Source organism: Paraprevotella xylaniphila YIT 11841 (assembly GCF_900683745.1).
Classification (GTDB): Bacteria; Bacteroidota; Bacteroidia; order Bacteroidales; family Bacteroidaceae; genus Paraprevotella; species Paraprevotella xylaniphila.
This window is the reverse complement of sequence record NZ_LR215980.1, coordinates 1,724,032-1,954,717: the sequence shown is the minus strand read 5'-3', so window position 1 is coordinate 1,954,717 and position 230,686 is coordinate 1,724,032. Positions and strand designations below refer to the sequence as shown.

The following is a 230,686-nucleotide window of genomic DNA, read 5'->3' as shown; positions in this document are numbered from 1 at the left end:
GCGTGAAGAAATCGCTTTGCCGATGGTCCGATGCGGAGAGGAATGGAAGATGCAGTAATCAGTATGAAATAGTTTCAGTCAGTTAAAGATTCCTGAAAAAGGGATAATTAACTGACTGAAATGTTTTAATGGAAATCTTTTGCGTATATTTGTAACATAGCCTTAGGGCTATCCGATAGGTGCCTGTTGCACGTCGGGATACTAAACAATAAAAGAGAACTATGAAACAGTTTGAAACCGTGACATTTAAAGGAACAGCAGTACATACCAACGGAGTGATGCCCCAAAAAGGAGAGGCGGCTCCCGACTTTACGGCTGTGGCCGGTGATTTGAGCGAATTGTCTTTGGGCAGTCTTAAAGGCAAGCGCGTGGTATTGAATATTTTTCCAAGTCTGGACACTTCCGTATGCGCCACGTCAGTGCGCAAGTTCAATGTGAAAGCGGCTCATTTGGAGAATGTGCAGGTGTTGGCCGTATCCATGGATTTGCCTTTTGCACAAGGACGCTTTTGTACGACCGAAGGCATTGAGAACGTGAAGCCCGTATCTTTGTTCCGCAGCAAGGACTTTGCCGGGAATTACGGGCTGATGATGGTGGACGGACCCTTGGCCGGATTGGCGGCACGGGCCGTAATCGTTGTGGACGAAAACGGAAAGGTGGTATATGCCCAGTTGGTTCCGGAAATAACGGAAGAGCCGGATTATGACGCAGCCTTGTCGGCGTTGAAATAAACCGGTTTGCCAGTCGCAAAAATGAATATGGAAGATGTCGCTTGTGGGGCATCTTCCATTTTTTTATCGTTCCACCACTCTGTACCGGTTGCCGTAATGCGTGTGCACTTTCTGCACCCCTTCGGCCACGAGGGCCTGGGCAAGTTTCGGCAGCGTCACGCCTGCCATCGCCCCGGGTTCAAGTCTCCGCAGCCGTGCGAATATTTCGGGCAGCGAAAGCGGGCGTACCTTCTCGCCCGGCTGAGCCGCACGATAGTAGCGGCGCAACACCTCCCCGGCCGGGCAGATGCGGTAGAAAGCCGCGTTGTGCAACCGCAGGGCGTTCTCTTCCCCGTGGCTGAACCAGTACCGTTCCCCGTTTTCCAGTTCCGCTTTCAGCTGGGCGTAGATTTGCGCATGGTCGATGCCCGTGCAGTCGACAGGATGTTCCACGAGCACACAGATGAACCTGCGGCTTCCCGAAGGGTCGGAAAGCAGTTCGCGCGAGTTGGAGGTGCCGATGAAGGAGGCGATGCGCGGCAGGGCTTGGCCGTGCCTTTGGTATGCCTTGCGCAGGTTGAGTGCGGAGAGCTGCATGAGGTTTTTCAGGAGCGGGTGTTTCTTCTCGGGGATGCGGTCGAACTCGTCAAGGTTCAGCAGCCCCATCTCGGTGAGCTGCCGTTCCACCTTGTCGGGACGCGCGAGGTCGACGCTGTCGGTATAGTAGGCCTGCAACTCTGGTGGCAGCAGGGCGCGGCAGAAGGTGGACTTCCCGAGTCCCTGTTCGTCGCTGACGAGCAGGGGCGCGGTGCTGTGTGCGTGCAGCCCGTCGGAAAGGCCGGCCCATTGTGCGGCCAACCCGAGCATCCACCGGTGGAAGGCCTGTATCCACAGGGGACTGTCCGACACGCGGGCGGCCAGGTTGTGCAGCCGGTCGCGCCCGTCCCATGCCGGTAGCCGTTGGAAATACTGCCGGAAGGGATGGTATTCCGGTACGTCTGCGGAGTGCACCATGCGTGCCACGTCGCGGTCCCAACAGTCGATGCCGTGTCGGTGCGCTTCGAGGCAGACGGCGTTCAGGTCCCGTTCCGTGACGGGCCGGAAGGTGCCGTTTTCCTTATCAGGCAGGCAGCGGAATTCCGTGGCTCCGGTGAGCACGTTGAAGCGGAACCCGTATCGTCCGGCGAGGAAGCTGCCGAGGGCGGATTCGAGGTTGGCGGCTTTTGGGAGCGTTCCGGCCTGCGGTGCGGCTGTGCGTGGCGTGCCCGCAGCCTTTTCCGCCTTTCGTTTTTCGTTCCACCGCCTTACGGCATGATGTGCAATTCTTTTGAAGTCCATAGTGGTTATGTTTAGGGTTCATTTGCAAATATACGAAATGAAAAAGCCTTTGTCAAGCCCTTCACCGTAACCCTGTTGATTACCAGATGCTTTACATTTGTAAATCGAAGCCAGTATGCAGTTTCCTCATTTCCCAGTGAAATCCCGGTGAAGGATGTAAAGTCAGAAAGTTCACCTTAAAGCATTGGTACAGAGGTAGTCTGAAGGATGCGAACCTTTCTGGGTGAAAAACTGTTTGTGGGAGGTGGAGAAGCGGAGAATATCTTCCGGAAAACATCCATATCTCCTTTTTATCTGATATTTGGCACGGCAAAGCCTCGCAAACGGATGTCAGCATATCTAAAAACAGTTTTCAGCAGATTGAAAAATCGTTTGGCTCAGAATGTATGGGCGTTTTTTGCTATTTACAAAGAAAAATCCGGATGTTCGATGCAAAAATCATATTTTTATCTCCTTTTGTAAGGTCTTCTATTGTGGTCTGTATTGCACTTTCAATGTCATGATGTTCTCTGCTTTTTGGGTGAAGACGCGGTAATCTGTATTCCCTGTCGGTTTGTGGTATAAAGAACTTTGGTCATCTTAGTTTTTTCTTTCCTGATAACTCACTTTTCTTCACCATGTATAGCCACTGTATGATTGCCATCAAGATTGGCATTCGGCATGCCAAGTTCTGTGCGATGTTTTTCCGGCAGATGAATCCAAAGGGATTTTATTCACTTTTCTTGCTCTCTTTTTTATAATGATGGAATGCCCATATTTCAGCATCTTGTCGCTGAATAAAGCTTCTGTAGGTAAATATGCCCATTGGTGGCTTGTCTTCAACTTTATTGTGTGGTGTTCTTGGATTCCATGGACAGGAATCTTAATATAAAAAACAGCAATAAATAATTGTCATTATTAAATTATAGTATTATATTTGCGTTTATAAATATTGTTTTTAATAATATATGACGTTGTGAAAAAGATAGATGATATATTTTGGCCAATGGGGAATGTGGAAGAAATCTTAATGGAATTATATGATTGTCTTTCACTAAAAGTTACAAAGCGGACAATTCATGAGGAATTATTATCACATCCGAATAATTCTAGCTTGTTGGCTATCTCTGATATTTTATCTTTTTGGGGGGGTGAAAAACCAATCAATGCAAATAGATGAAAACAAAAAAAATATAAAGGAATTACATGATTTGTGTGTAGTTCAGATTTACAATAAATACACAAAAAATCATTTATTTGCAATTGTATATAAAATCGAACACGAGAAGGTTTTTTGGTATAATCCGATGTCTCATACTAAAGAACAAATTACGGAAGAGGCTTTTTGGGAGCTTTTTACAGGTTGTATTTTAGTGTGTGATACGCATTTAAGCAAACTAGGCCGTATGAAGAGGAGGGATATCATTTAAAAAGAAAAGAAGAGAAATATTCTTTGTTGTGGCAATATGTTATATTAGTCATTTTTCCTTTGGTGTTGGTTGCTTTTGGTATAAAGATAAGTCTTATGGGGTTTTCTTTGTATCCTTTACTATTAGTCATATTATTTAGTATAGGATTGTTCGTTTCTGTATTATTGATGTTTTATGAAATTGACCAATTTAATCCTTCTTTATCTAAAGTGTGTCAAGCGGGGAGAAAAGTAAGTTGTCAGGCTGTTTTGAATTCTGTAGGTGCGCATTTTTGTGGAGTGTCATGGTCTGTGTGGGGGAGTAGTTATTTTGGGGGAATTTTATTGACTTTGGTGACAGTACCCTCTGTGGATCTAGGTTATTTGACCGTTTTGTCGTACATAAGTCTTTTTTCTACAGTTTATCCTGTTTATTCTGTAATTTATCAAAAATATGTGGTAAAGCAGTGGTGTCCACTCTGTTTATCCGTTCAAGTTATTTTAGTTCTAATTGTCATATTATTTTTTATTGGTGGATTTTATAATGTTCGTTTAAGTGAAGTTGATTTTTCATATACTTGGACTTATGCGGTTTCTGTAATGCTTACTTTTGGTGTAATGTACATATTATTTAATTTGATAAAAAAGAGTAAGATTGGTGAGTTCTTTTTTTATGCTTATCAATTAATGAAAAGGGATTCTGTTATATTTAAGGCTATGCTTGATAAGCAGGAAAGTAATATGTTGCCAATTGGAAACTTGGGGATTACATTAGGTAACCCGAATGGGAAAATTCATTTGGTTAAAGTTTGTAATCCCTTTTGTAAGGCTTGTGCGGAATCGCATCGTGTATTAGAAAAATTATTGGATCTTAATCCGAATTTGTGTTTGCAGATGGTGTTTACTACGACTTCAGATATAAATGATGGACGATTGAATGTGGTAAGCCACTTTTTATGCCTTCGTTCTTCTATGAGTCAAGAAGAGTTACGTAACGCGTTAGATGTTTGGTACTTGTCTGAAAATATGACATATGAATTATTTGATAAACTTTATCCTGTGAAAAAAGAATGTCTGTTTAAATATGCTGAAGAAATAAATGAAATGCGGATATGGACAGAAGACATGAAGGTGGAAAATACTCCTACTTTTTACATAAATGGTAAATTAGTGCCTGATATATATTCAATTGATGATATAAAATGTAACCTATTAGATTAAAAGGTTATATGTATTTGTTTAATAATTAAATATGTAGGTATGAAAACAGATTTATTAAAGTTTAAAGCGAACATGCTAACACGTTCGCAATTAGAAAATGTTCGGGGTGGACAATCGAATGACATCTCTATTCGAGCCGGAGGGCAGTGTGCTCGGAAGGGGCTAGGTTGTGCTGGTTCTTGTCCTACTCGTATTGACGGAATTAAGATGATTTGTTTGAATTTAACAAACCCTCAGACTGGAGTGCCGCGCTGCCAATGCTCTTAATCCCTTACTGTTGTAGAGATGTGTTAAAATAAGCACTTAAAAAAAACTACAGCTTGTAATTGATGAATAGACCTTATATCGGATAAGGTTTTAGGGGGATTCCCCCTGTTCTTATTCTAATAAACTCTAATATAAAAGAGCCGTATTGAACTTTAAAAGTAATGATATGGCTCTTTTATTTGGTAGTGAAGATGGCTGCATGTTGGGTTAAGGGATTTTTTATAAAAATAATTTTAGCACAAGTTGATATTCTTAAAAAAATCAGAAATGAGGTGTTTTTTATTTATAATATATGTATTTGTTTTTATGAGTTCCTTTTATGGTCAAAGGATAAAGTATAATGTGTGGGGTACATTGCCAAATCAATACGAGCAATGCCGTGTTGTGTTATCCCATTATTCAGGTCTTGGGATATATAAACGAGATACGATGCTTACTTCTGATGGGTGCTTCTTTTTTAAGGGGGAAGTTCCAAAGGTGGAACTGGCTGATTTGCATTGTGAATTGAATGGGGATATTTTGTATTCAACAGAACTATTTTTAGATGGAAGTGATTTAAGGGTAGAAATTGATTCTATTTGTAATGTTTATGGATCGGAATGGAATAATTCATTATTTCTGCTGTTTAAGAATCCATTCGTGGAGCTTGAAAATATATATAAAAAAATTAATTCAAGTCAATCTTTTTTAAACATAAAAGAAAAGGAGGCTATGCAGGCAATGATACTTGGATATGCGAGATATCAAAAGTTATTGGTTTTAAGGAATTGGTCTTCTTTTGATTATGGGGTTGCTTTGTTGAATAAATATTGGCAAGAATTGGATTATGATGATTGGAGTTATATTTTATCAAATCCTTTTAATGTTTTATATAGAGATTCTGTTTTATGTCATACCGTACGTGAATATTGTAACAAGGTAGAGTCTATACAATACTTGAATCTGAATAAATATGCGCTGTCCGAAAAAAAAATTGGAGGTGTTCATGTACAAACGGAAAATGGAAAGGATGGCATCTTGTCGGATTTGATAAGAACCGAGAACTTTGTTCTTTTTGATATTTGGGCTACATGGTGTGCTCCTTGTGTCGCAGAATTACCTGAACTTAAAAGGTTTAAAGAAAATATTGGTAAAGATAATGTTTTAATAGTAGGTTTATCTTGTAATTCTGAGCAAGAACAGGAAGAGTGGCTTTCTCATATAAGGAAACATGAGTTAGATTGGCTTAATTTTCGTCTGAATACAAATTTGGTTGACTTTTTGGGGAGTTATGCTCTGCCTTTTTATATTTTAACGAAATCTGATTTAAGCATTGTTGTATCTGGAAGTTTAGATGTGATAGAGGATTTTTTTTTAAAGAATGCGGTTTTATTGAAGTGAATTATGTTTTTCCCTTTTTATAGTCAGCAAGACGTTATTGATTGTGGCCCTTCTTCATTGAGGATGATAGCCAAATATTATGGTAAATATTATTCGGCACAAACCTTGCGTGAACGTTGTTTTATAACTCGTGAAGGAGTATCGATGTTGGGGATTAGTGATGCTGCAGAGGCTATCGGTTTCCGTACGGTGGGGGTGAAAATTACTTTTGAGCAATTGGCGGAAGATGTACTGTTGCCTTGTATCTTGCATTGGAATCAGAATCATTTTGTTGTGTGTTATGATATCAAAAAACGAAGAAAGGGAAAATACACAATTTACATTGCTGATCCTGCTTCTCAGCGTTTAAAATATACGAAAGAAGAATTCCTGAAGTGTTGGATTTCAACTTGTAATGAAAATGAAGAGAAAGAAGGAATGGTTTTAATGTTAGAACCAGGAACCGATTTTTGGGAAATTCCAGAAGAAAATAGTGGCAAGACAAGGGACTTGGCATATTTTGTCCGTTACCTGACACCTTATAAAAGACAGTTTGCCCAGTTGATTTTAGGGATGGTTGTAGCCAACGGATTGCAAATGGTGTTTCCTTTCCTCACCCAATCATTGGTGGACGTAGGTATACAGGATAATAATTTGAGTTTTATTACGCTGATTTTGATAACCCAACTCATGTTGTTCGTAGCCCAATTGGCAGTGGGTTTTATCCAAAGTTGGATTTCATTGCATATACATAGCCGTATTAACATCTCTTTGATTTCAGATTTCCTGATGAAGTTGATGAAACTTCCGTAGCATTATTTCGATACGAAGATGACGGGGGATATAATGCAACGTATTGGCGATCATGGACGTATTAAAGGGTTTCTCATGGGAAATTCCATCAGTATAGTGTTCTCCATCGTTAATTTTTTCGTGTTCGGGGCTATTTTGGGGTATTATCATCCTTTGATTTTGGGAATTTTCTTGTTTGGAAATACGCTTTATGTTTTGTGGGTTTTGTCGTTCATGAGGTACCGTCGGGAGCTGGACATCAAACGTTTTAACCAAGCTGCCAGTGAGCAGAGTAAAATTATCCAGTTGATACAGGGTATGCAGGAAATCAAATTGAATAATTGTGAAAAACAAAAACGTTGGGAATGGGAACGCATACAAGTAAAGTTGTTCAAAATCGGTATAAAGGGATTGAGTATTGGGCAGATACAACAAGTGGGTTCTGTGTTTTTTACACAAACTACAAGTATCATCATCTCATATTTGGCGGCCAAGGCGGTCGTGGAAGGAGAGATGACATTAGGAATGATGATGGCACTCACTTATATTATAGGCCAAGTCGCAGCCCCAATAGGCAGTTTCATAGGCTTTGCCCAGGCATTTCAGGATGCCAAAATAAGTCTGGAGCGGCTCAACGAGGTGCATGGGAAGGAGGATGAGGAACAGACTATCTTATCGAAAATCGATACACTGCCGGAGGTGAAGGATATTTTTGTGGAAAATCTAACCTTTAGTTATAGTGGGGCTGACCGTGATTATGCTTTGGAAGATATTACATTGACTGTACCGGAGCGCAAGGTGACGGCTATTGTTGGCGCGAGTGGAAGCGGAAAAACAACGCTTATCAAACTTTTACAGGGCTTTTATGAACCGAATAAGGGGAATATAAAGATAGGGGAAACCCCGTTGAGTATGATTAACCCCCATTTATGGCGGGGAAAGACCGGAAGCGTGATGCAGGATGGTTATATATTCTCTGATACCATAGCCAAGAATATTGCGGTAAGTACGGACGAGGTGGATAAGGAACGGTTGAGGCATGCCGTAAAAACGGCGAATATCCAAGATTTTATCAACTCTTTACCTTTGGGGTATAATACAAAAATAGGTATGGAAGGTAACGGGGTGAGCCAAGGGCAGAGGCAACGTATTCTCATTGCCCGTGCAGTGTATAAAAATCCGGAATTCCTTTTTTTTGACGAGGCTACGAATTCCCTTGATGCAAACAATGAAAAGGTAATTATGGAGAATTTGCGGGAGTTTTACCGTGGAAAGACTGTGATCGTGGTGGCGCACCGTTTGAGTACGGTGAAAGATGCGGACAAGATTATCGTACTGGATAAGGGACATGTGGTAGAAGAGGGTACACACCAAGAATTGGTCGAGCGGCAGGGGGCATATTACACATTGGTGAAAAATCAATTGGAACTGGGAAACTAAAGAATCCGGGAATATGGAAGAACTGAAAGAAGAGAAACAGATAGAACTGAGAAGCGAGGAGGTGCAGGAAATCATGGGGCAGGTTCCCCCATGGATACAGCGTTGGGGTATCACTGTAATGGCTTTCCTTATGGTTTTGTTTTTGGGGATTAGCTGGTTCTTTAAGTTTCCACAGTCGTTGAATGCCCAAGTGACATTGACGACGGCAACGCCACCGGCAGAGTTGCATGCCCGCAGTAGCGGGCAGTTGGATTTTGTGGCTGTGAAAGATAAAGAACGGGTGGAGGCAGGAACCGTTTTGGCTGTTATACGGAACACGGCGAATTTCAGGGATATGTCTGAATTAGCTACTTTGTATCATAATTGGAAAAGTGGGAAAATTACTGTGGATTCGATGTGGGTGTTTTTGGAACGGAAAGAATGGCAGGCCGGAGAGTGGCAGTCGGTGTTTTTGGCTTTCAAGCAGAGTTTGGAAAATTACCTGAATTATCAAAAAAGGAATTATTATCCACGCAAAATAGCCTTAAAAAAAGAGGAACGGGCTAAAAGAAAAGATATGGAACATCATAAAAGGGAAGAAATGATGTTGGGAGAGAAGCAGGCCGAGGTGGCCCGGAAGATATATCTTAGAGATTCGGTGTTGTTCAGCAAACAAATAGGATCGGAAGAGAGTTATGACGAGGCTTTGCAGGCTTATTTGCAGAGCCGTAGAAGTGTGTTGGATAACATGTTGAATCAAAAGGAAATGAGTATGCAACGGATTCAAGAAAAGGAAACGGAATTGGATTTGGAGCACCAATATGAAGAAACTGCTTCGGCATGTCGTCAAGCCCTGTGGGCGGCCGGGGAGCAGTTGGAAGCTCAGTTAAAAGCTTGGGAACAAGCTTATGTGTTGAGAAGCCCTATAACCGGGAATGTGAATTTGATGGGAATCTGGAGCAGCAATCAGCATGTTGCGGCAGGAGAATTAGTCTTTATCGTCTTGCCGGAAAAACCGGATGCTCCGATAGGAAAAGCCTTATTGCCTGCTGCCGGAGCAGGAAAGGTGGAAAAAGGGCAGCGAGTGAATGTCCGGTTGAATAACTTCCCGGATAAAGAATATGGCTTTTTAGTAGGGCGGGTGAAGGGGGTGTCGGATATTCCCGACGAAGAAAGCAATTATTTCGTAGAAATCGAATTTCCGAAAGGATTGACAACCAATTACAAAAGAAAGTTGCCGATGTCGAAACAGATGGTAGGAACGGCACAGATTATTATCAAAGACAAGAGGTTGATAGAAACATTCGTAGAGCCTGTCAGCAAAATCATAAGGGAGCATAGGTAAGATGAAAAAAAGATGGAAATATGTAGGGGGGATGATTTGTTGGATGGCCGGTGCCATAAATCTGCCAGCGATAGAATTGAATTTGCCTCAAGCCATACGTTTGGCGAACGACAGCTCTATAGAGGCATTCCGTTCACAAAACCTATATTTGTCTAAATTCTGGGAATATCGTAATTACCGGGCAAGGAGATTGCCGAGTTTGACGCTAAATATGGTACCGATGCAGTATAATCGTGATATTGTGAAACGCTATGTATCTGATTTAGATAGGGATGTCTATCGTACTCAGCAATCCTTATATTCGTATGGCAATTTATCTGTGACACAAAATCTGGATTGGACGGGCGGTACATTTTATATAGATTCTGAAATCGGATTCTTTCGTAATTTTGGCCAGATTACGACCAACCAGTTTTCTACCGTACCTATCCGTGTGGGATACTCCCAAAGTTTGGTGGGTTATAATCCCTTCAAATGGGAAAGGCGGATAGAGCCTGTAAAGTTTGAACTGGCTCAAAAAGAATTGATATATAATATGGAAGGGGTGGCCGTGTCCGTCGTATCTTATTTTTTTTAATTTGGCGTTAGCAATGGCGGATTGTGAGCAGGCAGAGAAATATGAGGAGGTTTGCCAAAAGTTATATGAAGATGGTTTGGAAAAAGTGAAACAGCATGCTCTTTCAAAGACAGAACTGTTAACGTTGGAATTGGCTCTTATTGAAGCTAAAAATACTTGTATTACTTATGAAAATACAAGAAGCAAGGCCGCCTTTGCCTTGACATCTTATTTGAATCTTCCACAAGGGGAAGATGTGAGAATCCAAGTACCGGAAGGCATTCCTGTTGATTTCATTTTCAGGGAAAAAGCATTGTATTATATGCGTGAGAATCATCCGGTATATCGAGAACAACAGCAGAAAATCATAGAGGCACAACAGAATGTAGATAAAACCCGGAAAGAACGTTTTATGGAAGCTAATATAGACTTGAGTGTAGGGTTTAACCAAGTTGCAGATGAAATAGGGAGTGCGTATCGGAGGCCGATGCAGCAGGATATGGTGTCGGTTGGAGTGAAGATTCCATTAGTGGATTGGGGGATAAGGAAAGGTAACTATAAAATGGCACAAAATAATCTCAAAGTTGTAGAAAGTGCTGCGCGGCAGGAGGTGTTGGCTGTGGAAGAAGAAATTATTTCAACCGTGAACGATTATAATGCACAGATACAAGTGTGGCGAGCTTCCAAGCGTGCAGTGGAGTTGGCCGACAAGGTGTACTGTGAATCGTTGGAACGTTTCCGTTTGGGGCGTGATGATGTGGATGTGTTGTGGGAAGGGATGCTTAAAGATAAAGAGGCGAGGAGAAATTATATAAGTGCTCTATATGCTTGTTGGTTGTCTTTTTATAAGATACGTCAGATGACATTTTTCGATTTTCAGGATCAGTGCCTTATACATATTGAAGAATAGTGCTTAAATTGGGCAGAAAGGGTTTATTTGAATCTTTATAGCGTTTGTAATATATGAAAAGCAGAAAACTGTCTTTCCTGACTTTTCATATATTAGATTTTATGCTTTTATTATTCGGAAACTATACTGGGTAGTAGCAAGGCATTGCGAGGTATTCTCATTTATTGGCCTCTTTCACCTTTCGGAAGAGGTCCGAGGCGAAGATGAAGCTGTTCAGGCGTTCGTTGGTCGAGTTCATGATTTCGTCTTTGTTGCCCTGCCATTCTTTTCTCCCTTCATATATATATAGTATGTTTTCTCCGATGCCCATTACGGAATTCATGTCGTGCGTGTTGATGATAGTGGTCATGTTGAATTCCACGGTGATGTCGTGAATCAGCTCGTCTATCACCAGAGAGGTTTTGGGGTCGAGACCCGAGTTCGGTTCGTCGCAGAACAGGTATTTGGGATTGAGGGCGATGGCTCTTGCAATGGCCACACGCTTTTGCATACCGCCGCTGATTTCGTCCGGGAACTTCTTTTGCGCTTCGAGCAGGTTCACCCGGTCCAGACAAAACTGGGCGCGTTTCACCCGTTCGGTATATGAGTCCTTGGAAAACATATCTAGCGGGAACATGACGTTTTCCAACACGGTCATGGAGTCGAAGAGGGCTGCGCTCTGGAATATCATTCCCATTTCGCGGCGGAGCATCTTCCATTCTTGTTTGTTCATCGTCACCAAGTCGCGTCCGTCATAAAGCACCTCACCGTTGGTGGGACGGAACAATCCCACGATACACTTCATCAGTACCGTCTTTCCGGAACCGCTCTGACCGATAATCAGGTTTGTCTTCCCGTTTTCAAACACACTGTTGATGTCTTTCAGTACTTCTTTGTCCTCGAAAGACTTATATAACGATTTAACTTCGATCATCAGGATAACAATTGAGTGAGTAACACATCGGAAAACAGGATAAGCACGCTGCTGCTCACCACGGAGTCCGTGCTGGCTTTTCCCACTTCCACGGAACCGCCTTCTACCGTATAGCCGTAAAAGGCCGATACGCTGGTGATGACGAAAGCGAAGAAGATGGACTTGATGAATCCCATCCATACGTACCATTCGTTGAAGTCATGTTGCAATCCCAACGTCAGGTCGTCCATCGTGATGACCTGGCCTATGATGGACGTGGCATAAGCTCCTACGAATCCGGAGAAAATACTGAAACAGACCAGGAAGGGCATCATGGTCATCATACCCAACACCTTGGGCAGGATGAGGTAATTGGCAGAGTTGACCCCCATGATTTCAAGGGCGTCGATTTGCTGTGTGACGCGCATGGTGCCGATTTCGGAAGCAATGTTGGAACCTACCTTTCCGGCCAATATCAGGCACATGATGGAAGAAGAAAACTCCAATAGCATGATTTCGCGGGTCGTATATCCCGTGACGAACTTAGGCATCCACGGGCTTTGGATGTTCAGCTTGATCTGGATGCAGATTACTGCGCCGATGAAGAAGGATATCAGGAGGACGATTCCGATGGAGTCTACGCCCAACTGGCTCATTTCCTTAATGTATTGTTTGAAAAACATCCGCATCCTTTCGGGGCGTGAGAAAGTGCGCCCCATCAGCATCAGGTAACGGCCGAATGTAGCCAAACTTTTGTTGAATAGCATGTCCAATTCTTTTTAAATCACACAAAATTAATGAAAATCCGCTAAAAAGAGGCGGCGGGCGGAAATACTTTTGTGCAAGGGGCTGCTTTTTAATACAATTTTCGTATTTTTGTACGCAAATTTGTAGTTTATGGCAGAAACTCTTTCTCAAGACAGTCAGAATGCAGGGTTGGTGCTCCGTACGGAGGGCTTGGTGAAGACGTACGGCAAGCGTACGGTGGTGAATCATGTGTCGTTCGATGTCAAGCAGGGAGAGATTGTGGGGCTTCTCGGGCCGAACGGGGCCGGAAAGACGACTTCTTTTTATATGACTACGGGATTGGTGGTGCCTAACGAGGGGCGTATCTTCATCGGAGATTTGGAAATCACGAAGTTCCCGGTCTACAAGCGTGCCCGCAATGGTATCGGTTATCTGGCGCAGGAGGCATCTGTATTCCGTAAGATGACGGTGGAAGACAACATCGCTTCCGTGTTGGAGATGACGGGCAAGCCGAAAGAATACCAGAAGGAAAAGTTGGAAAGCCTGATTTCGGAATTCAGCCTGCAGAAGGTGCGCAAGAATTTGGGCGACCGGCTTTCGGGGGGCGAACGGAGACGGACGGAAATCGCGCGTTGTCTGGCCATCGACCCTAAATTTATTATGTTGGATGAACCTTTTGCCGGCGTAGACCCTATTGCCGTGGAGGATATACAGTATATCGTGTGGAAACTGAAAAAGCGCAATATCGGCGTGTTGATTACCGACCACAACGTGGAGGAGACGCTCTGTATTACCGACCGTGCTTATTTGCTCTTCGAGGGACAGATCCTTTTTCAGGGTTCTCCTCAGGAATTGTCAGAGAATGAGGTCGTTCGTGCCAAATACTTGACGAACAGTTTCGTGCTGCGCCTGAAAGACTTCCAGAAGATAGATGAAGAAAAAAGTGCGCAAGGGCTTTGATTTATTAAAAGATAAAGGCTATCTTTGCACGCTTGTTGTGCAATACAAATTAATATAATAGTAATCATATATAAATAATTAGATTTCAAAATGAATATTTCATTAGAAAACATTGACAAGGTGAGCGCGGTGCTTACCATTAAGATGGAAAAGGCCGACTATGCCGACAGGGTAGAGAAGGCTTTGAAGGATTTCCGCAGAAAAGCAAGCATGCCGGGTTTCCGTCCGGGACAAGTGCCCATGGGACTGTTGAAAAAACGTTTCGGCAAGGATATTACGGCGGAGGAAGTAAACAAGTTGCTAGGTGAGAAACTGTATGCTTACATCAAGGAAAACAATCTGAATATTTTGGGCGAGCCGCTTCCGAGCGAAGACCGTCAGCAGGATATTGACTTCGATACGATGGAAGAGTTTTCGTTTGCTTTCGATTTGGCTTTGGCTCCCGAGTTCAAGGCTGAACTGAGCGGTGAAGACACGGTGGATTATTATGACATCCAGGTGGATGACAAAATGATCGACGGCCAAGTGAAGATGTACACCCAACGTGCAGGTAGTTATGACCATGTGGACAGCTACGAAGCTAAGGACATGGTAAAGGGGCTGTTGGCCGAACTGGATGAGAATGGAAATACGAAAGAAGGTGGTGTACAGGTTGAAAATGCCGTCTTGTTGCCTGAATATATGAAGAACGACGAGCAGAAGGCCGTGTTCAACGGTTGCAAGGTGAACGACGTATTGGTCTTCAATCCGAACAAGGCATACGACGGCCATGACGTGGAAATCGCTTCGTTGTTGAAAATCAAGAAGGAAGATGTGTCGGCTATGACTTCGGATTTCAGTTTCCAAGTGCAGGAGATTACACGTTTCAAGGAAGCTGAATTGAATCAGGAGTTGTTTGACCAAGTCTTTGAAAAAGGTACGGTAACGAGCGAAGAAGCGTTCCGTAATAAAATCAAGGAGATTTTGGCAGAACAGTTTATGGCAGACAGTGACTATAAGTTCATTTTGGATGTACGTACTTACCTGACGAACAAGGTGGGCAAGTTGGAATATCCCGATGCTTTCCTGAAACGTTTCATGCGTGTAAGCAATGCGGACAAGGGCGAGAAGTTCGTGGAAGAAAATTACGACAAGAGCATCGAAGAGCTGACTTGGCACCTGATTAAGGAGCAGTTGGTGAAGGCTTATGGTATCAAGGTCGAGAAAGAAGACTTGATTGCTACGGCCAAGAATATCACGAAGATTCAGTTTGCCCAGTACGGTATGATTAACGTGCCGGAAGAGATGTTGGACAACTACGCCAATGAAATGCTGAAAAAGCAAGACCAGGTAGAGTCTTTGGTAAACCGCAGCGTGGAGATCAAGTTGTCGGCCGCATTGAAGAATGTCGTGAAGTTGAACCACAAAGAAATCAGCGTAGAGGATTTCAACAAGTTGTTCGCTTGATTCGAGCGGGGCAGGTTTAATTTTGTGAAATAAGTATAAGGAAGGAAACCCCCGGACATATTTTTCGTACATTTGCTCGAAAATGGCGGAAGATTGTTCAGGTGTTTCCTTTTTCCGCATAAATAGTTTGACTATGGAAGATTTTAGAAAGTATGCAGTGAAGCATTTGGGCTTGAACAGCCAGGTGCTGAACGACGTAGTGAGCGCGCAAAACCAATATCTCAATCCCTACATTCTGGAAGAGCGTCAGTTGAACGTGACACAGATGGATGTGTTTTCCCGCTTGATGATGGACCGTATCATATTCTTGGGAACCCAGATAGATGATTACACGGCCAATACATTGCAGGCCCAGTTGCTTTATTTGGATTCGGTGGACCCGGGAAAGGATATTTCCATCTATATCAATTCGCCCGGCGGTTCGGTGTATGCCGGATTGGGTATTTATGATACGATGCAGTTTATCAGCAGTCCCGTAGCTACGATTTGCACGGGCATGGCAGCGTCTATGGCAGCCGTCCTGTTGGTGGCCGGAGCCGAAGGCAAGCGGTCGGCCTTGACCCATAGCCGCGTGATGATCCATCAACCGATGGGTGGGGCACAGGGACAGGCCTCGGACATCGAGATAACGGCGCGTGAGATTCAGAAATTGAAGAAAGAGCTTTATACGATTATCGCAGAACATTCTCATACCGATTTCGACAAGGTGTGGGCTGATTCCGACCGTGACTATTGGATGACGGCGCAAGAGGCCAAAGAGTATGGTATGATAGATAGTGTTTTGGTCCGTAAGAAACCGGAAGCGGCTAACGATGTCCTTAATCCGTAAATGCAATGGCAATGAAGAAAGCATGTTCTTTTTGCGGCAGGGCGGAGCGCGATGTGCCTTTGCTCATTACCGGGGTGAATGGTTTTATATGCAGCGACTGTGCGCAACAGGCTTACCGGATTGTGAAAGATTCTTTGCCCGTGGAGCACAAGGAGAAGGATGATTTGGGGTTCGATTTGGCTGAGTTGCCCAAACCGCGCGATATTAAGGCTTATCTGGACCAGTATGTCATCGGGCAGGATGATGCCAAGCGTAATCTTGCCGTGGCGGTTTACAACCATTATAAAAGATTGGCACAGCAGACATCGGACGATGGAGTGGAAATCGAGAAATCGAATATAATCATGGTGGGAAGCACCGGAACGGGAAAAACCCTTCTGGCCCGTACCATAGCCAAATTATTGCATGTACCTTTCACGATAGTGGATGCTACTGTGTTTACCGAGGCCGGCTATGTAGGGGAGGACGTAGAGAGTATCCTATCCCGTCTGTTGCAGGTGGCCGATTATAATGTACAGGCCGCCCAACGGGGTATTGTCTTTATCGACGAAATCGACAAGATAGCCCGTAAGAGTGATAATCCTTCCATCACGCGTGACGTGAGCGGGGAAGGGGTACAACAGGGTCTGCTGAAACTTCTGGAGGGTTCGATGGTCAATGTGCCGCCCAAGGGGGGACGCAAGCATCCGGATCAGGATTACATCCATGTGGACACGCGTAACATCCTGTTCATCTGCGGAGGGGCATTTGACGGTATCGAGAAGAAGATAGCCCAACGGATGAATACGCATGTGGTCGGTTATAACTCGGTGCAGAATATGCAGCATATCGACAAGTCTAATCTGATGAAATATATCCTTCCGCAGGACTTGAAGTCTTTTGGGCTGATTCCGGAAATCATAGGCCGTTTGCCGGTGCTGACCTATTTGAATCCGCTCGACCGTACGGCATTGCGCAATATACTGACGGAACCGAAGAACTCCATCGTGAAGCAGCAGGTCAAGCTCTTTGAAATGGATGGCATTAAGCTGTCTTTTGACGAAGATACGTTGGAGTATATTGTGGACAAGGCTGTGGAATACAATCTCGGTGCCCGCGGATTGCGCTCCATCATGGAGAGTATCATGATGGATGCGATGTTTGAAATCCCCTCCAAGAAAGTAAAGACGTTCAAGGTGACATTGGATTATGCTAAAAAGCAATTGGAGAAGGCTAACCTTTCCGGTTTGAAAGCAAGTTAACAGGAGGGCGTTCGCGGAATTTTGAGTTAAGAAATGAAGAAATCCTGAAAATAGTTTCCCAATAATTTGCAAATATGAGGTGTTTGTTTATAACTTTGTTAGGGGCAACAATGTTAAACCTGAGTTTGATTTTATTGGAAAACTATTGATATGGATACAATGCTGAATTTGACAGAACCTCTTAAGCGGTATTTTGGCTTTGAAACCTTTAAGGGCGATCAGGAAGCCATCATACGCAATGTGTTGGCAGGCAAGGATACTTTTGTGCTGATGCCTACCGGCGGAGGAAAATCGTTGTGTTACCAGTTACCGTCTCTTTTGATGGAAGGTACGGCGATTGTCATATCGCCTTTGATTGCTTTGATGAAAAATCAGGTGGATGCAATCCGGGCGGTGTGCGGAGATGACGGCGTTGCCCATTATCTGAATTCGTCTCTGAACAAAGGGGCGATAGATATGGTGAAGAGTGATATTCTGCGCGGGAAGACCAAGTTGCTTTATGTTGCCCCGGAATCGTTGACGAAAGACGAGAATGTGGATTTTCTCCGGAATGTGAAAATTTCGTTTTATGCGATAGACGAGGCGCATTGTATATCGGAATGGGGGCACGACTTCCGGCCGGAGTACAGGCGGATTCGCCCGATAATCAACGATATCGGTACGGCACCAGTAATCGCTTTGACGGCTACGGCAACCGATAAAGTGCGCGGCGACATCAAAAAGAACTTGGGGATGACGGATGCCAAGGAGTTTAAGAGCTCTTTTAATCGTCCGAACCTGTATTACGAAGTAAGGAACAAGACAAAGAATGTAGATAAGGATATTATCAGATTCATCAAACAGCGTCCGGGGAAGAGCGGTATTATTTACGCTTTAAGCCGTAAGAGGGTAGAAGAATTAGCCGAAATACTCCGGGCGAACGACATTAACGCGAGGGCTTATCATGCCGGAATGGATTCGGCTACCCGGTCGCAGACGCAGGATGATTTTATCATGGAGCGTATTGATGTCATTGTGGCTACCATTGCCTTTGGCATGGGGATAGACAAGCCGGATGTACGCTTTGTGATTCATTATGATATACCCAAGAGCCTTGAAGGGTATTATCAGGAGACCGGTAGGGCCGGACGTGACGGAGGAGAAGGTTTATGCGTAACTTATTATGCCTACAAGGACCTTCAGAAGTTGGAGAAGTTCATGGAAGGCAAGCCTGTGGCCGAACAGGATATCGGGCGTCAGCTCCTTTCGGAGACAGCTGCTTATGCGGAATCTTCCGTGTGTCGTCGTAAGTTCTTGTTGCATTACTTCGGTGAGGAATATCATGAGGAGAATTGTGGTAATTGTGATAACTGTTTACACCCGAAAAAGAAAGTGGAAGCAAAGAGTCAATTAAAGGAACTGCTTGAGGTTGTACAAGCAGTGAAAGAGAATTTTAAGGCAGATTATATTATAGATGTATTAGTTGGTAAGGAGACAGACGAGGTTATCGCTCATAAGCATGCCGATCTGGAGTGTTTCGGATGCGGTGACGAACATGAGGAAAAGTTTTGGAATGCCGTAATCCGGCAAGCATTGATAGCCGGTTATCTGGAGAAGGAGATTGAGAATTACGGCATCCTGAAGTTGACGGCAAAAGGTCGTAAGTTCATGAAGAAGCCGGAATCTTTCATGGTTTCGGAAGACAATGAGTTTGAAGATGATGCCGAGGAGGTTGTAAGCCGTTCCGGAGGAGGTACAGGCGTGACAGACCCGGCGTTGTTCAATGCGTTGTTGGACTTGCGTAAGAAAATGTCCAAGAAGTTGGATGTGCCGCCCTATGTCATTTTCCAGGATCCTTCGTTGGAGGCGATGGCTACGATGTATCCGGTCAGCATAGAGGAGTTGCAAAACATTCCGGGTGTCGGTGCCGGGAAGGCAAAACGTTACGGAAAAGAGTTTTGCGATTTGATACGCCAACATTGCGAAGAGTATGAGATTGAGCGCCCGGAAGACTTGAGGGTACGTACGGTAGCCAATAAGTCGAAGTTGAAAGTGAGTATCATTCAGAGTATCGACCGTAAGGTGGCGTTGGACGATATTGCGTCGGCTAAGGGGATTGATTTCAATGAACTGTTGGATGAGATAGAGGCGATTGTTTATTCCGGGACGAAACTGAACATCGACTATTTCTTGGATGAGGCAATGGACGAAGACCATTTGTTGGATATTTATGATTATTTCAAAGAGTCGGAGACGGACAGCTTATCTGTTGCCATGGACGAGTTGGGGGATGATTATACAGAAGAAGAAGTCCGTTTGGTGCGAATCAAATTTATTTCTGAGATGGCAAATTGATAACAGGCGAAACGATTTTTGAAAAAGATAAAGAAGTAAGGGCGTAAACAAAAGCTGTTTGCGCCCTTTTTTGTGGCATATTGTTTTTGCAGAATGATTTGGTAGTTCGGTAGAAGTTGCGTATCTTTGCCGTGCAGTATTATAATAAATGTATTCATGAACCAACAAGCCCTAATATATCACATGTTGTGGGACGTAAAGAGGATTTCTCCTTTTTGCGAGCGTTTCCTCGTGCATGTGCACTGGTTCAGTGGTTTTATTTGAAAGGGGTAAGTTCGGAATAAATTCCTCTGTGGTACTGTTCGTATGAAGGGCACGCAGGATGCTATTCTTTTTCCGAACATTTTTTCGTGAGATTTTTAGAAAGTACGGCTGGTTCTTTGAGAGAAGGGCGGGTCGGAATGTCTTACCCTTTTAATGTGTTTCGTGTATGTTTAAGATTATATCTATTATGTTTGTCGGATTGGGGACTGGTTATTTGTTGCGTGACTTGAAACTCATGCGAAAAACGGAGAAGACCATTCCGTTGACTGTTTTTGCTATGCTTTTTATTTTGGGGATGTCGGTTGGGTCGAACAGTTTAATCGTCAGTAATTTGGGACGGTTCAGCGGACAGGCGGCTTTGTTGGCTTGTTTCAGTGTGTTGGGAAGTATCATAGCAGCTTGGTTGGTATATTATCTTTTTTTTAGGAAAGGAGGAGAATGATGAAAGGAAGTATGATTGTTTGCTTGTTCTTTTTGTTAGGTTGTCTGATAGGTTTTGGTGCCCACATGCAATTCGATACGCACAATCTTTCGATGTACATATTATATGCTTTGATGTTTCAGGTGGGCATCAATATAGGCAGCAATGAGGACTTGAAGGGTATGTTGGTTCATTTTACTCCGAAAATGTTGATTGTTCCTTTGGGTACGATCATCGGAACGTTACTCTTTTCGGCTTTAGCCAGTTTGTTATTAAGCCAATGGAGTGTGTTTGACTGTATGGCGGTAGGGAGTGGTTTTGCTTACTATTCTTTGTCTTCCATTTTGATTACCCAGTTTAAAGAACCGTCGTTAGGCCTTCAGTTGGCGACTGAATTAGGGACAATTGCATTGTTGACCAATATCTTTCGTGAAATGATGGCATTGTTGGGAACTCCTCTCATCCGTAAATGTTTCGGGCAGTTTGCTCCGATTTCGGCAGCAGGGGTTAATTCGATGGATGTGCTGTTGCCTTCTATCCTGCGCTATTCCGGCAAGGATATGATGCCTATTGCTATTCTGCATGGCGTTTTAATTGATTTAAGCGTACCTGTATTCGTATCCTTCTTTTGTAGTCTGTGAAACATGAAGTAAACAAGTGCTAAGGCTGCCATGCTGTTTTTGAAATGGTATGGCTGCCTTTTATCACAAAAAAAATAAAAAAAGTCGCTATTTCATATAAAAATGCGTATATTTGCATGCAATAAATTTAAAGCCTATGTCATCTTTTATTGCAGATAAAATTGTAATGGACGGATTGACTTACGATGATGTATTGTTAATCCCCGCTTATTCAGAAGTTTTGCCACGTACGGTGGAGTTGACCACAAAGTTTTCTCGTCACATTGAATTGAAAGTTCCCTTTGTCACGGCTGCAATGGATACTGTAACCGAGGCTCCAATGGCTATTGCTATTGCCCGTGAAGGAGGTATCGGTGTGATTCATAAGAATATGTCCATAGAAGAGCAGGCTCGTCAGGTGGCTATTGTGAAACGTGCGGAAAATGGTATGATTTATGATCCGGTGACGATTAAACGCGGGCGTACGGTGGGAGATGCATTGAATATGATGAGCGAGTATCATATCGGAGGTATTCCCGTTGTAGACGATGAAAACAAACTGGTGGGTATCGTTACGAATCGTGATTTGCGTTTTGAGCAGAATCCCGACCGTAAGATAGATGAAGTGATGACTTCAGAGAATCTGGTTACGACGCATCAGCAGACAGACCTTTCGGCTGCGGCCAAAATCTTGCAGGAGAATAAAATTGAGAAATTGCCTGTGGTGGATAAGGATGGCCGGTTGGTTGGTTTGATTACTTATAAGGACATTACGAAAGCGAAAGACAAACCAATGGCTTGTAAGGATGAGAAGGGGCGTTTGCGCGTGGCGGCAGGAGTCGGAGTAACTACTGATACGTTGGACCGCATGCGTGCCTTGGTGGAAGCCGGAGCTGATGCTATTGTGATTGATACGGCACACGGTCATTCCAAATATGTGGTTGAGAAATTGAAAGCCGCCAAGGCTGAATTTCCGGATGTGGATATCGTAGTGGGTAATGTGGCTACGGGAGAAGCTGCTAAAATGTTGGTGGAAGCGGGTGCCGACGGTGTGAAAGTCGGAATCGGCCCGGGTTCTATTTGTACAACTCGTGTGGTAGCCGGTGTCGGAGTGCCGCAGTTATCGGCTATTTACGATGTCGCCAGTGCGTTGGAGGGTACGGGAGTTCCTTTGATTGCGGACGGCGGATTGCGTTATTCGGGTGATGTGGTCAAGGCATTGGCTGCCGGAGGATATTGTGTGATGATTGGTTCGTTGGTGGCTGGCACGGAAGAATCTCCGGGCGATACTATTATATTTAATGGTCGTAAATTCAAGTCTTATCGGGGCATGGGTTCTCTTGAAGCCATGGAATGCGGTTCAAAAGACCGTTATTTTCAGGCGGCAGTGAAAGATGTGAAGAAATTGGTCCCGGAAGGAATTGCCGGTCGTGTACCCTATAAAGGAACAGTTCAGGAGGTCATCTTCCAATTGATAGGTGGGCTGCGTTCCGGAATGGGGTATTGTGGTGCCAATACGATAGAGGAATTGCATCAGGCGAAGTTCGTGAGAATCACGAATGCCGGTGTGCTTGAAAGCCATCCGCACGATGTGACTATTACGAGTGAGGCTCCGAATTATAGTCGTCCGGAATGATGAAAATGATGAGGAAGTTTGCACTTTGGTGTTGCTCGTTATGCCTGACGGGCATCTTATATGCAGAGGGGAATGATCCTGTTGTCATGAAAATCAATGGGAAGGATGTCTCTCGTTCGGAATTCGAGTATAATTTTAATAAGAATAATGGTGAGAATGTCGTAGATAAGAAGACCGTTGATGAATATGTGGATTTGTTTGTGAACTATAAGTTGAAAGTGGAAGCAGCATTAGATGCCCGTTATGATACGCTTTCTTCTTTTAAGAAAGAGTTCCGGACTTATCGTGACCAACAGATACGTCCTTATTTCGTGTCGTTGTCGGCAGAAGAAAAAGAGTTGAGGCGTTACTATGATGGAATGAAGGCTTCCATTGGCCCGGACGGCTTGGTACATCCTGCCCATATCATGATTTTAGTGGCACAGAAAGCTACGCCGGAAGAACAGGCAAAAGCAAAAGAACGCATAGATTCCATTTATACAGCCTTGCAGCGGGGGGCTGATTTTGCAACTTTGGCCAAGCAATGTTCTGCCGACAAAGGTTCTGCCGCTCGAGGAGGCGATTTGGGAGGGTGGTTTGCCAAGGGGCAGACTTTGAAAGAGTTTGAGGATGTTGCCTTTTCTCTGAATAAAGGTGAAATGTCGAAACCTTTCCTGTCACCGATGGGATACCATATCGTGTGGATGAAAGACCGGAAGCAGCTTGAGCCGTATGAGGAGTTAAAGCCGCAATTGCAGCGTTTTTTGGAAAGCCGGGGACTTAAAGAGCGTGTGGCTTCGATAGCCATAGATTCTTTAGTAAAAAGATCGTCCGGACAATTGACAGAAGAAGATGTGATAGAGCAAAAGGCGCGGGAGCTTTGTGCTAAAGACGAAAGCCTGAAGTATCTGGTTCAAGAGTATCACGACGGACTTTTGCTATATGAGATAAGTACGCGCGAGGTTTGGGACAAAGCCGCCAAGGATACGGTCGGATTGGAAGCTTATTTCAAGGCCCACAGGTCGAAGTATAAATGGGATGAGCCGCGCTATAGAGGGGTGGTGTACCATTGCAAAGACAAAGGGTTGGTGAAAGACGTACGAAAACTGTTGAAATCGGTGGATGAGGCTCAATGGATAGATACCTTGCGTGCATCTTTCAATCAGGACTCCGTAAAGCAAATCAGGGTTGAAAAGAATTTGTTTAAGAAAGGAGACAATGCTTTTGTGGATTATCTGGTCTTTAAGGAAAAGAAAGAGCCCAAGGCTTCCCAGGCTTATCCGTATACGGCTGTGTACGGCAAGAAGTTGAAGAAACCTAAAGAATGGACAGACGTGCGTGGGGAGGTGGTCTCAGATTATCAAGCAGCTTGCGAAGCGGAGTTTGTACGCAGATTGCGGGAAACCTATAAGGTTGAAATATATAAAGAGGTTTTAAATACAGTTAACAAGCATTGAAGCAGCCTTGAATAACATTATCTTCGTAGGCAGTTTAGAACAAGTAGTATATGAATCTTTTTAAGAAGTTATTATATGCATTTGTATTCCTTTTTGGAGGGATACAAATGCATTTGTTTGCACAAAGCCCGAATAACGTGGTGGATGAAGTTATTTGGGTGGTGGGCGACGAGGCAATCTTGCGTTCTGATGTGGAAGCAGCCCGTATGGATTTCGGGGCGAACATCTCCGGTAATCCTTATTGTGTCATTCCCGAACAGTTGGCCATACAGAAGTTATTTTTGCATCAGGCACAGTTAGACAGTGTGGAAGTCGATAATTCCCAGATTTCCGCCAGCATGGAGGCACGTTTGAATGAATTGATCATGCGTGCCGGTTCTAAAGAGAAGTTGGAAGAATATTATCATAAGACGATGACGCAGATTCGTGAGATGATGTTCGAATCTCTTAAAGAACAATACACGGTACAAAAAGTACGGGAGAACTTGACTTCGGACATCAAGGTGACACCAGCCGAAGTGCGGCGTTATTTTAAGGATATGCCGGAAGATAGTTTGCCGTGGATTTCCGATCAGGTGGAAGTGCAGATTATAACGCAACAGCCACGTATTCCTCAGGAGGAAATCGAACGGGTAAAGGCGGAATTGCGTGATTATACAGACCGCGTCAATAATGGAGAGTCCTCATTTTCCACTTTAGCCATCCTGTATTCGGAGGATCCGGGTTCAGCCCGCTATGGAGGAGAAATGGATTATGTGGGGCGTGGAGAACTGGATCCGGCTTTTGCCAATGTCGCTTTCAGTTTGACCGATCCTAAGAAGATATCGAAAGTCGTGGAATCCGAGTACGGGTTCCATATCATTCAGTTGGTAGACAAGCGTGGAGATAAGGTAAAAGTACGTCATATACTACGTAAGCCCAAGTTGGCCCAAGCAGATATTGATACGACGATGGTGCGTATGGATTCAATAGCCGAGGATGTCCGTAAGGAGAAATATTCCTTTGAGGAGGCTGCTACTTTCTTGTCTGATGATAAGGACAGCCGTAACAACCGGGGATTGATGACGAATGTGAAGTTCGACCAGTCGGTGGGTGACCAAATCCGTACTTCCCGTTTCCAGTTACAGGAATTGCCGGCCGAAGTGGCCAAAGTGGTTTCCACGATGAAGACCGGAGAGATTTCCAATCCTTTCTTGATGGTTAACTCTAAGGGCAAGGAAGTATGTGCCGTGGTAAAATTGAAAACGCATATTAAAGCACACCGGGCTTCTATGTCGGAGGATTTTCAAGTGCTGAAGGACGTGGTCATGGCCAAGTTGCAGGAACAGAAAATCAATCAATGGATAAAAGATAAACAGAAATCCACTTACATACGTATTAACGAAGGTTGGGGGGATTGTGATTTTGAATATCCCGGATGGATAAAATGAAAGATAAAAAACAGAATAAAAGAATAAACGGCGGGCATAGATTACTTTTCTTTTGTATTCTATGCCTGTTTGGGCTTTATGTTGCGGTGTCTTATGCCGGAGAACAGACGCAGCGGGAGCAGTCGGCGACAAAGGTTATTTTGTTGCATACGGATAACCTTACGTATGACCAGTACCGGCATCCCGGTGCACAAATATTGACGGGGAATGTACAGTTCCAACACGACGGGGTGCTGATGTATTGCGACAGTGCTTGTTTTTATGAGGCCACGAACTCATTCGATGCTTTCGGGCATGTGAAGATGGTACAGGGGGATACGTTGGATTTGGTGGGCGACATGTTGCTGTATAACGGTTTGGACCAGTTGGCCCGTGTCCGCCACAATGTGGTACTGACACATCGTGAATCCAAACTCTATACGGACAGTCTCGATTACGACCGCCTGTATGAACTGGGATATTTTTTCGAAGGAGGAAGGTTGGTAGACAAGGACAATGTGCTGACTTCCGATTGGGGGCAATATAGTCCGCCTACGCGCCAGGCCGTGTTTAATTATAATGTGAAGTTGGAGAACCCGAAGTTTACGTTGATTTCCGATACGTTGAACTATAATACCCAGACGAGTATGGCAGAGATTGTCGGTCCTTCCAATATCGACAGCGGCGACAATCATATTTATTCCGAGTCGGGCTTTTACAATACTCAGACAGAGGAAGCCATCCTGCTCGACCGTTCCATTGTGACCAACAAGGGACGCAAGATGGTGGGCGACAGTTTGTATTATGACAGCAAGTCCGGTGTGGGAGAAGGTTTCCGTAATGTGGTCTACACCGACGAGGTAAATAAGAACATGCTGACAGGAAATTATTGTTACTACAACGACAGTACCGGTTATTCCATGGCGACGGATAGTGCGGTAGCTATAGATTATTCGCAACGTGATACGATGTACATGCATGCCGATACGTTCAAGGTGTACACTTTCTACATGGATACCGATAGCATGTACCGCGAAGTCCGGGGCTACCACAAGGTGCGTTCTTACCGTATGGATGTCCAGTCTGTTTGCGACTCTTTGGTGTTCGATTCGCGTGATACCTGTATCACGATGTATCGCGATCCGATCGTATGGAACGGAGGGCAGCAAGTGTTGGGAGAGGTGATTAAAGTTTATTTGAATGATTCCACCATAGACCGGATTCATGTCATAGACCAGACTCTTTCCGTGGAGCGGATCGACTCGGTGCATTACAATCAAGTGGCGGGGAAAGAGATGATCTCCTATTTCCGTGACGGGGAGATGTATGAGACGTGGGTGAACGGCAACGTTTATGTCGACTATTATATGTTTGACGACGACAGCTTGATGATAGGATTGAACTATACGGAAACAACGGAACTTAAACTGTTCATGAAGGATCGGAAAATGGAGAAAATATGGATGCCGGCCTCCACGGGGGTAATCTATCCGATAGTCATGATACCGCCCAACCGGCTCTATTTGTCCAATTTTGCCTGGTTTGACTATATCCGTCCGTTGAACAAAGACGATATATTCGTATGGCGTCCCAAGAAGTCCGGAACGGAACTTAAGGCGTCTTACAAGCACAAGGCACCTTTACAATCTTTGGATCAAATCAAAAAGAAATAGTTATGGCACTCTTTAAGACACGTGAACCCCGAAAGTTCCATCATCCTTATATATATATAAATGAACGAAAAGAAAAACTGAAGGCCATAGAAGAGCGTGCCAAACGGGAGTTGGGCATGTTGCCGCCGAAGGAGTTCAATCCTGAAGATATCCGTGGAACTTTCGTGAAAGGGACAAAGCACCTGCGGCGCAGGAAAGAAAGCGGGCGTAAGCCTATGAAATGGGGAGTAGCATTGATTGTCATCGGTGCGTTGCTTTTCGTTTGGCATTATTTATTGACTGGAAGTTTCCGGTTTTAAGCATATTCTGAAAGATGAGCGATATTATACATCTGTTGCCGGATTCGGTGGCAAACCAGATTGCCGCCGGTGAAGTGATACAACGGCCGGCTTCTGTGATAAAAGAATTGGTGGAGAATGCCGTAGACGCTTCGGCTACACGGATTGACGTGGTGGTGGAAGATGCGGGCAAGACTTCTATTCAAGTAGTGGACAACGGGAAGGGGATGTCTGAAACCGATGCACGTCTTTCGTTCGAACGCCATGCCACGTCCAAAATACGTAAAGCCGACGATTTGTTTGCTTTGCGCACGATGGGCTTCCGGGGAGAGGCTTTGGCTTCTATTGCAGCCGTGGCCCAAGTGGAATTGAGGACCCGTCAAGCCGGAAGCGAACTGGGAACGTGCGTGAATATCGAAGGCTCCCAACTGGTAGGGCAGGAGCCGGTTTCCTGTGCGCCGGGAAGTAATTTCCTGATACGCAATCTTTTTTTTAACGTACCGGCACGCCGCAAATTCTTGAAGTCCAATCAGACTGAGTTGAGCAACATATTGCAAGAATTTGAGCGCGTGGCTTTGGTGCATGAAGACATAGCTTTCTCTTTGACACAAAACGGCAGTGTCGTGCTCAGTTTGCCGAAATCCACATTGCGCCAACGTATCATCAATATTTTCGGCAAGAAACTCAACGAGCAGCTTCTGGCCGTCGATGTGGAGACTTCTTTGGTCCGTTTGTCCGGTTTCGTGGGTAAACCGGATTCAGCCCGTAAGAAAGGAACCCATCAATACTTCTTCGTGAACGGACGTTACATGCGTCACCCTTATTTCCACAAAGCGGTGATGGAGGCTTTCGAACAGTTGATACCCGTCGGTGAGCAGGTGTCTTATTTTCTCTATTTCGAAGTAGATCCGGCCAATATCGACGTGAACATCCATCCTACGAAAACGGAAATCAAGTTTGAAAACGAACTGGCCATCTGGCAGATTATAGTGGCGGCGGTGAAGGAGTCGTTAGGGCGTTTCAATGCCGTGCCTACGATTGATTTTGATACGGAAGGCGCTCCGGACATTCCTGTCTTTGGCAATGCTTTCTCTCCGGCAACCGTCGAAGCTCCGGTATTGGAGGTGAATCCCGATTTTAATCCTTTTAAGTCCGGCTCTTCTTCCGGTTATAAATCGCAGCGGATGGATTGGGAACCTTTGTATGAGGGTGTGGAGCAAAGTGTGTCTTCCGTAGTGACGAACGATTTCGGAGGAGGAGATTTCTCATCCTCCCTTCCCGATGACCTGACTTTGTATGCGGATGCAAAGGACACTTTTGAAAAATCAACCCAACATTATCAGTATAAAGGCAAATATATCATGACGGCGGTAAAGTCCGGACTGATGATTATCGACCAGCATCGTGCACATATCCGTGTGCTTTACGACCGTTACCGTAAACAAATGGAGGGTAGCAACGGACAATCTCAGGGGCTGCTTTTTCCTGAAATGTTACAGTTGCCCCCGTCAGAGGGCATTGTGTTAGAGCACCTGACGGATGATTTGCATGCCTTGGGATTTGATTTGTCCGTGTTGGGCGGCGGAAGTTTCTCCATTAACGCCATCCCCTCAGGGACAGAGGGGTTGAATCCGGTGGAGGTGGTGCGCGGCATTGTGTATTCTTCCATCGAAAAGGGATGTAATGTAGAGGAAGATGTGCGCCATTATATTGCTTTGTCGTTGGCCCGTAGCGCGGCCATTGTGCAAGGGCAGGTGTTGTCCAATGAAGAGATGGAGGCTTTGGTAGACGACTTGTTCGTCTGTCGTAACCCCAACCAGACCCCTGACGGCAAGGTCGTTGTTGCCATATTGGAGCAGGATGATTTAGACCAACTTTTTGGGTGAGCCTTGTTGGTTTCTTCATGGTGACTCGGCGGCTTTTCATAAAATAGGCGGCATCTTGGCAAATATTCCAAGTAAGCTTGGCGTTTTGCACTTGATTTGCACTATCTTTGCAGAACTAATTATACAGACAGAAAATGAAGCAGGAAAAAATTGTATTGACGGGAGACCGTCCTACCGGAAAATTGCATATCGGCCATTATGTAGGTTCTTTACGAAGAAGAGTAGAGTTGCAAAACTCCGGTCAGTTCGATAAAATATTCATCTTTGAAGCAGATGCCCAGGCCTTGACGGACAATATAGATAATCCGGAAAAAGTACGGCAGAACGTGATAGAAGTGGCGCTCGATTACTTGGCCTGCGGCATCGATCCGGCCAAGTCCACCATCTTCATCCAGTCTCAGATACCGGAGTTGTGCGAGTTGTCTTTCTATTTCATGGACTTGGTGTCCGTGTCGCGCCTGCAACGTAATCCTACGGTGAAGACAGAAATACAAATGCGTAACTTCGAGGCGAGCATTCCTGTGGGGTTCTTCACTTATCCCATCAGCCAGGCTGCTGACATTACGGCTTTCAAGGCAACGACCGTGCCGGTGGGAGAGGATCAGGAGCCGATGTTGGAACAGGCGCGTGAGATTGTCCGTCGTTTCAACTATATCTACGGGGATACGCTTGTGGAACCCAATATCCTGTTGCCCGAAAATGCCGCTTGCCTGCGCTTGCCGGGTACCGACGGCAAGGCAAAAATGAGCAAGTCTCTCGGTAACTGTATTTATTTGTCGGATTCGGCAGACGAGGTGGAGAAGAAGATACGCACCATGTACACGGATCCCAACCACTTGAAGGTGTCCGATCCAGGACAAGTGGAGGGCAATACGGTGTTTACTTATTTGGATGCTTTTTCCCGTCCGGAGCATTTCGGCCGTTATTTGCCGGATTATGCCGATTTGGAGGAACTGAAAGCCCATTACCGCCGTGGAGGTTTGGGCGACGTGAAGGTGAAAAAATTCCTTGCAGCCGTGATGCAGGAGGAATTGGAGCCTATCCGTCAGCGTCGCAAGGAGTTCGAGCAAGACATTCCGGCCGTATATGAGATGCTGAAGAACGGATGTGAGGCGGCTCGCGCCGTAGCGGCCGACACATTGTCGGAGGTGCGTAAGGCCATGAAGATAAATTATTTCGACGATGAGGCCTTGATTGCCGAGCAGGCAGCTCGTTTTAGTGTAAAATGATATAGGCCGGGGGAAAATGAATACCGTCCGTCGCAGGAGCTAAATCCTGCGACGGATTTTTATTTAAAAAAAGTGCGCCAAAAATTTGCAGGAAAGAAAAAAAGCCGTACCTTTGCATCGCTTTTGAAACGAAAGAGAGGGGCGCTTAGCTCAGTTGGTTCAGAGCATCTGCCTTACAAGCAGAGGGTCGGGGGTTCGAATCCCTCAGCGCCCACTACAGATTCTTCTTCTCTTTCGTGTCAGGGCAAGAGGGGCGCTTAGCTCAGTTGGTTCAGAGCATCTGCCTTACAAGCAGAGGGTCGGGGGTTCGAATCCCTCAGCGCCCACCACGGATAAAGAGACACCTTACGGGTGTCTTTTGTTGTTTTATGTCATTGTTATTTGTTTTTTAGATAAGTTTTCTCTATTTTATATGTGCAAACCGATAAAATAGACTATTTTTGCACCATAAATAATACGTATTACTTTTATGGAATTGGATTTGTTGACGGCCATCTCTCCGATAGACGGCCGTTATAGAGGTAAAACAGAGGCTTTGGCTTCCTATTTCTCTGAATACGCGCTTATTCGCTATCGTGTGCGTGTAGAGATAGAATACTTTATTACTTTGTGCGAATTGCCTTTGCCGCAGTTGGCTGCTTTCAATCATGACTTGTTTCCCCGTTTGCGTGACATATATCGGGATTTCACGGAAGCGGATGCCGGACGGGTGAAGGAAATAGAGAACGTGACGAACCATGACGTGAAAGCTGTGGAGTATTTTATCAAGGAAGAGTTTGATAAAATCGGCGGTCTTGAGGCTTATAAGGAATTCATCCATTTCGGACTGACATCCCAGGACATCAACAATACATCGGTTCCTTTGTCCATCAAGGAAGCGTTGGAGGAATGTTACTATCCCCAAATGGAGGAACTGATAGCCCAACTCCGTGCGTATGCAGGGGAATGGAACGACGTGCCCATGTTGGCCAAGACACACGGACAGCCTGCTTCGCCTACCCGTTTGGGGAAAGAAGTGATGGTATTTGTCTATCGTCTGGAACGCCAGTTGGAGATGCTCAAGGCGTGCCCCATTACGGCCAAGTTCGGTGGAGCGACGGGGAACTACAATGCCCATCATGTGGCCTATCCCCGTTATGATTGGAAGTCGTTCGGCAATAATTTTGTGGCAGGCAAGTTGGGGTTGGAGCGTGAGGAGTATACGACCCAGATTTCCAATTACGACAATTTGGGGGCGGTTTTTGACGCCATGAAGCGCATCAATACGATTTTGATTGACTTGGACCGTGATTTTTGGCAGTACGTGTCTATGGAGTACTTCAAACAGAAGATTAAAGCCGGCGAGGTCGGTTCCAGTGCCATGCCCCATAAGGTGAACCCGATTGATTTCGAGAATAGCGAAGGTAATTTGGGCATAGCCAATGCCATATTGGCACATTTGAGCATGAAGTTACCGGTGTCGCGTTTACAGCGTGACTTGACGGACTCCACAGTCTTGCGCAATGTCGGTGTACCTATGGGGCACATGGTAATAGCCATCCAGAGCACGCTGAAAGGTTTACGCAAGTTGTTGCTCAACCGTGAGGCCATCAATGCCGATTTGGACAACTGTTGGGCGGTCGTGGCCGAAGCTATCCAGACGATTTTGCGCCGGGAGGCATATCCTCATCCTTATGAGGCTTTGAAGGCCTTGACGCGTACGAACCAGGCAATAACGGAAGAATCCATTAAGAATTTCATAGAGGGGCTGGCTGTCAGTGGAGAGGTGAAGCAAGAGCTTCGTGCCATTACGCCCCATTCTTACACGGGTATTTAAAAATGTTGACCGGAGATGCGAATGGCCCGCGAGGGCGAACGCAGTCTCCTTGTTTTAATTATTATATAGAAAGGAAAAAAGTATGGAAGACGAAAAATGGCAGGATAATTTTGCTTCTGAAAGGACAGATCGTAGCCGTGAGGGCTATAAGCCATTCGACAGTGAGAACAACAATCAAGGTACGAACCGCACAGTGCGCGAAGGTCGTGTGATGCGGCCGCGGATTCAGCGGGCCGAGCGTGCTTATACGGCCAATGGGGCCGACGGTGCACAGGAGGGACGGCCTTTCCGCCCGTCTTACAACCGTGAAGAGCGTGGCTTTGGTGGCGAACAGCGTAGTTACGGTGGTGCCCAGCGTCCTTATCGCAGCTATCAGCCCCGTCAGGACTATAATCGGGAGGGGGGATATGCCAACCGAGAAGGAGGCTATAACCGCGATGGCGGTTTCCGTCCGAATAATGGAGGGTATCGTCGTGAAGGCGGGTATGCCAACCGAGAAGGGGGCTATAACCGTGAGGGTGGCTTCCGTCCGAACAACGGTGGATACCGTCGCGAAGGCGGTTACGGTAACCGTGAAGGAGGCTACAACCGCGACAATAATGGTGGCGGTTTCCGTCGTCCGCAAGGCGGCTATGGGAACAATCGTTTCGGCGGAGGCAGGCCGCAGCAGCGCCGTACCGGCAATTATGACCCCAATGCCAAATATAGCTTGAAGAAACAGATTGAGTATAAAGAACTCAATGTGGATCCGGATGCTCCGATTCGTTTGAACAAGTTCTTGGCCAATGCCGGAGTTTGTTCCCGTCGTGAAGCGGACGAATTCATCACGGCAGGCGTGGTGAGCGTCAACGGGACGGTGGTCACGGAGTTGGGTACGAAAGTTAAGCGTTCGGACGAGGTGAAGTTCCACGAACAGCCGGTGAGCATCGAGCGCAAGGTGTATGTCCTGCTGAACAAGCCGAAAGATTACGTGACTACCAGCGACGATCCGCAAAACCGCAAGACCGTGATGGATTTGGTCAAGAATGTTTGCCGTGAACGTATTTATCCGGTGGGGCGCCTTGACCGCAACACTACGGGCGTGCTGTTGTTTACCAATGACGGAGAACTGGCTTCCAAGCTGACGCATCCCAAATTCCTGAAAAAGAAAATCTACCATGTGACGACTGACAAGAACGTAACAGCAGCCGACATGCGGCAGATTGCCGAGGGCATCACGTTGGAAGACGGTGAAATCAAGGCTGATGCCATCGAGTATGCCAGTCCTACCGATAAAAAACAGATAGGCATCGAAATCCATTCCGGTAAAAACCGTATTGTGCGCCGCATATTCGAAGCTTTAGGTTACCGTGTGGTGAAGCTCGACCGCGTGCTGTTTGCCGGACTGACGAAGAAGAACGTCCGCCGGGGCGACTGGAGATTCCTGACAGAACAGGAAGTCAACATGTTGCGTATGGGAGCGTTCGAATGATAGGATATCATAAAGAGGAAAAAAATGGAAACTATTCGTAGAATAAAGATTATAGATGTACTGAAGCGTGAAGACTACGGTTCGGAGGTCAATGTAAAAGGTTGGGTGCGTACGCGGCGAGGCAGCAAGTCTGTCCATTTCATTGCTTTGAATGATGGGTCTACGATTAATAATGTACAGATAGTGGCCGATGCGGATAAGTTTGATGATGAACTGATTAAATTCATCACGACCGGTGCGTGCCTGAGTGTGACAGGTGAATTGGTGCAAAGTGTAGGTTCGGGACAAGCCGTGGAGATCCGAGCCCGTGAAATAGAGGTGTTGGGTACGTGCGGTTCGGATTATCCGATGCAGAAGAAAGGGCAGAGCATGGAGTATATGCGTACACATGCCCACATGCGTTTGCGTACCAACACGTTCGGTGCGGTGTTCCGTATCCGCCATAACATGGCGATGGCCGTCCATCGTTACTTCCATGAGCACGGCTTTTTCTATTTCCATACACCGATTATTACGGCCAGCGACTGCGAAGGAGCCGGACAGATGTTCCAGGTGACTACGAAGAACCTCTATGACTTGAAGAAAGACGACGAGGGGAAGATAGACTATTCCGACGATTTCTTCGGCAAGACGACTTCGCTGACCGTATCCGGGCAGTTGGAAGGTGAGTTGGGTGCCACGGCCTTGGGAGCCATTTACACTTTCGGGCCTACGTTCCGTGCAGAGAATTCCAACACGCCGCGCCATTTGGCCGAGTTCTGGATGATTGAGCCCGAAGTGGCTTTCAACGACATCCACGACAATATGGATTTGGCAGAGGACTTCATCAAGTACTGTGTGCGTTGGGCTTTGGAGCATTGCCAGGACGATTTGGCTTTCCTGAACAAGATGATTGACAAGACGTTGCTCGAACGCCTGAACTTCGTGGTAGAGAACGACTTTGTGCGCTTGCCCTACACGAAAGGTATCGAGATTCTGGAGGAGGCCGTGAAGAACGGCCGCAAGTTCGAGTTCCCGATATATTGGGGAGCCGATTTGGCCAGCGAGCATGAGCGTTACTTGGTGGAAGAGTATTTCAAGCGTCCTGTCATTCTGACGGATTATCCGAAGGAAATCAAGGCTTTCTACATGAAGATGAACGACGACGGGAAGACGGTGCGTGCCATGGACGTGTTGTTCCCTCAAATTGGCGAGATTATCGGAGGTTCCGAGCGTGAAGAGAACTATGACAAGCTGATGGCCCGTATCGAGGAGCTGAATATCCCGATGAAGGACATGTGGTGGTATCTCGACACCCGCCGTTTCGGCACATGTCCGCATAGCGGTTTCGGTTTGGGTTTCGAGCGTTTGATTTTGTTCGTCACCGGAATGCAGAACATCCGCGATGTCATTCCATTCCCCCGTACCCCGAAGAACGCAGAGTTCTAAGCCTGTTGTTCTCCCGCGTGGGAAACATATATAAGAGAAGGATGCCCGCTAACGGGCATCCTTTTTTCGTCACTCATTTTGTCATGAAACGTAAATCTTGCAAATATCTGAATTACAACTTTTTATAAATCTCCGCAGATTGGTGTTTTTTTCTCCTGAAAGTGAAAAATCAATCGGCTGAGAATGAAAAATCAATCTCAGGAGATTGATTTTAGGATGTGCTGTGTCTTGTTTTCTGTAAGTTGGAACTATGGACTTTTTAGGGGGGGAGGAGATATATCTTTTGTGGTAAGTCCGTTTTTGGAGGCGTGGGGGATAACTGTAAGCATGCCTTATGTTAAATTGTCGACGATGGGATTTGAAAAATAAGCGTTGGGTTGTGGAACGCATGAGAAAGCCTTATCTTTGCCCATAGTATAAAGGAACATAAAAGAATGAGTATACATGATTTAGAACCCCGATATACTATAAGGGAAGCTACAATAAAAGATTGTGATTTAATTAATAGCTTGGCTTGGGAAGCTTTTCCTGCTACTTACCAGGCCATACTGACACCGGAGCAAATCGAGTATATGATGCACTGGATGTACGACGAAGCCAACTTGCGTCGGCAAATGACGGAAGAAGGGCACGTGTACTTTATTATATATGTGGAGGACGAGCCGGCCGGTTATGTGTCCGTGAGGCCGGAGGATGCCGGAGTGTTCCATTTGGAGAAAATTTATGTTTTGCCTGATTTTCAGGGATGCCATTGTGGAAGTGCCTTGTTCCGCCATGCCGTGGCGTATGTAAGACGGATTTGTCCGGAGGCGCGGGCAATAGAGCTGAACGTGAACCGGCAAAATCCAGCGCTTGGTTTTTATCGCCGTATGGGCATGCGCATCGACCGTGAAGGCGATTTCGATATCGGTAACGGGTTCTATATGAATGATTATATCATGCGCCTTGAACTCTAAGAAAAGGTGAAAAAGTTTGTGGATTTTGTTGGACGTTTGATTGAAAAGTAGTAATTTTGCAAGCCGATTATTATCAAAAAGACGATAAAAGTCTTAGAACCTGCGTGTTAATAGCTCTTTCATTGGCCTGGAAGGGCGGTTAGGGAATCGCAGAAAAGGAAAATTAAAGTTTTTTTAGTAGTAACAATTTTATTTTTAAATTAAAGAATGGATACTTTAAGTTACAAGACCATTTCGGCCAATAAGGAGACCGCGAAGAAAGAATGGGTCGTTGTAGATGCAACAGACCAAGTGTTAGGTCGTCTCGGCTCTAAGGTGGCAAAATTATTGAGAGGTAAGTACAAACCGAATTTTACGCCTCACGTGGACTGCGGTGATAATGTAATTATCATCAATGCGGACAAGGTGAAGCTGACCGGTAAGAAATGGACGGATCGCGTATATCTCCGTTATACAGGTTATCCCGGTGGCCAGCGTGAAATGACTCCGGCCCGTTTGATGTCTCGTCCTAACGGCGCGGATAGGTTGGTGAGAAAAGTAGTAAAGGGAATGTTGCCTAAGAATCGTTTGGCGAACCAGTTGATAGGTAATTTGTATATCTATGCCGGTAGTGAGCACAAGCACGAGGCACAGCAACCTAAAGTTATTGATATAAACCTGTATAAATAATAAGTGATGGAAGTAGTTAATGCATTAGGCAGACGTAAGAGTGCCGTAGCTCGCATATATGTTAGCGAGGGTACAGGAAAGATTACTATTAACAAGAGAGACCTTGCAGAGTACTTTCCCTCTACAATTCTTCAATATGTGGTAAAGCAGCCTCTGTCTACCCTGGGCGTAGAAGAGAAATATGACATCAAGGTGAATGTATATGGCGGTGGCTTTACCGGCCAGTCTCAGGCGTTGCGTCTTGCTATCGCCCGCGCATTGGTGAAAATCAATGCTGACGATAAGAAGGCACTTCGTGCAGAAGGGTTCATGACACGTGATTCCCGCGTTGTTGAACGTAAGAAACCGGGTCGTCCGAAAGCACGTCGTAGATTCCAGTTCAGTAAACGTTAATATCGGCCGTTTATCGAGCTGCATAAACGTTTAGTATCTAAATCTGCGGGATTCCGTAGTGACTACCTGTGGGTTGGTTGAGAAAACAAAAAAGAAAGTAAACGATTAAAAAAGAAAAAACAATGTCAAGAACTAATTTTGATACCTTATTGGAAGCCGGTTGCCACTTCGGCCACTTGAAAAGAAAATGGAATCCGGCAATGGCTCCTTATATCTTTATGGAACGTAATGGTATCCATATCATCGACCTCCATAAGACTGTGGCTAAAATCGACGATGCCGCAGAGGCTTTGAAACAGATTGCAAAATCGGGAAAGAAGATTTTGTTCGTTGCTACTAAAAAACAAGCTAAGCAGGTCGTAGCTGAGAAAGCTGCGGCTGTGAACATGCCTTATGTGATCGAACGTTGGCCGGGCGGTATGTTGACCAACTTCCCGACCATCCGCAAGGCTGTGAAGAAGATGGCCAATATTGATAAGTTGACGGCTGACGGGACTTATTCCAATTTGTCAAAGCGCGAGATTCTTCAGATTTCCCGCCAACGTGCCAAATTGGAGAAGAACTTGGGTTCTATTGCTGATTTGACTCGTCTTCCGTCTGCACTTTTCGTGGTTGACGTGTTAAAAGAGCAGATTGCTGTCCGCGAAGCTAACCGTTTAGGCATCCCCGTGTTTGCTATCGTAGATACGAACTCAAATCCGGACAACATCGATTTCGTTATTCCGGCAAACGATGATGCAAACAAGAGTGTGGAGGTGATACTTGAGGCTTGTTGTGCGGCTATCGCTGAAGGCTTGGAAGAACGTAAGGCAGAAAAAGTGGATGTAGAGGCTGTTGGCGAGGCAGAAAACAAACCCCGTAAACGCACGGCCAAGGCTCGTGTAGAGAAGTCGGAAGAGGCTACGGAAGAAACTGTCGAGACGGCCGAGGCTGAAGCATAATAGATTTAATCACACGTAATACAAGATAAAGATTATGGCTGTTACAATGGCAGATATTACCAAGCTCCGCCAAATGTCGGGAGCGGGTATGATGGATTGCAAGAAAGCTTTGGAAGAGGCAGGCAATGACATCGAGAAAGCAATGGAAATCATTCGTAAAAAAGGTCAGGCCGTGGCTGCTAAGCGTTCAGACCGCGAGGCTGCAGAAGGTTGCGTGATAGTAAAGGCTGAGAATGGTTTCGGTGCGATTATCGCTTTGAAGTGTGAAACGGACTTTGTAGCCAAGAACGAAGACTTTGTGAAGTTGGCAAAGGACATTCTTGATTTGGCCGTAGCCAACAAATGCAAGACTCTGGACGAGGTGAAAGCTTTGCCGATGGGTAAGGCGACTGTGGCAGATGCTGTGGTTGACCGTAGCGGTATCACCGGAGAAAAGATGGAGTTGGACGGTTATATGGTGATTGAAGGTGAGGACATCGCTGTGTACAACCATCAGAACAAGAACCAACTTTGCACCATGGTTGCTTTGAACAAGAAAGTGGCCGAGGAATATGGTCACGCAGTAGCCATGCAGGTTGCAGCCATGAATCCCCGTTCGATTGACGAAAGCGACTATCCGGCAGACGTATTGGCTAAGGAAAAAGAAATCGCTGCTGACAAGGCACGTCAGGAGGGCAAGCCTGAGAATATGATTGAAAAGATTGCTACCGGACGTCTGAATAAGCTGTTCAAGGAAGAATGCTTGTTGAAACAGGCTTTCATCCAGAACGATAAGGTAAGCGTGGCAGACTATTTGAAGGGTGCCGACAAGGATTGTACGGTGACAGCTTTCAAGCGTTTTACCTTGCGTGCCGAATAATTTTTCATACGCGAATATATTTTGAGGAAGAGCAGGACATCCCGACGGATTGTCCTGCTCTTTTTTTGTTAAAATAGCGTTATTAGCTTTAAGGCGTGCGGCTGTAGAGAATAAATCTGTATTTTTGCAGTATAATTTAAAAGGAGATAGGGTCATGAAGATACTGGCAGTAGGCATGAACTATGCCAAGCACAATAAAGAGCTTGACGGAACGTTATATAAACCGGAAGAACCTGTAATTTTCGCAAAGCCGGATTCGGCTTTGTTGAAGGATGGGAAACCTTTCTTTATCCCGGATTTCACGAAACAGTGTGATTACGAAACTGAATTAGTGATCCGTATTTGCCGGTTAGGCAAGAACATCGCTCCGCGTTTTGCTTATCGTTATTATGATGCAGTGACGGTGGGGATTGATTTTACGGCACGGGATTTGCAGAGGAAGTTCAGAAAGGAGGGGCTGCCGTGGGAACTTTGCAAGGGGTTCGACAGTTCTGCGGTCGTCGGGGATTTTGTGTCCAAGGAAGAACTCCCGGATATCCAGCAGATACCTTTCCATTTGGATATTGACGGGCATACGGTGCAGGAAGGATATTCGGGCGACATGCTCTTCGCGGTAGATGAACTTATCGCATACGTCAGCCGCTTCTATACGCTGAAGATAGGTGATTTGCTGTTTACCGGCACGCCTTCGGGGGTAGGGCCTGTAGCTGTGGGCCAACATTTACAGGGGTATATCCAGGAACGAAAAGTTTTGGATTTTAATGTGAGGTGAAAGAATGAGATTAAAGACAGCCATATTCTTGCTTCTGACGTGCATGTCACGTTTGTGGGCACAGGAGTTTACTTATGTAGATTGGAATATATTGCGTCCAGATACACTGCCGGTCCAATATACGGAAGTGATTCCTTTGGACGAGGATTACCGTGGTTTCCGCTACGAAGTCCGTTTGGATTATCCTGAATATGTCCGTTTGACCGCAACGGAAGCGGAGCGTGTGGCTGTATGGGGAAAGGACTTGCCGGAGAATCCGGACGTTTATTGCCAAGTGGCGGTAAGCCGGAAGAAGGGTGTGTTGGATGTGGCTTTTGTCCCAATCGTACGGCGTGGAGGGAAATATTATAAGTTGGCGAGTTTCAAAATGAATATAGTTCGCAGTCCGAAAGCACATACGAGGGCTTTGTCGGTCGCGGAGGAAAAGACGGCAGCGGAAAGATATGCCGCTAATTCGGTGTTGTCGCAGGGGCGTTGGGTGAAGATCGGTATTACGGAAGATGGGGTGTACCGCCTGACTGCTGCTGATTTGAAGCGGATGGGATTTAATGATCCTTCCCGGGTGAAGTTGTATGGCTATGGGGGGCATGTGCAGGACGAAGTGATAGATGCCGATACGGATTTTGACGATTTGGAAGAAGTCCCTCTTTATCGTGATGAACGGGGACTTCTGTTTTTCGGCAAGGGGGTGATTTCGTGGTCGGCTACGGACCGTAGGGGGCGGGCGACCCACCGTGTGAATACTTTTGCAAAACAAGCTTGTTACTTTCTTACGGAGGGTGATTCGCCCAAAACTATAGGAGTTACATCCGTGTCCGGCTCTCCACAGAAAAATTTGGATTACACACCGGCAAATGTATTATATAAAAAAGAAGAATATGCATGGTACCAGTCGGGGCGTAACTTTTACGAGTCTGTCAGTTACGCCTCTTCCAATTCGCATACTTATCAGTTGCCGGTCGTGGATCCCGTTGCCTCTGCGGGTGGTTCTTTGAAAGTGAATTTTACGGCACATACCACTGGCGGAAGTTCTTCCGTGCAGCCGACGGTGGACGGCGTGCCATTGAATCCTATAACAATTACGGCGTCTGGAGAATACGATGCTGCCAAGGAGGGAACCCAGACTTATACATTGAATACCTTGCGTGAAGGAACGACGGGGACCCAAGTCACTTTGGTTTCTACGGCCGGGGTAGATGCCCGTTTGGGCTATCTCGAGTTGTGTTACCGCAGGCGACTCAAAATGCGGGATGCTTTTCTGTATATTCGTCATACAGAAACTTCCTCCAGTAATTTTGTGATAGATGCTAATGGGAGGAGCGGATTGAAGTTGTGGTGTTTGGGACGTAGGGGCAATCCTATGGTGGAGTTTCAAGGCACATGGTCCGGTTCCACCTATACGGTTCCTGTATCCGATCCGACCTTGGAATATGTGGCAGTGGATGTGAATGCGGATTTTCCATCACCGTCTTATATCGGTGAGGTGTCCAATCAAAATTTGCATGCTATGCCTGCTACCGACATGATTATCATCATTCCGGCTAGCGGCAAACTTTATGCGCAGGCGGAACGCTTGGCCGAGGCTCATCGGCGTCTGGATGGCTTGCGCGTACAAATTGTACGTGCCGACCAGATTTATAATGAATTCTCTTCCGGTACACCGGATGCTACGGCCTATCGCCGTTTTATGAAAATGCTGTATGATCGTGCGGCGACAGATGCCGATATGCCCCGCTACCTTTTGTTATTCGGCGACGGTGTATGGGACAACCGTATGGTAACAGCCGACACGCGTGGCCTTAATCCGGATGATTATCTGCTTTGTTACGAATCGGAGAATTCTCTCAGCCATACTTCCAGTTTCGTGATGGAAGACTATTTCGGGCTTTTGGATGATGGTGAAGGAGGTGATTTGATGATGGATAAGGTGGATTTGGGAATCGGCCGTTTCCCAGTTACAACGGAGGCAGAAGCCAAGATTTTGGTGGACAAGACCGTCGGTTATATGGAGAACAAGTATGCCGGCTCTTGGAGAAATGTGATTTGTGTGATGGGTGACGATGGAGATAACAATGACCATATAGTGAAGGCCGAACTTATTGCAAAGCAGGTGGAAGAAGAACATGCCGACATGCAGGTAAACCGTATTTATTGGGATGCTTATAAAAGGGAAGCCAGTGCTTCCGGATATTCTTACCCCGCTGTGACGGCGGACATTAAGCAACAGATGGAGGAGGGATGCCTGATGATGAATTATTCGGGTCATGGAAACCCGCGTGAGTTGTCGCATGAGTTGGTGCTGAAACTGGCTGATTTTTCTTCTTTTTCTTCACCTAATTTGCCGTTGTGGATTACGGCTGCCTGTGATGTGAATCCTTTTGATATGATGGAAGACAATATCGGAGAGCGGGCTGTGCTGAACCCGAAAGGGGCTGCCGTGGCTTTTTACGGAACCACCCGGACGGTGTATTCCACGCCCAACAGTTTGATGAATCGTTATTTCACAAAGTCTGTCTTGGGGAAAGATATGAATGGTCGGCGCAATACCGTAGGAGATGCCGTTCGTTTGGCTAAAGTAGAATTGCTTTCACCGCATTATTGCGAGGTTTGTGAAGGATATGTTAGTTGTATACATAATAATGATGGTACCGTTAACAAACTCCATTATGTCCTTTTGGGTGACCCGGCTTTGAAACTCGGCGTACCAGAATACAAACTCGTGATAGATAGTATTAACGGGACACAAATCGGGGATGATTTGCCTTTTGCCAATTTTGAAGCAGGAAGTATAGCCCGTGTTTCCGGGCACGTTACAGATATGTCAGGTACCCGGTTGCCTGATTACTCGGGTGTGCTTTCTGCAATGATATATGATAGTGAAAGTGTTATTACTTGTTTGAATAATGATGGGGAGGCGGATTCTGCCGTGGTTTATGTCACGCGTGACAAACGTTTGTATACTGGTAGCGATTCCATTAAGAAGGGGGAATTTACCATTACGTTTCCGATACCGATGGATATCAAGTATTCAGGAGAGGCCGGCCGGGTTTTGTTGTACGCGATTGACAATGAGAAGCGGCGTGAGGCTAACGGGTATACGGAAAATGTGACGGTGGGCGGTAGCAGTGATGAATTGTCCGGAGACAAGGAAGGGCCGAAGATTACGGCTTATCTGAACCGTGAGGATTTCATTTCAGGGGGAACGGTTAACGCTTCACCTTATTTCGTGGCATTGTTGGAAGACGAGAGTGGGATTAATGTGACCAATACGGCTGTGGGGCATGATTTGGAGCTTACGATAGACGGAGATCCTGCTATGACTTATATTTTGAATAATGATTACGTAAGTGATTTCGGTGATTACCGGAGGGGGCAACTGGCTTACGTCATACCTGCATTGCCGAATGGCAAGCATACCTTGACTTTCCGGGCATGGGATGTGATGAATAATTCCTCCACCGTGACTTTGGATTTTAATGTGGACAGCAGTCTTAGTCCTGATTTGATAAATTTGACTTGCACGAACAATCCTGCCCGTGAGCAGACTACGTTTATTATGCGTTACGACCGTCCGGGTGCGGAATGCGAGTTTACGCTCGAAGTGTTCGACTTTGCAGGACGTAAACTTTGGACGCATACGGAACAGGGCATGTCGGAAGACGGTATTTATCGGGTGGATTGGAATTTGACGACATCTACCGGCATGCCGCTTTCCACCGGGGTCTATCTGTATAGGGCTTATGTGTCCACGTCGGATAGCAAGGCTGTTTCCCGTGCGAATAAAATCATTATACTGGGCAATAAATAGAAAAGCCTCGCGTTATTTTATCATGTGAAAAAGAAAGAAAACCAGTATGAAGAAATATCTGTTTGCTATTTTGTGCCTGTGGGGTGGCACGATGTTGTCGCTACATGCACAGGACAAAAAAAACATGTTCAACCCCGTAACCACCAGTGTGACCTCTCAATCCATCGCACCGGATGCGCGTGGCGGTGCGATGGGCGACCTTGGGGCGGCTACGGATCCGGACGTGAGTTCGCAGTATTGGAATCCGGCCAAGTACCCTTTTTGTATCGGACGGGCAGGAGTTGCCGTGAATTATACGCCTTGGTTGCGCCAGTTGGTCAATGATATAAACCTGGCATACGTGAGCGGTTTCTACCGTATTGGTGATTATCAGGCGTTGAGTGCTTCTTTGCGTTACTTTTCTTTGGGTGAAGTTTCTACGAGCAGCACAGATGATGGGACAGGTGACATGACAATCAGCCCGTATGAAATGTCGGTGGATGTGGCTTATTCTCGAATGTTGAGCGAGAATTTCTCGGCTGCGGTTGCCTTGCGTTTCATTTTGTCAGACATTACATACGATTATTCTGATGAGACGAGTCCCGGTAAAGCTTTTGCTGCGGACATAGCACTTTATTGGAACCGTTATTTTACGGGGCGTACGCGGGAGTGGAACATGGGCATCGGGTTGAACATCAGTAATATCGGTAGTAAGATTTCTTACGGTGGAGATGATAACTCCGAGTTCATCCCGACGAATTTGCGTTTGGGAGTCAATTTCCTCATTCCTATAAATGAGTATAACAAGTTTTCCATTGCGGCTGATGCCAATAAGCTTTTGGTGCCGACTTATCCGAAACAGAACGAAGGCGAGGCCGATCAGGATTATACGGATCGTGTACAGCGGGATTATTACGATATATCCCCTATTGCCGGTATTTTCAAGAGTTTCGGTGATGCTCCCAACGGTTTTAAGGAAGAAATGCAAGAGATACAATGGAGCATGGGCCTGGAGTATATCTATAATGACCGCTTTTCGCTTCGCGCCGGTTACCATCACGAGAGCGAAAACAAGGGAAACCGCAAGTATTTCACCGTGGGAGCCGGTTTTCGGATGAGTGTATTCTCGTTGGATGCCGGTTATGTATTCTCTACGGCTCAAAGCAATCCGCTTGACCAGACCATGCGTTTCACTTTAGGTTTTGATTTGGACGGCATGAAAGATTTGTTCGGTCGCCGTCGTTAATCGTAAAGGGTAAATCATGGGAAAGATTAGAGTGGGTTTCGGTTTCGACGTACACCGTTTGGTAGAAGGACGTGAATTATGGTTGGGGGGTGTCCGTTTGGATCATTTCATGGGCTTGTTGGGGCATAGTGATGCTGATGTCTTGATTCATGCCATCTGCGATGCCCTTCTCGGGGCAGCCAATATGAGAGATATCGGTTATCATTTTCCGGATACGGGAGAGGAGTTTCGTGACATCGACAGTAAAATCTTGTTGCGCAAGACGGTGGAACTGATTGGCACGAAAGGCTACCGTGTGGGAAACGTCGATGCCACGGTTTGTACAGAGCGTCCGAAGTTGAAACCTCATATTCCCGCCATGCAAGCTTGTCTGGCTGATGTGATGGGCATTGATGCAGATGACGTGTCTGTAAAAGCCACAACGACAGAAAAGTTAGGTTTTACTGGGCGTGAAGAAGGTATTTCTGCATACGCTACCGTGCTTATTGAAAGTTAAAAGTATAGACGCTCAACCAATCGTCGAACACTTTTTCCATTTTATATCCCGGTTCGGCTTGTAAGTCCAGGCTGCTTTTTGCACCGTACACGTAGATGGTCGTGTCTTCTTCTGCGGCATAATGCCGGATGTCAGCCGTATGTTCCACGATGGCGATTTCTTGTTTGTCACCGATGAAGTGGGTTATGAGGAGAAGGGTGTTCTTTTCCTCGTGGTCGGGACCGTAAAGCAAGATACGTTTCGCGTGTGAAGGCCATTCTCTGTCCGAGGTGCGATTCACGTATTCCATGGGGCGTTCGCACCATGCATAAGCAATAAACGCTGCCACGAATATGCCGGCCAAGACTTTGGGGGCGCGCTGCAAGACCAAGGCGAGATAGTAAGCCACAGCCACTAAGCACAGCGGAACGGAAGGGCTGATATACCGAGTCGCTTTCCAGTTGGCCATCCACATGATAACTACGGCCCATGCCATAGTGCAGGCAAATAGCCATGCACCTGGTAACCGGTGGAAATGGAACGGTTGTTTCGGTTTGCGAACAAGGAGAGTTGCCAAGCAGAGAATAATGGCTATTCCCCATACGGGGGTGAGTATGCGCAAGGCGGTGATGTAGGCCAATCCTATTACGGTAAGTCTCAAATTGCTAAGCCAGTCACTGCCTTGCATTTTATCTGCTACTTCCGTTGCGCGGGCATCATGCAGGAAATTGAAGAAACCTTCATAAAGGAGTACGCATAAGAGTAGGCTGGCTATTCCCAGGACCGGGTAAAAGCCCAAGTCCTTGTAAGCGTGTTGACGGTAGCTGTATACTGCAAGGCATAAGAGGGAAAATCCGAAGAACAAGGCATTGAAGTATCCGCATGACAATAAGGCGGCTGATATGGCAAGACCACCTATGGAAATGCCTGGTGTCCAAATTGTCTGTTGGTTGTGGATGCGTGAGGCTGCTCGCAGGCACCAATAGGCCCAAAGGGCAAACAGCCATTCAGCCATGAGGTATTCGCGAGCCTGTAGGACATTTGAAACGGATACAGGATTCATATAGGCTAATAGCAGGCAGAAAGCCGTCAACATGGTTTTTCCGGGAAATAACATGCGCAAGAAGAGTACCATGGACAGGAAAGACAGGCCGAAAAACACAAGGTTCAACCCGCAACAGCGACGGATAAGCACGTCTGTCGATGGGGTGTTCACTCCCGTCAGCGCACAACGTAGTGCCATATAATAGAGGCTGGCATGCGAGCCGTCCCTATTGTCATGATGTAATGCGGCCAAATCATCCCACAAGCCTTCCGGTCCTCCACGGTCATCGATGTAACATTGTTGGCGTAGCTCCTTTCCTGTAAGGATTTGTCCGACCTCAAATGTCTTCTTCCCCCACCCTGGTAGGTTGTAAGCAAGGCTGATAGAGGTAGGGTCATCACCGTATAAGTATTCCTTTTCGTGTATCCAATATAGTCTGGTGAGAAGGGCCAAAAAGAAAACGAGGAGGATGGGCCATGCGCAGCATGTCTTTTGTGTCCAATGTGCAGGGAGAGAAGTCGGTTCTTCCATGTTTGTTTCTTATAATGTTTGGTTATGATAAGCTTTACGGTAATTCATCGGAGTCAGTCCCGTCGTTTTTTTGAAGATACGGTTGAAATAAGCTTGGTCTTCAAAGCCCAGTTGGTAAGCTATTTCCTTAATTGGAGTCAACTCCGTCACTAGGCGAAGTTGTGCTTTCTCCATTCTTTTCTTGTTGATATAGCATAAAGGTGTCATTCTCATTTCCCGTTTGAAGATTCTGATCAGGTGGTCTTTGGACAGGCAGGATAGAGTAGCCAAAGCTTCAATGTCCGGTTTGGCATTCAGATGCGTGCGTATATAAGCCAAAACCCGGGTGATACGTTCGTCGGCTACGTATTTTTTCGGTTGTGCCTGATGCAGGAATTCTGCCAATAATTGGTAGATGATGCCGCGGGATTCCACCCGTGCATACAGTTCCCGCTGTTTGTTCTTCAGGATATTGCGGGTAAGTGCCGGACTATTGTCATAATATTGCGGATCGGTTTGCGTAAGTTCCAATCCCGGGCACAGTTTATTCAATTTCCGGATGTAGGAAAGCATTTCATTTGCCGTCCGGATTTCTGTCGGGAGTTCCCAGTCTTCCAGAATATCGTGGTCGGATTCATTATAGATGTGGATATAATAATGGCAAAACTCTCCATGGCAAACGTAACTGTGTGTGGTAAAGGCCGGAATAATATACATAAATCCGGGGTGCAAATCTTGTTTTTTGTCGGGTAACTCGATTTGTGCGTAGCCTTTCGTTACGTAATATATTCGGGTGAACGGACTACAGATGTTTTTGTAGTTCCAATTCTCTCTGCAACAAGCTTCTCCGATATGAAGCACGAGGAAGTGCATTTGGTCGATGTCGTTGTTCATAGATTTTGTATTTCGGCTTTTACGGAGGCAAAGATAATGAAAAAGCTTTTGACCAAAGAGGCTTGCACGATGTTTTTTCTTCGTTGGGAAAGATAAGAAGTCGATATAATCCTATTCTTTGACGGCTTAGTACCATTTTCCCGGAAATGGAATCACTAATTTTGCATCGGATGAACAAGAGAGTGTTTTCCGCAATATGATTATTCAAAAACTACCTTTAATATTATGAACAAGTATCCTAAGATTGGTATTCGTCCGACCATCGACGGTCGGCAGGGCGGTGTCCGCGAAAGTTTGGAAGACAAGACCATGAGTTTGGCTCGGGCTGTCGCAGATTTGATTTCTTTGCACGTGAAGTATAGCGACGGTACGCCGGTGGAATGCGTGATTGCCGACGGCACAATAGGGCGCGTAGGCGAGAGTGCGGCCTGTGCCGGGAAATTCGAGCGCGAGGGGGTAGGGGCTACGATTACCGTAACTTCCTGTTGGTGTTATGGCTCGGAGACGATGGACATGAATCCTTATTGGCCGAAAGCCGTATGGGGCTTTAACGGGACCGAGCGTCCGGGAGCCGTATATTTGGCTGCCGTATTGGCCGGGCACGCTCAAAAAGGATTGCCCGCTTTCGGCATCTATGGGCATGACGTGCAAGATTTGGATGACAATTCCATTCCGGCCGACGTGGCCGAAAAGATATTGCGTTGGACGCGTGCAGCCGTGGCTGTGGCCCAGATGCGCGGGCAAAGCTATTTGTCCATCGGCAGCCAGTGCATGGGTATTGCAGGCAGTATCGTGGACCAGAATTTCTTTCAGGAATATTTGGGCATGCGCAATGAAAGTGTAGACGAGACCGAAATCCTGCGTCGCATGGAAGAGGGAATATATGACCACGAAGAATATGATAAAGCTATGGCATGGACGGAGCAGTATTGCAAGTCGAAAGAAGGTTGGGATAAAAACCGTCCCGAACGGCAGAAAACCCGGGAACAGAAAGATGCTGATTGGGAATTTGTCGTGAAAATGACCCTTATCGTCCGTGATCTGATGCTGGGTAATCCCCGGCTTCGTGAGATGGGCTTCAAGGAAGAGGCCATCGGGCATAATGCCATTGCTGCAGGTTTCCAAGGACAGCGTCAGTGGACGGACTGGAAGCCCAATGGGGATTTCACGGAAGCTTTGATGTGCAGCACGTTCGACTGGAACGGTATCCGCAAGGCATACGTGTTGGCTACTGAAAACGACTCCTGCAACGCAGTGGCCATGTTGTTCGGCAACCTGCTGACCGGTTGCGGGCAGATGTTCAGTGATGTGCGTACATATTGGAGTCCCGAAGCCGTGAAACGTGTGACGGGAAAAGAACTGACCGGTCTGGCAGCGGGGGGCATGATTCATTTGATTAACTCGGGTGCCACCACGTTGGATGCCACGGGTGAAAGTACCGATGCGGCAGGCAAACCCTGCATGAAACCTTGTTGGGAGATGACGGAAAAAGACGCTGAGGCTTGCCTGAAGGCCACTAACTGGTTGCCGGCCGACCGTGATTATTTCCGTGGAGGCGGTTTCTCTAGCAATTTTTTGTCGAAAGGAGGAATGCCTGTTACCATGTCGCGACTGAACTTAGTGAAAGGATTAGGCCCTGTGCTTCAGATTGCTGAAGGATGGACGGCCGATGTGGATTCGGAAATCCATGAAGTGCTCAACAAGCGTACCGACCCCACTTGGCCTACGACTTGGTTCGTGCCCCGTTTGTGCGACAAACCGGCTTTCCGTGATGTCTATTCCGTGATGAACAACTGGGGAGCCAACCATGGAGCTATCAGTTACGGCCACATCGGGCAAGATTTGATTACGTTGGCTTCGATGCTCCGCATTCCCGTCTGCATGCACAATGTGGAGGAAGACAAGATTTTCCGTCCGGCGGCGTGGAATGCGTTCGGCATGGACAAAGAAGGGGCTGATTATCGGGCATGTCAGGTATATGGTCCTATTTATAAATGATAAGTGAATAATGTTTAGTGTTTGAAAGTTGGCGGGATGTCCGGACAGGAAACTTGTGAAAGTTTCCTTGTCCGGCCTTGCCGTCTATTTTTCATATTAATGTATTAATGGCTTTGAAAAACTGAAAAGAATATGATTACCGCAGAACAAATAGAAAAATTCATAGCTCAGGCTCACCGTGTGGGGGATGCCGGTTTGACCGTTTGCAGCAGTGGCAATCTGTCCTGGCGCATCGGAGAGGAGGCTTTGGTGTCCGGTACAGGTTCCTGGGTGCCCTCTTTGACAAAAGAGAAAATAGCCGTATGCCGCGTGGCCGATGGGGAAGTCTTGAACGGGGTGAAGCCCTCGATGGAGAGCGGATTCCATCTCGGGATCCTGCGCGAACGTCCCGACGTGGATGTCGTGCTCCACTTCCAGTCGCCTTACGCCACGGCGGTGGCTTGTATGAAGGAGATACCCCGAAACTTCAATGTGACGGCTGAGGTACCTTGTCATGTGGGGAGCGTGATTCCCGTGATTCCCTATTTCCGTCCCGGTTCTCCTGAGTTGGCGGAGCAGGTGAAGGCAGCTTTGAAAGACCATAATTCCTGTTTGCTGCGCAAGCATGGGCAGGTGGTGTGCGGAAAGGATTTCGATCAGGCTTTCGAACGTGCCATGTTTTTCGAAATGGCTTGCCGCATCATTGTGCTTTCGGAAGGCCGTTATGAAGTCCTTTCGCAAGAAGAAATCGACGATTTGGAAACTTACATATTGGGTAAGAAACCATGAGTACGTTCTTGGCTGTGGATTTCGGAGCCGGAAGCGGGCGGGTGATAGCCGGGCACGTAGTCGGCAGGCAGTTGGAATTGGACGAATTGCATCGCTTCCCCAACCGGCAAGTACGGTTGGGGGGGCATGTGTATTGGGATTTCCCAGCCTTGTTCGAGGAGATGAAAGAGGGGCTGCGCCGTGCCGCAGCCAAGTATGCCGACGTGGAAAGCATCGGTATCGACACGTGGGGCGTGGACTATGGGCTAGTGGATAAGGCTAGCAATCTGATGGGGAATCCCCTTTGTTACCGAGACGCTTCCACGGCCGACACGCCGGAGGAAGTGTTCGCCCGTATAGACGAGGCGGCACATTACGCCGAAACCGGCATACAGGTGATGCCCATCAATACGATGTTCCAACTCTATGCCCGGAAAAAAGAGAATGAAGCTTGGTTGCGCGAAGCCCGCCACTTGCTTTTCATGCCCGATTTGTTTGCCTATTATCTGACTGGCGTACCCGGCAATGAATATTGTATCGCATCGACATCCGAACTTTTGGATGCACGTAAACGAACATGGAACATGCCGCTGATACGTGAACTGGGCTTTCCGGAACATCTGTTCGGCGAGTTGTTGGAGCCGGGAACTGTCCGTGGGACGTTGTGCCCGGAGGTGGCTGCCGAAGTCGGTTTGTCCCCGGGAGTCAAGGTGGTGGCCGTAGGTTCTCACGATACGGCCAGTGCCGTGCATGCCGTTCCTTTCCGCAAGGGAAAGGAGGCGGTCAGTGCTTTTCTCAGCTCCGGCACGTGGTCGTTGCTAGGGGTCGCTTTGGATGAACCTGTGTTGACCGAAGAAGCCCGTCGTGCAGGGTTTACCAACGAAGGCGGAGTGGGTGGCCGTATCCGTTTCCTGCAAAACATCACGGGCTTGTGGATATTGCAGTGCCTCGTCCGTCAATGGGAAGCCCGGGGATGGCGTGCCGACTATGATTTCCTGATAGCTGGGGCGGAACAAGTAGAAGACGTATCGTCCATAGATGTCGATGCACCGGATTTCAAGCATCCGGCTGATATGGAAAAGGCTATTGCGGGCTATTGCCGAGCCCGGGGAACGAAAGTACCGGTCACGCAAGGTGAATATGTGCGTTGCGTGTTGCAGTCGTTGGCTGAGCGTTACCGGATGGGGATACAACAAATGAACGCCTTGTTGTCCCGGCCGGTGGAGTGCCTGCATGTCATCGGCGGCGGATGCCGCAATCATTTGCTCAACCGCCTGACGGAAGAGGCTACGGGTATTCCTGTATTGTCCGGTCCTGTAGAGGCTACGGCTATCGGCAACCTGTTGGTACAGGTCGAAGCGTGCGGAAAAATCAAGAACAAGAACGAAATTCACATTATAATCTAAAAAAAACATGAAAGGTTATCAAGTAAAGCAATATAACGCACCGGTTAAGCGTTATTGTCAAACATTGGAGTTGCGGGACAATCCCGAATTGGTTGCCGAGTATCGTCGGCGCCATAGTCGTGAGGAAGCTTGGCCGGAAATCCGGCAGGGCATCCGCGAGGTGGGTATTTTGGAGATGGAAATCTACATCTTGGGCACTAAGCTCTTCATGATTGTGGAGACCCCGTTGGATTTCGATTGGGATGAGGCCATGGCCAAACTGGCCACACTGCCACGCCAACAAGAATGGGAAGACTATATGTCCGTATTCCAACAAGCTGATCCGGGTGCCTCTTCTGCGGAAAAGTGGAAGCCGATGGAGAGGATGTTTTACCTTTATGAATAGAAAACAGTAATAGATAAAGCTAATAAAAACAAGACATGAAAAGCATCGAAAAGAAAAAGATTGTCGGTGATGGCACATGGGCGGCTCTCATCCCTTTTATTTTGATTACGAGTTGTTTTGCGCTATGGGGGTTCGCCAATGATATAACGAACCCTATGGTGAAGGCCTTTTCCAAGATTTTCCGTATGAGCGTTACCGAAGGGGCACTCGTGCAGGTGGCTTTCTACGGGGGGTATTTTGCCATGGCCTTCCCGGCGGCGATATTTATTCGTAAGTATTCTTATAAGGCTGGTGTCATGATGGGATTGGGTTTGTACGCGTTAGGGGCTTTTTTGTTTTTCCCTGCCAAGTTGACCGGAGATTACTATCCTTTCCTGTTGGCCTATTTTATCCTGACTTGCGGGTTGTCGTTTTTGGAAACCAGTAGTAATCCTTATATATTGTCCATGGGGGCGGAAGAAACGGCCACGCGTCGGCTTAATCTGGCGCAGGCTTTCAATCCGATGGGTTCCTTGTTGGGTATGTATGTGGCGATGAATTTCATACAGAACCGTTTGCATCCGATGGACACGGCAGAACGCGCCCAACTTTCCGATGCCGATTTTGTTGCCATCCGAGATGCCGATTTGTCCACATTGATAGCTCCTTATTTGATGATAGGCTTGGTGACGTTAGGCGTATTGTTGCTCATCCGTTTCACGAAGATGCCACGTAACAATGACCAGACCCACAATATTGATTTTGTTCCCACTCTGAAGCGTATTTTCGCTGTGCCGCGTTATCGTGAGGGTGTATTGGCGCAGTTTTTCTACGTGGGGGCGCAAATCATGTGTTGGACTTTTATCATCCAATATGGTACGCGCTTGTTTATGGAGACGGGAATGGAAGAACAGGCTGCCGAGGTCTTGTCGCAAAAGTATAATATCATAGCGATGGCCATTTTCTGTACGAGCCGTTTCATTTGTACGTTCCTCCTGCGTTACCTCAATCCGGGGCTCCTGTTGCGTACGTTGGCCGTCGTGGCCGGGGTGTTGGCCATAGGAGTGATTTTCTTGCAGGATGTGTGGGGCATGTATTGCCTGGTAGGCATTTCGGCTTGTATGTCGCTCATGTTCCCGACGATTTACGGTATAGCCCTGCAAGGGTTGGGGGATGATGCCAAGTTCGGTGCTGCCGGTTTGATTATGGCTATTTTGGGCGGTTCGGTGTTGCCGCCGGTGCAGGCTGCCATTATCGACCTGCACACGCTTTGGGGCATGCCTGCCGTCAACCTGTCTTTTGTCCTTCCGTTCGTTTGCTTTGTCGTCGTGACGATCTATGGACACAGGGCTTACCGGAAGGGTTGGGCATAAGTCCGGTTGGATTATAATAGGTTTTAGACAGAAGAACATAAGCACATATTTTCAAGCCCTGAAGTTTGTTGTTCTTATGTTCTTTTGTCTTTTTGTCAAATTGCCACTTCTGCCTCTTGAAGATTCCGTTTTTTGAGGGTAGGGGCGTAATCGTATGGAAAGACGCGATTCTCGCGTGCCTTGCCCGAACCTTTGTGTCAGTCGTAAGGCTGTTTGAGGGTACTTTTGGCATCATGGAGGGAAATATCGTGCGCTCGTTGGTGAAGGATGCGTAAGACTTTTGCGGCACTTTCCGGGCATTGTGTCATCCGGTTTTTTACAATATCCGTTTCCGTTCTGTGGGAAAAAAGGGGGGTATGCCCGTTTCCGAATGCTGCGGACAGCCCGTTGGCGTGTCGGTATGCGGACGTTGGCGCGGTGGCCTGCGGAGAAAAAAAGTGTTTCTTGCTGAGGACGGAAAAAAGTTCGGCCTCGTTTTTTCTTAAAAATGCTGTAATCGGGTGAAAAACGAGCCTGAAATGCAAAATAGTGTTTCTGAAAAGGGGTGTAAAAGCACTTGGAACGCGTTTTTTATGAGACTTTCTTTTTGTCTAAAATGGGGTTGATGATTACATTATGTATCCGGATTGTCTGTTTTTGCAGCAAATGTCCAAATCTTCGGTTGCCTGATGTGGCTGCGGAAAGCCATTTTTTGTTTTGCTTCTGGTGCTATGGGATTGCATAAAATGTGCCGGAATATGGAGGGCGCGGGTTTGTGCGAATCATGTCCGCTCTGGTTTGGTGCTTTGACGTTTGGGCATTTTGCTGTCAGTGAAAAATATGTCGATAAAATACTATTTATTGCAGATGAAGTACAAACTTTTTTTCATCTTAAGATGTATCTTTGCAAATAAATATTTCTTAATCTCATAATATTAATGGTAAATCCTATGTATATGAAAAATATTCCTGACAGATTCAGATTGAGACTCTTGGGCAGGCGTGTGTCCTGTTGGGGGATAGCTGTGTTGTCTTCGGCCTGTTTGGCGGCACAGGAAGTGGTGGTTTCCGATTTCGAATGTGGGTTGCAAGGTTGGGAAGTGGCGCGGGGAAAAGCTGAGCCGGTCAGTGACGAAGGAGCATACCGGGGGAAATCGGCCAAATTATCGCCGGGAACGACTTTCCGCTTGAAGGTGGCTTTGCAGCCTTCGTCGGCTTATGAACTTGCCGTACGCATGAAAACGGAAAGTGGGGCAGACAATGTGACGTTGCAAACTACCGGGTTAGGGAAAAACAACATCAGTATTTCTACGGCTTTGGCTGCTTGGACGGAGTTCAAGAAACCGTTTCATACTTCGGCAGGGCAAAAGGAGGCCGTGGTGGAAGTGATGTTTGAGAACAATCCGGAGGGCACGTGTGCCTGGTTGGACGACCTTCGTATTGTATGTACGGGAAAGTATCACGAGAAAACGTACGACGGGATTCCACCCGCTCCGATGCGTGAAGTGAAGACCGATTTGGGTGTTTCCATGCAGCCGGACGAGAAGATAAAATGGATGTTGGATGGCAAGTTGGGCATGTTCATCCACTGGGGGCTGTACGCAGGGCCGGGAAAGGGCGAATGGTATATGGAGAATCAAGGTGTCGGCATAGAGGAATACCGTAAATTGGCTTATCCCGAGTCTGGCGAGGAATATTTCGATGCCCGGGATTTCGATGCGGACAAGTGGATGCGGTTGGCTAAGAAAGCGGGAATGCGCTATGTGTGCCTCACCACTCAGCATCATGACGGTTACGCACTTTTTGAAAGCCAATATATGAACGCTTTTACTTCGAAGCAGACGCACAATAGGGATTTTGTGAAAGAATACGTAGAGGCTTGCCGTAGGGCCGGTTTGAAGGTCGGGCTTTACAAGACGCTGATTAACTGGCGTTTTCCCGGATATTATGACATTACGGGTACCAACTGTAATCCGGCGAACCGTTTCGGTTATACCACGGCATCATGGCATAAGGAGAACGCCAGGCTGATGAAGGAAGAACTTTATTGCCAGGTCAAGGAACTGATGACGCATTACGGGAAAATCGACCACTTGTTCTGGGATGGTGGTTGGATTGCCCAAAAGGGAACGGATGCGGAAGGAGCATCGTTTTGGGAGTCTGGAAAATACATGGACGAGAATAACGGGTGGCCGGTGAATCCTTACTTCCGTGATTATGATGAGGAAACCGGGAAGCCGTTGGGATTGATGGGTATCGTCCGGAAATACCAACCGGATATTGTGGTGAATCCGCGCAGCGGTTGGATAGGCGATTTCACCTGTGAGGAAGGCGGTGGAGCTGTGACGGGAGAGATTCGTTCCGGAGTGGTGGAAAAGTGCGTTTCTTTGGCACCCGGATGGGGATATAACAAGCAGATGGAGAATCTGTCGAGCATCATGCCTTTGAAGAAGGTGAAGCGTCTTTTTGCCGATTGCATGGTGCGCAATATGTGTTTCCTGTTGAATGTGGGGCCGGATCGGCATGGCAACGTCGCTCCTTTGGTGGAACAGCGTATGCTTGAGTTTGGCGAATGGGTGAACGCGACGCGTGAAGCTGTTTATGGTACGCGTGGCGGACCTTGGCAGCCAGTGGACGGACAGTATGGCTTTTGTTACAAAGGCAATATGATTTATATTTATTTCCTCGGAGGTTATGGGGATGATACTTTTGTCCTGCCTCGGTTGGATAAAGGGATGAAAGTGAAACGGGCATACAACGTTTATACCAAGCAGCCGTTGCAATACAGGCAAAAGGGGCGGGGAGTGACGTTGAGGGGCATTCGTCCCGTAAAAGAAGACTTGACGGTTGTGGCCGTGGAGTTGAATCGTCCGGTGAGAAAATGAGAGATAAATGGAAAAGCCTATAAAATCCTATTTTAAATTGAGATAGTGCAATCCTGTTTTAAGGATAAATATTTAAATTTGCATCCAAAACCAAATAAAAGAGATGATGAGAAACAAATGGATGATGTCTTTGTGCTGTGGAGCGGCGATGCTTGTGTGTGTGCCCGTTGCAGCACAGCAAAATGTACAGCCCGAACCGATGCAAACGGGCAAATACCAACCGACGTGGGAATCTTTGGCGGCATACGAGTGCCCGGACTGGTTCCGCGATGCCAAGTTCGGCATTTGGGCGCATTGGGGACCGCAGTGCGAACCGGAGTCGGGCGATTGGTACGCGCGCCACATGTATTATCCGGGACATTGGCAGCACGACGTGCACGTGAAGAAATACGGCAATCCGAAGGATTTTGGGTTCAAGGATGTGATTAACGAATGGAAGGCAGAGGAGTGGCAACCTGATTCCTTGGTGCGTTTTTACAAGAGCGTGGGTGCCCGTTATTTCATGGCATTGGGTAACCATCATGACAATATGGATCTTTGGGACAGCAAATACCAACCGTGGAACTCCGTGAACATGGGGCCGAAACGGGATGTGGTCGGAGAATGGGCTGCGGCTTGCAAGAAATACGACTTACCGCTCGGCGTGAGCATCCATGCCTCGCATGCCTGGACTTGGTTGGAAGGTTCTCAGGATTTCGATGGCAAGTTGACGAAGACCGACGGGAAAGGAAAATGGTGGGAAGGTTATGACCCGCAGGATTTGTACGAACAGCGGCACGAACGGAGCAAGGACAGCAAGAATGTCGGAACCATTCATTCGCAGTGGGCATGGGGCAACGGGGCTTCGCAGCCTTCGGAAGATTTCAAAACGAAAATATATAACCGGACGTTGGATGTAGTGAACCGTTACCATCCCGACGTGTTGTATTTCGATGATACTGTGTTGCCGTTTTATCCCATCAGTGACGAGGGGGTGAGGATTCTGGCCCACATGTATAACACGAGCCTGAAAGAGAACAAGGGGAAGATGCGTGCCGTGGTGACGGGCAAAATACTTGAGGACAAGCACAAGGAGGCCATGGTGTGGGATGTGGAGCGCGGCATACCCGACCGTCCGCAGGAGAAAGCTTGGCAAACGTGTACTTGCTTGGGTAACTGGCATTATGAACGGAGCGTGTACGACCGTAACGGGTACAAGCCTGCAAGCCAAGTGGTAAAGATGTTGGTGGATATCGTGAGCAAAAACGGTAACCTCTTGTTGAGTGTGCCTTTGAGGGGAAGCGGTGCCATAGATGAGAAGGAAGTGGCTATCCTTAAAGATATTAAAGCGTGGATGGATGTCAATGGAGAAAGTATTTATGGTACGCGCCCGTGGAACGTATTTGGTGAGGGGCCTTTGGCAGAGGCTGCCAACCCGATGAAAGCCCAAGGGTTCAATGAAGGACAGAATTATACGGCAAAGGATGTACGTTTTGTGCAGAAAGGCAAGAAGATTGTATATGCCACGGCTTTGGGATGGCCCGAAAGCAAAGTAATCATGATGAAAAGCTTCCGTAAAGGTTCTCCTTATTATAAAGGAAAGGTAAAAAGTGTGGAGTTGTTAGGTTACGGAAAGGTGAAGTTCACTTGTGGCGAAGATGGCCTGAAAGTGACGTTGCCGGAGGGGAAGACGAATGGCATAGCACCGGTATTGAAGGTAAAATTGGTATAATGAATGAGTCGGCATATCGGCTTTTATGAGAGAAGGATGCCGTAAAGATGTGACATGCCTGCTGAATCGTGGAAGAGACAGTGGGCATGCCTGTTTTTATCTACAGGGTGCTTTATGCTTTCCGATAGTATCCCCTTTTGCGGATTTCCTGCCAGACCGCTTCGTCCAATCCGTAAGAGGCATCTTCACCTTGGGAGATGAGACGGCGGAGTTCGGTGGAACTGATGTCGATGAGCGGGGTTTCCGTGAGCCGGACTCCGGAGGGCAGGGACGCGGTCTGCACCGGATAACCGGGGCGGGGGTAGACCAAGATGCGATGGTGGCTTAGAATCTCGTCCGGTTTCTTCCAATCCTTGAAAGCAAGCCAGTTGTCGGCACCGATGACTAATGTAAAAAGCCGGTCGGGATAAGCTTGCCGCAGGGCGGCCAAGGTGTCTGCCGTGTAGGATGGACGGGGCAGGCGGAACTCGAAATCGCTCACTTTGAGGCAGGGATGTTCCCGTACGGCCATGCGGGCCAACTCCAGACGGCTATTTTCATCCAACAAATCGGGAGACGATTTTTTGAATGGATTCTGGGGAGATACCATAAACCACAATTCATCCAACCCTTCATCCCGGCAAAGGCGTTCGGCCAGTTCCACGTGTCCCCGGTGGATAGGATTGAAAGACCCCCCGTAGATGCCCGTTTCCGTCATGCCCTTTCGTGGGATTTATGTTGGAAATGGGGTCTCCGGTGACGTTTGCGGTGCCACCATACGTAGATGATATAGGCTTGCACCACAGCCAACACGCCCATGGCTATAGTGATTTCGGTCCATTGCAGAAGGGCTGCGGCGATGGTGGTTATCAGGCACAGGACGAACAGTATGATGCTGGTCTGTAAGTTCCTTTGGATGGTTTTATCGTCCATGGAATATGGGTTTTATGGGTGCAAGAAGGCTTTCAAGCGGGCCAGTGCTTCGGCCTTGGCCTTTTCGAGGTCGTCGTTTACGACAATCGTATCGAATTTGGGGGCGAAGGTCAGTTCGTATTCCGCCCGTGCGATGCGGTCGTCTATGACTTCCGGCGTATCCGTGCCCCGGTTTTCCAATCTGCGGCGAAGTTCTTCCACCGAGGGCGGTTGGATGAACATGCTCAAGGCGCGGTCGCCATAAAACTCTTTGATGCGGCATCCACCGTGCACGTCCACGTCGAATACTACGTTTTGTCCGGCTTCCAGTTGCTTTTCCACTTGTGCTTTCAAGGTTCCGTAGAAGCGATCTTTGTAGACTTCTTCGTATTCTAAAAATTCGCCGTTGGCGATGCGTTGGCGGAATTCTTCGGGCGTGAGGAAGAAATATTCCACCCCGTCACGTTCCGTTCCCCGTGGCGGGCGGCTGGTTGCACTGATGCTGAAAGCCAAATTCAAGTCCTGCCCCATCAGATAATTGATAAGCGTGCTTTTCCCGCTGCCGCTGGGAGCGGAAAAGATAATCAGTTTGCCTGTCATTTTCGTCAGTATGGTTACATTACGTTGAGCACTTGCTCTTTGATTTGTTCCAGTTCGTCTTTCATCTTCACCACGATGTTTTGCATTTCTGCCAGATTGCTCTTGCTTCCCGTCGTGTTGATTTCACGTCCCATTTCCTGGGCGATGAAGCCTAACTTCTTGCCTTGTCCATGCCCGTTTTCCATGGTCTCCACGAAATATTTCAAGTGGTTGGCCAGACGCTGTTTCTCTTCGTTGATGTCCAGTTTCTCGATATAATAAATCATTTCCTGCTCCAGGCGGTTCTTGTCGTATTCCACATTGGGAATCGTTTCCAAGGTTTCCACCAGGCGTTGGCGGATGCGTTCGGTGCGGCTTTGCTCATACGGCTCGATGCTTTTCAGCAAATCACCTATGTTTTGTATCTTCTCGGTGAATTTCTTTTGCAATGCGGCACCTTCCTGTTTACGGAAGTCCACGAGCTTGCCGATGGCTTCCTTGATGGCGGTCCGTACGGCATTCCATTCCTCCTCGTCCAATTCTTCCACTTCCGTGCGGGTCATGACATCAGGCAGGCGCAATAACGTGGCGAACCAGTCGGCCGGAAGAGGAATATGCCGTTCTTCACTGATTTGTTTAATCTGTTGGTAATAGTTGTCCAAGATAACGCCGTTGATAGGTGTAGCCGTTTGCGTGTCGTCTTTTTCCACCCAGATAGTGAAGTCCACTTTTCCGCGCTCCAACGTCTGGCTGATCATGGCACGGATTTCCATTTCCTTTTCCCGATAGAGCGGTACGATACGTGCAGAAAGATCTAAAGCCTTGCTATTGAGGGATTTGATTTCCACGTGTATCTTTTTGCCTTTCACTACGGCAGTCGATTTGCCGTAGCCCGTCATTGATTGAATCATGATTTAATAATTATTTTATGCAAAAGTAGGAAAATAATAGGATAAAATGGTAACTTTGCGGAGTTATTCTAAGGAAAAAATAGTTTATGTCTTGTATACTGCATATTGAAACGAGTACGAAGGTTTGCTCGGTAGCCGTCACGGAAGACGGGGCGGTATTGTTTGAAAAAGTAGACAAAAGCGGGCCTTCACATGCGGTGCAGTTAGGTGTTTTTGTGGACGAAGCTATCTCTTATATCGACAATCACGGAATTCCTTTTGATGCGGTGGCAGTGAGTCAGGGGCCGGGTTCATATACGGGATTGCGTATCGGTGTGTCGATGGCCAAGGGCATCTGTTATGCCCGTGGTTTGAAGTTGATAGCTGTCCCGACGTTGGAACTGTTGTGCGTGCCGGTGTTGCTCTATCACGAAGATTTGCCTGAAGACGCTTTGCTATGTCCTATGATAGATGCGCGCAGGATGGAAGTGTATGCCGCTTTGTACGACAGGGCCTTGGGACCTGTACGGGCCATCGGGGCCGACATCGTGGACGGAAGCACTTACCAAGACTTTCTGAATGAGCGGCCCGTCTACTTCTTCGGTGACGGGGCTGAGAAGTGCAAGGTCGGGATTACGCACCCGAATGCGCGTTTCCTTCCGGAGGTCCTGCCTTTGGCACGGAACATGGGGCCTCTGGCCGAGAAGGCTTTCGCACTGGGCCGATTTGAAGATGTGGCTTATTTCGAGCCTTTCTATTTGAAAGAATTTGTAGCTTCAAAACCGAAAAAACTTTTGTAAATGATATATAATACCCAACGCAAGAAATTACCGATGCCGGAGTACGGGCGCGGCATTCAGGAAATGGTGGATTATGCGCTCACATTGGAAAACCGTGAGGAGCGTCAACGTTGTGCCCGCACGATAGTCTCGATAATGGGAAATATGTTTCCGCATTTGCGTGATGTACCGGATTTCAAGCATAAATTGTGGGATCATTTGGCTATCATGGCCGATTATAAGTTGGATATTGATTATCCGTACGAAGTGACGCCCAGAAAAGTAGGAGGGGACGGTAAGCCGTCTCCTATGGCTTATCCGATGAAAAAGATCCGTTATCGTCATTACGGGGCTTTGTTGGAAGCGTTGATACGCAAATTGGCCGAGATGCCGGAGGGTGTGGAACGGGAAGAACTGACGATGTTGGTAGCCGGGCAGATGAAACGGAGTTTGGGAAATTGGAACAAGGATGCCATGGACGATGACAAGGTGGCTCTGGATTTGGACCATTATACGCATGGTTCCGTGCATTTGGACAAAGAACGGTTCCATCTATTCTTCGACCAATACGATAAGGTCCAACCGGGGCGTGCTCCTGTGGCCTATCGCAATGTTGGGCGGAAGAACAAACGGAAAAATTAAGCGGCGGTTCTGTTTGTATGGCTTCATTTATCATAGAGGGCGGTCGTCGTTTGACCGGAGAGATTGTACCCCAAGGCGCGAAGAACGAAGCCTTGCAGGTGATTTGTGCGACATTGCTTACTTCAGAACCGGTACGTATCAAAAACATACCCGACATCTCGGATGTGAACAACCAAATCCGATTGTTGGAAGATGTAGGTGTGAAAGTCACGCGGAATACTCCGGGCGACTTTACTTTCCAGGCCGACGAGGTGAACATGGAATATGTGCAGAGCGATGAGTTCCTGGCGCGTTGTACCAAACTGCGGGGAAGCGTGATGCTTATCGGGCCGATGATAGCCCGTTTCGGCCGTGCCATGGTGGCTAAACCGGGGGGAGACAAAATAGGACGCCGTCGGTTGGACACACATTTCCTCGGAATCCAGAAACTGGGGGCCAAGTTTGATTACGACATCCGCCGGGGCGTGTACGACATTCATGCCGGGCGCTTGTGTGGTACGTATATGTTGCTCGACGAAGCCTCGGTCACGGGTACGGCCAATATCATTATGGCTTCGGTGTTGGCTACGGGTACGACAACGATATATAATGCCGCGTGCGAACCTTATATCCAGCAACTTTGTCATTTGCTCAACCGTATGGGGGCGAACATCAGCGGAATAGCTTCCAACCTGCTCACCATCGTAGGAGTGGATGCGCTTCATGGTGCCGCACATACGGTTTTGCCGGACATGATAGAGGTGGGCAGCTTCATTGGCATGGCGGCCATGGTGGGCGACGGTATCGGCATCAAGAATGTGTCGTATGATAATTTAGGCATCATTCCTTATACTTTTAGCCGTCTGGGCGTGCAAGTGCTTCGTCATGGAGATGATTTGTTCATCCCGAGGCATGACCATTATGAGATTGATTCTTTCTTGGACGGTTCGTTCATGACTTTGAGCGACGCACCGTGGCCGGGACTGACCCCGGATTTGTTGAGTGTGTTGCTCGTGGTGGCTACACAAGCCAAAGGTACGGTGTTGATTCACCAGAAGATGTTCGAGAGCCGCTTGTTCTTTGTGGACAAGTTGATTGACATGGGTGCACAGATTATCCTTTGTGACCCGCATCGGGCCGTGGTGGTCGGGCACGACCATCAAATCCGTTTGCGTGGCGGACGCATGACGTCGCCTGACATACGTGCCGGAATTGCCCTATTGATAGCCGCCATGAGTGCAGACGGGACGAGCCGTATCAGCAATATCGAACAGATTGACCGGGGATACGAGAATATCGAATCGCGTCTGGCGGCATTGGGAGCTTGCATCAAACGTGTGGAAGAATGATAGGTGAAGACGAAGTATATAAAATAGGTATGTTGACCAAGACACACGGGGTGTCGGGGGAATTGAACATGGCCTTTACGGACGATGTGTTCGACCGTGTGGAAGCGGAGTATGTGGTATGCCGTATGGACGGGATACTGGTGCCTTTCTTTATGGAAGAATACCGCTTTCGGAGCGATACGACGGTCTTGATGAAATTCGAAGGGGTGGATACGGAGGAGCAGGCACGCCGCATGGTCGGCGTGGAGGTTTATTTCCCGAAGGCCCTGACGGAAGAGGTACATGAGGGAGAATATACGTGGAGTTACTTCACTGGTTTCACAGTTGTGGACACGGTTCATGGTGAATTGGGACAGGTGGAAGCGGTAGACGAATCTACGTTGAATATCCTTTTTGAAGTCGCTACCCCTTCCGGCGGGAAGATTTTGCTTCCGGCCGGTGAAGATTTGGTGGATGATATCGACCATAAAAACCGTAAGATTTACATGACTTTGCCCGATGGCCTTTTGGCTTTGGGTGAATGAGAATAATACCTTGGATGAATACGAACGAGAAAAAAAAGATTGCGATATTAGGTTCCACGGGATCTATCGGGACGCAGGCCTTGCAAGTCATCGAGGAACATTCCGATTTGTATGAGGCGTATGTACTGACGGCAAACAACCGGGTGGAGCTGTTGATAGAACAGGCACGCCGTTTCATGCCCGAAGCGGTAGTCATTGCCAATGAGGACAAGTATGAGGTGCTGCGAGATGCGTTGGCCGACTTGCCCGTTAAAGTGTATGCCGGGGCGGATGCGCTTTGCCAGATTGTGCAGGAAAGACCGGTGGACGTGGTGCTGACGGCCATGGTGGGATTTGCAGGATTGAAGCCGACCATCAGTGCCATAAAGGCCGGTAAGGCCATAGCTTTAGCCAATAAGGAAACATTGGTCGTGGCCGGAGAATTGATTAACCGTCTGGCAAATGATTACCATGCAGACATCATTCCGGTGGATTCGGAACATTCCGCCATTTTCCAATGTCTGGCTGGTGAGGTAAGCCCTGTGGAGAAGATTATCCTTACAGCTTCGGGCGGTCCTTTCCGCACGTTTTCCCGTGAACAGTTGGCTATGGTGACCAAAGCCCAGGCTTTGAAACATCCGAATTGGTCGATGGGGGCGAAAATTACCATCGACTCCGCGTCGATGATGAACAAGGGCTTTGAAGTGATAGAGGCCAAATGGTTGTTTGGCGTCGAGCCGGGACAGATACAGGTGGTGGTACATCCACAGTCTATCGTGCACAGTGCCGTGCAGTTTGCCGACGGGGCGGTCAAGGCTCAGTTGGGAGTGCCGGACATGCGTGTGCCCATACAATATGCTTTCTCTTATCCGTTGCGTTTGCAGAGTTCATTCGAAAGGTTGGACTTGTTCCGGATAGGTACGCTTACTTTCGAGGAGCCGGACACCTGTCGTTTCCGGAATCTGGCTTTGGCGTATGAAGCCTTGTACGAGGGTGGGAACATGCCTTGCATTGTCAATGCGGCTAACGAAGTTGTCAACCGTGCCTTTTTGGAGGATCGTATCGGTTTCTTGCAGATGAGCGATGTGATAGCCAATACGATGCGGGAAGCTTCTTTCATAAAGGAACCCACGTACGAGGATTATTTGCAGACAGATGCCGAGGCACGCCGGATTGCGGCAGAGTACGTCGGGGCATGTTAAACAAAAACAAAACAAACACAATATTACATGGATGCAACATTGATTAAAGCCCTCCAGTTGGTGCTCTCGCTTTCGATTCTCGTAGTGCTTCACGAGGGGGGACATTTCTTTTTCTCCAAACTCTTCCGCGTGAAAGTGGAGAAGTTTTTTCTTTTTTTCGATCCTTATTTCCACTTATTTAGTACGAAAGACAAATGGTTTACCCGTTTGTTTCCCAAGTGCAAGGACAATGAGACCGAGTACGGTGTCGGTTGGCTTCCCTTTGGAGGCTATGTGAAGATTGCCGGCATGATAGACGAAAGCATGGACACCGAGCAGATGAAAAAACCGGTGCAGCCGTGGGAGTTCCGTGCCAAACCGGCGTGGCAACGCCTGCTCATTATGATTGGAGGCGTAGTAGTCAATTTCCTTTTGGCTTTGTTCATTTACACCATGATTCTTTTCCATTGGGGCGAACAGTATGTTCCGGCCAAGGATATGACGATGGGATATCAGTTCAACGAACAAGCGGAACGGTTAGGTTTCCGTGACGGGGATGTCTTGTTGGCGGTGGACGGTGAAGAAATCCGGAAATGGGACGGTTCCGTTTACCGTGCCGTATCGGAAGCCCGTGAAGTGACTGTGTTGCGTGGGGGCAAGGAAGCAAACTTGACAATGCCGGAAGATATGAACATGTTGGAGATGCTCAAGTCCAATCCGCCGTTCATGGTTCCTTTCATTCCCTCGGTCATAGATTCTGTTCTTCCTTCCTCTCCGGTGTATGAAGCCGGAATCCGTAGTGGTGACCGCATCGTGGCGATGGATGGGAAGCCGGTGGCTACGTGGAGCGACTTTGACGAAATTATGAGAGCACGCATGGAACCTTTGATGGCCGAAAGCCCGTCCCATGAGGATAGCGTGCGTCTCAGTCGCCTGTCTGTGGTTTACCAGTCGAAAGATGGCACTCGTACGGATACCGTTACATTGGAACTTGGGGCGGATTACAAATTAGGATTGTTGAAACAAACCCTTTCGGCATATTATAAACCAATAAAGGTTGACTATGGTTTCTGGGCCAGTATTCCGGCCGGTGTTTCCCATGGGATAGATGTACTTTCCGGATATGTAAGCGACTTGAAGTACTTATTTACGGCCGACGGAGCGAAAAGTGTGGGCAGTTTCATCACTATCGGGAGCATTTTCCCTGCTACGTGGGACTGGCTGACGTTTTGGGAAACCACAGCTTTCCTGAGCCTGATGCTGGCCTTCATGAACATCCTGCCCATTCCGGCGTTGGACGGTGGTCACGTGCTGTTCCTCGTTGCCGAGATGATTCTTCGCCGCCCGCCTAGCGACAAGTTCCTCGAACGTGCCCAAGTGGTAGGTATGGCTTTGATCATGGGTCTTATGGTGTTGGCTTGTTATAATGATATTGTGAGGTTCTTATTGTAACATCTTTGTCGTATCTGATACAACGTTCCGGTAAATTCTTGATTTAGGTCAAGAATTTACCGGAATTCATTTCTAAATGATTATTCATCCTTGCGGGATAAACGTCCTGTTTGTATCTTTGTATCACGAAAAAGAGATTAATAGGTAATTGTTTTAAGGTAAAGATACGCGTTAGGTTACGGTTTGTTTAAGGTAAAAAGATTATTTTTTCAGATGGATACATATATATGGCACGTGTTGTTTGCTTGTCTGGTGGCGGCTGCGCTTTGCATAGGCACGTTGGTGGTGACGGTCAGGCACGGACATTTATAATGATAAGATGGAGAGAAAGAAGATGGAAAGAGAAATGCCGAAAGATCCGATGATGTTGATGAGTTTCATCAATATGAAGTTGCGTGATTTTTATCCGACGCTCGATGCTTTATGCGATGATATGGACGTGGACCGTCAGGAATTGGAAGGCAAGATGGCCGAAGCCGGTTTGGAATATAATGCGGCAGCCAATAAGTTCTGGTAACACACAAACACAATCAATTATAGTAGACGTCCCCTTCTTGCCGCAACGGCTATGAAGGGGACGTTGTTTCCTTATGATGTAAAAAGTGGGTAGTGGCTCAATCTTGTTCCTTATTGCCCGTGTCTCGCTTGTTCTCAAGCATGTCCACTTCAATCTTGCGCAGATAAAATTTGACTTTGGCTCCCAGTTCGTCAAAACGTTGTTTGAGATGGAATACTTCCGTGCGTTGCCGGTAATATTCGGCATTATTTCCCCGTCGTTTTTCTGTTTCCAGTTTTTTCAGTATTTCCTGTTCTGCCATCAAGGTGCTGTCCATTATGGCCAACGTATCTTGTGCCGCAAGGAGTTCGATGCTGTCCATTACGATAATGCCGGTGGCGCGGGCTTTAAAGGCCGTAGGGAAAGTTTCACGCATGGCCAGAATACTGTCTTTGGCAGCTACGTAGTTTCCTTCTGTCATTAAGGTACGCGCGGCATCGATCATACGGCCTGCGTATTCTTCTTCCTTATCTTCTTGGCCTGTACAGGAACAGGCGATAACAGGAAGCAATAAGGTGTATAATGCTTTTCTCATAGGCTTTTTGTCACAGAGTTCGTTTTACAAAAGTACCATTTTTTGAGGGAATAATTCAAACCGATGCGCAAAAAATCGTATTTTTGCAATTATTTTATGGTATTTTTGAAGAATGAGGAATTTGACGAAGGAAGATTTGCGACATTTGTTGGACAAAAAGATATTCCATCAAATATCGGAAGTGGCTGATGAGCAGGGTGTGGAATGCTATGTCGTAGGCGGTTATGTGCGTGATCTTTTTCTGGAGCGTCCTTCGCAGGACATCGATGTCGTGACGGTGGGGAGCGGCATAGCTTTGGCAAAGGCCCTGGCCGGCAGGTTAGGGCGAGGTGCACGCCTGAGTGTGTTCAGCAATTTCGGTACGGCACAAGTCAAGTTCCGGGGGATGGAGGTGGAGTTCGTGGGAGCACGGAAGGAGAGTTACAGCCATGACTCGCGCAAGCCGGTGGTGGAAGACGGGACGTTGGAAGACGACCAGAACCGCCGTGATTTCACGATTAACGCGTTGGCCGTATGTTTGAACCGTGAACGGTTCGGGGAACTGGTCGACCCGTTCGACGGCGTGTGGGACATGGAAGACCGCCTCATCCGTACGCCGCTCGACCCCGACATCACTTTCAGCGACGACCCGCTGCGCATGATGCGTTGTGTGCGTTTTGCCACCCAACTGAATTTTTATATAGACGAAGAGACGTTCGAGGCACTGGAACGGAACCGGGAACGGATAAAGATTGTCTCCCGCGAGCGTATTGCCGATGAATTGAACAAGATAATGATGACCCCTACGCCTTCGAAGGGTTTCGTGGAGTTGGCCCGGTGCGGCTTGTTGCCTCTCATTTTTCCTGAGTTGGCAGCTATGGAGGGGGTGGAAAAGGTAAAAGGACGTGCGCATAAGGACAATTTCTACCACACGCTTGAAGTGCTCGATAATATTTGCCGGCACACGGATAATTTGTGGTTGCGTTGGGCGGCCCTCTTGCACGACATCGGCAAACCGCGTACGAAACGTTTTGACCCTGTGGCGGGGTGGACTTTCCACAACCATAACTTTATCGGTTCCAAGATGGTGCCGGACATTTTCCGGAAGATGAAGCTGCCGATGAACGAGAAGATGAAATATGTGCAAAAGATGGTGGAGCTGCACATGCGCCCCATTGTCATTGCCGATGAGGAAGTGACAGATTCTGCCGTGCGTCGCTTGTTGTTCGAAGCCGGTGATGACATCGAGGACTTGATGACACTTTGCGAGGCTGATATTACCTCGAAGAACGCCCAACGTAAACAACGTTTCTTAGACAATTTCAAATTGGTACGCCGCAAGTTGGTGGATTTGGAGGAGCGCGATCGCGTGCGCAACTTCCAGCCTCCGGTTTCGGGAGAGGAGATTATGGCGGTGTTCGGACTGCCTCCTTGCCGTGAAGTCGGTAGCCTGAAGAGTGCAATTAAGGATGCGATTCTCGACGGTGTGGTGCCGAACGAGCACGATGCGGCATACGAGTTCATGCTCCGTCGGGCGGTAAAGATGGGACTTAAACCGGTTGGCACTTCAGAAATAGGAGGAGCACCTTCTGCATCGGTAAAGGAAGAAGTTTGACAGCCGGAGGAGACTGTGGCTTCTTTTGCCATGGGTGGCCGCTTTCTTTTTAATTAACTGTGATACAGTTGGGTAGATAGTTAGTTCTCGAACGGAAGAGAATGACGTTTCGTTCTGCGCCAAACGAAAAATCAATCTCAGCCAAACGATTTCTCATTCTCAGCCGAATGAAATTCCGTTCTCAGGAGATTTTCATTTGGGGCGGAGGGACGATGAAAATCATATACATGTGAAACAAAGTTCTTGGACGGGAAACCAACAATGCGGCGGAGCCGGATGCTTTCCTGCCCCGCCGTATCGTTGGTAGGTTGAGGGCTTATCTTGTCAGCGAGAACCGCAGGCTGAACCCGAAATCCTGCGTGATGGTGGGATAAGCGTTGGACGAGAGCAACGGTTGGTTGCGTTGGCGGTCGTAGTAGAGGCTCAATGTGACGTAACGGCTCATCGTGTAGTCCGCACTGAACGAGGCTTTGATGGCTTTGTTGCCGCTTGTAGCTTCCGACAGCGAAGTCTGTATGTTGCGCGTAATGGCATCTTGGTTGCGGAACGAGAAGTCGAAACGCAGGTTCAGGTCGTGGCTGATGACTCGGCTGTTTTTTGCCGAAGTCCCGCTCTTGCGGGTATTGTTCCGGTTGTTGGCCGCGTTCGTTTGTTTGTTGTTGCTTCCCCTCCCGGCTTTCTTGCGTCGGCCTCCAAAGAGGGACGAGAACTTGAAATCATTGATTTTATAGCCCCATCCGATGACGAAGTCGTTGCTGCACGCCTCATTCAACTGCGCTGCGGTCATACTCAGGGTGAGTACGCGTGTCTTGCGGTATTCCACCTTGAAAGTCATGTTGTTGTTCAACGTCATGTCCAATCCGGCCAAAGGCGAGAAGGCTTCGTTGATGGATACGGAACTGATGTCGTACATGCTGCTTGGGATGATGGCATTGTCCGTGGTGTTTTGTATGAATCCTAAGTCGCCCATGTACTCCATCCAACTGCTGTACGTATTGTAAGCCCCCACGGAGTAGATGCTCTTGTAAGAGTGGTTCAGGGTTACGCTCTTGAAATGGTCCCGTATCCAAGGCAGGTAGGCCAGGCCTTTGTAGGATACGGTCCAGTTGGGCAGCATGCGTGCCAGGCTCGGGAAAATGTCCAACGGGGAGTTGATGTCACCTCCCCCGGTGTAAGCGGCCAGGAAAGCCGGTATCATTACGTCGGACGAATACTTGTCTACCGTACCGTTGGCAGGGTCGAACTTGCCCTGTAACCCGGTGGCAGCCGGATAGGTGGCATTGGCGTAGCGGGCTTCCACACGGCTTTGGAACGTGTTGAGGTATTGTTGGAAACGGGCGAATGTCTTGCTGCTGTATCCGTTTCCGGCATCGCCCCGGCTTTCGAAGGCCGATTTGATGGAAATGGTGGTCATCGTGAAGCTGCCGCTTTGCGTGGTGGGCATGCCCGCATACATATATTGTATGCTCTTGTTGCTGTTCACCGTACGGCTGGCGTTCAAGTCAATCTTCAAGTCCGGGATAGGTTCCAACGTGGCTTTAATCTGGAGATCCTCCATGGCGTTGGTGGTGGCCGGCGTGCTGATGCTGTCATTGTTGAGCAGCCAGCCCCGTTCGTTGGCCTTGTCGATATAGCTTTCGCCAGTGAAACCGAAGGCAAAGTCCAATCCCGGTTGCATGCCGCCGCCCGTGCGTTGCCCGAGCATGTCGCCCACGTTGGGCAGGAACCCGGGTAAGGACATGGCAAACGTGTTACGGTAGCTGACACTGACGTTGCGCACCATCATCAGGAAGCGTGTAGCTCCTTGTAAGTAGGGGTACCAGGGCTTTTCCCTGGCCGGTGTCTTGGCTATGACGTTGACACGCAGTTTTACGGAGTCCATGTTCAGGATGCGAATCTTGTTCTTGTCCAGTTTCTTGAACTTGATCGGGTAGCGGTGTCCGGCAGCGGTTACGGCGGTGACGCGTATGCGGCGGCTTTTTTGGTTGTGCGCCAGTTCCACGGTCGTGTCGGGCTTCAGGGTGATTTCACCGGCGAATCCCTTGAACTTCGGGTTTTTCACCTTGGCGTTGGCCGTGCCTTTGGCATTGTCTGCCGGTTTGCTGCCCGGTTTGTCCTTCCCGTCTTTGTTTTGCCCGTCTTTTCCCTTGGCGGCAGCTTCCTTCTCTTTTTCTTTTTGTGCCTTGGCCTTCTCCCGTTCACGGTTGCTTTTGTCCTTGGCTTTCTTTCGTTCGCTAGCCGAGAATTTCTTGTTGACCTCTTTCAGGAAAGAAGAGAAATTATACAGCGTTTCCAGGTTGAAGCGCCCGTTTATCGTAGCCGAACGTTGGTTGTTGATGGTGTTGCCGTAGGAAGTCCCGTCTTCCAGTTCCATGCCGCGTTCCCAGGAATAGTTGGCCGTGTAGTTCCCGTCAAGCGAAATCCACGAGAAGCACGGGATTTTCTCCAAAGGCACTTTGTAGGAGGCCGTAAAGTCCTGTTGGTAGTCAAGCGGCGTACCGAAACCCTTGATGCTGTGCCATACGGAATCTTTCCATGCGTGGTATTGGTCGGCGTAGAGGTCCTTGTTGACCGGAACGTTCGGTTCTTCGATTTCCGCATGGGTGGCGGAATTGAACGAGAAATGAAGGTTTTTGGTCAAATCCCATTTCAGGCTGAAATCACGGTTCCACAGGAATTCTTTGGAGAAGGAGAGAGGGAGCGACGTTGGGTCTTCCAGATTCTCGATGTCCCGTTCCTGGTACTCGTAATAGTTGCGCAGGATGTTCGTGTTGAAGCTGATGTTTTGCGGCAAGTAGTTAAAGTTCTGGTCGCGGATGATGTCCCACCATTTGCTCTTGCTTTTAATCATCTTCTTGAACGGCTCGAAAGGCTTGTATTCGGGAGAATAGTTGTAGTTGAACGCTCCGTTCCAGTTCTTTTCCGTTTCCCAAGCCGTGGTTTCGCCCGTTTTGTTAGACTCGCTGTGCGAATAGCTGAACGAGAAGTTGGCAGGGTCGTAGGGCATGGGGTGTTTGGGCGTGGCGATGTTGAATTTCACGTTGCTCAGGCTGAAGTTCTTGTTCGTGGTTTCCGTGGTAGTCAGGCTTCGCAGCGAGTCCTTTTCGTGTTCCGTGGTGCAAGCGTCGAGGGCGTCTTCCAACAACATGTCCGTGTCGAGCGGATTGTATTTCGGTTTGACGACCTCTTTGTTGAACGAATAGTAAATGGGAGCCGTGAAGCGTACTTTCTCCGGCAGCAGCTTGCCCAGTTCAAAACTGGTCGTGATGCTGTAATTGTACATGTCCTCCTGGTTGCGTTCGCTCACTTTGTCTTCTATGCCTCCGAATCCGGCAGTTTCCATGTGCCCGGTCAGGTTGACGGAGCCGAGGTCGGAGAATTGGACGTTCAAGGAGCCTTGTGCTGCCCATCCGCCGTCGTTGCTGTATTCCTGCAGGCGAAGCTCGTTGGCCCATACTTCCACCGACTTGGTTTCGCGGGCATTGTTGCGCACGCCTATCATGATGGTCTTCACTTCTCCCAAGGTAGGGTTACCCATGACGCTTACCTTGTTGTTCGGCCTGTTGTCGTCGTAGACGGAGAAGAGTGTGGTCAGGTTGGTGTTGCCGAGGCTCTTTTCGCGGTTGCGTGCCTGTTTTACTTTGGTAAACACCGAGAGGTCGATGTCCAACATGTTCTCTTCGGGCCACACGGCACGGCACTGGTCGGCGGAGTAAGTGTCGTACCGTCCGGCAGCCGTCAGCTTCAAGGGAATTTCGTATTCGTAGAAATTGTTCTTGTAGTCCGAACCGAGGCGGATAAAGACACTGGTCTGGTTGTCTTCCGTTTCGGTTACGTTCTCGGCCAACGCGTTAGCATGTACGAACATTTGGAGGTGTTTATACTGGCGCATGTCCAAGTTGGTATTCTTGTACACGGCACGGGCGTCTCCTGTGGCCAAGTTGCGGACCGTCAGCAAGAGGGCCTGTTCGTTGTCTTCTGCCAGTTGGCTTTGTGAGGGATCCACTACGCGGCTGATGCCCGGAGGGAGTACGTAGTTCACCGGTGTCTTGTCGTTGTTTTCTTCAATGTTGACGGCCGATATTTCCAAGCTTCCGGTCGTGGAGGGCATTTCTCCTGCATAAAGGGCCTGTTCGTAGGAACGCCATTCGGCTTTCACCAGGTCCAACGTGGCGAAACGCAGGATGACGGGCTGTTCGAAACCGGTCAGGAACATGCGCATGAACCGTATGCTCGTAAAGTCGTTGATGTTGCCCACTTTCTTTTGGTATTCGGTAAGCGGTACGCGGAACTGGTACCAGTTCACCTCTTCCGTGTTGCCGTTGCGGAGCTTGACGCTCGCCGTGCGTTTGTCCACGATATAGTTTTGTCCCACGACGAAGCTCTCCGGACGGATGCTGATTTTGTATTGGTAATATTTCTCGTACTCGTTCAACGTGTAGTCCTGGTTGATGTCTTCCACGTCGGGCGTGGTCTTGTATGAAGTGTCATACGATTCGTTCGCATTTTCGTTCGACCGCGAGTTGCCTTCCGGCAGGTTGATGTACTTGTAACGGTCGAGGATGCTGCGTTGTTGGGCATCGTAGTCCGACCCCCGGAAGTAATGGTAATCGTCTCCGGCCGGGTCGTTCATCAGCGAATCGTACACTTGCGGGCTTACTTTCCCTTGTACGGCCATGAGGAACTCGCGGTAGGCACCGAACGTGCGTTCTTCTTCGCTGTTGAGTCCGTTCAACCCGATGTCCTGCCGCTCGCGCGCTCCGGACTCGTTGTTGAAGGCGTAGACCACGCTGGTGGTGTTGGGCACGCGTCCCCACGCTGTTTCCGTATAGTAACTGGAGTTCCCGTCGATGGGCATTCCGCTTTCGAAGAATTTCTTCCCGTCGTGGAGGATGTCCTCGCTCACTTCGCCTAAGTTCAGATAGAAGTCCCCCCCGTAATCGCCGCCCTTGTCACGGGTGTAGATGAACGGGTCGAGCAACCAGAATTCCACGTATTCGATGTTGGCCGTCTCGAAATCGTTGGTATCCAATTTACGCATCATGCCGCCCCAACGGGTTTTGGGGTTGGTGAGCCGTCCGTTGTAGTCCAGATTCGGATCTAAGTTGTAGGCTCCCCGTTCGGTAGGGTAGAATGCGAGGTTCATGACCGGGAGCGAAGCAGCCGAGTTGTAACTGGTCTGCGTCTTGTTGGGATAGAGTTCCCGTTCGTACACTTCGCGCACATAGTGGTTGGAAAGTTGGTTCAAGTCGCTCTTGATATGGGCGGGCGTGAGCGAGGAGCTTTGGCGCGTGAAAAGCGGATCCACGGTGTACCAACTCAGCAGGGCGCGGTTGTATCCTCCGCGCACGTCATTGACGAGCTTACTTTCTTCAAAGTCGGAGGGCACGCTGGAAATCATCCAGTTGGTGGGCTGCATCACGCTGATGCCGTTTTTCGTGTTCTCGAAGTCATCGATGTAGGAAGCCGACCCCTGTATCTTCTTGTTTTGCCCGGCAATGAGTTGGGCGAACTCCCCGGTAAAGCTGATTTGCGAAGGCTCTGTCACATCGATGAGCGGTATTTTGTCTATCAGGTTGGTCAGCCATTGGCTTTCTTTTTTCCACGAGAGGTTGACACCCCACAGGGTGTTTTTCAAAGGTTCTTCTCCCATGTTTACTTTTGTGGTGAGCGGCTGTTCGTTCAGGAACATGAACGTCCCACCGAAAGTGAAGTCCTTGCTCACGTCGTATTGCAAGTTGAATCCTACGAGCGTTTTGCGCTGCATGCCGTAGTTGTCGTTGCTTTCAAAGTCCACGCTCACGTTCGTACCTGCGTCGATGATGCTTTGGTTGATGATGGTCACCACGCCCATGGAGTAATCCACCGTGTAGTCTTGGTTCTCCACCAACGTTACCCCGCCGGCCGTGACGGTCACGGAGCCTTGTGGCACGTTCATGGCTCCGAGGCTGATTTCGGCACCGTTGTTTCCCTTGTACTCTCCGGAGAGCAGGAATTTGTTCTTTTCCGCTATCTGCTTGGCCATGGTCTTGGTGGAGTCGTACAATGCGTCGAAACAATACTTCTCGGCCAAGGCCTCATCGTTCAAATATTTACGCAGGTGGCTTCCGAAAGGTTCGGTCACGGGGAAATAGATGCGCCCTTTGTTGATGGTGTATCCCTCCACGTAGTCGAACTGTCCGTTGGGGTTCGGACGGTTGTTGGCATCCAAGCGGTCTAAGTTCATTACTCTTAAAAGTTTGGTGCTTTTGAACTTGGCTTCGGGAATGTAGGACACGTACACCCCGGCGGAGTCGCTTTGGTATTGGATGTCCAGCTTGAACTTCTCCTTTTGCGTGCTTGTGGCTCCCAAGCTGTACACGTTTTTCATCATCAAGTCCCAGTTGCCCATCTGCGGTGTGTTCGAGGTGTTCTTCAGGGCCTTGACGAACAAGGCTTGGGTATTGTCGGTCAGGTCGGCCGAGAATTCGCCCACTTGGTAGGTTGTGCCGTTATAAGTGTATTCGAAGGCTACGGCCAGGACTTCGTCCGGTTGCAGGGTAAAGTTGAGCGACACGTAGCCCAATGAATTGTTTACGGTGTATTCCGAAGAAGACAACAGGCGTGCGCTTTGCAGCTTTTCATAGTCCACGCTGCCTTCAAAGCCCGCGATGGCGTCCAAGTCGCTCGATGTCTGGCTGATGTCGCGTGCGGCGGCATGCTGCGTGGTCATGGTCGAATAGAGGGTGTTGGCGGCATTGGCGGCCACTTGCACGTTGCCTTTGCTCCAAATCGGGTTGGAGATATGGTCATGTTCGCCCAGGTCGGTGAAGGCCACGATGTTACGGTTGCTTTCATAGCTTCCCGATTTGTTCGTCACCCAAAGTTCGATGCGTTTGATGGTCACGCCGGACATGACGGTGGGCAGTTTGCTCATGTTCTGGTCATAATGTTCACGGAAGAAGTGGGCGAGGAAAAAATGCCGGTTCTCTTCGTATTCCGTGGCCGAGAACTCATAATTGTGCGTTTGTGTGCCGCCCTTGGACGACACGCTTTTCGAGGCCGATTTCTTTTGGGAAACGACCGTTTGCAGTTTCAGTTTGCCGAATTGCAGGTCAGCCCGCAGGCCGAACAGCGAGGAAGCGCCTTTGATGAGCGAGGAATTGGTGGGAAGCGAGACGTTACCCCCTTCTATCAACTTGATGATTTCGTCTTCCTTGCCTTCGTAGCGCAGTTTCATGCTTTGTGCGTCGAAGTCGAACGTGGCATCGGTGTTGTAGTTCAGGTTCATGTTGATTTTGTCGCCCACGCTGCCGTTCATGCTCATGTTGATTTTCTCTTCGAAATCGAATCCGAAGGTTTTCCGGCGGTTTTCCGATAGGCTTGGGTTATCTGTCTTCTTCAGGTTGCCCCCGATTTTCAGTTCGGCGGAACCTTGGGTCTTGATGCGTACGCCGCCGGGGCCGAATATTTTCTCAGCCGGTCCCAGGTCGAATTGCATGTCCGTGAAGTCGAATTTGTTTTTGCCCTCGTTTTCGAAAGCTTCGCTGTTCTTTTGCCGGTAGTAGTTCTGTAAGGACTTTTTTAGGCTCCATTCCTGATATTCTTCCGGCGACATCAGGAGAGGGGCGTTCAGGTAACTGTCGCCCACTTTGGTACCGATGGTGTAATTGCCTGTCGCCGGGTCGTAAACGGTATCTGTTTTCAGGTTGTCCGGGTCTTTCAGGTCGAGGCTCCGTTTTTTCAGGTCGTCTTCGTCGCGGGGCACCGTCCGCTTCACGCTGAAACGTGGCCGGATGGTGTCCGGTTCGGCCGGAGCCGGGGTCTCGTTCCGGGGTATATGCAAGAAAGCGGCACCTCCCATGTCCGCCAGTGCGTTGGCACTGATGGCCAAAAGGATGAGGTAGAGCCACTTTTGTAGGTTTCTTTTCATGCTGTTCCGTTGGGCTATGAAGCTTTCGGCTTCCTATAATCTTTTGAGGGCAAGTTTGATGACACGCTCCACGGCGGCTTCCGGTTCTTCTTTCAGGATGGCCAATGCGACCTTTTGCGAGGGGGCGGGCGGGAAGCCCAACATGGTGAGGGCGGCCACGGCCTCTTCCAGTATTTCGGAATGTCCGGTTGCCATGGTCGCGGAAATGCCGGGGGAGGCTGTCCCTTCGATTTCCACCGATGCGATTTTGTCTTTCAGGTCCACGATGATGCGTTGGGCGGTTTTCAGCCCGATGCCTTTCACGGTTTTGAGCAACTTGTCGTTGCCGGAACTGATGACGTTGACCAATTCTGCCGGTGTGAGGGCGGAAAGAATCATGCGTGCCGTATTGCCCCCGATGCCCGATACGCTGATGAGCAGTAGGAAGAGGGCACGTTCCTGGCGGGTGGAAAAACCGTAAAGCACGTAAGCGTCTTCGCGGATGGCTTCGTAAACATATAGTTTGGCTTCCTGCTTGCCTTGCAGGGCGGAAAATGTATTCAAAGAGATGTTGAGGCCGTATCCCACGCCGTGGCAATCCACGACGGCGGTGGCCGGAGTGAGTTCGGCAATCTGGCCCTTCACGTATTCTATCATGTCTTTTTTTGCTAAATATACTTTAAGAAAACGTGTCCGTCACCTCTTTTATTGTGCGCACGCGTTAATTTTTAATAGGGCATGTAGAAGAAATGTGAAATTTCAAGTACCGGGCCAACGGGCTGTCTATGGCACGCAATCCTTCGGCTATGCTTTGCGCGTTGAGTTGCGCACCTTTGAGCGAGGTGTGCGTGTGGTCGCGGTTATAATAAGCTTTGGCATTTTCCTGCCCTATCTGGTCGAGGGTATCGGCCGAGATGTTGTGCAGGTCCACGAACTCTACGGCGGTTTCGGCCACTACCTCCCGATACCATTTGCCGTAACTGTCGTTGCGGCGTTCTATCTTTCCGCCGGGCCATTCGTTGCGGGGGGTGAGGGAAACCAGGATAGGCGTGGCACCTTTTTCGCGTACGTCGTCGATGAATTTTTTCAGATACCATCCGAAGGAGTAAATGACTTCGTTGTAAACTTTATCTCCTTTATTGACCCGGTAAACGTGACTGGTGTCTTGTGCGCAGGCAATGACGCCTCGGGCCTTGCCACGGTCGATGTCACCGATGTCGTTATGGCCGAATTGTATCAACACAAAGTCGCCCGGTTGAAGGGCATTGTATACACGTTCCCAACGGTTCTCTTCTAAGTAAGTACGGGTGCTCCGACCGGCTTTAGCTTCGTTTGCCACGGTGATTTTGTCCGTATCGAAAATGGTTTCCGCCTGGCTGCCCCAACCCCACATGCCGTCCGGGTCTTTGTCCTCGTTCTTTACGGTGGAATCTCCCGTGATGAAGACCACGGGTTTGCCTTTCTCGCGTTTCACTTGTGCGGTGGGCGGTTCGAGGTTCGTCAGGCAAGCCTGCAAGGCTTTCAGCGTGGGGTGCGTGGAAGCGGCCACTCCTTCGGCGGCCGAACGGGCGTTCAGGCGTGCGCCGAACGCACTGGTGTGGATGCGGTCCCGATAGAAGTGGTAATCCACCTTCCATGCCGAGAACCGGTCGTATTTCGAGGCCGATATTTCGTTCAGGTCTACGAAGGGTATGCCTTGCTCTTCGGCCACTTGCCGCGCCCAAAGTCCGAAGGTCTCGTCCACGCGTACGATGTGCCCGGGGCGTTTCGTGTCCCATGCGTTGCGGGGCGTGAGCGAGAGCAGGATGGGGTGTGCGCCCAAGGCTTTGCATTCACGGACGAAGCGGCGCAAGTATTCGCCGTAGCTGTAGACGGTTTCTTTCTCGCCCGTCTCCTTGATGGTCACACAAAGCGAGTCCGTGGGGCTGATGCCGCGTATGGATGCCCGTGCCCGTCCGCTGTCGAACGGACCATTGTCGTTGTGCCCCAGTTCGATGATGACGTAGTCTCCCTTGCGGATGCCTTTCTTCACGTCCGGCCATAGTTTACGGTAGAACGTGCGGCTGCTCGTGCCGCCCAAGGCGTGGTTTTCCACGGTCAGCCTGTTTGCGTCGAAAAACTCGTGGGCATAATATCCCCAACCCCATTGTCCGTTGTCGCCGTTGCCTTTCGTGCCGGTACGCATCGTGGAGTTTCCCACGAGGAAGAGCACGGGGTGGTTGCCCTTCCGCGACGAACCGGGCACAGGGCGTGCCGTATTGGCCTTTTCCAGACTGTCGAGCGTGAGGTCCGTGACGTGGTTCACGTCCTCCATCGGGCGGAAGTTCTTGGAGTTTTGGGCGGTGGAACATAATCCGCATCCTATTAAAATGGCGGAAAGCATACAGGTCTTTTTCATGTCAGTCAGTGTTTCGATTGGTGTGGCAAAGATAATGTTTTGAACTGGAATCCTGTTCTTTCGATAGGGAAAAACTTTTGTTCCGAGAGTGAATCATCTTGCAAATTACGGTCTGAATGCCTTTTTATGCTTTTTTTCTTTGGGCACTTGCCATAAAATAAGTACATTTGCGAGATATGTTTTGCCATGAAAAGGAAACAAATCTTAATCTGTACGACAAAAATAAGTAAAGAACTATGAGTTTAAACATCATTGTACTTGCCAAGCAAGTTCCCGACACACGCAATGTCGGGCCGGATGCCATGACACCGGAAGGCACGGTAAACCGTTCTGCTTTGCCGGCTATCTTCAATCCTGAAGACTTGAATGCGTTGGAACAGGCTTTGAGGCTGAAAGATGCGAATCCGGGTTCTACCGTGACTGTCATCACCATGGGACCTCCCCGTGCAGCCGAAGTGATTCGCGAGAGTTTATACCGTGGAGCCGACGGTGGCTATTTGTTGACCGACCGTGCTTTTGCAGGTGCCGACACCCTGGCCACCAGTTATGCGCTGGCTGCTACAATTCAGAAATTGGGCATGCCCGATGTGATTTTGGGTGGTCGTCAAGCCATCGACGGCGATACGGCACAAGTGGGGCCGCAAGTGGCGCAGAAATTGGGCTTGCCTCAGGTGACCTACGTGGAAGAAATCCTGAAATGCACCGACGGGAAGATGACGGTGAAGCGTCATATCGACGGCGGTGTGGAGACTGTGGAGGCTCCGTTGCCCCTTGTGCTGACGGTGAACGGGAGTGCGGCTCCTTGCCGTCCGCGCAACGCCAAGTTGGTGATGAAATACAAGCGCGCCATGGTGCCGATGGAAAAGCCTGCGGAAGGGTTGGCCTACGCTGAAGAGTACGACAAGAAACCTTATCTGACTTTGGGACAGTTGAGTACGGCCGACGTGGATGCCGACTTGAAGCAGTGCGGGCTGAGCGGTTCGCCCACCAAGGTGAAGGCCGTGCAGAACATCGTGTTCAAGGCCAAGGAGAGCAAGGTGCTGACGGCTTCCGATGCCGACGTTGAGGGATTGATACAGGAATTATTGGCTAACCATACAATCGGATAAAGATGAACAACGTATTTGTATATTGCGAGCTTGAAGGCACTACGGTGGCCGAAGTAAGCCAGGAATTATTGACCAAAGGCCGTAAGTTAGCCAACACGCTCGGCGTGCAGCTCGAAGCTGTGGCCGCGGGGGCGGGCATTACGGGAAAGATAGAACCGCAGATATTGCCATACGGCGTAGATAAATTGCATATCTTCGACGCTCCGGGGTTGGCTCCTTACACGTCGTTGCCGCATACGGCCGTGTTGGTGAATCTGTTTAAAGAAGAGCAGCCGCAAATTTGCCTGATGGGGGCCGATGTCGTGGGGCGTGATTTGGGGCCGCGTGTGTCGTCCGCCCTTCATTCCGGGTTGACGGCAGACTGTACCTCATTGGAAATCGGTTCCCATGAGGATAAGAAAGCCGGAAAGAAGTATGAGAACCTGCTTTATCAGATTCGTCCGGCGTTCGGGGGTAACATCGTGGCTACGATCGTGAATCCGGAGAACCGTCCGCAGATGGCTACGGTGCGCAGCGGCGTGATGAAGGCGGAAGTGCTCGATCCTAATTATAAAGGAGAAGTGATTGTGCACGATGTGGCCAAGTATGTACCGGAAACGGAATACGTGGTGAAGGTCATCGACCGCCATGTGGAGAAGGCTAAAAACAATTTGAAAGGTGCGGCCATCGTCATTGCCGGAGGTTACGGCATGGGCAGCAAGGAAGGCTTCGGCATGCTCTATGAATTGGCGCACGAGCTTCATGCCGAAGTGGGTGGAAGCCGTGCGGCTGTGGATGCCGGGTTCTGCGACCACGACCTGCAAATCGGCCAGACCGGCGTGACGGTGCGCCCAAAAGTGTATATCGCTTGCGGCATTTCCGGGGCCATCCAACACATTGCGGGCATGAAGGAAAGCGGTATTATCATTTCCGTGAACAGCGACCCGAACGCCCCGATCAATGCCATTGCCGACTATGTCATTAACGGTACGGTGGAGGAAGTCGTGCCGAAGCTCATCAAGTATTACAAACAAAACAGCAAGTAAACAACATGGCTAATTACTATTCAGATATACCGGAACTCAAGTATCACTTAGAGAATCCGATGATGAAGCGCATTGTGGAATTGAAAGAGCGCGACTTCAGGGACAAGGACGAATTTGATTATGCGCCGGTGGACTATGCCGACGCGATGGATTCGTATAATAAGGTGTTGGACATCGTAGGCGACATCACGGCCAATGTGATTGCCCCGAATGCCGAAGGGGTAGACGAAGAAGGCCCGCACTGCCACGACGGCCGTGTGGATTATGCCAGTGGGACGGTGGAGAACCTGGACGCCATGGTCAAGGCCGGTATGAACGGCATGACGATGCCGCGCAAGTACAACGGGTTGAACTTCCCTATTACGCCGTACACGATGTGTGCCGAGGTAGTGGCTGCCGCCGATGCCGGTTTCGGAAACATCTGGTCGTTGCAGGACTGTATCGAAACCTTGTATGAATTTGGCGACGAAGACCAGCACAGCCGCTTCATCCCGCGTGTATGCGCCGGGGAAACGATGTCGATGGACCTGACCGAACCGGATGCCGGTTCCGACTTGCAGAGCGTCATGTTGAAGGCCACCTTCGACGAGGAGAACAACTGTTGGAGACTGAACGGTGTGAAGCGTTTCATCACGAACGGGGATGCCGACATCCATTTAGTGTTGGCGCGTTCGGAGGAAGGCACGAGGGATGGACGTGGGCTTTCCATGTTCATTTACGACAAGCGCGACGGCGGAGTGGACGTGCGCCGCATCGAGAACAAAATGGGTATCCACGGTTCGCCGACTTGCGAACTGGTGTATAAGAATGCGAAGGCTGAGTTATGCGGAAGCCGCAAGTTGGGTTTGATAAAGTATGTCATGGCATTGATGAACGGTGCACGCCTCGGCATTGCTGCACAGTCGGTAGGGTTGAGTCAGGCGGCCTACAACGAGGCTTTGGCATACGCGAAAGACCGTGAACAGTTCGGTAAGGCCATCATCAACTTCCCGGCCGTATATGACATGTTGGCCACGATGAAAGCTAAGTTGGACGCAGGTCGTGCATTGTTGTACCAGACTTCGCGTTATGTGGATATTTACAAGGCATTGGACGACATAGCCTGCGAACGCAAGCTGACGCCGGAAGAACGTGCCGAACAGAAGAAGTATGCCAAACTGGCCGACAGTTTTACGCCATTGGCCAAGGGTATGAATTCGGAATACGCCAACCAGAATGCTTACGACGGTATCCAGGTGCACGGAGGTTCCGGTTTCATGTTGGAATATGCTTGTCAGCGCATTTACCGCGACGCTCGTATCACTTCCATTTACGAGGGTACGACCCAGTTGCAGACTGTGGCGGCCATCCGTTACGTGACGAATGGGGCATACATCGCCACCATTCGTGATTTCGAGCAGCAGCCTGTGCTTCCGGAATACGAGGGCTACATGAACCGCGTGAAGGAGATGGCCAACAAGTTCGACGCTTGTACGAACGCCGTGAAAGAAGCAGGCAACCAAGAACTGCACGATTTCGTGGCCCGTCGTTTGATGGAGATGGCAGCCGATACCATCATGTGCCATTTGATGATGCAGGATGCCACGCGCCGTCCCGATTTGTTTGCCAAGAGCCTGAACGTGTATGTGAACTATGCCGAGGCCGAGGTGGAGAAGCATTTCAACTTTATCCGCAAGTTCACGGCAGAGCAATTGGATAGCTACCGCCAGGCGGCTGTGGAAACGTCGGCTGAATAATCCGGTACGATATATGATAATCATGAAGAGGAATACTTTCTGTGTAAAAAGAAGTATTCCTCTTTATTGTTAAAAATGGCTGTATCACAGGATGGTTGTGGCTTTTTTTATAATTTTACACCCAAATAAATCAAGTCGGTTTGCCAATAGGAAAAACAAAGTATGTCAGTTGGGAAGTGGGATAAGATATTTTTCCGGAGAAAAAAGGTGCATTCAGAGGGTGAAGAATGCACTGGAAGCAAGCGCTTGGAGGATTTCGAGAGGCAAATCGGACTTTTACTGCATAGCGACCGTTTCATAGCCCGAAGCGATTACCGTACTATTCATGAAAGATATGCAGAGCTGCATGTCAGTCTGTCCAATTTGGAAAAGATGGGGATGTTGGACGTGTATTGCGAAAAGAACCGTATAGACCCGAAGAAAATGGAGAGATTCCTTTGCCTGTATGAAGACTTGGGCAGTAAGGAGGGTTCCAAGGTCGTTGAAGCGCACAATGACGAATTTGTCAAGAGGCATTTGGCCAAAGACAAACTTTATCTTGATACGATACTTCGTAGGGTGGACCCTAATGTGAAGCTGGATGAGGAACAGCGACGGGTCGTATTGTCCGATGAAGACTACACGTTGGTTGTAGCCGGGGCCGGAGCCGGGAAGACAACGACCATGGCTGCGAAGGTGAAATACCTTGTGGAAAAAAGAGGGGTGAAACCGGAACAGATATTGGTCATTTCATATACGAATAAGGCGGTCGGGGAATTGCGCAGCAAAATCAATAAGGGTCTGAAGATAGATTGCCCGGTGACGACTTTCCATAAGACGGGCTATGCCATACTGCGAAAGAAAGACACCGAAAGGAAGACGGTAGTGGATGGTGGCTTTATGTGGCATGTGGTCAACAATTACTTGAAAGAAAACATATTGGAGTGTCCGGAGTTGGTGGATAAGCTGATATTGTTCTTCGGAAGTTATTTCGACGCACCGTATGAGGGCGACAATCTCAATGATTTCTTCAATTACATATCCAAAGCCGACTTTTCCACTTTGCGTGGCAATATGGATGAGTATGCGGAAAAGATTATAGACCAACGGACCGGCAAATGTGTCAGCATTGCCCACGAGACGTTAAGGTCGGTTCAGGAGGTCAGGATAGCGAATTTCCTGTTCATGAACGGCATTGACTATGTGTACGAGAAAATTTATCCTTATAATATGAGGTATTCGTACAAGCCATATACTCCGGATTTTACGATTACCCAAGGAGACAAGACGGTGTATATTGAACATTTCGGCATTACGGAAGATGGCCGGAACAGCAGATATACGGAAGAACAGTTGGCCCGGTATAAAAAAGAAATAGATGATAAAATCCGTTTGCACCGCAGGCACCATACGGATTTGGTTTATACTTATTCCGAATATGACGACGGGCGCGATTACCTTGACCATTTGCAGGAAATGCTCGTAGCCCAAGGGATTGAGTTCCACCCGAGAACTTCACGGGAAGTTTTCGACAGGTTGGTCAGCACGGAAGAGAACAAATATATCATAAAGTTGGTCAAGTTGGTTTGCACGTTCTTGCATGGCTTTAAGACCAACGGCTTCACGATAGAGCATTTCCACCAGTTTCAAAGCAAGTCCTCCAATGAGAGAAACAAGTTGTTTCTATCCATCTGCGAGCGGTGTTATTTAGAATACTCCAAGCGTCTGAAAGAAAAGCAGGCGGTAGATTTTGAAGACATGATAAACAGTTCGGCGAAAATGCTCCGCGAAAAGGAAATCCAAGGGGAGAGATTGGGGTTCAAATATATCATAGTTGATGAGTATCAGGATATTTCCCGTCAACGGTTTAATCTGACCTTGGAGTTGAGCAAACTCTGCGATGCAAAGATCGTGGCCGTGGGCGACGATTGGCAATCCATTTATGCCTATGCAGGTTCGGATATCACGCTGTTCACCCAATTCAAGGATTCCTTTGGGTACGGATTGGAACTGGGTATTACCCAAACTTACCGGAACGCCCAAGAAGTAATCGACATAGCCGGTAGCTTCATACAGAAGAACACGGCGCAGATACGCAAAAGCCTGGTTTCGCCCAAACATATAACACGTCCGATTGTGGTCGAGACCTATACGGAGAACGTAGACCGGAGCAAATATGCCGGAAGAGGCGGGAAGTATTTCCTTGTGGGCGAAACGGTGGAGAGGATTGTCGGGCAGATATTGGAGGAGAATCCGGACGCGTCGATATTGTTGTTGGGGCGTTACGGGTTCGACGCTTTTAACCTTTGCCGTTCATCGGAGTTCACGTACGAGGAGAAGACGGGGAATGTGATTTCCAAGAAGTACCCGTTCGCGAAACTGGATTTTATGACCGTGCACCGCTCAAAGGGATTGGGATACGACCATGTCATCCTCATCAATGCCCGTAATGAGTTGTACGGCTTCCCGTCGCAAGTGCAGGACGACCCGGTATTGAAGTATGTCGTGAGGGATGACCATTCGATGGAATATGCGGAAGAGCGGCGGCTTTTCTATGTGGCCTTGACACGTACCAAGAACCGCGTGTACATCGTTACGCCTCAACAGCATCCCTCCGATTTTGTACGGGAACTCGTGAAAGACTATCCCGGCGTGATGGTAAATGGTAAATTGGACGATTGCCGGGAGACGCGCACTGAAATGAAACGGTGTCCCGTATGCGGTTATCCCATGCAGCTGAGGTACAAGAAGGCATACGGGTTGAAGTTGTGGATTTGTTCCAATGAACCGGAGATTTGCGATTTCATGACCAATAACCTGAAGGGCGGTGATTTGCCCATCCTGAAATGCGACTGTTGCAAGGACGGTTATTTGATAGTGAAAGAAGGATGGGGAGAACCGTTCTTGGGATGTACGAATTTTAGGGCTGACCGGAGCGGTTGCAACCGTGCGATTTCACGGGACAAGTATTTGAGGTCTGTCAAGCCTCTTTTTGATGAATGAGATACTTTTTTGACTAGTTTTTTTAGAAAATCCGATGTTAAAACAAGAATAAATTAGAAATGAGCTACTTATGAGCTTTTCTCAAATAGTGAGGTAATGACTTGGCAACGGTCTCAAATTCTGTGATTTGCGGTGTATTTCTGCCAAACAACTCTGATTTGAATGCAAATATACAAAAATAAGGCAGACGAAAAGAAAGATATTATTTCTTTTTTGTCTGCCTTAACAATAACGCTGTTTATTGTTTGTCTTTTATTTCAATCGTTTTAATGAATTTCGCCGGATTACCGCCGACAATGGTCATAGGCGACACATCGTGTGTGACCACACTATTGGCACCAACGATAGAACCGTAACCGATGCGCACACCGGGCAGGACGGTAGCACCGATACCAATCCACACTTTATCTTCTATCACTATCGGGCGACCGTATGTGGCACTGCGGTTGTCGGGATTCGGGTCGTGGTTAATGGTAATAAGGTTCACTTTCGGGGCAATGAATACCCCATCACCAATGGTGATGCCGCCACGGTCGAAGAATGTGCATCCTTGCTGAATCCAGCATCCCTTGCCAATGCGGATATTCTTGCCGTAGTCCACGTAAAATGGAGGCAACAATGTGGTGCTGGGGTCTATCTCCCTGCCTGTGATGCGATGCAGGTAGTCATGCACTTCTTCCGGCGAAAGCCATCCTTTTGCGTTCATTTCGGCAGCCGTAGCCATCGTGTCGAAGATTGTGCTGATAAGTTGGTCGTAACCGGGTTCGTCGGGCGAAACCATTGCGCCCGAAAGGTCTTTCTCGAAAATATCCATATGTTTATTCGTTTTTATGATTGTACACTATTTTACGGTGATACCTCCATCGACAATTAAGCCCTGTCCGTTCATATACGATGCTTGCGGACTGGAAAGCCACAGCACGGCATCGGCAATCTCTTCCGGTTTACCAAGCCTTCCGGCAGGGATGTCTTTTGTAAATACTTGTTCCAAAGATGGGTTGCGACGTATCAAGTCATCCACCATTGCGGTTTGGATAACACCCGGGCAAACGGCATTGATGCGGATTCCCTTTCCTGCGTAATCAATAGCTGCGGTTTTTGTCAATCCCAATACGGCATGTTTGCAGGCAATATAGGCTGCTTGTCCGGGAAAGCCAACTACGCCTCCGGCTGAAGCCGTATTGACAATAGTGCCATGCCCTTGTTTTAACATTTGCAAGATTTCGTAGCGCATACAGTTCCAAACGCCTTTCAAGTCAACGGCTACCGTGCGGTCGAACTCGTCATCGGCAATTTCCGCCATCGGACGTTGCGGTGTCTGTATGCCGGCATTGTTGTGAGCCGCATCCAAGTGTCCGTATTCCGACACAATCCAGCCTATCATCTTTTTTACAGCCTGCGTGTCAGCTACATCTATTTGGTAAGCCACAGCTTGGTATCCCTCCGACACAAGTGTGTTTGCCTGTTCTTTCGGTTCATTGATGTCTGCCAATACCGTGATATATCCTGCACGTGCAAACGCTTCGGCACACGCTAAACCGATGCCCATTCCTGCACCAGTGACTAAAGCTGTTTTCTGTTCTGTATTCATCATTACATTTTGTTTTAAGATTTCGGTGCAAAGGTAGCTGGTATTCTTGAAAAAGACTTTGCTCGCTGGCTCAAAGTATTTTGCCGTACAGTTCAATATGCATATCAGACGCTGTGAACGGGTGAACAGCCGTACAGTTCTTTGTATGCCTTGGAAAAGTGAGACAAGTTCTTGAAACCTACCTCGTAACAGATGTCTGTCACTTTCCGTGCGCCGGACAGTATAAGCGCATGGGCTGCTTCCAGTCTGCGGCGTATTATCCATTTTTGAGGAGAAAGGTCACTTACTTTGCTGAAATCACGTTTGAAAGTGGCAAGACTGCGCCCGGTATAATTAGCCATTTCCTCCAATGTAAGGTCGTTCATGTAGTTCTGTTCCATAAATCCCATGATGTCTATCTTCCACGGGGCGGTAAAATCAAAAAGTGAAGCATACAGATTCCTGTCCGTGTTCAGCAGCACATATATGCCCTCTGTCATCTTCAATTCCAGCAACTCGTCCGTAGGGCGGATGCCGGAATCAAAATAAGGAGTCATCGACTCGAACAAGCTCACAATGTCGGGGCGGTTTGACGGCAGTCTGTACACGCTGACTTTGCTTCGCCGTGCATTCTCCGGCAGGCTTTCCTTATCCAAACGACTGTAAAAACTGCGCAGAAATTTATCCGTAAACATCAGGAATATGGCTTTGAACTGCTTCCCTTTGTATGCTTGCTTAGTAAGCTGCACACTGAAATCCTTGCGGATAAACGCACAATCCCCTTGATGCAGCCGGGTGACTTTCTCATGTTCCTTTATCTCCAATTCCCCGGAATACATATAGACCAATACATGGGAATGGTTGCGGTGCAGGCAACTGCTCCCATTATCGGAATACATAGCCAGAAAAATGTCTGAGTAACGTAAGGTGTTGATTCCTTTCATACTACTATGATTCATATTTTATCAATTCTAATTGCAAAGGTAGGAAATTGCACTGGGAATTTGTTTGTTGTAAAGCTCAAATTTGATGTATTTGTAAAAAGTGTCTGGTCTAAATGCACTAACAAGAAGATAAGCAAGCGGTTTTGGTCTGCCCGAAACACAAACTTGCTATCCTCCCGTTGGCATTGCTTACAATCCCAAGCCTTTGCCCTTTCTGTGCGGTGTAACAGTCCTCCTAATGGATGAGAATAATTTGTCAAACTGCTCCTTGAACCATTCCCCAATCACTTGCCCATTGATGGCAAGTACAAGCTTGGACTTGTCTTTCGGGTCTTTCACTACTTGGAAGCCAGCCCTCTCGGTTTTGAACTTCCGCCTGTGTTCCTCCGAATAGAGTTCACCCTCGTGGAACAACGGCTTGCCGCTGATGAGCGTGGCGGTCTGACTTTCGTTGAAACCGACTTTAAGGCAGAACTTCTCCATGTACACCAATTCTTGGAACAGCGGAAACCATTTCTTGGCTTTTTGTATAATGGATTTTAGGAATGACACCTCCTTTTGGTGTTCCGCTTCCTTGTCCGTCATTTCCTTGCGGTGCTTGGCTTGCATTTCCATAATTTGGCGGCTATGTTCCTCCTGCTGCCGCTGCATCTGCTGTTGCAACAATTCAATGCTCTCGTCACGGGCGGCGACCTCGTTTTGCAGGGTATAGTTAGCGGCTTCCAACTCCTTGAGTTTTCCGCTGCCGAAAAGAGAGCCCACCTTCGCCACAAGTGCGGTTTTGGCTTCCGTCTTGGCTGCTTCCAGCTTCTCCGACTTGATTTCCTGCATCACTTCGTCAAGTTGTTGTTCCGCCTGTCGCTGTTCGGTCTGCAACTGCTGCACGTTGGCTTTCAGTTCTCCCGTCTGCCGTTTCAGGTCACGGTAGTACTGGGCGGTGGTGACATGGCGTGCTTCCGAACCACGGACGCCACGTTGCAAACCGTATTTCGCCATTGCGTCAGCATAGCTGTCATGGTAGGCGACCAGCTTCTCACGTGTCAGCACGTCATCGGCGCACAGGCGAACGGTGTCGGTTTTCTTGCGGTAGGTGCGTTTGCCCTCCGCTTGCTTCTTTTTCGCTTTCCTGCGCTCACCTGTCACTATCGGTACGACCGTGGCATGGATGTGCGGCGTGTGTTCGTCCATGTGAAGCACTGCCGATACGGTGTTCTCCCGTCCGAAGGTGCGGTGCAGCCATTGCAGGTTGTCGGCGCACCACTCGTCCAGCCTGCCCTCGTCCTGCACTTTCATCAGGTCTTCGTGCGTGCCCGACAATACGATGCGGATTGCCCGCACTTGGTCGGGGGTAATCTTACGTTTGATGCCTGCCGTGCGGATGCGGTGGCTTATCGCTTCGGTGCGGTCTGCCACGCCGTCGGGAAACTCCACCAGTTCACGGTTGAGGTGGGTGCGTGTCGGGTCGGCATTCTTGGGTATGGTCTTGCGTTCGATGTGGTCGGATGCGCCCGTGTCAGCCGAGCCTTTCGCCTTGTTGATTTGGATGCTGATATATCCCATGTTCGTTTCTTGTTTTTGAGGTTTTACAAACTTGTTTGTCGGTGTCCGTCTGCCTGCGGTCATAACCGCATAGGGCAAACGGGGTGTCCAGCGGGGTGCAACCCTGCTGGCTCATTGGGGCGTTTTTAGCATGAGCGTCAGCGGTGCGTGAAGAAAACGCCCTAATGAGCTATGGCTTTTCTGTTCCCAAAAGCCTGTGTGGGGTGTCGGCAGTTATCGGCAGTCCTTTTTCTTTTCGCCGATATGATACTCCTTCCATTGTCGGCTGGTCGGATGTCCGGCCGACCAACCAACTTGCGAATAGAATACTTACCCAATTTATTCCCCTACGGACTTGTTGAAGTTGAAAAAGCGTTGAATAGTTGAATTAAGAAGGCAATAGTTTGATATACAACATAATATATCTTCAACCGCTTCTCAACAAATGTGTATTGCCCAACAAACGGACACGAAAAGAAAAGCAAGAGTGAAGCGTTGTACCATTACTTTTTCTTTTCATCAGCCGTTGTGTATTGTTGGTTGTATGTTGAGGTGTTATATTACTATAAACCAATATTTTACTGTTTACATTCAACAATTCAACAATTCAACAATTCAACAAAATATTAAAGCTTCTCCAGCAGTTCTTTCGTGACGGTATAATACCTGCCTACACTTCTTCGGGTTTGGTAACGGTCCATGCCACCGTATTGGTAGGCGGTATAAGTAAGACCGTTGGGCGCAGGTGTCAGCTTCCAGCATTCCTGCACCACTTTCCGAACCTGCGCCTTCTCTACCTTGACTTGCGAACAGACGAGCAAGGGAATGATGTCATTCAAGCAGAAAGATACTGTCTCCACTTCCATTTTCGCCATGATGTCAAGCAGCAGTTCCACCATTTCTATTTCCAGCCTGTTACGGTTGCTTCGGATTATCTTCCGCAAGGCTTCGGTTTCCAGCAACTTCGGATTAAACCACATACGGCTTTCCTTTTCGGTGGATAGCTGCCTGTATTGCAGGAAATGGAGAAAAGCGGGTATCTCCGCTTTCAGCTTTTGCAGGAAGTCGGTGTCATCACTCTGTAACGGCACAATCTTGCGTACCCAATAGCGTGTTTCACCTGCATCAATGATAACAGGCAAATGCTCGTTATTGGAACAAAGTACGAACTTGGCGAAGAAGCCTATCTCGTCACGGTCTTTGCCTTTGGCTTCCACCTTGTAGGAAAGCGTGGTACTGAGGTTCTTCAACCGCTCGCTGTCCTCTCTACGGTTAAGCAGCACTTCGTCCACCATGATGAGCAGCTTGCCAGCCCAGTCGGAATTGAACTGGCTGCGGAAATCCTCGTTAGTGTTGAACGTCACGTTGTTTTGAAAGATGGCTTTCAGAAAGTTCAGAAATGTACTCTTGCCCGTATTGCGTTCTTCGGACACAAGCAAAAGAATTGGTAGTTTCTGAATGGGATAAAGATAGAGCAGTTGCAAGTAGTCCATGCCCAACTCGTATTGTTCGCCAAAGATATGTTCTACCAGCGAACGGATGCAGGGGAAATCACCCTCTTGCGGTTGGTGGCTTATCGGCTCGTAGAGGTTGAGGAACTTCCCGATTACGGGTTTGTAGTCCACGTGGTCGGGAACAGTACAGAAACCGTCATACTTTGGTACGCTTGCCATGTAGTCCTTTCCGTAGTCCTGCCGCAAGGTCTCGGTGTTCCATGCAATGCGTTTCTTTACATAGCCTCCGTCAAGACGGGGCTGGTTTACAATCTTGTAGAGCGTAGTGCCTACACGGATAAATTCTTCTTTCTTTTCCATGTTCTTGATACTGATTTTAGTGCCGCCAATGTCGTATCGGCAGAGGATTAAACATGGTTGCAAAGCTACGGCAGGATGGCTAAAACATTGATACGTAAAATTATGCAGAACGGCGCAAAAGAAACTGACAGACAAGAAAATGCAGCATAATGGATAATGTCAGTCTTAAAAAGGCGAAAAGAAAAAGCCCGAAGAAGCAAAACTGCACTTCTTCGGACTGATGAAATTGTGTGACCGCACGGGAGTATTGCCGCATAACCGTACCTGCTAACATTTACACGGCTGTCTGTTGCTTAACGATACCCACAGCACTTGCCTTTCTTTTCGCAAGCACAGCCTTTCCAACAGGGCATTGCGAACACTTGACGCACTCGGTGTATTAATTCGGAAAGCCAGTGCTACGACCATTGGTATAGCGAACACATCCACAAAGTAGCCGTTGGGCAGTTTGATACGCTCTTCAGTTTCGTAAGGTGTCAATACTCTGCTCTTGTACACGGCTCGAATGGCGGCACGGAGTGTCGGGGCGATTACCCCGAACAACTCTGCAAGTTCCATCTCATTCATCCATATACCGCTTACATCGGACGGTATGATAATTCTGCCATATCCGTCTATTGTGATTATTTCCCTTTTCATGGCTTTACATTTATATGGCGAAACGTCCGCTTATCTTGTTTTCAAAATCGGATATGTCATTTTCAAGTTTCGTATTGGTCACCTTCGCATAAATTTGTGTGGTGGTGATGTTTGTATGACCTAAAATCTTACTCACGCTCTCTATCGGCATACCGTAATTGAGAGCTAAAACAGCGAATGAATGACGGCTTACATGAAATGAGACCGACTTTTCTATCCCGCATTTCTTCGCCACAGCCTTGATGCGTCTGTTTACCATGTCAAGAGAACCGATACTGAACAGCCGCTTGTCTTTTCTGAACGCTTCATACCGCTTGATTATCTGCATCGGGATTTCCATCAGCTTGATTTGGAACGGCACACCTGTCTTCTGGCGTTTCGACACAATCCAAGGCGTGCCGTTCATTTCCACAATATTGTCGGTTGTGAGATTCTTGATGTCCGTGAATGATATGCCCGTCCAGCATCCGAACAGGAACAAGTCCCTTGCCATTGCGAAGTTGGGATTGTCCAGCTTGATTGTGCTTAATGCCTGTATCTCGTCCTCCGTAAGAAAGCCCCGTTCCTTGTGGTCGGGGTCAACGTGGTACATCGCAAACGGGTTTCTCGGTATCTTGCCGTTGTAGTGTGCGGTGGTAACAATGTGTTTCAGCGGTATGGAGTATATCCATACAGAAGATTGTGCAAGTCCTACCTCATTGCGCAGGTACAGGCAGTAGTCGCGGATGAACTCTTCCGTCAGTTCGTTCATCGCCATATCCACCCGTCTGTATTTCTTTCTGATGAACTCCGCCACGTACTTGCGGACAGTCAGATATTTCTGATACGTGCGTTTGGAACGGTCTTTGCCTACCCGTTTGGCAAAAGCTTCGTTCTCCTTGTCAAAGGCACGGAGTAGTGTTTCATATTCCGTGCCGATACCCTGATAGGCATTGCGTACCATTTCGGCTGTAACAAAAGCTTCACGGTCGGAAAGCCGCTGGTAATGCTTTGTTATCTGAGCCTTGATGTTGTCAAGCGCATAGTTTACCGCCACCGCTTCACGGCTCTTGCCTTTTGCCTTGTTCCCTTTGGCATCCCATAACTCTTTTGAAATGCTCTGTTTGCAACTGAACTGTGCGATAGTCCCGTTGATAGTCACACGTCCCATGATAGGGACAATTCCGTTCTTCTCCTTGCTTCCGTTCACATAGAAGACTGTCTTGAATGTACTCCTCATAATCCTTGCTTTTTGTTTGGTGCAAAATTAGTTTACGGGAGTTGTAAGAGCAGAATGTAAACCTACGCAGAACGCAGAAATAGAGACCGTTAGCGTTAAATATGCATTGGGTGTCGGGTAATGGTTTAGAAGTGCATCCGTTGCTGCAATCTGCCTAAATCCGTTTTTTACACCCTATGCCATTCTGTGCCAACCAAAGCCAAATCATCTGACTTTCAGTGAGAATACTCAAATTTGCTTTATTCTACTTTTTATCCTATTATTTTTGAGGAAAAACACGATTCTCTTGTCACAAAAATCCGGTTTCTGCGTATTCATATATGTAGGACTATTAAAAAGTGAAATACCATGGAACGGAAAGAAAACTGTAGCAGTGAGGGTGTTTTGTATTATGCCCGGATATTGTTCGTGTGGGTTTGTCTTTTGGGAAATGTGGGACATGCCGTGGCAAAACGTTTGAAAGTGGAAATGGAAACGCCCGGGACGTTACCGGAACTGGTGGGGAAGAAAGCCAAGTACAAGGTGACGGACCTGACGCTGAAAGGAACATTGAACGGGAGGGACTTGTGCTTCCTGCGCGAAATGGCCGGGAGGGACAAAGAGCGGCAATCCACACCGGGACGTTTGCGCACGTTGGACATGCGGGGCGTTTCTTTTGCCCGTGGCGGAGGTGGGTACGTAAGACACGGGGAATGGCGAGAGGTGCAGGGAGAGCATACGCTTCCGCCTTATTTGTTCAGCGAATGTGGATTGGCGCATATCGTTTTGCCCGAACGGTTGGACACCATAGCGGAAGGGGCTTTGGGAGCCACACGAATCAGCAGGATCGTATTGCCGGAAAATGTGTTTGTGGGTGCTTCTGCCTTTTATGGGAGCAGCGAATTGGCGGAAGTGGTCTTCCCCCAACATACGAAAGCCATTTGGAAGGGGGCTTTTGAAGGATGTACCCAATTGAAAGTCTTGTCGTTGAATCATGTGGACTTTATCAGTGGATGTACTTTCCAGAAGATGCCGGCCGTGGAGCGGATAGAAGTGAACGGAGACGTGGGACAACTCGACGGGTGGCGCACTTTTGCCGAATGCCCGCAGTTGAAGCGTGTGGATTTCCGTGGCGTGGTCTTGGGATCGGGAGGCCCCACGTTGTTGGCGGACTGCCCCCGGTTGGAACAGGTGGTGTTCCATGGCGATATATTGAAAACAGGACTCGGTGAGGCAGAGCATTGCCCTTTGTTTGAAGGATATACCGTGAAAGGAAAGGTCTTGTACAGTCAGCATAAAGACTTCGTTCCGCAATTATCGGATGAAGAGAGTCTGGAGGGACGCGGCTTGGCCGACTTCATGAGCCGGTTCGCGTCGGTTGTACACCGGATTTGGGCGCACGGCGGAGAGGTGATGGGATACATGAAGAAGACCTCCTCCCCTTGGTTTTATCGTTCGGCCTGCGCTTGGGCATCTGAGGGAAGAGACAAGGAGGCTTTGGCGCATTTGGACATCGCAATAAAGTTGGGATTTACCGAGTATGACCGGATAAAGAGCGACAAGGAGTGGGATGCCCTGCGCGGAAATCCGGAGTTTCAAGCCCTTGTGGAAAAGGTGCGTGAAGTGGGGGACTACCTTTATATATTGAAGAAGTCCCCGGCCTATCGGGAAGATGCCCGTCCGATGCCTGCATTTACGTACCAACCGCCTACGGACAGCAATTTGGTACGTGTGCGCCGCTATTTCAATTTGGACAGCATAGCCGGTGGCGGCGACGAAATCAGCCAAATCAAGAATCTGATGTATTGGCTGCATGATGCCATCCGTCACGACGGTGGTTCGGGGAGGCCGGACTGTGCGCGGAACTCGATAGCCATGTATGAGTTATGCAAGCGCGAAGGGCGTGGGCTGAACTGCCGTTTCCTGGCACAGGTGCTCAATGAGATGTATCTGGCCATGGGATTCCCGTCTCGCTTCGTGACGTGCCAGTCGAAAGCGTATAACACCGACACCGATTGCCATGTCATCAATATGGTGTGGAGCCGCCAGTTGGGGAAATGGATATGGATGGACGCGTCTTTTGCAGCTTACGTCACCGACGAAAACGGTCTGCTGTTGCATCTGGGCGAGGTGCGCGAGCGGCTAATCAAGGGACTCCCTTTGGTATTGAACGAGGATGCGAACTGGAACCATAAGACCAAGCAGACCAAAGAAGGATATTTGGAGAATTACATGGCCAAGAACCTTTATATGCTCGATGCCCACCTTGAAAGCCGGTTTGAGACGGAGCCTGCTGACGGGTCGGGAAGCCGTCAAATCTATTTGGTGCCGGAGGGGTTCTGGCCGTTATCCGAGTATGCTACTTACGACGACCGTTATTTCTGGCAAGCTCCTTAGCGCGGTGCAAGGCCGTGACGGGGCGTGAATGCGAGGGTCAAATGTCCGGTTGTTACACGGGAAAAAGCGGCCAGATTTTTCTGCGCCAAACGAAAAATCAATCTCAGGCGAACGATTTTTCGTTTGGCGCAGAATGATTTTCCAATCTCTGCCGGGTAATTTTCGGGGGTACTCCACCGCCCGGAACCGTTTCTATCGTATTTTAGTAGGATGGGCGTGGCATGCCTTGTTTTTTCTTTGAACGAAATGCCTTGTGGCGTGTATATCCTTATGACACGTGTTGCAAGTACAAACATCATTTATGGTAGAAATAGTAAAGAATATGAGAAAGAAGTTAATCGTTTCGTGGGCGATGGCCGTGGCACTTTGCGCACCGGCACAGGAACCGCAGGAGATAAGAGGCATAGTAGAAGAGGCGCATGACTCGCTCTGGTATGCAGGGCAGGTCGAGGCTTGGCAAAAAGAAGTGGATGCAGACGGGCAGGATGAAAAGGCGTGGCGCAACCTGTTTGAGGCTGCCTGGGGGCTGAAATCTTGTTCCCGTGGAAAGAACGATGGAGGAATACCCCGTGTCTTGGAGCGTATGGAGCGGGCTATTCCCGAGACTTATACCTATAATATATGTGCTTACCGCGCCTCCCAAGGGCCAGACAACAAGTTTGCGGAGATGGCGATGAAGATGTTGCCCGACGATATTTCAGACCGTGGATACGATGCCATCCTGGGTTATCTTTGGATGATGGGGGAAACGGACGGGACAGGATGGAAGGCAGGGCTTTTCAATGACATCCTGAGTCGCCAGTATGAGCATGGCAAATATCCTTCGTTTATCCTGCGTTTCGGTTACAACCAGTTGCAAGGGATGGCCGAAGGCGGGCTTTTCTTCGGCAACGGAGACACGCAGCTTTTTGACAAAATTATGTTGCAGCGTGCGATGCACGTGCATACGGACAAGGTGGCGGTCGTGATTCCTTTTCTCTCCATGCGGTCCTACCGCGACGCTTTGTGCCGACAGTTGGGGATTCCGCCCTTTCCCAAGCGCGAGGTCAGGACGGAAGAGGAATTCAAGGCAGCTGTGCAAGAGATGGTGGAATATGTCATCCGCGAATCCGGTCGTCCGGCTTACTTCTCGCCCGGTTCGCAGTGGGCCGTGCAGGGCATAGCCCGCAAACTTTATAATGAGGGGTTGGTGTACAGGTACAGCGAAGAGCCTTATGACAATGTTTCGGCAGCCAAACGCCATGTGGAGCGGGATTATCATTTCGATTACCTGACCGAACCTGCTTTCCGTTTGGAGTCATGGTGGTCGGGAAGCGAGATGTTGCTGCTGAACTACACGGTCATGTTGGGGCCATTGGTACAATCATATAGGGAATCGGGTAATCAGGAGCGTGCCGGTTGGCTTTACCGGATATTGAAAGCTTCGGTGGAGAACGGCCGGTTTTCAGCCGCGAAGAAAAAGGAATATTTGGACTATTTGGAGAAATGGCGGTAAAAATAAACTTCAGGCCGTCGTTGCGGAAACTGTCGGACGAGGAATTGATGGGACGTGTACGGCAAATGGGTGACGAAAAGGCTTTCGATGAACTGTACCGTCGTTATGCCCGCCGCCTGTATGGCTTCTTCTTCCGTATGTTGGGGCGGGAAGGGCAGTTGGCTTCGGACTTCACACAGGAACTGTTCTTGCGCGTATGGGCGGTAAGGGGGCGGTATGAATGCGGACGGGAGTTATGTCCTTGGTTTTTCACGATGGCCTATAACCTGTGCCGGAATGAATACCGTTTCCGGAATATTGCGGTAGGTTTTGAGGAAGAGGTGCGTGGCGGACCGTGGACGTATGAGGAACAGCCGGAACTCCGGATGGATGTCCGGATGTTCGACCGCGAACTTTCCGCATTGTTGGACAAGCTGCCTCCGGAACAACGTGTGCTGTTTGCTTTGCGTTATGAAGAGGGACTTACGGTGCCGCAACTGGCCGAGGTGATGGCTATTCCGGAGGGTACGGTGAAATCGCGCCTCCATTATTTATTGCAATACTTAAGAAAGAAATTGAAGGTTTATGAAACACTTTGAGGAACAAGTTTCACAGGCAGCCATACGGCTGCGGAATGAAGAAAACGGTCGTTTATGTGTGCCACGGAACCCGCGTCGGGGTAGTGGCATTTCTTGGGGATGGGTAGCTACGCCGGTGGCAGCCGTGGTTGGTCTTTTATGGGGAGTGGAATTAGGTAAAATGTCAGATGAATCGTCGTTTCGGCAGGTTGCGCAGGAAATAGATACGGTAATATGCCATGAGGTCGTGCGTGATACGGTTTATTTCGTTCGGCCGGAAAGTAAAGTTGCCTCATGGCAGGATGGTAGAGAAAGCAAAGCGGGGGGGATATCTCGGTCCGACTTTTCGGTTACAAACCCTGAACCTGAAAAAAAGACCGTGGCATTGCCAACGCGGACGGGGAAATGTGTTTTGGAGGATGGTATAGACTATTCAATGTTATGGGAGCCTGTAGCAATCCGCTGAGTGGTACTTTAGAATGGATTTTTCGGTATATATTTCGGTAAACCTCCTCTTTTTACCGTATTTGCTTTGTCTTTCATGCGAACAATGGTAACTTTGTCTTCATTAATTGTAATGTGCGTAAAGAAAGTATGTATAATTCTTAAAAAAGAAAATAATGAAGAGAAATCTACTTTTATCTACTTTGTTGTTGGCATCGGCTTCGATGGCGGCACAGGGTTTTGACGGTTCGTTTGATGGGCCTTGGGAAACTTGCTATCCCGATGGAAAGACGGCAGTGGGTACGCAGCCGAAGGGTTGGATGGCATCCAGTGTATGCAAGAACTTCATCATCACGATGAAGAAAGAATTAGTGGAAGCAGATGCCGACCGTATAGGCAATGAAGATGGACATTCCGTGCGAATGTGGAATGATTACGTCGGAATGTTCGGCATCGGTGCAACCGCTCCCGGATATATCACGTTGGGTAAGGCTTGGGCATATGGTGATGTGTCTAATGTAGGAACTCCGGAAGATACCAGTGACGGTGGTGCGTATGGTGGTGTCGCCTTTACTTCTCGTCCAGATTCTTTGGCTTTTTATATAAAGCGTACTCATGCGCATGAGAAACCTGCAAACGGTTCTTTTAATGAAAGTGAAAGGGCTACGGTGGTGTTTTATTCATGGACGGGAAGTTCGGTTTCGAAAGTTACTACCGGAATGAGCAATGCGCCGGAGGTTATTGATATGGTAGACCGCGAGAAGGATATTTTGGGAAAGATAACAGAAGGTGTGACCGGAGATGCCAAGTTAGTGGCTTCTAATGAATATTATATTGAGGGCGATGTTGAAAACTGGACGCGTAATTCTTTTGCCATCGATTATAAATCGGATGTGAATCCGGAAAAGATGAATATTATTTTTGCTGCTTCCGATTACTTCGACCGTTCTGCATTAGGAACCGGCAATACACTGACGGTGGACGATGTGCGATTCATTTATAATTCACGCCTGAAAAGCCTGACGGTGGGAGGGCAAGAGGTTTCCGGTTTTGACAATGGCGTATTCGAATACCAACTACCCGGTGACATGGTGGATGCCAAAGTGGAAGCCAAGGCTTTTGGTAAAGATGCCAAAGTGGCTGTCTCAAAAAACGGAAATGTGACGACGATTGTTGTGACCGACGATACTGCCAAAGGTGAGAAAGAAAATACTTACAAGTTGACATTTAAGGGAGTACAAACCGTGATTTCCTTACCCGAAGCGGCACCGTCCATCACGTATGGTGATGCCTTGGATGGACTTGGTTTTGTATCCAATAGTGACCAGGCTTTTAGTTATTCATTCTCTGTCGACGGCGTACTGAAACAAGGAGAAGATGGGAAATTACATGCTATTGGAGCCGGTGAAGTTATGGTAACGGCAAGTCAGACCGGTAGTGAAGATTATACTCCGGCTGTTTCTGAACCGTTGATGGTGCAGGTGTCCAAGGCGGTATTGAATGTTTCTCTTGCGGAAGATGCCTGGTGTTGGCGCGGCGTCAATGTAAGTACTTCCAATTTAGATAAAGGCAAATGTGGTTATTCGTTTGTTTTGGATGGCTTGAAAGGTGATGATGCCGAGAAACCTGTGGAGGAAATTCTTTCCAAGCTTCCTACGGTGAAGGCTAATGCGCCAAAAGAAGAAGAAAAGGCCGGTGACATGCGTGAGGCTGCATTAAGTGGCGGAGAGGCTGCAAATTATGAACTTGCGTTGTCGGACAAGGCAAAGTTTGCGGTGGTGAAAAATAAAGTGGGTGTATACGTCAGATATGGAAACAATACTTTGTCATCGGTATACGACGGTGAACAATATCGTACTGTGAAAGTGGCTGTGGGGCAAGATGAATACATCTTTACGGTAGAATACACGGATGTTGTATATGATGATGAAGACGTTTTGGCCAATATGGACGTTCAGCCGGAGGTGGTATGTACGGTGAACAAGGATGCTGAAATTGGTGATGAGTTCCCGGTTTCACTGAAATTGCCGGAACAGGTGTCTTTTGATAACTTTGACCTTATCAGTATTGTACCAGATGTTGCCAAACTTGTCATGGCGGCCAATCCTGATATTACGGTAACAATACCCGAGAAAGTTGTTTATGGTGATGAATTCACGTTAGTTTCCAATGAGCATGGTATTACATATAGTAATAAGGTGTTGACTTCAGGCGTGGTGAGTATGACATCTAAAGGTGTGGTTACGGCAAAGAAAGCGGGTGAGGCTGAGTTGGTGGTAATGACTAACGCCAAAACGGTGGATGATGTGGATTACGGTGCCACTACAACGAAGGTGTCGTTCGAAGTACAGAAAGCTTTGCTTACGGTTACGGCAAAGAATGTGACGGTTAAAGTGGATGAGGAACTGCCTCCGACCTACGATTTGGTATATGAGGGTTGGATAGGGAAAGATACAGTGGAGACCGTTTTTGAAACTGAACCTGTGGCGCAACCCGAACTTCCGACGGAACTCGTACCTGGTACTTATCCTATCGTAGTGAAAGTTGAGAGCATGCCCGAAAACTATGAAGTGAAGACCGTAAATGGTATTTTGACGGTGGAAAAAGGCAATGGAGTTACATCTGTAAATAGTGGAGACGTGAAAGTGGCTTATGCTAATGGGAATTTGTATGTGCCTTGCGGCGGACGCGTGGAAGTTTACGCCTTGACAGGAGCTTTGGTCGGTCGGTATGAAGGCACTGTTATTCCGGTAGCTTTGCGTACCAATACATTATACATCGTGAAGACACAAAAGGGTGCTTTCCGCTTGTTGATAAAGTAAGTTGGAATGTGTGTCGGCTTTAGATGCCGTGCACGTATAATAATCCCCTTATTCTTTCTCTTTCCAGATGGGAGAGGACTGAATAAGGGGAAATCTTTTTTAGTCGCGGCGTTCGTTGTACACGCCGATTTCATTCAGGTACATGCGTTCGTTTTCGTTCTTCTTGGTGAAAGTGACTTTGACTTTATTGCCCCATACTTCATCAAAGCGGTGCACTTTTATTTTCCCGTTCTTCGGTGTCACGGGAATCTCATGCCAAACTCCGTCTTTGAGGTAGTGTATGCGGTAGCTGCTGAAGCTTTCGTTGTTGTCTACGAGTGAAATCATGTTGAACGGGCGCGTGCGTTCAAATTCCACTTCGTACCATGGTTCTTTGATTCTCGGGTTGGAATGCCAGGCCGAGCCGAAGTTGTCGTCGTTCCCGAAGTCCATGATGAAAGAATCGTAACTCCAACTGGAATTGGCCGGACGGTGTTTGGCGATGTTTTCTGCTGTAATCGGACGTTCATATTCGCCCAACGTCATTTCACCGCCTTCTTTTCCTTTCCAAAGGCGGCCGATTTCCTTCAACGCCTCCAAGGCATTGTCGTCAATCAATCCGTCCCGGTTGGGTGACACATTGAGGATGAAGGTGCAGTATGCTTTGTTGAAAGGTACCAGGTTCTCGTTGACAATCCATTCGGGCGATTTCACGTCCGTTGTGGGGAAGTCGCTTTTCCAGAACCACGACGAGTTCAGCGGCAGGCACGACAAGGCCGGCATCCGGTTGGTGTCTTTGGAGATGTGTTGTCCGGCATTCTGTTCGAAGGACTTGATGTCGGTGTAGAACAATGCGTCCTGTGGGTATTTGGCAGAATTCAAGTCCATGACGAGGCAGTTCGGTTGGAGCTGTTTGATGAAGTGGTAGATGTCATCGAACGGGACTTCTTCGTATGAAATGCGCGACCAAGGAGCGTCCCAACCGTCGATGATGAGGGCGGAAATGGGGCCATAGTTAGTCAGCAGCTCCTTTAATTGATTTTTAATCAAATCGATGTGGTCACGATGGATAAATCCCGGACGTAAACGGTGGTGCGTGTCGAGGATGGAATAATATAACATCACATCCAACCCTTTTTTACGGAAAGCGTCCACGTATTCCCGTACCACGTCACGTTTCAGGGGGCTGTTCATGACGTTGTATTCCGTGGTCTTCGTGTCCCAAATGCAATAACCACTGTGGTGTTTTGTGGTCAGGCATCCGAACTTCATTCCTGCACTAAGGGCAGCTTCGGCCCATTGGTTACAGTCCAGTTTCTTCGGATGGAAGGTTTCGGCCGGCATGTCGGGGTCGGGCCAGTCTTCGTCCACAAATGAGGGCATGTTGAAATGGATGAACATGCCGAACTTCTCGTTGACGAATTTCTGTTGCATGGCTTTCAGGTTGTCTTGGGCGAGGACTGAACCACACGCTGCGCAGGTAACCATGAGCAGCATGCTTCTTAAACTTTTGTACATAAATGACGAATGTTTTTAATGGTTATAAAAAATAGTTTCTTTTGCATAGCAAAGGTATGTATTCCGCAGCTTTCAAAAAGTTGATGTATGCTTCAAATAATGTAATAGCTGCACCAAAACGGGGGAAGAGAAAAAGAAACGTACACTTCCGCCCATAGGATAATGTGGTTTTATCTGCGGAAGTGTACGTAATTCAGTTTGTGGAAGTGGTTATAAGACAACTTTGAAAGTTTGTGCCTTATTTCCAATGTCGGCTTTTATGAGATAGACCCCGTGTAGGGGAATGTCGGTTGTTCCGCTGCCGTTGACAGTCATGTGGGAAATGGTGGTTCCGGTTTCATCCATGATGGTCAGGGTTGTGCTTTCGTTCACGTGGTAATGCAATTTGCCATTTGCACCATATATCCGGACGCCGGGGAGCATATATTCCTCTACGGAACTGCCGGACGGGTCGAAGCGGGACTGTGTGAACGCTCCGCCTCTCTTGCCGTTGTCGATGGCCTGTACGCCCCATTCATACGTGGCTTCCTCGTCATCTATGTACATGGAGTAGACGGTCGTCGAGATTTGTCCCGAGATTTCTCCTGTTTTGATGAAACCGGTTTGCACGTCAGCCGGCACGGTCATGAAGATATTGTCTGAACCCGATTTTTTCAAATACAGGTTGTATTGCAAGGCTTCTTGGGGAGTGACGTCATCCGAAGCTGCGTCCCAACTGAAAGTGACCATCTTTGTGGCTTGGTCGTAGACGGCTTTCAGGTTTTTGGGGGCGGTGGGGGCTCCGTTGGGGACGGCTCCCTTGTCGGACGACATGTTCCGGTAAAGTTCGGTGGCGCATTCGCGTGAGCATACGTCACTATGCGCCCATCCCATGTTCCAGGCATCCAGATAGCCATCGTTGTCGAAGTCTATCAAATGATTGTTACCGTGGGTGATGCGGTTGAACGTCCAAGGAGATTCCGTGTCGTACCATCCGCCGTAGGGCTTGAAACAGAAATCTCCCCGGTTCAGATAAAGCCAGGTTGTGATTTCGTGGCTTTCGCCGTGTCCGCCCGCTAAGATGTCCGGCAGCCCGTCGTGGTTCACGTCGCCGAACGAGGGGGTAGCCCCGTCTACTCCTTCAAATCCGCAGAACAAATCGTCCAACATCTCAAATGTCCGTCCGCCTTTATTACGGTATATGTAGAATGATTTGGCATTCTGTCCTTTGGTGGCAGAATATCCGGTTACCACGATGTCCGTCCACCCGTCGGCATTCAGGTCGCAGGGGAAACAAGACGAATCGTATGATCCGTATAGGTATTGCCCGTTTTCGGAGAAAGTGCCGTCGCCATTGTTCCAATAGATGCGGAGATTGCCTTCGCCCGGGCCGTAACCGGACGAGATGATATCCAACCAACCGTCGTTGTCCATATCGGCAAAATGTACCGAACCTCTTGACAGCCCCGTGAAGGGTTTGTCGCCGTCCAGAGGGGTTTCTTGCCGGATGAATCCTTTCCCTTTATTGTTTTTATAGAGGTAAAGCACGCGCCGGTCGTGGTGTACGACGGGGTTACCGTTTTCATCCGTGATGCCGTCTTTGTCTTCGTAGTCGTCCAGTCCGGCGATGATGAGGTCAAGGTAACCGTCTTTGTCATAATCGCCTACGGAGACGTAGTGGCGCGACCGTCCACCGTCTAGCGAGCCGTAGATAGGAGAGATTCCCATGAGGTTGCTTTCCGGCGTGGCTTGGTTTACTTCTTCAAATACATATTGCCCGTCCGGTCCGATACCTTTGTTCTCGTACAAGTAGGCAACCACATCATCGAGGTCATTTTCATAATCCATGGATTTCACTCCGGGTACGAACAAGTCCATTAAGCCGTCGTTGTTGTAGTCGAACCATGTGGGGCAAGCATAATATACCACGTCGAAAGGACTGTCCAGCTTCTTGAATGTCCCGTCTTCTTGATAGTCATACAGGGCGGAAAACTTTTTCCGCGAGGTTATCCGTTGGTGTTCGTTGTTGCCGGAATAAGTGACTTCCAGGAATCCGTCGTTGTCGAAGTCTCCCCAAGCCGCATTGGAACGGTCGGTAGAATGCAGGAACTGTCCACGGGAGATGGCGGTAGCCGCTTGTTCGGCAGGCACGGGGTATTTCACTTTTTCAAATACCGGTTCTGTCGGATTGCCCGGTTCCGGAAGTTCTGTAAAGTCTTCGTTCGTGAATTCGTCGTACACCTCCTTATAATGGAAGTCTGTGGCTGAAAACGCCGAGATGCCCACGTCTACGATTTGCTCTCCGCTGCCTTGTATGCATTTTACGGCTATCAGGTTCCAACTGTTCGGTTTGAGGGTCTGGCGTGCTTCGTCGGAAATGTCGTAAGGAATGTAATTGGAAACAGAACCTTTCTTCGTGGCAGCCCAAACTCCGTTGATGTAGATGAAAATGTCATCGTCATGGTAAATCATGAAGCGCATGCAGTCGATCATTTCTTGGGTTACGTCGCCCAAGTAGAACCAACGGCGCATGTAAATTTGCGGTGTGGTCCAAGGTATGGAGATAAGTCCTTGCGTATTCCATAATGAACTCTTTCCGAATGCGGCAGTCCCTTTGGGCCATAGGCTGTCATCGAACCCTTTGGAAAACCAGTGGCGAGGTGCATTGTCTTCGGTGATGAACTTCCATTTGTATTTATGTTCCTTGGCCGTCGATACGACGGGTTGTATCTTTACGTCGCTTTGCGGCATGTTGATGCATTCCAAGATTTTATCTTTCAATTCTCCTGTGGGTGAATATGGTTTCAATATGCGCCGGTCATAGGTGTAGATGCCGTTCTTCTCGATTTCCACGTCCGACAACTGTGTGTAAACGGCTGCGTTAAGTCCATAATAATAATGGTCTTTGATTTTGTCAGCCAAGTCGTTGAACATGATGGTAAAGTCTTCCGGTGTTTCCACAGTCGTGTATCCGAAGTCGCCGCCCGGCCAGATATGTCCGGGTACTTTTAGCGTGATGCCTCCGTATTCACCGTTGACGCAGGCACGTTTCTGGTCGATGGGGCAAGAAGGGTAGGGGTAGCTGTGAGAGTCCTTGATGTCACCGATTTCGGCATCGTTCCATCCGCTGGCGCAGCAGACAAGGCTTTGCGGGCTGACTTTGTCGATGACTACTTGCGTCATCCGTTCGGTGTCGAACTGTCCCCACCCCTCATTGAATACGACCCATTGCACGATGCTCGGATGGTTTTCGAAAGCATCTATGATGCGGACAGCTTCCTCTTCAAAGTTCTGCCTTGCAAAGGCTTCGTGTCCGGCAGGAAGGTTAGGACTGGGCAGGTCTTGCCATACTAATATCCCTTCGCGGTCGCAATGCATGTACCAGCGTGACGGTTCCACTTTGATGTGTTTGCGTATCATGTTGAAGCCAAGTTCTTTCATCGCTTTGATGTCGAACAGGAGGGCTTCGTCGCTAGGTGCCGTGTACAGTCCGTCCGGCCACCAACCTTGGTCCAATGGTCCCATTTGGAAGATTTGTGTATCGTTCAGGAAGATGCGTGGTGTGCCGTCCACGTTTTTCACTTCAATCTTGCGCATGCCGCAATAGCTTTTCACGGCATCGGTTTGTTGTCCTTCCGAAGATAGTGTGATGTTGAGGTCGTAAAGGTAGGGATGTTCTGGCGACCACAGTTCCGGAGCGTTTACAGGCAAGGTGCATGGAGTGCCTGTGGCTACGCCTTGCAATGAAGCTACAGTGTTACCGTCGGGGTCTGACAACCGGATGTCGGCAGTGGCTTCGCTGTCGCCGGTAGCGTTCACTTGCAGTTTGAAGCAGGAATTGTCCACGTCCGGTTCGATAGACAACCGGGTGATATGTACCGGATTCACCGGTTCGAGCCAAACCGTCTGCCAGATGCCGCTGACTGGAGTGTACCAACATCCCCACTTGTCCAAGGCTTGTTTGCCTTTAGGTTGGCCTTCTGCTCCCGTATTGTCATGGATATAAACGGCTATTTCCTGCTCGCCTCCGTCTGTTAGTGCAGAGGTTATGTCGAAATAGAACGGGTCGTAACCTCCCGTGTGTTGGCCTACTTTTTTTCCATTGACATAGACAATCGCTTTCCAATCCACGGCATCGAAATGCAACAGGATGTTTTTCCCTTTCATGCTTTCCGGTATCGTCAGAGTTCGCCTGTACCAATAGCATTGGTTGTCGCTTTCTTCCATTACACCGGAGATGGCCGATTCAAGTGGGAAGGGCACGAGTATTTTCTTGTCATAAATGAAATCGGGGCTGTAAGCTTCGTCTTGTATGGCTTTCCGCAAGTCCCAAATGCCATTTAAGTTCATCCATTCTTGGCGTTCCATTTGTGGACGGGGGTATTCGCCGAGCACATTTTCCGGGTCAAGGGTTTCGCTCCAAGGTGTCATCATGGGGCCTTGCTTCATTTGCCATTCTACGGCATTTGCCGTCCGTATGCCTGTGAGCAATAGCAGGCTTACGGCAATCATGTGTTTTATTTTCATAATGGTCATTTTAGAAATGGATGCGGGGGCATGTTCACCCCGCATCCAAAGGTTAGGTGTTTTTTATTTCACGATAAACTTTTGGGCAGTTGTCTTACCGTCCTTGTCTGTAGCTTTCAGGATATAGATGCCCGAATTGAGGTTGTCGATGAGCGTGGTGCCGGCTTTTACGTCCATTTCAGTTATGGCAGTTCCGTTTACGGTGTAAACCGTGACATGCATATCCGTGCCGGTGCAAATGGTGGCCAGGTTATCATGGGCGCGTACTTCTATTCCGTTTCCTTGGGCAATGTTTTCCTTGATGCTTTGGGGATTCTCTCCCGGGTCGAGGTACAAGCCATAGATGTTGGCACCGATATTATCCCTGTCGGGTAAGTTATAGACTACGTACAAGTCATGTATTCCGCTTAAGTCTGCCAAATCGCCGGCTGTCGTCAGCTTGTTGCCCCAACTTCCGGTGCCTTGTGCCCTGACGACAGCTACGGGTTCGCGTCCTTCGAGTGTCGCATTCAATTCTTCCAGGTTGGTGACATTCTCCCAGTCGATGTCGTTCAAGTCTGTGTAAAGCGTAAAGTTTGCATCTTCTATGGTACTGCCAATATATGACGGTTCGCAGGATGCGTTGATGAAGACCTTTTGATAGTAATTGTCCTTGAAGTCGATGCCTTTGTAAGCGACGACTACGCCGGCTTTGGTGAACCCGATGTTGCTTCCTTCGCATCGTGCATCCCCGCTGATGGGCTTAATGACTTCCCATTGTATGCCTTGGTTGGTGTCAGTTCCTTCCGTAGCCCCGTTTTCTCCTGTCGTGACGAACACTACGGCATTCTTCGATGGTTCTACGTTTTCATATACCACGCCGCAATCCGGATTTTCAAACCAGAGGGAATCCTTGACCAGTTCGATTTTCTGCAGATTCGTGGCATCTCCCCACTTGATGAACAGGCGATGGCTGCCGGTCACATCTTGTAACCGGGTGGCTACCGGAGTGAAGCTGTTCCATTCCTGTATGTTGATTCCGGTCCATGTCCGTGCTATCATATTTTCGGGTTTAACCTCGTCTATGTAGAATTCCATATATTCCATGTATCTTTCACCGTCGTGACCGATATAGGCCACCAGTTGTTGGAACTCTCCGTTACCGAAGTCTATTTCCTCGGTGGATTTGACGATGAATCCGTCGTTTGTACTTCCCCAGCATCCCGTTTCTTCGTTGTATTTTGCATCCTTGTAGGGATCTTCTTCCGGATTCTCCGGAACGTCTACCGCCCTCACAAGGGCAGAACCGTCGATGACGGTGGCCAGGTCTTCGTATCCTTCCATTTCGCCGGGCCATGGTTGCAGGCCTTCCTCTTCTTCCGGTATAGCTTCTTCGTAGAATTTCACGGAACGCAAGTTCCCGCTTCCGGCACGGAAAGTCAGCCATACTTTCTGTTTGCCGGTAGGACGTGCGAAACCGTCTTCTTCTTTCATGTTTTCGGCAAACATGTCGAACTGGTGGTAACCGAAAGTCCTTTCCACCCTGATTTCATTGAACGGGACGGCTTCTTCCGGAGTAGCCCCGGCACTGAGTACGACGTATTTGGCTTCACCATACGTGCCCCATCCGTTGGCAAACTCCACACCGGTAGCCTGATAGGCATTTCCGTCTGTTCCGAAATCTACCTCTCCCAATCCGATGACGGTGTTTTCGCTAGTGTTACCTATGTTTCCGTATCCCACGTCAAAAGACGCGTCTGTCACCAATTCGATGTTTTCCGCATTGCTCTTCATGAGCGGGATAAACAAGTCGCCGGTAGCAGGTTGAGGCTCTTCCGGGTTCTGTCCCGGATCCAAATACAATCCGTAGATGTTGGCACCGATATTGTCCCTGTCGGGCAAATTATAGACCACATATAAATTATGTACGCCTTCCACATGGCTTAACGGGGCTGTAGTGGTGAGTTTGTTGCTCCACGCGCCGGTACCTTGTGCCCTGACTACAGCCACCGGCTCACGGCCTTCGAGCGCGCCATGCAGCTCGTCTAAGTTAGTCACGGTGGCCCAGTCGATGTCGTCCAAGTCTACATATAAAGAGTAATTAGCCTCTTCTGTGGTGCTGCCGATATAGGTCTTGTCGCAAGAAGCATTGATGAACACGTCCTTATAATAACCGTTCTTGAAGTCTATGTCTTGGTACATTACCACCACGCCGGCTTTTGTATAACCGATGTTGCCGCCCTCGCATTTGGCATCCCCGCTGATGGGTTGGATTATTTTCCAGGCAGTTTCGCCTTGGGACACGTCTCCGCCTTCCGTAGCTCCGGATTCGCCTTTGGTCACGAATACCACAGCATTCTCCGACGGTTGTGCGTTGTCGTAAACGACTCCGCAGTCCGGATTCTCATACCAGACGGGTTCTTTGACCAAATCTATCTGGTGGAGGTTCGTGGCATTGCCCCATTTCACATACAGGTGATGGCTGCCCGTTACCTCTTTCAACGTAGTGGCCACCGGTGTGAACTTGTTCCATTCCTGTATATTGATGCCCGTCCATGTCCTGGCAACCATGTTTTCCGGTTTTACTTCGTCGATATAGAATTCCATGTACTCCGTGTATCTTTCGCCGTCATGCCCGATATAGGCCACTAATTGTTGGAATTCTCCGTTGCCGAAGTCTATTTCCTTGGTGGATTTGACGATAAACCCGTCGTTTGTTCCGCCCCAACATGCCGTATTTTCATCGTATTTGGCATCTTTGTAAGGGTCTTCTTCCGGATTTTCAGGTACTTCTACCGCTCTCTCAAATGCGGCAGCTTCTATGGAGGTCGTGATGTCTCCGTAGCCTTCTGCTTGGTTGGGCCAAGGCTGTACGCCTTCCATACCTTCGGAAAGGGCGTTTTCATAGAACTTCACCGAACGCAGGTTGCCTTGTCCGGCACGGAATGTCAGCCACACTTTCTGTTTACCGGTGGGAAGGGCGAATCCGTCTCCTTTGTCCATATTCTCGGCAAATAGTTCAAACTGATGGTAACCGTAAGTGCGGGTCACGGTCATTTCGTTGAACGGGACGGCCTCTTCTGCCGTGGCTCCGGCACTGAGGACTACAATCTTCTCCTCGTCGTAACTGCCCCATCCGTGGGCGAACTCCACTCCGGTGGCTTTGTAGTTCGTCCCGTCTGTACCGAAATCCACTTCTCCCAAACCGATGACGGTTTCCGTCGAAGTGTTCCCGATGCAGCCGTAACCTACATCAAAACTCGCATCTTTTACCAACTCAATGTGGGATGCGTTGCTTTTCATGAGTCCGACGACCAGGTCTTCGGCCATCGCCTGACTTGTCCCCAATAAGGACAGTACTCCTACGAGTAACGTGTTTTTTCTCATTGTGATTAACTGTTTAATTTATGGGTTAAGTTGTAATGAAGTATTGCGGGTGCGCCCACGATACTTGTTTTTTATGGTTATCAAAGATCTCGACGCTGTAAATTTACACCTTTATGATATAGCGGAAAGAGAATAAACGCGTCAAATAGTGGTAGGGTTGAATCAATACGCTCTTTTTGGGCACAGGTTGGCGCATTTGCTTTGTTTTTTATCCGCTTTGTACTATCTTTGCCCATGTAAAATAAGGCACAAATGAAAGCAAAGATAGATTGCATATTGGACTTCCTGAAAGATGTGGCGGCGCATAACGACCGGGGATGGTTTGCAGGACACAAAGGGCAGTATGAGGAAGCGCACGGGCTTTTCGAGGAGATGGTGCAGGCACTTATCCATCGTATCGCGGCATTTGACGGTAGTGTGGCACACCTTACGGTAAAGGATTGCACGTATCGTTTTTATCGCGACACGCGTTTCTCTGAAGACAAATCGCCCTATAAGCGCCATTTCGGAGCCTATATCAACGCCTGCGGCAAGAAATCCTGGCATAGCGGTTATTATTTCCACCTTCAGCCCGGCGAATGCTTGTTGGCCGGTGGGTCGTGGTGTCTGCCTTCGCCGATTCTGAAAGCTGTCCGCCAGTCCATCGTGGACGAGGTGGACGAATTCCGTTCTATTGTGGAGGCGGCAGATTTCAAGGCGGCATTTCCCGTCATAGGCGAGACGCACTTGAAAACCCTTCCTAAGGGCTTTCCGAAGGATTTCCCTTATCCGGATTATTTGAGGCCGAAAGATTACTCCGTTTGCCACACGGTGCCGGATGATTTCTTCCGTGATGAAAACTGGTTGGACCGTACGGCCGAGATTTTCGAGTTGATGAAGCCCTTCAATGATTTTGTGAACTATACGATTGACGAATGCGAGTGAATCGTAAGATGCCGGACTGATGATTATATTTAACCTGAAAATAAAGAAAATATGAATGTAGGAGACAAGGCGCCCGAGGTGCTGGGCGTGAACGAACAAGGAGAGCAGATTTTGTTGAGCCACTACCGTGGAAAGAAAGTGGTGCTTTATTTTTATCCCAAGGACAATACGTCGGGCTGTACGGCCGAAGCTTGCAGCCTGCGCGACAACTATTCTGCGCTGAAGGATAAAGGATACGAGGTAATCGGGGTAAGCGTGGACAGTGCTGATTCGCACAAGAAGTTCATAGAGAAACATGAGTTGCCTTTCACGTTGATTGCCGATACGGACAAGTTGTTGGTCAATGAGATGGGCGTATGGGGAGAGAAGAGCATGTATGGCCGCAAGTATATGGGAACTTTCCGCACCACCTTTGTCATTGATGAAGAAGGAGTGATAGAGAAGGTCTTCTCCCCGAAAGAAGTCAAGACCAAGACGCACGGCGAACAGCTGCTTGCGTTGTAGATGGCATAGCCGAAGTTACGGCCGCCCTTCCATATACCTATTTATATATATGGGAGGGCGGCTGTTTTTTAGTCAAGGCCGGAGAAACGGGTCAGCGGTTCAAGTAATGCCGGGCCACTTCGAGGGCCGTATGGATATTGTCGCAGATGTTTTTCTTGCCGAGCAGTTCATAAAATCCGCTTTTCTTGAGGGCTTCGTGTACTTTCGGATTAACTCCGGACAAGATGATGTGCACCCCTTCGCGATGGCTCATCTCGCACAGGTTGGTCAGGTTGTGGATACCCGTAGAGTCGATGAACGGAACTTTCCGCATGCGGATGATACGTACCTTAGGCTGTTCCTTGGTTTGTAGTACGACCTCTTCAAACCGGTTGGCAATGCCGAAGAAGTAAGGGCCGTTGATTTCGTAGACCTCCGTGTGGTCGGGAATGTGCAAGTGTTCTTCCGAAATCACGGTGCCGTCGGCATCCGTAGGGACGATTTCATCCTTAAAAAGGTTCACCTCCGTGGTTTCCATGACCCGCTTGATGAACAACAGGCAGGCCAGTACCAGTCCGAACTCAATGGCTACGGTCAGGTCGAATATCACGGTGAGGAAGAAAGTGATAAGCAAGACGGCCACATCGGACTTAGGATTGCGCAAAAGTTCCCTGAATGTCCGCCAACCGCTCATGTTATAGCTCACAATGACCAATACGCCCGCCAGACAGGCCATAGGAATGTATTGCGCCAGTGGCATGAGCAACAGGAAAATGAGCAGCAGCACGATAGCATGCACGATACCGGCCACGGGCGTGCGTCCCCCATTGTTGATGTTCGTCATGGTACGGGCGATGGCACCGGTGGCAGGGATGCCGCCGAAGATGGGGGAGAGGATGTTGGCGATGCCCTGTCCCACTAATTCCTGGTTCGAGTCATGATGGTCGCCGATGACACCGTCGGCCACGGTGGCCGAGAGCAGCGATTCGATGGCTCCCAGTATGGCGATGGTGATGGCAGGAGCCATCAGTTGCTTGATGCTTTCCCAGTTCAGTTCGGGTACGTTCATGCCCGGAAGTTCGGCTTTAATCATGAAGCGGTCGCCGATGGTTTCCACTTGCGTCGCTATACCGTATTGTTTCAGCAGGTAGACTCCCACGGTCATGACGATGATGGCAATGAGCGAACCCGGAATCTTGTGGGTCAGTTTGGGGGAGAGGGCGATAATGGCCACGCTGACTATACCCACGGCGGTGGACCATACGTCCAAGCTGCCGAAGTGGCGGATGTACACGATCCATTTCTCTATGAAATCGGCCGGCACGTTGTCGATGGTCAGTCCGAACAGGTCTTTGATTTGCGTCGTGAAAATGGTCACGGCGATTCCGCTGGTGAAGCCTACCACGATGGGATAGGGGATGTATTTGATGATGGTACCCAGATGGAATACGCCCAACAGAATCAGGAACACGCCGGCCATGACGGTGGCCACAAGCAGGCCTGCTTCGCCGTATTGTTGTATGATGCCGTAGATGATAACGATAAAAGCCCCCGTCGGTCCGCCGATTTGCACACGGCTTCCGCCAAACAGGGACACGGCCAGTCCGGCGATGATGGCCGTGATGATGCCCTTCTCAGGTGTCACGCCGGATGCAATGCCGAAGGCTATGGCCAATGGCAGGGCTACGATGCCCACTATGAGGCCGGCCATGATGTCTGCCGTCAGCTTTTCTTTGTTGTACTCTCTCAAGTCAAGGAATAGTTTAGGCTTGAATTCAAATTTGCTCATAATCTGATTATTTTGGATTTGTATATCCTGATTGTTTTTAAGGAAGTGCAAAGATAGCCCTTTTATGTCACAAACTCTAATAAATTGCTAAAAAACGTTTTTATGCGGAGGTTGGAAATGATAAAATGTTTGTGGATATGGGGGAAAAACGATACTAAAGCCTCAAAATGGGGTGGAAAGCAAAAATTAAATGTTATCTTTGCGATTAAAATTATTCACTATTAAAAACATTTTAAGTTATGTTCGAAGGTCAACCTAAAGGTCTTTATGCATTGGCGCTGGCCAATACGGGCGAGCGTTTCGGTTACTACACGATGCTAGCCATTTTCACGTTGTTCTTACAGGCGAAATTCGGATACTCGGCCGGTGAGACATCCACAATTTTCGGTGTGTTCCTCGGGGCGGTTTATTTTGTGCCGCTTTTTGGTGGAATGTTGGCCGACAAGTACGGGTTCGGCAAGATGGTCACGCTCGGTATATTCATCATGTTCATCGGTTACTTGTTGTTAGCAGTCCCGACGGGTGCTGATGTGGCCGGAAAGTCCATGATGTTCGGTGCGTTGGCATTGATTGCTTGCGGCACGGGACTTTTCAAAGGCAACCTGCAAGTCATGGTCGGCAACCTCTATGATGCGCCAGAGTACAGGGACAAGCGCGACACGGCGTTCAGCCTCTTCTACATGGCCATCAACATCGGTGCGCTGTTTGCCCCCACGGCGGCCACTAAGATGACTAATTACGTGTTGGGCATGAACGGCTTCACTTATAATGCACAGATTCCTGCCCTTGCCCACCAGTATATGGATAATGCGGCGGGAATGACGGCACAGTCTGCCGCCACGTTGGAGTCGCTCAAGGCCGCACAGGGATTCACGGGTGACACGGCGGTTTTCTGTCAGAGTTACATCGAAAAGTTGTCCGAAGCTTACAATTACGGCTTTGCCGTGGCATGTGTTTCGCTTATCGTGTCCATCCTTATATACTATGGCTTCCGCAGCACTTTCAAGCATGCCGATTATAACGCGAAGACGGCATCTGACGGGCATGTACCCGTGGAGGAACTGTCTCCGGCCGAGACGCGCCAACGCATCACCGCGCTTTGTCTTGTGTTTGCCGTGGTGCTCTTTTTCTGGATGGCTTTCCACCAGAACGGCTTGACGCTTACGTTCTTCGCGCGCGATTATACGCAGGCTTCGGCTTCGGGCTTGTTGGGCATGACGTTTAATGTGTTCAATTTGGTGCTGATTATTGCTTTGGTGTATGCCATGTTCTCTCTCTTCCAAAGCAGGACAGGCCGCGGCAAACTGGTTTCCGGTCTGGTGGCAGTAGCTTCCGTGGGCGTTCTGGCGGGGCAGTATGCAACAAGCGATGCCGAGGTGGAGATCCTGCCGCAGATTTTCCAACAGTTCAATCCGTTCTTCGTGGTAGCCTTGACACCGGTTTCGTTGGCGATATTCGGTTTCTTGGCCAAGAAAGGAAAGGAACCTTCGGCTCCTCGTAAAATCGGGTTGGGGATGCTGATTGCCGCCTGCGGTTTCGGTATCATGGCTTTCGGTTCCATGGGATTGCCTACGCCCGATGCGTTGGCTCAGGGTGCCGATGTCAGCTTGGTCTCGCCCAATTTGCTCATTTCCACTTATCTTGTGTTGACGTTTGCTGAGTTGTTGTTGTCTCCCATGGGCATTTCTTTCGTGTCTAAAGTGGCTCCCCCGAAGTATAAGGGTATGATGATGGGTGGTTGGTTCGTGGCCACGGCTATCGGCAATTACATGGTGTCTATCATCGGTTACCTGTGGGGCGGCATCGAGTTGTGGATGGTGTGGAGCGTGCTCATCGTGCTTTGTCTGCTTTCGGCCTTGTTCATCTTCTCCATTATGAAGAAGCTCGAAAAGGTGGCGTAAGGAATATTTTTCGGGAACTTTTCTTGTAAAGTTTCCGGATGAAGTGTAAAACCTCTGGGTGTCATTCTCTATTATACTGGCATTCAGAGGTTTAATGTTTTGTGTAGAGCCGTGAAATTCTTTGCGCCAAATGAAAAATCAATCTCAGCCAAACGATTTTTCATTCGGCTGAGATTGATTTTTCATTTGGCGCATGTTGTTTTTCAGATTTCCTACATGAGGAATTTGTAAATCTTTATACCCTGACTCCCGGGCTTAGCGGTCTTCCCAGATTTCGGCCATCGCCTTGCGTGTCTTTTCCGGAATGGCCGGTGTGGCCGGATAGCCGATGGGGATGATGGCTGCCGGATACCACTCGTCAGGCAGATTGAAAAGCTCTTGGCAGAGTTGCACGCGGAAGTTGCACACCCAACAAGTGCCCAATCCTTGTTCGGCCGCAGCCAGGCACAAGTGCTCTATGGCGATGGCCACGTCGATGTCGGCATGGTTTTTCTCGTCATACCGCCGCGTCCAGGCCGCCCCGTGGTTTTCGCAGACCAAGATATAAGCCGGAGCCTCGCGGAACCATTCCTTGTCGTAACATTGCTGCAGGCGTGCGCGGTCGTCTTCGCCGGTGAAGAGGATGAATTTCCACGGCTGCCTGTTGACGGCCGAGGGAGCCAGGCGCGTGCATTCTTTGATATATTCCATTTTCTCTGCCGGAATGGCATCCGGCTTGAAGGCACGCACGGAATAGCGTGCGTGGCAAAGGTCTTTGAAGTCCATAATCATGTATTTTGTGGTTCAGTGAACAAATGTACACAAAAAACAATAAAGCTGTATTTTATGCGGCAGAAAATAAGTATTTCTTCACAAAGTATAAATGAGGGTAAATAAAATCCTGAAAAGTTTGTGGGTATGGCAAATAGTGTTACCTTTGTGATATGCGATTCCTGTGTATGTGAGAGATGAAGGAGAAGCATACTAAACCCAATATATTAATTAAAAAATGAAGAAATCATGTTGACGCAAATTATCATCACTTCTATGGCAGCCGTATTTTCGCTGCCCCAGTTACCCTACGAGAGCAATGCCTTGGAACCTGTCATCAGCAAGGAAACCATAGATTATCATTATGGCAAGCATTTACAGGCATACGTGAATACGTTGAATACGTTGGTGAAAGGCACCGAGTATGAAAAGAAGAATCTGGAAGAGATCGTACGCCATGCACCGGCCGGTCCGTTGTTTAACAATGCGGGCCAGGTGCTCAATCATACACTGTATTTTGAACAGTTCCGTCCGGTGGGGGCTGAAGGCCCGGCAGTGCCGGAAGGCAAGTTGGACAAGGCCATCCGGACTGCATTCGGAAGCTTTGACGAATTCAAGGAGAAAATGGCGGCAGCCTCCACCGGTTTATTCGGTTCGGGTTGGGCGTGGTTGGCGCAAAACGAAAAGGGCGAATTGGTTATCGTACAATGTCCTAACGGCGGCAATCCTGTGACGATGGGCTACGTGCCCCTGTTGGGATTCGATGTTTGGGAACATGCCTACTATGTGGACTATCGCAATCGGCGTGCCGACCATATCGCAGCTTTGTGGCAGATTATTGATTGGAAAGTAGTGGAGAATCGAATGAAATAGGCTTTCCGTATGGGAAAGTATATTTTCGATTAGTTAAGGTTGGACCGCCTGTTGTCGTGAAGATAACAGGCGGTTTTTAGTATCCCTCATGGAATGGGGAAATCATTGGGTGTCTAATGATTTGATGTAGCTGTACATCAGTTTGTAGAAAGGTGTGCGGCATAGCGTATGGCTGTTGCCCACTAGGATAAGCTTCATGCGTGCCCTCGTGATGGCCACGTTCATACGGCGCAGGTCGTGCAGGAATCCGATTTGCCCGTTCTCGTTGCTCCGCACCAAGCTGATGAGGATGACGTCGCGCTCCTGCCCTTGGAACCCGTCTACGGTGTTTACGCTCAGCAGATGGCGGTAGGGTTTGAAAAAGGCATCCCGGCGCAACAGGGTGCGCAATAGTTGCACTTGACCTTTGTAAGGGGAGATGAGCCCGGTGTCGATGCGTTCCGCCAATATCCTTTCCTTGCCTATCTTTTGGAAATAGGCCTTCAGTATGTTCAGGGTGAGTCGTGCTTCTTCGGGGTTGGAACGGCTAGTGCTGTCCGGATTGCGGGTTTCTTCGAAGTCGGGTATCCCTGCCGTCGGGGGAGCCGGTGCGGATACCGGATTGGAAGGTTCTTCTGTCAGGTATGGGGCGGTTTGTTCCTCGTCTGCCGTGTCTATCCATTCCATTGGCGTGTCCCAGTCTAGAATGCCCCTGTATTTCACTTCCGGGGCACTTTCCACCTTCCCGTCGTAGAAGCATTCGCTAGAGAAGTGCATGATGGCATCGTTCATGCGGTATTGCGTGCGGAGCAGGCTGACAGCGGAAGGTTGGCGGGCGGCGATGGTTTCCATCAGCGTGCGGTCCAGTCCGCCCTTCAGGGCCTCGGGGCATTTCACGGTGGGAGGAAGTTGGCGGTGGTCACCGGCCAGGATGACGCGCCCGGCCTTTTGGATGGCAATCCAACAGGACGCTTCGAGGGCTTGGGCGGCTTCGTCGATGAACAAGGTTGAGAACTTTTTTCCTGCTAATACGCGGTTGGCACTGCCTGTCAGCGTGCAGGCAATGACCCGCGTTTCGTTGAACAAACTTTCGTTGATGGCGATTTCCAGTTCGGTTGCCCGGTCGCGTAGCCGGGCTATCTTTTGGTGGAAAGCTTCACGGCCCGACGACGGGCGGTGGGCGTACAGGTCGCGGATGGCTTTGCGGATGGCCCAGAGCGAGGGGTAGGAAGGATGTGCTTCGAAACGCCGTTCGTAGGTGAACGACAGCATCTTGTCATTCACGCGAGAAGGGTTTCCGATGCGCAGGACTGCCACGCCCCGGTCGGTCAGTTTCTCCGAAATCCAGTCTACGGCCATGTTACTTTGTGCGCACACCAATACTTGGCTCTCGCGGTGGAGCGTCTCGTAGATGGCTTCCACAAGGGTAGTGGTCTTGCCTGTTCCCGGAGGGCCGTGCACGATCATCACGTCTTTGGCACGCAACACTTCGTTGACTGCGGTTTCTTGTGTGGGATTGAGCCAAGGAAAACGTACTGGTTGGAATGTAAAGTGACCGGCCTGGGCCGTTCCGTGAAAAATGTCGCGCAATTCTGCCAAGCGGCCATGCCGTGCGGCACTTACCCGGTCCAAGGCTTCGAACATCAGGCGGTAGGTGGTTTCGTCCAAGTAGAGTTGCGCACCGACGCGGTCGTTTCCTCTCAAATGCGAAAGGGTTTCCGTGTCCGGCAGGGCTACCACCATCGTATTGCCGTCTACGAAGCTTACGGTGCCGGTAAAGTGGAAATAATGCAGTCGACCGCCGTGGTTGCCCTGTCGTAGCTCTCCGGAGGCATCTTGTGTGAAGAAACACACTTGTTTGCCCGGCTCGAAGCCATGGTCTTCTTCTGTATGCTCCGTGCGTTCTACTTCTATTACCAGTTGGTTGAGCGAGTTGTAATAACTCTTTCCTAAGGAAAGCGGGTACCAACATAGCCCTTGTTTGATTTTTCGGGTTATGCCGGCTATTTCCGTTTGGGTGCGGAATTGCGTTTTTTCGTATTCATATTCCAATTCGAGCAAGCGACGTTGCTGTTGGAGCCATAAGACAGGTGATGCAGGCATGGCGGCTTAGGATTTGGGATCGGTAGGAGAAGCATGCTCGGATTTCAGGTCGGCCCGGCTTTTGCTTTGGGTAACCAACCATACGCCTCCGAAAACCAAAAGGACGGCTGTCCCTTGACTCCATCCGAAGACTCCTAACCCCGTAGCTACGCTGACGATACAGGCTACGATGGGTTGCACGTAGTTGTACATGCTCACGATGGTGGGGCGTAGCAGTTTCTGTCCTGTCATCATCATGATATAAGCTAAATAAGTGGCCACGAAGACCACAAAAGCCGTTTCAAACCAAGTGGTTGGCGGAATTTCAGCCCATGGCAGTATGGCCAGATCCTTGTAGGTGAAGGGCAGGATGACGATGGTGGCGTAGGTGAACATCCATTTCATGCAGGTCACTACGGTGTATTTCTGTATCAGCTTCTTGAAGATAGTCAGGTAAACGGCAAAGCTGCATTGGGCGGTAAGGCACAGCAGGTCGCCCGTCAGGCTGCCATTGCCTTTTTGGGTGGCGTGTCCGTTGCCTAAGATAAGCAGCAGGGCACCGATGGCACCACAGAAGATGCCCAACACTTTTTTGTTCGTGACCGGTTCTTTCAGGAACAGGGCGGCCAGAATCATGGTCACGATGGGGAGTGTGGTGGTGACGATGCTGGCGTTGACGGGGGATGTCAGGGATAGCCCAATCGTAAAGCAGCATTGGTTGAACACGATGGCGAGCATGCCGGCAAAGAAAAACATCAGTAAGTCACGGGGAGCGACTTCTTCCTTATGGCGGCCGAAAAGGGAAGTGAGCCAAAAGCATAAGGCCGCACCGGCCGCCCGGAAACTTACCAATGCCAATCCGCTGATGCCGTGCGCCATGGCATCTTTGCCTAAGGGCGACATCAGTCCCCAGGCCGCACAGGCCGCAAACATGCAAAGGTGGCCTGTCAGGTTTTTATCTTTATACATCTTTCTTGAATTTATACGTATCGGAAAAACGACTGCAAAGTTAGTCGTTTCATCACAAATTTTAGCATCTTTCCGTTGCTTCTTTCTATGGGAAAACTTATCTTTGCTGAAGCGAGGACAGGATTCGGCCTGGCTGTTTGCTGTCTTTGGATAAAGAGGATTCTGAAAAACGCAGACTATGGATAAGATAGGTGAATACATACGGCGTATTGAAATAGACTCGCTTTGGAGCGGGCAGAAGCATATCGTGTGGGAATTGGACCGCAAGGTGAATATCCTGAGCGGTGTGAACGGGGTCGGCAAGAGCACGATTCTGAACAAAGTGATATTAAGGCTTTTGCAGGTGGTCAAAGACAGCTGTACGGACAAGCCCGACGTGAAACTGACATACGAACCGGTGGATGCGGTGACGGTAAGGTTCGATGTGGTGCGGAGCTTCGACCGTCCTTTGGTCCACAGCAATTTGTTGGAAAAATTAGCGGATGACAGGGTGGCTACAGAGCTAGACTGGCAGCTTTATCTCTTGCAGCGGCGTTTCCTGGACTATCAGGTCAATGTGGGGAATCGTATGATTGCCATGCTGACGAGCGGTGACCCGGAAGCGAAGGCCAAGGCCCAGGAGGCAGCTCAAGCCCGTGTGCAGTTCCAAGACATGGTGGACGAGCTGTTCAGCGAGACCGGAAAGAAAATCGTACGCAGTAGCAATGAAATACAGTTGGAGCAGTTCGGCGAGGTGCTTTCGCCTTACAAACTTTCTTCCGGCGAGAAGCAGATGCTCGTGATTCTGCTTACCGTATTGGTGGAAGACCGTCAGCCTTACGTGCTTTTCATGGACGAGCCGGAAATCAGCCTGCATGTAGAGTGGCAGCAAAGGCTGATTACGCTGATACGGCAGTTGAATCCGAATGTCCAAATCATCCTGACGACGCATTCGCCGGCCATGATCATGAACGGATGGATGGATGCCGTGACGGAAGTGACCGACATTACACAATAAATTTCTGAGGAAGGGAGGGGAGCGTTATGGCCAAAAGATTGTCTGAGAACCTGACTTCTTTGTATCTGGGAGCGGCGCAGAGGTTGAAACCCAAAACGGCACGGCGGAAAATCGTGGCGTATGTGGAAAGTTACGACGATGTGTTTTTCTGGCGGACCGTATTGGATGATTTTGAGGATGACAGCCGTTATTTTGAAATCATGTTGCCTTCCCGCAGTACGTTGGGCAAAGGGAAAAAACTGGTGTTGACGAACAAGCTCGGCCCCCAACTGGGAAATTATATGATAGCCTGCGTCGATGCGGACTACGATTATTTGTTGCAGGGCGCCACGCCGACCTCACGGCTGATTAACCGGAACCCTTTTGTGTTCCATACTTATGCATACGCCATCGAGAATTACCAGTGTTATGCGGAGACGTTGCACCGTGTCTGTGTAATGGCTACGCTCAACGACCGCCAGATTGTGGATTTTGAGAGTTTCATGCGGGAATATTCCCAACTCATCTGGCCGTTGTTCGTATGGTCGGTTTGGGTGTACCGGCGGAACCATTACCGGGAGTTTACTTTGACGGAGTTTGGCAATCATGTGAGTTTCAGTGATATTAATGTGTACCATCCCGAACAGACGTTGGAACTTGTGCGGCGGAGGGTCAACCGGAAGATAGCTTGGTTGCAACGCCACTTCCCACAGGCGAAGAAAGATTACGAGATGCTGAAGACGGAACTGTTAGGTTTGGGGGTCACCCCGGAGACGACTTATTTGTATATTCAGGGGCATACCTTGTTCGACAACGTGATTTCTCCCTTGTTGGATCCTGTTTGTATTTTGCTGCGTAAAGAACGTGAGCGTGAAATCCGTAATCTGGCCGAGCACGACACGCAGCGGCAAAACGAATTGTCGTGTTACCAACATAGCCAGAATTCCGTGGAGGACATGTTGCGGAAGAATGTAGGGTTTAAGGATGCGCCGCCTTATAAATTGCTTGAACGGGACATCCGGCGTTTGTTGGACCGCATGGATGCCGGAGCTATGCAAAATACTTGTCCAACTTCTTGATGAACATGTTTTGGCAGAATACGACCACGCTGTCGCCTTCCTGGATTTGTGTCAATCCGTTTACGTGCATGCCTTCGCCGTTTCGTACTAACCCTCCGATGGCTACTCCCGTCGGAAGGCCGAGGTCTTTCACCGGTTTCTTGGTGACTTTGGCCCCGGATTTTACTTCGAATTCAGCCACGTCGGCATCGGCCACGGTCAGGCATTTCACGTTGGTAACGTCCGAATCCAACATCATCTGGTAAATATGACTGGCGGCAATCGTCTTTTTGTTGATGATGGTGCCGATATCCAATCTTTCGGCCATGGAGATATAGTCCAGGTTATCTATTAGCGCCACGGTTTTCCGCACTCCCAACCGTTTGGCCGTAAGGCAAGCCAGGATGTTGCTTTCGCTTTGTCCGGTCAGGGCCACGAAAGCTTGGGTGTGCTGTATGCCTTCCGTAATCAGTAACGAAGAGTCGCGTGCGTCTCCGTTGATGACCATCACGTCGCTGTCTCCTAAAGCCTCGTTCAGCTCGTTGCAGCGGGCGGGGTCGCTTTCTATGATCTTCACCTCCATGTATCCCGGGACATTCAGGGCGGTGTGCATGGCCGTGCGTCCGCCTCCCATGATCATGACGTTTTTCACGTCTTCATAATGTTCTTTGCCTACAATCTTTCGGATGTAAGGAATGTATTTCTTCGTGGTCATGAAATACACGATGTCGCCCAGTTGAAGCGTGGCATCACCGTTCGGGATGATGGTCATGTCGTCTCGTTTGACTGCCACGACATGGTAGCAAGTGTCCGGACCGCACAGTATCTTCAGCGGGATGTTGAGGATTTCTGCGGTTTCACGCAACTTGATGCCCAACATGACGAGTGCCCCGTCGTGCACTTCCCACCACTGCCTTATCCAACTATGTTTGATGCCTTCTATGATATCCCGTGCGGCCAGTATTTCCGGATAGATGAGGGAACTGATACCCATGTTCTTGAAAAAGCTTTTGTATTCTTCGTCCAAGTATTCCGCATTGTCGATGCGCGCTACGGTTTTCCGCGCCCCCAAGGTGTGGGCCAACATGCAGCAGGTGATATTTTTCATTTCGTCTGGCATGACGGCGATGAACAATTCGGCATGTGCGGCTCCGGCTTCTTTCAGGCCGCTGATGGAAGTCGGTTTTACGTTGAGGGTCATGAGGTCAACGTTGTCGGCTACTTTTGAAAGTTTGTCTTCGCTTTCGTCTATCAACGTGATGTTCTGGCTTTCTTTGGCTAAGAGTTGTGCTAAATGTGTGCCTACAGCCCCGGCACCGGCAATGATAATCTTCATGGATTTACTTTTGTGAAATGGAACGGAGTTGTGACACGATGGCATCCCGGTCGATTCCGGCTATTTGCCGTAGTTGTTCCACCGTGCCGTGTTCTACGAAATAATCGGGCAGTCCCATCCGTGTTACTTTAGGGAAGAAGTCATGGTAGGACATGTATTCTAATACGGCAGACCCTAATCCTCCGCAGATGACTCCGTCTTCTATCGTGATGATTCGGGAGAAATGCGTTCCAACTTCGTGTAAGATGTTTTCGTCCAACGGCTTGAGGAAACGCATGTCATAGTGGGCTACCGTGAGAGGATGTCCTTCTTGTGCCTGTTGTTGTTCGAACAGGCGGATGGCCTCTGCCGCCGTGTTGCCGATGGGGCCTAACGAAAGCAGTGCGATGTCCTTTCCTTCTTTGAGAAGTTGTCCTTTCCCCACTTCGATGGCTTCAAAATCACATTGCCAGTCGGTCAGCACGCCCCGTCCGCGTGGGTAGCGGATGACGAACGGGCCTTGGTTGGGGAGCTGTGCCGTGTACATGAGCAGGCGCAGTTCTTTTTCGTTGAGTGGGGAAGAAAGGATGAGGTTGGGGATGGGGCGGAGCGCGGCCAAGTCGAATGCGCCATGGTGCGTGGGACCGTCTTCACCCACCAGTCCTGCGCGGTCTAAACATAACACCATGTTAAGGCGTTCTATCGCAATGTCGTGGATGAGGTTGTCGTAGGCTCGTTGGGCAAAGGAGGAATAAATGTTGCAAAACGGGATGAGGCCGTCTTGTGCCATGCCCCCGGAAAAGGTGACGGCATGCCCTTCGGCGATGCCTACATCGAAGGCCCGGTCCGGCATCTCCTTCATCAAGACATTCATTGAGCAGCCCGACGGCATGGCAGGTGTCACTCCGATGATTTTCGGGTTCATCCGGGCCAGTTCGAGTAAGGTCTGTCCGAAGACATCTTGGTAACGTGGAGGCAGGTTGCTCGTGTCCGTCTGTATGCGTTCGCCGGTTTCCTTGTCGAATTTGCCCGGTGCGTGCCAGATGTCAGCCGCTTTCTCCGCCGGTTTGAATCCTTTGCCTTTGATGGTGTGTATATGAAAAAGTTTAGGGCCTTTCATGTCTTTCAAGACCCGGAGCGTGTGTACCAGTTCGATGACGTCATGACCGTCGCTAGGGCCGAAGTAGCGTATGTTCATTCCTTCGAATACGTTCTGTTGGTTGCTGATAAGCGACTTCAGCGAGTTGTTGAAACGGATGAGTTGCTTCCGGCGGTTTTCGTTGAGCCATCCCCAGTTGAATAGTTTACGGGAAGCGGCGAAACGCAGGCGGTTATAGAGACTGCTAGTGTGGAGTTGGTGGAAATAATGGTTCATTCCTCCCACACTGCGGTCTATGCTCATGTTATTGTCGTTCAGGATGATGAGGATGTCGTTTGGAGTGGAAGAAGCATTGTTCAATCCTTCGAAAGCCAACCCACCGCTCATCGAACCGTCACCGATGACAGCGATGATATGCCTTCTTTTTTCATCCTGATTGGCCGAGGCCACCGCCATGCCCAAAGCGGCGGAGATGGAATTGGAAGCATGTCCGCAGGTGAACGTGTCGTATTCGCTTTCGGAAGGAGAGGGGAAAGGTTTCAGCCCGTGCAGCTTCCTGTTGGTAGAGAAACGTTCCCGTCTTCCTGTCAGTATCTTATGGCCGTATGCCTGATGCCCCACATCCCATACGATGCGGTCGTAAGGCGTGTCGTACACATAATGCAAAGCGACCGTCAGTTCCACGACACCTAAGCTGGAAGCGAAATGTCCCGGATTGTCTGCCAACTCGTCGATGATGTCGCGGCGCAATTCCTCGCATACTTGCGGCAATTTGTCTATGGGCAAACGGCGCAAGTCGGCCGGTATGTTGATTTGCGACAGAAGGTTATATGTATTTTTGTTTGTCATCAGCTTGATTTAGTTCATGCAAAATTAGCATAATTTCATATATCTTGCTTACTTTTGCAAGAAAAAATACCGTTTTGACATTTAACGAATGTGAGATATGAAGTTTCGTACCACAGTAGAAAATGAGATGAAGGGATTGGATATCCATCCCGGAGACGGGCTTACCCTGTTGGGCTCTTGCTTTGCCGACCATATCGGCCGGCGTATGGTGCAGTCAGGGCTGGATGCGCATGCTAACCCGTTTGGGGTATTGTACAATCCGTTGAGTATAGCCGCGTGGTGCAGGGCGATGGCTACCGGAGAGCCGTTGCCCGAAGATATTTTTTTCGAATCGGGAGGACTGTGGCACAGTTGGTTGAATGACAGTTTTTTTTCTGCGGAGAACCGGGAGGAATGCCGTGCCCGTCTGGAAAACGTGCGCTGTGAAGAAGCTGCCCGGTTCAGGTCGCTGAAAGTCCTGTTTCTTACTTTGGGTACGAACCGTTATTACCGTCTGCATGACAACGGGCGGGTGGTGGCGAATTGCCATAAGCAACCCGGGGCATGGTTTACGGAAGGGCAGTTGGACGTGGAGGGGACGAAGGCTGAACTCGGAGAGGCTTTGGAGGCTCTTTGGCGGGTCAATCCGTCCTTGCAAATTGTTTTTACGGTCAGTCCTTACCGTTATGCCAAATATGGTTTTCACGGCAGTCGGTTGGGGAAAGCCGTGCTGTTGTTGGCCGTGGACGAGTTATGCCGGGCGTATGGGGGGCGTTGCTTCTATTTTCCGGCTTACGAGATTGTGTTGGACGAATTGAGGGATTACCGGTTTTATGCGGCAGACATGTTGCATCCGTCAGAGGTGGCGGTAGAGTATATTTGGGAACGTTTTTCCGAAGTCTGTTTCCCTGCGGAAACACGAAGCTTCATGGCAGAATGGGAGGCTGTGGCGAAGGCTTTGTCACACCGTCCGCTACATCCTGAATCGGCGGCTTACCGGGAGTTCCTGCGTCAAACTATGTTAAAGTTAGAACGACTTACTGAAAAATACCCGAACTTAGTCCGGACATCTGCATACGAGAATTTGAAAAGTCTGCTAAAATATTGAGGATTATGTCTTATACATTAGAAAGAATAGCTTCGTTGGTCGGTGCACATTTGTGGGGCGACGAAGCAGTGGAAGTCAGGTGGCTCCTGACAGATAGCCGTTCTTTGTGTTTCCCTGAAGATACTTTGTTTTTTGCGTTGGAAAGCCGCCGCAACGACGGGCACCGTTATATTTCCGAACTTTATAGTCGGGGGGTACGTTCTTTTGTGGTCAGCCGCTTGCCGGAAGACATGACATCCTGTCCCGATGCCAATTTCCTGCAAGTAGTCAGTCCGCTGAAAGCTTTGCAACGCTTGGCCGAACGCCATCGCGAGGCTTTCGGCATTCCGGTGGTGGGTATAACCGGAAGTAATGGGAAGACCGTGGTCAAGGAGTGGCTTTACCAGTTGTTGTCGCCCGGAAAGAGCGTCACCCGTTCGCCGAGGAGCTACAATTCCCAAATCGGAGTGCCTTTGTCCGTATGGAACCTGGATGAGAAAAATGAAGTAGGGCTTTTTGAAGCCGGAATTTCCGAGCCGGGAGAGATGGAAGCTTTGCAGTCGGTGATTCAGCCGACCATCGGGGTCTTCACTTGCCTGGGCGATGCGCATCAGGAGAATTTCATTTCGTATGAGCAAAAGTGTTTGGAGAAGTTGAGGTTGTTCAAGGATGCCAAAGTCTTGGTGTACGATATGGACGATGCGCGTATAGCCGGTTGCGTCAACCGTTCGGCTTTCAAAGGAGAATACTTTGCATGGTCGCGGCAGCGGCGCGATGTACCTTTATATATCGCATCGGTGGAGAAGCGGGAGGCAGAGACGGTTGTATCCTATATATATAAAGGTAAGGAGTCATCTTACTCTATTCCTTTTATTGATGAGGCTTCGTTGGTCAATTCCGTGTCCTGTCTGGCCGTATGCTTGCATTTGGGGATGAGTCCCGAGGCGGTTGCCGCAAGGATGGCCGTGCTCGAACCGGTGGCCATGCGCCTGGAGGTGAAAGAAGGCCGTTCGGGTTGTACGCTCATTAACGACAGTTACAATTCGGATTATAATTCTTTGGATATCGCCCTCGACTTCATGAACCGGCGTCCTGATTGTGCGGGGCGGAAACGTACGTTGGTTTTGAGTGATATCGAGCAGGCTGGCGGTGCGCCTGAGGATTTATATGGCCGCGTGGCCCGTTTGGTGGCTATGCGCGGCGTGGAGAAGTTCATAGGAGTCGGTCCGTGCTTGTCTGCCGTACGAGGTCTGTTCGGTATGGAGGCATGTTTTTATCGTTCTACGGATGAATTGTTGGGCAGCGGTGTGTTGGACACGTTGCACGACGAAGTGATTCTCATCAAAGGGGCAAGGTCTTTCCGTTTCGACGTTTTGACGGAACACTTGGCCTTGAAGGTGCACGAAACGACATTGGAGGTCAATTTGAATGCCGTAGTGGATAATTTGAACTATTACCGCAGTTTCATGAAGCCGGAGACGAAGATGGTATGTATGGTAAAGGCGTCGGCTTACGGGGCCGGTGCTGTGGAGATTGCCAAAACCCTGCAGGATCATCAGGTGGATTATCTGGCCGTGGCCGTGGCCGACGAAGGTGTGGACTTGCGGAAGGCCGGCATTACGGCGAATATCATGATTATGAATCCGGAGATGAGCAGTTTTCCGACCTTGTTCGAGTACGACCTTGAACCGGAAGTGTACAGTTTCCGTTTGTTGGAAGCCTTGACTCACGAGGCGGAGAAAGAAGGGGTGACTCATTTTCCCATCCATGTGAAATTAGACACGGGCATGCACCGGTTAGGATTCGACCCGGAAAAGGATATGCCGTTGTTGGTGGAACGGTTGAAACGCCAGTCGGCTGTGATTCCCCGTTCCGTATTTTCCCATTTCGTCGGGAGCGACAGCGACGATTTCGATGCCTTTTCCGCCCGTCAGTACGAGTTGTTCCTGAAAGGCAGTGCGCAGCTTCAGCAGGCTTATAGTCATAAGATTCTGCGCCATATCTGCAACAGTGCGGGGATTGAGCATTTCCCGGAGCGTCATTTGGAGATGGTACGTCTCGGCTTGGGGCTCTATGGTATCAATTCCCGGAATAATGAGATTCTCCATAATGTCAGTACGCTCAAAACCACGATTCTCCAGATACACGAAGTGCCGAAGGAAGATACGGTGGGATACAGCCGCAAAGGGCGGTTGACGCGTGACAGCAGGATTGCAGCCCTGCCCATCGGTTATGCCGACGGGTTGGACCGCAAGCTAGGCTGCGGTCGTGCGTATTGCCTGGTCAACGGACAGCGTGCCCCGTATGTGGGCAATATTTGCATGGATGTCTGCATGATAGATGTGACGGACATAGATTGCCGTGAGGGCGATACCGCCATCATCTTCGGCGATGATTTGCCGGTGACGGTGCTGAGCGACGCTGTGGGTACGATTCCCTACGAAATTCTGACGGGAGTCAGTGCCCGGGTGAAGAGGGTGTATTATCAGGACTGACATAAAAAATGGAAATGGATAAGAATACTTTGCAGCATACTGATGTGGGACTGCCGACAGGCAATATGTTTGAGCAGGTTCGCGGTAAAATAATGACCGTGCGTGAGACGGTGGTGATATTAGATGCGGATATAGCAGATTTGTATGGTGTGGAAACCAAACGAGTGAACGAGGCTGTGAAAAATAATCCGGATAAGTTCCCGCTTACTTACATGTTTCGGTTGACACGTGAGGAAATGATATTTTTGCGGTCGAAAAATCCGACCGTAAAAATATCGTCTAAAAGTCGTGCCTTGCCTGCCGTGTTCACGGAAAGAGGATTGTATATGTTGGCTGCTATATTGAAAAGCAAGAAGGCTGTGAATGCGACGTTTGCTATATGTAAAACGGGTTAAAAGGCAAAATGGTTCGGAGCAAACGGAAACAGAATAACCTGTTTTTTTATCTGTTGGGTTACCGAAGTGAGTGAAGGTTATACATCTTTGATTTTACTTCTTTTAAAGACAGAAGAACATAAGGACAAAATCTTATCCTTATGTTCTTCTGTCTTCTTTGTTTATCCGGTTTGTAACTGTCTTACCCCAAGAAGGAAATCAGCACGCCGGCTGCCACGGCCGAGCCGATGACACCGGAGATGTTGGAGGCCATGCAGTAGTTCAACACATGGTTTTTCACATCATATTTGGTGGCGATTTCGTTGCAGACACGACTGGCCATGGGTACGGCACTCAGCCCGGTGGCACCGATGAGCGGATTGATTTTCTTCTTGCTGAACAGGTTGAATATCTTCACCATGACGATGCCGGAAGCAATGGACAACGCAAAGGCGAGGAATCCACCGATGACGATGCCTATCGTCTGCATGTTGAGGAACGCATCCACTGTCATCGTTCCGCCCACGCATAATCCTAAGAAGATGGTGGCCGCGTTCATGATGGAGTTGGAAGCCGCATCGAACAGGCGCGAAGTGTCGGCACCGATTTCTTTCAGCAAGTTACCGAACATCAGCATGCCGATGAGGGGTACTGCCGTGGGGACGAACAGGGCTACTACTGTCGTGACGGCAATAGGGAAGATGATTTTCAGTACACGCAGTTTTTTGATTTCCGTGGTAGACGGATGCAGTTTTTCTTGTTCCTTCATGTTAATCATCAGTTCCTTCTTCGTGCAGGTCAGTTTCACCACCAACGGGATGATGACCGGCACAAGTGCCATGTAGGAATAGGCTGCAATGGCGATAGGACCGAGCAAGTGTGGGGCCAGTTTGATGGTCGTGAAGATGGCCGTCGGGCCGTCGGCACCACCGATGATACCGAGCGAGGCGGCCTCTTTCGGCGTGAAGCCCATCAGGATGGCTACCAACAGCACGGCAAAGATGCCGAATTGGGCGGCGGCCCCGAAGATGGACAGGCGCAGGTTGCGCAGCATCGGACCGAAGTCTGTCAGGGCGCCTACTCCCATGAAGATGACGGGTGGAAGGAAACCTGTCTTGATGAGCATGTAATAAAGGAAGTTCATCAGGCCGAATTCATGGGCGATGTCGTGCAACGGCATTTCCCAGATGTTGGCTTTGCTGCCGTTGGCCAGTGTGACCATCCCTTGCGAGTCCGCTTGTATGACCCCCATCTCGCCGCCCGGGAAGTTGGCCAGCAACACCCCGAACGCAATGGGCACGAGCAACAGCGGTTCGTACTTTTTCACTATACCCAAGTAGAGCAGGACGAAAGCCAGCGCATACATGATGAGGAACGACGGGTCGGCAATGATGTTGCTGAAAGCCGTCATCTGGTATAGCTTGTTGAATATATCTGTTAACTGTTCCATAATTTACTGCTTGGCTATTTTCATGATTACGTCATCTTCTTCCACGGCATCGCCGGAGTTGACCAAAATGGCCGTGATGGTACCGTCGAATTCGGCGCGGATGGCATTATAGGTCTTCATGGCCTCGATGTAACCCAGGATGTCGCCCGCTTTTACGCGGTCGCCCGGTTGCTTCGGTGTTTCTTCCGTGTTTTTCACGCGGTAGAATTTACCTTCCAACGGAGCCGGGATGTCTTCGCCTTCGCCTGTGGCTGCGGCGGGTTGTGCCGCCGGTGCGGCTGATGTCTGTGCCGGTGCGGCTTGTTCTCCGTAGGCGATGTCCACTTTGTAAGATTGTCCGTTCACGGTAACGGTAACGGTAGAAGGCTGTGCCGGTGCGCTTCCTGCGCCGGCCGGTGCGGCGGCAGCCTCGCGTCTCTTTTGCAGGTCGGCCAGGAAGTCCTGTTTGGCCTTGCCGCTCTTGTAAGCCTCATACTGCGACGGGTGCATGGCATACTCGAAGAGTTCCTCGTCGTCTTGTCCAGTGTCCCATCCTTTTTCGGCCATCATCTGGCGGTATTTGTCCAGTTCGTCCGGATAGTTGGCTTGCGGGTCGGTGTCGGAGAACTTCCGTCCTTGCGCTTCGGCCAGTGCCTTCAGTTCCGGAGCCACTTCGCCCGGCAGGCGTCCGGCCTTGCCCAAAATCATGTCCCAGATGTCATCGGCAATCATGCTCCAACGTTCTTTGCCTTTCTCCATTTGGATGACGTTCATCAGGGCCAGGTTTTTCACATATTGGCTAAACGGGGTCACGAGGCAGGGATACCCCACCTTGGGCCAGATGTAGGCTACTTCGTCGAACAGCTTGACGAGTAATTCGTCCTGCGTCAGTTCGGCTTGCCCATGTTTGGCCTTCCATTTGTTGAGCGACTCCAAGTTGGTCTCCAGATCGGCCATGAGCGAACCCATCATGCCGCCCGGCAGTCCCGGGGCGATGAGCAGGGAGTTGTTGATACGGTTGAGCGGATTGCAGTATAATCCGAGGAAGTCGTCCATCATTTCCTGTATCTGCGAGCGTACCTCCATGTAGGCCGCCATATTGATTTCTTTCACTTTGAAACCTGCGTCCTTTAGCATGGCCTGTACGGCCAGGATGTCGGCGTGCCCCGTACCCCATGCCAACGGGGCTACGGCTGTATCCACATAGTCGCATCCGTTCTTGCATACTTCGAGGATGGAAGCCATGTTGAAGCCCGGTCCCGCATGGGAATGGTATTGCACGATGATGTCTTTCTTGTAAGCCTTGATGCCCGCACATATTTTACCGAGGGTTTCGGGGCGGCCGATGCCCGCCATGTCCTTGAGGCAGATTTCGTCGCATCCCAAGTCAATGAGTTGTTGGGCCATCTTCACGTAATATTCCACCGTGTGTATGGGCGAGTGGGTGATGCAAAGGCTGCACTGCGAAATCATGCCGGCTTCCTTGGCGTAGCGGATGCTGGGTGCGATGTTGCGGATGTCGTTCAGCCCGCAAAACGTACGGGTGATGTCCGTGCCCTGCGCTTTCTTGACTTTATAAAACAGGCGGCGCACGTCGGCCGGCACGGGACTCATGCGCAGGCCGTTCAGTGCGCGGTCGAGCATGTGGGTCTGGATGCCCGCTTCGTGGAACGGTTTCGTCCATTGGCGCACGGCGTTGTTCGGGTTTTCCCCGAAAAGCAGGTTTACCTGTTCAAAACCGCCCCCGTTGGTTTCCACACGGTCGAAACATCCCATCCGGATGATGGCGGGAGCCACTTTCACCAACTGGTCCACACGCGGCACGTATTTTCCGGCGCTTTGCCACATGTCGCGGAACACTAAGCTGAATTTTACTTCTCTTTTTTCCATTGTATGTTTTTTCTTTTAGATTTCGATGACTGTTTGTGCTTACAGGCGTTCTACCTTGCTCACGCTTCCTTTGCCTCCGGTGATTTGGCTGACGGCCTCCCGGATGACGGCCAGTGTCTGGGCATCGATGGCCGTGGCCGTACCGGGTGCAGGCTTCCGTTTCGGAGCCACCGTTTCTTCGGGGGCTACTTTGTTGACTATCTGAATCAGCCATTTGCCCAACTGGATGACAATCATGAGGATGATGAACACCGTAACCATGCCCACCACCATGAGTTGTAATGCTAAACCTATGTTTTCCATTGTTTTGGTGATAATTTATTATGTGAATTTGTCCTTTTGTGTCTGTTTCATGTTATTGCCCGCTAAATTACAAAATTTTCTTGTGGGATGGAAGAATAAGTGTGGAAAAATACTCTTAAAAAAATGCAATATCGGAACTCGGTATGTATGGAGACTTTTCAGGAAGTTGCTGAAAAGCCTGTTTGAAATAAATGATACGAAAATGCGGGTTTATGGAACAAAAAGAAAGGTAATAGCTTGTTTAGAGAGGGAACGAATGATTGTAAAAAACACCATTCAGACAATTTTCACTTCGTTTCCTTTATGTTTTTTTACAGTTTCGGGATGCTTTTAAATCTTGTTGATGGATTTTAAGAATCAATCTCAGCTGAATGATTTTTCGTTCGGCTGAAAAAACGTTTTTTTTCTCCGCAGGATGTGGAAAAAACATCTGCCCGATGGCGCGCCGACAGGTAGAAACCGGTGTAGGGAAGTACGTAAATCGCCATCTTTTTCTCTATTTGGAGGTCGGAAGTTGTCGAAATCAGGATGGCACAATGAGAGGTGGAGCTTCTTTGGGGCTTACGTGCTTTTCGCTTGTTTGCGCGTTGTATGCCTCATTCTTGTGCAAGAAGTAAGCAAAAGTTGTGGCAGGGGGCACAAAGGGTTTCTGCAAATGCGTGAGAATCGTTTCTTTTCTCCATGTGTGCCTGCATGTCCGGAATATGCGATTCTGAGGAGGCGGAAGTGACAATTTGACAAAATGATATTTGGACAAAAGAACATAAGAACAAAAAGCCTTTTAAGACTTGAAAATATGTTCTTTTGTTCTTATGTCTAAAATATAGATATTCTGTCTAAAAACAGTTCATACCGATGTCCGGGTCCTTATCTTTCCGCTTCGATTTCCACCCCGGCTTCGCGGCAATCGGCCCCCATCGGCGGATTTTCCTTGGTCAGGGTCAGGTGGATGCGGCTGATGGAAGGGAAGTTGTCGAAGAGCCTTTGAAGAATCCGCCCCGCCACGTGTTCCAACAACTTTGAAGGGATGTCCATTTCCGCTTTGATGCTTTCGTATAAGTCGGCATAGCTCACTGTGCCCTCCAACCGGTCGGTCTGCATGGCCTCGTTGAAATCCGTGTCGGCTTCCATCCCGACGTGGAAGTAAGCGCCTGTCAGTTGTTCTTGCGGATCCACGCCATGGTGGGCATAGAAACGTACGCGAGGCAGCAGGATGCGGCTGTTCTTCACTTTCATAGAGCCTATCCGCATCTGGAGGCGCCGCAGTGCTTACAGATGAGGCATCCTTCTTGATATACCAACGATTCATGACCGCAGTTCGGGCATTTCATACCTTTGGCTTCCGTGCCGTCCGTGATGTATTTCTTCAGGGCGCGTTCCACGCCGTTTTTCCAAGTGTTGATACTTTGGCTCTCCAGTTGCAGCGAACCGACGAGCTTGATGACATGGTCCAATGGCATGCGGTAACGCAGCACGCCGGAAATCAGCTTGGCATAGTTCCAATATTCCTTGTTGAACTTCTCGGAAAGCCCTTCCACGGTGGTCTTGTATCCCTTCTTGTTTTCGAACTGGAAGTCGTAACGTTTGTTGCCGTCTTCGTCCACGTTCTTGATGATGCGTCCTTTCATGACGCTTTTCGGAAGGACGATTCCCTCGTCGTCATCCTGAATACCCGTGAAGATTTCGTAGGGATAGCCGTTCAACAGTCCGACGAAAGCTACCCATTTTTCTTTGTTGTTCTGGAAGCGTACCACGTCGCATTCCAATACTTGCGGACGTTTTTCCGTCACTTCGGGACTTTTGCAGGGAAGTTCCGGCTGTTTTTTCTCGTTCTTCACGGAAATCATCACGCCCGAACGCGAACCGTCGCGATAGATGGTACAACCCTTGCATCCCGAACGCCAAGCCTCCACATAGAGTTGGTTGACCAGTTCTTCGTCCACATTGTTCGGCAGGTTGACCGTCACGCTGATACTGTGGTCCACCCACTTCTGGATGGCTCCCTGCATTTTGACTTTCATCAGCCAGTCCACGTCGTTGGCCGTGGCCTTATAATAAGGAGAACGTGCCACCAATTCGTCGATTTCCTCTTGCGTGTAACGTTTTTCCGTGTCGTATCCGTTGATTTTCATCCACGTGAGGAACTTATGGTGATAGACGATGTATTCCTCGAAGGCATCGCCCGTCTCGTCGATGAAGTCGATATGTACTTCCGGGTCGTTCGGGTTGACCTTGCGCCGGCGTTTGTACACGGGCAGGAATACCGGTTCAATCCCAGATGTGGTCTGTGTCATGAGACTGGTCGTCCCCGTCGGGGCGATGGTGAGGCAAGCGATGTTGCGTCGTCCGTATTTTACCATGTTTTCGTACAGTTCCGGGTCTGCCTCGCGCAAGCGGTTGATGAACGGGTTGTTCTTTTCGCGTTCGGCGTCGAAGATTTCAAATGCCCCGCGTTCTTTGGCCATCTGTACCGATGAGCGGTATGCCTGCAGGGCCACGGTCTTGTGTACTTCCACGGCAAAGTCCGTGGCTTCTTGCGTGCCGTAACGGAGGCCGAGTGCGGCTAGCATGTCACCTTCTGCCGTGATGCCTACGCCTGTACGCCGTCCCTGTCCGCTTTTCTTGTATATCTTTTCCCACAAATGACGTTCCGTGCCCTTTACTTCCTCGGATTCCGGGTCGGCGTCTACTTTTTGGAGAATCATTTCAATCTTTTCCAGTTCCAGGTCGATGATGTCGTCCATCAACCGTTGGGCCAGTTGCACATGTTTCTTGAACAAATCGAAATCGAAATAGGCTTCCGGCGTGAACGGGTTGACCACGTAAGCGTAAAGGTTGATGGCCAACAGGCGGCAACTGTCATACGGGCAAAGCGGTATCTCGCCGCAGGGGTTCGTGCTCACGGTGTGGAAACCAAGATCGGCATAGCAGTCGGGCACGGATTCACGCAGGATCGTGTCCCAGAACAAGACGCCGGGTTCGGCGCTTTTCCATGCGTTATGCACGATTTTCTTCCACAAATCCTGTGCGTTGATGTCCTTGGCCACCATGGGAGAAGAACTGTCGATGGGGTATTGCTGCGTGTAGGATTTTCCTTCAATGGCAGCGTGCATGAATTCATCGTCGATCTTGACGGATACGTTCGCTCCCGTGACTTTGCCTTCCGTCATTTTGGCATCGATGAACGATTCGGAGTCCGGGTGCTTGATGCTGACGGACAACATCAGTGCGCCCCGCCGTCCGTCTTGTGCCACCTCGCGCGTCGAGTTGCTGTATCGTTCCATGAAAGGGACGAGGCCGGTAGAAGTCAGGGCCGAATTTTTCACGGGCGAGCCTTTCGGGCGGATGTGCGACAGGTCATGGCCTACGCCGCCGCGCCGTTTCATCAGTTGCACCTGTTCTTCGTCGATGCGGATGATGCCGCCGTATGAGTCGGCTTGTCCGTCCAGACCGATGACGAAGCAGTTGGAGAGCGATGCGATTTGGTGGTTGTTGCCGATTCCGGTCATGGGACTGCCTGCCGGGATGATGTATTTGAAGTGATCAAGAAGTTCGAATATTTCTTCTGCCTTGAGCGGATTCGCATATTTGTTTTCGATGCGGGCGATTTCGTTCGCGATACGCCAGTGCATGTCTTCGGGCGATACTTCATAAATATGGCCGTATGAGTCTTTCATGGAGTATTTGTTCACCCACACTCTTGCGGCCAACTCATCTCCGTTGAAATATTGAAGGGCAGCCTCAAAGGCTTCGTCATAACTGTAAGTCTTCTCTTTCACGACTGTTTGAATTTAAATGGTTTACTTTAGGATTCCGTTATCAGATTTTGTAGAAGCAATAGCGGTCAATCCGGAAGGACGTTGCAAAACTACACATGTTTTCTGATATGACCAAAGGAAAAACTTAAAATCTTGTCTTTTTATGGAAAGTTTTCCATTCTTTTGTGTTATTCGTTTGATTATGAGTTTGATGCATTTTAAACGAATCGGAAAAGTTATCCAAAAATGAAAATCTTAAGAAATAAAAACCTTTGAAATCTAATCTATTATGAATCATTTTGTGTATCTTTGTCCGAAGTAAAAAACGAATGAATCATGGAAACAGTAAAGAACCGCAGAAGTATTCGGAAGTATGCCGGAAAACCGGTGGATGAGGGACTGTTGCGTCGGCTTTTGGAAGTATCGGAACGCACGCAGACCATGGGGAACATGCAACTTTATAGCGTGGTGGTGACGCGTAGCGAAGAGATGAAAAAGCGTTTGGCACCGGCGCATTTCAATCAGCTTATGGTGACTCAGGCACCTGTGGTCCTGACGGTATGTGCGGATTTCAACCGTACGGTCAAATGGGCGGAGCAGCGCAAGGCGCAGCCCGGATATGACAATTTTCTTTCATTTTTGAATGCCGCTACGGATGCGCTGTTGTTTACGCAGACGTTTTGTAATTTGGCCGAGGCGGAAGGGTTGGGGATTTGTTATTTAGGTACGACTTTATATATGCCGTCCCAAATTATCGACATCTTGCAGTTGCCCCGCTTGGTGATGCCGGTGGCGACACTCACCGTCGGATGGCCCGACGAACATCCCGAGCAGGCCGACCGTCTGCCTTTGGAGGCTGTGGTACATGAAGAGACCTATCACGACTATATTCCCGAAACCATCGACCGATATTACGGGCCGAAAGAACAATTACCAGAGAACAGGCATTTTGTGGAAATCAATCACAAGGAGACGTTGGCTCAAATTTTCACGGATATCCGTTACACCCGTAAGGATAACGAGGCTATGAGCCGGGGTATGTTGGAGGCTTTGAAGCGTCAGGGGTTTTTAGATTGACGGGCGCAGGCATGCGTGGTAAGAGCGTGCCTTTTACTCTGTGTTAAATAAACTTAACGGGGGGGGTAAAAAAGCTTTGCCTCCCTTTTTGTTTTGTTGGAGTTTCAGTATTTTTGAAGCCGTATAAAACCAACTTTAAAAAAATAAGTGTATGAAGAAGATTTTACTTTTATTGTGCTTGTTCTTAGGCATGCAGACTTATGCCCAAGACGAGATGAGAGAGTTGACTACGGTGATAAAGGTCACCCCGTCGTCTTCCGAGCGTTTCGACGTGGCGCAGTTGCAACTTGAACTCAACGGGCAGGGGATGCCTGAGAATGGGTTTGTCTGGGATGCAACTTCCAGTAGTTTCAAGGGCAAGTTGTCTTACAATCCTTACGAGGATAACTTCATCCGACTTTACATGCCGGACCAGTCGATTTCTTACGAAGGGCCGATAGTTTTTGATTTCGGCAACCCGGAAATTACGACGGTGGAAGTGAATGCGGATTTCTCTCCTTATCATTATGTGAGTTTCACGTCAGGCAGCCCGGAGGATTATACTGTGACTTTGGATTATTTGGGCTTGTCTGACGGGTCGGTTTCCGGACAATCTATGCCCGGAGTGGTTACGCAAAGGATGGATGACGGTGAATTTCTGCGTGCGGAAGAGTACAGTTATGAACTGTCTGCGTTTACGCCCGAGGGAATCAGCGTAGCTGTGAAAAACGGAAAAGTGACCGTAGAGGATGAAGATGTAGCCGTGGTTACGCCAGAAAAATTGGATGATATGACGTTGGTTACCTTTCAGGTCAAAGATGCTGAAGGGAAGCCGGCCGAAGCCGAGGTCATTCTTCTCCAAGCGAATTTAGATTTGTCTACCGATGAACAAGGTAGCGTGCAGGGATATCTTCAGCCCGGTACATATTACTATTATCCGGAGATGGAGGGCAACTATTTGGCTTCGCCTGCAACGGATTTTGCTACTTTTACGGCTTCAGGGAACACTACCACAGTGGATTATTCCTTCCAAGACAAAGGGTATAAACCCGTGACGTTCCGTATGGAGGGCGATGTACAGTCCGGAAGTTTGACGATTTCTCCCGTCGGCATGGAGTATGATGAGTTTTATGTGAATAATATAGACTTCCCTTATACCGTTTACATGGTAGATGGTTTGTATAAGTATGGAGTGCAACCTGCTTACAATCCCCCAATGTATTTCGAAGCAGAACACGGGCTTGTGAATACGGCAGAGAGCCGTGACGTGGTTTGCTCTTTCCATTCCTCCGATTATGGGACGATGCGTTTCAAGTTGAAAGGGGCGGAAGAAGGTCATTATTATGGTATCCATGTAAGGCGTGGGAAAGACGGATGGTCTACCGGTTTCAACCCGGTTGACGAGGGAAATGGCGTTTCCGCTGTATGGGAGGCCGAGTTGGGCTTGAAAACCGGAGCATACACTTATGCCTTGGAAAGGCAGGAATATGCCACGAATCAAGTAGAGTTCCTGACGCTCGGTTCGTTTGATATGGAGAAACAGCAGGAGGTTGAGATTGATTTGTCGAAGGTGGAAAGTGTGTCGGTCGAGGTTTCCGTGGCGAATCTGCCGGACTTCATGGAGGGGAGGTCGTTCACGTGCGAGGTGACTACGCCACGGGGTGAAAGGCTGTGGTCGTACCGTATTGAACGGGGAGAGACGAAGTTCCGGACCCGTTTGCCGGAAGGGGAATATGTTTTCAACTGGACTAGCTATTCCACTTATTCGGGAGAAGATGGCATAGAGTTCGATTACGTGGTGCATGAGACTGTAGAGGGCGTGTCGGACAAGGTGGTGTTGGATTTCAGCCGTTTGGCCTATGCTCGTGTGAATACCGTTGTGCCCGACGGGTTGGAGGCGGATTATGGCAATGTGTTAAGCAAGGGAGATTTCATCACGGACATGGACTTCGAGGGTAGCGGGACAACTTATGTCATACTCGCTCCCGGACAGTATGAAATGCAGGCCGTTGGCTCGAATTATGAAGGGTTTGACATGCATATATCCGATTTGAAGCCTGTGACATTGGAAGCAGGCCATTTGACCGACGTGGTGCTCAATATAGACCGCAAGCAGGAGGGTATCTTGGTTGAACTGGAAGTGGAGGACGTGAAAGGACACAATCTGGCCGGGGCTACCGTGACGCTGAATGGTGAAGTGTACCGGACGAATGCTTCCGGGTATCTGACTTTGGCCGACGTGCGCGGTGACGAAATCCGCATGAAAGTGGAAGCCGAGGGCTACCTGCCTTTTGAAAAGGTGTATGCCGTAAACGATGTCTATCGTTATATCGGTGGAACCTATATGACAGTGGTGCTTGAGCCCAAGGGTGGTTCTTCTGTTTCTGCTGTGGAGACCGATGGTCTGTTGACTGTGGAACGTACGGTTGTGGATGGTCGTATTGTCATTTCCAACGCCACGGATAAAGTCTGGAACGTGCGTTTGGTCTCATTGTCGGGAGCTGTCGTGGCACAGGACGAAGCGCCGACCGGGACAACTGAATTGCAAGCGGGGCACTTGCGTAAGGGTATGTATCTCTTGAATTTGTATCGCGACGGAATACAGAAGACCATCAAGGTCATCAAGAAATAAAAACTTCCGGCGCACTTGCAGAAGCAGGTGCGCCGGAAGTTCTTTAAAATAGAAAGCTTATCGTTGTTTTAACAGCTTTTCTATTTCATCCATTTTGGATTTGAATGCCTTGTCTACGTGCAGCCGGTCTTCGACTACGCTGCAGGAATGCAATACCGTGGCGTGTGTGCGTTTTCCAATCAGCGAACCTATGCGGGCCAATGAAAGATTGGTATGTTTTTGAGCCAAGTACATGGCTATTTGCCGTACCTGTGCCACCGGTTGCTTGCGGCATTTGGTGAACACATCTTCCTGCTTGACATTGAAGTATCCGCAAACTTTGTCGAGAATGAAATCTATGGTCACAGGTTTATTTTCCACTTTTACCGCGCGTTTGAGGATTTGTTCTGCCAGAGGCAAGTCTATATCTCGGTTCCATACGACGGAGTAAGCCATGAGAGAATTGACTATACCTTCCAACTCACGTACGCTGTCGTTCACGTTTTCCGAGACGAAGTCGATGACTTCTTCCGGTATTTTCAGGCCGTCCTGCCGGATTTTGTTTTCCAGGATATCATGGCGAAGCTGTTGGTTCGGCTTCTCCAATTCGGCTAATAATCCCCATTTGAAACGGGTCAGCAACCGTTCTTCCATGCCTTGCAAGGCTGTGGGCGGTCGGTCGGACGTCAGGATGAGCTGTCGTCCGTTCTGGTGTAAATGATTGAATATGTGGAAGAACGTGTTCTGAGTCTTGGTCAGGCTAGCAAATTCCTGCACATCGTCGATAATCAGTACGTCGATGGTTTGGTAGAAGTTGATGAAGTCGTTTACGGTATTTTTCCGTACGGAATCCGTGTATTGCACCTGAAAAAGGTGGGCGGAAACGTACAACACACGCTTTGTCGGGTGAAGTTCTTTGATCTTGGCCCCGATGGCGTTTACCAAATGAGTCTTTCCCACACCGGAAGCTCCGTAGATAAACAAAGGATTGAATGTGGATTGTTTCGGATGTTCGGCTATAGCCTGCCCTACGGAGCGGGGCAGTTTGTTGCTTACTCCTTCGATGAAGTTTTCAAAACTGTAGTTCCGGTTCAACTGAGGATCCAAATCCTGAGGCATGGGAGCCTGTAACGGACTGGGTGCCCTGTTGCTACCCGTTGCCTGTATCTTGGCACGGGGCGTCAAAGGCTGTGTGTTGACCGGCTCGATGTCTACGGTCAAATGATGGGTCTGGTCTACCATCAGGCTGTATTTCAACTGCGTTCCTTCTCCGAAAACTCGTCGTACTACGGAGAATATCAGCCGGCCGAAATGTTCCGACAAGAATTCATAGAAATACTGGCTCGGCAAGCCGAATGTCAGTACTTGCTTCTCGAAAGAGATGATCTGAATCGGTTCAAACCATGTCCTGTATTGTTTCTCGTCTACGTTATTGCGAATGATGGGCAGACAACGTTCCCATAACGATTGCGCTGAACCTTCCATTAGATTTTGTGTTTATCCGATGAACTTCCTATATACTTCTACGCTGCAAATTTCGCAATATTCCGCGATAAAAACAAGCCTTTGGCTAAGGACGGGAAGCAGAAGGCGTTTTAATTCCCTTGCAGTCAGAATGATAAAAAATAAAAAAATAAAATTGTGCTTTTTGCTTGTTTTTCTCTAAGTGTTTGTCTTGCCGAAAGATAGGTTTTCAGGGAGTGGTCGGGTGGGAAAATACAAAGCCGGACACCTTGGTCGGGTATCCGGCTTTACAAGCCTTGCAGCCTCTGTTTTTTCGAAGTTAGTTCTTACGTCCGAAAAGCGAGAAGTGTACATAGCGTTTCGGATTTTCTTTCAAGTCTATAAGCAGGTTGTTGGCACTGCCCGCCGTATGAGTCAGATTGTTGTACAAAGCACTGTCGTTCAGCAGTAGTCCCAACGTATTGTCTTTGCGGTTCATCTTCTCGGTCATGAGCTGCACGTAGCCCAATGTCGTATCTACCTTGCTTAAGGTGGCTTGCAGGTCCAGTTCATTCATGTGGTCGGTCAGGGTAATGACATTGTCGCCTATCCGGTTCATCTTGTCTGTCAGTTTTGGCATATCGTTACGTAACAAACCGTTCAGTTGCCGACTGCTTTCGTTAAGGTTGGCCGTAATGCTTTGGGCGTTTTCCATAATGTTTGGCAAGTTGGGGTTGGCTGCCAACGTATTCAGTGTGGTCAGCAGTGTGTCCACTTTGCCCATGATTTGTTCCACTTGCGGGACGATGTCGGCAGCTTTGTCCATCAGCCCCTTGGTGTCGTCTCCCTGAATGGTGTCGCCCGGAGCGTAGTGTCCGTCTTCAGGATTGCCCAGTAAAAGGTTCAGGTTACAGCCGCCTAACATTTCCGTAACCAATGTGCCTTTTGTGCCCTTAGGCAGGCACATGTTTTCGTCCACACTGATTTCCACCAATACATGGCCCGGCTGTTGGTAATTGTAAAGTATGTCGCGTACCGTACCTATTTTATATCCGTTGGCTAACACAGGACCGGACTTGGCCAATCCCTTGATGTCCGAAAATTCTATATAATAGGAATTGCTGGACTTGAACAGGTTAATGCCTTTCAAGAAATTGAGTCCGATAAAGAGTGCAGCGATAGCCACAGCACCGGTTAAGCCGATTTTAACCTCTTTCGTAAAGTATTTCATAAGTTTTTCAACGTTTATTTGTTCTTTTTATATTCGGAGATAGCTTCAGAGAGTTCCATCTTCCGGCCGTTTTTAAAGGCCACGATAAAAGCCCCTTTGAAATCTTCTTTTATTTTATTGCGTATTTTGATAGCTTCCTGATAGTCGGTGGTTGCCCCGTACGTGTACTTATAATAAGCTCCCTCTTTATAGAAATCTATCGGAGACAGGTTTTTAAAGCGGGAACTGCCTGTGGGTATCTGCCGGGTGGAAGCCTGGATTTGTATCTTGAATACAGGCCGGGAGTCCGTTGCCGGTTGTTCCTGCTTTTTCTCCTCTGGTCCGGAAGTTGAAGGCTTATCACTGTTTTGGGTCAATAAATCGATATCACTTTCGGGGGCATCCGTTACAGCACTTTCTACGGCCTGCATTTCGTTTCCTTCAGCCTGTCGCGCATCCTTTTCCGCTCCCGTTGTTTTTCCTTTCGTATGCTGCTTCTTATAAGAAAGGAAAGCGTTATAAATGCTTTGGCTCATTTTACGGATACCGTTTTGTGAGTTGAGGAAAGCCTCTTCGTCGTGTGTGGAGATATAGCCCAATTCAATCAATACGCTTGGCATGCTAGTTTCCCGCAAAACAAGGAAGCCCGCTTGGTGTACGCCTTTGTCTGGCCGTCCGCCGGTTGTCCTGAATTCCTTTTGGATTTGTTTGGCAAAATCTACGCTTTGGGCCATGTATTTGTCCTGCATCAGTTCGAAAATGATGTAGCTTTCCGAAGATTTCGGATCGAAGCCTTGGTAACGTTCCTTATAATTGTCCTCCACTAAAATAACGGCATTTTCCCGTTTGGCCACTTCCAGGTTCTCGTCGGCACGGGCCATACCCAACGTGTAGGTTTCGGCTCCCCGGCCTATCGCTTTGCCCGGCAAGGAATTCGTATGTATGGATACGAACAGGTCGGCGTTTGCCCGGTTGGCAATTTCCGCCCGTCGTCCTAACGGAATGAAAACATCAGTCTTCCGGGTGTAAATCACTTTTACGTCCGGACAATTTTCCTCCACCAATTTGCCGAAAGCTTTTGCTACAGACAGGTTGATGTTTTTCTCGCGGGAGAAACGGCCTATGGCACCGGGATCTTTCCCGCCGTGTCCTGCGTCGATGACCAACGTGAAACGGTCGGTTCCGGCCGGTGCGGCCGAAGCATATAAGAATTGGGTCTCTCCGACGTATGCCAAAAGAAACAAGAAGAGGAGCTTTATCGTTTTTATCGTCTTTTTTAGTTCCATTTTGTTATAGAGATAGGGATAGTCCAAGGCAATTCGGTGCTTCTTAAAGTACGGACTGTCGCCTATCTTGTGCAAATATAATAGATTTTCAGGTAAGGGACGACTTGTTTTCATGCTTTTCTGTAAGGCATCCCAGAGATTTTAATAGATTTTATCAGTCTGCCGGTCGCGTGTCTCCTTTCTTTTCGCTATATTCGCACCGTCATTAACTGAAGGCTCATGAAAAATAATCTGAGGAAAACTTGTTTATGTATTTCGGCCCTGTGCATGGCCGGGGCCGTATGGCCGGTTGCCATGCAGGAGGAAGATGCCGTTTCCGCCTGTGTAACCGGGAGGCCGGAAATGAAGTCATCTCTTTCTACCACAGGGGAACGTTTGGGACGGGGAACCGTAGCTGTCAGGTTATCACCCGATACGGTCATGGTGGGTTGGCGTTATTTGTCTTCCGATTCGGTCCGTACGGTGTTTAATGTGTACCGTGACGGTCTGTTGGTTACCCCAAAACCAGTGTCTGTTTCCACGCAGTTTTACGATTATAACCCGTCCCGGGGAAAATCGGTATATGAGGTACGTCCGGTGGTGGACGGCCGGGAAGAACCCTCGTCCGGCGGCAAATGGACGCTTCCGGCCAATGCCCCGTGCGGTTATCTGGACATCCCGTTGCAGCAGCCGGAGCCGCAGACTATGCCCGGCGGCGAGGTTTGCACCTATACGGCCAATGATGCGTCCGTCGGTGATTTGGACGGTGACGGGGATTTCGAGATAGTGCTGAAGTGGGAGCCTTCCAATGCTAAAGACAACTCCCACAGCGGTTTTACCGGAACCGTGTTTTTGGACGCTTACAAGTTGGACGGTACCCGCCTATGGCGCATCGACTTGGGGCGCAACATCCGTGCGGGGGCGCATTACACCCAGTTCATGGTGTACGACCTCGATGGCGACGGACGGGCTGAAGTCACGGCCAAGACTGCGGACGGCACGGTGGACGGCCGGGGACATTCGATAGGCGATCCCTCGGCAGACTACCGGGTGGGGGCGCAAGAACCGGTGGAAGGCCGGAAGGGGTATGTCGCTTCGGGTCCGGAGTTCCTGACCGTGTTCGACGGGAAGACGGGCGCGGCCTTGCAAACGGTGGACTATATCCCTCCGCGCGGACGGTTGGAAGACTGGGGCGACAATTATGCCAACCGCAGCGAGCGGTATCTGGCGGCTGTGGCCTACTTGGACGGGCGGCATCCGAGCGTGGTGATGTGCCGGGGATATTATACGCGCAGTGTTTTGGCGGCTTTCGATTGGGATGGCAAGCGGCTAGCGTCGCGTTGGGTGTTCGATACGGATTCCGCCTGTTGGGTTTCGTACGCGGGGCAGGGGAACCATAACCTGCGTGTGGCCGACGTGGACGGTGACGGTTGTGACGAAATCACATACGGCTCGTGTGCGATAGACCATGACGGGACGGGGCTGTACAATACCGGCTTCGGCCATGGCGACGCCTTGCACCTCACGGCTTTCGACCCTTCGTCCGACCGCTTGCAAGTGTGGGATTGCCACGAGAACAAGCGCGACGGGAGCGATTTCCGCGATGCCGCGACCGGAAAGGTCATCTTTCAACTCCCGGCTGCCAAAGACGTGGGGCGTTGCATGGCGGCGGACATCGACCCTACGAATTACGGATTGGAGATGTGGTCGTCGGCTTCCGGGGGCATACGGAATATAAAAGGAGAAGTGGTTTGTGCCGCACCTAAAGGGTTGCCGATGAACATGGCTGTGTGGTGGGACGGCGATTTGCTGCGCGAGATGCTGGACCATGAAACGGTGAGCAAGTACGACTGGGAGGCACAGGCTTGCCGTCCGTTGGCTACGTTCGACGGATGCAGTTTCAACAACGGGTCGAAAAGCAATCCTTGCTTGCAGGGCGACATTTTGGGCGACTGGCGCGAAGAGGTCGTGGTGCGCACGGCGGACAATACGGCTTTGCGCGTGTATGTGTCCCCGCTTCCCACTCCTTACCGTTTCCATACGTTCTTGGAGGATCGGCCTTACCGGCTCAGTATCGTGACGGAGAACGTGGCCTACAACCAACCCACACAGCCCGGCTTCTATTTCGGTGCGGAATTAGAACGGAGCGGCAAGCTTTTCCGGGGGTATCAGTTTGGAAAATGAGAATATGAAAAATTATATGAACTAAAAATGAAAAAGCAATGAAGAAAAATTTTTTTGCGGCTATCTTGTTAGCCGGAATGATGTCTGCGGGCGGAACAGTCTGGGCTGTGGGCGGAGCGGACGCTGCTCCTTTGGCGGCAGTCATGGCTGCGGCAGCGCAGCAGGATGAAAAGACCGTCACCAGTCCCGACGGTATGACCTTCCTCAAAGTAGGACTGAAAGACGGACGCGCATATTATAAGGTAGGATATTATGCAAATGGAAAAGAAGGACGGAAGGAAGTGACGATGTTGGAGGAGTCTCCCTTGGGGCTGGTGACGAACTTTGCCGATTTCAGCCGCGACTTGGTATGGGTGAAAGAACAGGCCGGTACGCGCGACATCCGTTACGACCTGGAGCGCAGCAAGGCGAGCCGGGTGGACAAGAAGGCCAATACCTTTACCGTGCGTCTTGCCAATGCCAAGAAACAGGAGATGGAAGTGGAATTTGTGGTGGAAGACCACAATGTGGCTTTCCGTTATTTCCTGCCCAAACAGGGCGGAACGGGCAGTGTGCGCGTGATGAACGAAACCACCGGGTTCCGTTTTCCCGGCAAGACCACGACTTTCCTGACACCGCAAAGCGATGCCATGATAGGTTGGAAGCGGACGAAGCCCAGCTACGAAGAGGAGTATAAGGCCGACGCACCGATGGGGACGCCTTCACAGTACGGCCATGGTTATACCTTCCCCGGATTGTTCCGTGTGGGGGAAGACGGTTGGGTACTTGTGAGCGAAACGGGTGTGGACAGCCGCTATTGCGGATCCCGCCTGAGCGACGCGCAGGACGGCCTGTACACCGTGGCTTTCCCGATGCCGGAAGAGAACAACGGTAACGGCACGCCGGAACCGGCTTTCGCTTTGCCTGGCCATACGCCTTGGCGTACGCTCACGGTGTCCCGTGACTTGGCTCCCATCGTGGAGACCACGGTGGTTTGGGACGTGGTGGAGCCCCGTTTCACCACGGAACATAAATATAAGTACGGGCGCGGCACGTGGAGTTGGATTCTCTGGCAAGACAACAGTATCAACTACGACGACCAGGTGCGTTATGTAGACATGGCTTCTGCCATGGGCTATGAATATACCCTGATAGACAACTGGTGGGACAACAATATCGGCCATAAGCGGATGGAAGACCTCATCAAGTACGCGCAAGGCAAAGGCGTGGACATTTTCTTGTGGTACAGTTCCAGCGGTTACTGGAACGACATCGAACAAGGTCCGATTAACATCATGTGCGACCCCATCACGCGCAAGAAGGAGATGCGTTGGATGCAACAGCAAGGCGTGAAGGGCATCAAGGTGGACTTCTTCGGCGGCGACAAGCAGGAGACGATGCGTTTGTACGAAGCCATTCTGAGCGATGCCGACGACCACGGGCTGATGGTCATCTTCCATGGCTGTACGTTGCCGCGCGGTTGGGAGCGCATGTATCCCAACTATGTGGGCAGCGAGGCCGTGCTAGCATCCGAGAACCTGATTTTCAACCAACATTTCTGCGACAACGAGGCTTTCAATGCCACGCTGCACCCGTTCATCCGCAACTCGGTGGGCTGCATGGAGTTCGGTGGCACCTTCCTCAACAAGCGGCTGAACCGGGGTAACGACGGTGGAACGACCCGTGTCACCACCGACATATTCCAGTTGGCTACGGCCGTGGCTTTCCAGAACCCTATCCAGAATTTTGCGTTGGCACCGAACAACCTGACGGATGTGCCGGCTTTCGAGATAGACTTCATGAAAGAAGTTCCTACGGTGTGGGACGAAGTGAAGTTCATCGACGGTTATCCCGGACGCTACGTCGTGTTGGCGCGTCGCCACGGACAGGATTGGTATGTGGCAGCCTTGAATGCAGGAAAGGAGGCTTTGAAACTGACTGTGGAATTACCTATGTTGGCCGGTACGGCAGTGTCTTATTACCACGACGGCAAGGATGGAAAAACTCCACAGGCAGAAGAGGCCAAGGTGGCTAAGAACGGAAAATTCAAGCTGACATTGGCAGCCCAGGGTGGTGCCGTGCTGAAAGGTAAGGCTCTGTAAGGTTTTATGCCCGTTCGGGGTGTGTCTGAAAAATGCCTTCAGGTGCTCATACTTCTTGTCCCATAACGTGTTAAGGTGAATGTTTTACGTTTGTTAACTCTTTCAGGTGTCCGTTTGAAAGCCAGTCCATGTTGAAAGGACGGTGAAAGGCTGGTGAAGGGTATTGCGATGCAAGTTCACCTTAATTCGTTGGAATACAATGGGTATGAACAGGTGAAGGCTTTTTTCTTGTTTTTGTTTCATGGGGGTGTGACAGTAGTTGCACACTTGTAAATCGTTTGGCGCAGAACGGAAAGAAGTTCTCAGCCGAACGATTTTTCGTTCTGCGGAAAGAATGGGAGCCGTTGCCGGAGGTTGCAAGGTCAATCCCTTCTCTTCTTCCCGTGTGTCTTATTTGACTGTTTTATGTGTGGCTTTTGAAAAAATAAAACTGATTTATGGTTAAAATCAAGATGCCCGTTTCGTGCGCTGCGTGAAGAAATAATCACTCGAAACAACCATATACCACGCCCGGAACTCACATCGCTGCGAGTTTCGGGCGTGATTTTTTTGGGCGGGAGGATGTAGGCTATATCAATATTATACCGGCTTCTTTGCACTCTTGGCGCATTTCCTCAGGCCAGATACTCGACTGGGTTTCTCCCACATGTGCCTTGTGGAGCAACACCATGCACAGGCGGCTTTGCCCGATGCCGCCACCGATGGACTGGGGGAGGGTACCGTCGAGCAAGCGGCGGTGGAAGTACAGTTTTTTACGGTCTTCCTTTCCGCTCAGTTGTAATTGTCTGAGCAGGGTTTCTTTGTCTACACGGATGCCCATGGAGGAAAGTTCGATGGCGCGGCCCAATATGGGATACCAGATGAGCAGGTCTCCGTTCAGTCCGGCCAAGCCGCTGCGTTCGTCTATTGTGGAGTAGTCGTCATAATCCGGGGCACGTAGGTCGTGTTCCTTTCCGTCTTCCAATTTTCCGCCGATACCGATGATGAATACGGCACCGTATTCCCGGCAGATGGCATCCTCACGCTCTTTCGGGGTAAGGTCGGGATAACGTTGCCTGAGCTCTTCGGCATGTATGAAATGTATGTCTTCCGGTAGGAATGCTTTCAACTGGGGATAGGTCTCGCAAATAAAGAATTCCGTGCGCAGGATGGCATTGTAAATGCGGTTGACGATTTTTTTCAGGTATTCCGTGTTGCGGCTGTGGGGCGGCATGACGCGTTCCCAGTCCCATTGGTCTACGTAAAGCGAATGCAGGTTATCCATTTCTTCGTCTGCACGGATGGCGTTCATGTCGGTGATGATGCCGTATCCCGGTTCCACTTTATACTCAGCCAATGTGACCCGTTTCCATTTGGCCAAAGAGTGGACCACTTCCGCTTGGGCCTCGTTCATGTCTTTGATGGGGAAAGTGACGGGACGCTCCACTCCGTTCAGGTCATCATTCATTCCTAACCCTTTGAGTACGAATAAGGGAGCAGTCACCCTGCGTAAACGCAGTTCGGTGGATATACTGCTCAGGAAGAAGTCTTTTATTTTCTTAATGGCAATTTCAGTCTGCTGCAAATCCAACAGCGCATGATAGTTTTCCGGTTTGATTAAATGACTCATTGCTTTATGACGTTTATTGATTTCTTTCAGAATGTTCTGCAAAGATAGCGTATTTTTGTTAACTTGGAAGTGTATAACGTGTTTTTTGTGTCTATATGATAATTTTTATTTTGCGGATTAATTTTTTGAAATAGTTTGGTGCGTCTTTGTTTTTTTCTTAATTTTGCATCGTTTTTAAGGCTCCGTAGCTTAGCTGTATAGAGCGTCAGATTCCGGTTCTGAAGGTCGAGGGTTAGAATCCCTCCGGGGTCACGAGAAAAATCCCTAAGTATATAATTAATAAATACTTAGGGATTTTTGTTTGTAAATTTTGCCTACGTTCTGCCTACCAACTCGAATAATCCACCTTTTTGGGCATTTCAATAGAGGGATTGGTTATTCTTTCAGATGACCGTTCTCGTCAAACTCAAATAGAGGAAATCTCCTTTAAATAGGAGGGGAATTGCCATGAAAAAACGGATGGCCAAACCGCCACCCGTGCAAGATTGGGCCACCATGACCCACACAGTGAAAGGTAGGCCAACCTTGTATCAATGGAGATATGAGTTTTTATGAATATAGCAAAATAGTTATGTTTTTATTTGGTGATTTGTAGCAAAAACGCTATATTTGCAATGTCTTAATAAATAAACGGTCTTTTACATTATGAAGTACAATCAGTTTTTTGCGGAACTTACCGCAGCAGGTTGTTACGTTCTTAGGCATGGGGCCAATCATGATATTTGGTATAGTCCTAAAACGGGAAACAAATTTGCTTTGTCAAGGCATGGCAAACAAGAAGTACCTACCGGAATGGAACGTAAGGCAAGAAAGGTTCTTTTGGGGGAATAATCCCCCAACCTTTTGCGCTTCATGGTTGAAAGATTGTTTTTGTTGAGGCAATGGGGTACGGTAATAGTGCCGTACTCCTATTTTAAAAGAAATGGATATGAAAGTAACTGTTATCATGGAAAAAGCGAACGATGGGTATTACTCATGCTTTGTTGAGGATGATTTACCCGGCTTCGGGTTGGCTGGATATGGAGACACGGCAGAAGCAGCCAAAGAGGATATGATGAAAGCGTATGAGGAAATAAAGGAAATGCAGGCAGAAGAGGGCAAGGAAGTTCCGGAACTGGAGTTTTCCTACAAATATGATATGCAATCCTTTTTCAACTATTTCTCATTCCTGAATGTCACCAAGGTTGCGGAGTTGGCAGGCATCAACGCTTCATTGATGAGGCAATACACTTCCGGTGTGACAGCAGCCGGACAAAAGCAATACGATAAGATAAGGGTAGCGGTGGAACGTATATCTAAGGAACTTTCCGCAGCCACATTCTAAAGATAGTGTACCGCTGTGAAGCGAGACCGTTTAATTAAGACAATGAAACCCCGTTCCTTAATTGGTTCGGGGTTCTTTTTATCAATCCTCTGTTTTCTTTAATTCGAGTTTCGCTCCACAATTGGGGCACCGCAAGCCCGTGCCTTGTTCCTTTGACACTTCTTCCGGGGAGACAAAGAGCTGCCATATAGGTACGTCTAAAACAACAGCTATTTTTTCAAGAGTAGAAGTAGTAACCGATGGCGCATTTAATGTTTGTTTTATCGATTGATACGAAACGCCCAACTTTTCGGCTAAAACTTGCTGCGTAATTCCTTTTTCTTTTAATACTTCTTTGATTCTCATGTGATTTATATTAAAAATATAATATACACCTCTGATTTTGCACGCAACGTTACGACTTTATCTCCAATTCTATTATTAGCGGAAAGCATTATCTCACTCATTCCACCCATATTTATTTTGGAAGACAATCTTAATAGTATTTTCATTGTTGTTTTTTGCAAAGGTATAAAATTGCCTACTAATTTGCCTACAAAAATGCAAATAAATGAAGTCGAATAATAGTGTATGAAATTGCAAAGTTCTATATTCTATTGTTTATCAGTATTTAATGTATTTATTTATTCTATATGTTTTTAAACAATAATTATTGTTATATTCCCTCCGGGGTCACGAGAGGAAAGTCCTTAACAATCTATGGATTGTGGAGGACTTTTTTTATGTTTTGTATTAGGGTCTTTTTTGTGTTTTCGTTTTCTGCTTTCCAACGGATTCAGACTAAAAAAGATAGCCGTCTTTCACAAGACAGCTACCTTTACATTAACCTAATTTCAATAATGAAAAACAATTCTTATTCCGTTCATGCTCGCTTGCATGATTGCTCTCTTAGTAAGAGAGCAATGAGTATTTTCATTGCGCTAATTTATAGGGATTTATGTTTTCGGATGGAACGATTTCATCAACATTTGGAACCGTTTGTGAACGAAAAAAAACAATCCTATATTTTGCAGATTCGCTGATTTTGCTTAATTTTGCCGATGAAGAAGGTTTTTTATTCCACTTGTATATCTCTTACTAAGAGATATATTTTTTTCTCCCTGATAGAGAGTATTTTGTATTTCTTTGATACCTGTTTGTTTTTGTTTGATATGAAAGACAGGGTTAGGTGTTTAGGTATTTATATAAAACCGGTTTGTAACGCCTGAAAAGTTGTAGTATTTTCTCTGTATATAAAGACTGGGGTGCGGGCTCCGGTTCCCGGGTGAGATGCTCGATAAGTAAGTTGACATTATGGGTTCAGAAAATTGCGGGAGGCTGTCGGTGATGTCAGTATAGAAAATGATGTTCCAATGTCCGTTTTCATCTTCGGCCAATGCAGAAAGGGTCTCCACCCAGTCGCCGGAATTGAGGTAATGTATGCCTTCGTATTCGGTATTATCCGGATGATGGATGTGTCCGCAAATGATTCCGTCGTATTTGCGGGCACGGGCAAATTCGGCCAAGGTGTGTTCAAAGTCCGAAATATAGTTGACGGCGGACTTCACTTTTTGTTTTACATGCTGCGAAAGCGAATAATAAGGTTTGCCGTGCCGTACGCGGTAACGGTTGTAGAAACTGTTGAAAGCCAACAGGATAGTATAGCCGAGGTCACCCAAAAGGGCGAGCCATTTCATTTGCGTCGTGCCCCGGTCAAATATATCACCGTGAGTGACGAAGTAACGTTTGCCGCCGCTTTCCAGTTCATAGTCTTTCACGATGCAGAGGTTGGCGAACGTGAGAGGAGCCAGATTATTGTCCAGGAAATTTTTTCAGATGCCATCCGTCTATGATGTCGCCGTTGAGAATCAGGCGGTCGCAATCGACGTGGCTCAGGAAATGGCTGACTTCTTCTGTTTTGGAATGCGAGGTACCCAAATGAATGTCGGAGAGCACGAGCGTGCGGTAATGCCTTCTTCGTTCCATGTGCTTCTGTTTTTTAGGACGCTACAAAGTTAGGCGTAGGATATGACAACCCGGTTTCTTTTCGGTGAGAATACGGTAACAAAGCGAAAAGAGACTTATTCCATCGGGAACGAGTCTCTCTTGCGAACAGTTGAATATTGAGGTCAATGTTGGATTGTCTTTTTATTTCCTACGATGTAAATGCCTTTAGACAATCCGCTTGTGGCTTGCCCGGCAGGGACGTTGCTGCGCAATTTCATGCCTTGCAGATTGTACACATCGACATTTTCTGTGTCCGCTCCACCGAGGATTCCTGAGATGTCATCTATGATTTCGTCCTTACTGTAAAGTTTTACCTGATCGATGTATAAGCGGGTATTGTAGGCTGCTCCGACTCCGGCTGTGGTTTCGAGTCCCATGCTGACGGTCACTTGAGTTTCCGTTTCAAGCGAAAAAGGGCATTCCACAGTTTCCCAATGGTTGGCTAACCGGGGATATTTGTATATTTCCGTGTCGCCGAAACGGATTCCGCAACGGGAATAATTGAGGTTGTCGCCGGTCGTGGCGATGGTGTAATCGTTGATGTGCCGCATTTCGTTGGCGCATACGTATTGTGCCAGAAAACTCAATTTGTATTCGCCTTTGGGCAAGGTGAAGGTTTGTGAGATGCTGTTATTGCCGCTGTCCCAGGAGTTCAGGATGCTCAGGCAGCGTTTGCCGCAGGCATCATCCGTGGCGGGAGCTGCCATGATACTGGCCGAGTTGCCCACGTTGGACGGAGATACGCAATACATGGTGGTGCTGTAAGGCATGGAATACAGTACGGCGAAGTTGGAGCCGCCTTTCAGTCTGTTGCCGGGTGTCCAACCTTGGATGGGCAGGACTTGCGGCCATTTGCTGTCGGATGCTTTGACCGTATTGACGTAGCAAGGATCGTAGACCACTCCGTTCAATGTCACTTTGCTTTCTGTTCCGTAGGTCTGGTCTTCTTCAAAACCGGGATTGGAGAGAAATTGTGCAGTGACATCGAAAAATTCTTCCTGTTCTTCTTTGAGGTCCACGGTTTCGGTAAGGATTTCGTTCCCGACAGCTTTGACGGATACACAAGATTCTTGTTCCACAGTGACTGTTGCGGTCAGTTTATTTCCGTCAGCCCAAATCGTGACTTGGGCTTGTTGCTTTTGTCCGCTATGATTATAGAGGTTGGCACCGCAAGAGTCGTTTTCCATCTGTCGGGCGGAAAGTCCGTCGCCTTGGATGAACACGCGGAGCGTATTGGCCACGCTGTGGTTCACGTCGCAACGGAATGTGGCAGTGGAGCCTCGTCCGTTGACGGCGGTCATCTCCGTGAAGACCGGTGCTCCGTCAGGCAAAAGGATGTCTTTCAGGGTGCAGGCCGTTTCTCCGAGATAGTTGCCGAGCAGCAGATAGCGCGCACTGTCAGGGTCGCTGACGATGATGCCGTTCCAACCTTCGGCCACTTGTGCTGTCAGGGGCAGTACGTCGGCAGCCAACTGTTCCGTGTCGGCCGAGTCCACATTGCTATAATATATAATGTGTCGGCGGTCTACGATGCTTCCGTTGCTGAAGCTACGTCCGTCGGTCGAGTAAACCGGGTAAATCTTGGACAGGAAGATGGAACTGTTCAGTTCACGGTCTCCGAAGGCGATGGATTTGTCGGTAGCCGTGCTCACGATTCCTACTTCATTGTCGATGTTGACCCAGTTTCCCTCGAATGATTTCAACAGGCTGCCATCGGTTTGCAATCGTCCTTTGCTATGGTAGAGCGTACGTTTTTTTTTGGTGAACGGGTCGGTGCTGATAGCCATCAGGCCGCCTTTCTCTTCAGTTATGGTTCCGTTGGTTTTGCCCACCACGTAATCCATGTAGATGAAAGCGTTGCCCGGGGTGGAGAAGAGGGTGAAGTTGTTTTCCAGACTGTTCCCGTTGGTCATCAACTTGCCGTTCATGGTGTAACTGTTCCCGTTCAGGTCGTAGATGCCGCTGATGACGGGTGAGGCATCTGTGGCCTTGCCGTTTACGGTGTACCAACCTAAGATGTTTCCCGTGTTGTTCTTCTTGTAGGGCACGATGATTTTGTTTTTGTCAGGCTTGTTGGACGCGATATATCCGGTATAGCTCTTGAGCCCGTTACTCCACGAGAACACGCTGAAACGGTCGGGCGTGTTGGCCCGTACGATATTTTGTGGAGTGAAGATGTAGGCTTGTTCCTGCGATTGGCTGAAATCTTTCCAAGATGTGGCCTGCATGTCTGCCGTGGAAGCCAGTTCATGCATCAGGTAGGTCATCATGACGCGGTGTCCTTCCACACCCATACGTCGTGGGCCGATGTCGCTGTTGAGCAACCAACTTCCATCCTGTGTCGTGCTTTGGCGGGCCTTGATATGTTTGTAAGCCAGATTTTCCAGCATCAGGGCATTCGGGTCGCGCAGGAAGCAGGCAGCCGTGGTGTAGCTGGTGATTTGGTCGTAGAGGAACATGCTCCAGTCATTGCCGTTCGGCATAGCCAGTTCTCCGTCGGCCAACGCCAGACGGCAGAGCACCTCGTCCATGACTTTCTGGTTGTTGTGCATCAAGGCCTTGGTCTTCCATTTCGGATTCTCGCCTTGGAACAGATGGAGGGCCAGATGGGATTCGCCCAGTTCCTGCATCACGACATTCTGGTAAGAAGTATGGAAGTAATTGTGGTTTTGCAATGTATAGTCGTCATACAGGTTTTTGCCGATGTACAGGTCCTGTACGGTGGTCTCGTCATATTCGGGGTCGATGACCGTAGTGTTTTGGGCATCATCGGCGTGCGAATAGCAATTGATGGCAAACGCACGCAGGCGGTCGAACCATTTGTGGGCCAGTGCATCGTCGGGGTAGAGTCCCAAAGCACAGGACAAGATGTTGGTTTCCCAACCGTTTTCTTCGGCTTTCGTGTCGCCGTTGTAACCCGTGGGAATGCTGCGTTCGAGTTCGTAATTGCATTCCGCCTTGATCATGTTGTAAATATAAGTCTTTTGGCTCTCGCTCAATTCTTCGTTCAGGAAATAAGAGGCGTATGCCAATGACGTGGCCCAAAGCGAACTTTCCCATACGTGGTCAGCATTGCTGACGGAACCCCAATACCTGTTGTCCGAGGTAATCTTGAATTTATTGACTTTATGGGTGGAATAACCGAAGACGAGCGACTTCACGGCCATGTCTTTTACCATGTCCCAAGTGATGCCTTCCGGAAGGTTTACTTTACCTTTGCCATATTTATAAAGGAAAGCGCAAATCATGGAAAAGTCGGCATTTGTGCGCACGCCGTCCTCGTTGCTTTGTCCGGCACTGTTGGCTTTAAAATATCCGCAGGCTTCGTCCTTACTGTTGGGAGCCGCGCAGTCGTACCATATATTATGGGCGTATGTCAGGGAGTTGGCCAACATTTGCAACAGATCCTGTTGCATGGCTGATTCTTCTACGAACTCATGGGATATGACTCCTTCGGTGGGGGAGTCCACTTGGTCTTCCGTGCCGCCTTCAATGCTCGGTGCGTCGGGATCGAGGCTGCCCTCCGGCAGTTGTGTCAGCGTAAAATGGTCGTATGCAATGCAGCTTCCCCCGTTGCCCCAACTCATTTGTGCCGATAGGGTAATGGCGGATTCCTCCTCCAACTTGAATTTCAGGGAATTTTCCGTCCATGAAGAAGTTGCCATAATACCTGCGTTTCCGTTCACGCAGGTAATTGTCAGTTTGTCCAACGATTTCAGTTCTCTGTCGCTGACCGTGACAGTCGCACTGGTCGCGGCATTGTTGGCGGCAAAAGCTTTGCTGAAAAATTTCAGTTCGTATTCCCCGGCCGGCAAAGGGGTGGATGTGGTTTGCCTCATTTCCGAATTTGCACTGCCCCAACCGAAACGTTGGTAGTAGGCAAAATCCCCGTTGGCTGCTTCCGTCTTGCCGAATCCATTGTCTGTGGCACATTCCTTGTTAATAAGGAGGGCTTTTCCGGGACTGGTAATTTGCCATCCTTTGGGCGACAAGTTCCATCCTCGCAACCCTTCGGTGCCTTCATAAAGTGCGTCGGGGGAATCCTGTGTACAAGCCTTTGCGTCCTCTTCGAAAGAGGGATTAGCCAGATAAATGGATGTGACATCCTGTTGTCCGTATGTAGCCGTACAACCAAGTAACATGCTGTAAAATACCAGTATAGGTCTTTTCATGGTTTCATTATTGTTAGGATTAATATTATTTGGTGTCAAATATACAATAAAAGAGTGCGCTTACAAAAAATAAATGGAATTATTTTAAATAAAACCACCTTATCATGTTTTATAACATAAAAAAAGGACAAAAAAGCAGTCCTTTGTTGCGAAAAACTATAGGATTGATTAATTTTACAACTTAGATTAAACGAATGATGAATTATGGAACTGATAGAACGATTTTTGAAATACGTGAGTTTTGACACGCAGTCGAATGAAGAAGGAGAGGGTTGTCCGAGTACTGACAAGCAGATGGTGTTTGCACGATATTTGGAGAACGAATTGAAAGCGATAGGACTTGAGGACGTATCGTTGGACGAACATGGATATTTGTATGCTACGTTGCCTGCGAACACGGAGCGTGACGTGCCTACAATCGGTTTTATAGCCCATATCGACACTTCGCCGGATTGCTCGGGCAAGGATGTGAAACCGCGAATCGTGGAGCAATACGATGGAGGGGACATTGTATTGTGCGCTGAAGAGAGGATTGTTACGTCGCCGAAACAATTTCCCGAATTGTCGGATCATGTGGGTGAGGATTTGATTGTCACGGACGGCCATACCCTGTTGGGAGCTGATGACAAGGCCGGTATTGCGGAAATCGTACAGGCCATGGTTTACCTTCGGGAACACCCGGAAATCAAGCACGGTAAAATCCGTGTGGGCTTCAATCCCGACGAAGAAATCGGTATGGGGGCGCATCTTTTTGATGTGGAGAAGTTTGGTTGTGAGTGGGCTTATACTATGGATGGCGGAGAAGTAGGCGAATTGGAGTTTGAAAACTTCAATGCAGCGGCAGCCAAAGTGACGGTGAAAGGACTGAACGTGCATCCCGGGTATGCCAAAGACAAGATGCGGAATGCCATGCTGACAGCCGCTGAGTTCATCCGCAGGATGCCTTCGGACGAAACCCCGCAAACCACGGAAGGCTATGAAGGTTTTTACCACCTGACAGGTATGAAAGGTACGGTGGAGGAAACCATCTTGTCTTATATCATACGCGACCATGACCGGCAGAAGTTTGAAGCCCGTAAAGCGTTCGTGCGGCAATTGGCTGAAGAACTGAATGAGGAAACCGTGGAGGGTACGGTGACGGTCGAGGTGCGTGACCAATATTACAACATGCGCGAGAAGGTGGAGCCGGTGATGCATATCATCGACATAGCGAAAGAGGCCATGGAGGCATGCGGGGTAGAGTGCCGGGTGAGGGCTATCCGTGGGGGAACGGATGGGGCGCAGCTTTCATTTAAAGGATTGCCGTGTCCTAACATTTTTGCAGGAGGACTGAATTTTCATGGGCGCCATGAGTTTGTTCCGGTGCAGAGCATGGAAAAGGCGATGATGACCATTGTGAAGATAGCAGAGTTGACGGCAGTAAAATAGCAGAGAATGGAACATCTTCCGGCATTGATTCAGGATTTGGCGTGGATATTGTTAGTCGCCGCCGGGGTATCCCTATTGTTTAAGTGGCTCAAGCAACCGGTTGTGCTAGGTTACATAGTAGCAGGATTCATTGCAGGGCCTCATTTTGTTTATACGCCATCGGTACGGGATGTGGGCAGCATAGATATTTGGGCGCAGATAGGTGTCGTTATCTTGTTGTTTACGTTGGGACTGGAGTTCAGTTTCAAGAAAATACTCAAGATGGGGGCGGCACCGGTCATTGCCGCCCTTACCATTATATTCTGCATGATGTTTTTAGGCACGTCTGTCGGGCATCTGTTCGGATGGAAGAGCATGGATTGCATCTATCTGGGCGGAATGTTGGCCATGTCTTCCACTACCATTATATACAAGGCTTTTCAGGATCTGGGTGTTTTACAGAAAAAGTTCGCGGGAATCGTGCTCAGTGTACTGATTCTGGAGGACATACTGGCCATTGTGTTGATGGTGATGCTATCCACTTTGGCTGTAAGCCATAATATAGAAGGAGAAGAGTTGATAGCGGGATTGCTCCGATTAGGCTTTTTCTTGATACTTTGGTTTGTAGTTGGGTTATATCTCATACCTATTATATTAAGGAAAAACCAAAAGTTCTTGAACAGCGAGACCTTGTTAATCGTATCGTTGGCGCTTTGCTTCGTCATGGCGGTGGTTGCTGTGGAGTCTGGTTTTAGTGCTGCGTTCGGCGCCTTTGTGGTAGGTTCCATCTTGGCCGAAACGGTAGAAGCCGAGCGGATAGAAAGGTTGGTGGCTCCGGTGAAGGATTTGTTCGGTGCCATCTTCTTTGTGTCTGTAGGGATGTTGGTGGACCCGGAAGTATTGGTTGAGTATGCCTGGCCGATAGTAGCCTTGACCTTGACTATCATCGCAGGGCAGGCTTTTTTCGGGACGTTCGGTTTCGTATTGGCCGGGCAGCCGTTGAAAGAGGCGATGAAGTGCGGCTTTAGCATGTCGCAAATAGGGGAGTTTGCTTTTATCATCGCTTCTTTGGGGATGTCGCTTGGCGTGACGAGCCATTACCTCTATCCTATTGTGGTAGCCGTTTCCGTAGTGACGACTTTCACTACGCCTTATATGCTGAAAGCCTCTGGTCCGGCTTATTCCTGGTTGTGCCGCGTGTTGCCCCACGGTTGGGTGGCGTGGTTGGAACGCTATACGCCGGGCGCGGTGGTGCAGAGCCATTCCGGAAATTGGAAGAAACTGATTTCTGCCATGTTGAGGCAGGTTGTGGTCTTTACGATTCTTTCCGTGACGGTCATTGCCCTGTCTTTCCGTTTTCTGTTACCCTTTACCCGCGAGATATTGCCCCATTGGTGGGCGAATGCGCTTTGCGGAGTCGTCACGCTGCTTTGCATCGCTCCTTTTTTGCGGGGTGTCATGGCACGCGGCCGACGTTCGTCTTTGTTTCAGGCCTTGTGGAAGGAAAGTCGTTACAACCGTTTGCCGTTGGTCTTTACGCTTATTGTGAGGTCGGTGGTGGTTTGTATGCTCATTTTCTATATCATCCGCTTTTTAGTGCCGTTTGCCGACCCCTTGTTGTTGTTGTTTGCCCTGTTGATTGTAGGGGGAATCTCCTTGTCCCGTCCGTTGCGACGGAATTCCATCCGGATGGAGAAAGTCTTTATGGACAACTTGCATAGTCGGGACATGTTGGCGCGTCGCGATGGTAAGGTGCAGCCCGGTTATGCACAACGTTTATTGTCTAAGGATTTGCATCTGGCTGACTTTGAAATTCCGGAAGAGTCTATTTGGGGAGGCCGGTTGTTGGGTGATTTAAAATTGGGGCAACGTTATGAGGTCAACGTCGTTTCCATCATTCGCGGAACGCACTATATGAATATACCCAACGGCAATGACCGTATTTATCCTCGTGACCATATCCAGGTGATAGGTACGGACGAGCAGATAGAACGTTTTTCCGGTGCATTGGCGAATACGGTCATCGTAGAGGCGGAACTTCAGGACCGTGAGATGCAGTTGAAACAGTTCCTGATTACCGAGGTGTCCAGATTCGTAGGGGTAAAAATAAAAAACAGTGGCATCCGCGACCGGTACCACTGTATGATTGTAGGCATTGAGACCCCCGACGGTATGTTGGAGAAACCTGAAGCCGAGAGGGTTTTCCGTGTCGGAGACATCATTTGGCTAGTAGGGGAGAAAGAAGCCCTGTCACGGCTTTTTGTGGGTAAACCTTAATCGTCTTCCCCGCCTTCTTCGTCTTCGACATCGAAGTCGAACAACAGGTCGTCCAAATATTCGGGTGTGGTGAATTCCTCCAAGCTCCTACGGTCTTTCTTCGTTGGGCGTCCGGTTCCACGGGCGCGACCGACGAAACCGCTCAGGCGACTCATCTCCAAAAGTTCGTATTGTTCTGGTGGAGTGACATTCTCCAGTATTTCCGGAATCAGTTTGGCCCCGACCCGTTTTTCTATGGTCTGCTTGACCTTAAAAGAATAAGTGACAGGAGGTTTGCGCACTTCAATGACATCACCAGGCTTGACGGTGCGTGAAGGTTTCAGTTGCGCTCCCTTCATGGAAACCTGTCCTTTCTTGCAGGCTGCAGCGGCCATCGAACGTGTCTTGAAGATACGGGCGGCCCACAGCCACTTGTCTATTCTCGCTTCGTTCATACATCCTTCTACTTCTTGTTGAATTGGTTCATGGTAATCTGGATACCGGCCAGGCAGAAGCTTTTTATCATTTCGCAAGCCAGTCCCACCCGTTCGTCCATGGTTTCCAAGTCCTCTTCCGTGAATTGTCCCAGTACAAAGCCAATTTGTCCACCCCGGGGAAAATCGTTACCGATGCCGAACCTAAGTCGGGCGTATGCCTGTGTACCTAAGACAGAGGCTATGTTTTTCAATCCGTTATGACCGGCATCACTTCCGCTTGGCTTCATGCGTAGGGCACCGAATGGAAGGGCCAAATCGTCTACGACCACCAGGATACGTTCAAGGGGAACGTTCTCTTTGTTCATCCAGTACCTGACGGCGTTTCCGCTCAAGTTCATGTAGGTGGACGGTTTCAAAAGCACCAATTGCTGCCCTTTCAGCGAGAGGGAAGCCACAGCGCCGTAGCGTTTGTCCTCAAAAACAAGATTGGATGCCTTGGCCAAGGCATCCAATACTCTAAAACCTATATTGTGACGGGTTCCGGCGTATTCGTTTCCGATATTGCCCAAACCGACAATTAAGTATTTCATTCGCTGTCTATGGATTAATTGTCAGCAGATGCGGCAGATCTTGCGCTACGCGTCATCTTAACTTGGCAAACGACAACCTCTTTGCTAGTAACCAACTCCAAACCATCAAAATGCAATTCACCGACTTTGATGGTCTTACCCAATCCCAAGCTCGTCACGTCGATGTTCAGGCGTTCGGGAATTTGAGTATAAACAGATTTTACTTTCAATTTACGTACGGATGCGGCCAAACGTCCACCGGCTTTCACACCTTCTGCCAAACCGTTCAGTTTGATGGGCACTTCCATTATGATGGGTTTGGTTTCAGTGATTTCGTAGAAATCCACATGCAATACGTTGTCTTTTACCGGATGGAATTGAAGCTCTTTCAATACTGCTTTGTATTCCTTACCGTCAATGTTCAAATTTACAACATAGATATCCGGGGAGTAAATCAGGTTGCGCAGTTCATCGTTTGTCGTGGTGAATGCCAATGCGACTGGTGCGCCGTTTTCATCTTTTGCTTCTCCGTACAAATTGCAGGGAACAGCATTGGCTCTACGGATGTCACGGGCAGCTTTCTTGCCGAATACAGTTCTTACTGTACCTTTTACATTAATTTCTTTCATTGCATTAATTTTTTGTGTTACTCTAAATTAAGTGATTTATGCTTAATCTCACCATCACACGATGTGTGCATCTTTCGATGATGCTGAAAAGCGGTGCAAAATTACGGCTTTTCATTGGCATGGCCAAATGTTGCGGGTGTTTTTTTCATATTTCCATCACGCAGTGTAGTCCGGCGAGGAAACTTCCGAGGGCGGATTTGAGGTTGGCGGCTTTCGGTAGCGTTTCCTCTTGCGGTGCAGCGGTGCGTGGCGTGTTCGCAGCTTTTTCTGCCTTTCGTTTTTTGTTCCACCTCCTTACGGCATGATGTGCAATCCTTTTGAAATCCATAGTAGCCGTGTTTAGGGTCTGTTTTCTGCCCGCAAATATACGACATGAAAAAGCTCTTGTCAAACCCTTCACCATAACCCTGTTGATTACCAGTTTGTTTACATTTGTAAATCGGAACCTGTATGCTGTGTATCATTTCCCGGTGAAATCCCGGTGAAGGATGTAAAGGCAGAAAGTTCACCTTAAAGCATTGGTACAGAGGGTGTCTGAAGGATGCGAACCCTTTCGCACGAAAAACCGTTTGTGGGAGGTGGGGCAGGGCGTTTGGCACAGCAAAGCCCGTAAAACAGGTGTAGGCATACCTGAAAATCGTTCTCAGCAGATTGAAAAATTGTTTGGCTTAGAACGGAAAATCGTTTGGCGCAGATTGTACGGGCACATCCGACTGCCAATCAAGGCTTTTGTTGAATATTTAGGACAGGAGTGCCAATAAAGTGAATCCTGCGTAGAGATATTCCGAGAAAAAAGTATAGCTTGTTTCATGAGTTAGGAATATTAGGTTAATCTTTCCGGAAGCAAATATTGGAGCTATTAAAGGATAGGTTTAGAATCATGTGACCCCAAACCTATCCTTTATATGTTAGCGTTATTCTACATTTAATCCGATATCTTCCACGTTTAAGTCCATGTTAATTTTCAAATCTGAACTTATGTTACTTTCATCACCTGTTGTATTGTGACTTTGTCGCGGTTCTATTCCTGGCTGTTCCTTGCGGACGAAGTTCACAGCTTCTTCCAACCCGGACATAAAGTGCTCGAAATCCTCCTGGTAAAGGAATATCTTATGCTTTTCAAAATTTATGGATGGAGATTCCGTATCTCCCGATATGACTTTTTTGCTTTCTGTGAGGGCTATGAATAATTCACCTTTCCTGTTTTTCTTCACATCCACATAATAAATACGTTTTCCTGCCTTTACGGATTTGGAAAAGACGATGTCTTTATCTCTTTCCTGGTTCTTTTTGAAATCTTCCATATTTTGCGGTTTATAAATAACTACTTCAAAATTGAGAATATTTTTTAAAACATCCAAAAAAAATGAGGGAAAGATGGCCTTTTTATCTATAAAATACGTACTTTTGCACTGCAATATATAATATTATATGATAAACAGAGAGATTATACGCTTAAAGGTTGTTCAGATTACTTATGCTTATTACCAAAACGGGGGAAAGAACATAGATACGGCGGAAAAAGAACTTTTCTTCAGTTTGGCCAAGGCTTATGATTTGTATAATTACCTATTGGCCCTGATGGTAGAAATCAACCGGATAGCAGAACGTGCCGTAGAGACGGCACAGAGCAGGTATAACCGTATCAAGGTGGGTGAACCGCCCAGTACAAAGTTCATTGACAATCGTTTTATCATGCAGTTGGAAGTAAATAAACAACTGTTGGATTTTCGTGAAAACCAGAAAAAAAGTTGGGTGAACGAAGAAGGGTTTGTGCGTTCGTTGTACAAACAAATCATAGAGACGGATTACTACAAAGAGTATATGGCATCATCCGAGTCTTCTTATGCACAGGACCGTGAGTTATGGCGCAAGATATATAAGAATGTCATTTCTAATAATGAAGAGTTGGACTCCTTGCTTGAAGATATGAGCCTATATTGGAACGACGACAAATATATCGTGGATACGTTTGTGCTGAAGACCATCAAGCGTTTTGACGAGGCTAAAGGAGCCGGACAGGAGCTTTTGCCGGAATTCAAGGATGAAGAGGATCGGGAATTCGCCCATCGTTTGTTCCGTAACACGTTGTTGAATGCGGAGTATTACCGTAAGCTGATAAGCGATAATACAAAGAACTGGGAATTCAATCGGATTGCCCTTATGGATTTGTTGATTATGCAAATTGCATTGGCAGAGATTCTGACTTTTCCCAATATTCCGTTGAATGTCTCATTGAACGAGTATGTAGATATAGCCAAGATCTACAGTACGCCGCGTAGTGGGGCATACGTGAATGGATTGTTGGATGCCGTTTCCAAAAAATTAATAGCAGAGAAAAAATTAGAGAAGACAAACAATTAAAATAATACAACCATGAATTTATTGACAATTTTATTGCAGCAACAAGGCGGAGGCATGTCTATGATTATTATGATGGTCGCTATTTTCGCCATCATGTATTTCTTTATGATTCGTCCTCAGAATAAGAAACAAAAAGAAATCCAGAAATTCAGAAACAGCATCGTTCCGGGTACTGATGTGGTAACGGCAGGCGGAATTTATGGAAAAGTGAAAGAAGTGAATGAACTCGATAATACATTGATGGTGGAGATAGCCTCCGGCGTAAAAATTAAAATCGCTAAGAATTCAGTGTATGCCGGTGCGCCGACCGACACGGCCGCAGGTAAATAACCGTAATGGATTCAGTTCAGTTCAAAAAATACTATACAACAGTCAAGAACTTCTTGTTAGGTCCTAAAAACAAGGAGTTCTTGATTTTTTTGTTTTTTTTCTTCGTCTCTGCGGCTTTCTGGCTGTTGCAATCTTTGAATGAAACATTTGATGTAGAATTGAAAATACCTTTAAAATTGGAAAATGTGCCGTCAGATGTGGTCATTACATCGGATTTGCCTTCTGATTTAAATGTAGTGATAAGAGATAAAGGTACGGTTTTGGTTCGTTATATTTATGGTACGGAACAAGTTCCCGTGCGAGTGGACTATAAGGATTATGACAAGGGAAACGCTTCCGGACGTGTTTCCGTTACGCTTTTGGATGTCCAAAAGAAAGTACAGGCACAGTTGTTGTCTTCCACTCGTATTGTGTCTTTAAAGCCAGATACGTTGGAATATTTTTTTAATAAGGGTGCCCGTAAGAAAGTGCCGGTCAAGTTGGCTGGGGTCGTGGAAACCTCTCCGGAGTATTACCTGCAAAGGGTGGAGTTTACACCTGATTCGGTGGAAGTGTTGGCACCTTCTGCCATTTTGGATACCATAACCGAAGCTTTTATCACTCCGGTTTATTTTTTGGATTTGTCTGCAAACGAAAAAACAATAAGCATGTTGCGCCCAGTGAGAGGGGCGAAGTTCATCCCAGATCAGGTGGAAATGAATGTGATGATAGACTTATATACGGAGAAAACGGTGGAAGTTCCTGTGTTCGGTGTTAATTTTCCTGGCAGTAAGGACTTGCGTACATTTCCTTCAAAAGTAAAAGTTACTTTTCGTGTGGGGATGAGCCAGTTTAAGGAAATTACGGCGGACGATTTTGTATTGGCTGTCACGTACGAAGAACTAATGAAGAATCACAGTTCGAAAATTCAGCTTTATCTAAAGTCGATGCCGTCCGGAGTATCGAATGTGCGTATAGACCCTTCAGAAGTGGATTATTTGATAGAACAAGTACAGGAAGAAAACGAGTGATATGATTAAGGTTGGTCTTACGGGAGGCATTGGTTGCGGGAAAAGTTATGTGGCGGATTTATTACGTCGTCAGCATATTTCCGTGTATGATACGGATAAGGAGGCAAAGCGTTTGATGATGGAATCTGCAACCATTCGCCAGGGATTGGTGGATAGGATCGGAGAGCGGGCTTATACGCCGGATGGAGCATTGAACCGTGAACTGATAGCTTCATATTTATTTGCCTCTCCGCTCCATGCAGAGCGTATCAACCGGCTTGTACATCCGGTGGTGCAAGATGATTTCCTGCAATGGGTGGATAAGCAGAACGGATCGTTGGTCGTTATGGAATGTGCCATTCTTTACGAGTCCGGTTTCGACCGTCTGGTAGATGAAGTCTTGTTGGTACGTGCTCCGGAAAGAGTTTGCATAGAGCGTGTCATGAAACGCGACGGGGCTTCCGAAACTCAGGTAAGGGCGCGTATGGCAGCCCAGATGTCGGACGAAGAGCGTTGCAAGCGGGCGCATTATATTATAAATAATGATGGAAACTCAGACGTGGAGGGTATCTTAAGAGATATGTGGATGAAGATCGGTGGGGGAAGGTTGCATGAAGATTAAGCTTTTTTAGAAAGAAGATTTTGAAAAAAAGTAGGTGAAGGACTATCTTTGCATTTGTTTTAAAAAATAAAATATAAACCTGAATATGTTAGAAACGATTTTGGCTATTTCCGGTAAACCCGGTTTGTATAAGTTGGTTTCGCGTGGAAACCGTAGTTTGATTGTAGAAACGTTGGACGAGGTGAAAAAACGTATGCCGGCTTTTGCTACCGATAAGGTCATTTCCTTGGCAGATATAGCCATGTATACGGATGAAGGTGAAGTGCCTTTGAGGGAAGTTTTGAATAGCCTGAAGAAAAAAGAGAAGGCTCAGCTTTCTGCTTTTGATTATAAAAAGGCTTCACGTGAGGAACTGGCTTCTTATCTTGCAGAGATATTGCCTAATTATGATCGTGACCGCGTTTATCCTGCCGATATCAAGAAGTTGGTAAGTTGGTATAATTTGTTGGTCAAGGCCGGCATGACGGATTTTGACGAGGTCTTGGCTCCTACGGAGGGAGAGCACATTACAGACAGGGCAGAACAGGAATAAGCCTGAAAGTATATAATGTCAAAGAACAGGGAGGGCATGCATGTGTTCTCCCTGTGTTTCTTTAAGCAGAGAATAATTTTTGCCCGTAAATTTGTGTAATTCCAAAATTCTTCTTTTATTTGCATCCTGTTAATTCATTTATTAATTATTAAACGTTTATTGCCTATTGGAATACTCTTACTTAACTATAAAATAAATAAGGATGGAGAGTTTTGCAAATTTGACTGACGAAATGTTGGTTAAACTGTATGCCGGAGGTAATAATGGTGCTTTTGACATCTTGTTGGAGAGATATGAAGAGAAGATTTTTTCTTATATCTTTTTTGTTGTACACAATCAAGATGTGGCTGATGATATATTCCAGGAAACGTTTATGAAAGCTGTGGTAACCATTCAGCAGGGACGTTATGTGGAAAATGGCAAGTTTCAGGCATGGATAACCCGCATTGCCCATAATTTGATTATTGATTATTTCAGGCAGACCCGCAATGAGAATTGTGTGTCTAACGATGAAGTGGAGTATGATTTGTTCAATGACATCAAATTGGCTGAAACGACTGTGGAATCTAAAATGGTGCGGGAACAGGTGCTTGACGATGTGAAACTGTTGGTAGAACACTTGCCCCAAAACCAGAAAGAAGTGGTTTTCATGAGGTATTACCAAGAATTGTCTTTTAAGGAAATTGCAGATATAACAGGGGTAAGTATCAATACGGCTTTAGGGCGTATGCGTTATGCTTTGTTGAACTTACGTAAGATGGCGGTGAAAAAGGAACTTCATTTGGCTATTTCTTAAAAATAACTATCCTGCGATATACTAAATAAGCGGTCAGAGCGTTATAATAGCAGATTTAAGTAACCTGACAGCTTATGGATATAACTATACCTAATGGAATGCAGCGACCGTCGCGGCGGACTATTGCTTTTCTGAAGCTATTCGCACGCAGTTATAAAGAACTTGAATTTGCAGACGGTGAGTTTGCCAGAATGATTTTGAAGTAAGGTGGCATATTTTACAGTGTGCTTGCTTGCGCATATAGGATATTTAATATAACTTTGTACATATATACGTATTTAAAAATATATGTACTATGAAGCATTTTGTGGCTCCTTCCCTGTTGTCCGCCGATTTCGGAAACCTGAAACCGGAAATGGACATGATTAATCGTAGTGAATGCGATTGGTTGCATATCGACATCATGGATGGTGTGTTTGTCCCCAATATATCTTTCGGTTTTCCTGTTTTGAAGTATGTGGCTCGTTTGTGTGAGAAGCCGTTGGATGTGCATCTGATGATTGTGCAACCGGAAAAGTTTCTGAATGAGGTGAGAGCTTTGGGAGCTTATTCCATGAATGTGCATGTAGAGGCTTGTCCGCATTTGCATCGTGTAGTACAGCAGATCAAGGAAGCCGGTATGAAAGCCGGAGTGACATTGAATCCGGCCACGCCCGTTTCGTCTTTGACGGATATCATCGAGGATGTGGACATCGTCATGTTGATGGCCGTCAATCCGGGCTTCGGAGGCCAGGCCTTTATTCCCCATACATTAGATAAAGTGCGGGAATTGCGCCGTATGATAGACGGAAGCCGGTCGAAAGCCTTAATAGAGGTTGATGGTGGGGTGAACCGTGATACGGGACGGTTGTTGGTCGAGGCCGGTGCGGATGTGTTGGTAGCCGGGAGTGCTGTTTTTCATGCGGCAGATGCCATAGAAGAGATTCGTGTTCTGAAAAATTTGTAGACGCTGGTTGGAATATGTTCGGAATCTTGGCGGAAATACCCTTTTGTGAGGTTGGCTGTTCCGCTTCTTCCCGGTTTGTGGCTGGGACGGTTGTTGTGGCAATATGCGGGAGGCGGTAGCCAGGCGGGTATTTTTCTGTCCATAGGAGTGCTGCTAATTGGAGGGTGGTGCTTGTGTGTTGGTATATATTCATTGCATCGGCGTGCTTGTCATGGTGAGTTGAGAAGCTACGTGTCTTTCGGTATTTCTGTTTGTTTCCTGTTTTTTTTCTTCGGATTGTGGCGTTCCTTTTATGTGTGGGAGAACTTACGTCGGGTTTGGACGGACGAGGAACGTGAGTATCATGCCATATTGTTGAATACTCCTCAAATTTCGCCCCGTACGGTAGGGGCAGAGGCTATGTTGATGTCCGGAAACGGTCTCGCTATGAGGCAAACCAGCAAATTATGGTTGACCTTTTCGAGGGATTCTTTTGCGGAAACTTTGCGGACGGGAGATGAGTTGTTTTTTAAGGGGCGTATCCGGAGACCGAAAAACAAAGGTAATCCGGAAGAGTTCGATTATGCGGAATATTTGGCCGTGAAAGGCATATCGGGCCGTGTATTCATCGGAAAGGAGCGTTGGAAACGAATCCATGGATATGAGGATAAGGAGCGGCATCTTTCTTTGGGGATAGATTTGCGCATCAAAGCTCTGTTATGGCGAGATAGAATATTGGAGGTATATCGAAATACCGGTTTGCAGGGTGAGGCTTTGGACTTGTTTGCAGCTTTGACTTTAGGGGAAAAGTCGGGACTGTCGGATGAGTTGAAGGATATTTATGCGGGAGTCGGTGTCAGTCATGTGTTGGCTTTGTCTGGCATGCATCTTGGCTTTTTGGTAGCGATGTTGAATTTATTTATACTGAGCTATTGTAGGAGGCACTATTTGCGGCTACTGGGGGCGATGCTTGCTACGGTACTGGTTTGGGGGTATACCTTTTTGGCCGGTTTGCCTCCTTCTCTTGTGAGGGCGGCACTGATGTATTCCTTGATGTTGTCCGGGTCTTTGGTCGGTCGTTCGGGGTTTTCAGTTAATTCTTTAGCCATGAGTGCGGTGTTGATGTTGTGCATCAATCCTTTATGGTTCTATGATGTGGGCTTTCAACTATCTTTTTTAGCCATGTTCGGTATTCTGACGATATGTCCCCGGTTTCAGGAGTTGCCGTTGATGCAATGGCGTTATGTGAGGTGGATTTTTCAAAGTTTGTTGGTGTCATTCGCAGCGCAGTTATTCACCGTTCCTTTGGTGGCTTATCGTTTCGGTACATTTTCGTTTTATTCGGCATGGGCGACTTTGGTAGTATCTCCTTTAACGGCACTATTGATTTATGGGATGCCTCTGATATTATTATCTGGGATTACTGGTATCGGTACAACAGTTTGTGCGTGGTGGATTGCCCGGGTGGGCACGTGGCAAAATGACAGTCTGCGTGCGATGATGGAGTGGCCGTATGCTGTGGTCCATACGGATTGGTCACTATGGTTTACGCTGTGGTGCTATGTAGTATTGTGTGCTTGGCTGATGCCTTTCTGCCGGTCTTATGCCCGACGGGTACAGTTCGGACTTATGAGTGTGATATTGACTTTGTGTGCCTTTGCTGTAAACAGGCAGTTTTGCAGGATCCGACCGGAAATCGTGTTTTATAATCACTCTTCATGTCCGTCTGTCCACGTGATTTATTCACCGGAACGCTCTTATTTGTTCTCGACTGAAGAGGATAGTGTGAGGGAGCGTATGTCTTATATTGCAGAATCCTTTTGGGCAAAGAAGCTTTTGGACGTACCTGTGGTCGTGACCGCTGATTTCAGGGATAACTATATTTCTTCCGTACATGGTTTGGTGGCGGGTAGGAACGGCATCTCCTTTTTGATGCTTACGGATGACCGTTGGGATGGGATAAAAGGAATGTGTCAGGCTGAGGTCGATTATCTTTATGTTTGTCGCGGCTATCATGGCAGTATGCATGAACTGTCTCGTTTGTTCAATCCCCGTTGTGTGGTGTTGGATGCTTCTTTGTGGCGAAATGAAAGGAGGCGTTATATTCAAGAATGTGACAGATTAGGTTGGAGTTTCCATGATATGGAAGCCAAAGGAGCGTTAAAAGTTGCTTTAAATTGAGGAACAGCAGACTTTTTATAGTATATTTGTAAATTATAAACCGTAATACAATTTTTATATGTTGGATAATCTCTTGTCCGAAGTAGACGTGCAGCGTTTGCGTACGTTACTGGATAAGGCGCACAATATCATCATTACATGTCATGTGTCTCCCGATGGAGATGCCATGGGTGCTGTTTTGGCCTTTTCCCATTTCCTATGGCGAAAAGGCAAAAATGCCCAACCCGTGGTTCCGAATATCTTTCCTGATTTCTTGAAATGGATGCCCGGAGTGGAACGTGTCCGCATTCATGAGAAACATGAAAACGAAGTAGCTCCTTTGGTGGCGGCGGCTGACTTGATTATTTGTTTGGATTTCAACGCCCCCGATCGTTTGCAGGGATTACAGAAACCCGTGATGGATTCCCGAACTCCTAAGATTATGATAGACCATCATCTTGATCCTGTAGATTTTTGTGATTGGGCTGTTTCTCGGCAAGAGATGAGTTCGACGTGTGAATTACTTTATCGTATATTGGTGCAGTTGGAAGGCGTGGAGCCGATGACGTATGAGGAAGCGGTATGTCTTTACACAGGGATGATGACGGATACTGGTTGTTTTTCCTATAATTCCAATCGCAGCGATATTTATTATATTATAGGCCGCCTGCTGACAAAAGGCATCGACAAAGACAAGATATACCGCAATGTATTTTTCAATTACTCAGCTGAGCGTTTTCGGTTGATGGGGTATATGCTATATGTCAAACTGGAGTATTTTCCGGAATATCATGCTTCATTGATGACTTTAACAAGAGAAGAACAGAAGCGGTTTTCGCATAGGAAAGGCGATACGGAGGGGTTCGTGAATATACCGCTCCAAATCGGGAAATCCCGTCTTTCGGTATTTCTGCGTGAAGATACCGAACGCCATGCAATTCGCGTGTCCTTGCGTTCTGTGGATGATTTTCCCTGTAACCGGATGGCGGCAGAGTTCTTCAATGGCGGGGGCCATTTGAATGCTTCGGGCGGGGAACTTTCTTGTACGATGGATGAGGCCGTACAGATTGTCCGCAAGGCTTTGAAGAAATATACTTCTCTATTGACAGATAGATGAAATGTGATTTATAAAAAACTAAATATGAGAAAGATTATTTATATTTTGTTTGCCGTGTTAGGTGTTGGAGGGGGATTGCAGAGTTGTGACGACGGGGAAACATACGCCGAGCAACGGGAGAAAGAGCGTGATGCCATTTCGGCTTTTCTGAACCGTGATGTTGTAATCCGTTTGAGTGACGGGGAAGAATTGATTCATGTCGGTAAAATCAATACGATTTCCGAAGGGGAGTTTTATGCCCAGGACAGTACGACCAATCTCGAAAGAAACGAATACGTTGTTTTTGAGAATACCGGTGTGTATATGCAGATTGTACGTAAAGGGGCAGGTGAAAAGATGAAGAACGGCCAACAGAAGCGCATCATTTGCCGTTATACGGAGTTCAATATTTTAAGGGATTCCGTGCAGACTACGAACAATTCGGCTTACTGGCAGACGAACCCTGACATCATGGACGTGACGGATACTTACGGAACCTTTACCGCTTCATTCAATACATCAGTGAATGGGGGTGGGGCGATGTATCAGTATTACGGCTCGAAAGCAGTGCCTGCCGGGTGGTTGGTTCCTTTAACCTATATCAATATCGGTCGTCAAATCAATGCAGATGAAGAGATAGCCAAAGTTCGTCTCATTGTACCGCATTCACAGGGGCATAGTGATGCTTCTTCTAATGTGTACCCTTGTTTTTATGAAATCACTTATCAGGAGATGAGGAATTAGTCAGTCTGGAACGTAAAGCAAATCACTCATAATGCCGTCGGAAAGAAAGATTCCCCGGCGTGTCAGTTTGAGCAAGCCTTCGGGGGCTTGCTCTTTTTTTTCCATAATTTCGAGCTGTCCGTTTCTCAGGTGGACGGCGGCAGCTTGCAGGCAGTAATCCGTTAATGGTTGGCCGAATTTTCGTTTCAATTCGCTCAGGTTTAGTCCGTCGGACGTGCGTAAGGAAGTAATGATGCAATCATTGTATCTTTCGTATAGGTTCAGCTCTTCCTGCTCTATCCATGGTGCGCGGTTGAAGTCTTCAGAGGAGAAGCATTTCCCCACTTTGTCTATATAGACGTTCAGATCCGGATGGTTCCATTGTCGGTTACGTCCGTCGAAAGAATGGGCCGAAGGGCCGCATCCTAAATAAGGAATGCCTTTCCAGTAACTGGAATTATGTCGGGAACGGAAGCCCGGGCGGGCAAAGTTGGAAATTTCATAATGCTCGAAACCGGCATTTTCGAGTCGGCACATTAAAAGACTGAACATTTCCAGGCTTAGTTCTTCGTCAGCTTCTTCCACTACATGCCGTTTGCGCATTTTCCAAAGTGGAGTGCCTTCTTCGTAGATGAGCGCGTATGCCGAAATATGTTGTACGTTCAAGGAAAGTGCTGTGTCCACGTCCGTTTCCCATTCGCGAAGGGATTGTGCCGGTAGGCCGTAAATCAAGTCGATGCTGATGTTGTCGAATCCGGTGTCCTGACAGTCATGTACTGCGCGGATGGCTTGCTCTCCACTATGTCGGCGGTGGAGCAGACGTAGTTTACCATCGTCGAATGTCTGTACCCCCATGCTTAGCCTATTGACGGGCAGAGTATGGAGTGATTTGATTTTTCGTGGAGTGAGGTCGTCCGGATTGGCCTCGATGGTAACTTCTGCCCGGTCGGACACGTTGTAGGTCTGGAATAATGCTTCGAAGATTGGTTCGAGTAAAGACGTGTCGAGCGTAGAAGGGGTCCCGCCTCCTATATATATCGTTTCAATTACGGGCATTTGTCCGTCTTGTTGCAAGTAATTCGCCCTTAAACGCAATTCGTTCGTCAGGGCACTTATGTAAGCCTTGTCTTTTTCCCCGCATGTTGTGGAATAAAAGTCGCAATATACACAACGGCTTGTGCAAAAAGGAATATGGATGTAAATTCCGGCCATATATAATAAGGTGTAAAACTGTGGTGCAAAGGTAGTGAAAGAAGGAAAAAGAACCCGAAAAGGCAGACTATGTTTAAAAACATAATGAACAAAATCACAGAATCGTTGGCTGTATGGGATTTTATTGCTAAATTTCGTGCCGTTTAGTTGTTACCTTTAAATTAAATGTTACACGATGAAAGTATATCAAACAAACGAGATTAAAAACATAGCCCTGTTGGGAAATGATGGTTCCGGTAAAACAACACTCACGGAAGCCTTGCTTTATGAGGCCGGATTGATTAAGCGCCGCGGAAGAATTACGGCCAAGAACACGGTGAGTGACTATTTTCCGGTGGAACAGGAATACGGTTATTCGGTTTTTTCCACAGTGTATCATGTGGAATGGAACAATAAGAAACTGAATATCATAGACTGTCCGGGTTCGGATGATTTTGTGGGGGCGGCGTTGACGGCACTGAATGTGACGGATACGGCCGTGTTGCTGTTGAACGGGCAATATGGTGCGGAAGTCGGGACGCAGAATCATTTCAGATATACGGAAAAGTTAGGGAAGCCCGTGATTTTTCTGGTAAACCAGTTGGATGATGAAAAGTGCGATTACGATGCCATATTGGAGCAGTTGACTTCCATTTACGGCAACAAGGTCGTTCCGGTGCAGTATCCGATAAAAACAGGGCCGGACTTCAATGCCTTGATTGACGTGTTGCTGATGAAGAAATACTCCTGGGGGCCTGAAGGTGGAGAACCGACGATAGAAGAAATCCCGGAAGACCAGAAAGAGAAGGCCATGGAGATGCACAAGGTATTGGTTGAGGCCGCTGCCGAGAACGACGAAACATTGATGGAGAAATTCTTTGAGAGCGAAACGCTGACCGAAGACGAGATGCGTGAGGGTATCCGCAAGGGATTGGCAGCACGGGGGATGTTCCCGGTGTTCTGTGTTTGTGCGGGAAAGGATATGGGTGTACGGCGCTTGATGGAATTTTTGGGCAATGTCGTGCCTTTCGTCAGCGAGATGCCCAAAGTGCATAATACCAGAGGTATGGAGGTGACTCCCGATGTAGACGGCCCGACTTCGCTTTATTTCTTCAAGACCGGCGTAGAACCTCATATCGGCGAGGTGCAGTACTTCAAGGTGATGAGTGGCAAGGTACATGAAGGTGATGATTTGAACAATGCCGACCGTGGGTCGAAAGAACGCATGTCGCAGTTGTTCGTTTGTGCGGGTGCCAACCGTATTAAGGTGGAAGAATTGGTGGCCGGAGATATCGGTTGCACGGTGAAGCTGAAGGATGTGAAGACGGGGAATACGTTGAATGATAAAAATAGCGAGAACCGTTTCAATTTCATCAAATATCCCAATCCGAAGTATACCCGTGCGGTAAAAGCGGTGAACGAGGCAGAGACCGAGAAGATGATGAATGCCTTGAACCGTATGCGTGAGGAAGATCCCACGTGGGTAGTGGAGCAGAGCAAAGAATTGCGTCAGATACTGGTACACGGACAAGGGGAATTCCATTTGCGTACGTTGAAGTGGCGTATGGAAAATAATGAAAAGATTGCCATTAAGTTCGAAGAACCTCGCATTCCTTATCGTGAGACCATTACGAAGGCTGCGCGTGCCGACTACCGTCATAAGAAACAGTCGGGAGGAGCGGGGCAGTTCGGCGAAGTACATTTGATTGTGGAACCCTATTATGAAGGTATGCCCGATCCGGAAGTATATCGTTTCAACGGACAAGAGTTCCGGATTAATGCGCGCAGCAAGGAAGAAGTACCCTTAGAGTGGGGCGGCAAGCTCGTCTTTATCAACTCTGTGGTGGGTGGTGCCATTGATGCCCGTTTCATGCCGGCTATTCTGAAAGGTGTGATGCAGCGTATGGAACAAGGCCCGTTGACGGGTAGTTACGCCCGCGATGTCCGTGTCATCGTGTACGACGGAAAGATGCATCCCGTAGATTCTAATGAAATTTCTTTCATGTTGGCCGGGCGTAATGCTTTCAGTATGGCGTTTAAAGAGGCCGGGCCGAAGATTCTGGAGCCTATTTACGACGTGGAGGTCTTTGTTCCCAGTGACAAGATGGGTGATGTGATGAGCGACTTGCAAGGACGCCGAGGCATGATTATGGGGATGACTAGCGAGAACGGTTATGAGAAACTTGTGGCCAAAGTGCCGTTGAAGGAGATGTCCAATTATTGTACCTCTTTAAGTTCCATTACCGGTGGTCGTGCTTCTTTCATCATGTCGTTTGCCAGCTACGAACTGGTACCGGCAGACGTGCAAGAGAAACTGGTTAAGGATTTTGAGGCTAAACAAGATAAAGAAGAATAATAAACTAAGCTACTGGAGGTATCCCGCTTTTCGACTTTTTGCTTGAGTATGCAAGTAAGTTGAAGGGCGGGATTTTTTCGTTTGCTGCACAATAAAAACGTATCTTAGGAACAGGTGGGAGGCACTGCTTGAGGGATACATGCAGATATTTTTTCTCGGCGACTGAATACTTATTTTTAAGATAAAGCAATCCTTGTTTGCTTGTATAAATCATTTTGTATTACTTTGTTGTTAATAACGTTAAACTCAATGAAGGAATAAGTTTTTATGAGCTTAATGCCCGTTTTCGATATGTATATTTGCTGATATGAAAAGGTCTACAATCTGGATAGTAAGTGTAATTATCGGAGTTTCGTTTTTGGGACTTCTTTTGTTGCAGATGCGCTACATCGAGCAGATGGTGAAGATGCGGAAGGAACAATTTGACGAATCCGTAGTTCGTAGTCTGAATCAGGCATCCCGCAATTTGGAGCAGAACGAGACGTTTCGTTATCTGGAGAACTTTACGCGGGACAATTTAAGCCCGAGTTCGGATTCTTTGCCTAAACTTTATATGGGCGGGATAGTCGGTACTGTAGATGCGAGCAACGGTGTAGGAGTTGCACACGGGGGAGAAAAGATATATTCCGATTTCGAATTGCATACGATAGTGAAGCATCCTTCCACTATGCCGAAAGTGTTGCGTATCGAGCGTAATAATTCGATTGACGAGGCCACCAGGTCGTTTCAGGAGTATGTGAAGAATGCGTATGTATATCATAAGGGTTTGCTTGACGAAGTAATATACACTATCTTGTATAAAGCGAGTGAGAAACCCCTGGAAGAGCGGATTAATTTCAAATTGCTGGATCAGGACATCCGTAATGCGCTTGAAAATAACGGAATCAGTATTCCTTATCATTTCACGGTGGCTACCAATGACGGACGGGAGGTATACCGATGCCCGGATTACGAGGAGAAAGGAAAAGACTATTCATACTCCCAGGTGTTGTTCCGTAATGACCCTGCGGGTAAAATCGGCATTGTGAGGATTCATTTTCCGGATATGAATTCCTATTTGTTGGAAACGGCACGGATGATGATTCCGGCATTGGCCTTTACCATCATTCTGTTTGTCACTTTTGTCTTTACGATATATGTGATATTCCGTCAGAAAAAGGTGACGGAGATGAAAAATGACTTCATCAACAATATGACGCATGAATTCAAGACTCCGATTTCGTCTATTTCATTGGCCGCCCAGATGCTGAGCGACCAGTCGATAAAGAAGAGCGAGGCGATGTACGAGAATCTTTCGCGGGTCATTAATGACGAGACCAAGCGTTTACGTTTTCAGGTGGAAAAAGTACTGCAAATGTCTTTGTACGACAGAGATAACATTGCGTTCAAGCAGAAAGAGTTGGATGCACATCAGTTGTTGGCGGGAGTCATTAAGACGTTTACTTTGAAAGTGTCGCAGAATGGAGGAAGTATATCGTCTGATTTCAAAGCCGAACAGGCGGAGATTTATGTGGATGAGATGCACTTTACGAATGTGATATTCAATTTGATGGATAATGCGGTCAAATACAAGCGTGATGATGTGGAACTACATTTGACTCTTCGGACATGGAATACGGGGGACAAGATCAATATTTCAATAGAAGATAACGGCATAGGCATACAGAAAGATGACTTGAAGAGGATTTTCGATAAGTTTTATCGTGTGCATACCGGCAATAAACATGATGTCAAAGGTTTCGGCTTAGGACTGGCCTACGTCAAGAAAATCGTGGGGTTACAGAATGGCGTGATACATGCAGAAAGCGAATACGGCCATGGAACGAAATTTATAATCACATTACCAACAATAAAAAAATAAGAATTATGGAAGAAAAATTGCGAATATTATTATGCGAGGACGATGAGAGCCTGGGCATGTTGCTGAGAGAGTATTTACAGGCCAAGGGTTATGAGGCGGAACTGTTTCCGGACGGAGATGCCGGTTACAAGGCATTTTTGAAGAACCGTTACGAAATGTGTGTGTTGGACGTTATGATGCCAAAGAAGGATGGATTCCAGTTGGCACAGGAAATCCGACAGGTCAATGCTGAAATACCTATCATATTCCTGACGGCCAAAAACCTGAAGGAGGATATTTTCGACGGATTTAAAATAGGGGCTGATGACTATATCACTAAACCTTTCTCGATGGAAGAACTGGTATTCCGTATGGAGGCCATCTTGCGCCGTGTGAGGGGTAAGAAAGTAAAGGAGACGAACATGTATAAACTGGGTCGTTTCACTTTCGACACACAAAGGCAGATTTTGGCTATCGGTGACAAGCAAACCAAGTTGACAACCAAGGAAAGTGAGTTGCTTTCATTGCTTTGTGCGCATGCCAATGATGTATTACAACGTGAACTGGCATTGAAGACGATTTGGATTGATGACAATTACTTCAATGCACGGAGCATGGATGTGTATATCACAAAATTGCGCAAGCATCTGAAAGACGACCCTTCCATTGAGATTAACAACGTCCATGGAAAAGGTTATCGTTTGATTATCCCCACAACAGAAGAGGAATAAGAACAGATAACGTAAGAATGGCCCCGGATTTCCTTGAGGAACATCCGGGGCCATTCTTTTACCTCTTAATCTTGTATTTTCTTGTTCATGACAATGTGGACGATAATACCGACCACAATAGCCAATAAGGCTATACCGTTAGGCCAGTTATAATCAAGCCAGTTGCATACATAACTCAGAACCAATACCGCAGTTCCCAGAACGATTAAGAGAATACCCAAATTCTTTAAAAAATTATTCATTGTATGTTTCTTTTTATGTTTTTCTCCATTCAGCCTACAAATTAAAGCATAATTATTTAAACTCCGAAACTTTTCATAGAAAAAAAGACGGAAAAGGAGCATTTTAATCCTTTGTGTTTAAAAACACTTTTCTTAAAACTTCCTGGCTTATGCTTAATTCTTCCACACTAAGGCCACGCAGGGCCTCTTTCAGGGTCTTGTTGGCGATAAATCTCGATTTCTCTTCCAAATCCCGTCCAGTCTTGGTCAGATGAATCAGGTTGATTCTCCGGTCTGTTTTCCCGGATATTCTGACAACGAGGTTCAGGCGCTCCATATTGTCGATCAGCCGTGTCATACTCGGTTTGTCCTTGAAAGTCGCGTTACACAATTCTTGTTGCGTGACACCGTCTTTTTCCCATAGATATAACAACACCGTCCATTGTTCCGGAGTAATGTCCACATTGTATAGCCGGAAGTTACGGTAGAGCTTGCGGTTGATTGCTGCCGACACCTTCCCGTTCAGGATGGCAAAGATTAATTTTATATCGAAATTGAATTGTTCGCTCATGTCCTTCAGATTGTTCGACCATACAAAGGTATGATATTTATTACAGATTGTGGCCGTGTGAGCTTCTTAAATTTCTTTAAAGCTTTAGGCAGCTACTTTTCCAACCTCTCTTTTTCTAAAGCTTTGATTGGATTTAAAGCTTAGAAAATTTGCATAATAGCGGAAAAACACGTAATTTTGCACCGCATTTTTGCAAAAACATTATTAATTATTTATTTAACGGATTATGAATCAATACGAAACCGTTTTCATTTTAACTCCCGTTTTATCTGACGACCAGATGAAGGAAGCGGTCAACAAGTTCAGGGGTATCCTCACTGACAACGGTGCAGAGATTATCAATGAAGAGAACTGGGGCCTGAAGAAATTGGCTTACGCCATTGAAAAGAAGTCCACGGGATTTTATATCCTTATGGAGTTCAAGGCGCAGCCTGAAGTGATTAAAACTTTGGAAGTCAATTTCCGTCGTGATGAGAAAGTACTTCGCTTTTTGACTATCAAAATGGAGAAGTATGCAGCAGAATACGCTGAGAAGAGAAGAAATAACAAATCAAAAAAGGAGGATTAAATCATGGCACAGCAATCAGAAATCAGATATTTGACTCCGCCGACCGTAGACGTGAAGAAGAAAAAGTACTGCCGTTTCAAGAAAAGCGGTATTAAGTACATTGATTATAAGGATCCCGAATTCTTGAAGAAATTCTTGAATGAGCAGGGTAAGATTTTGCCCCGTCGCATTACAGGTACTTCTTTGAAGTATCAGCGTCGTGTAGCACAGGCTGTCAAGAGAGCCCGTCATTTGGCACTTCTTCCATTTGTAACAGATATGATGAAATAATAATAAGGAGGAGTAAGCATGGAAATTATATTGAAAGAAGATATTATAGGCTTGGGCTACAAGAATGATATTGTAGACGTAAAGTCAGGTTACGGTCGTAACTACCTTATTCCTACCGGTAAGGCTGTGATTGCTTCAGATTCTGCCAAGAAAATGTTGGCTGAGGATTTGAAGCAGCGTGCTCATAAGTTGGAGAAAATCAAGAATGAAGCTCAGGCATTGGCTGATAAGTTGGCTGAGGTTGCTCTGACTATTCCTACTAAGGTGAGTGCTACGGGTGTCATCTATGGCTCGGTAAACAGTTTGCTGATTGCAGACGAGTTGAAGAAGCTTGGTTTTGATATTGACCGTAAGATTATTGTAGTGAAAGATGTGAAAGCAGTGGGTTCATATCATGCTACTGTAAAATTGCATAAGGAAGTTTCTGTTGAGATACCTTTTGAGGTTGTAGCGGAAGAAGCTTAATTATAAGGGCTATTTATATTGTGTGTTATTTATAGGGGGAATATCCAATGAAGGGTGTTCCCCTTTTTTATTAATCAGATTTATCGTGCCAAAAGAGATGGATTCCGAAAAGAAGGGATTGGTATAAAAAAAATAGAGACCATACTCGCGTATGATCTCTTGTTCCTTTTAGTTCGTATCTGTACTGAATTATTCAGCAGCAGGAGCTTCGGCAGCAGCGCTATCAGCAACTACAGCAGCATCAGCGGCAGCGCTATCGGCAACTACAGAATCAACTTCTACGATTTCTTCTTCTACAGCTACAGTGTCAGTATCAGCTGCAGTTTCAGCCTGAGAAGTTTTGTTACCGCAAGATGCGAAAGAAATAGCTGCGAAAGCTACGAACAAAAATGCTAACTTTTTCATTTTTTTGCTTTTTTAAATCTGTAAAACAATCAATTGCTTATTAAAACATTGCAAAGGTATATACTTTTTTGATATGTTGTACACTTTGCCCTCTTTTTTTTGATACATATTTTTAAGGATATATATAAGTTGCAATGAATCAATGTTTTATGTACTGTTAATTTTTCGAGGTTCTCTATGTGCTATTCCATAGAATTATGTAACTTTGCGGTTGGAACAGTGATTAAGATTGGATTATACTATAGATGATATGACAGAAGCATCCGTTTTTGAGGGGAAGAAAGCCGTATATTTTACGTTAGGCTGTAAGTTGAATTTTGCAGAGACTTCTACAATAGGGCGTTTGTTGAAGGAGATGGGAGTGAGGACGGTGCGAGCCGGAGAACGTGCCGATATTTGTGTGGTGAATACTTGTTCGGTAACGGAGGTTGCCGATCATAAATGCCGGCAAGCTATTCATAAGTTGGTGAAACAGCATCCCGGAGCTTTTGTGGTGGTAACGGGCTGTTATGCCCAACTTAAACCGGAGCAAGTTTCTGCTATTGACGGAGTGGATTTAGTTTTGGGGGCAGAGCAGAAAGGGGATATATTGCGTTATTTAGAGGAACGTTTGCCTTTGTTGCCGGCAGAGCGTAAATCAGCTGATGCGGAGCACGCCGCTTATACTGTGCCTACGAAAGATATACATACATTTGTCCCTTCCTGTTCATGTGGCGACCGGACACGTTATTTCTTGAAAGTGCAAGACGGGTGCGATTATTATTGTACGTATTGTACGATTCCGTATGCTCGTGGGCGTAGCCGTAACGGTAGCATAGCCTCATTGGTTCGTCAAGCAGAACAAGCAGCATCGGAGGGGGGGCGTGAAATAGTGTTGACTGGAGTGAATATCGGAGATTTCGGTAAGACTACCGGTGAAAGCTTTTTGGATTTGGTGAAAGCGCTTGACCGGGTGGAAGGTATAGCCCGTTACCGTATATCTTCCATCGAACCTAATTTGCTGACAGAGGACGTGTTGGCTTTTTGTGCGGAGTCGCGTGCGTTTATGCCCCATTTTCATATACCGTTACAAAGCGGTAGCGATGAAGTGCTGAAACTTATGCGTCGCCGTTATACTACAAATTTTTTTGCCGAGAAGATATCACGTGTGAAAGAGCTGATGCCTGATGCCTTTATCGGTGTGGATGTGATTGTAGGTACGCGGGGCGAGACGGATGGATGTTTTGAAGAAGCATTCGGTTTCATTCGTTCGTTGGATGTGAGCCAGTTGCATGTGTTCAGTTATTCGGAGCGCCCCGGAACGATGGCTCTGAAAATAGGACATTCCGTTTCGCCAGAGGAGAAACATCGGCGCAGCCAACGGCTATTGGAGTTGTCCGATGTAAAATGGGAGGCATTTTATCGGCGTTACATCGGAACCGAGGCCGAGGTCCTGTTGGAAAAGTCCCGGACGGAAGGAGTTATGCATGGCTTTACAGCCAACTATATCCGGGTGGAATTGCCTGTCGAAGGGAATCTGGACAATCAGATTGTCCGTGTACGTTTGGGAGATTTTAATGCAGGCAGGTCGGCTTTACGTGCCACCTTATTATAATAATAGGAGAGGACGGATATGGACAAGGTGGCCGTAGTCATTTTGAATTGGAACGGAGAAGAAATGCTTCGTCGCTTTTTGCCTGGTGTGTTGGCTCATACATCGGCAGAGGTATATGTGGCCGACAATGCTTCTACGGATAAGTCGTTGGAGCTTCTTTCGGTAGATTTTCCTGCTGTGAAAACAATCTTATTGGAACGGAATTACGGCTTTGCCGAAGGGTATAACCGGGCTTTGGCACAGATTGAGGCTGAATATTTTGTTTTGCTGAATTCGGACGTGGAGGTGAAAGACGATTGGATTTCTCCCATGTCGCAGTATTTGGATACCCATCCGGAGGTAGCAGCCTGCCAACCTAAAATCCTAAGTTGGCATGCACCGGATAAGTTCGAGTATGCGGGAGCGGCAGGAGGGTATATGGATGCTTGGGGTTATCCGTATTGCAGGGGGCGTGTCATGAATACGGTGGAAACCGATGAGGGGCAATATGATACAGTGGCCCCTGTTTTTTGGGCCACCGGAGCCGCTTTGATGGTACGTAGTGCCGTTTATCGCGAAGCCGGAGGTTTGGATGCCCGCTTTTTTGCCCACATGGAGGAAATTGACTTTTGTTGGCGGTTACGCAGTCGCGGATACGGCATTGTCTGTGTGCCGTCGGCTGTGGTTTATCATGTAGGGGGAGGCACGTTGTCCAAGGAAAACCCACATAAGACCTATTTGAATTTCCGGAATAACCTTTATATGCTTTATAAGAATCTGCCGGATGAACGTCTGAGTACGGTCATGCGTTGTCGTTTTTGGTTGGACAGGTTGGCTGCCCTCCAATTTTTGCTGAAAGGGGAGCGGCGGTCTTTTCTGGCTGTGTTTCAGGCGAGGGCCGATTTCAGAAAGCAAAAGGAAGATTTTCGGGCTGCCCGGAAAGAAAACCTGTCCCGTATGGTCGTGAACCCGGTTCCGGAACAAGCTCGGTTCAGTATTTTGTGGGCTTACTATTTCCAAAATCGTCATAAATACTCCGATTTGCCCCATATATAGTTTTGTTTTTGCTTTTTTTAGTAAAATAGTTTGTGGTTAATGTATTTGTTTGTATATTTGTATGCGTATTTAACGAATAATAAGTTTTGAAACGAGCTTTATTGATATTGGTAGGCCTGACTATGTTTTTTTCTTCTTGTCGGTGGAGTTCCGTTCCCTGGTGGACGGATAGCCAATCGGATAAAGGAGAAAAGATATTCCGTTATGACCGTTTGGTTGATGAGTTCGTTTCCTTGAATAGTTTCACTTCGCTCCAACGTATGAATACGGAATATCCGGCTGCGACACGGTTGCTTATAGAAGAGGTGTTGACAATCGGCTCCGTAGAGGATCCACGCATCGAACAACGTTTGCGGGAGTATTATCTCGACTCTACCATGCAGGTGTTGTTGGAAGACGTGCATGATGAGTATGCGGATTTGAATGCGGAGGAAGCTGAAATCTCTTCGGTATTCGAACAGGTCAAGGATGCTGATCCCAGTTTCCGTATACCGTTCATGTATACTCAGATATCCGGTTTGAACCAAAGCATAGTGGTGGGCGATAGCTTGTTGGGCATTAGCTTGGACAAGTATTTGGGGCGTGACTATCCTTTGTACCGCAAATATTATCATGATTATCAGCGTCGGGTAATGGACCGGAGTTGGTTGGTGTCGGATGCTTTGTTCTATTATCTGTCCCATGAATATCCTTTGCCGGACGGTAAGGTGCATACGTTGTTGGATTACATCTCAGATTACGGGAAGATACATTGGGTGATTGCGCATTGCCGGAATATTTCTTTGGAGCAAGAGGCCGGTTTTGAAGAAGAACGCGTGCTTTGGTACAAGGATAACGAAACCAATGTGTGGAATTGGTTGATGGGGCATGGTGCCCTGACTTCTGCCGACTTGACGATGATCAGGCTTTTTATGGAGCCTCGTGGAACCACGCCTTATATCGGGAAGGACAGTCCGGACCAGATAGGTTTGTGGTTGGGCTTGCAAATCATAGACCATTATATGAAATCACATCCCCGGGTAACGATTGGTGAATTGCTTCGTGAGAACGATTATGGAAAGATTCTCCGCGAGTCGGGGTATCATCCGTCTGCAAACAAAAAATAATGGAACCAGCACTTTATTTGATACCTGTCACGTTGGGGGATACGCCCCATTCGCAGGTCTTGCCGGATTATAATACAGGGATTATCCGGAACATCAAGTTTTTCATCGTGGAAGATTTGCGTTCGGCCCGCCGTTTTCTGAAAAAGGTGGACCGGGACATCAATATAGACGAGTTGACTTTTTTTGCCATGGGCAAGCATGCTTCTTCAGAGGCGTTTGCGTCCTATCTGCGTCCATTGGAGCAAGGCATGCCGGTCGGCGTGATTTCCGAGGCCGGTTGTCCGGCAGTGGCCGACCCAGGAGCCGATGTGGTGGCCATAGCCCAACGTAAGGGACTGCGGGTCATACCTTTAGTGGGTCCGTCTTCCATGATTTTGGCCGTGATGGCGTCCGGCTTCAACGGACAGAGTTTTGCTTTCAACGGTTATCTTCCGATAGATCCGGCAGAACGGGCCAAGCGCATTAAAATGTTGGAACAGCGGGTATATTCGGAACATCAGACCCAACTGTTCATCGAAACCCCTTACCGTAATGCCAAGATGTTCGAGGAGGTTCTTCGGGCATGCCGTCCACAGACCCGCCTTTGTGTGGCGGCAGGCATAACCTGCAAGGAAGAGTATATCAAGACTCGCACGGTGCAGGAATGGAAGAAGCATCCTCTTCCGGATTTGTCCAAAGTGCCGGCTATATTTTTGATTTACAAGTGAGGGAGGTTGATTTCTCCTTTATTATTTCTTTTATTATAAAGAAAGTGTTACATTTGCAATGTGTTTCCACGCCGGTGCCTTGTTCGTAAGGCGGGTGAGGGGAATACCATATATGGAAAAGGCGTTTACTTGGCGCTCTGCTCTTATGCTTATCAGAACTTCGCAACTTCGGTAATTACTCCAAGAGCAAGGTAACAGTAGATGTCCTGTGGGTGTGTTATATACATCCCTTTCTTGTCAGCACCCTGTCGCGGGGTGCTGACTTAGGGGATTGGTATACATATCGGCGTGGGCTTCTGGAGTTGTTCGTTTGGAGTGATTGGGCATGCGAAGGCCTTGATAAAATGAACGGGCAACGGGTACAGATTCCCGCGCTTTTTTTGTATATGCCACGCAAGTCTTGTTTAAAAGTGCCGGATTTCGGGAGTCTCCGGTGGTTTAAGGAGGAAGCTGTTATGAAAGCTTTTATCAGATGGGTGTGGGTGTTGTGTTTGTTCCCGCCCCGGGTGTTTGGCCAGGCCAAACTTCCTATTACGACTTCAGACCATTTTGTGGTGGAGGCTCCGGCGGTGGTACAACCCGGAGGGGAAACCGTTGATTTCATTGTGGGCGTGGAAGGTTCCCGTTTTTACACGGCCTACAACATGGAAATCGCTTTGCCCGAGGATTTGGTTTTCGTTCCCAACGACAAGGGAAATTGTGCCATGATGTGTGGCTTGGACGGGATGTATCCGTATGACGACAGTATGGGGTTTCCGCAGTTCACGCATATTTTTGCCAGTGGGTTGCAGGTGAACGGCAACCTGCGTGTGGCTTGTTTCTCATCTCTGAACGAGGACTTCACGTCATTTTCCGGGCGGTTGTTCCGGGTGTCGGTCAAGGCATCTCCGTACGCCAAGCCCGGTATGGGGGAAATCCGGATGTTCGGTTTGAATCTTACGGTGGCCGAGAATGCCCAAAAGTATATCCCCGAGGGAGATTTGAACACGGGAGAAATCGAGGTGGGCAATCATGCGTCTGTTCCCGTATCCATTTCTGCCGCCAACCGTTACGGTACTTGTATCCTGCCTTTTGGCTTGGAGGCACTGCCTGCCGGTTTGGAAGCTTATACGGTTGCATCCGTCAGCGACGGGGTTTTGAATCTCGACCCCGTGACGGCTTTACAGGCCTATACGCCCTATGTGCTGTATGCGGCGAACGGTTTCAGCGGTGTGTTGGAGGGTACGGTGGACGCTTCGCTTTATCCCGAAGACACGCGCTCGGTCACGGTGAACGGGCTGACGGGGATTGTCACGCCGCAGGAAGTCACCGAGGGATATATCCTGCAAAACCAAGGGGATGGCGTGCGGTTCTACCGTGTGGGGGACGTGCCTTTTGCTTTGCCTGCCGGACGGTGTTACCTTTCGGCTTCCGTGTCGGCCGGAGTGAATCTCAGGATGGAGCGTAATGCTACTGGCATTACGGACAGCAGGACGGACGTGGCCTTGCCGGACGACACCTGTTATGACCTTTTAGGGCGGCGCGTGGAACATCTGGTTCCGGGACGTGTATATCTTTCTGCCCGTCGTGGTGTTTTTTTACAATCCAAGTAGAACTTAAAACAAAAACAAGATGAAAAAGATATTTTTACTTTTATGGCTCGTTCTTCTCGGGCTTTCCAAGGTGCAAGCCTATGAGTTCGAGAAAAATGGCATTTATTATGATATCGTCAATGGTAAGGCGGTGGTTGTGAGTGGAGGTAGTGTCATGTATTCGGGTGATGTGGTGATTCCCGAGACGGTGGAGTTTGGTGGTCAGCATTATGTGGTGGACAGTATTGGTGAATGGGCTTTTAATGCCTGTTCCGGACTGATGTCCGTGAAATTACCTGAAAAATTAAGGGTAATCGGAAGGCTTGCTTTTGTGGATTGTTATGGTTTGACTTCTATATCATTCCCTGCAAGTTTGAAGGTTATTGGCGATGGCGCTTTTCAAAACTGTGATGGTTTGACTTCCTTATCTTTTCCTGAAGGAATTACTCAGATTGGTGATGGTGCTTTTCAAAGGTGTGGAAGGTTGGAAACGCTTTTTTTCCCAAGCACGATGAAGTCGATTGATTGGGGGGTATTTTGTGAGTCGCATGAAAATAAGTATGGGGGAGAATGTACATGCGACAGTATTAGGCGTATTGAGGTAAGGGATATAGCAACGTGGTTCAATTCCAATCGTTTTACGGAGAGGAATCACCATGTGGCTGCTCCGTATGCGGATTTGTATGTCAGTGGAGATTTGTTGACAGACATCGTACTTCCTGATACAATGACCCGGATAAGACCGGCATTGTTCTATGGATGTAAAAAACTGCATTCTGTTGTCTTTCCTAAGAACCTGAAAGTGATAGATGATTACGCTTTTAGTGGTTGCGACAAATTGGATTCGTTGTCTTTCCCGGCTTCGATGAAGACGATAAATTGGGCGGCATTTTGCACATATAGGGGGTATGGTGATTCTTGCAGTTGTGAGCATATCCGTTATGTGGATGTGAAGGATTTGCATACATGGATAAATAGCGTAAGGTATATCGGTCGTGAACACGATCCTGGTTTCCATCTCTATTTTCCCAAAGCCCATCTTTATATGGGAGGTAAGTTGTTGACCCATGTGGTGATACCGGGTGATGTTACAGAGGTAAAGCCTTATACCTTTAGTGGAATGGACAGTATTAGAACAGTCTCTATGCAGAAAGGTGTTGAAAACGTAGGGAAGTTGGCTTTTAGTGGTTGTCGTAATTTGTCATCCTTATCCTTTTTCGAGGGTTTGAAGGAAATAAGTAGCTATGCATTTGAAAATTGTGCAAGCTTGTCATCCGTATCCTTTTCCGAAGGCTTGGAGAAGATAGGTAGCTATGCGTTTGAAAATTGTGGAAGTCTGACTTCCGTTGCTTTTCCAGAAGGCTTGACGGAAATCGAAGAACGCGCTTTTTATGGTTGCGACAAATTGGATTCGTTATCTTTCCCGGCTTCGATGAAGGCGATAAATTGGACGGCATTTTGCACATATAGGGGGAATTTTGATGATTCTTGCAGTTGTGAGCATATCCGTTATGTGGATGTGAAGGATTTGCATACATGGATAAATAGCGTAAGGTATATGGGTCGTGAACAAAATTCTAATTTCCATTTCTATTTTCCCAAAGCCCATCTTTATATGGGAGGTAAGTTGTTGACCCATGTGGTGATACCGGGTGATGTTACAGAGGTAAAGCCTTATACCTTTAGTGGAATGGACAGTATTAGAACAGTCTCTATGCAGAAAGGTGTTGAAAACGTAGGGAAGTTGGCTTTAGTGGTTGTCTTAATTTGTCATCCTTATCCTTTTCCGAGGGCTTGAAGGAAATAAGTAGTTATGCATTTGAAAATTGTGCAAGCTTGTCATCCGTTACCTTTTCTGAAGGCTTTGAAGAAATAGGAGAGAGTGCATTTACTGGATGTGATAGCTTGCATTCCGTGAAGTTACCTGCTTCTATTAAAAAAATAGGTGTGTCTGCCTTTAACAATCAAGGAGTGGAGTTCCAGTTATATGCACTTGTTCCACCCCAAAGGGAATCAAATTCTTTGGGAGAGAACTTGGTGTATGTTCCCGAAAGTTGCATTGAAGCCTACCGTACGGCTTGGAGCGACAAGGTGAATGACATCCTTTGTTTGGAACGGCAACATGATTGGGATGTGATGGTAGAGGCGGAAGAAAAGTCGTCTGCGGTTTTGCAAGCCGTGGGGGGCGTGTCGGATAATGAGGCGGCCCGGAATGTGGTTCGTCTGAAAGTGAGCGGAACGGTTAACAGTTATGATTTCATGGTGATGAGGAACAAGATGACTTCTCTTCGAGAGTTGGATTTGACGGATGCGCATGTAGTGTATAATCCGTATGAACATTACCAGGGTTGTCACAGTTGGAATGATTCCTTGCCTGATTATGCTTTTTATCGGAAAGAATTGAGGGTGTGCAAACTTCCCAAAAGTATTACCTATATTGGGCAGAGTGCTTTTAGTGAATGCCATAGATTGACGAGCATGGATATTCCTGAAAAGGTTCAAGAAATAGGAAGTTTAGCTTTTTATTATTGTAATCAATTAAAAGAAGTCAGTTTCCAAGAAGGACTTGAAAGGATAGGTGGTGTTGCTTTTTCTGACTGTGCGTTGCACGACACGATAGTTTTTCCGCAAACTTTAAAGTATATATATAGTAATGCATTTGAGAATAATATTTGCTTGAGTGCCGTTAAGTTTCCGGTAGGATTGGAATATATAGAAAGTCGAGCATTTAACAATTGCCGTTGTTTGTCCGAGGTGAGGTTCCCCGCTTCTGTGTTAAGTGTGGGAAGTGCTGCCTTTGAGTACTGTAACAGCATCAAGGATGTCTATACCTATATAATAGACCCCTTACAGTTGGACCAGACCACTTTTTCTGCGGAAGTCTTTAAAAATGCCACGCTTCATGTGCCTGAGACAGCGCAGAATAACTATTATTGGGACACGCAATGGTCGCAATTCCCTTCCATCGTGATGTTCAACGAACCCTACGAGTACTTCTACCTGAACAAAGACTTGGTGATTGACGAGGAGACACCCCGTTTGGAGGGTGACACCATTTCCGGGACCGGAGAAGTGCAAGGCCCGGATGCCGACCTCAATCCCGGTTCGGGACTGGTGGTCGAAGGGAGCGAGAGCCAGGACTTGGGTGACGTGCATCTTAAAGACGACGGAAATGGGAACGGGGCTTCGGTCATCGGACAAGGCGACAAGGACGGGCATTGCAACATCAATGCCAAGAACCTGCATATTGACATACAGGTGGAAGCCAACCGTTGGTATTTCTTCTGCTTCCCATACCCCATCGACAAGAAGAACATCAAGTATGATGGAAGTTACGTCCTGCGGTGGTACGATGGGGCGGAACGTGCCCAATATGGACGGGGAGGTTGGAAAGACTGGGCGGCAGGCAAGCTGACCGCCGGTGTGGGGTATATTTTCCAAGGTAGCCAATCCGGAACGTTGACTTTCCAAGTCCCGGATGCGAAGTTCGACGGCGAGAACCGCGACATTCTCTTGCAGAACCATGGGGCAGACGAGGTACAGGATGTCGGATGGAATTTCGTGGGCAATCCCTATACTTCTTATTTCGATTTGCAGGATTTGGGGTATGACTATCCCGTCACGATATGGAACGGGTGGTCGTATGAGGCTTATAATCCTCAGGATGACGACTACGTGCTCTATCCTTACCAGGCTTTCTTCGTGCAGAAGCCCAATGCCGAGGACGGTATCACGTTCCATGCCGCACATCGCAAGACGAAGTTGCAATCCGAGGCTGCCCGGCGGGCTAATGTGGCACCGCGACGGATGCGCCGCGCGGCAGGCGTGGAACGCCGGTTGGTGAACCTTACCCTTTCCGACGGGAAGGTGACGGACAAGACGCGTGTGGTGTTCAATGCCCGGAAGCGCGAAGCGTATGAGGTGGATTGCGACGCAGCCAAGTTCATGGCGGAAGGTGTGCCGCAACTGTATTCGTTGGACGGCCAAGGCGTGAAATATGCCATCAACGAACGTCCGGAGGGTAACGGTGTGGTGTCCTTGGGCTATGAGGTGCAGGCCGCCGGGAATTATACCATCGGCTTGACCCGTGCTGACGTGGGGGTAATGCTGAAAGACAAGTTGACGGGCGCAAGCCATGACTTCTCCGAAGGGGATTACGTGTTCTCTTCCGAGGCAGGCACGTTCCACGACCGCTTCCTTTTGGTGAAGTCTGCTTCGGCTACTGGGGTGAACGGGGTGTTTGCCGCAGGCGAGGCTGTGGTGGATGTGGAAAACGGCACGATTGCAGTGAGCGGGGCCGCCGGGCTTCGTACGACGGTGACTGCCCTTTCCGGAATTTTGATGGGTATCATCGACGGCAACGGCAGTCTGGACGTGCGTCCCGGAGTCTATGTGGTCAATGTGGGCGGACAAGCCCGTAAAGTCGTGGTATGATGAGGACGGTGGCAGTTTTCTTACGGACGTGGTGCACGGTGTCGGCCTTTTGCATGGCCGGCATCCTGCCCGTCTGTGGGCAGGACGAGTTCAATCCGTCCAATCCTCCCGAACCGAACACGCTCTATCGGGTGACGGTGGAAGCCCGTCCGGCAGAGGCCGGTTACGTGTCCGGCGGGGGAAAGTATGAAAAGGGCGCAGGGGTATATGTCAACACTTCGGCGGCCTCCTCCACGTTCCGTTTCGTGGGATGGCAGAAAGACGGTGCGGACTATTCTGCTGAGATGGGATTCGCTTATACCGTAGGCGAAGAAGATGCACATTTTGTGGCCCTGTATGCTTATGACCCCACTAATCCGTCCGAACCGTCTTTGGTGCTCCGGCACCGTTTGTGGTTGGACTGCACGCCTAAGGAAGCCTGCTCGTTCAACCGCGAGAGCGGGGGCAAGGTGGAAGAAGGCGAGTGGGTCTATCTCCAAGCTTATGCCAACCAAGGTTTTGTTTTCCGGGGATGGTACAGCGAAGGGCGGAAACTGAGCGATGCGGAAGGGTTTAATTTTTCCATGCCTACGGAGGATGTGACGGTGGAAGCGCGTTATGTATTCGCCCCGGACAACCCGGACGAACCGGCCGGAGGCGGACAGCCCGACGTGGATACCGGGGAGGAAGGCGATGTGAACGGAGACAAGCTGGCCGATGTGACGGACGCAGTAGCCATTGTGGGGGCGTATTTGGGCAAGATGCCCGAAGTGCCGCTTGACAAGGCCGATATGAACCGTGACGGCGAGGTGGACGTGAGCGATGCCGTAGAAGTGGTAAATTGGTATATAAAAAAGAACTGAGATGAAAAAGAAGTATGTTTGTCCTTCGGTGGAAATTGCCGATGTGGAGTTGTCTGGCTTGATAGCCCAATCTCCGGGAAGGGGAATTCCTGTTGATGATGCGGTGGAAGCCGACATGGAGTTTGAAGCCTTGTGCAACAAGAATATTTGGAACTTGTGAAGATAATTCTATGTTGCAGAAGCCGTAAAATCATTCTTTAGAGAATGAAAAATCAATCTGCGCCAAACGGAAATTTACTCTCAAGAGAATGATTTTTCGTTTGGCGCAGATTGTAATATGTTGATAATGTGAATTATATCGTGTAAAGTTCTTTCATAAAAAGCCCATTGGGCAGTTTCGTTTCCTTATTTCATGTTTTCGATGAAGAAATTCGTGATGCTCGTATAAAGATGGTTGCGGGTGTTGCCGCCGGTGATGTTATGGTTGCGGTTGTTATAGGGAAGCATCATGAACGTCTTGCCGGCTTGCACCAGTGCTTCGGCATACTCCATGGAGTTGCGGAAGTGGACGTTGTCGTCGGCCGTACCGTGGCAAATCAGGAGCTTGCCATGCAGCTTGCCGGCTTGGCTTATCGGGCTGCGGTCGTATCCGGCAGCGTTTTCCTTCGGGGTGCGCATGAAGCGTTCCGTGTAGACCGTGTCGTAGTAACGCCAACAGGTGGGAGGGGCAACGGCCACTCCGGCGGCGAAGACGGGACGGCCTTCGCTCATGCTCATCAGCGTGTTGAAGCCTCCGTAGCTCCAACCCCAGATGCCGATGCGTTTACTGTTCACGTAGGGCAACGTGCCCAGATAAAGGGCGGTTTCCACTTGGTCTTTCGCTTCTAAATAACCTAAGTTCAGGTAGGTGCATTTCTCGAACTCCGCACCACGTCCGCCCGTGCCGCGTCCGTCCACGCAGACACAGATGAATCCTTGTTGGGCCAAGTATTGTTCATACAAAGTGCCGCCCATGCTGCCGGTTCCCCAAGAGTCGAGGACTTGCTGCGAGCCGGGACCGCTGTATTGGAACATGACGACGGGGTATTTCTTGTTCGCGTCGAAACCGGCAGGTTTGACCATGTAGCCGTTCAGCTTTATGCCTTCTCCCGTAGTGAATTGGAAAAACTCGTGCGTTCCTAAATCCTGTCCGTCGAGTTTGGCCACCAATGTTTGGTTGTCTTCGAGCACTTTCAGCGTCTTGCCGTTGCGGTTGCAGAGGGTGGTCACGTACGGAGTACGGATGTTGGAATAGACGTTCATGTAATACTTCATGTTTTTGCTGAATATGGCACTGTTGTCGCCTTCTTCTGCGGAGAGTTTTTCTATCTTGCCCTTGCTGTCGCTCCTGTAAACGGCCGTGTGCATCGGGTCGTCTGCCGGGTTGGCGGAAAAATAGAAGCTGCCGTCCGCCGTGTCGTATCCATAGAAGCTCTTGACGATGAGCTTCCCGTCTACGGCCTTCTTTATCAGGCTGCCGTTCAAGTCGTAGAGATAGAGGTGGTTGTATCCGTCACGCTCGCTGGTCAGCACGAAACGGTTGGGGTAGAATGCCAGATTCTTAAAGACGTTTTCACTGACGTACTTGTCCACGTTGTCGCGCAGGATTTTCTTGCACTCCGTGGAACGCGGGTTGGCCATGTACACTTCCAGACAGTCCTGATGGCGGTTCAACGTAAAGACGGCCAGTTTGGCCGGGTCGTTGGTGAAACGGATGCGCGGGATATAGCTGTCGGCTTCAAGGGGAAGTTTCATCGTGCGGATTACGCGGGCCTTGATGTCGAACGTCTGCACGCTGACAGTAGAGTTGGTCGTACCGGCCATGGGATACTTGTATTCGTAGCGTCCGGGATATTCCGCATATTGTTCTTTGGCCGGATGGCTGCCTTTGTACCATGGGAATGAGAACGTATTCACTTTGCTTTCATCGTAGCGGATCCAGGCTATCATCGTGTTGTCGGCATTGAAGTCGAAAGAGCGGTTTGTGCCGAACTCCTCTTCGTTCACCCAGTCGGGGATTCCGTTGATGACTTCGTTGAATTTCCCGTCTTTGGTGATTTGGCTTTCGCTGTTGTTGAACAGAAGTTTGACCAAAAAAAGGTTGTTGTCGCGCACGAAACCCACAAGGTTCCCGTCCGGCGAGAACTTGGGCGACTGTTGAGGGCCGTTGTCCGACAAGGGGGTGAGGGTGCGGTTGACAATGTCGTACAAGTAGTAGACGGCGGTGAAGGAATGGCGGTAGATGGGTTTCGTTTCCGTTTGTATCAGCATTTTCTTTTCATCCGGCGACATGATGTAGCCGTCTATCTTTTCCAGTTTCACGTCCCTTGCCGTAGCCACGTCGAACAGCACGTCTTTCTGCCGTCCGTCCTTGAAGGAATAGGTGATGATTTGCTTGTGGTCGTCGCTCAGCCGGGAATAGCTCTCCCCGTCGTTGAGCGGGTTCACGCCATAGATGCGTTTGGCGGCATATTCGCCTGCGCACAACTCTTTTAATGAAAGTCCCGCCGCATTCGAGTGTACGGGAATGGCTGCTAAAAGGCAGCCGGCCAAAAAGGTTGCAATCTTTTTCATTTTATTTCAGATGTAATGGATAATATCTTAACCTATAACTATTTTGTCGCAAAGATAAGTTTTTTTTCTATCTTTGCGAGGCAATAACGGTTTAAAAAGTATGGCTATACCTTATTTATATACGGACTACGGGGATTTCCTGCGCCGCGAGTTTCCTTTCAAAGTACAGAAGATTTCCATCAATGCCGGTTTCACTTGTCCTAACCGTAATGGGGAAAAAGGGTGGGGCGGATGCACTTACTGCAACAACCAGACGTTTAACCCGGCTTATTGCCGCACGGAGAAAACGATTACGGAGCAGTTGGAGGAAGGCAAACGCTTTTTCGGACGCAAGTATCCGGAGATGAAGTTTTTGGCTTATTTCCAAGCCTATACGAACACGTATGGGGAAGTGGGGGAGGTTATCCGTAAGTATGAAGAAGCTTTGGCTGTGCCGGATGTGGTGGGAATCGTCATCGGCACGCGCCCCGACTGCATGCCGCAGGCGTTGTTGGACTATCTGGCCGGACTGAACAGCCGCACGTTCCTGATGGTGGAGTACGGGATAGAGAGCGTGGATGACGGTACGCTTGTCCGTATCAATCGTGGGCACACATTTGCCGAGACGGAAGAGACCCTCCGGCGCACGGCGGGTGCAGGCATACGTACCGGCGGGCATATCATCCTCGGGCTGCCCGGCGAAAAGCGTGAGGAACTGGTCGGGCAGGCTGCATTGGTATCCCGTTTACCTTTGACAACTTTGAAAATCCATCAACTCCAATTGATAAAAGGGACGCGGATGGCGCATGAGTATGGATTGCATCCGGAGTGGTTCCATCTGTACACGGTGGATGAGTACATAGATCTGGTCATCGACTACATCGAACGTTTGCGGGGCGATTTGGTGTTGGAGCGTTTTGTTTCGCAATCCCCCAAGGAACTTTTGATAGCTCCCGACTGGGGACTGAAAAATTATGAGTTTACAGAACGGCTGAAACGTAGGATGAGGGAGCGGAACACGTGGCAAGGAAAGTTCGCAGACGGTAGGTAAACCTGCGGGAAACGCCCGTGCGCGGTTTTTGTTTGCGGACACAAAATATAGCGTTTTTAATAAGGTAATCCTTAAAAAGCTTCGTGGTTATGTTTTTTTTATTTACTTTTGCGGAACATGCGAAGCATGCAGAACCAAATCATTAATTATTAATATCATTCTACATGAAACACTTTGATTTCAAGTTTTTGCGCGTGTGGATGGTCTTGTGGTGCGTGGGAGTGCTTCTCCCGGTGGCGGCACAGGGCGGCGCGGGGTCGGCTGAAGTCTTGCAGCTGATAGGGAAAGTAAACGATTATTGGCAGGCGAACAATTCGCCCAAGGTGCGTGCGTTCTGGGACAATGCCGCTTATTACACCGGAAACATGGAAGCCTACCGCCTGACAGGCAAGGCGGCATATTACAATTACAGCCAACAGTGGTGCGAACATAACCGTTGGCGGGGCGCAAACAGCGACGACAAGCGGAACTGGAAGTACAAGACTTACGGGGAGGGCCAGGATTTCGTGCTCTTCGGCGACTGGCAGATTTGTTTCCAGACCTACATTGACATGTATAACCTGAACCCGGCCGATTATAAGGTAGCCCGTGCGAAGGAGGTTATGACGTACGCCTGCCATTTGGATGAGAACAAGTTCTGGTGGTGGGCAGATGCACTCTACATGGTGATGCCGTTGATGACGAAGATGTACAAGTTGACGGGCGACCGCATGTTCCTGGACCGCATGTATGAGAATTACTTGTGGAGCGACAGCCTGATGTATGATGCGGAGGCCCAGTTGTATTACCGCGACGCGAAGTATATTTATCCCAAAGTGAAGACAGCCAGTGGCGGAAAGAGTTTCTGGGCGCGTGGCGACGGATGGGTGTTGGCCGGTCTGGCCAAGGTGTTGGGCGACATGCCGGAGGACTATGAGCACCGCGCTTTCTTCCAGAAGCGGTTCAGGGAGTTGGCACAAGGTGTGGCACGCTGCCAGAGGCCGGAAGGATACTGGAGCCGCAGCATGTTGTGCGAAGAGGATGCTCCGGGACCGGAGACGAGCGGTACGGCATTCTTTGCCTACGGCCTGATGTGGGGCGTAAACCATGGCTTGCTGGACAAGACGGAGTATGCCCCGGTGATTGAAAAAGCCTGGAATTATCTGGTTTCTACGGCACTCCAACCGGATGGCAGCATCGGTTATGTGCAGCCCATTGGCGAGAAGCCCGACCCGACCCGTAAGGTGGATGCCAAGTCGCAGGCTCCTTTCGGAACCGGTGCATGGCTGTTGGCGGCTTGTGAGCGTGTACGTTATCTGGACGGTAGCGTGGAGGATAAGAACTCTCCTTCTATAAAAGTAGAGGTAAAGAATACGACGAAAGACAACCGTAATGATGTGGTGGAACTGGAGGCCAAGACGATATTTGAGAAACTCGGTATCGGTGGCGGACGTCAGTTCGTGGTGTATGACGGAGACCGGACGGAAGTGCCTTATCAGTTGACCCATGACGGCAAGCTCTTGTTGCAGGCTTCCGTGCGTCCCGCTTCTTCCACGGAACTGACGATTGTGAAAGGACAGCCGGCCGACTACCGTTTCACGTCGTGGGGGCGTGTGTATGCTTCGCGTGAAGACGATTTGGCTTGGGAAAACGACCGGAACGGTTGGCGGGCATACGGTCCGGCCATCCAGAAAAGCGGACAACGCATTTATGGTTTCGATGTGTTTAATAAGAACGTGCCTTGTCCGATGCTCGAAACTTTCTACCATAGCGAGTTGACTTCGTACGGCCTGCAGGACAAGTTGCGCAAGGCCGGACGTGGAGGCGAGTGTGCCGCCTTGCATCGTACGTTGACTTACCATCGCGACCACGGTTACGGAATGGATGCTTATACGGTAGGCCCGACGATGGGTGCCGGTGTGCCCGCTTTGATGGAAGGGAAGGACTTTGTCTATCCTTTATGTTATAAAGAGGTGGAAATCCTGGACATGGGGCCGTTGCGCTTTTCTGCCCGTATGGCGTTTGCACCGGTACAAGTCGGTCAGGATAAGGACGTAGTGGAAACCCGTGTCATTACATTGGACAAGGGTACGCATCTGAACAAATGTGAAGTGACTTATGCTAATTTGAGTGAAGCCCGTAAGGTGGCTGCCGGTATTGCCGTGCATAAGAGTATACCGGATGCGTATGTAATGAATAAAAAACTCGGTTATGTGGCGTATGCCGATGCGATGGACCATCCGGAGGCGATGAACGGGCTGATATACATAGCTTGCTTGTTCCCCGAAAACTTGAAGTCGGTAGAATATGTTCCGATGGCGAAAGAAGAGGCTGGTGCCGTGGGGCATGTGGTAGGAATCAGCAACTACGAACCGGGGGATACTTTTACTTACTATTTCGGTTCCGCGTGGAGCAAGTATGACATGCCGGATATGGCCGTTTGGCAGGAGAACGTGGAGCGGTACGGCCGTCAGTTGAAAACGCCTTTGGCCGTGACATTGAAATAAGTTGTGTCTCGATGCCGTTTTGACCATAAGGTTGGCTTTGCAGAAGCAAGGCCAACCTTATTTTTTACATGGAAATGAGGCGGCCTTAATATCATCCATGTGATTAGTGTTTTTCTCCATGTCTGTTCTTTGGCGAATTATTTTATTTTGCAAGATAAAACCATTTATAATTTAAATAAGCATGAAAAATACCGTATTTGTTTTGTGGTTAGGGTTGGCCGTGGCTGATATAGGTTGGGCACAGAACGAACCTTACAAGAATCCTGATTTGTCTCCTCGTGAACGTGCTGAGGATTTGTTGAAGAGGTTGACGCTGAAAGAGAAGGTTTCCTTGATGATTAATTCTTCTCCCGCAGTGGAGCGTTTGGGCATCAAGCCTTATAACTGGTGGAGCGAGGCGTTGCACGGAGTGGCCCGTAGCGGAATCGCCACGGTTTATCCCATCACCATGGGTATGGCTTCCGTGTTCGACGATGAGGCCGTGGAGGCCGTGTACACGACGGTAAGCGACGAGGCTCGTGCGAAATATCACGATGCGCACAAAAAAGGCCGCTACGGGCAGATGAACGAAGGATTGACGTTTTGGACACCCAATGTGAATATCTTCCGCGATCCCCGGTGGGGACGGGGGCAAGAGACTTGGGGAGAAGACCCTTACCTGACCTCCCGGATGGGTGTGGCTGTGGTCAGGGGCTTGCAAGGTCCTGCGGATGCCAAGTACGACAAGCTGCACGCTTGTGCGAAACATTATGCCGTGCACAGCGGGCCGGAAGCCAAGCGTCATTATTTCGATGTGGAACAGCTTGACCCACGCGATTTGTGGGAGACTTATTTGCCGGCTTTCAAGGTGTTGGTCCAAGAAGCCGATGTGAAAGAAGTGATGTGTGCCTATCAGCGTTTCGAGGGAGAACCCTGTTGCGGGAGCAAACGCCTGCTTCATCAAATCCTGCGCGACGAATGGGGGGGGTAAATATGTGGTGGTGAGCGATTGCGGTGCCATCGGTGACTTTTTCAACCCGGGCTTGCACGAGACGCATCCCGATGCCGCCACGGCCAGTGCTTCCGCAGTAACCAGCGGGACGGACTTGGAATGCGGATGGGGGGATTACATGCAATTGGAAGCGGCAGTCGATAGGGGATTGATAACGGAACACCGTATCGACACCAGTCTCTGCCGTTTGTTGGAAGCCCGTTTTGCGCTCGGGGAAATGGATGACGACTCGTTGGTACCTTGGAGTCGCATCGGCATAGATACGGTGGATTGCCAAACACACAAGCAGATGGCTTTGGACATTGCCCGTAAGTCTTTGGTCTTGTTGCACAACGACGGGGTGCTTCCTTTGGACAAGACGCGTGGCGATGTCGTCGTAATGGGGCCGAATGCGGTGGATTCCGTCATGCAGTGGGGAAATTATGAAGGTACGCCTTCGCATACTTATACGGTCTTGGACGGTATTCGTGAAAGGCTTGGCCGTGACGTGCGGTATGAAAAAGGGTGCAACCTTCTGAGTAATGAAGTCTTCGATTCTTATTTCCACCAGTTGTCGCACGACGGGAGGACGGGACTGAAGGCCACGTATTGGAATAATCTGGAGATGAAAGGAGAGGCGGTTGCCACGCAGGAATTAGCCACTCCGGTTAATAAGAACAACGGGGGAAATACCGTGTTTGCGGCAGGAGTGAACCTGCAAAACTTCACGGCGGTGTACGAAGGTACTTTCCGTCCGTTGCAGGGTGGAAAATATGATTTGGTGATTGAAGGAGACGATGGTTACCGCGTGTATGTGAACGGCGAGAAGGTCATTGATTACTGGGGCGAGCATGCCCGCGAAAAGCGTGAATACGCCTTGGATGCTACGGCAGGGAAAGATTATGATATTAAAATCGAGTACATGCAGGCTGCGGGCGAGGCTTTGTTGAAGTTCGACGTGGGGATTCGTCGTCAGGTTTCTCCCACCGAAGTGGTTGCCCGTGTGAAAGATGCCGGAACGGTCGTTTTCGTAGGCGGCATATCTCCGGATTTGGAGGGAGAGGAAAAGAACCACGTCAACTGTCCGGGTTTTGCCGGAGGCGACCGCACTTCGATCGAGCTGCCTCAGGTGCAGCGCGACATCCTGAAGGCGTTGAAGGCGGCAGGCAAGAAAGTGGTGTTCGTCAACTGCTCGGGGTCCGCCATGGCCTTGGTGCCGGAATTGGAATCGTGCGATGCCATCTTGCAGGCTTGGTATCCAGGCCAGGCCGGGGGATTGGCCGTGGCCGACGTGCTGTTCGGTGATTTCAATCCCGGTGGCAAGTTGCCCGTGACGTTCTACAAGAACACGGAGCAGCTTCCCGACTTTGAAGATTACAGCATGAAGGGTCGCACTTACCGTTACATGACGGATAAACCGCTCTTCCCCTTCGGCTATGGTTTGAGTTATACCACGTTCGCCATCTCCAAAGGCCGTTTGAGCAAATCTTCTGTGAAAACGGGCGAGGGCGTGAAGTTCACGGCTCAGGTGAAGAACACGGGCAAGCGTGACGGTGCCGAGGTGGTTCAGGTTTACGTCCGTAAGGTGGGCGATACGGAGGGTCCGTTGAAGAGCCTTCGCGGTTTCTGCCGTGTGGAACTGAAGGCGGGCGAGAGCCGTACGGTTTCCATCGAACTGTCCCCCGATGCTTTTGAGTTCTTCGACACGTTCACGAACACGATGCGCGTGGTTCCCGGCGAGTACGAAATCATGTATGGCAACAGTTCGGACACGCCGGAGGGAAACAAGTTGAAGGTGGAGTTATTGTAATTTAACAGCATTGGGAAAGTATCTCGGGTCGTATTCCGTGTGGCTCGTCATGCTTTCCTTTTGATGTGCCTGCCAATAGGTACATTGTTACTTGTTTGTGCTGTGAGGAGGCAACCAAATGCTTTTCAGTTTGAGAAATCTGTAGGTTTTGGTTGCCCTTGCTTCGTATTTTTTATATTTTGGTTGATTTTTATAAATCAAAGTGCAGGTTAAATGACTACTTTTGTTCACCTAACCTTTTTAAACAGATATGTATGACAAGCAGATTCTTGAAGAAAATCCTGTGCTTGTTGTTGTTTTGTGGTATGTGTGCCATGAAGCAACAAATTGTAGCGGCATCGAAAGCCGAACCGGTGGATTATGTGAATCCCTATATGGGGAACATCAGCCATTTGTTGGTACCGACTTATCCCATTGTGCATTTGCCTAACAGCATGTTGAGGGTGTATCCCCAAAGAGGGGATTATACGTCCGGTAAATTACATGGTTTGCCGATGTTGCAAATCAGCCATCGGGGAAGCTTTGTTTTTAATTTGTCTCCCTTTCAAGGCGACGAGGCGGATTTGGCACGTGTGATGGACTATGAATATGACAATGAGGTGGTGAAGCCTTATTATTATAAGGTGGATTTATGCGACCAACAGTTGCACGTGGATTTTGCCCCTTCCCGCCAGTCGGCCATTTATCATTTTGATTATCGGCGGCAGAATACGGTTCCTTATTTGGTGCTGAACGGTGGAAATGGAGAATTGACAGTCGAGGGGAACACGGTCTACGGTTATCAGAATATCTGGAATAACCTGAAAGTGTACATTTATATGGAGACGGACGTGACGCCGGAGCAAAGCGGTGTGTTCCGTGACGGAAAATGGAACAGGGAAAAACGGAAGGCGGAAGGAGACGACATTTGTGTGGCACTGTCCTGGAGTCCTGCTTTGTCTTCTTTGAACGTCCGTTATGGCGTATCGTATATCAGTGTGGATCAGGCCAAGAAGAACCTGAAGAGAGAAATACCGGGATTTGAGTTGGAGACGGTGGCTGAAGAAGGCCGTCGTATATGGAATGAAGAGCTGGGAAAGATTCGGATTTCTGGAGGTACGGAGAACGACCGTCATGTGTTTTACACGTCTTTGTACCGTTGTTTGGAGCGTCCGGTCTGCGTAAGCGAGGACGGACGTTATTTCAGCGTCTATGACAACAAAGTACATGATGATGGCGGGCACGCATATTATACGGATGACTGGGTTTGGGACAGTTACCGTGCGGCGCATCCTCTGCGCATCTTGCTCGATGCCCCTAAGCATACGGATATGCTCCGTTCTTTTTTGAGGATGGCGGAGACGGACGGACGTCACTGCCTTCCGAATTTCCCGGAAATCACGGGAGATTCGCGCCGAATGAATTGTAACCACGGCGTGTCGGTCATGGCCGATGCATGGTGTAAGGGTGTCCGGGATTTCGATTTGCGGGAAGCGTATGCGTATGCTAAAAACAGCTTGGAGAAGAAAACGTTGGCACCGTGGTCTTCCGCTGCTCCCGGGTGGTTGGACAGCTTCTACATGGAGAAAGGATATATTCCGGCTCTCTGTCCCGGCGAGAAGGAAACCGTGCCGGAAGTAAACTCTTGGGAAAAGCGGCAGGCGGTGGCTGTTACCTTGGGTACCTCTTACGACCAATGGTGCCTGTCCCGCATGGCTGCTGCGTTGGGTTTGGAGCATGAGGCGAAACATTATCTGGATTGTTCTTACAATTACCGTAACCTGTTTAATCCGCAAACTTCATTTTTCCATCCCAAAGATAAAGAAGGCAAATTTATAGAACCGTTCGACTACCGTTTCTCCGGAGGGATGGGGGCGCGGGATTACTATGGCGAGAACAATGCCTGGGTATATCGTTGGGACGTGCAGCACAATGCAGGCGATTTGGTGAAGCTGATGGGAGGAAAAGAGGCGTTCGTCCGGAATCTCGATGCCACCTTCAACGAGTGGTTAGGACGGCCGAAGTATGAGTTTTATGCCCAGCTTCCCGACCATACGGGTAACGTGGGGCAGTATTCCATGGGTAACGAGCCTTCTTTGCATATACCTTATTTATATAATTATGCCGGGGCTCCGTGGAAGGCACAGCATCGCATACGTTCGTTGGTACATCAGTGGTTCCGCAACGACCTGATGGGGATGCCCGGCGATGAGGACGGCGGAGGTCTTTCTGCGTTTGTGGTATTTTCCATGATGGGATTCTATCCGGTAACACCCGGATTGCCGGTTTATCATATCGGAAGCCCTTTCTTCTCTTCCATAGAACTGAAATTGAGCAATGGGAAAACACTGGAAATCATAGCCCGGAACTGTTCGGAAGAGAACAAATACATCCAGTCGGCTAAGTTGAACGGGAAGGTTTGGACAAAACCTTGGTTTAGCCATGAAGATATCGTCAATGGAGGTAAACTTGAGTTTGTCATGGGAAACCGATGCAACATGGAATGGGGCAGTGGGGCGGAAGACGTACCTCCTTCTTTGGAGATGAAAAACAATGAGTAAATGTTAACTGAAATAGTGAAATGAAAAAGAATTATCGATTAGGGATTTGTCTGTGGGCAAGTTACGGGCTTTTGGCTTGCACACAAGAGGTAAAGGTGTATACCACGTCTGAAACGGAATTTTGGAAACAAGCGGTGGTGGAAGTGCAATCGGCGGATGGGGCGGTGCCGGACATTGTGGTTTCCGATGAACGGGAACAATCGTTCGACGGATTCGGCGGGTCTTTCGGAGAGATTGGATGGGATGCCCTTGCGTTGTTGCCGGATGGAAAACGGGAGGAGGTCATGCAGGCTTTGTTTGCTCCGGAAGGGATACATTTTGCATACGGGCGTATTCCTATGGGGGCTAACGATTTTGCCCGTGATTATTATACATGCAATGATACGGCCGGAGACTTTGAAATGCGGCATTTCACCATAGAGCGTGACAAGCAGGCGATGATTCCATACGTGAAGGCCGCGTTAAAGCAGAATCCGGAGCTTAGGTTATGGACTTCGCCTTGGACGCCGCCGGTGTGGATGAAAGCCACCCGGCATTATGCTACGGCACCGGGAGACCATAATGATTTCACGAAAGAGAACGAGGTGGAAGGCGACCATCTCATTCAGCAGCCGGAGTATCTGAAGGCATACGCGCTCTATCAATCCAAGTTTGTGGAAGCCTATCGGAAGGAGGGAGTAAACATTTCTTTGTTACAGTTCCAAAACGAGCCTTACACCAAGAACCAGTGGCCGAATTGCAGTTGGACACCCGCTTCAATGGCCAACTTTATCGGCCGGTATCTCGGTCCGCTCTTTGCACAAGAACATCCGGAAGTGGATTTGTATTTCGGTACGTTCAACTGCAACCGTATGGCTGATTTGGACTGCGTGATGCAGGATACGGCAGCGGCACGTTATGTACGTGGCATCGGTTTGCAGTGGGAAGGCAAGGACATTGTGGGCGAGATACATGACAAATATCCTGAAATGCAGTTGATGCAGACGGAAAACGAGTGTGGAAGCGGTACTTTCGATTGGGCGGCTGCCGAACATACCTTTGATTTGATTAAAACTTATCTTGACGGAGGCGTGAATACGTATATGTATTTTAATATGGTGCTTCAGGATGAGGGAGCCAGTTCGTGGGGATGGAAACAGAACGCATTGGTGCGTGTCCTTTCTTCTACAAAGGAGGCTGTCTATACACCGGAGTTCTATTTGCTGAAACATTTGAGCCATTTCTTGAAACCGGGTGCCCATAAGCTCAAAGTGGAAAAGGGGAATGACGTGCTGGCCTTCCGGAATCCGGATGGGGAAACCCTTGTGTTTTGCATGAACAGGGAAGCTACCGAGCGCGACGTACGGTTGGCCTGTGGCGATAAGATGATGATTTTGAAATTACAACCTAAAACCTTTAACACAATAATCTATTAAACTGTCAAGTATGAATGTATTGAAAGTAGTCGGCTGTTCCATGGCCTTGTGTGCCCTACCTTTGTCAGGGCAAACAGGCGGAGGAACTGAGTTGTTCAGAGATATGAACGCGCCTCAACACGAGCGTATCATGGATCTGTTGTCCCGTTTGACTGTGGAAGAAAAGATTTCCTTGCTGGTCAATGACGCCCCGGCCATCGGGCGTTTGGGGATAGATAAGTACAATCATGGCAATGAAGCTTTGCATGGAGTCGTGCGGCCTGGGGATTTCACGGTGTTTCCGCAGGCCATAGGTATGGCTGCCATGTGGAATCCGGAGTTATTGTATCGCATATCTTCTGCCATTTCGGACGAGGCGCGCGGACGATGGAAAGAATTGGAATACGGGAAAAAGCAGATAGCCGGAGCAAGTGATTTGCTGACTTTCTGGTCGCCCACGGTCAATATGGCCCGTGACCCCCGTTGGGGGCGTACGCCGGAGACGTACGGAGAAGATCCCTACTTGAGCGGGGTGCTCGGAGTGGCTTTCGTGAAAGGTTTGCAAGGCGATCATCCTCGCTATTTGAAGACGGTTTCCACGCCGAAGCATTTTGCGGTGAACAATGAAGAGCACAACCGTTCGAGTTGCAATGCCAAGGTGTCGGAGCGTGATTTGAGAGAGTATTACTTGCCTTCTTTTGAACGTTGTATTACGGAGGGAAAGGCGCAATCTATCATGATGGCCTACAATGCCGTGAACGATGTACCTTGTACGGTGAATACCTATTTGATAAAGAATGTGTTGCGTGGAGATTGGGGATTTAATGGTTATATTGTTTCGGATTGTAGTGCACCTGAATGGATGATTACCAAGCACCATTATGTGAAGACCCGTGAGGCGGCCGCAACATTGGCCGTTAAAGCCGGGTTGGATCTGGAATGCGGTAATCAGGTGTATGGAGAAGGGCTGTTGAAGGCTTACCGGCAATATATGGTGAGCGAAGCGGATATAGATTCCGCTGCTTACCGGATTCTCCGGGGACGTATGATGTTGGGATTGTTTGACGACCCGTCACAGAACCCATATAACCAGATAGAACCGTCCGTGGTAGGCTGCAAGGCCCATCAGGATTTGGCTTTGGAGGCAGCACGTCAAAGTATGGTGTTGCTGAAAAACAAAGATAACTTTTTACCGTTGAATCCCAAAAAGGTAAAATCCATAGCTGTTGTAGGCATCAGTGCGGGACATTGCGAGTTCGGGGATTACAGCGGTACGCCGAAGAATGAGCCGGTGACGATTCTCGACGGAATCAAGCAGTATGCGGAAGAATACGGTTTCAAGGTCGCTTATGCTCCTTGGGTTTCCGCCAGCGAAGATTTTGAACCGGTGACGAAAACCTATTTCCCCGAGGGCTTGAAAGTGGAATATTACCGGAACAATAGCTTGTCCGGTGAGGCTTCTGTCCGGATGGAAGAAGAGTTGCTTTATGACCCGGTGCACAAGCCCGACCGTTTCCAACCTGAAGCACCTATGTCTATCCGGTGGACGGGACAGTTGAAACCTATCGTGTCAGGAGTGTACACGTTGGGGATGAAGTCGGACGACGGTTGCCGGGTGTATGTAGACGGCAAGAAGGTGATAGACGCTTGGACCGAGCATAGCGTGCAGATGGATGAAGCCATGATAAAGTTGGAGGCCGGAAAAACATACGATTTGCGCGTGGAGTACTTTGACAATGGCGGGGACTGTTTTGCCGGATTGTATTGGAAAGCTCCTTCGGCCGGTTCGCAAAACGTATTGGCTCGTTATGGCGATGCCGGTAAGGTAGCGGCAGAGTGCGATGTGACGGTGGCTGTGTTGGGCATCAATAAGTCCATAGAACGAGAGGGACAGGACCGTTTCACTTTGGAACTGCCGATAGACCAACAGGAGTTTATCAAGGAACTTTATAAGGTCAATCCGAACACGGTGGTGGTATTGGTGGCCGGAAGTTCCCTGGCCGTAAACTGGATGGACGAGAATGTCCCGGCCATTCTCAACGCATGGTACCCCGGTGAGCAGGGCGGAAATGCTGTGGCAGAGGTTTTATTCGGTGATTATAACCCGGGCGGCCGTTTGCCTCTCACCTATTATAATTCTTTGGATGAGATTCCGGCTTTTGACAATTATTCCGTGAAGGGACGTACCTACCAGTATTTTGAAGGCCAACCTTTGTATGAGTTCGGTTACGGTTTGAGTTATACCAAGTTCCGTTACAAGAGCAAGGGAGTGAGTGTGGCGCGAGACACGGTGAAAGTCAGCTTTGAAGTTTCCAATACCGGGAAGTATGATGGCGATGAGGTGGCACAAGTATATGTGAAGTATCCGGAAACCGGCACATACATGCCTCTTAAGCAGTTGCATGGTTTTAAGCGGGTACATATAAAGAAAGGTAAAACGTCCAAAGTGACGATCGGTGTACCAAAGAAGGATTTGCGTTATTGGGATGAGCAGGAGCGCAAGTTTGTCACTCCTAAGGGAGAATATACCTTTATGGTGGGAGCTTCTTCCGATGATATCAAATTCCGGGAAACAGTAGGACTTTGAGCGGAGAGAGGATATAAAGTACACAATGTATTTGATGTGTTGAATAGTAAACGATATAAGCATGAGAAAATTTGTTTTTGCTTTCTGTGTGGGAGTCATGGCGGCTACGTCCTCTCCGGCGCAGGACGAACCTTACAAAAATCCTGATTTGTCGCCGCAGGAACGTGCGGACGATTTGTTGAAGCGGTTGACGTTGAAAGAGAAAATCTCGTTGATGCAAAACCAGTCTCCCGGCGTGGAGCGTTTGGGCATCAAGCCTTATAATTGGTGGAGCGAGGCGTTGCACGGGGTGGCCCGTAACGGTTTGGCTACGGTTTATCCCATCACGATGGGGATGGCTTCCGTGTTCGACGACAAGCTGATAGAGGATATTTATGTGACGGTGAGCGATGAGGGGCGTGCCAAATTCCATGATGCCCGGCGTCATGGCCGTTACGGACGGGGCAACGAAGGATTGACGTTTTGGAATCCCAATGTGAACATTTTCCGCGACCCGCGTTGGGGACGAGGGCAGGAAACTTGGGGGGAGGACCCCTACTTGACCACCCGTATGGGCGTGGCGGTAGTCCGGGGCATGCAAGGGCCGGCTGATGCCAAGTATGACAAGACGCATGCCTGTGCCAAACATTATGCTGTGCACAGCGGTCCCGAGGCCAAACGCCATTCTTTCGATGTGGAAAATCTGGAACCGCGTGATTTATGGGAAACGTATCTTCCGGCTTTCAAGGCGTTGGTGCAAGAGGCGGATGTGAAAGAAGTCATGTGTGCCTATCAGCGTTTTGAGGGAGAGCCTTGCTGTGGAAGCAATAGGTTGCTCACGCAGATATTACGGGACGAATGGGGATATAAGCATTTGGTGGTGAGCGATTGCGGGGCCATCAGCGATTTCTTCTATCAGGGTCGCCACGAGACCCATCCGGATGCGGCTACCTCCAGTGCTTCAGCCGTCATCAACGGGACAGATCTGGAATGTGGCGTGGAATATGCCCATTTGGATGAAGCGGTAGAAAGAGGGTTGATTACGGAACACCGCATCGACACCAGTCTTCGCCGCCTGTTGGAAGCCCGTTTTGCTTTGGGCGAGATGGACGACGATGCGCTTGTACCTTGGAGCCGTATCAGCATCGATACAGTGGATTGCGGAACACATCGCCGGATGGCTTTGGATGTCACGCGCAAGTCCATGGTTCTGTTGCATAACAACGGTATCCTGCCTTTAGACAAGGGCGATGCCGGAAAGATTGCCGTGATGGGGCCGAATGCCGTGGATTCCGTCATGCAATGGGGTAATTATAAAGGTGTGCCGGCACATACTTATACCATATTGGAAGGTATCCGTGGGGCGATTGGCAACGTACTGTACGAGAAAGGTTGCGAGCTGTTGGACAATCATGTGTTTGATTCTTATTATAATGAGGTGTCCCATGACGGTCGGTCGGGGATGAAAGCTACGTATTGGAATAATATGGAGATGCAGGGCGAGGCTGCGGCTACCCAAGAGTTGCCGTCTCCTATCAGTTTGAGCAATGGGGGACATACGGTGTTTACGTCGGGAGTGGGATTGGAAAACTTCACGGCGGTATATGAGGGTACTTTCCGTCCGGAAGTTTCGGATAAGTATACGTTAACCATAGAAGGAGATGACGGCTACCGTGTGTATGTGAACGGTGAGAAAGTCATTGATTATTGGGGAGAACATTCCGGTGCAAAACGGGAATATGCACTGGAGGCTGCTGCCGGAAAGGATTATGAGATTAAAATCGAATACATGCAGGCTGGTGCCGAAGCATTGCTGAAGTTCGACATCGGAGTACATCGCCAGATTCCGCCAACCGAGGTGGTCGAACGTGTAAAGGATGCCGAAACGGTTATTTTCGTAGGTGGAATTTCTCCTAATTTGGAGGGAGAAGACAAGTATTTTGTATATTGCCCGGGTTTTGCCGGAGGCGACCGCACTTCGATCGAGCTGCCCCAGGTGCAGCGCGATATCCTGAAGGCGTTGAAGGCGGCTGGCAAGAAAGTGGTGTTCGTCAACTGTTCGGGTTCAGCCGTGGCCTTGGTACCGGAATTGGAATCGTGTGATGCTATCTTGCAGGCCTGGTATCCGGGTCAGGCCGGAGGTTTGGCCGTGGCCGACGTGCTGTTCGGTGATTTCAATCCCAGTGGCAAGTTGCCCGTGACGTTCTACAAGAACACGGAGCAGCTTCCCGACTTTGAAGATTACAGCATGAAGGGTCGCACTTACCGTTACATGACGGATAAACCGCTCTTCCCCTTCGGCTATGGTTTGAGTTATACCACGTTCGCCATCTCCAAAGGTCGTTTGAGCAAATCTTCTGTGAAAACGGGCGAGGGCGTGAAGTTCACGGCTCAGGTGAAGAACACGGGCAAGCGTGACGGTGCCGAGGTGGTTCAGGTTTACGTCCGTAAGGTGGGCGACACGGGTGGTCCGTTGAAGAGTCTTCGCGGTTTCCGCCGTGTGGAACTGAAGGCGGGCGAGAGCCGTAGGGTTTCCATCGAACTGTCCCCCGATGCTTTTGAGTTCTTCGACACGTCCACGAACACGATGCGCGTGGTTCCCGGCGAGTACGAAATCATGTATGGCAACAGTTCGGACACGCCGGAGGGGAATAAGTTGAAGATAACTCTTTTGTAATAAATTGTATAAGGTAAATTACGGGTTAAAGATACATCAATGTACCTTTATCCCGTAATTTTAGTGCTATTTAAAACTCCACAATATGATTAGAGGGTTTCCGTCAGGAGTTGTTTGTTGGATTATATTTAAAAGTGCAGGATCGATACTTTCGTGGTTCTGTTCCGCGTGTTTCGAGTATTTGAGTAAGATTTCCGGTTCTATTTCATATGCCATGCCGTTCTCCAGTCCTTGCGATGGTGTGATATAAGAATTGGAAAAAGGCAACATGTCATTATATATCTCTCCATAAGCATGGCATTTTTTATTTTTTTGATTCAATATGAATTGGGTAGACCTATTCGTGTTGAACAACATGAGTGAATCGGAACCGCTCATGTTGACCATGCTCCAATGCGTATCGGAGTACAGCCTGTCGAAAGTTTCCGGAGACATGTCCTTTTCAATGGGACGGTTCGGCAGTCCTTGCCCTCCAAAATCGATAATGTAACTTTCGGTTACTTTCCCGTCTTTGAGCTTGCAGATCTTATTATCAAAAGGGATGCTTGCATATATGCAGCCTTGATTTGAAACCATGGATTTCCCCATAGCCTTTCTCCCCCTGACGGATATTGGGGTTGACAATACGATATTGGGGGAAGAAGCCAAACTGTCTTTGGCGATAGAGATGATTTCATATCCGGAATCGTCCATGCTGTTGTGGCGCAAGCCGTAAATGTAATTGCCGTCCATGGCCATTTCATTCAAATAATATTCCATCGGGAATATTTTCTCTAACTTCAGGTTGAAGTCGAACACCATTATTTGGTATGGAGCGTCGCAATGCACGTAAAGTTTATGGCCTTTCTCGTCTATGGCGGCATCAACGATGCGAATATATTCATTATGGCCTTTTCCCACCATTCGGGCTGTTGAAGCAAGGAACTCGCCATTTCCGTCGAAAGCCAGAATCTTATTTGATATTTGGTCTACTACGAAGATGCGGTTCTCGGCAAAAAGCAAACGGTCTATATATTTGATAATGGCATCGTTGTTAGGAGCTTTTAACAACACGATTCTATAATCCTTCAAGAAAGAAGAGGTCTTCAAAATGCCATCTTGGTATTCTACGGTTATCTCGTCCCCCACCGTATTTACTTTTGTGCTTTGGCACGACAGAGACAATCCTAAGCATGCCATACACATGATTTTCTTATAATATTCCATAAACTTCAATCCAAAAGACTATTGTGTTTTTGGTTACCTTCACATGCCTTATACTCGCTGCTTACGGGCTCTGTTTCATAGATATAATTTTGGCCGCCTAAATTTCCGTTTCCTATAGCATAGCATCTGTACAATTTGAAAGTCTGTACAAAATCCAATCCATATCCCCAATGAGTACGGACAACTTTTTCTCCTACGCTTGTACCCACTTCATCGTACAACTGTGGACCTTGGCATTGAGACAAGCCTCCACCACCTTCGTCATCGGTTGCCAACGCCTCCGCATTCGCCAACAACAAATCACTTTCACTCACTTCATGGTACGTATCATACGTGCGATACCCCGTGTAAGCCGACAAGCCTAACACCACAGCGCCTAATACGGGCGCGAGGAACTTCTTCTTCATAACATTTGTTTTTTTTAATTATACCCTTTGCTGGTTTCGCCGTCGTGCTCTCTGTTTGTCCGACCACCCGCGTGAGATTCGGAGGCAAAATAATCACAAAATTTCGGAATGGAAATGTTAACGACCGTATTTTTTCGTTACCGATTTTAGTAACGCTGTTAACGAATTATTAACGCTTCATTTCCAGGTGTTTGGTAATTTCGGTAGTACCGTATTTTCTCCACTTAACGCCACGTTAATGGTAAATCCAATCTTACAACAGGCGGATGGGCTAAAATAAGGCTGCGACATCTTTACAAATGACCAACACCAGAAGTTTGCAAAAACAGGTTTCATCTTTCAGGCATCCCCAACGGTATCCACCTACCACTTACGGTGAATGCCACGTGAACTCTACACACCATGAAAGTTCACCTTAACAGACTGTTAACCAATAAGTATGAAGGATGCGAATGGATTTTCCAATATATATTCCTGTATGGAGGGGAGGGGCTTGGAAAGACAAGCAAAGGAAACAAAAACAATTACCGCAAGGTGGAAAACCAATCAAAGCACAATGATTTTCCGGTTTGCGGCAAAAACGAGAGGCAGGATAGAAACGCAAAGGGTACTTCGGTAACCTCCGTTTATCCATGTCCTTTCAATACCATTTTTGTTCTTGACCGTTAAATATGTACAATCTTGAAGAGTATAATAAAGAAGTATTTGTTATTTTGATTACTCCTTTCTTTTTTTGTAAAAATTTGAAATTATGCCAATCTTATTTGTCATATTTGGATTTTGTTTTCTGTTTTATTCAGATGACCATGAACCTATTCATGTGCATGTCATTAAAGATGGACATGAAGCGAAGTATAATATAGAACCTTTAGAACAAATTTGTAATTACGGATTTAAAAAGCATGAGATAGCCTTGATAGAATCTGTAATCATAGAGAATACGGAAATTATTAAAGAGCGTTGGCAATCTTTTTTTAAACAAAGGTGAAAGGAGGTTTTCATGAATTTGGAAGTAAAAAGAGTATGGACGGATGATAATTGTGTTTATGCTGAATCGGCAGAAGGAAAGGTAGCATCGTACGCATTTGCTGATTGGCCGCGTTTGGCAAATGCCACGAAGGCTCAACGGGAAGATTTTTATCTTTCGCCGTGTGGTATTCATTGGCCACAAATAGATGAGGATTTAAGTTTTAGTGGGATGTTTGACCAAACTTCCGAACCTGTTTCGTACAAGTTGGAAACTTTGTTGGATGCGTAATCCTATGGCTTTCATACGCATACAGCCCGCCGGAATCCGGCGGGCTGTATGCGTATGAAAGTTTTTTCATTTTTGTTTTAGTTCATCCCATTTCGGCGGTTCCACGCCCATGAGTTCTTTTACGAAGAAATCAAAACGCTTGTGTTCCCCGTAGCTTTCGCCCATGCTGTGCCTTACGCCCGGCAGGACCACCAACTCGAAATCCTTGTTGGCTTTGATGAGGGCATCGACCACTTGCATGGTGGAAGCCGGATCCACGTTGTCGTCCATTTCTCCTACCACGAGCATCAGCGGGCGCGTCAGCCGGTGGGCGTTTTCCACGTTGGAGCAAGCGATGTAGCTGCTGTCCACCGGATAGCCCATCCACTGTTCGTTCCACCAGATTTTGTCCATCCGGTTGTCGTGGCAACCGCAACTGGAGTAGGATGCCTTGTAGAATTCCGGGTGGAAAAGTACGGCGGCCAAAGCTTCCTGTCCTCCGGCAGAGCAACCGTATATCCCCACACGGGTACTGTCCATATAGGGGTACTTTTCCGCTGCCGCCTTGATCCACTGGATACGGTCGGGGAAACCGGCATCTTTCAGGTTCTTGTAGCACACTTCTTCAAACTTCTTTCCGCGATAGGACGTCCCCATGGCGTCGAGCTGCACGACGATGAATCCCAGTTCGGCCAATGCCGTCGTGTATCCGTTGTAAGAAAGGAAGCTTTTGGGCGTGTAGGCATCTCCGGGGCCGGAATAGATGTATTCGATGACCGGATATTTCTTTTGTGGGTCGAAATTGGTCGGACGTTGGATGATGCCCCACATCGGTGTCACGCCGTCCCGTCCGGGAGCGGTGAAGATTTCGGGGGCAGTCCATCCGGCCGATTTGATTTTGCTTAAATCCGCTTGTGCCAATGTCCGTCCCTCTGTCTTTTCGCCTTGTGCCGTGCGCAGCACGGTGACGGGTGCCTGTTCCGCAGTGGAGTATTTGTCAATCCACAGGGTGTAATCTTCGTTGAATACCGCCGAGTGGTTTCCTTCTTCCGGTGTGAGGCAGGTCATTTCTTTGCCGTCCATGTTTATTTTATAATAATGTACATGGTAAGGGTCTTCTTTGGGATTTACTCCACTGGCCGTGAAATAAATCACTTGGTTGTCTTCGTCTACTTTGAGCACGCGGCGCACCACCCAGTCGTCTTTTGTGATTTGCCGGATCACCTTGCCTTTCTCCATGTCAATCATGTAGAGGTGGTTCCAGTTGTCGCGTTCGCTCATCCATATCATTTCCTTTCCGCCTTTCAGAATGTGGCGGAACATGCGGCTGTAATTGACAAAAGTGGGGCTGCTCTCTTCCACGAGTGTGCGCACCTTGCCGGTTTCCGCATCGAGTTCCAATACACGGTATATTTTATGTCCGCGTTCGTTGTATTCAAAAGTTACGGCTTTTCCGTCCTCTTTCCATTCCGGGCCGTACAAGTCGTACTGTCGGTCGAAGAGTTCGGTAGACGGAATGACGGCCTGTCCTGTTTCCACGTTGAATATGCAAGGCACCTTGAAGCGCAGTTCGTCGCCCGGCTTGGCGTATTCCTGTTGGTGAAGGATGGGTTGGAGCTGGCTTTTGGGCGAGCTTTCTACGTAATATACATACCGTTTCTGAGCCGGACGTATCTTGTTGGCACATACGTATCTGCCGTCCGGGCTCCATTTGAGCCAACTGGAATAGTAATTGCCGGCCGTCCCGTCGTTGCTCAACGCCCGTTCGTGGCGGCCGTCCCGGTCGCTGACGTATACATTGTCATTCTTGATATAGGCTTGCCGTTTCCCGTCGGGCGAGACTACTGGTGCTGCCCCTTTCTCATCGTCCACTTCCATCCAGTGACGCGGTTTTCGCCACGGATCCTTGGGCGGAAGGGCTTCTTTGCTGCCTAACCGTAGTCCGGCCGTGCAAGCTTCTTCGACTTCCCATTTGTAACCGTCGAATTCAAAGGATACGGACGTGGGTTGGTTCTCGTCCACATTCAAGCGTGACAGTCTTAGCGTGTTCCGTGGGATGTCCTTTCCGGTCTCGCGGGAAAGCAGTTCCGCCAAGGCTTTCATGTGAATAGCTTTTACGTCAGCCGTTTTCACGTCTCCCGTGACTTTGCCTACGTAATAGTCTGTCCCTTCCGGCGTATAGACAGAGTAGTGGAATGCAGTCTTTCCGTCCCACCGTATGTCTGCCGGGTCGTTATATACCTGTGTGGCATTGAACTTCCCGTAGAGGGAATATGCCCTCCGGTAGTCTTCCAGTGTGCCTTGTGCCTGTCCGTTTGCCGCTATGAAGCATAGCATCGGGAGCAGCAGGCTTTTGATTGTTTTGTTTCTCATTACTTTTTAATAGGTTTTTATCGTGTCTAATTCCTTTGCCGTGCAGGCCGCGCTTCGGTGCCCCTGATGAGCGAAGCGAATTCTTGCGGGGTAACCTCGACCGGCCCGTCCATGAATTCCGGGATGTTGTAACTCCGCATGAAACGCCGGTGCATGTCAGGCACTTCCTGCGGCAACTCGAAAGGTTTGCGCCCCTTGCCGTCCTTGTCTATGTAGGCAATGAAAGGCCGTGTGTAGTTCCCGTCGTAACGCCGGCTGCTGAAGACCACCCACCGTCCGTTACTGCTCCACGAGTGGTAGCTTTCCACGTCGTCGGAGTTGATCTCCTCCATTGGACGTACTTGGCGTGTACGTAAGTCCATCAGGTAGAGGTCTGCGTCTTTGTGCCAGATGTGGAACACGCCGAACGCTCCGAGCGTGAACATCAGGTAGCGTCCGTCGGGCGATATGCGCGGCAACGTGGCGCTCTTTCCGCGTGCGGCCGCGTCGAATACCAATTCGGGCGGACCTATCCGGCGGCTGGCCGGGTCGAAGCTTCTCCGGAAAAGATTGTATTTGATTTCCTTATAACGCAGGATGGTTTCATTGTCCAAGTTCTCTGCCGTGTCTCTGCGTACGAAACGGGCCGAGGCATAATAAAGGTATTTGCCGTCCGGACTCCACCACGGGAATACTTCCAGTTCATCGGCATCGCCCGGGATGCGTGTCACTTCGTTTTTCTCCACGTCGTAAAGTATCAGGTCGCTGAGCATGTCTTGTACTTCCACTTTCTGCAGGTCGCGTGTGTGGAACGTTTGCCCGGTCTGGTTGACCGAATAGGCGATGAGTTTTTCTGTCGGGTGCCAGGCGGGATATACCCCGCCCGAGATGAGCGAATCCGTTTTCAGGTTGGCTTTGACCAATGTACCGTCGTATGCGATGACTGTTCCGGCACGGTCTTCCCTCACGTGGAACTGCATACGCCGGGGATTGTAGTTCTGGTAAGAATGGCAGTTGATACATTGTGCATGTTCCACGTCGGTGTTCATCATGTTGCCGTAAATGACGCTTTCATCGAAATTGGTCAAATCACGTTGGTTGAGGGTCAAGTCCCGGTAAGTGACATACGAAGGACTGATGAGGCGGTAGGAGAGGTAGGGGTCTATCGTCTCTTCGGCCACATGGATTTGAAACGGTTGGTGGCGTGTCCATTGGCCATCGTGTTCCACGAAAACTTCTATGCCGATAGTCTTTCCTTGGGTTGCTTCCAACATGTCGCGCCAAAGGGAAATCCCTGGGGTGACCTCACGCTTGTCCGTGACCCATTTTTTTCCGTTGTAGCTGATGCGCGTGATATAGGCATCCGCTTCTTCGTCCACTATAAAATGCAAGGGGGCGATGTTGGAAGGGATGGTCACTTCCGTATAGTCCGGATAGATGTCCGGCAGTTCGCGGTTGTCGGTGTAAGTTTCGGGTACACGGGGTGTGCAGCCGTACAAAACGGCGGCCATCACTGCGCAGCCGAGATATTTGAAGATAGCATTCATGGTTAGTAGGTTTGTAATCCGTTGACTAAAAAATAGAAATAATAGAAAGTGTTGCCGAACTGAGGCCGGAAGGCTTCCGCCATTTGTGCTTCCGTCATACCGGCGCATTGTTGGGTGAATTCCATAAACCGTTGGTAACTGTCTTTCACTTCCTGGTCGAAAGGCATGTGGCTGATATCTACCTTCTTTTCCAGGTGGCCATACAGGTAGGCGGCTTCCTGATAATGGCGCGGCATGGGTGCTCCGTTATGCAGGGTGGCATATTGGAAGAAACGGGGCCAGAACAGGTCGATGTCTTTCATTTGCAAGGCCGCTATCAAGGTCTGTTCTTGGTAGAGTGGGTCGTTGCTTTCGCCGTAAGCAAAGGTCTTCAGCAGGAACATTTCGATGACGTTCAGGTCCGAGTTAAGCTTGTCTTCCTTAGGCAACAGGCGGATAATCGGTGCAAACTCTTTGCTCTTCCGTATCTGTTCCGGGTGGTCAAGATAAGCCTCGTATTTTTCAGCCCAACCTTTATGGAAAAGGGTACGTTTAAGCATGTCGATGTATTTGCGTGCCACTTTGTAATCGCCGCCCGCGATAGAAGTTTTGGCCATGTATTTCAGGTATTCCGTCCGCCACCCGTAGGTCACGCCGTCTTCCATACACCAACGGTAGCAATAGTTTTCCTGCCCGTAGTGATAGTACAAAGCTTTACCGCCTACGTGGGCCAACCGTACGAGGAACGGGGCATTGGGACGTGCGCCCCCTTCGCGGTATTGGAACATTTCGTCACCCGCCCGTCCGAGGCGGAACAAAGCCAGGTTCTTGTTCATGACCATCAGGCGGGTAGGCTCTGCCGTTCCGCCCAGGAAGATGGCCGGCACCTGTTCCCAGTCTTCTTCCTCTATGGCACGTGCCATCAGCAGTTCCTTACGGAAGTTCTCATCCACATACCACGCCTTTTTCAACCCCCATGCGGTAGCTGTCCATACGAGCAAGTGAACCAAGAGGATGAGGGGGTATTTCTTTATGGCCGGTACGTAATCATAGATGACGGCACCCGCTAGTGGCAGGAGGAACAATATATAATAAGGTATGCGATAGTCTGTGAATACTTTTCCACCCGCATCGAAACTTGGCAAGGCGGCCGTGTAGATTTCGCTGATGGCCGTTTGGCTATAAAAATGCCATGCCGCAAGGGGCACTCCGGCGAGCAGCAACAGTCCCCATGCCGTAGGGATGACACGGTGCTTATATAATGTGCCCGGCATACGCCAACAGAGCGCCAACATGTAGGCCGTGCCGGCCAATGCGTATGCCCCGAATAAAGGATAACCGGCGAGGAGCCATACGGTCAGCCACGCATAACCCCAATATGGACGCCGGTGAGCTGTACGGCTGAAAACCCATACGGCTGACAGGGCCGCCAATATGCCAAGGGAGGCCGTGAAGAAATAACCTTGTAATTTGATGTAGTAAATGAAATAACCCATCTCCACGATACCGGCCAACAGGGCTGCCGGAACCAAAGCGGGAAGAAAGCTCCACGAGGGGGACAGCCGGAAGGCCGAGCGCATGACGAAGCAAATGCAGATCCAAACGGCTGCGAGAAAGGCTGTCCCCACAGCCGGATAATAAAAGAACTGGGTGAGGAAACAGGATGCCCATTGCAATGTGCCGCCCGGATATGCCGCGAGTGTATGATAGAAAGTACTGTCCGGCAAGAAGAGGTTGAGTTCTTGTATCCGGAAAAGGGTTTCTTTCTCGTAAGTGTACAGACAAAGGCCGAGAATGACAGGAAAGATGATGCCATAGAGCCACGGCATCCCTTTCTCCACGCAACACCGGAACCGTGTGTCCGTCTTGGCGGATGGCGCGTAAGCCTCTGGATTGAACGGTTGTGAAAAATCAGTATTCATGATATTTTAGTTGTTTTTTCCACTAATGATTAGGTTTTACCCTCCAAAGTTAATAAATCTTGATGCGAACACGTAATATTTTAGCAAAAACTTTGTATTTTAGTATGAAAATAGAACAAAAGAAGTATCTTTGTAGGCAGTTTCTAAATGATTAACTAACCGCGTCTGTGACGCAATAAAAAAATGTACCATGTTTAGACAATTGATGTTTTCTTGTGCTTGTCTGGCCGCTCTCTCGGCTAGTGCGCAAAAAGACAAACCTTGGTGGTTGGATCCCGAGGTGAACGAAGTAAACACCATGGCTCCGCGTGCGGCGTTTTTCGCGTACGAGACAGAGAATCTGGCAAAGGCTGACCAAAAAGCCCGGTCGGAACGTTACCTGTCGTTGGAAGGCAAGTGGAAATTCAATTTTTCCAATGACCACGACAAAGCCCCTCGCGACTTCTATTCCCTGAAGTACGATGATTCGCAGTGGACGGACTTTCCCGTACCCGGCATTTTGGAGTTGAATGGTTACGGAGATGCCATTTACAGCAACAATGGTTATCCATGGAGAACACAATTCAGACCCGAACCGCCTTTTGTGGAAGAGCGTAACAATTATACGGGTTCATACCGTAAGATGGTGACCGTGCCTGCCGATTGGAAAGGTGAGCGGATTTACCTGCACGTGGGTTCGGCTACGTCCAACCTGATGGTATGGGTGAATGGCAAGTTCGTGGGATACAGTGAAGACAGCAAAGTGTCGGCGGAATTCGACCTGACGAAGTACCTCACGCCGGGCAAGGAGAACCTGATTGCCATGCAGGTGATGCGTTGGTGCGACGGTTCATATCTTGAAGACCAGGACTTCTGGCGTTTTACGGGAATTGCCCGTGAAGTGTATCTCTATGCTCGTCCGGAGGCTCACATTGCCGACTTGTTCATTACACCTGATTTGGTGAACAATTACCAGGACGGGACGTTGGAGGTGAAACTGAACGCCGTAAGAGCCAAGGGTGAAACCGTGATGTTCTCCTTGAAAGACAAGGAGGGGAAGGAAGTGGCCTCGCAGACGGCTAAAGTCGGAGGAAACGGTGAAGTGAAAGTGACCTTCGACATCAAAAATCCTTTGAAGTGGACGGCCGAGACTCCGAACCTCTATACTTTATATACTACCTTGATGGACGGCAAGCAGGTAGCCGAGGTTGTGCCGCAGCGCGTAGGTTTCCGCAAAGTGGAAATCAAGAACGCCCAGGTGTTGGTGAACGGGCAGCCAGTGTTGTTCAAAGGAGCCAACCGTCACGAACTCGATCCGGTGACGGGCTATGTGGTGTCGATGGACCGCATGTTGGAAGATATCCGTTTGATGAAGGAACTGAACATCAATGCCGTGCGTACCTGTCATTATCCCGACGATCCCCGTTGGTATGAACTTTGCGACATCTACGGTATCTATATGGTGGCCGAAGCCAATATCGAAAGCCACGGAATGGGCTATGGCGACAAGACTTTGGCCAAGGAGCCGACTTATGAGAAGGCACATTTGGAGCGTAACGAAAGCAATATCAAGATTTACAAGAACCATCCTTCCATCATATTCTGGAGCTTGGGTAACGAGGCTGGTTATGGTCCCAACTTCGAGAAGGCCTATGATTTGGTGAAGGCTTACGACCCAAGCCGTCCGTGCCAGTACGAACAGGCCGGACAGAACGGCAAGACAGATATTTTCTGTCCGATGTATTACGATTACGGTGGCTGTGAATGGTATTCGAAAGGCGATAATCCCCGTCCGCTCATACAGTGCGAATACGCTCATGCCATGGGTAACTCCATGGGGGGATTCAAGGAATATTGGGACATGATACGCAAATACCCGAAGTATCAGGGTGGTTTCATCTGGGACTTCGTGGACCAAGGCTTGCGTGTGAAGAACAAGCAGGGTAAGACGATATACGCTTACGGGGGCGACTTCGGACGTTATCCCACCAGTGACCATAATTTCAATAACAACGGTATTGTCAATCCTGACCGTAAACCGAATCCACATGCCAATGAGGTACGCTATTACTACCAAAGCATTTGGGCTACGGCCAAAGATTTGAAAGCCGGTGAGGTAGAGGTTTACAATGAGAATTTCTTCAAGTCGCTCGATGATGTGGAATTGCAGTGGACGTTGGAGGCGGAAGGAAAGGTATTGGCCAACGGGCGGAATACGCTTGATGTGCCGGCACAGCAGAAACGTGTGGTAAAACTGGATGGCTACAGCCTGCCTGCGGACGTGAAAGGCGAAGTGGTGTTGAACCTTGACTTCGTGCTGAAGAAAGCAGAACCGATGCTTGATGCCGGTTATGCCGTGGCACGCGAACAGTTCGTGGTGAACCCGTATGAGTTCCCGACGATGGAAACTGTGTTGGCTGCTACTCCCGGGAAACATGATGCCGGAAAGGTGGAAAAAGAAGAAAAGTCGGCATGGGTTACTTTGACGGCAGGCCGCACTTCCGTTACTTTCAATCATTGGAACGGTTGGATTGATTACCTTGACGTGGACGGGAAGCCCATGTTGGAAGAAGGCTATGCCATTACGCCCGATTTCTGGCGTGCGCCGACCGATAACGACTATGGGGCAGGTGCACAACGTAAGTTGCATGTTTGGAAGAACCCTGAAATGAAGATGAAGTCGTTCAAGGTGGTGGAAGACGAAAGCAAAGCCGAAAAGGGTGTAGAAGTGGTATATGAAATGCCGTCGGTAGAGGCTACGTTGACGATGACTTATACGTTGACTCCGGTTGGTGAATTGATGGTCAACGAGGCCATGACGGTAAACAAGGATGCCAAGCACAAGCCGGAGCTGATGCGTTACGGTATGCAGTTGGTTATGCCGAAAGCCTATAATATGCTGACCTATTACGGAAAGGGACCGGGTGAGAATTACATCGACCGTAACCACGGAGACCGTTTAGGTGTGTACGATGCGAAGGTGGCCGACCAGTATTGGGGCTATGTGCGTCCGCAGGAAAGCGGAAACAAGACCGAGGTGCGCTATTGGCAGGTGAAGGATGAGAACGGCAAGGGATTGGAGTTCTATTCTTTCGCTCCGATGGAATGCAGCACGTTGAACTATCTGGCTTCGGATTTGGATGACGGTTGGGATAAGAATGCCCACCAGAGCCATTCCGGCGACTTGACACCCCGTGATTTCAGTGTGGTCAAGTTGGCTGCGCGTCAACGTGGATTGGCTTGTGTGAACAGTTGGGGGGCTATTCCGCTCGAACAGTACCGCATGCCTTATCAGGATTACAACTTTACTTACGTAATCCGTCCGTTATAATGATATGAATTCTTTCATATTATTATGTTGAAATTAAATTAATTATGGAGGGGTGTCTTCGTGAGAAGGTGCCCCTTTTTTATGGCACTTTAGACATGGAAATGTGTCCTGTGGGTTTCAGCATGTAAGGATGTAGGAAAGCTCCCTTTCGTTTGGCTGAAAGCCGAAAATCGTTTGGCGCAGAACGGAATGCTAATTTCTTTATGCCCATAAACCATTATTTCATAGCTGATTGTATTTCCTTTTAAAAGGTGTTGTCGTTTCGTGGAATGTCAATATAAATCGGAAAAACAATTCGCCCCCGAATGGCCGGATATGCCGTTCGGGGGCGAACTGTTGATATTATAGTAATGCCGTTGAATGCCTTGCGGAAATCCTTGTGGAAGGTTATGGAACCATGACCTTGACAGAATGGTTTCCGGCTTTTACCACATAAATGCCTCTTGAAAGGCGTACCGTACGGGATACCTGTTGGCCGCTGATGGCGTAAATCCGGTAATTGTCAGTACCGTCTACGATGACATGGCCGTCGCGTACGGAAACTTTGAACGGGGCGGTTGCAATCGTGCCTTGGATATTTGATTCACCCTCCTTTGGAGTACTGATGGCTATCCAACCCATGAAATCGCCATTGTTGGTGGCGTTGTCTATTTCTTTGATTGTTTCGTTGGTCTTGTCCTTTTGGCGGATGATTTTCACACCCGTGGTAGCGGGCACGTTCTCAACGTCCACGTTGTCTTCATCCGTGAGGTCACTGCTAATCCGGTATACGGAGGCACAATCATAGTTGTTGGTCTGGGGGCCAAACAGCATGACAGGGTTGAACAAGGCCACGGCGTTGCCGGACTCATCGACAAAATTGACATCACGGGCACGCCGTCCGTCCACTTTGTCTTCCGTGCTGCGGCCTACGGTCAATATTTTGCCGTCATCCATCTTGGCGGTTCCCGGCGTGGCTGCCACGTAAAAGATGTCTTGTCCGGCAAAAGTGTTGGTTGTTTCGTCCACAGCGGCTTGACGGGCCAGTTTGACGGCGAAACCTTTGTTTGTGATGTCGCAAACCTTGACTACGTAGGGATATGCCTTATAGCGTGACAACACATTGGCAATGACCACCGGTGTGACCCCTTCGGGGAATGGGGTGGCAAAACTGATCCATGTGGTGTCGTTCTTGATTTTGTTGGCACTTTCTCCCACTTCCATCGTGATGCCGCCGATTTGGTGGGCACCCTTGCGCAGTACCATGAAATCCATGGTTTCCGGTTCCGTGATAGTTTGCTCATAGTCTCCCTCGTTCCAAGGGAAGGCCCAAAAAGAGAATTTGTCGCTCAACACGCTGACTACTGTATTGACCGGTACTACCTTTGAATCGTTATAGGAAAGCAAGCCTGCAAAAACAGCCGGTTTTTCATCTTCACCGATGGCATCGAATTCCGTATTGAACTCTTCCGTATCGCTGATTTCCAATGTGCCGTACTGGAAGCCCGCTTCGCCCTTAGCTGCCACCAACGAGAGCTGTACCTCGTCCGTAGAACGCACGTTACCATCCATGTCGAAGTTGCGTACCCGGTACGTGTAAGTGCCCCGTTTGAAATCTTCGGGGAAAACCTCGTTGTAGGTATAAGATGTCTTGTCCGGACCTTCATATTTTTGAAGGGTCTGCCATTCGCCTCCGTCTATGCGAACTTCCAGAAGAGTGGAATCGGTGAAGCCCATATTGTTCTTATATTCCCAATTGATGGCCAACTTGCGCGTGCGTTCGGTATATTCCAAACTCATTCCAGAGGGCGTGCTATACACTACTTTGGGTACGTAATCGTATGACTTTTTGTAACCCATTCCGGATTTCATTTCGCCGTACCATTTGCCAAGGATGGAAATTTCGGAAGGATTGCCTTCCTTTCCATACTTGTAAAGTTTGGAGCAATCGGCTTCACTGTTCCAATAGGCATATCGTTCCACATAGTCGAAACTGTTCCAGTTAGTGAGCACCTTGCTCATTACGTCGTAGTTTTTCTGTTGGTTTTCCTTCGAGAAAGAACGGTCGGTGGCGAAGATGCCGTTGTTGTTCCATGAAGCTCCCCAGACGAACTCGGACACCCAGATAGGACGTTTGTATTTGTTATAATAATCTTTCAGGGCGTTGTTCAGGTTCCATTCGGGCCAATAGCAGTGCATGTCGAGGATGTCGCAACGCCAACCGCGCTTATCTATTTCTGCCATGAACTGTTCTAACCATGAGAGGCTTCCGTCATGTGACGAAGGGGAACACAGGCGCATACCGGTGGCCATAAGGTTTTCCCAGTTGTTGAGTACGGTTTCCACGCTTTGCGGATGATCGTCGGCACTGTTGCCCGGTTCGTTGTTGGTCTGCATGTGACAGGATTGGGTCACGCCACCGCAAGTCGGGACGGACGGCCAATCTTCGTAAATGTGATGAGGTACCCATTCACAGTCCGGCTCGCGGCTTGCATTGCCCTGCCCCCAGTCATAGCACCAGGTGACCTTGAGGGCGTTGACGATTTCTTCGCTTGCATCACTGGCAATGCCCTTTTTCTGGAAATTATGCCATTTGAACACACGGTAGGAAGAAATCCTGTGGTCGAGTTCCAAAGGCAGTGAAGCTATTTCCAAGTCCTCTTGGTCGGCGATGAAGCAGCGGCTGTATCCCCGTCCTGAGGGGTTGTTGGAGAAAGTCACCATGTAACCCCTCTTCAGCTTGAAGCTCCGGATGCGGTTGTTGAGTTTGGCTGTGGTGAGGGTATTCATGTAGCCCCCGGAGTTTTCCAGTCCGAAATCGTTGACGGACTCTCCTCCGAAATCAGGTTCGGAATACACGGTCAGAGGCTTGAAGTCTTTGTCGTAAGGCAGGATGATGGCTCCGTGGGCGTACATCTTCACTTGGCAGTTTTCGTCGTTAATGGCTGGCTCCCCATTAATCTTGATGTAAGACAGGTAGCTGAGAGCTTCGCTTGGACGTAGGTTCTCCAAGATTACGACGGCATGTTCCGTGTTGGTGATGTTGATGCTTCCGGTTGTGCTGAAAGGTGTCGTCCCGGTGATGATGTAGTCCACGTCCTCACTCACGGTGACGGACGAGGTCACTTTGTCAATCTTCTGGGTCGTGTTTTTAGCAATGGCGGTCTGACTTAATGTGAGAGCCAGTGCAAAGGTTAATAGTTGCGTTTTCATTATTTACTAATAGGTTTTTAAAAAAAATAATGGGTTGGTCTTTTGTTTATTTCGTGTTTGGGAAAGCTTTTTGCAGGCGTTTCAGCTCTTTCTTGGTGATGGCGATGACCGTGCCGTGGCGCGGAGTGAATGCGCCCTGCGTGGCCGTATCCTGTACGCGTTTGAACTTCATCAGGTCTTTGCTGGTGCAGAACTGGTAGTGCCCGTTCATGTAGCAGTCGTACATCAATACCCAATCTCCTTCAATCCGTTGGAACACGCCGGAACCTTCCACCGCTTTGTCTGTATCTTCGAACGTGCCGGGCAACAGTTCCCATTCTGCCGGATTGTGCAGGTCTTTGGCCAAATATTGGCGGATGCCTTTTTTCTGTTCGCCTTCGGTTTTGAAAAAGATGTGATAAGTTCCATTGTCGTCTTGCACGATATCCGTGTCGATGGACGGTTTCTTGTAGTCGAACAGGACTTTGGGTTCCCCTTCAAGGTCGCTGAAATCTTCATTGGCATAGGCCCAAAAGACCTTGTCGTAGGGGCACTGTCCGTCATCGGTCAGGATAGAAAAGTACACCATATATTTTTTTGCCTTTTTGTCGTAGATGGTTTGCGGTGCCCATACGCGGATGACGTTAGCGAACATCGTGCCTGCATATTTTTCGGGGAAATTGACGGTATGGTGCGTCCAGTTGACCATGTCTTTGCTGCGCATCAGTACGATACCCCGGTTGGAAGTCCATCCTTGACTGGAACGCATGTCGGTGACTACCATGTAAAAGTAGCCGTCTTCACCTCTCAGGATATGAGGATCGCGTACGCCTTTTTTTAGAGAAATCGTGTCGGAGGAAATGACGGGGTTACCGTCATTCAACGGAGTATAGCTGAACCCGTCCGTACTGATGGCATAACAGATTTGTTCCTGTTCGGGAGCATTACCTGTAAAATAGGTAAAAAGGTAAGCCACTTTCTTCTTTGCTTGGAGGGTTGTGGTGCTTGCGAATGTACCGGCACACACAAGGCAAATGCCTAACACTGTCTTTAGGTTTTTTCTCATGTTGGAATGAATAGGTTAATAAACAGTCAAATGTACGAAAATAGCTTTATTTGTGTGCGTAAACCGGCTGCTTATTAACTAAGATTAACGCCCCTTGCGCTTTTCCCGAAGCGTTTCTGCAATGGCCCAATGGATGGCTGCTTCTTCTTCCTTGCCGGAACGGGACAGGGCGTCTCCGAAAAGTTCGTGGGCTTTAGCGTGTTCGGGTTTAAGGGAAACTGCCTTGTCGAAATCGGCGACAGCCTGTTCGGTACGTTCGCAAAGCAAGTGGTTCTTCCCTCTGTTGTAGTGTACTTTGAAATTGGCCGTGCTGAGTTCGGCGGCTCTGTTGAAGCATTGGAGTGCATCTTCGTATTCCCCATGGTCTTGCAATGTGACGCCTTTGCGTATCCATGCGTCTACATGCGACGGGTCGAGCGACAGGGCCTTATCGTAATTGGCTAAAGCGGCTCGCAGATTGTGGGCTTGAAGGATGGAAGCGTTGCCCAGTTCGTAATACTCATGGGCGTACTGCTGCATCTGCTTGCGTTGGGCTGCCATTTGTCGTTTCAACTCTTCGTTCTCGCGTTTGAGACGGCTGATGATATTGAGCTTGCTGCAGATGAACCGTTTGATGGCCGGTTTTTCGATGTCGTACCGGCTGTGTATGGCTATGAAAAAGTGGTCGAGGCTTTCGCGGAAGTCATCGCGGTCGAATGCCTGCACGGCAGCCTGGTATTCGATGTCGGCTTTGGCTTTCTTCATGGCCTGCTCGATAGCCTTTTCGTCATTGAATTGTTGGGCGAACCGGATGATTTCGGGCTTGACGAAAATATCCGAACGGGATATTTCCTTTTTCAGGCATATACCTTCCAATGAGGTACAGCGGCTCAAGGCTACATATACCTGTCCTCCGGCGAAGACACCACCGGTGAAGTCGATGGTCACTTTACGGAAAGTCAGTCCCTGGCTTTTATGGATGGTGATGGCCCAAGCCAACCGCAGGGGGAACTGCCGGAAGATGCCGAGTTCCTCCTCTTCTATCTTTTTTTCTTGCTCATTGTAGGTGTAGCGCACGTTGCTCCACACTTCGCGGGTGACTTCCATTTCCGTCCCGTCTTCCGTGACGACGTAGATATGGCCGTTCTTCTCGTCTATGGCTGAAACGGTGCCCAGAGTTCCGTTGACCCAACGTTTGTCTTGGTCGTTTTTGACGAAGATGACTTGTGCGCCGGGTTTAAGTTCCAGTTCCATCAGCGTGGGGAGCGAACTTTCCGGGAATTCACCTTGTATTTCGCCTTTAAAGAGTGTGCTTTGGGTGTCTATCTCGGATAGTTTCCGGCGGTTGATGAAATCTACGTTGTCCCTCCGGGTGGCTAAGGTGATATTCAGTCCATGGCTCAGCTTGTCGTCGTTCGTCCGGTTCCAACGGCTGTTGAGCAGTTGCAGGTCGGCACTTCCGGCTTGGTTGGTACGGATATGGTCGAGTACGGCGATGAAGGCGGCATCTTGCTGGCGGTACACTTTCTTCAGTTCTATGGAGACGAGGCGCATTTCCTGGAATACTTTGGCCGAGAAGAAATAAGGCGTAGGGTAGTAACGGTTCAGGATTTCGCGTTCGTCCGCTTTGACAACCGGTTCCAGTTGGAATATGTCCCCGACAAGCAATAGCTGCTTTCCGCCGAACGGTTCACGGAGGTTACGGCTGTAGAGGCGTAGGATGCGGTCGATGAAGTCGATGATGTCCGCCCGTACCATTGAGATTTCGTCGATAATAATCAGTTCTGTTTCACGCACTAACTTTTGGTGGGCAGAATTGTATTTCAGGAACTCTTTCAGTTTGCGGAAACTGAATCGTGGGTCATCGGGCAGGAGCGGATGAAAAGGGAGCTTGAAAAAGCTGTGCAGGGTGCTGCCTCCGGCATTGATGGCTGCTATGCCGGTCGGTGCCAATACCACGTGCTTCTTCCGTGTGTGGCTACAGATATATTTCAGCAAAGTGGACTTACCCGTACCGGCTTTGCCTGTGAGGAAAAGCGAGTTGCGGGTAAACTGTATGAGTTTCAGCGTGTTCTGGAATTCAGAATTCTGAAGGTCTATTTCGAGTTCTTCTTTCAAGTCTTTGGGGCTATGGTGTCAAGGAGTCGTTGCGTAAAGAATCCCCCGGAAGGACTATGCCCAATGAATCTGAGGATGCCGTGATCGAATCCGGTTCTTGTGGCGCGTAATAGCTTTCACATGTGTACGTGG

168 protein-coding genes, 3 tRNA genes and 4 pseudogenes (2 of these 175 running past the window's edge) are annotated in these 230,686 nt (G+C 48.5%); 115 read left to right on the top strand and 60 right to left on the bottom strand.

Annotated features, from left to right (window positions below; translation table 11 throughout):
* Together E0E47_RS08310 and tpx are read left to right on the top strand one after the other, a co-directional pair.
* A protein-coding gene (locus tag E0E47_RS08310) for a nuclear transport factor 2 family protein (protein WP_130893431.1) crosses the window boundary here: on the top strand, nucleotides 1-58 show its 3' end. It extends 329 nt beyond the left edge of the window; only the last 58 of its 387 coding nucleotides appear in the window; the start codon falls outside the window, past its left edge; the stop codon is at nucleotides 56-58.
* Nucleotides 59-221: 163 nt separating this feature from the next.
* On the top strand, nucleotides 222-731 hold the full coding sequence (tpx, locus tag E0E47_RS08305; protein WP_130893430.1) for a thiol peroxidase: 510 nt from the start codon (nucleotides 222-224) through the stop codon (nucleotides 729-731).
* Nucleotides 732-794: 63 nt separating this feature from the next.
* Here the strand turns inward: tpx and E0E47_RS08300 are convergent, their stop codons facing one another.
* On the bottom strand, nucleotides 795-1,724 hold the full coding sequence (locus E0E47_RS08300) for a VapE domain-containing protein (RefSeq protein ID WP_232038522.1): 930 nt from the start codon (nucleotides 1,722-1,724) through the stop codon (nucleotides 795-797).
* A 1,279-nt stretch (nucleotides 1,725-3,003) separates the two neighbouring features.
* Here E0E47_RS08300 and E0E47_RS17310 point away from each other — a divergent pair.
* The 8 genes and pseudogenes from E0E47_RS17310 to E0E47_RS17555 all read left to right on the top strand — a co-directional run bounded on the left by E0E47_RS17310 (nucleotide 3,004) and on the right by E0E47_RS17555 (nucleotide 11,304).
* Nucleotides 3,004-3,207: a hypothetical protein gene (locus E0E47_RS17310; protein ID WP_172604679.1), complete on the top strand. Its 204-nt coding sequence runs from the start codon at nucleotides 3,004-3,006 to the stop codon at nucleotides 3,205-3,207.
* The gene (locus tag E0E47_RS08290; protein ID WP_172604678.1) at nucleotides 3,194-3,457 is read left to right on the top strand and encodes a cysteine peptidase family C39 domain-containing protein; all 264 of its coding nucleotides are present in this window, start codon (nucleotides 3,194-3,196) and stop codon (nucleotides 3,455-3,457) included. Before E0E47_RS17310 ends, E0E47_RS08290 begins: the two co-directional genes overlap by 14 nt.
* Nucleotides 3,458-3,552: 95 nt before the next feature.
* A complete protein-coding gene (locus tag E0E47_RS08285; RefSeq protein WP_130893427.1) occupies nucleotides 3,553-4,656 on the top strand; it encodes a vitamin K epoxide reductase family protein in 1,104 nt (367 codons plus the stop codon).
* A gap of 534 nt (nucleotides 4,657-5,190) precedes the next feature.
* Complete coding sequence (locus E0E47_RS08280) at nucleotides 5,191-6,303, top strand: TlpA family protein disulfide reductase (RefSeq protein WP_130893426.1); 1,113 nt, start codon at nucleotides 5,191-5,193, stop codon at nucleotides 6,301-6,303.
* A 3-nt stretch (nucleotides 6,304-6,306) separates the two neighbouring features.
* Nucleotides 6,307-8,514, top strand: a pseudogene (locus tag E0E47_RS08275) (peptidase domain-containing ABC transporter).
* 13 nt (nucleotides 8,515-8,527) lie between these two features.
* Nucleotides 8,528-9,838, top strand: coding sequence for an HlyD family secretion protein (locus E0E47_RS08270; protein WP_130893425.1), 1,311 nt, complete (start codon nucleotides 8,528-8,530; stop codon nucleotides 9,836-9,838).
* Between the two features lies 1 nt (nucleotide 9,839).
* The gene (locus E0E47_RS17560; protein ID WP_232038375.1) at nucleotides 9,840-10,415 is read left to right on the top strand and encodes a hypothetical protein; all 576 of its coding nucleotides are present in this window, start codon (nucleotides 9,840-9,842) and stop codon (nucleotides 10,413-10,415) included.
* 85 nt (nucleotides 10,416-10,500) lie between these two features.
* The gene (locus E0E47_RS17555) at nucleotides 10,501-11,304 is read left to right on the top strand and encodes a TolC family protein (protein ID WP_232038521.1); all 804 of its coding nucleotides are present in this window, start codon (nucleotides 10,501-10,503) and stop codon (nucleotides 11,302-11,304) included.
* A gap of 157 nt (nucleotides 11,305-11,461) precedes the next feature.
* Here the strand turns inward: E0E47_RS17555 and E0E47_RS08260 are convergent, their stop codons facing one another.
* Together E0E47_RS08260 and E0E47_RS08255 are read right to left on the bottom strand one after the other, a co-directional pair.
* Nucleotides 11,462-12,217, bottom strand: coding sequence for an ABC transporter ATP-binding protein (locus E0E47_RS08260; protein WP_008625810.1), 756 nt, complete (start codon nucleotides 12,215-12,217; stop codon nucleotides 11,462-11,464).
* Nucleotides 12,217-12,963: an MlaE family ABC transporter permease gene (locus E0E47_RS08255; protein WP_008625809.1), complete on the bottom strand. Its 747-nt coding sequence runs from the start codon at nucleotides 12,961-12,963 to the stop codon at nucleotides 12,217-12,219. Before E0E47_RS08255 ends, E0E47_RS08260 begins: the two co-directional genes overlap by 1 nt.
* Nucleotides 12,964-13,093: 130 nt before the next feature.
* Between E0E47_RS08255 and lptB the strand changes: the two genes are divergently transcribed.
* From lptB to ispF, 28 genes are all read left to right on the top strand, one after another.
* Nucleotides 13,094-13,903, top strand: a complete 810-nt coding sequence (lptB, locus tag E0E47_RS08250) for an LPS export ABC transporter ATP-binding protein (RefSeq protein WP_130893424.1) — start codon at nucleotides 13,094-13,096, stop codon at nucleotides 13,901-13,903.
* Nucleotides 13,904-13,993: 90 nt separating this feature from the next.
* Nucleotides 13,994-15,349 (top strand): trigger factor, encoded by a 1,356-nt coding sequence (gene tig, locus E0E47_RS08245; protein WP_130893423.1) that lies wholly within the window; start codon nucleotides 13,994-13,996, stop codon nucleotides 15,347-15,349.
* 133 nt (nucleotides 15,350-15,482) lie between these two features.
* Nucleotides 15,483-16,178, top strand: coding sequence for an ATP-dependent Clp endopeptidase proteolytic subunit ClpP (clpP, locus tag E0E47_RS08240; protein ID WP_130893422.1), 696 nt, complete (start codon nucleotides 15,483-15,485; stop codon nucleotides 16,176-16,178).
* Nucleotides 16,179-16,183: 5 nt separating this feature from the next.
* Nucleotides 16,184-17,419, top strand: a complete 1,236-nt coding sequence (gene clpX, locus E0E47_RS08235) for an ATP-dependent Clp protease ATP-binding subunit ClpX (protein WP_130893421.1) — start codon at nucleotides 16,184-16,186, stop codon at nucleotides 17,417-17,419.
* A 150-nt stretch (nucleotides 17,420-17,569) separates the two neighbouring features.
* A complete protein-coding gene (recQ, locus tag E0E47_RS08230; RefSeq protein WP_008625799.1) occupies nucleotides 17,570-19,753 on the top strand; it encodes a DNA helicase RecQ in 2,184 nt (727 codons plus the stop codon).
* A 430-nt stretch (nucleotides 19,754-20,183) separates the two neighbouring features.
* On the top strand, nucleotides 20,184-20,459 hold the full coding sequence (locus E0E47_RS08225) for a LysO family transporter (RefSeq protein ID WP_008625798.1): 276 nt from the start codon (nucleotides 20,184-20,186) through the stop codon (nucleotides 20,457-20,459).
* Nucleotides 20,459-21,079: a LysO family transporter gene (locus tag E0E47_RS08220; RefSeq protein ID WP_087944070.1), complete on the top strand. Its 621-nt coding sequence runs from the start codon at nucleotides 20,459-20,461 to the stop codon at nucleotides 21,077-21,079. Before E0E47_RS08225 ends, E0E47_RS08220 begins: the two co-directional genes overlap by 1 nt.
* 136 nt (nucleotides 21,080-21,215) lie before the next feature.
* Nucleotides 21,216-22,694, top strand: a complete 1,479-nt coding sequence (gene guaB, locus E0E47_RS08215; protein WP_008625787.1) for an IMP dehydrogenase — start codon at nucleotides 21,216-21,218, stop codon at nucleotides 22,692-22,694.
* Nucleotides 22,691-24,130 carry a peptidylprolyl isomerase gene (locus E0E47_RS08210; RefSeq protein ID WP_130893420.1) on the top strand — a complete coding sequence of 480 codons (1,440 nt, stop codon included), beginning with the start codon at nucleotides 22,691-22,693 and terminating at the stop codon, nucleotides 24,128-24,130. The genes guaB and E0E47_RS08210 overlap by 4 nt, the downstream gene beginning before the upstream one ends.
* A 50-nt stretch (nucleotides 24,131-24,180) precedes the next feature.
* Nucleotides 24,181-25,560 (top strand): peptidylprolyl isomerase, encoded by a 1,380-nt coding sequence (locus E0E47_RS08205; protein ID WP_008625785.1) that lies wholly within the window; start codon nucleotides 24,181-24,183, stop codon nucleotides 25,558-25,560.
* Nucleotides 25,557-27,212 carry an OstA-like protein gene (locus E0E47_RS08200; RefSeq protein ID WP_232038374.1) on the top strand — a complete coding sequence of 552 codons (1,656 nt, stop codon included), beginning with the start codon at nucleotides 25,557-25,559 and terminating at the stop codon, nucleotides 27,210-27,212. The genes E0E47_RS08205 and E0E47_RS08200 overlap by 4 nt, the downstream gene beginning before the upstream one ends.
* Nucleotides 27,213-27,214: 2 nt before the next feature.
* Nucleotides 27,215-27,511: an FtsB/FtsL family cell division protein gene (locus E0E47_RS08195; protein WP_008625783.1), complete on the top strand. Its 297-nt coding sequence runs from the start codon at nucleotides 27,215-27,217 to the stop codon at nucleotides 27,509-27,511.
* A 14-nt stretch (nucleotides 27,512-27,525) separates the two neighbouring features.
* Nucleotides 27,526-29,376 carry a DNA mismatch repair endonuclease MutL gene (mutL, locus tag E0E47_RS08190; protein WP_130893418.1) on the top strand — a complete coding sequence of 617 codons (1,851 nt, stop codon included), beginning with the start codon at nucleotides 27,526-27,528 and terminating at the stop codon, nucleotides 29,374-29,376.
* Between the two features lie 134 nt (nucleotides 29,377-29,510).
* The gene (gene trpS / locus E0E47_RS08185) at nucleotides 29,511-30,605 is read left to right on the top strand and encodes a tryptophan--tRNA ligase (RefSeq protein ID WP_130893417.1); all 1,095 of its coding nucleotides are present in this window, start codon (nucleotides 29,511-29,513) and stop codon (nucleotides 30,603-30,605) included.
* Between the two features lie 139 nt (nucleotides 30,606-30,744).
* Nucleotides 30,745-30,819, top strand: a tRNA-Val gene (locus E0E47_RS08180).
* Nucleotides 30,820-30,856: 37 nt separating this feature from the next.
* Nucleotides 30,857-30,934: transfer RNA gene (locus E0E47_RS08175), tRNA-Val, on the top strand.
* Nucleotides 30,935-31,074: 140 nt separating this feature from the next.
* Nucleotides 31,075-32,421, top strand: coding sequence for an adenylosuccinate lyase (gene purB / locus E0E47_RS08170; RefSeq protein ID WP_130893416.1), 1,347 nt, complete (start codon nucleotides 31,075-31,077; stop codon nucleotides 32,419-32,421).
* An 82-nt stretch (nucleotides 32,422-32,503) separates the two neighbouring features.
* Nucleotides 32,504-33,892 carry a pseudouridine synthase gene (locus E0E47_RS08165; RefSeq protein ID WP_130893415.1) on the top strand — a complete coding sequence of 463 codons (1,389 nt, stop codon included), beginning with the start codon at nucleotides 32,504-32,506 and terminating at the stop codon, nucleotides 33,890-33,892.
* 24 nt (nucleotides 33,893-33,916) lie between these two features.
* Complete coding sequence (asnS, locus tag E0E47_RS08160) at nucleotides 33,917-35,320, top strand: asparagine--tRNA ligase (protein ID WP_130893414.1); 1,404 nt, start codon at nucleotides 33,917-33,919, stop codon at nucleotides 35,318-35,320.
* Between the two features lie 434 nt (nucleotides 35,321-35,754).
* The gene (locus tag E0E47_RS08155) at nucleotides 35,755-36,276 is read left to right on the top strand and encodes a GNAT family N-acetyltransferase (RefSeq protein WP_008625768.1); all 522 of its coding nucleotides are present in this window, start codon (nucleotides 35,755-35,757) and stop codon (nucleotides 36,274-36,276) included.
* A gap of 207 nt (nucleotides 36,277-36,483) precedes the next feature.
* Complete coding sequence (gene rplM, locus E0E47_RS08150; RefSeq protein ID WP_008625767.1) at nucleotides 36,484-36,945, top strand: 50S ribosomal protein L13; 462 nt, start codon at nucleotides 36,484-36,486, stop codon at nucleotides 36,943-36,945.
* 6 nt (nucleotides 36,946-36,951) lie between these two features.
* Entirely contained in the window at nucleotides 36,952-37,338 is a 387-nt protein-coding gene (gene rpsI, locus E0E47_RS08145) for a 30S ribosomal protein S9 (protein ID WP_008625766.1), read from the top strand.
* 122 nt (nucleotides 37,339-37,460) lie between these two features.
* A complete protein-coding gene (gene rpsB / locus E0E47_RS08140; protein WP_130893413.1) occupies nucleotides 37,461-38,279 on the top strand; it encodes a 30S ribosomal protein S2 in 819 nt (272 codons plus the stop codon).
* Nucleotides 38,280-38,313: 34 nt separating this feature from the next.
* A complete protein-coding gene (tsf, locus tag E0E47_RS08135; protein WP_008625764.1) occupies nucleotides 38,314-39,138 on the top strand; it encodes a translation elongation factor Ts in 825 nt (274 codons plus the stop codon).
* Nucleotides 39,139-39,292: 154 nt separating this feature from the next.
* Nucleotides 39,293-39,910, top strand: a complete 618-nt coding sequence (locus tag E0E47_RS08130; protein WP_130893412.1) for a fumarylacetoacetate hydrolase family protein — start codon at nucleotides 39,293-39,295, stop codon at nucleotides 39,908-39,910.
* A gap of 4 nt (nucleotides 39,911-39,914) precedes the next feature.
* Nucleotides 39,915-43,718, top strand: coding sequence for a type IX secretion system sortase PorU (gene porU, locus E0E47_RS08125; protein WP_130893411.1), 3,804 nt, complete (start codon nucleotides 39,915-39,917; stop codon nucleotides 43,716-43,718).
* 46 nt (nucleotides 43,719-43,764) lie between these two features.
* Nucleotides 43,765-44,943 (top strand): type IX secretion system outer membrane channel protein PorV, encoded by a 1,179-nt coding sequence (gene porV / locus E0E47_RS08120; protein ID WP_130893410.1) that lies wholly within the window; start codon nucleotides 43,765-43,767, stop codon nucleotides 44,941-44,943.
* A 16-nt stretch (nucleotides 44,944-44,959) separates the two neighbouring features.
* Nucleotides 44,960-45,439 carry a 2-C-methyl-D-erythritol 2,4-cyclodiphosphate synthase gene (gene ispF, locus E0E47_RS08115; RefSeq protein WP_130893409.1) on the top strand — a complete coding sequence of 160 codons (480 nt, stop codon included), beginning with the start codon at nucleotides 44,960-44,962 and terminating at the stop codon, nucleotides 45,437-45,439.
* On the opposite strand, the gene E0E47_RS08110 is transcribed toward ispF, so the two are convergent.
* Both E0E47_RS08110 and E0E47_RS08105 read right to left on the bottom strand, forming a co-directional pair.
* Nucleotides 45,426-46,994 (bottom strand): hypothetical protein, encoded by a 1,569-nt coding sequence (locus tag E0E47_RS08110; protein ID WP_130893408.1) that lies wholly within the window; start codon nucleotides 46,992-46,994, stop codon nucleotides 45,426-45,428. The two genes, ispF and E0E47_RS08110, sit on opposite strands and share 14 nt — an antisense overlap.
* Nucleotides 46,995-47,003: 9 nt before the next feature.
* Nucleotides 47,004-47,867 (bottom strand): helix-turn-helix domain-containing protein, encoded by an 864-nt coding sequence (locus E0E47_RS08105; RefSeq protein WP_008625757.1) that lies wholly within the window; start codon nucleotides 47,865-47,867, stop codon nucleotides 47,004-47,006.
* A gap of 225 nt (nucleotides 47,868-48,092) precedes the next feature.
* On the opposite strand from E0E47_RS08105, the gene fucI reads away from it, so the two are divergent.
* The 7 genes from fucI (at nucleotide 48,093) to E0E47_RS08070 (ending at nucleotide 58,330) form a co-directional block, all read left to right on the top strand.
* Nucleotides 48,093-49,865, top strand: coding sequence for an L-fucose isomerase (fucI, locus tag E0E47_RS08100; RefSeq protein WP_130893407.1), 1,773 nt, complete (start codon nucleotides 48,093-48,095; stop codon nucleotides 49,863-49,865).
* A gap of 132 nt (nucleotides 49,866-49,997) precedes the next feature.
* A complete protein-coding gene (locus E0E47_RS08095) occupies nucleotides 49,998-50,633 on the top strand; it encodes a class II aldolase/adducin family protein (protein WP_130893406.1) in 636 nt (211 codons plus the stop codon).
* The gene (locus E0E47_RS08090) at nucleotides 50,630-52,018 is read left to right on the top strand and encodes a rhamnulokinase (RefSeq protein ID WP_130893405.1); all 1,389 of its coding nucleotides are present in this window, start codon (nucleotides 50,630-50,632) and stop codon (nucleotides 52,016-52,018) included. Before E0E47_RS08095 ends, E0E47_RS08090 begins: the two co-directional genes overlap by 4 nt.
* 7 nt (nucleotides 52,019-52,025) lie before the next feature.
* Complete coding sequence (locus E0E47_RS08085; protein WP_008625752.1) at nucleotides 52,026-52,403, top strand: L-rhamnose mutarotase; 378 nt, start codon at nucleotides 52,026-52,028, stop codon at nucleotides 52,401-52,403.
* Between the two features lie 35 nt (nucleotides 52,404-52,438).
* Nucleotides 52,439-53,755 carry an L-fucose:H+ symporter permease gene (gene fucP / locus E0E47_RS08080; protein WP_008625750.1) on the top strand — a complete coding sequence of 439 codons (1,317 nt, stop codon included), beginning with the start codon at nucleotides 52,439-52,441 and terminating at the stop codon, nucleotides 53,753-53,755.
* Between the two features lie 935 nt (nucleotides 53,756-54,690).
* On the top strand, nucleotides 54,691-56,619 hold the full coding sequence (locus E0E47_RS08075; RefSeq protein WP_172604677.1) for an alpha-L-fucosidase: 1,929 nt from the start codon (nucleotides 54,691-54,693) through the stop codon (nucleotides 56,617-56,619).
* A 106-nt stretch (nucleotides 56,620-56,725) separates the two neighbouring features.
* Entirely contained in the window at nucleotides 56,726-58,330 is a 1,605-nt protein-coding gene (locus E0E47_RS08070) for an alpha-L-fucosidase (RefSeq protein WP_040602626.1), read from the top strand.
* 112 nt (nucleotides 58,331-58,442) lie between these two features.
* On the opposite strand, the gene nadD is transcribed toward E0E47_RS08070, so the two are convergent.
* The 4 genes from nadD to E0E47_RS08050 are packed head-to-tail and all read right to left on the bottom strand — an operon-like array spanning nucleotide 58,443 to nucleotide 60,711.
* Complete coding sequence (gene nadD / locus E0E47_RS08065) at nucleotides 58,443-59,027, bottom strand: nicotinate (nicotinamide) nucleotide adenylyltransferase (protein ID WP_130893403.1); 585 nt, start codon at nucleotides 59,025-59,027, stop codon at nucleotides 58,443-58,445.
* Nucleotides 59,024-59,242 (bottom strand): hypothetical protein, encoded by a 219-nt coding sequence (locus E0E47_RS08060; RefSeq protein ID WP_008625733.1) that lies wholly within the window; start codon nucleotides 59,240-59,242, stop codon nucleotides 59,024-59,026. The genes nadD and E0E47_RS08060 overlap by 4 nt, the downstream gene beginning before the upstream one ends.
* Before the next feature lie 12 nt (nucleotides 59,243-59,254).
* Nucleotides 59,255-59,821: a guanylate kinase gene (gmk, locus tag E0E47_RS08055; protein ID WP_008625732.1), complete on the bottom strand. Its 567-nt coding sequence runs from the start codon at nucleotides 59,819-59,821 to the stop codon at nucleotides 59,255-59,257.
* A 14-nt stretch (nucleotides 59,822-59,835) separates the two neighbouring features.
* Complete coding sequence (locus E0E47_RS08050; protein ID WP_008625731.1) at nucleotides 59,836-60,711, bottom strand: YicC/YloC family endoribonuclease; 876 nt, start codon at nucleotides 60,709-60,711, stop codon at nucleotides 59,836-59,838.
* Between the two features lie 86 nt (nucleotides 60,712-60,797).
* On the opposite strand from E0E47_RS08050, the gene tsaB reads away from it, so the two are divergent.
* The 7 genes from tsaB (at nucleotide 60,798) to E0E47_RS08010 (ending at nucleotide 67,092) form a co-directional block, all read left to right on the top strand.
* A complete protein-coding gene (tsaB, locus tag E0E47_RS08045) occupies nucleotides 60,798-61,490 on the top strand; it encodes a tRNA (adenosine(37)-N6)-threonylcarbamoyltransferase complex dimerization subunit type 1 TsaB (RefSeq protein WP_008625730.1) in 693 nt (230 codons plus the stop codon).
* Nucleotides 61,491-62,111, top strand: coding sequence for a DUF4290 domain-containing protein (locus E0E47_RS08040; RefSeq protein WP_008625729.1), 621 nt, complete (start codon nucleotides 61,491-61,493; stop codon nucleotides 62,109-62,111).
* A 17-nt stretch (nucleotides 62,112-62,128) separates the two neighbouring features.
* Nucleotides 62,129-63,439: a UDP-N-acetylglucosamine 1-carboxyvinyltransferase gene (murA, locus tag E0E47_RS08035; RefSeq protein ID WP_130893402.1), complete on the top strand. Its 1,311-nt coding sequence runs from the start codon at nucleotides 62,129-62,131 to the stop codon at nucleotides 63,437-63,439.
* On the top strand, nucleotides 63,436-63,963 hold the full coding sequence (rimM, locus tag E0E47_RS08030; RefSeq protein WP_130893401.1) for a ribosome maturation factor RimM: 528 nt from the start codon (nucleotides 63,436-63,438) through the stop codon (nucleotides 63,961-63,963). Before murA ends, rimM begins: the two co-directional genes overlap by 4 nt.
* A gap of 14 nt (nucleotides 63,964-63,977) precedes the next feature.
* Nucleotides 63,978-65,144 carry a 1-deoxy-D-xylulose-5-phosphate reductoisomerase gene (locus tag E0E47_RS08025; protein ID WP_130893400.1) on the top strand — a complete coding sequence of 389 codons (1,167 nt, stop codon included), beginning with the start codon at nucleotides 63,978-63,980 and terminating at the stop codon, nucleotides 65,142-65,144.
* Nucleotides 65,145-65,171: 27 nt separating this feature from the next.
* Nucleotides 65,172-66,575, top strand: a complete 1,404-nt coding sequence (gene rseP, locus E0E47_RS08020; protein WP_008625725.1) for an RIP metalloprotease RseP — start codon at nucleotides 65,172-65,174, stop codon at nucleotides 66,573-66,575.
* Between the two features lie 334 nt (nucleotides 66,576-66,909).
* Entirely contained in the window at nucleotides 66,910-67,092 is a 183-nt protein-coding gene (locus E0E47_RS08010) for a DUF4250 domain-containing protein (protein WP_040602592.1), read from the top strand.
* A gap of 97 nt (nucleotides 67,093-67,189) precedes the next feature.
* On the opposite strand, the gene E0E47_RS08005 is transcribed toward E0E47_RS08010, so the two are convergent.
* The gene (locus E0E47_RS08005) at nucleotides 67,190-67,666 is read right to left on the bottom strand and encodes a hypothetical protein (RefSeq protein ID WP_008625722.1); all 477 of its coding nucleotides are present in this window, start codon (nucleotides 67,664-67,666) and stop codon (nucleotides 67,190-67,192) included.
* Between the two features lie 112 nt (nucleotides 67,667-67,778).
* Here E0E47_RS08005 and E0E47_RS08000 point away from each other — a divergent pair, with 112 nt between their 5' ends.
* Nucleotides 67,779-69,260 (top strand): CCA tRNA nucleotidyltransferase, encoded by a 1,482-nt coding sequence (locus E0E47_RS08000; protein WP_008625721.1) that lies wholly within the window; start codon nucleotides 67,779-67,781, stop codon nucleotides 69,258-69,260.
* A gap of 316 nt (nucleotides 69,261-69,576) precedes the next feature.
* Here E0E47_RS08000 and sov read toward each other — a convergent pair whose 3' ends face one another.
* The 3 genes from sov to E0E47_RS07985 form a co-directional block, all read right to left on the bottom strand.
* Nucleotides 69,577-77,103 carry a T9SS outer membrane translocon Sov/SprA gene (gene sov / locus E0E47_RS07995; protein ID WP_477623099.1) on the bottom strand — a complete coding sequence of 2,509 codons (7,527 nt, stop codon included), beginning with the start codon at nucleotides 77,101-77,103 and terminating at the stop codon, nucleotides 69,577-69,579.
* A gap of 102 nt (nucleotides 77,104-77,205) precedes the next feature.
* On the bottom strand, nucleotides 77,206-77,808 hold the full coding sequence (gene ruvA / locus E0E47_RS07990) for a Holliday junction branch migration protein RuvA (protein ID WP_130893398.1): 603 nt from the start codon (nucleotides 77,806-77,808) through the stop codon (nucleotides 77,206-77,208).
* 64 nt (nucleotides 77,809-77,872) lie between these two features.
* Nucleotides 77,873-79,549 carry a rhamnogalacturonan acetylesterase gene (locus E0E47_RS07985; protein WP_130893397.1) on the bottom strand — a complete coding sequence of 559 codons (1,677 nt, stop codon included), beginning with the start codon at nucleotides 79,547-79,549 and terminating at the stop codon, nucleotides 77,873-77,875.
* 236 nt (nucleotides 79,550-79,785) lie between these two features.
* Between E0E47_RS07985 and E0E47_RS07980 the strand changes: the two genes are divergently transcribed.
* The 4 genes from E0E47_RS07980 (at nucleotide 79,786) to E0E47_RS07965 (ending at nucleotide 86,401) form a co-directional block, all read left to right on the top strand.
* A complete protein-coding gene (locus tag E0E47_RS07980; protein WP_008625712.1) occupies nucleotides 79,786-80,658 on the top strand; it encodes an electron transfer flavoprotein subunit beta/FixA family protein in 873 nt (290 codons plus the stop codon).
* 2 nt (nucleotides 80,659-80,660) lie between these two features.
* Nucleotides 80,661-81,683, top strand: coding sequence for an electron transfer flavoprotein subunit alpha/FixB family protein (locus tag E0E47_RS07975; protein WP_008625705.1), 1,023 nt, complete (start codon nucleotides 80,661-80,663; stop codon nucleotides 81,681-81,683).
* A gap of 5 nt (nucleotides 81,684-81,688) precedes the next feature.
* Nucleotides 81,689-83,419 (top strand): acyl-CoA dehydrogenase family protein, encoded by a 1,731-nt coding sequence (locus E0E47_RS07970; protein WP_008625704.1) that lies wholly within the window; start codon nucleotides 81,689-81,691, stop codon nucleotides 83,417-83,419.
* 162 nt (nucleotides 83,420-83,581) lie between these two features.
* Entirely contained in the window at nucleotides 83,582-86,401 is a 2,820-nt protein-coding gene (locus tag E0E47_RS07965) for a UvrD-helicase domain-containing protein (protein ID WP_008625703.1), read from the top strand.
* 238 nt (nucleotides 86,402-86,639) lie between these two features.
* Here E0E47_RS07965 and E0E47_RS07960 read toward each other — a convergent pair whose 3' ends face one another.
* From E0E47_RS07960 to E0E47_RS07930, 7 genes are all read right to left on the bottom strand, one after another.
* Complete coding sequence (locus E0E47_RS07960; protein WP_130893396.1) at nucleotides 86,640-87,215, bottom strand: DapH/DapD/GlmU-related protein; 576 nt, start codon at nucleotides 87,213-87,215, stop codon at nucleotides 86,640-86,642.
* Nucleotides 87,216-87,242: 27 nt separating this feature from the next.
* Entirely contained in the window at nucleotides 87,243-87,995 is a 753-nt protein-coding gene (locus tag E0E47_RS07955; RefSeq protein WP_130893395.1) for an SDR family NAD(P)-dependent oxidoreductase, read from the bottom strand.
* A gap of 101 nt (nucleotides 87,996-88,096) precedes the next feature.
* Nucleotides 88,097-88,915, bottom strand: a complete 819-nt coding sequence (locus E0E47_RS07950; RefSeq protein WP_130894342.1) for an AraC family transcriptional regulator — start codon at nucleotides 88,913-88,915, stop codon at nucleotides 88,097-88,099.
* 189 nt (nucleotides 88,916-89,104) lie between these two features.
* Nucleotides 89,105-90,475 (bottom strand): MobV family relaxase, encoded by a 1,371-nt coding sequence (gene mobV, locus E0E47_RS07945; protein ID WP_130893394.1) that lies wholly within the window; start codon nucleotides 90,473-90,475, stop codon nucleotides 89,105-89,107.
* A gap of 605 nt (nucleotides 90,476-91,080) precedes the next feature.
* Nucleotides 91,081-92,268, bottom strand: a complete 1,188-nt coding sequence (locus E0E47_RS07940) for a primase-helicase family protein (protein ID WP_130893393.1) — start codon at nucleotides 92,266-92,268, stop codon at nucleotides 91,081-91,083.
* A gap of 267 nt (nucleotides 92,269-92,535) precedes the next feature.
* Nucleotides 92,536-92,907, bottom strand: coding sequence for a hypothetical protein (locus E0E47_RS07935; RefSeq protein ID WP_130893392.1), 372 nt, complete (start codon nucleotides 92,905-92,907; stop codon nucleotides 92,536-92,538).
* Between the two features lie 10 nt (nucleotides 92,908-92,917).
* Entirely contained in the window at nucleotides 92,918-94,129 is a 1,212-nt protein-coding gene (locus E0E47_RS07930) for a site-specific integrase (RefSeq protein WP_172604767.1), read from the bottom strand.
* Nucleotides 94,130-94,474: 345 nt separating this feature from the next.
* Here E0E47_RS07930 and E0E47_RS07925 point away from each other — a divergent pair, with 345 nt between their 5' ends.
* The 5 genes from E0E47_RS07925 (at nucleotide 94,475) to E0E47_RS07905 (ending at nucleotide 101,820) form a co-directional block, all read left to right on the top strand.
* Nucleotides 94,475-96,502 (top strand): leucine-rich repeat protein, encoded by a 2,028-nt coding sequence (locus E0E47_RS07925; protein WP_130893390.1) that lies wholly within the window; start codon nucleotides 94,475-94,477, stop codon nucleotides 96,500-96,502.
* Nucleotides 96,503-96,824: 322 nt separating this feature from the next.
* Nucleotides 96,825-97,997 (top strand): hypothetical protein, encoded by a 1,173-nt coding sequence (locus tag E0E47_RS07920; protein WP_232038373.1) that lies wholly within the window; start codon nucleotides 96,825-96,827, stop codon nucleotides 97,995-97,997.
* A complete protein-coding gene (locus E0E47_RS07915; RefSeq protein ID WP_130893388.1) occupies nucleotides 97,988-98,575 on the top strand; it encodes an RNA polymerase sigma factor in 588 nt (195 codons plus the stop codon). The genes E0E47_RS07920 and E0E47_RS07915 overlap by 10 nt, the downstream gene beginning before the upstream one ends.
* Entirely contained in the window at nucleotides 98,562-99,020 is a 459-nt protein-coding gene (locus tag E0E47_RS07910; RefSeq protein WP_008625697.1) for a hypothetical protein, read from the top strand. The genes E0E47_RS07915 and E0E47_RS07910 overlap by 14 nt, the downstream gene beginning before the upstream one ends.
* A 154-nt stretch (nucleotides 99,021-99,174) precedes the next feature.
* Entirely contained in the window at nucleotides 99,175-101,820 is a 2,646-nt protein-coding gene (locus tag E0E47_RS07905) for an MBG domain-containing protein (RefSeq protein WP_232038372.1), read from the top strand.
* A 99-nt stretch (nucleotides 101,821-101,919) separates the two neighbouring features.
* Here E0E47_RS07905 and E0E47_RS07900 read toward each other — a convergent pair whose 3' ends face one another.
* The 3 genes from E0E47_RS07900 to E0E47_RS07885 form a co-directional block, all read right to left on the bottom strand.
* Nucleotides 101,920-103,296, bottom strand: coding sequence for an alpha-L-fucosidase (locus tag E0E47_RS07900; RefSeq protein WP_130894341.1), 1,377 nt, complete (start codon nucleotides 103,294-103,296; stop codon nucleotides 101,920-101,922).
* Nucleotides 103,297-103,527: 231 nt separating this feature from the next.
* Nucleotides 103,528-107,868, bottom strand: coding sequence for an FG-GAP-like repeat-containing protein (locus E0E47_RS07890; protein WP_130893387.1), 4,341 nt, complete (start codon nucleotides 107,866-107,868; stop codon nucleotides 103,528-103,530).
* A gap of 18 nt (nucleotides 107,869-107,886) precedes the next feature.
* Nucleotides 107,887-111,189, bottom strand: coding sequence for a T9SS type A sorting domain-containing protein (locus tag E0E47_RS07885; RefSeq protein WP_130893386.1), 3,303 nt, complete (start codon nucleotides 111,187-111,189; stop codon nucleotides 107,887-107,889).
* A gap of 252 nt (nucleotides 111,190-111,441) precedes the next feature.
* Here E0E47_RS07885 and E0E47_RS07880 point away from each other — a divergent pair, with 252 nt between their 5' ends.
* Complete coding sequence (locus E0E47_RS07880; RefSeq protein WP_130893385.1) at nucleotides 111,442-112,113, top strand: DUF2461 domain-containing protein; 672 nt, start codon at nucleotides 111,442-111,444, stop codon at nucleotides 112,111-112,113.
* 51 nt (nucleotides 112,114-112,164) lie between these two features.
* Nucleotides 112,165-112,617 carry a thioredoxin-dependent thiol peroxidase gene (bcp, locus tag E0E47_RS07875; protein ID WP_008625688.1) on the top strand — a complete coding sequence of 151 codons (453 nt, stop codon included), beginning with the start codon at nucleotides 112,165-112,167 and terminating at the stop codon, nucleotides 112,615-112,617.
* A gap of 91 nt (nucleotides 112,618-112,708) precedes the next feature.
* On the opposite strand, the gene E0E47_RS07870 is transcribed toward bcp, so the two are convergent.
* A complete protein-coding gene (locus tag E0E47_RS07870) occupies nucleotides 112,709-114,385 on the bottom strand; it encodes a SulP family inorganic anion transporter (protein ID WP_040602590.1) in 1,677 nt (558 codons plus the stop codon).
* Nucleotides 114,386-114,624: 239 nt separating this feature from the next.
* Here E0E47_RS07870 and E0E47_RS07865 point away from each other — a divergent pair, with 239 nt between their 5' ends.
* Nucleotides 114,625-116,286, top strand: a complete 1,662-nt coding sequence (locus E0E47_RS07865) for a peptide MFS transporter (protein ID WP_130893384.1) — start codon at nucleotides 114,625-114,627, stop codon at nucleotides 116,284-116,286.
* 255 nt (nucleotides 116,287-116,541) lie between these two features.
* On the opposite strand, the gene E0E47_RS07860 is transcribed toward E0E47_RS07865, so the two are convergent.
* The gene (locus tag E0E47_RS07860) at nucleotides 116,542-117,051 is read right to left on the bottom strand and encodes a nitroreductase family protein (protein ID WP_130893383.1); all 510 of its coding nucleotides are present in this window, start codon (nucleotides 117,049-117,051) and stop codon (nucleotides 116,542-116,544) included.
* A gap of 234 nt (nucleotides 117,052-117,285) precedes the next feature.
* Here E0E47_RS07860 and E0E47_RS07855 point away from each other — a divergent pair, with 234 nt between their 5' ends.
* Complete coding sequence (locus E0E47_RS07855) at nucleotides 117,286-117,909, top strand: superoxide dismutase (RefSeq protein WP_008625677.1); 624 nt, start codon at nucleotides 117,286-117,288, stop codon at nucleotides 117,907-117,909.
* A 102-nt stretch (nucleotides 117,910-118,011) separates the two neighbouring features.
* On the opposite strand, the gene E0E47_RS07850 is transcribed toward E0E47_RS07855, so the two are convergent.
* Entirely contained in the window at nucleotides 118,012-119,991 is a 1,980-nt protein-coding gene (locus E0E47_RS07850) for an AAA domain-containing protein (RefSeq protein WP_130893382.1), read from the bottom strand.
* Between the two features lie 6 nt (nucleotides 119,992-119,997).
* Nucleotides 119,998-120,939 carry a DMT family transporter gene (locus E0E47_RS07845; RefSeq protein ID WP_130893381.1) on the bottom strand — a complete coding sequence of 314 codons (942 nt, stop codon included), beginning with the start codon at nucleotides 120,937-120,939 and terminating at the stop codon, nucleotides 119,998-120,000.
* A gap of 178 nt (nucleotides 120,940-121,117) precedes the next feature.
* Here E0E47_RS07845 and E0E47_RS07840 point away from each other — a divergent pair, with 178 nt between their 5' ends.
* Both E0E47_RS07840 and E0E47_RS07835 read left to right on the top strand, forming a co-directional pair.
* A complete protein-coding gene (locus tag E0E47_RS07840) occupies nucleotides 121,118-121,936 on the top strand; it encodes an AAA family ATPase (protein WP_008625667.1) in 819 nt (272 codons plus the stop codon).
* A gap of 26 nt (nucleotides 121,937-121,962) precedes the next feature.
* Entirely contained in the window at nucleotides 121,963-122,994 is a 1,032-nt protein-coding gene (locus E0E47_RS07835; protein ID WP_008625665.1) for a DUF4435 domain-containing protein, read from the top strand.
* Here E0E47_RS07835 and trkA read toward each other — a convergent pair.
* Both trkA and dxs read right to left on the bottom strand, forming a co-directional pair.
* Complete coding sequence (trkA, locus tag E0E47_RS07830; protein WP_008625663.1) at nucleotides 122,966-124,309, bottom strand: Trk system potassium transporter TrkA; 1,344 nt, start codon at nucleotides 124,307-124,309, stop codon at nucleotides 122,966-122,968. The two genes, E0E47_RS07835 and trkA, sit on opposite strands and share 29 nt — an antisense overlap.
* 4 nt (nucleotides 124,310-124,313) lie before the next feature.
* Complete coding sequence (gene dxs, locus E0E47_RS07825) at nucleotides 124,314-126,236, bottom strand: 1-deoxy-D-xylulose-5-phosphate synthase (RefSeq protein ID WP_130893379.1); 1,923 nt, start codon at nucleotides 126,234-126,236, stop codon at nucleotides 124,314-124,316.
* A gap of 97 nt (nucleotides 126,237-126,333) precedes the next feature.
* On the opposite strand from dxs, the gene E0E47_RS07820 reads away from it, so the two are divergent.
* The 3 genes from E0E47_RS07820 to E0E47_RS07810 are packed head-to-tail and all read left to right on the top strand — an operon-like array spanning nucleotide 126,334 to nucleotide 130,192.
* A complete protein-coding gene (locus E0E47_RS07820; protein WP_130893378.1) occupies nucleotides 126,334-127,323 on the top strand; it encodes a GSCFA domain-containing protein in 990 nt (329 codons plus the stop codon).
* A 5-nt stretch (nucleotides 127,324-127,328) separates the two neighbouring features.
* Nucleotides 127,329-129,797 carry a bifunctional UDP-N-acetylmuramoyl-tripeptide:D-alanyl-D-alanine ligase/alanine racemase gene (locus E0E47_RS07815; RefSeq protein WP_130893377.1) on the top strand — a complete coding sequence of 823 codons (2,469 nt, stop codon included), beginning with the start codon at nucleotides 127,329-127,331 and terminating at the stop codon, nucleotides 129,795-129,797.
* Nucleotides 129,798-129,811: 14 nt separating this feature from the next.
* Nucleotides 129,812-130,192 (top strand): ORF6N domain-containing protein, encoded by a 381-nt coding sequence (locus E0E47_RS07810; RefSeq protein WP_232038370.1) that lies wholly within the window; start codon nucleotides 129,812-129,814, stop codon nucleotides 130,190-130,192.
* Nucleotides 130,193-130,373: 181 nt separating this feature from the next.
* Here the strand turns inward: E0E47_RS07810 and E0E47_RS07805 are convergent, their stop codons facing one another.
* The 5 genes from E0E47_RS07805 to E0E47_RS07775 form a co-directional block, all read right to left on the bottom strand.
* A complete protein-coding gene (locus E0E47_RS07805) occupies nucleotides 130,374-131,621 on the bottom strand; it encodes a sodium ion-translocating decarboxylase subunit beta (protein WP_130893375.1) in 1,248 nt (415 codons plus the stop codon).
* A 3-nt stretch (nucleotides 131,622-131,624) separates the two neighbouring features.
* The gene (locus tag E0E47_RS07800; RefSeq protein ID WP_130893374.1) at nucleotides 131,625-133,490 is read right to left on the bottom strand and encodes a biotin/lipoyl-containing protein; all 1,866 of its coding nucleotides are present in this window, start codon (nucleotides 133,488-133,490) and stop codon (nucleotides 131,625-131,627) included.
* Between the two features lie 39 nt (nucleotides 133,491-133,529).
* A complete protein-coding gene (locus E0E47_RS07795) occupies nucleotides 133,530-133,793 on the bottom strand; it encodes an OadG family protein (protein WP_008622529.1) in 264 nt (87 codons plus the stop codon).
* A gap of 867 nt (nucleotides 133,794-134,660) precedes the next feature.
* Nucleotides 134,661-135,029 (bottom strand): dihydroneopterin aldolase, encoded by a 369-nt coding sequence (gene folB, locus E0E47_RS07780; RefSeq protein WP_415957675.1) that lies wholly within the window; start codon nucleotides 135,027-135,029, stop codon nucleotides 134,661-134,663.
* Nucleotides 135,030-135,034: 5 nt separating this feature from the next.
* Nucleotides 135,035-137,572, bottom strand: coding sequence for an adenosylcobalamin-dependent ribonucleoside-diphosphate reductase (locus E0E47_RS07775; RefSeq protein ID WP_130893371.1), 2,538 nt, complete (start codon nucleotides 137,570-137,572; stop codon nucleotides 135,035-135,037).
* A gap of 315 nt (nucleotides 137,573-137,887) precedes the next feature.
* Between E0E47_RS07775 and E0E47_RS07770 the strand changes: the two genes are divergently transcribed.
* Nucleotides 137,888-138,628 (top strand): nitroreductase family protein, encoded by a 741-nt coding sequence (locus E0E47_RS07770; RefSeq protein WP_008625638.1) that lies wholly within the window; start codon nucleotides 137,888-137,890, stop codon nucleotides 138,626-138,628.
* Between the two features lie 151 nt (nucleotides 138,629-138,779).
* Nucleotides 138,780-141,239, top strand: a complete 2,460-nt coding sequence (locus E0E47_RS07765) for a T9SS type A sorting domain-containing protein (RefSeq protein WP_130893370.1) — start codon at nucleotides 138,780-138,782, stop codon at nucleotides 141,237-141,239.
* A gap of 57 nt (nucleotides 141,240-141,296) precedes the next feature.
* Here the strand turns inward: E0E47_RS07765 and dnaA are convergent, their stop codons facing one another.
* From dnaA to E0E47_RS07750, 3 genes are all read right to left on the bottom strand, one after another.
* On the bottom strand, nucleotides 141,297-142,703 hold the full coding sequence (dnaA, locus tag E0E47_RS07760; RefSeq protein WP_008625636.1) for a chromosomal replication initiator protein DnaA: 1,407 nt from the start codon (nucleotides 142,701-142,703) through the stop codon (nucleotides 141,297-141,299).
* 298 nt (nucleotides 142,704-143,001) lie between these two features.
* Entirely contained in the window at nucleotides 143,002-143,892 is an 891-nt protein-coding gene (locus E0E47_RS07755) for an MlaD family protein (protein ID WP_008625625.1), read from the bottom strand.
* 14 nt (nucleotides 143,893-143,906) lie between these two features.
* The gene (locus E0E47_RS07750) at nucleotides 143,907-145,157 is read right to left on the bottom strand and encodes an N-acetylmuramoyl-L-alanine amidase family protein (protein ID WP_130893369.1); all 1,251 of its coding nucleotides are present in this window, start codon (nucleotides 145,155-145,157) and stop codon (nucleotides 143,907-143,909) included.
* Nucleotides 145,158-145,424: 267 nt separating this feature from the next.
* Here E0E47_RS07750 and E0E47_RS07745 point away from each other — a divergent pair, with 267 nt between their 5' ends.
* Together E0E47_RS07745 and E0E47_RS07740 are read left to right on the top strand one after the other, a co-directional pair.
* Nucleotides 145,425-147,320, top strand: a complete 1,896-nt coding sequence (locus tag E0E47_RS07745; protein ID WP_130894340.1) for a rhamnogalacturonan lyase — start codon at nucleotides 145,425-145,427, stop codon at nucleotides 147,318-147,320.
* Between the two features lie 38 nt (nucleotides 147,321-147,358).
* Nucleotides 147,359-149,401 (top strand): glycoside hydrolase family 97 protein, encoded by a 2,043-nt coding sequence (locus tag E0E47_RS07740; RefSeq protein WP_130893368.1) that lies wholly within the window; start codon nucleotides 147,359-147,361, stop codon nucleotides 149,399-149,401.
* A gap of 568 nt (nucleotides 149,402-149,969) precedes the next feature.
* On the opposite strand, the gene asnA is transcribed toward E0E47_RS07740, so the two are convergent.
* On the bottom strand, nucleotides 149,970-151,010 hold the full coding sequence (asnA, locus tag E0E47_RS07735; protein ID WP_130893367.1) for an aspartate--ammonia ligase: 1,041 nt from the start codon (nucleotides 151,008-151,010) through the stop codon (nucleotides 149,970-149,972).
* Nucleotides 151,011-151,188: 178 nt separating this feature from the next.
* On the opposite strand from asnA, the gene E0E47_RS07730 reads away from it, so the two are divergent.
* Together E0E47_RS07730 and E0E47_RS07720 are read left to right on the top strand one after the other, a co-directional pair.
* Nucleotides 151,189-151,262: transfer RNA gene (locus tag E0E47_RS07730), tRNA-Arg, on the top strand.
* A gap of 676 nt (nucleotides 151,263-151,938) precedes the next feature.
* Entirely contained in the window at nucleotides 151,939-152,334 is a 396-nt protein-coding gene (locus E0E47_RS07720) for a type II toxin-antitoxin system HicB family antitoxin (RefSeq protein WP_232038369.1), read from the top strand.
* Between the two features lie 81 nt (nucleotides 152,335-152,415).
* Here the strand turns inward: E0E47_RS07720 and E0E47_RS07715 are convergent, their stop codons facing one another.
* The 3 genes and pseudogenes from E0E47_RS07715 to E0E47_RS07705 form a co-directional block, all read right to left on the bottom strand.
* Nucleotides 152,416-152,679: a helix-turn-helix domain-containing protein gene (locus tag E0E47_RS07715; RefSeq protein WP_130893366.1), complete on the bottom strand. Its 264-nt coding sequence runs from the start codon at nucleotides 152,677-152,679 to the stop codon at nucleotides 152,416-152,418.
* 827 nt (nucleotides 152,680-153,506) lie between these two features.
* A pseudogene (locus E0E47_RS07710) lies at nucleotides 153,507-154,299 on the bottom strand (UDP-2,3-diacylglucosamine diphosphatase).
* A gap of 143 nt (nucleotides 154,300-154,442) precedes the next feature.
* Nucleotides 154,443-158,492: a DUF5013 domain-containing protein gene (locus E0E47_RS07705; protein ID WP_130893364.1), complete on the bottom strand. Its 4,050-nt coding sequence runs from the start codon at nucleotides 158,490-158,492 to the stop codon at nucleotides 154,443-154,445.
* A 204-nt stretch (nucleotides 158,493-158,696) separates the two neighbouring features.
* On the opposite strand from E0E47_RS07705, the gene pepT reads away from it, so the two are divergent.
* Entirely contained in the window at nucleotides 158,697-159,920 is a 1,224-nt protein-coding gene (gene pepT, locus E0E47_RS07700; RefSeq protein ID WP_130893363.1) for a peptidase T, read from the top strand.
* A 6-nt stretch (nucleotides 159,921-159,926) separates the two neighbouring features.
* On the top strand, nucleotides 159,927-162,176 hold the full coding sequence (locus E0E47_RS07695; protein WP_130893362.1) for a cation:proton antiporter: 2,250 nt from the start codon (nucleotides 159,927-159,929) through the stop codon (nucleotides 162,174-162,176).
* Here E0E47_RS07695 and E0E47_RS07690 read toward each other — a convergent pair.
* From E0E47_RS07690 to E0E47_RS07665, 5 genes are all read right to left on the bottom strand, one after another.
* Complete coding sequence (locus E0E47_RS07690) at nucleotides 162,173-162,610, bottom strand: RNA-binding S4 domain-containing protein (protein WP_008625600.1); 438 nt, start codon at nucleotides 162,608-162,610, stop codon at nucleotides 162,173-162,175. The genes E0E47_RS07695 and E0E47_RS07690 overlap by 4 nt on opposite strands.
* An 8-nt stretch (nucleotides 162,611-162,618) precedes the next feature.
* Nucleotides 162,619-163,182: an aminoacyl-tRNA hydrolase gene (gene pth / locus E0E47_RS07685; protein ID WP_008625598.1), complete on the bottom strand. Its 564-nt coding sequence runs from the start codon at nucleotides 163,180-163,182 to the stop codon at nucleotides 162,619-162,621.
* 14 nt (nucleotides 163,183-163,196) lie between these two features.
* Nucleotides 163,197-163,790 carry a 50S ribosomal protein L25/general stress protein Ctc gene (locus E0E47_RS07680; protein ID WP_008625595.1) on the bottom strand — a complete coding sequence of 198 codons (594 nt, stop codon included), beginning with the start codon at nucleotides 163,788-163,790 and terminating at the stop codon, nucleotides 163,197-163,199.
* Between the two features lie 145 nt (nucleotides 163,791-163,935).
* Nucleotides 163,936-164,118, bottom strand: a complete 183-nt coding sequence (locus E0E47_RS07675; protein ID WP_232038368.1) for a hypothetical protein — start codon at nucleotides 164,116-164,118, stop codon at nucleotides 163,936-163,938.
* Between the two features lie 586 nt (nucleotides 164,119-164,704).
* A complete protein-coding gene (locus E0E47_RS07665; RefSeq protein ID WP_232038520.1) occupies nucleotides 164,705-165,094 on the bottom strand; it encodes a DUF3276 family protein in 390 nt (129 codons plus the stop codon).
* Nucleotides 165,095-165,221: 127 nt separating this feature from the next.
* Between E0E47_RS07665 and nusB the strand changes: the two genes are divergently transcribed.
* The 10 genes from nusB (at nucleotide 165,222) to E0E47_RS07615 (ending at nucleotide 174,348) form a co-directional block, all read left to right on the top strand.
* Nucleotides 165,222-166,154, top strand: a complete 933-nt coding sequence (gene nusB, locus E0E47_RS07660) for a transcription antitermination factor NusB (RefSeq protein ID WP_008625591.1) — start codon at nucleotides 165,222-165,224, stop codon at nucleotides 166,152-166,154.
* Between the two features lie 12 nt (nucleotides 166,155-166,166).
* Nucleotides 166,167-166,484, top strand: coding sequence for a preprotein translocase subunit YajC (yajC, locus tag E0E47_RS07655; RefSeq protein WP_008625590.1), 318 nt, complete (start codon nucleotides 166,167-166,169; stop codon nucleotides 166,482-166,484).
* A 5-nt stretch (nucleotides 166,485-166,489) separates the two neighbouring features.
* On the top strand, nucleotides 166,490-167,494 hold the full coding sequence (locus E0E47_RS07650) for a CdaR family protein (protein ID WP_008625589.1): 1,005 nt from the start codon (nucleotides 166,490-166,492) through the stop codon (nucleotides 167,492-167,494).
* A gap of 1 nt (nucleotide 167,495) precedes the next feature.
* Nucleotides 167,496-168,095 (top strand): dephospho-CoA kinase, encoded by a 600-nt coding sequence (gene coaE / locus E0E47_RS07645; RefSeq protein WP_008625588.1) that lies wholly within the window; start codon nucleotides 167,496-167,498, stop codon nucleotides 168,093-168,095.
* A gap of 85 nt (nucleotides 168,096-168,180) precedes the next feature.
* Entirely contained in the window at nucleotides 168,181-168,627 is a 447-nt protein-coding gene (locus tag E0E47_RS07640) for a DUF5606 family protein (RefSeq protein WP_008625587.1), read from the top strand.
* Between the two features lie 202 nt (nucleotides 168,628-168,829).
* Entirely contained in the window at nucleotides 168,830-169,423 is a 594-nt protein-coding gene (locus tag E0E47_RS07635) for an RNA polymerase sigma factor (protein WP_008625586.1), read from the top strand.
* 295 nt (nucleotides 169,424-169,718) lie between these two features.
* A complete protein-coding gene (rpe, locus tag E0E47_RS07630; protein WP_008625584.1) occupies nucleotides 169,719-170,369 on the top strand; it encodes a ribulose-phosphate 3-epimerase in 651 nt (216 codons plus the stop codon).
* 45 nt (nucleotides 170,370-170,414) lie between these two features.
* Entirely contained in the window at nucleotides 170,415-172,529 is a 2,115-nt protein-coding gene (locus E0E47_RS07625) for a ComEC/Rec2 family competence protein (RefSeq protein ID WP_130893361.1), read from the top strand.
* A gap of 58 nt (nucleotides 172,530-172,587) precedes the next feature.
* On the top strand, nucleotides 172,588-173,625 hold the full coding sequence (locus tag E0E47_RS07620) for a DHH family phosphoesterase (protein WP_008625582.1): 1,038 nt from the start codon (nucleotides 172,588-172,590) through the stop codon (nucleotides 173,623-173,625).
* 24 nt (nucleotides 173,626-173,649) lie between these two features.
* Nucleotides 173,650-174,348, top strand: coding sequence for a BamK family beta-barrel-assembly machinery protein (locus tag E0E47_RS07615; protein WP_008625581.1), 699 nt, complete (start codon nucleotides 173,650-173,652; stop codon nucleotides 174,346-174,348).
* Here the strand turns inward: E0E47_RS07615 and hemW are convergent, their stop codons facing one another.
* Complete coding sequence (gene hemW, locus E0E47_RS07610) at nucleotides 174,349-175,539, bottom strand: radical SAM family heme chaperone HemW (protein WP_008625580.1); 1,191 nt, start codon at nucleotides 175,537-175,539, stop codon at nucleotides 174,349-174,351.
* A 175-nt stretch (nucleotides 175,540-175,714) separates the two neighbouring features.
* Between hemW and E0E47_RS07605 the strand changes: the two genes are divergently transcribed.
* From E0E47_RS07605 to rprY, 3 genes are all read left to right on the top strand, one after another.
* The gene (locus tag E0E47_RS07605; protein ID WP_008625579.1) at nucleotides 175,715-177,874 is read left to right on the top strand and encodes an elongation factor G; all 2,160 of its coding nucleotides are present in this window, start codon (nucleotides 175,715-175,717) and stop codon (nucleotides 177,872-177,874) included.
* A gap of 307 nt (nucleotides 177,875-178,181) precedes the next feature.
* Nucleotides 178,182-179,735, top strand: coding sequence for a sensor histidine kinase (locus E0E47_RS07600; RefSeq protein ID WP_130893360.1), 1,554 nt, complete (start codon nucleotides 178,182-178,184; stop codon nucleotides 179,733-179,735).
* Between the two features lie 5 nt (nucleotides 179,736-179,740).
* Complete coding sequence (rprY, locus tag E0E47_RS07595; protein ID WP_008620761.1) at nucleotides 179,741-180,445, top strand: response regulator transcription factor RprY; 705 nt, start codon at nucleotides 179,741-179,743, stop codon at nucleotides 180,443-180,445.
* 65 nt (nucleotides 180,446-180,510) lie between these two features.
* On the opposite strand, the gene E0E47_RS17550 is transcribed toward rprY, so the two are convergent.
* Together E0E47_RS17550 and E0E47_RS07585 are read right to left on the bottom strand one after the other, a co-directional pair.
* The gene (locus tag E0E47_RS17550; RefSeq protein WP_230315489.1) at nucleotides 180,511-180,687 is read right to left on the bottom strand and encodes a hypothetical protein; all 177 of its coding nucleotides are present in this window, start codon (nucleotides 180,685-180,687) and stop codon (nucleotides 180,511-180,513) included.
* 103 nt (nucleotides 180,688-180,790) lie between these two features.
* Nucleotides 180,791-181,237 carry a MarR family winged helix-turn-helix transcriptional regulator gene (locus E0E47_RS07585; RefSeq protein WP_008625574.1) on the bottom strand — a complete coding sequence of 149 codons (447 nt, stop codon included), beginning with the start codon at nucleotides 181,235-181,237 and terminating at the stop codon, nucleotides 180,791-180,793.
* Nucleotides 181,238-181,463: 226 nt separating this feature from the next.
* Between E0E47_RS07585 and rpsF the strand changes: the two genes are divergently transcribed.
* Genes rpsF through rplI form a run of 3 tightly spaced genes read left to right on the top strand, consistent with a single transcriptional unit; the run spans nucleotide 181,464 to nucleotide 182,540 of the window.
* Nucleotides 181,464-181,805: a 30S ribosomal protein S6 gene (gene rpsF, locus E0E47_RS07580; protein WP_008620765.1), complete on the top strand. Its 342-nt coding sequence runs from the start codon at nucleotides 181,464-181,466 to the stop codon at nucleotides 181,803-181,805.
* Nucleotides 181,806-182,075: a 30S ribosomal protein S18 gene (rpsR, locus tag E0E47_RS07575; protein WP_172604765.1), complete on the top strand. Its 270-nt coding sequence runs from the start codon at nucleotides 181,806-181,808 to the stop codon at nucleotides 182,073-182,075. It begins immediately after the preceding gene.
* An 18-nt stretch (nucleotides 182,076-182,093) separates the two neighbouring features.
* Nucleotides 182,094-182,540 carry a 50S ribosomal protein L9 gene (rplI, locus tag E0E47_RS07570; protein ID WP_130893359.1) on the top strand — a complete coding sequence of 149 codons (447 nt, stop codon included), beginning with the start codon at nucleotides 182,094-182,096 and terminating at the stop codon, nucleotides 182,538-182,540.
* Nucleotides 182,541-182,729: 189 nt separating this feature from the next.
* Here rplI and E0E47_RS07565 read toward each other — a convergent pair whose 3' ends face one another.
* Entirely contained in the window at nucleotides 182,730-182,945 is a 216-nt protein-coding gene (locus E0E47_RS07565) for a PG1828 family lipoprotein (RefSeq protein WP_008620771.1), read from the bottom strand.
* A gap of 250 nt (nucleotides 182,946-183,195) precedes the next feature.
* Between E0E47_RS07565 and mtaB the strand changes: the two genes are divergently transcribed.
* From mtaB to E0E47_RS17300, 10 genes and pseudogenes are all read left to right on the top strand, one after another.
* Nucleotides 183,196-184,539, top strand: coding sequence for a tRNA (N(6)-L-threonylcarbamoyladenosine(37)-C(2))-methylthiotransferase MtaB (gene mtaB, locus E0E47_RS07560; RefSeq protein ID WP_008625570.1), 1,344 nt, complete (start codon nucleotides 183,196-183,198; stop codon nucleotides 184,537-184,539).
* A gap of 18 nt (nucleotides 184,540-184,557) precedes the next feature.
* Complete coding sequence (locus E0E47_RS07555; protein WP_008625569.1) at nucleotides 184,558-185,574, top strand: glycosyltransferase family 2 protein; 1,017 nt, start codon at nucleotides 184,558-184,560, stop codon at nucleotides 185,572-185,574.
* Between the two features lie 86 nt (nucleotides 185,575-185,660).
* Nucleotides 185,661-186,680 (top strand): gliding motility protein GldB-related protein, encoded by a 1,020-nt coding sequence (locus tag E0E47_RS07550; protein WP_232038367.1) that lies wholly within the window; start codon nucleotides 185,661-185,663, stop codon nucleotides 186,678-186,680.
* Nucleotides 186,680-187,387, top strand: coding sequence for an SAM-dependent methyltransferase (locus E0E47_RS07545; RefSeq protein ID WP_008625567.1), 708 nt, complete (start codon nucleotides 186,680-186,682; stop codon nucleotides 187,385-187,387). Before E0E47_RS07550 ends, E0E47_RS07545 begins: the two co-directional genes overlap by 1 nt.
* A gap of 455 nt (nucleotides 187,388-187,842) precedes the next feature.
* Nucleotides 187,843-188,979: a hypothetical protein gene (locus E0E47_RS07540; protein ID WP_130893358.1), complete on the top strand. Its 1,137-nt coding sequence runs from the start codon at nucleotides 187,843-187,845 to the stop codon at nucleotides 188,977-188,979.
* Between the two features lie 19 nt (nucleotides 188,980-188,998).
* Entirely contained in the window at nucleotides 188,999-190,756 is a 1,758-nt protein-coding gene (locus tag E0E47_RS07535; RefSeq protein ID WP_130893357.1) for a leucine-rich repeat domain-containing protein, read from the top strand.
* Nucleotides 190,726-190,866 (top strand): annotated as a pseudogene (locus E0E47_RS17850) (leucine-rich repeat protein); the annotation flags it as partial. The gene E0E47_RS07535 and the pseudogene E0E47_RS17850, both read left to right, overlap by 31 nt.
* 63 nt (nucleotides 190,867-190,929) lie before the next feature.
* On the top strand, nucleotides 190,930-193,392 hold the full coding sequence (locus E0E47_RS07530) for a leucine-rich repeat domain-containing protein (RefSeq protein WP_232038366.1): 2,463 nt from the start codon (nucleotides 190,930-190,932) through the stop codon (nucleotides 193,390-193,392).
* Entirely contained in the window at nucleotides 193,389-194,234 is an 846-nt protein-coding gene (locus E0E47_RS07525) for an InlB B-repeat-containing protein (RefSeq protein WP_130893355.1), read from the top strand. The genes E0E47_RS07530 and E0E47_RS07525 overlap by 4 nt, the downstream gene beginning before the upstream one ends.
* A gap of 1 nt (nucleotide 194,235) precedes the next feature.
* On the top strand, nucleotides 194,236-194,394 hold the full coding sequence (locus E0E47_RS17300; protein WP_172604675.1) for a hypothetical protein: 159 nt from the start codon (nucleotides 194,236-194,238) through the stop codon (nucleotides 194,392-194,394).
* A 185-nt stretch (nucleotides 194,395-194,579) separates the two neighbouring features.
* Here the strand turns inward: E0E47_RS17300 and E0E47_RS07520 are convergent, their stop codons facing one another.
* Nucleotides 194,580-196,787, bottom strand: a complete 2,208-nt coding sequence (locus tag E0E47_RS07520) for a S9 family peptidase (RefSeq protein ID WP_130893354.1) — start codon at nucleotides 196,785-196,787, stop codon at nucleotides 194,580-194,582.
* A 100-nt stretch (nucleotides 196,788-196,887) separates the two neighbouring features.
* Here E0E47_RS07520 and mnmL point away from each other — a divergent pair, with 100 nt between their 5' ends.
* The 7 genes and pseudogenes from mnmL (at nucleotide 196,888) to xyl3A (E0E47_RS07485) (ending at nucleotide 212,260) form a co-directional block, all read left to right on the top strand.
* Nucleotides 196,888-197,817 carry a tRNA modification radical SAM protein MnmL/YtqA gene (mnmL, locus tag E0E47_RS07515; protein ID WP_130893353.1) on the top strand — a complete coding sequence of 310 codons (930 nt, stop codon included), beginning with the start codon at nucleotides 196,888-196,890 and terminating at the stop codon, nucleotides 197,815-197,817.
* Nucleotides 197,818-197,981: 164 nt separating this feature from the next.
* A complete protein-coding gene (locus E0E47_RS07510; RefSeq protein WP_130893352.1) occupies nucleotides 197,982-200,303 on the top strand; it encodes a glycoside hydrolase family 88 protein in 2,322 nt (773 codons plus the stop codon).
* Nucleotides 200,304-200,484: 181 nt separating this feature from the next.
* Nucleotides 200,485-203,083, top strand: a pseudogene (gene xyl3A / locus E0E47_RS07505) (xylan 1,4-beta-xylosidase).
* 254 nt (nucleotides 203,084-203,337) lie between these two features.
* On the top strand, nucleotides 203,338-205,623 hold the full coding sequence (locus E0E47_RS07500; protein ID WP_130893351.1) for a GH92 family glycosyl hydrolase: 2,286 nt from the start codon (nucleotides 203,338-203,340) through the stop codon (nucleotides 205,621-205,623).
* A 20-nt stretch (nucleotides 205,624-205,643) separates the two neighbouring features.
* Nucleotides 205,644-207,038, top strand: coding sequence for a glycoside hydrolase family 30 protein (locus E0E47_RS07495; RefSeq protein ID WP_130893350.1), 1,395 nt, complete (start codon nucleotides 205,644-205,646; stop codon nucleotides 207,036-207,038).
* 10 nt (nucleotides 207,039-207,048) lie between these two features.
* The gene (locus tag E0E47_RS07490) at nucleotides 207,049-209,604 is read left to right on the top strand and encodes a glycoside hydrolase family 3 C-terminal domain-containing protein (protein WP_130893349.1); all 2,556 of its coding nucleotides are present in this window, start codon (nucleotides 207,049-207,051) and stop codon (nucleotides 209,602-209,604) included.
* Between the two features lie 61 nt (nucleotides 209,605-209,665).
* Nucleotides 209,666-212,260, top strand: a complete 2,595-nt coding sequence (gene xyl3A / locus E0E47_RS07485; RefSeq protein WP_130893348.1) for a xylan 1,4-beta-xylosidase — start codon at nucleotides 209,666-209,668, stop codon at nucleotides 212,258-212,260.
* 66 nt (nucleotides 212,261-212,326) lie between these two features.
* Here xyl3A (E0E47_RS07485) and E0E47_RS07480 read toward each other — a convergent pair whose 3' ends face one another.
* Together E0E47_RS07480 and E0E47_RS07475 are read right to left on the bottom strand one after the other, a co-directional pair.
* Nucleotides 212,327-213,439 (bottom strand): 6-bladed beta-propeller, encoded by a 1,113-nt coding sequence (locus E0E47_RS07480; RefSeq protein ID WP_157183521.1) that lies wholly within the window; start codon nucleotides 213,437-213,439, stop codon nucleotides 212,327-212,329.
* Between the two features lie 32 nt (nucleotides 213,440-213,471).
* Nucleotides 213,472-213,873, bottom strand: a complete 402-nt coding sequence (locus E0E47_RS07475) for a hypothetical protein (RefSeq protein WP_008625554.1) — start codon at nucleotides 213,871-213,873, stop codon at nucleotides 213,472-213,474.
* 751 nt (nucleotides 213,874-214,624) lie between these two features.
* Between E0E47_RS07475 and E0E47_RS07470 the strand changes: the two genes are divergently transcribed.
* Complete coding sequence (locus tag E0E47_RS07470) at nucleotides 214,625-214,861, top strand: DUF4160 domain-containing protein (protein ID WP_130893347.1); 237 nt, start codon at nucleotides 214,625-214,627, stop codon at nucleotides 214,859-214,861.
* Between the two features lie 12 nt (nucleotides 214,862-214,873).
* On the top strand, nucleotides 214,874-215,131 hold the full coding sequence (locus E0E47_RS07465; protein WP_130893346.1) for a DUF2442 domain-containing protein: 258 nt from the start codon (nucleotides 214,874-214,876) through the stop codon (nucleotides 215,129-215,131).
* Between the two features lie 66 nt (nucleotides 215,132-215,197).
* On the opposite strand, the gene E0E47_RS07460 is transcribed toward E0E47_RS07465, so the two are convergent.
* The 3 genes from E0E47_RS07460 to E0E47_RS07450 form a co-directional block, all read right to left on the bottom strand.
* A complete protein-coding gene (locus E0E47_RS07460) occupies nucleotides 215,198-217,447 on the bottom strand; it encodes a S9 family peptidase (RefSeq protein WP_172604764.1) in 2,250 nt (749 codons plus the stop codon).
* 62 nt (nucleotides 217,448-217,509) lie between these two features.
* Nucleotides 217,510-219,009: a TolB family protein gene (locus tag E0E47_RS07455; RefSeq protein WP_130893344.1), complete on the bottom strand. Its 1,500-nt coding sequence runs from the start codon at nucleotides 219,007-219,009 to the stop codon at nucleotides 217,510-217,512.
* A 2-nt stretch (nucleotides 219,010-219,011) separates the two neighbouring features.
* Nucleotides 219,012-220,910 (bottom strand): DUF6057 family protein, encoded by a 1,899-nt coding sequence (locus E0E47_RS07450; protein WP_130893343.1) that lies wholly within the window; start codon nucleotides 220,908-220,910, stop codon nucleotides 219,012-219,014.
* Between the two features lie 190 nt (nucleotides 220,911-221,100).
* Between E0E47_RS07450 and E0E47_RS07445 the strand changes: the two genes are divergently transcribed.
* Entirely contained in the window at nucleotides 221,101-224,220 is a 3,120-nt protein-coding gene (locus tag E0E47_RS07445; protein WP_130893342.1) for a glycoside hydrolase family 2 TIM barrel-domain containing protein, read from the top strand.
* A 387-nt stretch (nucleotides 224,221-224,607) separates the two neighbouring features.
* On the opposite strand, the gene E0E47_RS07440 is transcribed toward E0E47_RS07445, so the two are convergent.
* The 4 genes from E0E47_RS07440 to E0E47_RS07425 all read right to left on the bottom strand — a co-directional run.
* Nucleotides 224,608-227,412 (bottom strand): glycosyl hydrolase, encoded by a 2,805-nt coding sequence (locus E0E47_RS07440; RefSeq protein ID WP_130893341.1) that lies wholly within the window; start codon nucleotides 227,410-227,412, stop codon nucleotides 224,608-224,610.
* Nucleotides 227,413-227,458: 46 nt separating this feature from the next.
* Nucleotides 227,459-228,457: a glycoside hydrolase family 43 protein gene (locus E0E47_RS07435; protein ID WP_130893340.1), complete on the bottom strand. Its 999-nt coding sequence runs from the start codon at nucleotides 228,455-228,457 to the stop codon at nucleotides 227,459-227,461.
* 84 nt (nucleotides 228,458-228,541) lie between these two features.
* A complete protein-coding gene (locus tag E0E47_RS07430; RefSeq protein ID WP_130893339.1) occupies nucleotides 228,542-230,554 on the bottom strand; it encodes a tetratricopeptide repeat protein in 2,013 nt (670 codons plus the stop codon).
* A gap of 10 nt (nucleotides 230,555-230,564) precedes the next feature.
* Nucleotides 230,565-230,686: the 3' end of a transglycosylase domain-containing protein gene (locus E0E47_RS07425; protein WP_130893338.1), read on the bottom strand. Its footprint extends 2,302 nt past the window's final position; only the last 122 of its 2,424 coding nucleotides appear in the window; the start codon falls outside the window, past its right edge; the stop codon is at nucleotides 230,565-230,567.

Bases quoted from the DNA above. Each gene is read 5' to 3' on its own strand.
- tpx (WP_130893430.1), top strand. From the start codon at position 222: ATGAAACAGTTTGAAACCGTGACATTTAAAGGAACAGCAGTACATACC.
- E0E47_RS08300 (WP_232038522.1), bottom strand. From the start codon at position 1,724: ATGGTGCACTCCGCAGACGTACCGGAATACCATCCCTTCCGGCAGTAT.
- E0E47_RS08290 (WP_172604678.1), top strand. From the start codon at position 3,194: ATGCAAATAGATGAAAACAAAAAAAATATAAAGGAATTACATGATTTG.
- E0E47_RS08285 (WP_130893427.1), top strand. From the start codon at position 3,553: ATGGGGTTTTCTTTGTATCCTTTACTATTAGTCATATTATTTAGTATA.
- E0E47_RS08280 (WP_130893426.1), top strand. From the start codon at position 5,191: ATGAGGTGTTTTTTATTTATAATATATGTATTTGTTTTTATGAGTTCC.
- E0E47_RS08270 (WP_130893425.1), top strand. From the start codon at position 8,528: ATGGAAGAACTGAAAGAAGAGAAACAGATAGAACTGAGAAGCGAGGAG.
- E0E47_RS17560 (WP_232038375.1), top strand. From the start codon at position 9,840: ATGAAAAAAAGATGGAAATATGTAGGGGGGATGATTTGTTGGATGGCC.
- E0E47_RS08260 (WP_008625810.1), bottom strand. From the start codon at position 12,217: ATGATCGAAGTTAAATCGTTATATAAGTCTTTCGAGGACAAAGAAGTA.
- E0E47_RS08255 (WP_008625809.1), bottom strand. From the start codon at position 12,963: ATGCTATTCAACAAAAGTTTGGCTACATTCGGCCGTTACCTGATGCTG.
- lptB (WP_130893424.1), top strand. From the start codon at position 13,094: ATGGCAGAAACTCTTTCTCAAGACAGTCAGAATGCAGGGTTGGTGCTC.
- tig (WP_130893423.1), top strand. From the start codon at position 13,994: ATGAATATTTCATTAGAAAACATTGACAAGGTGAGCGCGGTGCTTACC.
- clpP (WP_130893422.1), top strand. From the start codon at position 15,483: ATGGAAGATTTTAGAAAGTATGCAGTGAAGCATTTGGGCTTGAACAGC.
- clpX (WP_130893421.1), top strand. From the start codon at position 16,184: ATGGCAATGAAGAAAGCATGTTCTTTTTGCGGCAGGGCGGAGCGCGAT.
- recQ (WP_008625799.1), top strand. From the start codon at position 17,570: ATGGATACAATGCTGAATTTGACAGAACCTCTTAAGCGGTATTTTGGC.
- E0E47_RS08225 (WP_008625798.1), top strand. From the start codon at position 20,184: ATGTTTAAGATTATATCTATTATGTTTGTCGGATTGGGGACTGGTTAT.
- E0E47_RS08220 (WP_087944070.1), top strand. From the start codon at position 20,459: ATGAAAGGAAGTATGATTGTTTGCTTGTTCTTTTTGTTAGGTTGTCTG.
- guaB (WP_008625787.1), top strand. From the start codon at position 21,216: ATGTCATCTTTTATTGCAGATAAAATTGTAATGGACGGATTGACTTAC.
- E0E47_RS08210 (WP_130893420.1), top strand. From the start codon at position 22,691: ATGATGAAAATGATGAGGAAGTTTGCACTTTGGTGTTGCTCGTTATGC.
- E0E47_RS08205 (WP_008625785.1), top strand. From the start codon at position 24,181: ATGAATCTTTTTAAGAAGTTATTATATGCATTTGTATTCCTTTTTGGA.
- E0E47_RS08200 (WP_232038374.1), top strand. From the start codon at position 25,557: ATGAAAGATAAAAAACAGAATAAAAGAATAAACGGCGGGCATAGATTA.
- E0E47_RS08195 (WP_008625783.1), top strand. From the start codon at position 27,215: ATGGCACTCTTTAAGACACGTGAACCCCGAAAGTTCCATCATCCTTAT.
- mutL (WP_130893418.1), top strand. From the start codon at position 27,526: ATGAGCGATATTATACATCTGTTGCCGGATTCGGTGGCAAACCAGATT.
- trpS (WP_130893417.1), top strand. From the start codon at position 29,511: ATGAAGCAGGAAAAAATTGTATTGACGGGAGACCGTCCTACCGGAAAA.
- purB (WP_130893416.1), top strand. From the start codon at position 31,075: ATGGAATTGGATTTGTTGACGGCCATCTCTCCGATAGACGGCCGTTAT.
- E0E47_RS08165 (WP_130893415.1), top strand. From the start codon at position 32,504: ATGGAAGACGAAAAATGGCAGGATAATTTTGCTTCTGAAAGGACAGAT.
- asnS (WP_130893414.1), top strand. From the start codon at position 33,917: ATGGAAACTATTCGTAGAATAAAGATTATAGATGTACTGAAGCGTGAA.
- E0E47_RS08155 (WP_008625768.1), top strand. From the start codon at position 35,755: ATGAGTATACATGATTTAGAACCCCGATATACTATAAGGGAAGCTACA.
- rplM (WP_008625767.1), top strand. From the start codon at position 36,484: ATGGATACTTTAAGTTACAAGACCATTTCGGCCAATAAGGAGACCGCG.
- rpsI (WP_008625766.1), top strand. From the start codon at position 36,952: ATGGAAGTAGTTAATGCATTAGGCAGACGTAAGAGTGCCGTAGCTCGC.
- rpsB (WP_130893413.1), top strand. From the start codon at position 37,461: ATGTCAAGAACTAATTTTGATACCTTATTGGAAGCCGGTTGCCACTTC.
- tsf (WP_008625764.1), top strand. From the start codon at position 38,314: ATGGCTGTTACAATGGCAGATATTACCAAGCTCCGCCAAATGTCGGGA.
- E0E47_RS08130 (WP_130893412.1), top strand. From the start codon at position 39,293: ATGAAGATACTGGCAGTAGGCATGAACTATGCCAAGCACAATAAAGAG.
- porU (WP_130893411.1), top strand. From the start codon at position 39,915: ATGAGATTAAAGACAGCCATATTCTTGCTTCTGACGTGCATGTCACGT.
- porV (WP_130893410.1), top strand. From the start codon at position 43,765: ATGAAGAAATATCTGTTTGCTATTTTGTGCCTGTGGGGTGGCACGATG.
- ispF (WP_130893409.1), top strand. From the start codon at position 44,960: ATGGGAAAGATTAGAGTGGGTTTCGGTTTCGACGTACACCGTTTGGTA.
- E0E47_RS08110 (WP_130893408.1), bottom strand. From the start codon at position 46,994: ATGGAAGAACCGACTTCTCTCCCTGCACATTGGACACAAAAGACATGC.
- E0E47_RS08105 (WP_008625757.1), bottom strand. From the start codon at position 47,867: ATGAACAACGACATCGACCAAATGCACTTCCTCGTGCTTCATATCGGA.
- fucI (WP_130893407.1), top strand. From the start codon at position 48,093: ATGAACAAGTATCCTAAGATTGGTATTCGTCCGACCATCGACGGTCGG.
- E0E47_RS08095 (WP_130893406.1), top strand. From the start codon at position 49,998: ATGATTACCGCAGAACAAATAGAAAAATTCATAGCTCAGGCTCACCGT.
- E0E47_RS08090 (WP_130893405.1), top strand. From the start codon at position 50,630: ATGAGTACGTTCTTGGCTGTGGATTTCGGAGCCGGAAGCGGGCGGGTG.
- E0E47_RS08085 (WP_008625752.1), top strand. From the start codon at position 52,026: ATGAAAGGTTATCAAGTAAAGCAATATAACGCACCGGTTAAGCGTTAT.
- fucP (WP_008625750.1), top strand. From the start codon at position 52,439: ATGAAAAGCATCGAAAAGAAAAAGATTGTCGGTGATGGCACATGGGCG.
- E0E47_RS08075 (WP_172604677.1), top strand. From the start codon at position 54,691: ATGAAAAATATTCCTGACAGATTCAGATTGAGACTCTTGGGCAGGCGT.
- E0E47_RS08070 (WP_040602626.1), top strand. From the start codon at position 56,726: ATGAGAAACAAATGGATGATGTCTTTGTGCTGTGGAGCGGCGATGCTT.
- nadD (WP_130893403.1), bottom strand. From the start codon at position 59,027: ATGACGGAAACGGGCATCTACGGGGGGTCTTTCAATCCTATCCACCGG.
- E0E47_RS08060 (WP_008625733.1), bottom strand. From the start codon at position 59,242: ATGGACGATAAAACCATCCAAAGGAACTTACAGACCAGCATCATACTG.
- gmk (WP_008625732.1), bottom strand. From the start codon at position 59,821: ATGACAGGCAAACTGATTATCTTTTCCGCTCCCAGCGGCAGCGGGAAA.
- E0E47_RS08050 (WP_008625731.1), bottom strand. From the start codon at position 60,711: ATGATTCAATCAATGACGGGCTACGGCAAATCGACTGCCGTAGTGAAA.
- tsaB (WP_008625730.1), top strand. From the start codon at position 60,798: ATGTCTTGTATACTGCATATTGAAACGAGTACGAAGGTTTGCTCGGTA.
- E0E47_RS08040 (WP_008625729.1), top strand. From the start codon at position 61,491: ATGATATATAATACCCAACGCAAGAAATTACCGATGCCGGAGTACGGG.
- murA (WP_130893402.1), top strand. From the start codon at position 62,129: ATGGCTTCATTTATCATAGAGGGCGGTCGTCGTTTGACCGGAGAGATT.
- rimM (WP_130893401.1), top strand. From the start codon at position 63,436: ATGATAGGTGAAGACGAAGTATATAAAATAGGTATGTTGACCAAGACA.
- E0E47_RS08025 (WP_130893400.1), top strand. From the start codon at position 63,978: ATGAATACGAACGAGAAAAAAAAGATTGCGATATTAGGTTCCACGGGA.
- rseP (WP_008625725.1), top strand. From the start codon at position 65,172: ATGGATGCAACATTGATTAAAGCCCTCCAGTTGGTGCTCTCGCTTTCG.
- E0E47_RS08010 (WP_040602592.1), top strand. From the start codon at position 66,910: ATGGAAAGAGAAATGCCGAAAGATCCGATGATGTTGATGAGTTTCATC.
- E0E47_RS08005 (WP_008625722.1), bottom strand. From the start codon at position 67,666: ATGAGAAAAGCATTATACACCTTATTGCTTCCTGTTATCGCCTGTTCC.
- E0E47_RS08000 (WP_008625721.1), top strand. From the start codon at position 67,779: ATGAGGAATTTGACGAAGGAAGATTTGCGACATTTGTTGGACAAAAAG.
- sov (WP_477623099.1), bottom strand. From the start codon at position 77,103: ATGGGAGGTGCCGCTTTCTTGCATATACCCCGGAACGAGACCCCGGCT.
- ruvA (WP_130893398.1), bottom strand. From the start codon at position 77,808: ATGATAGAATACGTGAAGGGCCAGATTGCCGAACTCACTCCGGCCACC.
- E0E47_RS07985 (WP_130893397.1), bottom strand. From the start codon at position 79,549: ATGAAAAAGACCTGTATGCTTTCCGCCATTTTAATAGGATGCGGATTA.
- E0E47_RS07980 (WP_008625712.1), top strand. From the start codon at position 79,786: ATGAGTTTAAACATCATTGTACTTGCCAAGCAAGTTCCCGACACACGC.
- E0E47_RS07975 (WP_008625705.1), top strand. From the start codon at position 80,661: ATGAACAACGTATTTGTATATTGCGAGCTTGAAGGCACTACGGTGGCC.
- E0E47_RS07970 (WP_008625704.1), top strand. From the start codon at position 81,689: ATGGCTAATTACTATTCAGATATACCGGAACTCAAGTATCACTTAGAG.
- E0E47_RS07965 (WP_008625703.1), top strand. From the start codon at position 83,582: ATGTCAGTTGGGAAGTGGGATAAGATATTTTTCCGGAGAAAAAAGGTG.
- E0E47_RS07960 (WP_130893396.1), bottom strand. From the start codon at position 87,215: ATGGATATTTTCGAGAAAGACCTTTCGGGCGCAATGGTTTCGCCCGAC.
- E0E47_RS07955 (WP_130893395.1), bottom strand. From the start codon at position 87,995: ATGATGAATACAGAACAGAAAACAGCTTTAGTCACTGGTGCAGGAATG.
- E0E47_RS07950 (WP_130894342.1), bottom strand. From the start codon at position 88,915: ATGAAAGGAATCAACACCTTACGTTACTCAGACATTTTTCTGGCTATG.
- mobV (WP_130893394.1), bottom strand. From the start codon at position 90,475: ATGGGATATATCAGCATCCAAATCAACAAGGCGAAAGGCTCGGCTGAC.
- E0E47_RS07940 (WP_130893393.1), bottom strand. From the start codon at position 92,268: ATGGAAAAGAAAGAAGAATTTATCCGTGTAGGCACTACGCTCTACAAG.
- E0E47_RS07935 (WP_130893392.1), bottom strand. From the start codon at position 92,907: ATGAAAAGGGAAATAATCACAATAGACGGATATGGCAGAATTATCATA.
- E0E47_RS07925 (WP_130893390.1), top strand. From the start codon at position 94,475: ATGGAACGGAAAGAAAACTGTAGCAGTGAGGGTGTTTTGTATTATGCC.
- E0E47_RS07920 (WP_232038373.1), top strand. From the start codon at position 96,825: ATGAGAAAGAAGTTAATCGTTTCGTGGGCGATGGCCGTGGCACTTTGC.
- E0E47_RS07915 (WP_130893388.1), top strand. From the start codon at position 97,988: ATGGCGGTAAAAATAAACTTCAGGCCGTCGTTGCGGAAACTGTCGGAC.
- E0E47_RS07910 (WP_008625697.1), top strand. From the start codon at position 98,562: ATGAAACACTTTGAGGAACAAGTTTCACAGGCAGCCATACGGCTGCGG.
- E0E47_RS07905 (WP_232038372.1), top strand. From the start codon at position 99,175: ATGAAGAGAAATCTACTTTTATCTACTTTGTTGTTGGCATCGGCTTCG.
- E0E47_RS07900 (WP_130894341.1), bottom strand. From the start codon at position 103,296: ATGCTGCTCATGGTTACCTGCGCAGCGTGTGGTTCAGTCCTCGCCCAA.
- E0E47_RS07890 (WP_130893387.1), bottom strand. From the start codon at position 107,868: ATGCGGGGTGAACATGCCCCCGCATCCATTTCTAAAATGACCATTATG.
- E0E47_RS07885 (WP_130893386.1), bottom strand. From the start codon at position 111,189: ATGAGAAAAAACACGTTACTCGTAGGAGTACTGTCCTTATTGGGGACA.
- E0E47_RS07880 (WP_130893385.1), top strand. From the start codon at position 111,442: ATGAAAGCAAAGATAGATTGCATATTGGACTTCCTGAAAGATGTGGCG.
- bcp (WP_008625688.1), top strand. From the start codon at position 112,165: ATGAATGTAGGAGACAAGGCGCCCGAGGTGCTGGGCGTGAACGAACAA.
- E0E47_RS07870 (WP_040602590.1), bottom strand. From the start codon at position 114,385: ATGAGCAAATTTGAATTCAAGCCTAAACTATTCCTTGACTTGAGAGAG.
- E0E47_RS07865 (WP_130893384.1), top strand. From the start codon at position 114,625: ATGTTCGAAGGTCAACCTAAAGGTCTTTATGCATTGGCGCTGGCCAAT.
- E0E47_RS07860 (WP_130893383.1), bottom strand. From the start codon at position 117,051: ATGGACTTCAAAGACCTTTGCCACGCACGCTATTCCGTGCGTGCCTTC.
- E0E47_RS07855 (WP_008625677.1), top strand. From the start codon at position 117,286: ATGTTGACGCAAATTATCATCACTTCTATGGCAGCCGTATTTTCGCTG.
- E0E47_RS07850 (WP_130893382.1), bottom strand. From the start codon at position 119,991: ATGCCTGCATCACCTGTCTTATGGCTCCAACAGCAACGTCGCTTGCTC.
- E0E47_RS07845 (WP_130893381.1), bottom strand. From the start codon at position 120,939: ATGTATAAAGATAAAAACCTGACAGGCCACCTTTGCATGTTTGCGGCC.
- E0E47_RS07840 (WP_008625667.1), top strand. From the start codon at position 121,118: ATGGATAAGATAGGTGAATACATACGGCGTATTGAAATAGACTCGCTT.
- E0E47_RS07835 (WP_008625665.1), top strand. From the start codon at position 121,963: ATGGCCAAAAGATTGTCTGAGAACCTGACTTCTTTGTATCTGGGAGCG.
- trkA (WP_008625663.1), bottom strand. From the start codon at position 124,309: ATGAAGATTATCATTGCCGGTGCCGGGGCTGTAGGCACACATTTAGCA.
- dxs (WP_130893379.1), bottom strand. From the start codon at position 126,236: ATGACAAACAAAAATACATATAACCTTCTGTCGCAAATCAACATACCG.
- E0E47_RS07820 (WP_130893378.1), top strand. From the start codon at position 126,334: ATGAAGTTTCGTACCACAGTAGAAAATGAGATGAAGGGATTGGATATC.
- E0E47_RS07815 (WP_130893377.1), top strand. From the start codon at position 127,329: ATGTCTTATACATTAGAAAGAATAGCTTCGTTGGTCGGTGCACATTTG.
- E0E47_RS07810 (WP_232038370.1), top strand. From the start codon at position 129,812: ATGGATAAGAATACTTTGCAGCATACTGATGTGGGACTGCCGACAGGC.
- E0E47_RS07805 (WP_130893375.1), bottom strand. From the start codon at position 131,621: ATGGAACAGTTAACAGATATATTCAACAAGCTATACCAGATGACGGCT.
- E0E47_RS07800 (WP_130893374.1), bottom strand. From the start codon at position 133,490: ATGGAAAAAAGAGAAGTAAAATTCAGCTTAGTGTTCCGCGACATGTGG.
- E0E47_RS07795 (WP_008622529.1), bottom strand. From the start codon at position 133,793: ATGGAAAACATAGGTTTAGCATTACAACTCATGGTGGTGGGCATGGTT.
- folB (WP_415957675.1), bottom strand. From the start codon at position 135,029: ATGAAAGTGAAGAACAGCCGCATCCTGCTGCCTCGCGTACGTTTCTAT.
- E0E47_RS07770 (WP_008625638.1), top strand. From the start codon at position 137,888: ATGGAAACAGTAAAGAACCGCAGAAGTATTCGGAAGTATGCCGGAAAA.
- E0E47_RS07765 (WP_130893370.1), top strand. From the start codon at position 138,780: ATGAAGAAGATTTTACTTTTATTGTGCTTGTTCTTAGGCATGCAGACT.
- dnaA (WP_008625636.1), bottom strand. From the start codon at position 142,703: ATGGAAGGTTCAGCGCAATCGTTATGGGAACGTTGTCTGCCCATCATT.
- E0E47_RS07755 (WP_008625625.1), bottom strand. From the start codon at position 143,892: ATGAAATACTTTACGAAAGAGGTTAAAATCGGCTTAACCGGTGCTGTG.
- E0E47_RS07750 (WP_130893369.1), bottom strand. From the start codon at position 145,157: ATGGAACTAAAAAAGACGATAAAAACGATAAAGCTCCTCTTCTTGTTT.
- E0E47_RS07745 (WP_130894340.1), top strand. From the start codon at position 145,425: ATGGCCGGGGCCGTATGGCCGGTTGCCATGCAGGAGGAAGATGCCGTT.
- E0E47_RS07740 (WP_130893368.1), top strand. From the start codon at position 147,359: ATGAAGAAAAATTTTTTTGCGGCTATCTTGTTAGCCGGAATGATGTCT.
- asnA (WP_130893367.1), bottom strand. From the start codon at position 151,010: ATGAGTCATTTAATCAAACCGGAAAACTATCATGCGCTGTTGGATTTG.
- E0E47_RS07720 (WP_232038369.1), top strand. From the start codon at position 151,939: ATGAAAGTAACTGTTATCATGGAAAAAGCGAACGATGGGTATTACTCA.
- E0E47_RS07715 (WP_130893366.1), bottom strand. From the start codon at position 152,679: ATGAGAATCAAAGAAGTATTAAAAGAAAAAGGAATTACGCAGCAAGTT.
- E0E47_RS07705 (WP_130893364.1), bottom strand. From the start codon at position 158,492: ATGAAAAGACCTATACTGGTATTTTACAGCATGTTACTTGGTTGTACG.
- pepT (WP_130893363.1), top strand. From the start codon at position 158,697: ATGGAACTGATAGAACGATTTTTGAAATACGTGAGTTTTGACACGCAG.
- E0E47_RS07695 (WP_130893362.1), top strand. From the start codon at position 159,927: ATGGAACATCTTCCGGCATTGATTCAGGATTTGGCGTGGATATTGTTA.
- E0E47_RS07690 (WP_008625600.1), bottom strand. From the start codon at position 162,610: ATGAACGAAGCGAGAATAGACAAGTGGCTGTGGGCCGCCCGTATCTTC.
- pth (WP_008625598.1), bottom strand. From the start codon at position 163,182: ATGAAATACTTAATTGTCGGTTTGGGCAATATCGGAAACGAATACGCC.
- E0E47_RS07680 (WP_008625595.1), bottom strand. From the start codon at position 163,790: ATGAAAGAAATTAATGTAAAAGGTACAGTAAGAACTGTATTCGGCAAG.
- E0E47_RS07675 (WP_232038368.1), bottom strand. From the start codon at position 164,118: ATGGATTTCAAAAGGATTGCACATCATGCCGTAAGGAGGTGGAACAAA.
- E0E47_RS07665 (WP_232038520.1), bottom strand. From the start codon at position 165,094: ATGGAAGATTTCAAAAAGAACCAGGAAAGAGATAAAGACATCGTCTTT.
- nusB (WP_008625591.1), top strand. From the start codon at position 165,222: ATGATAAACAGAGAGATTATACGCTTAAAGGTTGTTCAGATTACTTAT.
- yajC (WP_008625590.1), top strand. From the start codon at position 166,167: ATGAATTTATTGACAATTTTATTGCAGCAACAAGGCGGAGGCATGTCT.
- E0E47_RS07650 (WP_008625589.1), top strand. From the start codon at position 166,490: ATGGATTCAGTTCAGTTCAAAAAATACTATACAACAGTCAAGAACTTC.
- coaE (WP_008625588.1), top strand. From the start codon at position 167,496: ATGATTAAGGTTGGTCTTACGGGAGGCATTGGTTGCGGGAAAAGTTAT.
- E0E47_RS07640 (WP_008625587.1), top strand. From the start codon at position 168,181: ATGTTAGAAACGATTTTGGCTATTTCCGGTAAACCCGGTTTGTATAAG.
- E0E47_RS07635 (WP_008625586.1), top strand. From the start codon at position 168,830: ATGGAGAGTTTTGCAAATTTGACTGACGAAATGTTGGTTAAACTGTAT.
- rpe (WP_008625584.1), top strand. From the start codon at position 169,719: ATGAAGCATTTTGTGGCTCCTTCCCTGTTGTCCGCCGATTTCGGAAAC.
- E0E47_RS07620 (WP_008625582.1), top strand. From the start codon at position 172,588: ATGTTGGATAATCTCTTGTCCGAAGTAGACGTGCAGCGTTTGCGTACG.
- E0E47_RS07615 (WP_008625581.1), top strand. From the start codon at position 173,650: ATGAGAAAGATTATTTATATTTTGTTTGCCGTGTTAGGTGTTGGAGGG.
- hemW (WP_008625580.1), bottom strand. From the start codon at position 175,539: ATGGCCGGAATTTACATCCATATTCCTTTTTGCACAAGCCGTTGTGTA.
- E0E47_RS07605 (WP_008625579.1), top strand. From the start codon at position 175,715: ATGAAAGTATATCAAACAAACGAGATTAAAAACATAGCCCTGTTGGGA.
- E0E47_RS07600 (WP_130893360.1), top strand. From the start codon at position 178,182: ATGAAAAGGTCTACAATCTGGATAGTAAGTGTAATTATCGGAGTTTCG.
- rprY (WP_008620761.1), top strand. From the start codon at position 179,741: ATGGAAGAAAAATTGCGAATATTATTATGCGAGGACGATGAGAGCCTG.
- E0E47_RS17550 (WP_230315489.1), bottom strand. From the start codon at position 180,687: ATGAATAATTTTTTAAAGAATTTGGGTATTCTCTTAATCGTTCTGGGA.
- E0E47_RS07585 (WP_008625574.1), bottom strand. From the start codon at position 181,237: ATGAGCGAACAATTCAATTTCGATATAAAATTAATCTTTGCCATCCTG.
- rpsF (WP_008620765.1), top strand. From the start codon at position 181,464: ATGAATCAATACGAAACCGTTTTCATTTTAACTCCCGTTTTATCTGAC.
- rplI (WP_130893359.1), top strand. From the start codon at position 182,094: ATGGAAATTATATTGAAAGAAGATATTATAGGCTTGGGCTACAAGAAT.
- E0E47_RS07565 (WP_008620771.1), bottom strand. From the start codon at position 182,945: ATGAAAAAGTTAGCATTTTTGTTCGTAGCTTTCGCAGCTATTTCTTTC.
- mtaB (WP_008625570.1), top strand. From the start codon at position 183,196: ATGACAGAAGCATCCGTTTTTGAGGGGAAGAAAGCCGTATATTTTACG.
- E0E47_RS07555 (WP_008625569.1), top strand. From the start codon at position 184,558: ATGGACAAGGTGGCCGTAGTCATTTTGAATTGGAACGGAGAAGAAATG.
- E0E47_RS07545 (WP_008625567.1), top strand. From the start codon at position 186,680: ATGGAACCAGCACTTTATTTGATACCTGTCACGTTGGGGGATACGCCC.
- E0E47_RS07540 (WP_130893358.1), top strand. From the start codon at position 187,843: ATGAAAGCTTTTATCAGATGGGTGTGGGTGTTGTGTTTGTTCCCGCCC.
- E0E47_RS07535 (WP_130893357.1), top strand. From the start codon at position 188,999: ATGAAAAAGATATTTTTACTTTTATGGCTCGTTCTTCTCGGGCTTTCC.
- E0E47_RS07525 (WP_130893355.1), top strand. From the start codon at position 193,389: ATGATGAGGACGGTGGCAGTTTTCTTACGGACGTGGTGCACGGTGTCG.
- E0E47_RS17300 (WP_172604675.1), top strand. From the start codon at position 194,236: ATGAAAAAGAAGTATGTTTGTCCTTCGGTGGAAATTGCCGATGTGGAG.
- E0E47_RS07520 (WP_130893354.1), bottom strand. From the start codon at position 196,787: ATGAAAAAGATTGCAACCTTTTTGGCCGGCTGCCTTTTAGCAGCCATT.
- mnmL (WP_130893353.1), top strand. From the start codon at position 196,888: ATGGCTATACCTTATTTATATACGGACTACGGGGATTTCCTGCGCCGC.
- E0E47_RS07510 (WP_130893352.1), top strand. From the start codon at position 197,982: ATGAAACACTTTGATTTCAAGTTTTTGCGCGTGTGGATGGTCTTGTGG.
- E0E47_RS07500 (WP_130893351.1), top strand. From the start codon at position 203,338: ATGACAAGCAGATTCTTGAAGAAAATCCTGTGCTTGTTGTTGTTTTGT.
- E0E47_RS07495 (WP_130893350.1), top strand. From the start codon at position 205,644: ATGAAAAAGAATTATCGATTAGGGATTTGTCTGTGGGCAAGTTACGGG.
- E0E47_RS07490 (WP_130893349.1), top strand. From the start codon at position 207,049: ATGAATGTATTGAAAGTAGTCGGCTGTTCCATGGCCTTGTGTGCCCTA.
- xyl3A (WP_130893348.1), top strand. From the start codon at position 209,666: ATGAGAAAATTTGTTTTTGCTTTCTGTGTGGGAGTCATGGCGGCTACG.
- E0E47_RS07480 (WP_157183521.1), bottom strand. From the start codon at position 213,439: ATGGCATGCTTAGGATTGTCTCTGTCGTGCCAAAGCACAAAAGTAAAT.
- E0E47_RS07475 (WP_008625554.1), bottom strand. From the start codon at position 213,873: ATGAAGAAGAAGTTCCTCGCGCCCGTATTAGGCGCTGTGGTGTTAGGC.
- E0E47_RS07470 (WP_130893347.1), top strand. From the start codon at position 214,625: ATGCCAATCTTATTTGTCATATTTGGATTTTGTTTTCTGTTTTATTCA.
- E0E47_RS07465 (WP_130893346.1), top strand. From the start codon at position 214,874: ATGAATTTGGAAGTAAAAAGAGTATGGACGGATGATAATTGTGTTTAT.
- E0E47_RS07460 (WP_172604764.1), bottom strand. From the start codon at position 217,447: ATGCTATGCTTCATAGCGGCAAACGGACAGGCACAAGGCACACTGGAA.
- E0E47_RS07455 (WP_130893344.1), bottom strand. From the start codon at position 219,009: ATGAATGCTATCTTCAAATATCTCGGCTGCGCAGTGATGGCCGCCGTT.
- E0E47_RS07450 (WP_130893343.1), bottom strand. From the start codon at position 220,910: ATGAATACTGATTTTTCACAACCGTTCAATCCAGAGGCTTACGCGCCA.
- E0E47_RS07445 (WP_130893342.1), top strand. From the start codon at position 221,101: ATGTTTAGACAATTGATGTTTTCTTGTGCTTGTCTGGCCGCTCTCTCG.
- E0E47_RS07440 (WP_130893341.1), bottom strand. From the start codon at position 227,412: ATGAAAACGCAACTATTAACCTTTGCACTGGCTCTCACATTAAGTCAG.
- E0E47_RS07435 (WP_130893340.1), bottom strand. From the start codon at position 228,457: ATGAGAAAAAACCTAAAGACAGTGTTAGGCATTTGCCTTGTGTGTGCC.